This window comes from Bradyrhizobium sp. CCBAU 65884 (assembly GCF_028128835.1).
Taxonomy (GTDB): domain Bacteria; phylum Pseudomonadota; class Alphaproteobacteria; order Rhizobiales; family Xanthobacteraceae; genus Bradyrhizobium; species Bradyrhizobium ottawaense.
The window spans coordinates 55,963-262,661 of record NZ_LBJU01000128.1 but is presented as its reverse complement, the minus strand read 5'-3'; the positions used below and the strand labels follow the sequence as shown (position 1 = coordinate 262,661).

Annotated in this window: 208 protein-coding genes, 5 tRNA genes and 2 pseudogenes (1 of these 215 running past the window's edge); 141 read left to right on the top strand and 74 right to left on the bottom strand. The window is 64.5% G+C overall.

Going from position 1 to position 206,699, the window contains the following annotated elements; translation table 11 throughout:
• Positions 1-826, top strand: an 826-nt coding sequence (locus XI03_RS30610) for a hypothetical protein (protein WP_271594192.1), incomplete at its 5' end; no start/stop codon positions are given.
• Positions 827-1,245: 419 nt separating this feature from the next.
• The gene (locus XI03_RS30605) at positions 1,246-1,440 is read left to right on the top strand and encodes a hypothetical protein (protein WP_018322145.1); all 195 of its coding nucleotides are present in this window, start codon (positions 1,246-1,248) and stop codon (positions 1,438-1,440) included.
• 36 nt (positions 1,441-1,476) lie between these two features.
• Here the strand turns inward: XI03_RS30605 and XI03_RS30600 are convergent, their stop codons facing one another.
• Complete coding sequence (locus XI03_RS30600) at positions 1,477-2,469, bottom strand: zinc-dependent alcohol dehydrogenase family protein (protein WP_271594191.1); 993 nt, start codon at positions 2,467-2,469, stop codon at positions 1,477-1,479.
• 102 nt (positions 2,470-2,571) lie between these two features.
• On the opposite strand from XI03_RS30600, the gene XI03_RS30595 reads away from it, so the two are divergent.
• Together XI03_RS30595 and XI03_RS30590 are read left to right on the top strand one after the other, a co-directional pair.
• Positions 2,572-3,432, top strand: coding sequence for a LysR family transcriptional regulator (locus XI03_RS30595; protein ID WP_271594190.1), 861 nt, complete (start codon positions 2,572-2,574; stop codon positions 3,430-3,432).
• A gap of 1,355 nt (positions 3,433-4,787) precedes the next feature.
• Positions 4,788-7,250 carry a putative bifunctional diguanylate cyclase/phosphodiesterase gene (locus XI03_RS30590; protein WP_271594189.1) on the top strand — a complete coding sequence of 821 codons (2,463 nt, stop codon included), beginning with the start codon at positions 4,788-4,790 and terminating at the stop codon, positions 7,248-7,250.
• On the opposite strand, the gene XI03_RS30585 is transcribed toward XI03_RS30590, so the two are convergent.
• Positions 7,236-8,504 (bottom strand): serine hydrolase domain-containing protein, encoded by a 1,269-nt coding sequence (locus tag XI03_RS30585; RefSeq protein WP_271594188.1) that lies wholly within the window; start codon positions 8,502-8,504, stop codon positions 7,236-7,238. The two genes, XI03_RS30590 and XI03_RS30585, sit on opposite strands and share 15 nt — an antisense overlap.
• 63 nt (positions 8,505-8,567) lie before the next feature.
• A complete protein-coding gene (locus XI03_RS30580; RefSeq protein ID WP_038950529.1) occupies positions 8,568-9,131 on the bottom strand; it encodes a nitroreductase family protein in 564 nt (187 codons plus the stop codon).
• A 145-nt stretch (positions 9,132-9,276) separates the two neighbouring features.
• On the opposite strand from XI03_RS30580, the gene XI03_RS30575 reads away from it, so the two are divergent.
• Together XI03_RS30575 and XI03_RS30570 are read left to right on the top strand one after the other, a co-directional pair.
• Positions 9,277-9,582: a type II toxin-antitoxin system HigB family toxin gene (locus tag XI03_RS30575; protein WP_271594187.1), complete on the top strand. Its 306-nt coding sequence runs from the start codon at positions 9,277-9,279 to the stop codon at positions 9,580-9,582.
• 10 nt (positions 9,583-9,592) lie between these two features.
• Positions 9,593-9,964, top strand: a complete 372-nt coding sequence (locus XI03_RS30570; protein ID WP_028141115.1) for a helix-turn-helix domain-containing protein — start codon at positions 9,593-9,595, stop codon at positions 9,962-9,964.
• A gap of 6 nt (positions 9,965-9,970) precedes the next feature.
• On the opposite strand, the gene thrS is transcribed toward XI03_RS30570, so the two are convergent.
• Positions 9,971-12,025 carry a threonine--tRNA ligase gene (gene thrS / locus XI03_RS30565; protein ID WP_028141114.1) on the bottom strand — a complete coding sequence of 685 codons (2,055 nt, stop codon included), beginning with the start codon at positions 12,023-12,025 and terminating at the stop codon, positions 9,971-9,973.
• Positions 12,026-12,209: 184 nt separating this feature from the next.
• Between thrS and XI03_RS30560 the strand changes: the two genes are divergently transcribed.
• Together XI03_RS30560 and XI03_RS30555 are read left to right on the top strand one after the other, a co-directional pair.
• Complete coding sequence (locus XI03_RS30560; RefSeq protein ID WP_271594186.1) at positions 12,210-13,379, top strand: MFS transporter; 1,170 nt, start codon at positions 12,210-12,212, stop codon at positions 13,377-13,379.
• Positions 13,380-13,470: 91 nt separating this feature from the next.
• The gene (locus XI03_RS30555; RefSeq protein ID WP_028141112.1) at positions 13,471-13,848 is read left to right on the top strand and encodes a hypothetical protein; all 378 of its coding nucleotides are present in this window, start codon (positions 13,471-13,473) and stop codon (positions 13,846-13,848) included.
• Positions 13,849-13,882: 34 nt separating this feature from the next.
• Here XI03_RS30555 and XI03_RS30550 read toward each other — a convergent pair whose 3' ends face one another.
• Both XI03_RS30550 and XI03_RS30545 read right to left on the bottom strand, forming a co-directional pair.
• On the bottom strand, positions 13,883-14,209 hold the full coding sequence (locus XI03_RS30550) for a GrlR family regulatory protein (protein ID WP_038950525.1): 327 nt from the start codon (positions 14,207-14,209) through the stop codon (positions 13,883-13,885).
• Positions 14,210-14,380: 171 nt separating this feature from the next.
• Positions 14,381-15,670, bottom strand: coding sequence for an alpha/beta hydrolase (locus XI03_RS30545; protein WP_271594185.1), 1,290 nt, complete (start codon positions 15,668-15,670; stop codon positions 14,381-14,383).
• A 350-nt stretch (positions 15,671-16,020) separates the two neighbouring features.
• Here XI03_RS30545 and XI03_RS30540 point away from each other — a divergent pair, with 350 nt between their 5' ends.
• Both XI03_RS30540 and XI03_RS30535 read left to right on the top strand, forming a co-directional pair.
• A complete protein-coding gene (locus tag XI03_RS30540; protein ID WP_271594184.1) occupies positions 16,021-17,388 on the top strand; it encodes an APC family permease in 1,368 nt (455 codons plus the stop codon).
• 2 nt (positions 17,389-17,390) lie between these two features.
• A complete protein-coding gene (locus XI03_RS30535) occupies positions 17,391-18,605 on the top strand; it encodes a hypothetical protein (protein ID WP_271594183.1) in 1,215 nt (404 codons plus the stop codon).
• Here the strand turns inward: XI03_RS30535 and XI03_RS30530 are convergent, their stop codons facing one another.
• Both XI03_RS30530 and yidD read right to left on the bottom strand, forming a co-directional pair.
• Positions 18,606-18,845 carry a hypothetical protein gene (locus tag XI03_RS30530; RefSeq protein WP_028141107.1) on the bottom strand — a complete coding sequence of 80 codons (240 nt, stop codon included), beginning with the start codon at positions 18,843-18,845 and terminating at the stop codon, positions 18,606-18,608. It lies immediately after the preceding gene.
• Positions 18,846-18,937: 92 nt separating this feature from the next.
• Positions 18,938-19,276 carry a membrane protein insertion efficiency factor YidD gene (gene yidD / locus XI03_RS30525; protein WP_028141106.1) on the bottom strand — a complete coding sequence of 113 codons (339 nt, stop codon included), beginning with the start codon at positions 19,274-19,276 and terminating at the stop codon, positions 18,938-18,940.
• 247 nt (positions 19,277-19,523) lie between these two features.
• On the opposite strand from yidD, the gene XI03_RS30520 reads away from it, so the two are divergent.
• Positions 19,524-20,423, top strand: a complete 900-nt coding sequence (locus XI03_RS30520) for a hypothetical protein (protein WP_028141105.1) — start codon at positions 19,524-19,526, stop codon at positions 20,421-20,423.
• Between the two features lie 66 nt (positions 20,424-20,489).
• On the opposite strand, the gene XI03_RS30515 is transcribed toward XI03_RS30520, so the two are convergent.
• Positions 20,490-20,945 (bottom strand): iron-sulfur cluster assembly scaffold protein, encoded by a 456-nt coding sequence (locus tag XI03_RS30515; RefSeq protein ID WP_028141104.1) that lies wholly within the window; start codon positions 20,943-20,945, stop codon positions 20,490-20,492.
• Positions 20,946-21,181: 236 nt separating this feature from the next.
• Between XI03_RS30515 and folE the strand changes: the two genes are divergently transcribed.
• The 4 genes from folE (at position 21,182) to XI03_RS30495 (ending at position 25,029) form a co-directional block, all read left to right on the top strand.
• The gene (gene folE / locus XI03_RS30510) at positions 21,182-21,874 is read left to right on the top strand and encodes a GTP cyclohydrolase I FolE (protein ID WP_271594182.1); all 693 of its coding nucleotides are present in this window, start codon (positions 21,182-21,184) and stop codon (positions 21,872-21,874) included.
• A gap of 27 nt (positions 21,875-21,901) precedes the next feature.
• Entirely contained in the window at positions 21,902-22,324 is a 423-nt protein-coding gene (gene hisI, locus XI03_RS30505; RefSeq protein ID WP_028141102.1) for a phosphoribosyl-AMP cyclohydrolase, read from the top strand.
• A 182-nt stretch (positions 22,325-22,506) separates the two neighbouring features.
• A complete protein-coding gene (locus XI03_RS30500) occupies positions 22,507-23,568 on the top strand; it encodes a transglycosylase (RefSeq protein ID WP_028141101.1) in 1,062 nt (353 codons plus the stop codon).
• A 285-nt stretch (positions 23,569-23,853) separates the two neighbouring features.
• The gene (locus tag XI03_RS30495; protein ID WP_212475372.1) at positions 23,854-25,029 is read left to right on the top strand and encodes a DUF2336 domain-containing protein; all 1,176 of its coding nucleotides are present in this window, start codon (positions 23,854-23,856) and stop codon (positions 25,027-25,029) included.
• A gap of 153 nt (positions 25,030-25,182) precedes the next feature.
• Here the strand turns inward: XI03_RS30495 and XI03_RS30490 are convergent, their stop codons facing one another.
• The 3 genes from XI03_RS30490 to XI03_RS30480 form a co-directional block, all read right to left on the bottom strand.
• Positions 25,183-25,761: an Hpt domain-containing protein gene (locus XI03_RS30490; protein WP_028141099.1), complete on the bottom strand. Its 579-nt coding sequence runs from the start codon at positions 25,759-25,761 to the stop codon at positions 25,183-25,185.
• Between the two features lie 28 nt (positions 25,762-25,789).
• Positions 25,790-26,335, bottom strand: a complete 546-nt coding sequence (locus XI03_RS30485) for a response regulator (RefSeq protein ID WP_008549760.1) — start codon at positions 26,333-26,335, stop codon at positions 25,790-25,792.
• A gap of 99 nt (positions 26,336-26,434) precedes the next feature.
• On the bottom strand, positions 26,435-27,214 hold the full coding sequence (locus XI03_RS30480; protein WP_271594181.1) for an NAD kinase: 780 nt from the start codon (positions 27,212-27,214) through the stop codon (positions 26,435-26,437).
• A gap of 248 nt (positions 27,215-27,462) precedes the next feature.
• On the opposite strand from XI03_RS30480, the gene XI03_RS30475 reads away from it, so the two are divergent.
• Positions 27,463-29,031 carry a S10 family peptidase gene (locus tag XI03_RS30475; RefSeq protein WP_271594180.1) on the top strand — a complete coding sequence of 523 codons (1,569 nt, stop codon included), beginning with the start codon at positions 27,463-27,465 and terminating at the stop codon, positions 29,029-29,031.
• A gap of 51 nt (positions 29,032-29,082) precedes the next feature.
• Here XI03_RS30475 and XI03_RS30470 read toward each other — a convergent pair whose 3' ends face one another.
• Both XI03_RS30470 and XI03_RS30465 read right to left on the bottom strand, forming a co-directional pair.
• The gene (locus tag XI03_RS30470) at positions 29,083-30,465 is read right to left on the bottom strand and encodes a serine hydrolase domain-containing protein (RefSeq protein ID WP_271594179.1); all 1,383 of its coding nucleotides are present in this window, start codon (positions 30,463-30,465) and stop codon (positions 29,083-29,085) included.
• A 106-nt stretch (positions 30,466-30,571) separates the two neighbouring features.
• Positions 30,572-31,114, bottom strand: a complete 543-nt coding sequence (locus XI03_RS30465) for a tetratricopeptide repeat protein (protein ID WP_028141095.1) — start codon at positions 31,112-31,114, stop codon at positions 30,572-30,574.
• 250 nt (positions 31,115-31,364) lie between these two features.
• On the opposite strand from XI03_RS30465, the gene XI03_RS30460 reads away from it, so the two are divergent.
• From XI03_RS30460 to XI03_RS30445, 4 genes are all read left to right on the top strand, one after another.
• Positions 31,365-31,757, top strand: a complete 393-nt coding sequence (locus XI03_RS30460; protein WP_271594178.1) for a His-rich protein BRANT — start codon at positions 31,365-31,367, stop codon at positions 31,755-31,757.
• A 212-nt stretch (positions 31,758-31,969) separates the two neighbouring features.
• Entirely contained in the window at positions 31,970-32,404 is a 435-nt protein-coding gene (locus tag XI03_RS30455) for a hypothetical protein (protein WP_179879913.1), read from the top strand.
• Positions 32,405-32,690: 286 nt separating this feature from the next.
• Positions 32,691-33,398 (top strand): outer membrane protein, encoded by a 708-nt coding sequence (locus tag XI03_RS30450; RefSeq protein WP_028141092.1) that lies wholly within the window; start codon positions 32,691-32,693, stop codon positions 33,396-33,398.
• A 252-nt stretch (positions 33,399-33,650) separates the two neighbouring features.
• Positions 33,651-33,893 (top strand): DUF6719 family protein, encoded by a 243-nt coding sequence (locus XI03_RS30445; RefSeq protein ID WP_028141091.1) that lies wholly within the window; start codon positions 33,651-33,653, stop codon positions 33,891-33,893.
• 27 nt (positions 33,894-33,920) lie between these two features.
• On the opposite strand, the gene XI03_RS30440 is transcribed toward XI03_RS30445, so the two are convergent.
• Positions 33,921-34,175 (bottom strand): hypothetical protein, encoded by a 255-nt coding sequence (locus tag XI03_RS30440; RefSeq protein ID WP_028141090.1) that lies wholly within the window; start codon positions 34,173-34,175, stop codon positions 33,921-33,923.
• Between the two features lie 405 nt (positions 34,176-34,580).
• Entirely contained in the window at positions 34,581-34,955 is a 375-nt protein-coding gene (locus tag XI03_RS30435; protein WP_271594177.1) for a hypothetical protein, read from the bottom strand.
• On the opposite strand from XI03_RS30435, the gene XI03_RS30430 reads away from it, so the two are divergent.
• Entirely contained in the window at positions 34,954-35,220 is a 267-nt protein-coding gene (locus XI03_RS30430; RefSeq protein WP_131233057.1) for a hypothetical protein, read from the top strand. The genes XI03_RS30435 and XI03_RS30430 overlap by 2 nt on opposite strands.
• A gap of 3 nt (positions 35,221-35,223) precedes the next feature.
• Here XI03_RS30430 and XI03_RS30425 read toward each other — a convergent pair whose 3' ends face one another.
• On the bottom strand, positions 35,224-35,424 hold the full coding sequence (locus tag XI03_RS30425; RefSeq protein WP_038950518.1) for a hypothetical protein: 201 nt from the start codon (positions 35,422-35,424) through the stop codon (positions 35,224-35,226).
• 237 nt (positions 35,425-35,661) lie between these two features.
• Between XI03_RS30425 and XI03_RS30420 the strand changes: the two genes are divergently transcribed.
• The 4 genes and pseudogenes from XI03_RS30420 to XI03_RS40600 all read left to right on the top strand — a co-directional run.
• Positions 35,662-37,359: a methyl-accepting chemotaxis protein gene (locus tag XI03_RS30420; protein ID WP_212475366.1), complete on the top strand. Its 1,698-nt coding sequence runs from the start codon at positions 35,662-35,664 to the stop codon at positions 37,357-37,359.
• A gap of 288 nt (positions 37,360-37,647) precedes the next feature.
• Complete coding sequence (locus XI03_RS30415) at positions 37,648-38,361, top strand: class I SAM-dependent methyltransferase (RefSeq protein WP_271594176.1); 714 nt, start codon at positions 37,648-37,650, stop codon at positions 38,359-38,361.
• Between the two features lie 99 nt (positions 38,362-38,460).
• Positions 38,461-40,293 (top strand): outer membrane protein assembly factor BamB family protein, encoded by a 1,833-nt coding sequence (locus tag XI03_RS30410; protein ID WP_271594175.1) that lies wholly within the window; start codon positions 38,461-38,463, stop codon positions 40,291-40,293.
• A gap of 84 nt (positions 40,294-40,377) precedes the next feature.
• Positions 40,378-40,818: pseudogene (locus XI03_RS40600) on the top strand (GFA family protein); the annotation flags it as partial.
• Positions 40,819-40,923: 105 nt separating this feature from the next.
• On the opposite strand, the gene XI03_RS30405 reads toward XI03_RS40600, so the two are convergent.
• Both XI03_RS30405 and XI03_RS30400 read right to left on the bottom strand, forming a co-directional pair.
• Positions 40,924-40,998, bottom strand: a tRNA-Thr gene (locus tag XI03_RS30405).
• A 156-nt stretch (positions 40,999-41,154) separates the two neighbouring features.
• Positions 41,155-41,631, bottom strand: coding sequence for a hypothetical protein (locus XI03_RS30400; RefSeq protein WP_271594174.1), 477 nt, complete (start codon positions 41,629-41,631; stop codon positions 41,155-41,157).
• A 282-nt stretch (positions 41,632-41,913) separates the two neighbouring features.
• On the opposite strand from XI03_RS30400, the gene XI03_RS30395 reads away from it, so the two are divergent.
• Together XI03_RS30395 and XI03_RS30390 are read left to right on the top strand one after the other, a co-directional pair.
• Positions 41,914-42,399 carry a hypothetical protein gene (locus XI03_RS30395; RefSeq protein ID WP_152102768.1) on the top strand — a complete coding sequence of 162 codons (486 nt, stop codon included), beginning with the start codon at positions 41,914-41,916 and terminating at the stop codon, positions 42,397-42,399.
• Between the two features lie 43 nt (positions 42,400-42,442).
• Complete coding sequence (locus XI03_RS30390; RefSeq protein ID WP_095426198.1) at positions 42,443-42,928, top strand: hypothetical protein; 486 nt, start codon at positions 42,443-42,445, stop codon at positions 42,926-42,928.
• A 201-nt stretch (positions 42,929-43,129) separates the two neighbouring features.
• Here XI03_RS30390 and XI03_RS30385 read toward each other — a convergent pair.
• Positions 43,130-43,215, bottom strand: a tRNA-Tyr gene (locus XI03_RS30385).
• A 206-nt stretch (positions 43,216-43,421) separates the two neighbouring features.
• Here XI03_RS30385 and rlmB point away from each other — a divergent pair.
• On the top strand, positions 43,422-44,249 hold the full coding sequence (gene rlmB, locus XI03_RS30380; protein ID WP_161966418.1) for a 23S rRNA (guanosine(2251)-2'-O)-methyltransferase RlmB: 828 nt from the start codon (positions 43,422-43,424) through the stop codon (positions 44,247-44,249).
• Positions 44,250-44,265: 16 nt separating this feature from the next.
• On the opposite strand, the gene XI03_RS30375 is transcribed toward rlmB, so the two are convergent.
• Both XI03_RS30375 and XI03_RS30370 read right to left on the bottom strand, forming a co-directional pair.
• Positions 44,266-45,297: an LLM class flavin-dependent oxidoreductase gene (locus tag XI03_RS30375; RefSeq protein ID WP_028141080.1), complete on the bottom strand. Its 1,032-nt coding sequence runs from the start codon at positions 45,295-45,297 to the stop codon at positions 44,266-44,268.
• A 150-nt stretch (positions 45,298-45,447) separates the two neighbouring features.
• Positions 45,448-46,395, bottom strand: a complete 948-nt coding sequence (locus tag XI03_RS30370; protein ID WP_256379470.1) for a LysR family transcriptional regulator — start codon at positions 46,393-46,395, stop codon at positions 45,448-45,450.
• Between the two features lie 87 nt (positions 46,396-46,482).
• Between XI03_RS30370 and XI03_RS30365 the strand changes: the two genes are divergently transcribed.
• The 3 genes from XI03_RS30365 to XI03_RS30355 are packed head-to-tail and all read left to right on the top strand — an operon-like array spanning position 46,483 to position 49,600.
• Positions 46,483-47,841 (top strand): MFS transporter, encoded by a 1,359-nt coding sequence (locus XI03_RS30365; protein WP_028141078.1) that lies wholly within the window; start codon positions 46,483-46,485, stop codon positions 47,839-47,841.
• Complete coding sequence (locus XI03_RS30360) at positions 47,838-48,335, top strand: GAF domain-containing protein (protein ID WP_271594173.1); 498 nt, start codon at positions 47,838-47,840, stop codon at positions 48,333-48,335. The genes XI03_RS30365 and XI03_RS30360 overlap by 4 nt, the downstream gene beginning before the upstream one ends.
• Positions 48,336-48,352: 17 nt before the next feature.
• Positions 48,353-49,600 carry a metal-dependent hydrolase family protein gene (locus XI03_RS30355; RefSeq protein WP_271594172.1) on the top strand — a complete coding sequence of 416 codons (1,248 nt, stop codon included), beginning with the start codon at positions 48,353-48,355 and terminating at the stop codon, positions 49,598-49,600.
• Positions 49,601-49,641: 41 nt separating this feature from the next.
• Here XI03_RS30355 and XI03_RS30350 read toward each other — a convergent pair whose 3' ends face one another.
• Both XI03_RS30350 and XI03_RS30345 read right to left on the bottom strand, forming a co-directional pair.
• On the bottom strand, positions 49,642-50,622 hold the full coding sequence (locus XI03_RS30350) for an NADPH:quinone oxidoreductase family protein (protein WP_271594171.1): 981 nt from the start codon (positions 50,620-50,622) through the stop codon (positions 49,642-49,644).
• A 56-nt stretch (positions 50,623-50,678) separates the two neighbouring features.
• Complete coding sequence (locus tag XI03_RS30345) at positions 50,679-52,736, bottom strand: ATP-dependent helicase (RefSeq protein WP_271594170.1); 2,058 nt, start codon at positions 52,734-52,736, stop codon at positions 50,679-50,681.
• Positions 52,737-52,863: 127 nt separating this feature from the next.
• Between XI03_RS30345 and XI03_RS30340 the strand changes: the two genes are divergently transcribed.
• Positions 52,864-53,454 (top strand): TMEM175 family protein, encoded by a 591-nt coding sequence (locus XI03_RS30340; RefSeq protein ID WP_028141073.1) that lies wholly within the window; start codon positions 52,864-52,866, stop codon positions 53,452-53,454.
• Positions 53,455-53,463: 9 nt separating this feature from the next.
• On the opposite strand, the gene XI03_RS30335 is transcribed toward XI03_RS30340, so the two are convergent.
• On the bottom strand, positions 53,464-53,844 hold the full coding sequence (locus XI03_RS30335; RefSeq protein WP_028141072.1) for a YciI family protein: 381 nt from the start codon (positions 53,842-53,844) through the stop codon (positions 53,464-53,466).
• 210 nt (positions 53,845-54,054) lie between these two features.
• Between XI03_RS30335 and XI03_RS30330 the strand changes: the two genes are divergently transcribed.
• On the top strand, positions 54,055-54,237 hold the full coding sequence (locus XI03_RS30330; RefSeq protein ID WP_038950498.1) for a hypothetical protein: 183 nt from the start codon (positions 54,055-54,057) through the stop codon (positions 54,235-54,237).
• Positions 54,238-54,259: 22 nt separating this feature from the next.
• Positions 54,260-54,463: a hypothetical protein gene (locus tag XI03_RS30325; RefSeq protein ID WP_028141071.1), complete on the top strand. Its 204-nt coding sequence runs from the start codon at positions 54,260-54,262 to the stop codon at positions 54,461-54,463.
• Positions 54,464-54,475: 12 nt separating this feature from the next.
• On the opposite strand, the gene XI03_RS30320 is transcribed toward XI03_RS30325, so the two are convergent.
• Complete coding sequence (locus tag XI03_RS30320; protein ID WP_038972355.1) at positions 54,476-55,189, bottom strand: substrate-binding periplasmic protein; 714 nt, start codon at positions 55,187-55,189, stop codon at positions 54,476-54,478.
• 345 nt (positions 55,190-55,534) lie between these two features.
• On the opposite strand from XI03_RS30320, the gene XI03_RS30315 reads away from it, so the two are divergent.
• Complete coding sequence (locus XI03_RS30315) at positions 55,535-57,940, top strand: ATP-binding protein (protein ID WP_271594169.1); 2,406 nt, start codon at positions 55,535-55,537, stop codon at positions 57,938-57,940.
• A 328-nt stretch (positions 57,941-58,268) separates the two neighbouring features.
• Positions 58,269-58,342, top strand: a tRNA-Gly gene (locus XI03_RS30310).
• Between the two features lie 209 nt (positions 58,343-58,551).
• On the opposite strand, the gene XI03_RS30305 is transcribed toward XI03_RS30310, so the two are convergent.
• A complete protein-coding gene (locus XI03_RS30305) occupies positions 58,552-59,490 on the bottom strand; it encodes a LysR family transcriptional regulator (protein WP_038950496.1) in 939 nt (312 codons plus the stop codon).
• Positions 59,491-59,703: 213 nt separating this feature from the next.
• On the opposite strand from XI03_RS30305, the gene XI03_RS30300 reads away from it, so the two are divergent.
• The 11 genes from XI03_RS30300 to XI03_RS30250 all read left to right on the top strand — a co-directional run bounded on the left by XI03_RS30300 (position 59,704) and on the right by XI03_RS30250 (position 68,421).
• Entirely contained in the window at positions 59,704-60,786 is a 1,083-nt protein-coding gene (locus tag XI03_RS30300) for an ABC transporter ATP-binding protein (RefSeq protein WP_271594168.1), read from the top strand.
• 35 nt (positions 60,787-60,821) lie between these two features.
• Entirely contained in the window at positions 60,822-61,538 is a 717-nt protein-coding gene (locus XI03_RS30295; RefSeq protein WP_028141066.1) for an HAD family hydrolase, read from the top strand.
• 16 nt (positions 61,539-61,554) lie between these two features.
• The gene (locus XI03_RS30290; protein ID WP_038950494.1) at positions 61,555-62,862 is read left to right on the top strand and encodes an NAD(P)/FAD-dependent oxidoreductase; all 1,308 of its coding nucleotides are present in this window, start codon (positions 61,555-61,557) and stop codon (positions 62,860-62,862) included.
• Between the two features lie 22 nt (positions 62,863-62,884).
• Positions 62,885-63,931 (top strand): ABC transporter substrate-binding protein, encoded by a 1,047-nt coding sequence (locus XI03_RS30285; RefSeq protein ID WP_271594167.1) that lies wholly within the window; start codon positions 62,885-62,887, stop codon positions 63,929-63,931.
• A gap of 18 nt (positions 63,932-63,949) precedes the next feature.
• Positions 63,950-64,813, top strand: a complete 864-nt coding sequence (locus tag XI03_RS30280) for an ABC transporter permease (protein WP_271594166.1) — start codon at positions 63,950-63,952, stop codon at positions 64,811-64,813.
• A complete protein-coding gene (locus XI03_RS30275; protein WP_028141062.1) occupies positions 64,810-65,598 on the top strand; it encodes an ABC transporter permease in 789 nt (262 codons plus the stop codon). Before XI03_RS30280 ends, XI03_RS30275 begins: the two co-directional genes overlap by 4 nt.
• Positions 65,599-65,698: 100 nt before the next feature.
• Complete coding sequence (locus XI03_RS30270) at positions 65,699-66,016, top strand: hypothetical protein (protein ID WP_271594165.1); 318 nt, start codon at positions 65,699-65,701, stop codon at positions 66,014-66,016.
• Positions 66,017-66,179: 163 nt separating this feature from the next.
• Positions 66,180-66,620 (top strand): DUF2231 domain-containing protein, encoded by a 441-nt coding sequence (locus XI03_RS30265; protein WP_442869756.1) that lies wholly within the window; start codon positions 66,180-66,182, stop codon positions 66,618-66,620.
• Complete coding sequence (locus tag XI03_RS30260; RefSeq protein WP_271594163.1) at positions 66,617-67,954, top strand: PQQ-dependent sugar dehydrogenase; 1,338 nt, start codon at positions 66,617-66,619, stop codon at positions 67,952-67,954. Before XI03_RS30265 ends, XI03_RS30260 begins: the two co-directional genes overlap by 4 nt.
• A 67-nt stretch (positions 67,955-68,021) precedes the next feature.
• The gene (locus XI03_RS30255) at positions 68,022-68,237 is read left to right on the top strand and encodes a hypothetical protein (protein WP_271594162.1); all 216 of its coding nucleotides are present in this window, start codon (positions 68,022-68,024) and stop codon (positions 68,235-68,237) included.
• Between the two features lie 13 nt (positions 68,238-68,250).
• A complete protein-coding gene (locus XI03_RS30250; protein ID WP_193374890.1) occupies positions 68,251-68,421 on the top strand; it encodes a hypothetical protein in 171 nt (56 codons plus the stop codon).
• Between the two features lie 23 nt (positions 68,422-68,444).
• Here the strand turns inward: XI03_RS30250 and XI03_RS30245 are convergent, their stop codons facing one another.
• Both XI03_RS30245 and XI03_RS30240 read right to left on the bottom strand, forming a co-directional pair.
• Positions 68,445-69,380 carry a sugar kinase gene (locus XI03_RS30245; protein ID WP_271594161.1) on the bottom strand — a complete coding sequence of 312 codons (936 nt, stop codon included), beginning with the start codon at positions 69,378-69,380 and terminating at the stop codon, positions 68,445-68,447.
• Positions 69,364-70,410 carry an SPFH domain-containing protein gene (locus XI03_RS30240; RefSeq protein ID WP_038972347.1) on the bottom strand — a complete coding sequence of 349 codons (1,047 nt, stop codon included), beginning with the start codon at positions 70,408-70,410 and terminating at the stop codon, positions 69,364-69,366. The genes XI03_RS30245 and XI03_RS30240 overlap by 17 nt, the downstream gene beginning before the upstream one ends.
• Before the next feature lie 102 nt (positions 70,411-70,512).
• On the opposite strand from XI03_RS30240, the gene XI03_RS30235 reads away from it, so the two are divergent.
• The 6 genes and pseudogenes from XI03_RS30235 (at position 70,513) to XI03_RS30210 (ending at position 75,774) form a co-directional block, all read left to right on the top strand.
• The gene (locus XI03_RS30235) at positions 70,513-71,241 is read left to right on the top strand and encodes an NUDIX hydrolase (protein WP_271594160.1); all 729 of its coding nucleotides are present in this window, start codon (positions 70,513-70,515) and stop codon (positions 71,239-71,241) included.
• Between the two features lie 127 nt (positions 71,242-71,368).
• The gene (locus XI03_RS30230) at positions 71,369-72,574 is read left to right on the top strand and encodes an MFS transporter (protein ID WP_271594159.1); all 1,206 of its coding nucleotides are present in this window, start codon (positions 71,369-71,371) and stop codon (positions 72,572-72,574) included.
• Positions 72,575-72,753: 179 nt separating this feature from the next.
• Entirely contained in the window at positions 72,754-73,983 is a 1,230-nt protein-coding gene (locus XI03_RS30225) for a CaiB/BaiF CoA transferase family protein (protein WP_271594158.1), read from the top strand.
• A 100-nt stretch (positions 73,984-74,083) separates the two neighbouring features.
• Positions 74,084-74,962 carry a 3-keto-5-aminohexanoate cleavage protein gene (locus XI03_RS30220; RefSeq protein ID WP_271594157.1) on the top strand — a complete coding sequence of 293 codons (879 nt, stop codon included), beginning with the start codon at positions 74,084-74,086 and terminating at the stop codon, positions 74,960-74,962.
• A 104-nt stretch (positions 74,963-75,066) separates the two neighbouring features.
• Entirely contained in the window at positions 75,067-75,282 is a 216-nt protein-coding gene (locus XI03_RS30215) for a hypothetical protein (RefSeq protein WP_028141051.1), read from the top strand.
• Positions 75,283-75,380: 98 nt separating this feature from the next.
• Positions 75,381-75,774: pseudogene (locus XI03_RS30210) on the top strand (RidA family protein).
• Between the two features lie 3 nt (positions 75,775-75,777).
• On the opposite strand, the gene XI03_RS30205 reads toward XI03_RS30210, so the two are convergent.
• Positions 75,778-76,440: a TetR/AcrR family transcriptional regulator gene (locus tag XI03_RS30205; protein WP_028141049.1), complete on the bottom strand. Its 663-nt coding sequence runs from the start codon at positions 76,438-76,440 to the stop codon at positions 75,778-75,780.
• Between the two features lie 319 nt (positions 76,441-76,759).
• Between XI03_RS30205 and XI03_RS30200 the strand changes: the two genes are divergently transcribed.
• Positions 76,760-77,995, top strand: coding sequence for an acyl-CoA dehydrogenase family protein (locus tag XI03_RS30200; protein ID WP_038950481.1), 1,236 nt, complete (start codon positions 76,760-76,762; stop codon positions 77,993-77,995).
• A 239-nt stretch (positions 77,996-78,234) separates the two neighbouring features.
• A complete protein-coding gene (locus XI03_RS30195) occupies positions 78,235-79,293 on the top strand; it encodes a phosphotransferase family protein (protein WP_271594156.1) in 1,059 nt (352 codons plus the stop codon).
• A gap of 204 nt (positions 79,294-79,497) precedes the next feature.
• On the opposite strand, the gene argE is transcribed toward XI03_RS30195, so the two are convergent.
• Positions 79,498-80,676: an acetylornithine deacetylase gene (gene argE, locus XI03_RS30190; protein ID WP_271594155.1), complete on the bottom strand. Its 1,179-nt coding sequence runs from the start codon at positions 80,674-80,676 to the stop codon at positions 79,498-79,500.
• A gap of 1,249 nt (positions 80,677-81,925) precedes the next feature.
• Positions 81,926-82,711, bottom strand: coding sequence for an SDR family NAD(P)-dependent oxidoreductase (locus XI03_RS30185; RefSeq protein ID WP_271594154.1), 786 nt, complete (start codon positions 82,709-82,711; stop codon positions 81,926-81,928).
• A 134-nt stretch (positions 82,712-82,845) separates the two neighbouring features.
• Between XI03_RS30185 and XI03_RS30180 the strand changes: the two genes are divergently transcribed.
• Together XI03_RS30180 and XI03_RS30175 are read left to right on the top strand one after the other, a co-directional pair.
• Entirely contained in the window at positions 82,846-83,544 is a 699-nt protein-coding gene (locus XI03_RS30180; protein WP_271594153.1) for a histidine phosphatase family protein, read from the top strand.
• Positions 83,545-83,625: 81 nt separating this feature from the next.
• Positions 83,626-84,393 carry an SDR family NAD(P)-dependent oxidoreductase gene (locus tag XI03_RS30175; protein WP_028141043.1) on the top strand — a complete coding sequence of 256 codons (768 nt, stop codon included), beginning with the start codon at positions 83,626-83,628 and terminating at the stop codon, positions 84,391-84,393.
• Positions 84,394-84,560: 167 nt separating this feature from the next.
• Here the strand turns inward: XI03_RS30175 and XI03_RS30170 are convergent, their stop codons facing one another.
• Positions 84,561-85,784 (bottom strand): serine hydrolase domain-containing protein, encoded by a 1,224-nt coding sequence (locus tag XI03_RS30170; RefSeq protein WP_271594152.1) that lies wholly within the window; start codon positions 85,782-85,784, stop codon positions 84,561-84,563.
• A 209-nt stretch (positions 85,785-85,993) separates the two neighbouring features.
• Between XI03_RS30170 and XI03_RS30165 the strand changes: the two genes are divergently transcribed.
• Both XI03_RS30165 and XI03_RS30160 read left to right on the top strand, forming a co-directional pair.
• Entirely contained in the window at positions 85,994-86,620 is a 627-nt protein-coding gene (locus XI03_RS30165; protein WP_038973059.1) for a hypothetical protein, read from the top strand.
• 94 nt (positions 86,621-86,714) lie between these two features.
• Positions 86,715-86,790, top strand: a tRNA-Trp gene (locus XI03_RS30160).
• Between the two features lie 120 nt (positions 86,791-86,910).
• Here the strand turns inward: XI03_RS30160 and XI03_RS30155 are convergent.
• The 3 genes from XI03_RS30155 to XI03_RS30145 all read right to left on the bottom strand — a co-directional run bounded on the left by XI03_RS30155 (position 86,911) and on the right by XI03_RS30145 (position 88,838).
• Entirely contained in the window at positions 86,911-87,672 is a 762-nt protein-coding gene (locus XI03_RS30155; protein WP_271594151.1) for a glycosyltransferase family 2 protein, read from the bottom strand.
• 143 nt (positions 87,673-87,815) lie between these two features.
• The gene (locus XI03_RS30150) at positions 87,816-88,322 is read right to left on the bottom strand and encodes a hypothetical protein (RefSeq protein ID WP_271594150.1); all 507 of its coding nucleotides are present in this window, start codon (positions 88,320-88,322) and stop codon (positions 87,816-87,818) included.
• Between the two features lie 9 nt (positions 88,323-88,331).
• Positions 88,332-88,838, bottom strand: coding sequence for a hypothetical protein (locus XI03_RS30145; RefSeq protein ID WP_028141038.1), 507 nt, complete (start codon positions 88,836-88,838; stop codon positions 88,332-88,334).
• Between XI03_RS30145 and XI03_RS30140 the strand changes: the two genes are divergently transcribed.
• Entirely contained in the window at positions 88,838-90,661 is a 1,824-nt protein-coding gene (locus tag XI03_RS30140; RefSeq protein WP_271594149.1) for a hypothetical protein, read from the top strand. The genes XI03_RS30145 and XI03_RS30140 overlap by 1 nt on opposite strands.
• On the opposite strand, the gene XI03_RS30135 is transcribed toward XI03_RS30140, so the two are convergent.
• The 19 genes from XI03_RS30135 to XI03_RS30045 all read right to left on the bottom strand — a co-directional run bounded on the left by XI03_RS30135 (position 90,651) and on the right by XI03_RS30045 (position 111,801).
• Positions 90,651-91,685, bottom strand: a complete 1,035-nt coding sequence (locus tag XI03_RS30135; protein ID WP_271594148.1) for a Gfo/Idh/MocA family protein — start codon at positions 91,683-91,685, stop codon at positions 90,651-90,653. The two genes, XI03_RS30140 and XI03_RS30135, sit on opposite strands and share 11 nt — an antisense overlap.
• 13 nt (positions 91,686-91,698) lie before the next feature.
• The gene (locus XI03_RS30130; protein ID WP_271594147.1) at positions 91,699-92,892 is read right to left on the bottom strand and encodes a class I SAM-dependent methyltransferase; all 1,194 of its coding nucleotides are present in this window, start codon (positions 92,890-92,892) and stop codon (positions 91,699-91,701) included.
• Entirely contained in the window at positions 92,885-94,102 is a 1,218-nt protein-coding gene (locus XI03_RS30125; protein WP_271594146.1) for a class I SAM-dependent methyltransferase, read from the bottom strand. Before XI03_RS30125 ends, XI03_RS30130 begins: the two co-directional genes overlap by 8 nt.
• Before the next feature lie 276 nt (positions 94,103-94,378).
• Positions 94,379-96,604 carry a hypothetical protein gene (locus XI03_RS30120; RefSeq protein WP_271594145.1) on the bottom strand — a complete coding sequence of 742 codons (2,226 nt, stop codon included), beginning with the start codon at positions 96,602-96,604 and terminating at the stop codon, positions 94,379-94,381.
• A 48-nt stretch (positions 96,605-96,652) separates the two neighbouring features.
• Positions 96,653-98,941 (bottom strand): hypothetical protein, encoded by a 2,289-nt coding sequence (locus XI03_RS30115; RefSeq protein WP_271594144.1) that lies wholly within the window; start codon positions 98,939-98,941, stop codon positions 96,653-96,655.
• A gap of 28 nt (positions 98,942-98,969) precedes the next feature.
• Complete coding sequence (locus tag XI03_RS30110) at positions 98,970-100,043, bottom strand: lysylphosphatidylglycerol synthase transmembrane domain-containing protein (protein WP_271594195.1); 1,074 nt, start codon at positions 100,041-100,043, stop codon at positions 98,970-98,972.
• A complete protein-coding gene (locus XI03_RS30105; RefSeq protein ID WP_095426218.1) occupies positions 100,009-100,584 on the bottom strand; it encodes a WbuC family cupin fold metalloprotein in 576 nt (191 codons plus the stop codon). The genes XI03_RS30110 and XI03_RS30105 overlap by 35 nt, the downstream gene beginning before the upstream one ends.
• A complete protein-coding gene (locus tag XI03_RS30100) occupies positions 100,562-101,227 on the bottom strand; it encodes a class I SAM-dependent methyltransferase (protein ID WP_271594143.1) in 666 nt (221 codons plus the stop codon). Before XI03_RS30100 ends, XI03_RS30105 begins: the two co-directional genes overlap by 23 nt.
• A gap of 25 nt (positions 101,228-101,252) precedes the next feature.
• Complete coding sequence (locus XI03_RS30095; protein ID WP_018322238.1) at positions 101,253-101,645, bottom strand: LIC12192 family sporadic carbohydrate cluster protein; 393 nt, start codon at positions 101,643-101,645, stop codon at positions 101,253-101,255.
• Positions 101,638-102,444 carry a sporadic carbohydrate cluster 2OG-Fe(II) oxygenase gene (locus XI03_RS30090; RefSeq protein ID WP_018322239.1) on the bottom strand — a complete coding sequence of 269 codons (807 nt, stop codon included), beginning with the start codon at positions 102,442-102,444 and terminating at the stop codon, positions 101,638-101,640. The genes XI03_RS30095 and XI03_RS30090 overlap by 8 nt, the downstream gene beginning before the upstream one ends.
• Positions 102,441-103,559, bottom strand: a complete 1,119-nt coding sequence (locus tag XI03_RS30085) for a DegT/DnrJ/EryC1/StrS family aminotransferase (RefSeq protein WP_271594142.1) — start codon at positions 103,557-103,559, stop codon at positions 102,441-102,443. The genes XI03_RS30090 and XI03_RS30085 overlap by 4 nt, the downstream gene beginning before the upstream one ends.
• A complete protein-coding gene (locus tag XI03_RS30080; protein ID WP_028141025.1) occupies positions 103,549-104,655 on the bottom strand; it encodes a DegT/DnrJ/EryC1/StrS family aminotransferase in 1,107 nt (368 codons plus the stop codon). The genes XI03_RS30085 and XI03_RS30080 overlap by 11 nt, the downstream gene beginning before the upstream one ends.
• A gap of 8 nt (positions 104,656-104,663) precedes the next feature.
• Positions 104,664-105,623 (bottom strand): transketolase family protein, encoded by a 960-nt coding sequence (locus XI03_RS30075; RefSeq protein ID WP_028141024.1) that lies wholly within the window; start codon positions 105,621-105,623, stop codon positions 104,664-104,666.
• 10 nt (positions 105,624-105,633) lie between these two features.
• Positions 105,634-106,482 carry a transketolase gene (locus tag XI03_RS30070; protein ID WP_271594141.1) on the bottom strand — a complete coding sequence of 283 codons (849 nt, stop codon included), beginning with the start codon at positions 106,480-106,482 and terminating at the stop codon, positions 105,634-105,636.
• On the bottom strand, positions 106,457-107,494 hold the full coding sequence (locus XI03_RS30065; RefSeq protein ID WP_271594140.1) for an aminoglycoside phosphotransferase family protein: 1,038 nt from the start codon (positions 107,492-107,494) through the stop codon (positions 106,457-106,459). The genes XI03_RS30070 and XI03_RS30065 overlap by 26 nt, the downstream gene beginning before the upstream one ends.
• Positions 107,491-108,102 carry a hypothetical protein gene (locus XI03_RS30060; RefSeq protein WP_271594139.1) on the bottom strand — a complete coding sequence of 204 codons (612 nt, stop codon included), beginning with the start codon at positions 108,100-108,102 and terminating at the stop codon, positions 107,491-107,493. The genes XI03_RS30065 and XI03_RS30060 overlap by 4 nt, the downstream gene beginning before the upstream one ends.
• 5 nt (positions 108,103-108,107) lie before the next feature.
• Positions 108,108-109,109, bottom strand: coding sequence for an NAD-dependent epimerase/dehydratase family protein (locus XI03_RS30055; RefSeq protein WP_028141020.1), 1,002 nt, complete (start codon positions 109,107-109,109; stop codon positions 108,108-108,110).
• A gap of 27 nt (positions 109,110-109,136) precedes the next feature.
• Positions 109,137-110,702, bottom strand: a complete 1,566-nt coding sequence (locus XI03_RS30050; RefSeq protein ID WP_028141019.1) for a PfkB family carbohydrate kinase — start codon at positions 110,700-110,702, stop codon at positions 109,137-109,139.
• Between the two features lie 82 nt (positions 110,703-110,784).
• Positions 110,785-111,801, bottom strand: coding sequence for an SDR family oxidoreductase (locus tag XI03_RS30045; protein ID WP_271594138.1), 1,017 nt, complete (start codon positions 111,799-111,801; stop codon positions 110,785-110,787).
• 165 nt (positions 111,802-111,966) lie between these two features.
• Here XI03_RS30045 and XI03_RS30040 point away from each other — a divergent pair, with 165 nt between their 5' ends.
• The 14 genes from XI03_RS30040 (at position 111,967) to XI03_RS29975 (ending at position 133,226) form a co-directional block, all read left to right on the top strand.
• Positions 111,967-112,554: an SIS domain-containing protein gene (locus XI03_RS30040; RefSeq protein ID WP_240536482.1), complete on the top strand. Its 588-nt coding sequence runs from the start codon at positions 111,967-111,969 to the stop codon at positions 112,552-112,554.
• Positions 112,555-112,566: 12 nt separating this feature from the next.
• Positions 112,567-113,586, top strand: a complete 1,020-nt coding sequence (locus XI03_RS30035; protein ID WP_271594137.1) for a lysylphosphatidylglycerol synthase transmembrane domain-containing protein — start codon at positions 112,567-112,569, stop codon at positions 113,584-113,586.
• 85 nt (positions 113,587-113,671) lie between these two features.
• Complete coding sequence (locus tag XI03_RS30030) at positions 113,672-114,940, top strand: class I SAM-dependent methyltransferase (RefSeq protein WP_028141015.1); 1,269 nt, start codon at positions 113,672-113,674, stop codon at positions 114,938-114,940.
• 366 nt (positions 114,941-115,306) lie between these two features.
• Positions 115,307-115,498: a preprotein translocase subunit SecE gene (secE, locus tag XI03_RS30025; RefSeq protein ID WP_026202711.1), complete on the top strand. Its 192-nt coding sequence runs from the start codon at positions 115,307-115,309 to the stop codon at positions 115,496-115,498.
• On the top strand, positions 115,498-116,052 hold the full coding sequence (nusG, locus tag XI03_RS30020; protein WP_008136441.1) for a transcription termination/antitermination protein NusG: 555 nt from the start codon (positions 115,498-115,500) through the stop codon (positions 116,050-116,052). The genes secE and nusG overlap by 1 nt, the downstream gene beginning before the upstream one ends.
• Before the next feature lie 133 nt (positions 116,053-116,185).
• Complete coding sequence (gene rplK, locus XI03_RS30015; protein ID WP_006611824.1) at positions 116,186-116,614, top strand: 50S ribosomal protein L11; 429 nt, start codon at positions 116,186-116,188, stop codon at positions 116,612-116,614.
• 6 nt (positions 116,615-116,620) lie between these two features.
• Positions 116,621-117,313, top strand: a complete 693-nt coding sequence (rplA, locus tag XI03_RS30010) for a 50S ribosomal protein L1 (RefSeq protein WP_014494487.1) — start codon at positions 116,621-116,623, stop codon at positions 117,311-117,313.
• A gap of 89 nt (positions 117,314-117,402) precedes the next feature.
• Complete coding sequence (locus XI03_RS30005) at positions 117,403-118,356, top strand: 2-hydroxyacid dehydrogenase (RefSeq protein ID WP_271594136.1); 954 nt, start codon at positions 117,403-117,405, stop codon at positions 118,354-118,356.
• A 579-nt stretch (positions 118,357-118,935) separates the two neighbouring features.
• Entirely contained in the window at positions 118,936-119,454 is a 519-nt protein-coding gene (rplJ, locus tag XI03_RS30000; RefSeq protein WP_271594135.1) for a 50S ribosomal protein L10, read from the top strand.
• A 54-nt stretch (positions 119,455-119,508) separates the two neighbouring features.
• On the top strand, positions 119,509-119,886 hold the full coding sequence (gene rplL / locus XI03_RS29995; RefSeq protein WP_018322255.1) for a 50S ribosomal protein L7/L12: 378 nt from the start codon (positions 119,509-119,511) through the stop codon (positions 119,884-119,886).
• Between the two features lie 481 nt (positions 119,887-120,367).
• Positions 120,368-124,486, top strand: a complete 4,119-nt coding sequence (gene rpoB, locus XI03_RS29990; RefSeq protein WP_028141012.1) for a DNA-directed RNA polymerase subunit beta — start codon at positions 120,368-120,370, stop codon at positions 124,484-124,486.
• A 129-nt stretch (positions 124,487-124,615) separates the two neighbouring features.
• Positions 124,616-128,812, top strand: coding sequence for a DNA-directed RNA polymerase subunit beta' (rpoC, locus tag XI03_RS29985; RefSeq protein WP_028141011.1), 4,197 nt, complete (start codon positions 124,616-124,618; stop codon positions 128,810-128,812).
• A 191-nt stretch (positions 128,813-129,003) separates the two neighbouring features.
• A complete protein-coding gene (locus tag XI03_RS29980) occupies positions 129,004-131,064 on the top strand; it encodes an FAD-dependent oxidoreductase (protein WP_092260223.1) in 2,061 nt (686 codons plus the stop codon).
• A gap of 134 nt (positions 131,065-131,198) precedes the next feature.
• The gene (locus tag XI03_RS29975) at positions 131,199-133,226 is read left to right on the top strand and encodes an ABC transporter ATP-binding protein (RefSeq protein WP_095426225.1); all 2,028 of its coding nucleotides are present in this window, start codon (positions 131,199-131,201) and stop codon (positions 133,224-133,226) included.
• On the opposite strand, the gene XI03_RS29970 is transcribed toward XI03_RS29975, so the two are convergent.
• Complete coding sequence (locus XI03_RS29970; protein ID WP_271594134.1) at positions 133,148-134,392, bottom strand: FAD-dependent oxidoreductase; 1,245 nt, start codon at positions 134,390-134,392, stop codon at positions 133,148-133,150. The two genes, XI03_RS29975 and XI03_RS29970, sit on opposite strands and share 79 nt — an antisense overlap.
• Before the next feature lie 688 nt (positions 134,393-135,080).
• Between XI03_RS29970 and rpsL the strand changes: the two genes are divergently transcribed.
• From rpsL to XI03_RS29805, 33 genes are all read left to right on the top strand, one after another.
• Positions 135,081-135,452 (top strand): 30S ribosomal protein S12, encoded by a 372-nt coding sequence (gene rpsL, locus XI03_RS29965; RefSeq protein WP_007603006.1) that lies wholly within the window; start codon positions 135,081-135,083, stop codon positions 135,450-135,452.
• Positions 135,453-135,467: 15 nt separating this feature from the next.
• Positions 135,468-135,938 carry a 30S ribosomal protein S7 gene (gene rpsG, locus XI03_RS29960; RefSeq protein ID WP_018322260.1) on the top strand — a complete coding sequence of 157 codons (471 nt, stop codon included), beginning with the start codon at positions 135,468-135,470 and terminating at the stop codon, positions 135,936-135,938.
• Between the two features lie 30 nt (positions 135,939-135,968).
• Complete coding sequence (fusA, locus tag XI03_RS29955) at positions 135,969-138,041, top strand: elongation factor G (RefSeq protein WP_038950207.1); 2,073 nt, start codon at positions 135,969-135,971, stop codon at positions 138,039-138,041.
• Positions 138,042-138,081: 40 nt separating this feature from the next.
• A complete protein-coding gene (gene tuf / locus XI03_RS29950; RefSeq protein WP_008136415.1) occupies positions 138,082-139,272 on the top strand; it encodes an elongation factor Tu in 1,191 nt (396 codons plus the stop codon).
• An 83-nt stretch (positions 139,273-139,355) separates the two neighbouring features.
• Positions 139,356-139,664 carry a 30S ribosomal protein S10 gene (rpsJ, locus tag XI03_RS29945; protein WP_002712302.1) on the top strand — a complete coding sequence of 103 codons (309 nt, stop codon included), beginning with the start codon at positions 139,356-139,358 and terminating at the stop codon, positions 139,662-139,664.
• A 52-nt stretch (positions 139,665-139,716) separates the two neighbouring features.
• Positions 139,717-140,433 (top strand): 50S ribosomal protein L3, encoded by a 717-nt coding sequence (gene rplC / locus XI03_RS29940; protein WP_028141005.1) that lies wholly within the window; start codon positions 139,717-139,719, stop codon positions 140,431-140,433.
• Between the two features lies 1 nt (position 140,434).
• A complete protein-coding gene (gene rplD, locus XI03_RS29935; protein ID WP_020508797.1) occupies positions 140,435-141,055 on the top strand; it encodes a 50S ribosomal protein L4 in 621 nt (206 codons plus the stop codon).
• Positions 141,052-141,354 carry a 50S ribosomal protein L23 gene (locus XI03_RS29930; protein ID WP_018322264.1) on the top strand — a complete coding sequence of 101 codons (303 nt, stop codon included), beginning with the start codon at positions 141,052-141,054 and terminating at the stop codon, positions 141,352-141,354. Before rplD ends, XI03_RS29930 begins: the two co-directional genes overlap by 4 nt.
• 12 nt (positions 141,355-141,366) lie before the next feature.
• On the top strand, positions 141,367-142,200 hold the full coding sequence (gene rplB, locus XI03_RS29925) for a 50S ribosomal protein L2 (RefSeq protein WP_018322265.1): 834 nt from the start codon (positions 141,367-141,369) through the stop codon (positions 142,198-142,200).
• A 12-nt stretch (positions 142,201-142,212) separates the two neighbouring features.
• Entirely contained in the window at positions 142,213-142,491 is a 279-nt protein-coding gene (rpsS, locus tag XI03_RS29920) for a 30S ribosomal protein S19 (protein ID WP_008136357.1), read from the top strand.
• Positions 142,492-142,501: 10 nt separating this feature from the next.
• Complete coding sequence (rplV, locus tag XI03_RS29915; protein ID WP_008136353.1) at positions 142,502-142,888, top strand: 50S ribosomal protein L22; 387 nt, start codon at positions 142,502-142,504, stop codon at positions 142,886-142,888.
• 17 nt (positions 142,889-142,905) lie between these two features.
• Positions 142,906-143,631, top strand: a complete 726-nt coding sequence (gene rpsC / locus XI03_RS29910; RefSeq protein WP_014494500.1) for a 30S ribosomal protein S3 — start codon at positions 142,906-142,908, stop codon at positions 143,629-143,631.
• A 30-nt stretch (positions 143,632-143,661) separates the two neighbouring features.
• Complete coding sequence (rplP, locus tag XI03_RS29905; protein ID WP_008136349.1) at positions 143,662-144,075, top strand: 50S ribosomal protein L16; 414 nt, start codon at positions 143,662-143,664, stop codon at positions 144,073-144,075.
• A 5-nt stretch (positions 144,076-144,080) separates the two neighbouring features.
• On the top strand, positions 144,081-144,287 hold the full coding sequence (rpmC, locus tag XI03_RS29900) for a 50S ribosomal protein L29 (protein WP_026202715.1): 207 nt from the start codon (positions 144,081-144,083) through the stop codon (positions 144,285-144,287).
• 13 nt (positions 144,288-144,300) lie between these two features.
• Positions 144,301-144,549: a 30S ribosomal protein S17 gene (gene rpsQ, locus XI03_RS29895; RefSeq protein ID WP_007603028.1), complete on the top strand. Its 249-nt coding sequence runs from the start codon at positions 144,301-144,303 to the stop codon at positions 144,547-144,549.
• Positions 144,550-144,632: 83 nt separating this feature from the next.
• Complete coding sequence (rplN, locus tag XI03_RS29890; RefSeq protein ID WP_007603030.1) at positions 144,633-145,001, top strand: 50S ribosomal protein L14; 369 nt, start codon at positions 144,633-144,635, stop codon at positions 144,999-145,001.
• A complete protein-coding gene (gene rplX / locus XI03_RS29885) occupies positions 145,001-145,315 on the top strand; it encodes a 50S ribosomal protein L24 (RefSeq protein ID WP_007603031.1) in 315 nt (104 codons plus the stop codon). Before rplN ends, rplX begins: the two co-directional genes overlap by 1 nt.
• The gene (rplE, locus tag XI03_RS29880; RefSeq protein WP_018322267.1) at positions 145,308-145,865 is read left to right on the top strand and encodes a 50S ribosomal protein L5; all 558 of its coding nucleotides are present in this window, start codon (positions 145,308-145,310) and stop codon (positions 145,863-145,865) included. Before rplX ends, rplE begins: the two co-directional genes overlap by 8 nt.
• 46 nt (positions 145,866-145,911) lie before the next feature.
• Complete coding sequence (gene rpsN / locus XI03_RS29875; protein ID WP_018322268.1) at positions 145,912-146,217, top strand: 30S ribosomal protein S14; 306 nt, start codon at positions 145,912-145,914, stop codon at positions 146,215-146,217.
• Between the two features lie 14 nt (positions 146,218-146,231).
• Positions 146,232-146,630 (top strand): 30S ribosomal protein S8, encoded by a 399-nt coding sequence (gene rpsH, locus XI03_RS29870; protein WP_018322269.1) that lies wholly within the window; start codon positions 146,232-146,234, stop codon positions 146,628-146,630.
• Positions 146,631-146,646: 16 nt separating this feature from the next.
• The gene (gene rplF / locus XI03_RS29865; RefSeq protein WP_028141004.1) at positions 146,647-147,180 is read left to right on the top strand and encodes a 50S ribosomal protein L6; all 534 of its coding nucleotides are present in this window, start codon (positions 146,647-146,649) and stop codon (positions 147,178-147,180) included.
• Positions 147,181-147,191: 11 nt separating this feature from the next.
• Positions 147,192-147,554, top strand: a complete 363-nt coding sequence (gene rplR / locus XI03_RS29860; protein ID WP_007603036.1) for a 50S ribosomal protein L18 — start codon at positions 147,192-147,194, stop codon at positions 147,552-147,554.
• A gap of 44 nt (positions 147,555-147,598) precedes the next feature.
• On the top strand, positions 147,599-148,195 hold the full coding sequence (gene rpsE / locus XI03_RS29855; RefSeq protein ID WP_018322271.1) for a 30S ribosomal protein S5: 597 nt from the start codon (positions 147,599-147,601) through the stop codon (positions 148,193-148,195).
• Between the two features lie 23 nt (positions 148,196-148,218).
• Complete coding sequence (rpmD, locus tag XI03_RS29850; RefSeq protein WP_018322272.1) at positions 148,219-148,413, top strand: 50S ribosomal protein L30; 195 nt, start codon at positions 148,219-148,221, stop codon at positions 148,411-148,413.
• Positions 148,414-148,428: 15 nt separating this feature from the next.
• Entirely contained in the window at positions 148,429-148,914 is a 486-nt protein-coding gene (gene rplO / locus XI03_RS29845) for a 50S ribosomal protein L15 (protein ID WP_028141003.1), read from the top strand.
• Positions 148,915-149,064: 150 nt separating this feature from the next.
• Entirely contained in the window at positions 149,065-150,396 is a 1,332-nt protein-coding gene (gene secY, locus XI03_RS29840) for a preprotein translocase subunit SecY (protein ID WP_028141002.1), read from the top strand.
• A gap of 83 nt (positions 150,397-150,479) precedes the next feature.
• Complete coding sequence (locus XI03_RS29835; protein ID WP_271594133.1) at positions 150,480-151,604, top strand: preprotein translocase subunit SecY; 1,125 nt, start codon at positions 150,480-150,482, stop codon at positions 151,602-151,604.
• Entirely contained in the window at positions 151,601-152,491 is an 891-nt protein-coding gene (locus XI03_RS29830; RefSeq protein WP_271594132.1) for an adenylate kinase, read from the top strand. Before XI03_RS29835 ends, XI03_RS29830 begins: the two co-directional genes overlap by 4 nt.
• Before the next feature lie 187 nt (positions 152,492-152,678).
• A complete protein-coding gene (gene rpsM, locus XI03_RS29825) occupies positions 152,679-153,047 on the top strand; it encodes a 30S ribosomal protein S13 (protein ID WP_008549231.1) in 369 nt (122 codons plus the stop codon).
• 121 nt (positions 153,048-153,168) lie between these two features.
• Entirely contained in the window at positions 153,169-153,558 is a 390-nt protein-coding gene (rpsK, locus tag XI03_RS29820; RefSeq protein ID WP_007603045.1) for a 30S ribosomal protein S11, read from the top strand.
• A 112-nt stretch (positions 153,559-153,670) separates the two neighbouring features.
• Positions 153,671-154,702 (top strand): DNA-directed RNA polymerase subunit alpha, encoded by a 1,032-nt coding sequence (locus tag XI03_RS29815; RefSeq protein ID WP_008136316.1) that lies wholly within the window; start codon positions 153,671-153,673, stop codon positions 154,700-154,702.
• A 120-nt stretch (positions 154,703-154,822) separates the two neighbouring features.
• On the top strand, positions 154,823-155,239 hold the full coding sequence (rplQ, locus tag XI03_RS29810; RefSeq protein WP_018322277.1) for a 50S ribosomal protein L17: 417 nt from the start codon (positions 154,823-154,825) through the stop codon (positions 155,237-155,239).
• A 200-nt stretch (positions 155,240-155,439) separates the two neighbouring features.
• A complete protein-coding gene (locus XI03_RS29805) occupies positions 155,440-156,228 on the top strand; it encodes an SDR family NAD(P)-dependent oxidoreductase (RefSeq protein WP_271594131.1) in 789 nt (262 codons plus the stop codon).
• A gap of 131 nt (positions 156,229-156,359) precedes the next feature.
• On the opposite strand, the gene XI03_RS29800 is transcribed toward XI03_RS29805, so the two are convergent.
• Positions 156,360-157,373 carry a zinc-binding alcohol dehydrogenase family protein gene (locus XI03_RS29800; protein WP_271594130.1) on the bottom strand — a complete coding sequence of 338 codons (1,014 nt, stop codon included), beginning with the start codon at positions 157,371-157,373 and terminating at the stop codon, positions 156,360-156,362.
• Between the two features lie 134 nt (positions 157,374-157,507).
• On the opposite strand from XI03_RS29800, the gene XI03_RS29795 reads away from it, so the two are divergent.
• A complete protein-coding gene (locus XI03_RS29795; protein WP_271594129.1) occupies positions 157,508-157,885 on the top strand; it encodes a winged helix-turn-helix transcriptional regulator in 378 nt (125 codons plus the stop codon).
• A 174-nt stretch (positions 157,886-158,059) separates the two neighbouring features.
• Here XI03_RS29795 and XI03_RS29790 read toward each other — a convergent pair whose 3' ends face one another.
• A complete protein-coding gene (locus XI03_RS29790) occupies positions 158,060-159,673 on the bottom strand; it encodes an OprO/OprP family phosphate-selective porin (RefSeq protein WP_271594128.1) in 1,614 nt (537 codons plus the stop codon).
• Positions 159,674-159,985: 312 nt separating this feature from the next.
• Between XI03_RS29790 and XI03_RS29785 the strand changes: the two genes are divergently transcribed.
• Genes XI03_RS29785 through XI03_RS29775 form a run of 3 tightly spaced genes read left to right on the top strand, consistent with a single transcriptional unit; the run spans position 159,986 to position 164,008 of the window.
• Positions 159,986-161,392, top strand: coding sequence for a DegQ family serine endoprotease (locus tag XI03_RS29785; protein WP_028140995.1), 1,407 nt, complete (start codon positions 159,986-159,988; stop codon positions 161,390-161,392).
• Entirely contained in the window at positions 161,389-162,723 is a 1,335-nt protein-coding gene (locus XI03_RS29780; RefSeq protein WP_271594127.1) for a replication-associated recombination protein A, read from the top strand. Before XI03_RS29785 ends, XI03_RS29780 begins: the two co-directional genes overlap by 4 nt.
• Positions 162,724-162,775: 52 nt before the next feature.
• Positions 162,776-164,008, top strand: coding sequence for an RluA family pseudouridine synthase (locus tag XI03_RS29775; RefSeq protein ID WP_271594126.1), 1,233 nt, complete (start codon positions 162,776-162,778; stop codon positions 164,006-164,008).
• Between the two features lie 192 nt (positions 164,009-164,200).
• Here the strand turns inward: XI03_RS29775 and XI03_RS29770 are convergent, their stop codons facing one another.
• Positions 164,201-164,647, bottom strand: a complete 447-nt coding sequence (locus XI03_RS29770) for a hypothetical protein (RefSeq protein ID WP_028140992.1) — start codon at positions 164,645-164,647, stop codon at positions 164,201-164,203.
• 74 nt (positions 164,648-164,721) lie between these two features.
• Here XI03_RS29770 and XI03_RS29765 point away from each other — a divergent pair, with 74 nt between their 5' ends.
• The 4 genes from XI03_RS29765 to blaOXA all read left to right on the top strand — a co-directional run bounded on the left by XI03_RS29765 (position 164,722) and on the right by blaOXA (position 168,379).
• On the top strand, positions 164,722-165,516 hold the full coding sequence (locus XI03_RS29765; RefSeq protein WP_038950216.1) for an ATP12 family chaperone protein: 795 nt from the start codon (positions 164,722-164,724) through the stop codon (positions 165,514-165,516).
• A 57-nt stretch (positions 165,517-165,573) separates the two neighbouring features.
• A complete protein-coding gene (gene fliK, locus XI03_RS29760; RefSeq protein WP_271594125.1) occupies positions 165,574-167,175 on the top strand; it encodes a flagellar hook-length control protein FliK in 1,602 nt (533 codons plus the stop codon).
• On the top strand, positions 167,172-167,435 hold the full coding sequence (locus XI03_RS29755) for an EscU/YscU/HrcU family type III secretion system export apparatus switch protein (RefSeq protein WP_028140989.1): 264 nt from the start codon (positions 167,172-167,174) through the stop codon (positions 167,433-167,435). Before fliK ends, XI03_RS29755 begins: the two co-directional genes overlap by 4 nt.
• 125 nt (positions 167,436-167,560) lie before the next feature.
• Entirely contained in the window at positions 167,561-168,379 is an 819-nt protein-coding gene (gene blaOXA / locus XI03_RS29750; RefSeq protein WP_038973064.1) for a class D beta-lactamase, read from the top strand.
• A 154-nt stretch (positions 168,380-168,533) separates the two neighbouring features.
• Here the strand turns inward: blaOXA and XI03_RS29745 are convergent, their stop codons facing one another.
• The 3 genes from XI03_RS29745 to XI03_RS29735 all read right to left on the bottom strand — a co-directional run bounded on the left by XI03_RS29745 (position 168,534) and on the right by XI03_RS29735 (position 170,921).
• Entirely contained in the window at positions 168,534-169,538 is a 1,005-nt protein-coding gene (locus XI03_RS29745; protein ID WP_271594124.1) for a dienelactone hydrolase family protein, read from the bottom strand.
• Between the two features lie 232 nt (positions 169,539-169,770).
• Positions 169,771-170,364 carry a hypothetical protein gene (locus tag XI03_RS29740; protein WP_271594123.1) on the bottom strand — a complete coding sequence of 198 codons (594 nt, stop codon included), beginning with the start codon at positions 170,362-170,364 and terminating at the stop codon, positions 169,771-169,773.
• Between the two features lie 152 nt (positions 170,365-170,516).
• Complete coding sequence (locus tag XI03_RS29735; RefSeq protein ID WP_028140985.1) at positions 170,517-170,921, bottom strand: DUF4260 domain-containing protein; 405 nt, start codon at positions 170,919-170,921, stop codon at positions 170,517-170,519.
• Positions 170,922-171,059: 138 nt separating this feature from the next.
• Between XI03_RS29735 and XI03_RS29730 the strand changes: the two genes are divergently transcribed.
• Positions 171,060-172,592, top strand: coding sequence for an acyl-CoA carboxylase subunit beta (locus XI03_RS29730; protein WP_028140984.1), 1,533 nt, complete (start codon positions 171,060-171,062; stop codon positions 172,590-172,592).
• 110 nt (positions 172,593-172,702) lie between these two features.
• Positions 172,703-173,050, top strand: coding sequence for a hypothetical protein (locus tag XI03_RS29725; protein WP_092260186.1), 348 nt, complete (start codon positions 172,703-172,705; stop codon positions 173,048-173,050).
• Between the two features lie 88 nt (positions 173,051-173,138).
• On the opposite strand, the gene XI03_RS29720 is transcribed toward XI03_RS29725, so the two are convergent.
• Positions 173,139-173,795 carry a glutathione S-transferase family protein gene (locus XI03_RS29720; protein ID WP_271594122.1) on the bottom strand — a complete coding sequence of 219 codons (657 nt, stop codon included), beginning with the start codon at positions 173,793-173,795 and terminating at the stop codon, positions 173,139-173,141.
• Positions 173,796-173,925: 130 nt separating this feature from the next.
• Here XI03_RS29720 and XI03_RS29715 point away from each other — a divergent pair, with 130 nt between their 5' ends.
• Together XI03_RS29715 and XI03_RS29710 are read left to right on the top strand one after the other, a co-directional pair.
• A complete protein-coding gene (locus XI03_RS29715) occupies positions 173,926-174,240 on the top strand; it encodes a hypothetical protein (protein ID WP_038950432.1) in 315 nt (104 codons plus the stop codon).
• Positions 174,241-174,372: 132 nt separating this feature from the next.
• Positions 174,373-174,648, top strand: a complete 276-nt coding sequence (locus tag XI03_RS29710; protein ID WP_271594121.1) for a twin-arginine translocation signal domain-containing protein — start codon at positions 174,373-174,375, stop codon at positions 174,646-174,648.
• 176 nt (positions 174,649-174,824) lie between these two features.
• On the opposite strand, the gene XI03_RS29705 is transcribed toward XI03_RS29710, so the two are convergent.
• Together XI03_RS29705 and XI03_RS29700 are read right to left on the bottom strand one after the other, a co-directional pair.
• Entirely contained in the window at positions 174,825-175,073 is a 249-nt protein-coding gene (locus XI03_RS29705) for a GCG_CRPN prefix-to-repeats domain-containing protein (RefSeq protein WP_026202719.1), read from the bottom strand.
• A gap of 316 nt (positions 175,074-175,389) precedes the next feature.
• Complete coding sequence (locus tag XI03_RS29700) at positions 175,390-176,088, bottom strand: winged helix-turn-helix domain-containing protein (RefSeq protein ID WP_028140979.1); 699 nt, start codon at positions 176,086-176,088, stop codon at positions 175,390-175,392.
• A 247-nt stretch (positions 176,089-176,335) separates the two neighbouring features.
• Between XI03_RS29700 and XI03_RS29695 the strand changes: the two genes are divergently transcribed.
• From XI03_RS29695 to XI03_RS29685, 3 genes are all read left to right on the top strand, one after another.
• Entirely contained in the window at positions 176,336-176,644 is a 309-nt protein-coding gene (locus XI03_RS29695) for an NIPSNAP family protein (RefSeq protein WP_018322300.1), read from the top strand.
• A gap of 24 nt (positions 176,645-176,668) precedes the next feature.
• Positions 176,669-177,019, top strand: coding sequence for an antibiotic biosynthesis monooxygenase family protein (locus tag XI03_RS29690; protein ID WP_271594120.1), 351 nt, complete (start codon positions 176,669-176,671; stop codon positions 177,017-177,019).
• 93 nt (positions 177,020-177,112) lie between these two features.
• Positions 177,113-177,922 carry an isocitrate lyase/PEP mutase family protein gene (locus XI03_RS29685; RefSeq protein WP_028140978.1) on the top strand — a complete coding sequence of 270 codons (810 nt, stop codon included), beginning with the start codon at positions 177,113-177,115 and terminating at the stop codon, positions 177,920-177,922.
• A 63-nt stretch (positions 177,923-177,985) separates the two neighbouring features.
• Here the strand turns inward: XI03_RS29685 and XI03_RS29680 are convergent, their stop codons facing one another.
• A complete protein-coding gene (locus XI03_RS29680) occupies positions 177,986-178,378 on the bottom strand; it encodes a hypothetical protein (protein ID WP_028140977.1) in 393 nt (130 codons plus the stop codon).
• 175 nt (positions 178,379-178,553) lie between these two features.
• On the opposite strand from XI03_RS29680, the gene XI03_RS29675 reads away from it, so the two are divergent.
• On the top strand, positions 178,554-179,198 hold the full coding sequence (locus XI03_RS29675; protein WP_095426236.1) for a trimeric intracellular cation channel family protein: 645 nt from the start codon (positions 178,554-178,556) through the stop codon (positions 179,196-179,198).
• Between the two features lie 56 nt (positions 179,199-179,254).
• On the opposite strand, the gene XI03_RS29670 is transcribed toward XI03_RS29675, so the two are convergent.
• On the bottom strand, positions 179,255-180,475 hold the full coding sequence (locus XI03_RS29670; RefSeq protein WP_271594119.1) for a c-type cytochrome: 1,221 nt from the start codon (positions 180,473-180,475) through the stop codon (positions 179,255-179,257).
• Positions 180,476-180,759: 284 nt separating this feature from the next.
• On the opposite strand from XI03_RS29670, the gene XI03_RS29665 reads away from it, so the two are divergent.
• The 10 genes from XI03_RS29665 to XI03_RS29620 all read left to right on the top strand — a co-directional run bounded on the left by XI03_RS29665 (position 180,760) and on the right by XI03_RS29620 (position 195,957).
• Positions 180,760-184,251 (top strand): indolepyruvate ferredoxin oxidoreductase family protein, encoded by a 3,492-nt coding sequence (locus XI03_RS29665; RefSeq protein ID WP_271594118.1) that lies wholly within the window; start codon positions 180,760-180,762, stop codon positions 184,249-184,251.
• 364 nt (positions 184,252-184,615) lie between these two features.
• The gene (locus tag XI03_RS29660; protein WP_271594117.1) at positions 184,616-185,632 is read left to right on the top strand and encodes a hypothetical protein; all 1,017 of its coding nucleotides are present in this window, start codon (positions 184,616-184,618) and stop codon (positions 185,630-185,632) included.
• A 1,034-nt stretch (positions 185,633-186,666) separates the two neighbouring features.
• Positions 186,667-187,824: a thiolase domain-containing protein gene (locus XI03_RS29655; RefSeq protein WP_028140973.1), complete on the top strand. Its 1,158-nt coding sequence runs from the start codon at positions 186,667-186,669 to the stop codon at positions 187,822-187,824.
• A complete protein-coding gene (locus XI03_RS29650) occupies positions 187,824-188,213 on the top strand; it encodes a Zn-ribbon domain-containing OB-fold protein (protein WP_014494555.1) in 390 nt (129 codons plus the stop codon). Before XI03_RS29655 ends, XI03_RS29650 begins: the two co-directional genes overlap by 1 nt.
• 144 nt (positions 188,214-188,357) lie before the next feature.
• Positions 188,358-189,218: a MaoC family dehydratase gene (locus tag XI03_RS29645; RefSeq protein WP_028140972.1), complete on the top strand. Its 861-nt coding sequence runs from the start codon at positions 188,358-188,360 to the stop codon at positions 189,216-189,218.
• Between the two features lie 159 nt (positions 189,219-189,377).
• Complete coding sequence (locus XI03_RS29640; protein WP_271594116.1) at positions 189,378-190,256, top strand: SDR family oxidoreductase; 879 nt, start codon at positions 189,378-189,380, stop codon at positions 190,254-190,256.
• 123 nt (positions 190,257-190,379) lie between these two features.
• Complete coding sequence (locus tag XI03_RS29635; protein ID WP_038973499.1) at positions 190,380-191,333, top strand: dihydrodipicolinate synthase family protein; 954 nt, start codon at positions 190,380-190,382, stop codon at positions 191,331-191,333.
• Between the two features lie 4 nt (positions 191,334-191,337).
• Positions 191,338-192,153, top strand: coding sequence for an NUDIX hydrolase (locus XI03_RS29630; protein WP_271594115.1), 816 nt, complete (start codon positions 191,338-191,340; stop codon positions 192,151-192,153).
• Between the two features lie 80 nt (positions 192,154-192,233).
• Complete coding sequence (locus tag XI03_RS29625) at positions 192,234-193,148, top strand: DMT family transporter (RefSeq protein ID WP_271594114.1); 915 nt, start codon at positions 192,234-192,236, stop codon at positions 193,146-193,148.
• Between the two features lie 121 nt (positions 193,149-193,269).
• Positions 193,270-195,957: a PAS domain S-box protein gene (locus XI03_RS29620; protein WP_271594113.1), complete on the top strand. Its 2,688-nt coding sequence runs from the start codon at positions 193,270-193,272 to the stop codon at positions 195,955-195,957.
• Between the two features lie 9 nt (positions 195,958-195,966).
• On the opposite strand, the gene XI03_RS29615 is transcribed toward XI03_RS29620, so the two are convergent.
• The gene (locus XI03_RS29615; RefSeq protein ID WP_028140966.1) at positions 195,967-196,320 is read right to left on the bottom strand and encodes a GrlR family regulatory protein; all 354 of its coding nucleotides are present in this window, start codon (positions 196,318-196,320) and stop codon (positions 195,967-195,969) included.
• A 262-nt stretch (positions 196,321-196,582) separates the two neighbouring features.
• Positions 196,583-196,966 carry a VOC family protein gene (locus XI03_RS29610; RefSeq protein ID WP_028140965.1) on the bottom strand — a complete coding sequence of 128 codons (384 nt, stop codon included), beginning with the start codon at positions 196,964-196,966 and terminating at the stop codon, positions 196,583-196,585.
• A gap of 179 nt (positions 196,967-197,145) precedes the next feature.
• Between XI03_RS29610 and XI03_RS29605 the strand changes: the two genes are divergently transcribed.
• The 3 genes from XI03_RS29605 (at position 197,146) to XI03_RS29595 (ending at position 198,597) form a co-directional block, all read left to right on the top strand.
• Complete coding sequence (locus XI03_RS29605) at positions 197,146-197,724, top strand: hypothetical protein (RefSeq protein ID WP_271594112.1); 579 nt, start codon at positions 197,146-197,148, stop codon at positions 197,722-197,724.
• Between the two features lie 170 nt (positions 197,725-197,894).
• Positions 197,895-198,362, top strand: a complete 468-nt coding sequence (locus tag XI03_RS29600) for a hypothetical protein (protein WP_271594111.1) — start codon at positions 197,895-197,897, stop codon at positions 198,360-198,362.
• A gap of 158 nt (positions 198,363-198,520) precedes the next feature.
• A tRNA-Arg gene (locus XI03_RS29595) sits at positions 198,521-198,597 on the top strand.
• Between the two features lie 75 nt (positions 198,598-198,672).
• On the opposite strand, the gene XI03_RS29590 is transcribed toward XI03_RS29595, so the two are convergent.
• Positions 198,673-199,638: an AraC family transcriptional regulator gene (locus XI03_RS29590; RefSeq protein WP_271594110.1), complete on the bottom strand. Its 966-nt coding sequence runs from the start codon at positions 199,636-199,638 to the stop codon at positions 198,673-198,675.
• Between the two features lie 450 nt (positions 199,639-200,088).
• A complete protein-coding gene (locus XI03_RS29585; RefSeq protein WP_038950354.1) occupies positions 200,089-200,379 on the bottom strand; it encodes a hypothetical protein in 291 nt (96 codons plus the stop codon).
• Between the two features lie 311 nt (positions 200,380-200,690).
• Here XI03_RS29585 and XI03_RS29580 point away from each other — a divergent pair, with 311 nt between their 5' ends.
• The gene (locus XI03_RS29580) at positions 200,691-201,152 is read left to right on the top strand and encodes a host attachment protein (RefSeq protein ID WP_028140960.1); all 462 of its coding nucleotides are present in this window, start codon (positions 200,691-200,693) and stop codon (positions 201,150-201,152) included.
• Positions 201,153-201,219: 67 nt separating this feature from the next.
• Here the strand turns inward: XI03_RS29580 and XI03_RS29575 are convergent, their stop codons facing one another.
• Positions 201,220-201,483 carry a hypothetical protein gene (locus tag XI03_RS29575; protein WP_095426246.1) on the bottom strand — a complete coding sequence of 88 codons (264 nt, stop codon included), beginning with the start codon at positions 201,481-201,483 and terminating at the stop codon, positions 201,220-201,222.
• Positions 201,484-201,785: 302 nt separating this feature from the next.
• On the opposite strand from XI03_RS29575, the gene XI03_RS29570 reads away from it, so the two are divergent.
• From XI03_RS29570 to XI03_RS29560, 3 genes are all read left to right on the top strand, one after another.
• On the top strand, positions 201,786-202,232 hold the full coding sequence (locus tag XI03_RS29570; RefSeq protein ID WP_018322327.1) for a hypothetical protein: 447 nt from the start codon (positions 201,786-201,788) through the stop codon (positions 202,230-202,232).
• A gap of 97 nt (positions 202,233-202,329) precedes the next feature.
• Positions 202,330-203,202, top strand: coding sequence for a DMT family transporter (locus XI03_RS29565; protein ID WP_038973503.1), 873 nt, complete (start codon positions 202,330-202,332; stop codon positions 203,200-203,202).
• Positions 203,203-203,298: 96 nt separating this feature from the next.
• Entirely contained in the window at positions 203,299-204,045 is a 747-nt protein-coding gene (locus tag XI03_RS29560; RefSeq protein WP_271594109.1) for a hypothetical protein, read from the top strand.
• A gap of 60 nt (positions 204,046-204,105) precedes the next feature.
• Here the strand turns inward: XI03_RS29560 and XI03_RS29555 are convergent, their stop codons facing one another.
• Together XI03_RS29555 and XI03_RS29550 are read right to left on the bottom strand one after the other, a co-directional pair.
• Positions 204,106-204,423 (bottom strand): histone, encoded by a 318-nt coding sequence (locus XI03_RS29555; protein ID WP_271594108.1) that lies wholly within the window; start codon positions 204,421-204,423, stop codon positions 204,106-204,108.
• Between the two features lie 66 nt (positions 204,424-204,489).
• On the bottom strand, positions 204,490-205,944 hold the full coding sequence (locus XI03_RS29550) for a cryptochrome/photolyase family protein (protein ID WP_271594107.1): 1,455 nt from the start codon (positions 205,942-205,944) through the stop codon (positions 204,490-204,492).
• Between the two features lie 103 nt (positions 205,945-206,047).
• Here XI03_RS29550 and XI03_RS29545 point away from each other — a divergent pair, with 103 nt between their 5' ends.
• Positions 206,048-206,699: the start of a methyl-accepting chemotaxis protein gene (locus XI03_RS29545; protein WP_271594106.1), read on the top strand. Its footprint extends 1,079 nt past the window's final position; only the first 652 of its 1,731 coding nucleotides appear in the window; the start codon lies at positions 206,048-206,050; its stop codon lies beyond the right edge, outside the window.

Sequence of the window (206,699 nt, the reverse complement as noted above, 5' to 3'; positions counted from 1 at the left end):
CCCCAGCATGCCGCCGCCCGCGGTCACGACCGTGCCGCAGGCCGCCCCGCTCAATGCGGCCGTGCCCGGACAGGGCGTGCTGTCGCTGACCGCGAAATACGGCAAGGATTCTCCGGCGATCACCAGTGGCCTGGTCTGGCGCGTGTTTGCCGACCGTCCCGATGAGAACGGCACCTTCAAGCTGATCCGCGAGGACCGAAGCGCCACGCCCAATATCGTGCTGCCGCCCGGCAATTACGTCGTGCACGTCGCCTTCGGCCTCGTCAGCGCGGTGCGCACCGTCAGCCTGAAGGCCGAGACCGACCGCGAGTCCTTCGTGCTCCCGGCCGGGGGCCTGCGGATCGAGGGCCGGGTCGGCACCAGCCGCATTCCGCAGAACCAGATCTCGTTCGCGATCTACAAGGGCAGCCAGTTCGAATCCGGCGAGCGTGCCTCCTTGGTGCCGAACGTCGCCGCCGGCGACGTCGTGCTGCTGCCGGAGGGCACCTACTACATCATCTCCAACTATGGCGACGCCAATTCGGTGGTGCGCTCCGACATCCGCGTCCAGGCCAGCAAGCTCACCGACGTCACCATCACCCACCGCGCAGCCGTGATCACGCTCAAGCTGGTCAGCGACAGGGGCGGCGAGGCGCTCGCCAACACCGCCTGGTCGGTGCTGACCCCGGGCGGCGACGTCATCAAGGAATCGATCGGCGCCTTCCCGCGCGTCGTGCTCTCCGAAGGCGAATACCGCGCCATCGCCAAGAACGAGGGCAAGGTCTACGAGCGCGGATTCAACGTCGTCAACGGCGTCGACGGCGAGGTGGAAGTCGTCGCGCGCTAAGGCCGTCGCGCGCTAAGGTCCTGGCGGCGGTGCCGCCCGCAACCTGACACCGACCTGACGTCCGGCACGGCAATTCTCATCGAGCGCACGAACGTGCATCTCCTGTTACCGTCGCATGCGTCGTGGGGACTGGTAAGCAAAATGCTCACCCCCATCACCCCCTGTGTTCTGCTTTGAATACTGCAAGCGCCAGCAGATTGCCTCCTGGGGCCGAGGCAAACACCGCTGGCGAAAGCTTATTCCCGCACCCCCGCCGTCCTCATCACAGCGGTGCAAGAGACGAATTTCCGATCATCAATTTTATTCTCTTTCCACTCCGCTGGGTTATATGTCGGGCATCCGTCTAATGGGGGAGGCCGGAGCAGGGGCTTGGATGCCTTTGCCAGACCGGCAAGGAGCAGGGGACCAAGCTCGTCGGCATGTTCGAAGTGATCCTCACCAGGCGCAAGCGGTTTGGCTGGCGATGGCAGGTGTGCGACCAGTCCGGCAAGATCTTTGCCGACGGTTTCGAGCGCACCCGGCCCTCCGCCAAATATCATGGCGAGCGCGCGTTGTTCTTCCTGTTGTCGCAGGCCTATTTGCGCAACCGCTCCGCCGCGTCCAGCGAAGACTAGCGGCGCGCACAGCTCCATCCGGCTACAAGCTCCACCTCAGATATCGACGACCAGTTTGCCCTTGGCGGCGTGATCCCTGATCAGGGCATAGGCGTCGTCGACGTTCTCCAGCGTAAAGCGCCTGGCGTCGAGCAGCGGCACGAGCTTGCCGGCCTCGGCGAGGCGCGTGGCCTCCGCCATGATCTCTCCATGATGCGCGCGGCCTTCGCCCGACAGCAGCGGCAGCAGCGTGAACACGCCTGAATAGGTGGCTGCCCGGAATGACAGCGGCGCAAGCGCATGCGTGCCCCAGCCGAGCGCGCTCACCACATGGCCGAAGCGGCGCACCGCTTCGAAGGAAGCGTCGAGCACCTTGCCGCCGACGGTGTCGTAGACGATGTCGAAGCCGCGGCCGCCGGTGTTCTGCGCCACGCAGGCTTCGACCGAACTGTCGCGGTCGATGAATACGGCGCCGAAACTTTCGATGGTGGCGCGCTGCGACGGCGAACCGGTTGCGAACACCTCCGCTCCGAAGGCGCGCGCGATCTGGATCGCGACATGACCGACGCCGCCCGCACCGCCATGAATCAATACCTTCTGGCCCGCCTTCAACGCCGCCCGATCGATCAGGCCTTCCCAGGCCGTGATGACGATCAGCGGCAGCGCGGCGGCTTCCCGCATGCTGAGATTGGCAGGCTTCAATGCGAGGAGATCGGCATCGACCGCGGCGAATTCGGCGAGCGATCCCTGTACGCCGCCGACGCCACCGGTCATCCCGTAGACCTCGTCGCCCGGCTTGAACCGCGAGACCTCGCGCCCGGCCAGCTCGACCACGCCGGCGAGATCGATGCCGAGAATTGCCGGCAGCGGGTGGCGCGCATGCGCCGCGGCGCCGGCCTGGATCTTGGTGTCGAGCGGATTGACCGCGCTTGCGCGCACCCGCACCAGCACGTCGTGCGGGCCGATCTCGGGCGTGGAGATGGTTGAGAGGCGCAAGGGAGCGTTGTGGGTCTCCAGGACATTTGCGCGCATCGTCGATTGTCTCGTCATGATCGTCTTGCTCCGTGATCGGCTCAATATGCCCATGAAATTTTGCATGAGAAGGAACAAGGTTGTACAATCGTCATACATTTCTGTATGGCAGGAATCCTGATGGACTGGAGTGATCTGCGCATCTTCCTGGCAATTGCGCGCGAAGGCACGCTCGGCGCTGCCGCACGAAAAATCGGCCAGACCCAGCCGACGATGGGCCGGCGGCTTCGCGCGCTCGAGACGTCGCTGGGACAGACGCTGTTACAGCGCACGGCGGATGGCCTGGTGCTGACCGACGAGGGCGCCGCCGTGCTCCGCCATGCCGAGCGGATCGAGGACGAGGCGCTCGCGCTGGAGCGCCATGTGTCCGGTGCGGAGACGCAGCTCGACGGCCTGCTCCGCCTGTCATCGTCGGACTGGTTCGGGACGGTGATGCTGTCGCCGGTGATCGCCGCATTCGGCAAGCGTCACCCCAAGGTGACGGTGGAGCTTCTGACCGATGCGCGGCTCTACAGCCTGCCGCGGCGTGAAGCCGATCTCGTGTTTCGCATCAAGCCGTTCAGCGAGCCCGAGGTGATCTCCAGAAAGCTGATGCACATTCCCTACGCGCTCTATGGCAAGAGGGGCAGCAAGCCGCCGCGCGCCGGCGACGGCAGCGCTGTCCGCGTCGTGACGATGAATGCCGAGTTCGCCGACATGCCGGACGCCGTCTGGCTGAAGCGCGCGCTGCCGAATGCAGCCGTCGCCTCGCGCAGCAACAACAGGCAGGTGCAGGCCGAGCTTTGCGCGAGCGGCGGCGGCTTTGCCGTGCTGCCGCGTCCGCTCGGCGACCGCGACCGCCGCCTGGTCGCGCTCGACATCGGAACGGCGCCGCCCGGCCGCGACACCTATGTCGGTTATCACCGCGATCTCAGGCGGCTCGCCCGTCTGCGCGCGCTGCTCGATATCGTGATCGAACGTCTCGCCGGCGCGGCTCCGTAGGCGGCACGGCGCCGTAGGGTGGGCAAAGCGACTTGTCCGCCGTAGCTCGGAGAGCGAAGGCGGAAGCGTGCCCACGATTGGCCCGAGTGGAGAGAGATGGTGTGCACGGCGCTTTGCGCCTTTGCACCCTACGAACGCGTTCCCACGAGCCCTTGCGTTGCCCGACGGGCAAAACACCCGAGCCGTGGGTCAATCCGTGTCATCAAAAATATTCCACTTTACCGAATTTCGGAAACGGCGTATGCATCGCTCAACCCGGCCCAAGGAAGAGGGGCGTATCGCGATCGTCACGAACGCGGGCCGGGCGGCGGTGGACGCAGGTGACATCGGCGCGAAGTGCTTTCGCAGGGCGGAGAGCCGTGAGCGAAAGTATCGCGCACACGACCGGTGTGATCGGCGTACGGCAAAATCGTGTGGTCCTGGCGCCCGGGGTCTGTGCGCCAAGTCTTGTGGTGATGGATGTCGTCCAACCGGACGCATCCGCCAGCCATCCGCAAGGCGACGGGGGCAATAGCGCAACGCTCCCCGGGGAGAGCACGACATAAGCCGTAAAGCCACTGCGCAGGGAAGGCCGGGCTGTCCTGGCTACACCTGTATGCCGCTGTGCAGTTTCTTGTTACGCAGAATTCGCACAGTGGACCGCGGGTGCCAGCCGGCGCCCGGTCTTCCCTGCGCCCTCTTTCAAGAAGAGGGTGAAGCGATCAAGCAAAGCTCGGGCGAGATGCGCCGCGAGGATGCGATCCCATGTCAGTCATTTATCAACGCGCTCGTGCCCCGGACGCTGCGCAGCACGGAGTGATGCGCTGCAGAGCCGGGGCCCATGCATCAGCGAGTGCTGCGGCCTGCTGGGTCCCGGCTCTGCGCAGCAGCGTAAGAACGCTGCAGCGCGTCCGGGACACGAGAGAGCCGGAAGCTGCTACTTCACACGCCGTCATTACGAGGAGCTCTTGCGATGAAGCAATCCAGACTGTCTCCGCGGCGGCAGCCTGGATTGCTTCGCTGCGCTCGCAATGACGACTCTCGTGCCCCGGACGCAGCGCAGCGCTTCTTCAGCGGTGCGCTGCAGAGCCGGGGCCCATGTTGCAGCACGTGCTGTGGCTTGCTGGGTCCCGGCTCTGCGCCGCAACGCGAAGGGCGTTGCAGCGCGTGCGGGACACGAGAGACGCGGGCCCGAACTTCGAACGCACACCCGGACGCATCGCCTTCGCACGACCGTCATAGTCTCTAACGCGCACTAACCAACACCCGACTTAAAACTGTCATAATCGCCGAATGGAACCCGCGCCTGCAGCCTTTTTACATGTCGTTAAGCGCAGCTGCATTGGATGCGCCGGGAAAGTGCGTTGGGGACTGCCATGAATGCCGCGAAGAAAGTGTCGGGAAAACCGGCCGCCGAAATGTTCGACGACATCCCGGTGCTTCAGCGCAAATGGCGTGCCGCACTGAAGCCGGGCGATCGGCTGCCGCGCTATGAGGACGTGATGCTCGGCAGTCTCGGACGGCTCGCCGATCACATCGCGCTGCTGAGGAACGACGGCACGCTCGAGCTGTCGCGCAGCGGACGCTACGTGCAGAAATGGCTCGGCGAGGAGCGCTGGGACATTCCCGTCGCCGAATTGTCGCCGGATTGCGCCACCGCACTGTCGGAAGCGGCGACGAGCGCGCTTGCCAATGGACGACCTTACCACGCCAGCGCGCATTGCGTGCGCGACGGCATGGTCCGGACCTACGATGTGCTGGCGCTGCCGACGGCCTCGCGCTGGGGCGCCACGCTGGTCGGCGCCTACATCAACGAGCGCGGCACGCAGTACAATCTGCTGGATGCGATTTTCGCCTCGACCGACGATGCGGTGATCTCGCTGGCGACGTTGCGCGACGCCGGCGGCAAGCCGTCCGATCTCCAGGTCGTGCACCACAACAACAGCGCAAGCGCGCTGCTGAAGGTCGCGAGCGGAGGTCTGTTGTGGCGGCGGATCGGCGAGGGCAACACGCTGCTGGCCTCGCCCGAGATCATGGGCTTCCTGCTCAAGGTCGTCGCGGGCGGCCGCGGCGAGCAGCTCGAGATCGAGAGCGACGGACGCCACCTCCGCCTCAGCGCCACGGCCTTCGCCGACGTGGTCTCGCTGACGATCTCCGATGTCACCGCGTTGAAGCGGCGCGACGCCTCGTTCCGCCTGCTGTTCGACAGCAACCCGATGCCGATGTGGGTGTTCGACGCGCAGACCAAGGAGTTCCTTGGCGTCAACGACGCCGCGGTCCAGCATTACGGCTACAGCCGCGCCACCTTCCTGCGCATGAAGCTGCACGAGATCTGGCCGGAAGACGAGTGGGACAGCCACGCCGAGGCGCTGGAGCGCGTTGGCGAAGCCTATCACTCCTCGCGCAACTGGCGGCATCTGCGCGCCGACGGCAGCGAGATCGAGGTGCTCACCTTCGGCCGCCGTGTCGCCTTCGACGATCGCGACGGCTATCTGGTCGCAGTGGTCGACATCACCGAACGCCGCAAGGCCGAGGCGCGCATCGCGCACATGGCCCACCATGACGGGCTCACCGACCTGCCGAATCGCGAATATTTCCGGGAGCGCCTGAAGCAGGCGCTGGAGCAGGCAGCGGGGAAACGGGTCGGCGTGCTCTACATCGATCTCGACCTGTTCAAGAACATCAACGATTCCTTCGGTCATCCCGTCGGCGACCGCCTGCTCAAGGACGTCGCCGAACGCCTGACCCTTGCCGTCCGCGGCGGCAATCTGGCGGCCCGGCTCGGCGGCGACGAATTCGCGGTGATCCTTGCCGCCGACGTCTCGCCGAACGAGGCCAGCGCCTGCGCTGGCCTGCTGATCGACATGCTGAAGGCACCCTACGATCTCGACGGTCAGGAGATGGTGATCGGCGCCAGCATCGGCATCGCGCTGTCGCCCGGCGACGGCACGACGCCGGAAGAGCTGATGCGCAATGCCGACATGGCGCTGTACCGGGCGAAGTCCGACGGCGGCGGCGTGCACCATTTCTTCGAGCGCGAGATGGACCTGCAGGCGCAGAAGCGCCGCGACATGGAGCTCGATCTGCGCCGTGCGTTCGCCAATGGCGAGTTCGAGCTGCACTATCAGCCGCTGGTGTCGATCGCCTCCGACCGCATCTCGGGCTTCGAGTCGCTGCTGCGCTGGCGCCATCCGGACAAGGGCATGATCTCGCCGGCGGAGTTCATCCCGGTTGCCGAGGACATCGGCCTCATCACGCAGTTAGGGGAGTGGGTCTTGCGCGAAGCCTGCGCCGAGGCCGTCAAATGGCCTGCCGACGTCAAGGTCGCGGTCAATCTGTCGCCGGCGCAATTCCGCAGCCGCAACCTGGTTCAAATCGTGATCTCGGCGCTGGCGCAGTCCGGCCTGTCGCCGCGGCGGCTCGAGCTCGAAATCACGGAGTCGGTCTTTCTAGCGGAGACTGATGCCAACCTTGCCATCCTGCACCAGCTCCGCGAGCTCGGCGTCGGCATCTCCATGGATGATTTCGGCACCGGCTATTCCAGCCTGAGCTATCTCAGGAGCTTTCCGTTCGACAAGATCAAGATCGACCGCTCCTTCGTCAAGGATCTGGCGCAGCGGCCCGATTGCAGCGCGATCGTGCGCGCGATCTCCGGGCTCGGCCGCAGCCTCAACATCACCACGACCGCGGAGGGCGTCGAGACCGAGGATCAGCTCGACTGGCTCCGCGCCGAAGGCTGCAACGAAGTGCAGGGCTTTCTGTTCAGCGCGGCGCGGCCTGCGGCCGAGATCGCAAAGCTGCTCGCCGATTTCGGTCAGCGCGCCTCACGGGCGGCGTAGCCCCTCGGGGTAGCAGTCGTAGACCAGCGCCTTGAAGGCGGGCGTGATGCGGCTGCGCTCGTTCTGGGTCTGCTGCATCATGAGGTAGATCATGTCGAGCTTGGGATCGACGCCGAAATAGGTGCCGCTCCCTGAGTCCCATTTCAGCTCGCCGAGCGAGCCCGGCGGCGGCGGTTTGGCGTTGCCCGGATCGGTCCGCACCGCAAGGCCATAGCCATAACCGAAGCCGTCGCCCGGAAAATAGAAATAGTCGCGTCCGACGCCGGAGCCGGGCCCGATATGATCGGTCGTCATCCCCTTGAACGCGGCAGGGCTCAGGTAACGCTTGCCCTCGAACTCGCCGCCGTTGAGCAGCATCTGCGAGAAGCGCTGATAGTCGGTAATGGTCGAGAGCAGGCCGCCGCCGCCGGACTGCCATTCGGGATGATCGAGGCGGTCTCGCTCGGCGGCGAGCAGGATGAAATCGTTCGGCAGCGGCCGCGCCATCCGGGCGAGCTCGTCCTCGGTCGCCAGCGCGAATTTGGTGCTGCTCATGCCGAGCGGATCGAAGATGCGCTGCTTCAGGAACTGATACAGCGTCTGGCCCGAGATGATCTCGATGACGCTGCCGAGCACGTCGGTGGAATGGCCGTAGCGCCACAGCGTTCCCGGCTGCCGCGCCAGCGGCAGCTTGGCGATGCGGTCGGCGAATTCGCGGTTGTTGAATTGGCCCTCGAAGATGTTGGCGGCCTTGTAGGCCTGCTCGACCCATTTGCCGCCGATATAATCGTAGCTGATGCCCGAGGTGTGCCGCAGCAAATCCTCGATGTTGACGGGGCGGACCGGCGGCACGAGATCGAGCTCCAGCTTGCCGTCGGGCAGGGTGACTTCGAGGCCGACCTTGGTGTCGGCAAACAGGGGAACGTATTTCGACACGGGGTCGGTGAGGGCGAGCTTGCCCTCGTCGATCAGCATCATCGCACCAAGGCAGGTGATCGGCTTGGTCATCGAGTGGATCGCGAAGATCGTGTCCGGCGTCATCGCAAGACTGGTCCTGACGTCGCGCACGCCAAACGTCTTCTGATAGACCGGCTTGCCGTGCTGCTGCACCAGGATCACGGCGCCCGGCAACCGGCCGCTTCCCACCTCGTTGTCGAAATACGAAGTGATGCGATCCAGCCCCTCGGACGACGGGGCGGGGATGTCGGCGGCGCGGCTTCGTGCCATCGTGCCGGCGAGCAGCGCGGCCCCGACCAGAAAATCACGACGCTTCATACCGGCTTCCTCCCTGGCCGGGATGAAAGCCGCAAGACGCCAGAGGCGTCAACAAGCGTTCGATTAAAAACGCGTCACGATTTCCGAAAGGAACGGTCGCGGACGGTCTTCGCTCGGCTTGGTCGGCGTGCCGATATGGATGAAGCCGGCGAGCTTTTCGTCCGGCTTGAGGCCGAGGCCATCGAGCACGTCGCGATCGAACGAGAACCAGCCGGTCAGCCAGCAGGCGCCATAGCCGAGCGCGGTTGCGGCCGTGACGATGTTCATGGCGCTGGCGCCGGCGGACAATTCCTGCTCGAACGCCGGCACCTTCGGATGCGGCCTGGTGAAACTGACGATGCCGATCACCAGCGGCGCGTCGGTGAGGCGCTTGCGCTCGATCTCGACGTCGGCGGCGGGCGCACCGGGATTCTTCCGGGCGAACACCTTGGCAATCACCTCTCCGGCGCGCTGGCGGGCGTCGCCCTCGAAGATGATGAAGCGCCAGGGCGCGAGCTTGCCATGGTCGGGCACGCGGGCGCCGATGGTGAGGATGGTCTCGAGCTCGGCCGCCGAGGGGCCAGGCCCGGTCATTTCGCGCGGCTTGACCGAGCGGCGGGTCTTCAGGAGTTCGATGGCGTCGGGCACGGGGCGTCCTTATGGCTTTGTTCTCGCCGGGAGATAGGCCCGGCAGGGGACGAATGGAAGGGATTTTAGAGTGATTATGAGTTCGACAGCTGCGCCCGTCCAGAAGGTTATGGTCCCAAGATGGGACTATGCTAAGATGAGTTGAATGAGGATCATCGCGCTCAGCACGATCAAGGCTTTTCTAGATCGGGCCGGCGAGGCGGCCTCCGATGCGCGCGATCCCCTGATGGCCTGGTTTCGGCAGGTAAAGCAGGCCGATTGGGCGAAGCCCGCGGACGTCAAGAGAGATATCCGAACCGCCAGTATCCTCAGGGATGGCCGCGTCATGTTCAACGTCGCCGGCAACAAATATCGCGTGGTGGTCTGGATCAACTATCCATACCGCGTGGTCTATATCCGTTTTGTTGGAACACACCGGCAGTACGACGCAATCGATGCGCAAACCATTTAGAAGGTCGATGATGGAAATCGCGCCAATCAAGTCTAACCGAGACTATCGTCGCGTGCTCAAGGAGATCGAGACGTTGATGAGTGCGCGCCGGAACTCGCCTGAGGGCGATCGGCTTGACGTGCTTGTGACGCTCGTGGAGGCGTGGGAGCGGAAGCACTACCGACTGGACCTTCCGGACCCGGTCGAAGCCATCAAGTATCATATGGAACAGGGCGGTCTGCAGCCGAGGGACCTGATTCCCTTTATTGGCAGCCGCAACCGGGTCCACGAAGTGCTCAACCGGCGGCGCGAATTGACACTCAGCATGATCCGACGGCTGCATGAGGGCCTCGGCATTCCGGCCGAGTCCCTCATCAAAGTTGGGCAAGATAGAGCCGCTTGAACGCCGTCAGACCGCGCCCCGCGCCCGCTTGACGTCCGGCGGGGTCGCCTCGTCGACCAGGGCGGCGATCGCCTCCTCGGTCGTCAGCACCTTCTGGCCGTCGCTGCCGAGGCGGCGGACGGACACCGAATGCGTCTCGGCCTCCTTCTTGCCGACCACGAGCAGCGCCGGGATCTTGGCCAGCGAATGCTCGCGGACCTTGTAGTTGATTTTTTCGTTGCGCAGGTCGATCTCGACCCGAAGCCCGGCGCGCCGTGCCTGCTCCATCACCACCTTGGCGTATTCGTCGCCTTCCGAGGTGATGGTCGTGACCACCGCCTGCACCGGTGACAGCCAGAGCGGGAAGTTGCCGGCATAGTGCTCGATCAGGATGCCGATATAGCGCTCCATCGAGCCGCAGATCGCCCGGTGCACCATGACAGGCGGTTTCTTGCCGCCGTCATGGTCGATGTAGAACGCGCCGAACCGCTCCGGCAGGTTGAAGTCGACCTGCGTGGTGCCGCACTGCCAGTCGCGGCCGATGGCGTCGCGCAGCACATATTCGAACTTCGGCCCGTAGAAGGCGCCTTCGCCCGGGTTGATCTCGGTCTTGATGTGATTGTTCTGCGACTGGATCTCGCGCAAAACCGTTGCCATCACGCGTTCGGCGTGATCCCACATCTCGTCGGTGCCGACGCGCTTGTCCGGCCGCGTCGACAGCTTCACGGTGAGATCGCCGGTGAAGCCAAAGTCCGCATAGGTCGACAGGATGAGTTCGTTGATCTTCAGGCACTCTTCGGCGAGTTGGTCCTCGGTGCAGAAGATGTGCGCGTCGTCCTGGGTGAAGCCGCGCACGCGCATCAGGCCGTGCATGGCGCCGGAGGGCTCATAGCGATGCACCACGCCGAACTCGGCGAGGCGCAAGGGCAGGTCGCGGTAGCTCTTCAGGCCGTGCTTGAAGATCTGCACGTGACCCGGGCAGTTCATCGGCTTGAGCGCAAACCAGCGCTTGTCCTCGGCCTCGTCGCCGGCCGACTGCGCCGCGAACATGTTCTCGCGATACCAGCCCCAATGGCCCGAGGTCTCCCACAGCACCTTGTCGAGGATCTGCGGCGCGTTGACCTCGCTGTAATCGCCGGTCAGGCGCCGGCGCATATAGGCGATCAGCTGCTGGAAGATGGTCCAGCCCTTCGGGTGCCAGAACACGACGCCCGGACCTTCCTCCTGGAAGTGGAAGAGGTCGAGCTCGCGCCCGAGCTTGCGATGGTCGCGCTTTTCGGCCTCCTCGATCTGCTTCAGGTAGGCGTCGAGGTCCTCCTGCTTGGCGAAGGCCGTGCCGTAGATGCGGGTCAGCATCGGATTGTTGCTGTCGCCGCGCCAATAGGCGCCGGCCACCTTCATCAGCTTGAAGGCGTTACCGACCTTGCCGGTCGAGGTCATGTGCGGGCCGCGGCACAGGTCGAACCAGTCGCCCTGGTAGTAGATCTTGATCGGCTCGGTGCCGGGAATGGCGTCGACCAGCTCGACCTTGAAGGCCTCGCCCTTGTCGCGGAACACCTGCTTGGTCTTCTCGCGATCCCAGACTTCCTTGGTGAAAGGTTTGTCGCGCGCGATGATCTCGCGCATCTTCTTCTCGATCGCGGCAAAGTCTTCCGGCGTGAACGGCTCGTTGCGGAAGAAGTCGTAATAGAAGCCGTTCTCGATCACGGGACCGATGGTGACCTGCGTGCCCGGCCACAGCGTCTGCACGGCCTCAGCGAGCACGTGGGCGCAATCGTGGCGGATCAGTTCGAGCGCGCGCGGATCGTCGCGGCTGATCAGCTCGAGCTTGGCGTCGGCCTCGATGGGATCGTTGAGGTCGGCGACCACGCCGTCGAGCGCCATCGCGACCGTGCGCTTGGCCAGCGACGGCGAGATGCCCTTGGCGATATCGAGGCCGGTGATGCTCTGGTCGTATTGGCGCTGGGCGCCGTCCGGGAAGGTGAGGGTAACTTTGGCGGCGGGGGTCACGGGCTTCAGATTGCTGAGGGAATATTGGAAGCCGGATTCGGACTTCGGCTGGTCCTTGGACTGGTCGGTCATTGCTTTTCTCCTGAGGCTCACTCCTGCGAACGAGCGCAGGTAAGCGGGAACGAGCGATATATCAGGCGATTCGGCCTGCGCAATCCGGCAATTCCAAGAAAATCGGCGCATAAAACGGGCGTGCGCACGAACTATTTCGCACCGGCCCTTTAACTGGCCCGGCGGCTGCTCTACATGCACTTGCATGGAAAATGCACGCGCCCCGCGTTTCGCGCCAACCGCCTTGATGCTCGGCAATCTCGTCACCGGCTGCTCGGTGCTGGCGCCGGCGGGCATGCTGCCGGAGTTGGCGACGGGGCTCGACGTCAGCATTCATGCAGCCGGGCTCCTCATCACCTTCGCCGCGATCACGCTGTGCATCGGCTCGCCGCTGACGGCCTGGCTGACGAGCCGCATCGAACGGCGGACGCTGCTCACGACGACGCTGGCGGTGCTCGCCTTCGGCAATCTCGCCTCGGCCTTTGCACCCGATTACACCAGCCTCCTCGCCATCCGTCTCGTGATGCTCGCGGTCGGTGCGCTCTACACGCCGCAGGCCGCCGGCACGGCGGCGTTGATCGTGCCGGTGGAGCGGCGGGGCAGCACCATCGCCTATATCTTCCTCGGCTGGTCGCTGGCTGCCGCCGTCGGCCTTCCGCTGATCACCTTCATTGCCAGCCGCTACGGCTGGCGCGCGGCCTATGGCGAGATCGGCGTGCTCGGTTGCATCAGCTTCCTGTTGCTGCTGCTGCGGCTTCCAGCAGGCCTGAAGGGCGCGCCGGTGGATTTGAAGACCTGGCGCGAGGTCGGCCGCAACAGGACGGTTCTGCTGCTGCTGGCGATCACCATGCTGCAGATGTCGGGGCAGTTCGTGGTGTTCACCTTCATGGGCCCGCTGCTCAAGAAGCTCACCGGCGCCGGTCCCGATGCGATCGGCATGGTGTTCGCGCTTTACGGCGTCTGCGGCTTCCTCGGCGTCGTCATCGCCACCCGCATCGTCGACACCTCGGGACCGTATCGGACCTCGCTGCTGTTCACCTGCCTGCTGCTCGCGGGCATCACGGGCTGGGCGCTCGGCGCGGGCACGCTTGCCTTCATGACGGTCGGGGTCGCGATCTGGGGCCTCGGCTTTGCCTCGACCAATTCGATGCAGCAGGTGCGGCTGGTCGCGGCCGCGCCGCCGCTGGCATCGGCAACCGTCGCGCTCAATACGTCCGTTCTCTATATCGGCCAGGCGGTCGGCTCCGCCGTCGGCGGGCTGCTGTTCGCCCGCGAACTCCTGCATGCGCTCGGCTTCGTCGCGGTCGGTTTCGTCGTGCTGGCGCTGATCCTGGTGGTCCTGACCCGGCCCCGGCCTGCGGCTGCAACGGCCTGAATCCCGCGGCTTCGTGTACGCAATGTGCTTGGCAAACCGCGCGCGGGAGCGCTAGAACGCCGGTCATGGGGACCAAAGAGAGTTGACTGAAATGAGGATGATTCTGGCGGTTGCCGCGGTGCTCTATTCAGCCTCCGCGTTTGCGCAAGCCGACAAGCCACCGATGGTGGGGGACAAGCCCTTGGTGCAGGTCAAGCCCAAAGGGACCAAAGAGGCGGCGGCCAAGCCGGCCGCAGCGCCGAAGGGCAAGCCGCAGTCGATCGCGGCCAGGCTCCAGGCCTGCCTCGAGCTCGACGACGGCACCAAGGACCGCCTCAACTGCTACGACGCGGTGATCGCGCCAGCGCCGAAGCCGAAGCCGGCGAAGGCCAAGGGCTACGCCGATTGCCGCTTCTTCAAGGAAGAGGACGAGCGGCTGGCCTGCTTCAACGGCTTTGCCGAGAGCATTCCGAAGCTGCCCAAGAGCTAATACTTACAAGAGCTAATCTCGAATGAGCTGATGCTCAGTCGCTGATCCGGCTCAGCACGGCCCGGAAGGCAACGCCCGGCGCCTGCAGCGCGTTGCCTTCGAATTCCGCGTTGTCGCCGTCCTCCCGGCCGGCGAGCGCCAGCGTGATCCGGTCGGTGCCGAACAGAGCCTTGAAGGAGGGGTCGTCGTTGTAGCGCTGGGTCGATATCTTGACCTTGATGCTGTCGCCTTCGCCCGTATAGGTGCCGATGAAGGCGAAAGCGGAATTGCCGCCGCGCATCTTGCCATCCATCACGTAGACGACGCCGCAGCCCGTTCCATGAACGGTGTGGAAGTCGACCTTGTACAATCCCTGACGCACTGCCTGTCCCCGCGAAATTCCAATCACAAACTGGCCGGCAAAGTATGAGCCTTGCTGGCGGAAGCAATCCGGTGGCTTCCGGGGATTTCGACCATCAACATTACATTTTGATCAGAGCCTGAGGGAATTGCAGGCAATGCAGCCGGACACCGGCTGCACCAATATCCAAACCTATCGGCTCGATGCGGCGGAACTGGTGGCCGCCACGCGGGTCAGCGCCAGCGCCGGCGTCGCCGACATCTTCACCAGCACGTCCTTGAGTGGATCCCGCGTCCAGGCGCGGGTGACGTAGTCGCGATGGGTGATGCCGTCGCCGGTCTCCACGAACACCACGCTGCCGGGACGCAAGGGGCCGTCCATGTCCTCGGCGACACTGATGCCCTTCTGCCGGAGCATGCTCATCAGCTCGCGGTCGCGCCGCGCGGTGTGGCGGGTGTAGGCGCTGACGAAGAAGCCGGAACGGTGGCTCTCGATCCAGGACGCGAACTTGTCCATTTCGCCATAGACGGCGTCGAGCAGCACGACGCCGCGGACGCGGTCGCTGATGCCGCCGACCTCCAGGCTCCAGGCCGTCGGCAGGAAGCCGCCGCTATAGCCGACGATCACGATCGGCATGTTGGCGAAGGCGCGGGCGCTGTTGGGATCGCCGGTGACGCGGGCGAGGTGGTCGGCCGATTCCGCCATGAAGCGCTTGAAGCCGCCCGGTTGCCAGAACTTGCCGGCGCTGGAATCGGCGGCATCGACCGCCATCTGTGGGGCAAGCAGCACGGCATTGGCGCCGGAATCGGTGACCTGCTTCGGCACCAGCTGGCGTTCACGCACGTCGCGTTCGAGCGTCGCGCCATTGCCATGGAAGAACACCACGATCACGCCCGGCTTGCGGCCGTCGAAATGCTCGGGCACGTGCATCAGCACGCGGCTGTCATTGTAGGTCTCGTCCTGCCAGAACACGCGACCGGAATAGCTGCGATGGCCGCGGCGGTCGCCCTTGGCGATGTTGAGGAACGGCGCGTCGGAGGCGGGGTTGTTGCCGAAATAGGGAAAGGCCGACGATTTCATGCTGACGAGCGTCGTCAGGTCGTCGCGGGGCGAACGCTTGTAGGGGACCTGCGGCTCGAGCGAAGCGACCCTGTAGGGAGCCTGCTCCGGCGACGGTTGCTGCACGGCGCGCTTCGGCGAGAAGTCCGACATCTGCCGCTGCAGAAAACTCTCGCTCGCCGAGGGAAAGCGCTCCCCGAATTGCGGAGCCGGGAAGCGATCCTCGAACGTGTCGCCGCTCGCGACTTGCTGATTTGTCTTCGCAACGACCTGAACATTGGCCTGCGAGTTCGCGGCGAGCGCCGCCGGATTGGGCGCCTTGCCGCATTGAACCAGTGTCAGGGAGAGCGGCACCAAGGCTGAGATCAGGCCGATCCGGAGCGCATGACCGCGCGCACCGGACGTCGTCCGGTCGGCACGCATGTCAGCTCTCAATTTCGGAACGGCCCCGACCATCCACCCATGACCCCAAAGTCACGTCCATCGGCATCTCAAGACAATTGCGCCGCTGGCGTTTAGGTGACGTTAAGTGTCCGGAGAAACTTCCCCACATCCGGAACGCTCAAAAGGACCATGCAATCGTGTCCTGATTGTGGGGAGGAGGAACGGGATTTCCCGGGGCGGGCGCCGCTTTATCGCTCGGGGGCGGAATAAGCGGTGCTCGATTACCCGCTTCCGTCGCCTCATTTAGCCCTTGTTAACCCTGCTTGAATTGACTGGGCCAACCTGCACGATGCGCCCATGAGGCACGACGCCTGAGGTTAAGGACCCCGATGACGGCATCAAATGCGGGAACCGCGCCCTGGACTGGCCGGCTGACCGGAAGCGGGACCGGGGTCTCAGTTCTGGTCGCAACCGCCATCGTCGTGGCCGACATGATCGGGGTCGGCGTCTTCACCAGCCTCGGCTTCCAGGTCAAGGACATCCCGTCCGGCTTCTCGATCCTGCTGCTGTGGACCGTCGGCGGCATCGTCGCGCTGTGCGGCGTGTTCGCCTATAGCGAGCTCGGGGCGATGTTTCCGCGCTCGAGCGGGGAGTACAATTTCCTCGGTCGCGCCTATCATCCCGCCTTCGGCTTTCTCGCCGGCTGGGTGTCGGCGACGGTGGGCTTTGCCGCGCCCGTTGCGCTCGCCGCGATGGCGTTCGGCGAATACGCCAAATCTGTCGTGCCCGATCTGCCCCCGATCCCGCTCGCCATCGCCGTGGTGTGGCTGGTCTCGCTCGTGCAACTGACCGGCGTCAGGCACTCCTCGACCTTCCAGCTGATCGCGACGATCATCAAGGTCGCGCTGATCGTCGCCTTCCTGGTCGCCGGCTTCGTCATCGCTGCCCCGCAGCCGATCACGTTCGCGCCGCAGCCGGGCGATCTCGCCCACATCGTCAGCGCGCCGTTTGCGATCGGGCTCGTCTTCGTGATGTATTCGTTCTCGGGCTGGAACGCCGCGACCTACATCATCGGCGAGATGAACATGCCGCAGCGGAATCTGCCGCGCGCGCTGCTGGCGGGGACGCTGATCGTGCTCGTGCTGTACGTCGCGCTGAACGCGGTGTTTCTCCATTCGACGCCGGTCGGTGCGCTTGCCGGTCAGCTCGATGTCGCCAGCGTCGCCGGTAGCGCCATCTTCGGCAGCCTCGGTGGTCGGATCGTCGGCGCGATGATCTGCGTTGGCCTGATCTCCTCGATCAGCGCCATGATGTGGATCGGCCCGCGCGTGATGATGACGATGGGGGAGGACATTCCCGCCTTGCGCGTGTTCTCGAAGCGATCGGCGAGCGGCGCGCCGGCCTATGCGATCCTGTTCCAGCTCGCCGTCGCCAATCTGCTGCTGTTCACGCGCAGCTTCGAGGCGGTGCTCGACTTCATCCAGTTCGCACTGTTGTTCTGCTCGTTCTTCACGGTCGCCGGCGTCATCAAGCTGCGCATCACCGATCCCGATCTGCCGCGACCCTATCGCGCCTGGGGATACCCGTTCACGCCGCTGGTTTTCCTGCTCGTGACCGCGTTCATGATGTACTACCTGCTGACCGAGCGGCCGCTGCAGTCGCTCGCGGGGATGCTCGTCATGCTCTCGGGCCTGTTGATTTATGCTGTTTTCCGCAGGCGGCCGGTCGCCGCTGACAATTCACACGATCGCGCATAGACATGTTTCGTCCCCTCAGAATTGCGGCCACAGCTCTTGCCCTGCTGGCTGCGGCCGTCTCGTCCGCGCACGCCGCCGAGGTGAGCTTCGATGACACCGCGCGCTTCCTCGCGGGCATGCAGCCTTCGGCGGACTCGCCGCTGGTGCCGCTCACGAAGGATCCGGGCTGGCAGCGCCATGCAAAATTCTTCGACGGCGCCTTCGCCCAGCTCGAACAGCGCCAGCTCTCCAAGATTCGCGATTGGGCCGACGTCAATCTCGCCGCGCCCCGGCCGACCATGTTCTACATGTTCAGCGGCCCCGATTTCCTCTACGCCAACGCTTTCCATTCCAAGGCCAGCACCTACGTGCTCGGCGCGCTGGAGCCGGTCGGCGCCGTGCCCGATTTGACGCGGCTGCCGCGCGGCGCGGTCGGCGCGGCGCTCTACAATGTCGAGCGCTCGCTCGGCTCGATCCTGAGCTTTTCCTTCTTCATCACCAAGCAGATGAAGGTCGACCTGCACGCCAACCAGGTCAACGGCACCTTGCCGATCCTCTATGTCTTCCTCGCGCGCTCCGGCAAGACCATCCGCAACGTCGAGATGATCGCGCTCGACGACAAGGGGGGCTTGCATGTCGGCGACGACAATCCGGGGCGCAACGCGACGCGCGGCGTTCGCATCACCTTCGCCGGCAGCGATGGCGAGGCGCGCACGCTGTATTATTTCTCGACCGACCTCTCCAATGCCGGCGCGCGCAACACCGGATTCCTGAAATTCTGCGAGACGCTCGGGCCCGGCAACAGCCTGCTCAAGAGTGCGTCCTATCTCATGCACTCCGGAAACTTCACCGTCGTTCGCGACTGGCTGCTCGCCAACAGCGCCACCATCATCCAGGACGATTCCGGTATTCCGCTTGCGAACTACGGCGCGCGGCAATGGCGATTCTTCCCGTTCGGCCGCTATCTCGGGCCGATCGACGAATTCCCCGGCCGCTACCAGGAGCGCTATTCCGAGTTGTTCACGCGGGCCCAGCCGATCGATTTCGGCGTCGGCTACCGCTGGCGAATGCACGAGTCCAATTTGCTGCTGGCGGTGAGGGTGCCGGGTACCGAAACGGCGCCGGGCGGGGAGGCCACCTCGTCGGCCGATCCGACGCCGAAGCCGCCGCGTCCGAAACGGCTGCGGCCGCCCGAGCCGATCCCGCCGCCGCCCGGGCGCTTTTACTGGTTCCGCTAATTACCAGTGCACGCTCTGGCTTGGCACGATGAACGCCGTCGTGCTCGGCGCGGTGGCTAAGCTCGTCGCCAGATACCAGCCGGAGCCAAGCACGAGCGCGAGCAAGGCGACGATCGCGAGCAGATCCAGGGTTCTGGGGTCGTGGTGCCGCCTGGAGCCGGGGGTGGGCCCAGGCCTGAAGTGAGAAAGCCTGAAGTGAAAAGGCCTGAAGTGAAGATGAGGGCTGATTTTCCAGCGCATTGTTGTTTCCTCCCGGGGGAGCATCGAAACAACGCGGGAAGAAAGCTTGCGGTTCCCCTCAGGCCACCGATGCGCAAAGCATCACAGCAATCTCAGGATGCATTGACGCCGCGCCAGCGGCCGTAGCGCCATGGCAGATACCAGTGCGCGCCTGGCGGTGCCGTGAGCGGTACATTGTCGATGCCCGACGTGCCGAACGGATTGCAGCGCAGCAGGCGCGCAAGCGTCATCCAGCCGCCGGCCCAGAGCCCGAACCGTTCGATCGCCTCGTCGCCATAGACGGAGCAAGTCGGCAGATGCCGGCAATTGTAACCGACCAGGGGCGACAGCGTGTGCCGGTAAAGCCAAATCAACGCACGGCCGAATCTGCGCGGGAGCCGAAACGCCCCTTCGACGGAACTGGAACAATGCCCGCAGGCTGAATGCTTCATGTGCGATGTGCTGCGAGGTTAGGCGAGGTGTTGCACGGTTCCGGCGCAGGGAACTGTAAGCTGTTGTTTGCGCGCCATATTTTGCGTGCTTTTTGGGAGCAGTGCAGCAAGTACCTGTGGACGATCTGTATTCCCACGGATACCATTTTTGTGACGTCCATGTGTAGAAACATACGCCTGTATGATGGACTCAGAGGGCGCTACCAAGGATTGTTAGGGACCTTAGGGGCTTGGGGAAGGAACCAGATTGAGACTTCTGAACTCCCTTAATCTTCGCGGCTGGTTGCTGGTGGGAACCGCCGTCTGTGGAGTCGTGCTGGCTGGCGCCGTCGCGACACTCGGGTCATCGGCCCGCGCGGGTGTTGCTCTCGAAGAGCGCAAGCTGCCGATGAAGTTCAACTGGATTGCCTGCGAGCCGAACTGCCGCGGCTGGGTCAGCGCGGTCGGCATCATCACCGCTGACACACCGAAGGATTTCGAGGAGTTTTCCCGCGGACGGCAGCTCGGCGGCGCCACCGTGGTGCTCGATTCCAGCGGCGGTTCCGTCAACGACGCGATCACCCTCGGCCGACGCTTCCGCAATCTCGGACTCCTGACCACGGTCGGCGTAAGTCTCCGCGGCGGGCAGTCCGCACGCCCGGCGGTTGCGCCAGAGGCCTATTGCGAATCCATGTGTGTGTTCCTGCTGCTGGCCGGCAAGAAGCGCTACGTGCCCGAAGCTGCCCATGTCCGCGTCCACCAGATCTGGATGGGCGACCGCGCCGACGATGCCAAGGCAGCGAGCTACAGCGCGCAGGACCTGATGATCGTGGAACGCGACATCGGCCGGCTTGCCAAATACACCTTCGACATGGGCGGAGCCGGTGACCTGCTGTCGCTCGCGCTCAGCGTGCCGCCCTGGGAAGACCTGCATGAGCTGGACGCCGGCGAACTGAAGCTCACCAATCTCGTGACGACCGACCTCGTCGCCGACGTGCTGCCGCATGTGGACATCTCTGCGCCGGCAATGGCGGAGCTTGCGCCGAAGACTCAGGCAAGGTTCGGCGCGGAACCGGAGCAGTCGCAGCCTGCCAAGTCGACCAAGACGGCCGAAGCCTTGGTGCCGACCGGTGGCGTGGCCGCGCCGGCTCCGGCGACGCAGAAGTAAGCTCTGAAATCTTGATAGTGATTCCGGGTTCGTCGCTTTGCGACGCCCCGTGTCGTTCCGGGGAGTTCAGCCCTGCGCCGCAGCCGGCTGCTTGGCCTTGGCTTCGATCTGGCCAATGGCGTCGACCACCGCATCGAAGGTCAGGAGCGTCGAGGCGTGCCGCGCCTTGTAGTCGCGGACCGGCTCGAGGAACTTGATCTCCTCCCATTTGCCTTCAGGAGGCGCACCGTTCTCCTTCAGCATCTTGCGAACAGTTTCGCGTAACTCACGGAGTTCGCTCGCAGTCGAGCCGACGATGCGACTTGCCATGATGGATGAGGAGGCTTGTCCGAGCGCGCAGGCCTTCACGTCATGGGCGAAGTCGGTGACCCTGTCGCCCTCCATCTTGAGATCGATCTTCACGGTCGAGCCGCACAGTTTGGAGTGGGCGGTGGCGGAGGCATCGGGGTCCGGCAGCCGTCCGAGGCGCGGAATATTCCCGGCCAACTCGATGATCCGCTTGTTGTAGATGTCGTTCAGCATGTGATGGAGTCCAGCACTTCCGCATCGGATCGGCCTTGGCGGGCGCCGTCCACGGTCCTATATAGGGTCGGAACTGGCGGAAAAACAGTCCAGCGGCGGTGGCGATAGGCCATGCGGCCGACGGGAGAGATGAGGACCATTTCGCCGGGTTCAACTTGTTCTCTTCAGGCGTCCGGCGGCATGCCGCCCCGTCTGCCGGTGACACTCCGGCCGCAAGGCCGTCGAACGGAGTAGACATGGACGCGACCATCAAATCCATCCGCCCCAACATGCCCTCCGACCGGCAGCCCGAGAGCCGACCGGCCGAGCTTGATCCCGCCGAATTCCTCGCGGCCGCCGTCCGCGCCGATCAGCCGCGCCCGGCGCGCGCCGAGGCCGAACAGGCGGTGAAGACGCTGCTCGCCTATATCGGCGAGAACACCGAGCGCGAGGGCCTGCTCGACACGCCGCGCCGCGTGGTCGAGGCTTTCGACGAGCTCTATCAGGGCTATCACCAATGCCCGGCCGAGGTGCTCGACCGCACCTTTGGCGAGACCGCGGGCTATGACGATTTCGTCCTGGTGCGCGACATCGAGTTCACCTCGCAATGCGAGCATCACATGATGCCGTTCTACGGCAGGGCGCACATCGCCTATACGCCGGTGGAACGCGTCGTCGGCCTGTCCAAGCTCGCCCGCCTCACCGACATCTTCGCCCGCAGGCTCCAGACCCAGGAGCATCTGACGGCGCAGATCGCGGCTGCGATCGACGAGGTCCTCAAGCCGCGCGGCGTCGCGGTGCTGATCGAGGCCGAGCATACCTGCATGTCGGTGCGCGGCGTCGCCAAGCATGGCGCCTCCACCTTCACCAGCCGCTTCACCGGCATGTTCTGCGACAACCCTGCGGAGCAGGCCCGTTTCCTGTCCCTGGTGCGAGGCCTGCAGCGCTGACCTCGCAAGTTAACGGCGAGGGTCGCTATGTCCGCTCACTCCCATGAGATCGAGGAAGGGTTGTCCTTCCTCCCGCGCTTCGACGCGAGCGGCCTCGTGACCTGCGTCGCGACCGACGTCGCCACCGGTGATGTGCTCATGGTCGCGCACATGAACGAGGAGGCGCTGCGCAAGACGATCGCGACCGGCGAGGCCTGGTACTTCAGCCGCTCACGCAATGCCTTGTGGCGAAAAGGTGAGACCTCGGGTCAGACCCAGCGCGTGATCGAGATGCGGACCGATTGCGACCAGGACGCGGTCTGGATCCGTGTCGAGCAGATCGGCGCGGCCTGCCACACCGGGCGGCGATCCTGCTTCTATCGCAAGGTCGAGGCCGAAGGCGGCGGGGCGAAGCTGGTCTTCGCCGATGCGGAGCGGCTGTTCGACCCGAACGCGGTCTACAAGAAGTAGCTCGCTGTCATTCCGGGGCGCGCGCAGCGCGAGCCCGGAATCCATCGCAAGGCATCACGCGCGGCTCAATGGATTCCGGGCTCGCACCTGCGGTGCGCCCCGGAATGACGGGGCGGGCGGGGAGAGCCCATTTAACCCCGCATTAACCATACCTGTCCCACGGTGAGACGACAGGCGCCGAATTGCCGGCGCTGCTCAACGCCGCGCGGGGCGGGCACTTCATCATGTCGGTCGACAATTCCAGTGCCACGCAGACGGCGGTTCTCGATCCGTCGCGGGCGCGCGTCGCCGGTGCGATCAAGCAGGCCTCGAATGTCTCCGGCGTCAGCTTCCAGTACATGCTGACCACCGCCAAGATGGAATCGGATTTCGATCCGACGGCGGGTGCAACGACGTCATCCGCGCACGGGCTCTACCAGTTCATCGACCAGACCTGGCTCGGCACGGTGAAGGAGGCGGGCCCCCAGCTCGGCTATGGCAATTATGCCAACGCGATCTCCAGGACCACGTCGGGCGGCTACGCCGTCGACGATCCCGCGATGAAGCGGTCGATCATGAAGCTGCGCGACGATCCCGAGGCCGCCTCCAGCATGGCGGCAGCGCTGACGCAGTCGAACAGTTTCAAGTTGACGGGCCTGCTCGGGCGCAGGCCGAGCGACAGCGAACTCTACATGGCGCATTTCATGGGCGTCGGCGGGGCCGCGAAACTGATTGCCAATGCCGAGGACAATCCGCAAGCGGTCGGTGCGCGGCTGTTTCCCAATGCGGCATCCGCCAACCGTTCGATTTTTTATGCCAGGGACGGCCGCGCCCGCAGCGTCTCCGAAGTCTATTCGGTGCTGGACTCGCGCTATGCCAGCGCGGCCAATTCGAAAACGACCCGCAGCGCGATGGCGATGTATGGCGGCACGCCGTCGACCACGGAGGTTGCGAGCGCGAGCGGCGTGCAGCCGACCGCACCTGTCATCGACAACGCCGCCTATCTCCAGACCTTCCCGAACACACGCGCGGTGACGCCCGTCAGTGCGACATCGCCGACGACGGTCGCGGACAATGCCCCGACCACGCCGGTGTTTCGTTCGATCTATCAGCCCGGCGATGCCACGCAGCCGGTTTCGACCACGGTGCAGAAGCTGTGGGGCAACAACGCCTCGCTCACGTCAGTCGCATCCGCGACGCCGGATGTGCGGCCGCCGCAGCCGCTCGATCTGTTCAGCGATCGCAGCGGCACGTTCTCGAGCTAATCGAGGTCTCGTGTCCCGGACGCGCCGCAGCGTGAAACGCTGCTGCGCAGAGCCGGGACCCATGCCGCAGCAAATCTTCCTGTCGGAAATGGCCCCCGGCTCAGCTCGCATCACTTCGTGCTGCGCTGCGTCCGGGGCACGCACGCCAAGCGCCTTTGTTCCCTTAACAAAACGTCAATAAAACCAGCCAGTTATGGTGAACGCTTTGTTAAGCGTCGTGGTTTATTTTGTGTTGCAGGTGACGAGCCGTCACCAATTTCGTTTGTTGTGTAAGCCGGAAGCAGCATGATTGTTCGGCAGTTCATCAATTGGATCAGGACGGCGCCCGCCGGCGAGCGGGCCGAGGCCACACGGGCGTTGGCCCGGGCCTGGCTGATCTCAGACCTTTCGACAGACGACCGCATCGCCGCCGAAGGCGCGCTTCTGATGCAGCTCGACGATCCCTCGCCGCTGGTGCGGCAGGCGATGGCCGAGGCCTTTGCGCGCAGCACGGATGCGCCGGCCTCGATCGTGCGGGCGCTGTCGGCGGACCAGCCGACCGTCGCGCTGCCCGTGCTCGAACATTCCCCGCTGCTGATCGACGCCGATCTCGTCGACCTCGTCGCGACCGGCAATCACGAGGTGCAATGCGCGGTCGCACGCCGCATCGCGCTGCCGGTCTCGGTCTGCGCCGCCATCGCCGAAGTCGGCTGCGCGGCGGCCGCGCTGGAGCTGATCGAAAATCCCAACGCCGAGCTTGCGCCGTTCTCCTGGGATCGCATCGTCGAGCGCCACGGCCATCTCGCCGCGATCCGCGAGGCGATGCTGGTGCTGGACGATCTGCCGTCCGCAACCCGCGCCGCGCTGGTCGCGAAACTCTCCGAGACGCTGGCGCAGTTCGTCGTGGCGCGGAACTGGCTCAGCGCCGACCGCGCCGAACGCATCGCGCTCGAGGCGCGCGACCGCTCCACCATGAATATCGCATCGCGCTCGCGCGGCGAGGATATGCAGGGCCTGGTGCGACACCTGCGCATCACCGGCCAGCTCACGGCGGGTCTCATCTTGCGCGCGCTGTTGTCGAGCAATCTCGACCTCTTCGACGCGGCGCTGGCCGAGCTTGCCGACCTGCCGCTGGCGCGCGTCACCGCGCTGCTGCACGACCGCGGCGGCAACAGCCTGCACGCGCTGCTGCGCCGCGCCGGGCTTCCCGAGGCGACGTTCGCGGCGTTCCAGGTCGCGCTCGATGCCTGCCACGAGCAGGGCTTCGTCGACAGCGACGACGGCGCGGTGCGGCTGCGCCGGCGCATGGTCGAGCGCGTGCTCACCCATTGCGAGACCGACCGCGGCGTCACCGAGCCGCTGATGGTCCTGCTGCGCCGCTTCGCCACCGAATCCGCGCGGGAGGAGGCAAGGCTGTTCTGCGACGAGCTGGTCGCGGACGATGCGATCGATCCGCTGTATGGCGATCTGATCGCCGCGTAGCGAGCTGCCGTAGGGTGGGTTAGCCCTGCGGCTGCGCGAAGCGCAGCTCGCAGGCGTAACCCACCTCTTTGCTTTCCACGCAAATAGAGAAGTGGTGGTTTACGCTACGCTAACCCACCCTACGATTCTGATCGTGGTGATAGAGCCGAGCCCTTACTCCGTCGGCGCGATGCTCGGTGCCAGGATCACCTCGAGATGCTCGGGGCGGTCGCGATTGACATGGGCGAGATAGTCGTCGGCGACCTTGCGCAGGCGGCGGCTGAGCTCGGCGGAGACGCTGATGCTGTCGAGCCTGGTGTTCTCGTGCACGATGGCGAGGATGGCGTTGATGTGGTGCGTGAACAGTTCGGCCGGCACCTTTTCCAGATCAGGCGCGTGCTCGATGACGCGGCACAGGCTCTCGGCGATTCCGGCCGCGGCCGGATAGCCGAAGGTCGCGGCGTCGCCCTTGATGTCGTGCGCGGCGCGGAACAGCTCGTCGCGCCGCTCCTTGGTGAAGCCGTCATTGCGGATGGCGACATAGGCGGCCGACAGACGATTGACCTCGGTCGTCATCCAGTCCTTGAACTCGCCGGACAGGCCCGCCAGCGCCTGCTCGGCGCGGCCGATCGGATCGTCCATGTCCTTGTCTTCGACCCGGCGCAGAACTTTCCGCAGCGGGTTGGGCTGCGTGATGAGTTGATGCGTGGCGAAGGCCGTGACCTCGATGTCCTTTGCGCTGTTCTTCGCCATGATGCCTGCCTCGTCTGAAGACGTTGCGCTAGATGGATGAGCGGGCCTTGTCGAGCAGCGAGGGCTGCTGGAGCACCTCGTGCTTTTCGCCGACGCGGCGCTCGGGGCCCATATAGGCGGAATTGGTGTTGCGGCGCCGGTCCGGCCCGAAATAGGTCTTGGTCTTGATGAAGGGGCGGGGATTGGCGACCACGTTGAGGATGCGCTGATAGAGCCCCTTGGCCGAGATCGGCTTGGCCAGGAATTCGGTGACGCCGGCATCGCGCGCCACGGTGACGCGGCGCTTCTCGGAATGGCCGGTCAGCATGATGATCGGCGCGTAGGGGTTGCCCTTGGACTCCGGCTGCCGGATCATCTGCGCGAGCTCGAGCCCGTCGAAGATTGGCATGGCCCAGTCGGTGATGACGATATCGGGCACGTAATGGCTGTACATTTCGAGCGCGGTGGCGCCGTCCTCGGCTTCATAGACCTCGCGCGCGCCGAACGAATGCAGCAGCGTGCGCAGGATGCGGCGCATGTGCGGATTGTCGTCACAGACGAGGAAGCGCAGCTTGTTGAAGTCGATACGGAACATGACGCCCGGGCCAAAGCGGTCAACCTTCGTTAACCATATCGTGGCGAGGGTTAACGAAGGGTTGCGACCGGGCTCCCGCAGCGCGCGGGGGGCGGGGGCTCAGTAGCCGAACTGCTCGCGCAAAATGCGTTCTTCCAGGCTGTGGCCGGGGTCGAACAGCATGCGCATCGAGATGCTCTTGTCGGACAGGACCTCGACGCGCCGGACCCTGCGGACCTCTTCATGGTCGGCGACGGCCGCGACCGGACGCTTGTCGTCCTCCAGCACCTCGATCACGACATAGGCGGTGTTGGGCAGCAGCGCCCCGCGCCAGCGGCGCGGGCGAAAGGCGCTGATCGGGGTCAGTGCCAGAAGGGCGGCGTTGATCGGCAGGATCGGTCCCTGCGCCGACAGATTGTAGGCCGTCGAGCCGGCCGGCGTCGCCACGATGATGCCGTCGGCGATCAGCTCGGGCATGCGCTCGCGCTCGTCGATCAGGATCCGCAGGCGCGCCGCCTGCGAGGTCTGCCGGAACAGGTAGACCTCGTTGATGGCGTGGTGCAGGTGGACGCGGTCGTTGACGTCGGTTGCACGCATCAGGAGCGGATTGATCTCGGATTCATGAGCCGTTTCGAGCCGCGCGCGCAGATCGTGCGTCGCGTATTCGTTCATCAGGAAGCCGACGGTGCCGCGATGCATGCCGTAGATCGGCTTTCCCGTGCGCATGTTCTGGTGCAGCGTCTGGAGCATCAGCCCGTCGCCCCCCAGCGCAACCACGACGTCGGCCTCCCTGGGGTCGCAATTGCCATAGTCCCTGGTGAGCTGGCTGAAGGCGGCCTGCGCCTCGCTGCTCGGGCTGGCGACGAAGGCGATGCGGTCGTATCGCTGGGGCTTGGTCATGGCTTGTCGGGCAGGCCGCTTGCTGGAGGAAGTTCCGCCGGGCTCGTCTATACGACCTGGGGCTCCATTGTCGAGGATGACCGCCTCTCAAGGCAAACGGGCGATTGTCGATCCAGAGAACAAAACGGGTTGATTTGAGCCAGCCCGCGCGCCTTACTTGCCCATCGGACCGGTGATCCCGCAAAGCGTCGCAATTCCGCGCTAGTTCGATGCGCGCCGGCTGTGACAGCCGGGCAGGGAGAACGATCATGTTCACGATCTTGCCGACGCTGCGACGAACCGGGCTCGCGCTGGCCGTGTCCGCGGCCGCGCTCGCGAGTGTCGCGCGCGCGGATGATCCGCCGCAGCCGCGCTCCGAGGCGGCATCGCCGGCGGCACAGAAGGGTGGGCGCGCCGCCAATCCGCAAAGCGCGACGCAGGCCTCGCCGTCCGCGGCCGAGCCGCACCGTCTCCCCCCGGATTCCACCACGAAGCAGAAGCTGGATCTGCCCGGCCGCACCCTCAATTTCGCCGCGACCGCCGGCTCCATCCGGGTGTTCGACGGCAAGGGCGAGCCGCTGGCCGACATCGCCTATACGTCCTACCAGCTCGACGGCGCCGACCGTGCCACGCGCCCGGTCACGTTCCTGTTCAATGGCGGGCCCGGCGCGTCCTCGGCGTGGCTCCAGTTCGGCGCGGCCGGTCCATGGCGGCTGCCGCTCGACGGCGAAGGGCTGTCGCCGTCAGCCTCGCCCGAGGTGAAGCCGAACGCGGAGACCTGGCTCGATTTCACCGATCTCGTCTTCATCGATCCCGTCAGCACGGGCTACAGCCGCTTCATTGCAAGCGGCGAGGACGCACGAAAATCGTTCTACTCCGTCGACGGCGACGTCAACGCGATCGCGCTGGTGATCCGCCGCTGGCTCGAGAAGCACGACCGGCTGACCTCGCCGAAATACGTCGCGGGCGAGAGCTATGGCGGCATTCGTGGGCCGAAGGTGGTGCGCCAGTTGCAGCTCCAGCACGGCGTCGGCGTCAAGGGCCTGATCCTGGTGTCGCCGCTGTTGGATTTCCGCGAGTTCACCGGCACCAGCCTCCTGCAATATGTCGCGACCTTGCCGAGCTATGTGGCGGTGGCGCGCGAGGCCAAAGGGCCGGTCAAGCGCGCCGATCTCGCAGACGTCGAGGCCTACGCGCGCGGCGAATTCCTGGCCGACCTCGTCAAGGGCGAGGCGGACAAGGAGGCCACCAATCGTCTTGCCGACAAGGTCGCCGCGCTCACCGGCATCGACCAGGCGGTGAGCCGCCGGCTCGCCGGCCGCTTCGACGTCGGTGAGTTCCGCCGCGAATTCGACCGCAAGAACGGCAAGGTGACGGGACGTTACGATGCCTCGGTGCGCGGCTTCGATCCCTATCCGGATTCGAGCAGCTCGCGGTTCGGCGACCCCTCGGGCGACGCGCTCCAGGCGCCGCTGACGAGCGCCGCGGTCGACGTGCTCTCGCGCAAGCTCAACTGGCGGCCCGACGGCTCCTATGAAGTCCTGAACGGCACCGTGGAAGGTCACTGGGATTTCGGCCGTGGCATCAACCCGCCGCAATCGGTGTCCGAGCTGCGCCAGATCCTCGCCACTGATGCCAAGCTGAACGTGCTGGTCGCGCACGGCCTGTTCGACCTTGCCACGCCCTATTTCGGAACGAAGCGGGTGCTCGATCAGATGCCGGCCTTCGCAACGCAGCGCGTGAAGTTCGTCGTCTACCCCGGCGGCCACATGTTCTATTCGCAAGGAGGCTCGCGGCAGGCGTTTCGCAGCGAGGTCGAGGCGCTGATCAGGGAGTAGAGCATGATCCGGAAAAGTGTATAGCGGTTTTCCGATAGGATCATGCTCCGATTAAAGAGGCCGCCGTTTGCGCGGCTTATATCGACGGGCGATCTCCTTCGCCACGACGCGCGCAGGCTTGACGTTGGCGCCGGCGATCCAGACCTCGCTGATCCTGCCGCGCTTGTCGCGGATACGGCGCACCGGCTCGCCATGGCTGGAATAGCCCGCAGCCCAGGCGAGCTTGCCGGTGTCGCGGCCGGTGACCTCGATCTCGGCGGCATCCATGAACGGATTGTTGAACTGCGGATTGGCGACGACCACGCGATTGCCCATCGGCACGAGGTCGCTCGCACCCCAGATCGTCCACCAGCGGCCGGTCCAGTCGCGCAGGCGCCGGTCGGCCGTGCCGCGCGCCTTGAACACGCGCAAGATCTGCATCGCGCCGTCCATCCAGAACGGTGCCGCGCCGTCGATGGAGTTGCTGAGGATGCTGATCGTGAGCTCGCAAGCGGGAATGGCGCAGGTGCGGGAGATGTAGCCCTGAAAGCCGCCGCCATGGCCGAACCAGTCCCAGCCGTCGGTCTTGCCGGCATTGACGCCGAGCCCGTAATAGCCCTCGAAGCCCTGCGGGATACGCCAATGGTGTCGCGTCATCTCGCGGCGGCTTGCGACCGAGAGCACGCTCTTCTTCGCATTGGGCGCAAGCTGCGCGAAGAAGCGTGCGGTGTCGCCGGCCGTCGCAACGAAGCCTGCAGCGGACGCCATCGCGTGCGCGGGATTGTCGCCGGGGATCACGCATCGTTCGCCGAACGGCAGCTTTCGCGTATGGCCGCGCGCGAACGATGCGCCTTTGGGAAGGGGCGCGTCCGGCTCGCTCTCGCGCAGGCCCGCGGGCTCGATGATCTCGCGCTTGATCCAGGCGGAGTAGGGCTGCTTGGTCACCGCTTCGATGACGAGGCCGAGCAGGCCAAAGCCGTGATTGGAATATTTGAAGCGCGTGCCGGGCTCGATCGCGGTCGGCAGCTTCAATTCCGCGAGCAACTCTCTCGCGTCGAGATAGGAACGGCGGTCGATGAACTGGCCGGAATCGGCGCCGTCGCGCGTCAGTCCGGCGCTGTGCGATAGCACCTGCGCGATCGTGGTCTCGGCGACGCGCGGATGCAGGCCACCGACATGTTGGCCGACCGGATCGTCGAGCCGGAGCTTGCGCTGTTCGCGCAGCTTCATGATGCCGGCCGAGGTGAAGCTCTTGGAGTGGGAGGCGATGCGGAAGCGGTGGCGCGGGGTGAGCTTCTCGCCGGTGTCGAGATTGGCGAGGCCAAACGCATGCTCGGCGACGATCTCGCCGCGATGGGCGAATGCGACGATGACGCCTGGCTGCTGGATTGTCGTCAGTTGGAATTCGATCCAGGAGCCGATGTAGTCGATCGCGGATCGCAGCCACGGGTCCATTGCACACCAATTTGCTGGGAAAATCGATGCGAGAGGCTAGCCGAGAAAGCCGAACGGGCACAACCGAAAGGTTGTGCCCGTTCGCGAGGTCGAAGATGCGATTGTCTCAGTAGACGAGCGTCGCGCCGGTCGGCTTGTCGAGCGCCGTGGCAAGCGAGCGATACTCGGAGCTGTCGGTGCCGGCGAGCGAGGCGATCTTGTTCAGATGATACTGCGCCTGTTCGCGGTTGCCCTGCTCGAGCTGCCAGAGGCCGTAATACTGCCAGGTGCGGACGTGGTTCGGATCGTCCTTCAGCGCCAGCTCGTAATAGACCTTCGATGACTGGTAGTCGCCGAGCTTGCGATAGGAGTAGCCGATCAGATTGGCGACGTCGGCGACGTCGTCGCGCTTGAGCGACTTCAGCTGATCGATCGCGCCGGTGTAGTCGTGGTTGTCGTAGATCGCCGTGTAGGCGGTGCGATAGGCGGCGAGGAATTTGGGATCGCTGACGGAAGAGCTCTTCTTCTTGCCCTTCTTGGACGAGGAGTCCGACTTCGGCGGCGGCGAGGGCTCGTCACTGCCGGCGGCATAGGCGCTGGACAGCACCGGCGCGGCCGCCAGCGACATGGCGACCAATCCCGGCACGACAAGCATTGAGAGTTTGCGCATCTAAATTCTCCCGAATGGAACGTGGCGATCCTACACGATTGCCCGAAGACCGGAACACCCGTCTGGCGAAAACATTCCCGCTTCGCACGATCTATTCGCCCGGGCGCAGATGACAAACTTGTCATCGAGATGAACGGAAGCCTGCAGGGGGCTTCAGACAGGGTTCAGCGCGCCGCCCCTAGGCTCCCACCCACGATCGAAGGGGAGGCGAGAGGGCGCCGCCTCAAGATCCTTCCAAGAGGAGACCACCATGTTGAAGACCATTTCCGCAGCCTTGCTCGCCGCTTCCGTGATCGCAGCCCCGGCCTTCGCTGCCGAGGCCGGCAAGACCACCACGGCCCCGGTGATCAAGGCGGACCAGAGCCAGACCAAGGCCTCGACCACCGCCGCAAAACCGGACACCGGCATCAAGGCCGATGCCAAGACCGACGCGAAGGCCGGCGACGTGAAGCCCGCCGACGTCAAGGCGGACGCCAAGGTGGATACCAAGTCGAAGGCGCTGAATGCCAACGCAGCGGTCACGCCCGACGAGCACAAGACCGTGCGGACGCATCGCCATCACCACAAGCATCTGTCGGCGAAGAAGTCGCTGAAGGCGCAGCCGGACCTCACCAAGCCGGCAACCACCGAGAAGCGCAGCTAACGACTGATCCTGCGCGGCGGCATCCCAAGCATTGCCCCGCCGCCGCGTCAGGACTTCAGACCCGGCCCGTCGTCTCGGCGCCTTGCGCGAAAGCGCGAGACGCCCGGCGGCGGGACGGTGCGTGCGTCGCAAAGCCCCGGGGACGCGAATTCCCTTTGCACGACCTTGCGGCTAGAACGTCCCCTTAGTCTGTTCGAGCGGGAGCGGGATCTGTGGGGCGATTGGCGAAACGTGCGGCGAGCTTGGCATCGGTCCTGCTATTGCCGTTGGCGCTCGCGGCGTGTTTCGGCAGCGACGGTGATCGTCCGACCATCATCGGGGGGACCCAGGCCGGAGGGCCGCAGCCGTTTCCCGACAATTTCCGCGGCGACATCCTGGCGCTGATGCGCACCTATCTGAACAACCCGGTCGGCGTGCGCGAGGCCAGCATGGCCGAGCCGGTCCAGCGCGAGGTCGGCGGCCGGCAGTTCTATGTGAGCTGTCTGCATTTCACCCCGCGCGAGACCGATGGCAGCTACAAGGCCATGCGGGAACGCGCTGTGATCTTCGTCAACGGACGGGCGGACCGCGTCGTCGACCGCACGAGCGAGCTCTGCGCCGGCGCGGTTTACGTACCCTTTCCGGAACTGGAAAAGATGACGCGGTAGCGCAAAGCCCGCCTTCATCGCCGGGTGTTAGAACGATGACTGCCGGAGCCGCTGGATCACATTTCGGCGAGCTTTGAACGGGGTGGTTCGACCTCGCGACAAATTGTTACGGCAGGCCCTGCGCAGACGACAAAATAGTCGGTGCAGGACGACGTGACGGAACAAAATCGCGTTGTTGCCCCTCCGTCACAGTCACGAGCGATCAACGTTCCGGCATCGCCGCGAAGCAACCCAATTCACGCCACGTTGTTTCCTGAGTGTCGCAAATGAAAGAACGGGGATGATCATGAAATCGATTTTGCTGGGTGCAGCTGCTCTGCTTGCGCTGGCCGCGCCGGCCGCCGCCGCGGACATGCAGCCGCGCACCTACGCCAAGGCCCCGGCCTACACGCCGCCGCAGCTGATCTATAACTGGACCGGTTTCTACATCGGCGGCCATGTCGGCGGCGCGTTCGCCGGCGACAGCAGCTTCCAGTCCAGCGACGCCCGCTTCCTCGGCGGCGTGCAGGGCGGCTTCGACTACCAGTTCGCGCCCAATTGGGTGGTGGGTATCGAGGCCCAGTATTCCTGGCTGCCGACCAACAACAACGGCGTCACGTTCCCGCTGGGCACGCAGGTGACCTCCAACACCGACCAGCTCGGGTCGGTGACCGGCCGCATCGGCTACACCTGGGGTCCGGCGCTGCTCTATGCCAAGGGCGGTTACGCCTGGCGCAATGGCGGCCTGGGCGTCAATGTCGCAGGCGTGCCGCAGGGCTTCACCACCACCGGCAACAGCAAGGACGGCTACACCGTCGGCGCCGGCCTCGAATACATGTTCGCGCCGAGCTGGTCGGCCAAGGCCGAGTACCAGTACTACAATTTCGGCAGCACCACCTTCACCTCCGGTCCGGCAGACATCGTCGGCGTTCGCGGCCGGGAGGACGAGCATACCGTCAAGGTCGGTGTGAACTACCGCTTCGGCTGGGGCGGTCCGGCAGCCTCGCGCTACTGACCCTCTACCGCGACCACGCTCTGACAAAGGCCGGCTTCCCGCCGGCCTTTCGTTTGTCAGCCTCTTGCCTGTCGGCCCCATGTTTGCTTTGCGTGAACCATCTGGCGCGTCATTTGCAGGAAAACATTCCGGCGGGCGCTTTCTCACGCGCGTCATGGGACTTGGGTAAAGCAAAAATAATTTTTGCCGCTTACGGAACTCGCGCTCCGGAAAGCGTTATATGAGAATTACCGGGCTGGTGGGACGACGGTCATGCGTATCTTGGTGTCGGCGGTGGTGCTCTCGTGCTTTGTCGGCCTGCCGTGCTCTGCACAGACAATCCTCAAATCCGAGCCTCTGATGCTGGCACCTTACGAGGTGGCCTTCGTCAAGGACGCGTCCTGCCCGTCGGGCAAGGTGCTCAAGGTCACCGGCGCGATCCGCGGGCTACATCGCCGCAAGGCCTGCGTGGCGCTGGCCGGTGAGCAGGCCTCGCTGGCAACCGCAACGCCCTGACCGCTTTGCGGCTTCCGCCGCCGGACCTCACGAATTCAGCTCGAGCTCCATCGTCGACTGGCGGTCGGCCTCGGCCTTGTTTTGGGCGGGGTCCTCACCTTGGGCGACCCGGCAGGGCTTAATCTCGTAGTCGTTGTCGAGCACCCGGCGTGGCCCGGGACGCTCCTCGTCGGCGCTGATGTCCACGACCAGACCGCTCCGATAAGCGAGCTTCCAGACGTCGGATTCGCTCGGATAGGCCTTGCTGATCTGGGCGTCGTTGCAGAACAAGGCGTAGGGCATTCTTCCCGCTCCCGGAAAGCGCATTAACGACCTCACGGGCCGGGGGTTCCGGGGGGCTGGCGATCACGGGCCCGTGATCCAAGCTAAAGCATGATCCGGAAAGCGAGCAACGATTTTCCGAAAAGATCATGCTTAAACAACAACTTAAAGCGCGATGACGATTCATCCTCATCGCATCGCGCTTTAGCCGGGACTTGAGTCCTTAACGAGTCCTGAATCGCGAAAAAAAGAATCCTTGGGACTCGTTTGGCGGAATCAGCGGATGTTTTCCGCCATGACGAGCGACCTGAAGACCTCCTGCGGGCACATGCTCCTGCCGCTGACGCTGGCGTTATTCGGCGCCTGCGCGGCCAATCTTTGGCTGGTGTGGTCCTGGCTGTAGGCCCCTGCGATGGGGGTGGCGCGTTATTTTCTGGCCGGTGGGGCCGGGGCGTCGTGGATGGCGGCGCGCAATCTGGTCAGGGTTTCGGCACAATATTCCTCGCGCTCGCGTTCGAACCGCTCCTGATGCTTGCGGAAATTGGCGATGCGGGCCTGCATCTCGGTGCGGAAATCACCGATCGCCCGCGGTGGCGGCGGAGGAGTGGGTGGGGGCGGTACCGGAGCTTGCGTGAGCTCGATCTCGACCGCGGCGGCCTCCACGGCAACGATCTCGACCGCGGCTGTCGTGGCAACCGGGGTCTCTTCCGGCTGAAGGACATCATCCTTCCTGCCGGTCACCGATTGGACGAAGGCCAGTGTCTGCGCGATCAGCGCGTCACGTTCCACGATCCATTTCATGATCCACCTCAGCCGGTCCCATTCCAGCAAAGCGGCTGCGGCGAATCAAGGCGGTAAACAAAGGATTGCATATTTTTCCCGGTCGCCCGAAAATAGGCAGATGGATTCCGGAAAAGAACGGTCGGACGAAGTGGAGGGCCTGAGGCTCATCCGCGCGTTCTTGTCGCTGCCGCCCGACAAGCGGGCGGAGGTGATCGCGTTCGTCGAGGAATTGGCGCGTGCGCATGGCCGGCCAGAGGAGGGCACGCAGGCGTCGCCGAGGTGAGCGCTATCGCTGGCGCGGATTGACGTTGGGCTCGAACGGTGCGCCAACCACCCGGACCGGTGTCTGAACCGGCGTCCGGGTGTCGTCGATCACGGCTGTCTCGGCGACCCGCTTTTCGGGGGCCGACCCAAGCATCGGCTCGAACAACATCAATGTCCCGGCCACGGCGACACAGCACAGCGTCACGGTCGCCAGCAGAAACATATTTCGGTTTTCTTCCCTGATCCGCATGGGCCAACAACGGCCGACGCCGAGGCGCGGTTCCCGTCTGGAATGTCGGGATCGCCCGCGCAACCGGTCGAAGCTTACGCGAAGCTTACGGCGAGGGCTCAAAAGGGTTATTTTTCCGTAAGATGACGCCCTCAATTTGCATTAAATCTTAACGCCCGCCGGTTCCAATGCACGCCGGGATAGGCGCAGAAAATCATTGGGACGGCTGCGATGAGCTTTTTGAACAATCTGAAGATCGTCTGGAAGGTCGCGCTGATCGTGACCGTGATGGGCTGTGCGATGATCGCCGTCGCGGCCTTTGGCGTGCGCGAACTCTCCGCGACCGTCGACGGTTTCGGCGAGCTCTCCGCCGCGCAATCTTCCGCTCTCAACCTCACCCGCGCCCAGCGCCGCGCCGAGACCTACCACGCGGCGCTCTATGCGATCTTCACCGAGGCAACCGAAGCAGGCAACGCCAAACGCCTCAAGACCGCGACCCAGAACCGCGACGAAATTCGTCAATTCCTCGATGCGGCCGAGCAGGACGACCCATCGCGTGCCGGCGAGCTGAAGGGCATCGGCGACCAGCTGAAAGCTGCGTTCACCGGCTGCGATCCGGTGCTCCAGGCCGGCTCACAGGCCAGCAGCACGGAAGAGAACGCCAGGGCAGCCGAACGCGCGCACAAGGAGTGCGATCCCGTGCTCGATGCGGCCCTGGCACGCATCGCCAAGTTCACGACCGAGACGACCCAGGCCGTGGCCAAGCGCAAGGACACCATCAGCCGCGACGCTCACGCCGCGACCTGGACCGTGATCGGCGTCAGCGCCGGCGGCCTGATCCTGGGCATTGCGATCGCGCTGTTCATCGGCCTCAAGGCGATGTCGCAGCCGATCGCCCGGCTCAAGCTCGCCATGGAGGGGCTTGCCCGCAACGATCTCAAGACCGAGGTGCCCGAGAAGGACCGGCGCGACGAGATCGGCGACATGGCCAAGACGGTCGAAGTGTTCAAGACCAATGCATTGGAAGTCGAGCGCCTCAAGGCTGCGCAGCTCGAAGTCGAGAAGCAGGCTGCCGAGCAGCGCCGCCGCGACATGGTCAACCTCGCCGACGGCTTTGAACGCGCCGTCGGCGAGATCATCGAGACGGTCGGATCTGCCTCTACCGAGCTCGAAGCGTCGTCCTCGACGCTGGCGACCACCGCGCAGCGCGCGCAGGAGCTGACCTCGGTCGTCGCAGTCGCGTCCGGCGAAGCCACCGGCAACGTGCAGTCGGTCGCGACCGCCACGGAGGAGCTGTCCTCCTCGGTCAACGAGATCAGCCGGCAGGTGCAGGAATCCGCGCGGATGGCGGGCGAAGCCGTCACCCAGGCCCGCACCACGACGGAGCGGGTCAGCGAGCTCTCGGTTGCCGCGACGCGGATCGGCGACGTCGTGGAGCTGATCAACACGATTGCCGGCCAGACCAACCTTTTGGCGCTGAACGCCACGATCGAAGCGGCGCGTGCCGGCGAGGCCGGCCGCGGTTTCGCGGTCGTCGCGTCCGAAGTGAAGACGCTGGCCGAGCAGACTGCGAAAGCGACCGGCGAGATCAGTCTGCAGATCTCCGGCATCCAGACCGCGACCCAGGAATCCGTCAACGCGATCCGCGATATCTCCGTGACCATCGAGCGGCTGTCGGAGGTGTCTTCGACCATTGCCGCGGCCGTCGAGGAGCAGGGCGCCGCCACCCAGGAGATCTCGCGCAACGTCCAGCAGGCCGCTCACGGCACCCAGCAGGTCTCCTCGAACATCACCGACGTGCAGCGCGGCGCAGCCGAGACCGGCTCGGCCTCCTCGCAGGTGCTCTCGACCGCCAAGATGCTGGCGACCGACAGCAACCGGCTGAAGGACGAGGTCGGGAAATTCCTGCGGACGGTGCGCACGGCCTGAGTGTGCGCGGCGGCTTTCATGCCGCGCCCTCGATCACGCCAGCAGGAAACCGAGCACGAACACGAACAGCATGGCCGTCATGACGACGGCGGCCACCGCGCCAGCGACGATCTTGGCCTTCTCGGAGCGAGGCGGGACGCATTGCATGCGCATGCTACCTCATGTTGAATTCCGATCCAATCTGTCGTGACGGTATGGCAGAATCCGGATTGAGCGGCGGAGGCTCGCAGTTTTGAATGCGACGCTCCGCCTGTCGTATTGGCATGCGACTTGATTTGAGGCTTGCTGATGATCTCCAATCGTCCTCCCGTGCTCGCCCACGAACGCTTCGTCGCCGACCGCGACAATTTCTCAGGGCTAGATCTCGCCGCACGGTTCGAGCGGATCGAGCGGACGAACCTTTGGGGCGCGGCCCGCTCGGTGTCGGGCCTCGGCTCGGAGGACACGGCCACCGCCGCGATCCGGGAGGCGCTTCCTTCGCTGCTGCAACGGCTCGGCGCGCGCGCGCTGCTCGATGCGCCCTGCGGCGATGCCGGCTGGATCGGCCGCGTCAAGCTCGACCTCGACTATATCGGCATCGACATCGTCCCGTCGCTGATCGAGACCAACAACGCGCGTGCGGCGCGCGGCGAATTGTCCGGCCGATTCCTGGTGGCCGATATCACGCGCGATGCACTGCCGCGTGCCGATCTGATCCTGTGCCGGGACTGCCTCGTGCATCTGAGTTTTCAGAACATCGCCCGCGCGATCGCCCGCTTTCGCGAGAGCGGCGCGCAATTCCTGCTCGTCACGACGTTTCCGGAGTGGGAGGACAATTGCGATTGCGAGGATGGCGACTGGCGCGCGCTCAACATGTCGAAGGCGCCGTTCGACTGGCCGGTGCCGCGCGAATTGATCGACGAGCGCTGCGAGGAGGGCGATGGCGGCTGGCGCGACAAGAGCCTCGGGCTCTGGCGGCTGGATGAGTTGCCGGATCGCGTCCGCACGGCCACGGATGTGTGACAGCTGCGAGCAGAACGTCCATTGCGTCCGCGCTCGCCCCGGCGATAGACTTTGGGTTGTGTAGCGATCTCGTATCGCGGTGACCTGCCGGAGCCTACCATGAGAGCATGTGCTGTCCTGGCCGCGTTGTTGATCTGGTGCAGCGCGCCGGCGCTGGCACAGCAGGAGGGTGCAGCACTCTATGCCGCGCATTGCGCGCAATGCCACGACGGCGATGTGCAGACCCGCGTGCCGGGCCGCGGCGCCATGCAGGCGATGTCGTTCGATCATGTGCTGGCGGCGTTGACCTCCGGCAGCATGGCGGCGATGGCAAAGGATCGCAGCGACGCGGAACGCCGCGCGATCGCGTCTTTCGTCACCGGCAAGATCGCGGCCGGCGGCGTTGCGGCCGACGCGGAAGGCCGTTGTACGCAGCAGGCCAGCGGTTTTCCGCAAGCCCTTGACGGTCCGCGCTGGAACGGATGGGGCGTCGACACCAACAACAGCCGATTCCAGCCCGCCGACATGGCGGGGCTGACGGCGGAGCAGGTGCCGCGCCTGCGGTTGAAATGGGCCTATGCATTCCCCGGCGCCTCGGTGTCGTTTGCGCCGCCGACCATCGTGGGCGGAATGCTGTTCATCGGCGGCACCGATCGCAAGGTGCACGCGCTCGACGCGCGCAGCGGCTGCACGCTGTGGACGCTGGCGATCGATGCGGCGGTGCGGGCCGCGATCAGCTTTGCACCACTTCCGGGCTCCGACCAGTTCGCGATCTTCTTCGGCGATTTGCGCGCCAACGCCTATGCCGTGAACGCGCTGACCGGGGCGCTGATCTGGAAGACGAAGGTCGAGGAGCATGCCGCCGCGCGCATCACCGGCGCGCCGACGCTGCATTCCGGCGTGCTCTACGTGCCGGTGTCCTCGCTCGAGGAAGCCGCCGGCTCGCAGGCGAGTTACGAATGCTGCACCTTCCGCGGCAGCGTGGTGGCGCTCGACGCCGCGACCGGCAAGCTGGTCTGGCAGGCCTATACGATTCCGGAAGTGCCGCATCCCACCGGCAAGAATGCCAGGGGCACGCAGCTGTTCGGTCCGTCGGGCGCTGCGATCTGGTCGGCGCCGACGATCGATGTGAAGCGCAATGCCGTCTATGTGGCGACCAGCAATTCCTACTCGAACCCGCCGGCGGCAACCGCCGATGCGATCCTCGCTTTTGAGCTTGGGACCGGGAAGCTGCTCTGGAAGCAGCAGGCCACGCCCAAGGATGCCTTCGTCGTGGCGTGCTTCACCGCGGACAAGTCCAATTGCCCGGAGGATCACGGACCCGATCACGATTTCGGCCAGTCGCCGATCCTCGTGACCTTGCGCGATGGCAGGCGCGTGCTCGTCATCGCGCAGAAGTCCGGCGTCGTGCACGCGCTTGATCCTGACGACGGCGGCAAGATCCTGTGGCAGACCCGGATCGGGAAGGGCGGAGCGCTCGGCGGCAGCGAATGGGGCTCGGCCGCGGACGGTGAGCGCATCTATGTCGCCAACTCCGACGTGCGCTTCATGCGTGACGGCACGCGGCAACTCGATTCCACGCAAGGCGGCGGCCTGTTCGGCCTCGACCTCGTCAGCGGCAAGATTGCCATGGAAGTGCCGCCGGTCGCCTGCGGCGACCGCCCCAAATGCAGCCCCGCGCTCTCGGCAGCGGTGAGCCTGATTCCGGGCGTGGTGTTCTCCGGCGGCGTCAGCGGCTTCCTGCGCGCCTATGCCACCGACGGCAAGCTGCTCTGGCAGTTCGACACCGCGCAGGATTTCAAGGCCGTGAACGGCGTCCCCGCCCATGGCGGCGCAATCGACGGTCCCGGGCCGGTCATCGCCGGCGGCATGCTCTACACCAATTCCGGCTACGGCCAATGGAGCGGCGTCGCCGGCAACGTGCTGCTGGCGTTCGAGGTGGGAACGGAGTGAGAATTTCGCCGCTGTGTCCCGGACGCGCTGCAACGCTTTCAGCGTTGCTGCGCCAGAGCCGGGACCCAGAAGCGGCCCACAGCAATGCGGCGCGATAGGCCCCGGCTCTGCAGCGCATCGCCGAAGAGGCGCTGCACTGCGTCCGGGGCACGGGTCGCCTTTTCAATTCGCATCCGTCCAGCAGGGAGAGCAAATTCGATGATCGATGCCAGATGCCGCTGCGGTGCTCTTTCGCTGTCGCTGCCGGGACCATCGCAGCTCGTCGTCGCCTGTCATTGCCTCGACTGTCAGCGACGAACCGGCGCGCCGTTCGGCGTGGGTGCGTTCTATCCGGCGCACGCTGTCACGATCGCGGGACCGTCAAAGGAGTACGTTCGGACAGCCGCGAGCGGCGGCAAGGTCCGCAGCTATTTTTGTCCCGACTGCGGTTCGACCGTCTATTGGCAAGCCGAGAATCTGCCGGGGATGATCGGCGTTGCCGTCGGCGCGATCGCAAATCCGGATTTTCCGCCGCCGATCAGATCGGTGTTCGAGCAGTCCAAGCATGGCTGGGTGGAGATGTCAGGTGCCGAGCACTTCCAGCAAGGCAGCGCGCCGAAGCATTCGAGCCGAGACCTGTACGCCAGATGCTGGTGCCGGCTGAGGGGATTGAACCCCCGACCTTCGGTTTACAAAACCGCTGCTCTACCGCTGAGCTAAGCCGGCGACGCGGGCAGGGCCGGCATGGGCCGGGGTGTCCACCCGTTGCGCGCCGCAATACCAGACTTGATCGGAAAGTGCCAGAACCGGAAAGGCCGTCGCCGCGAACATGAATCAGGCGGCCCGGAGGCCGCCTGATCTCTCGCATCGATTTAGATCGCCTTACTGGCAGATGTGCCGGCGGCCGTCTGCGCCCTTGAACCAGGTGCCAGGCGTACATACGAAGCCGTTACGCTGGGCGTAGGTGCGGGTGTCCCAGCCACGATTGTCCCAGCCGCGGTTGTCCCACGAATTGTCGTAGGCGTAGGAATTGTCCCAGGCGCGGAACGGCGCGCTGGCAATCGCGCCCGCGGTGCCGATCGCGGCGCCGGCTACGCCGGCTGCGACGTCGGTCGGCCAGAAGCCGGTGCGGCTCCTGTTCCAATCGTTATTCCAGTCGCCATTGGTCTGACGATAGGACACGCGGCGCTGACGGTATCCGCTGTCGGTGTATGGATTTCCCGGGCCGAGATTCTGGCAATTGGCGTTGGGGAATTGCGCCGAGCAGCGGCCGGGATTGGTGACGACGGCCTGCGCCATGGCAGAGCCTGCCAGCATGGTCGCCGCAATCGTCGTCGCTCCAAGAAGTTTGATGTTCATGGTTGTTGGCTCCCATTTTGTTGACGGGGGCTAAACGCTTGCGGCGCCGGACGTTCCGATGAAACCGGTGGATTTTGCAAGCAAACGGTCAAACGGATGTGAGCGCACGGTGCGGTTCCGTGCGGCGAGTCACACGCCGTTAACGCTTCGCTCATTCGCTTTGCGGCATTTGAGCGGCCCGCAATCCTTACACATTAGGCTTACCGGAATTTGGTGAGCGGGCCTTAACCCTCTCTGCGCCGCGATCGGATAGGTTGCCGCCGCATAACCGGGGTCCCCCTCATGCGCATTGTGGCGCTCGCTGCCTTTCTGATCGGACTGCCTGCGACGGCGTTTGCCGGCGAAGGCTTCGATATCGTCGTGCCCGGCCGGCCCGGCGTGCCGATCATCATCAACAACATCGACGCGTCCTATGCCGTGGTCGAGGGTGTCTGGGGCCTGGGCAAGAACCAGCAGGTGCAGCCCACGATCTATGGCGGGCGCTATGTCGCCGAGCGGCAGCCTGCCGACGTCGGCCATTATTATCCGACGCTGGGCCTGCGGCCCGGTTACGGCCGGCTCGAGGTCGAGCCGCCCGCGAACCGAAAATTGCCGAAGCCCGCCGAGAGCTATCACCAGAGCTGGGGCGCGCAATCGGCGCCGCTGCCGCCGCAGATGGACGTGCCCGTCGATCCGCCGCCGGTGATCCTCGCGCCTGAAATCAACGATCGTCCGCGGCCACCGCGACCGCGGCCGCATGTCCAGGTCCCCGGCAAACCGCCGGGTTAAGAAACGTCAAAATCCAACAAACAGAAATCAACAGGAGAGAGTAATGCGTCAAATGATTTCGGGACTGGTTGCGGCGGCTGCCGTGATGTTCGTCGCCACGGCACCCGCCGCGGCGTGCGGCTTCAACCCGTGCCAGCCGGTCGCGCCGGTCTATTCCGGCTGCAACACCGGTTGCGGCGGCTACGGCTATGGCTATGGCTATGGCGCCTATGAGCGTCTCGCCGAGCCGGCCACGCAGTATTATCACGTCAACCAGGGCCCGACCTATACCGGCCCGGGCGCCTTCGCGCCGTATCCGACCTATCGTGAAGACGCGGTCGTCGCGCCCGCCAATTACGGCTACGGCTATCGCGCCGCCGTGGCTCCCTATCACCGCCCGTACTACCGTCCGTACCGCTACGGCTACGGCCCGCGCTACGGCTATCTGCCGCGCGTGCACTACGGCCATGGTCCGCGCTACGGCTACGCCCACCGTCACGCGCCGGCGCCGTACTATGGCGGTCACCGCGTGCTGCGCCGCTATTACTGATCCTTGATCGGTTGAGCTGACGAGACGCCCGTTCGCACGATGCGGACGGGCGTTTTGCTTTTCTGATTATGTGCGGGCGCGATCAATCAGGTCGATAGCCCGCCTACGCCTGACGGCTACGGCGTGGCAGCCTTCGCTCGCTTCGCTGAATGATGATCTGGATTGGCTTGCCAGGCCGAAGCTCGCGAAGCGAGCGAAGGCTGGTGGGGGAGGCAGGACTCGAACCTGCGAAGCCATGAGGCGGCTGATTTACAGTCAGCTCCCTTTGCCACTCGGGACACTCCCCCGCTCGACGGCAGCACAATCGGGCCGGACCTTGCCGGCGACCGAAGACGGCCATGGAACGTGAAGGCCGCGACAGCCCGGATGGGGGCGCGACCGGGCGCGGTTATGGGCGATCCGGTGGGGCAAAGTCAACCGAGGCGAACAGCTAAAATCGCCTTCGAAGCCACCCAAATTGCCATATTCCGGCACCCGTGACACAAGCGAGCCCATGAAGGATCGAAAATTCACCCCCAGGGGCCCCCGCGGCGGGGCTAAGCCCTTCAACAGACCCGGGAAATCGGCCGGCCGGCCGGCCTGGCGCGACCGCGATTCGCACGCCGACGGGCCGGTCATCCTCTATGGCTGGCACACCGTCACCATGGCGCTGGCCAACCCGGAGCGACGGATCCGCAAGCTGACGCTGACCGAGAACGCTGCGAAGCGACTTGCGGACGAGAATATCGAGACCCGCGTCACGCCCGAGATCGTCCGGCCCCAGGAGATCGACCGTCTGCTCTCGCCCGATGCCGTGCATCAGGGCCTGCTTGCGGAAGCCGATCCTCTGCCTTCGCCTGATATCGAGACCTTGAAGCAGGAAGGCATGGTGCTGGTGCTCGACCAGATCACCGACCCGCACAATGTCGGCGCGATCCTGCGCTCTGCCGCAGCGTTCGCGGTGAAGGCGATTGTCACCACTGCCCGCCACAGCCCGGAAGCCACCGGCGTGCTCGCCAAGGCCGCCTCCGGCGCGCTGGAACTGGTGCCTGTTGTGACCGTGCAGAACCTCGCGCGCGCCCTGACCACGCTGAATGAAATCGGCTTCCAGACCGTCGGGCTGGACAGCGAAGGCAGCGCGGATCTCAGCGACGTCGCGCTGCGCGAGCCGCTCGCGCTGGTGTTAGGGGCCGAAGGCAAGGGCCTGCGGCAATTGACCCGCGAGACCTGCAGCGTCGTGGCGCGGCTCGACATGCCCGGCGAGATCAAGAGCCTCAACGTCTCCAACGCCGCCGTGCTCTCGCTCTATGTCGGCGCGAGCCGGCTCGGGCTGATGAAGTAGGCGGGGCCTCAAGCCGCTACCCCATCATCTCCCGCACCATCGGCACCACCTTGCGCCCATAAAGCTCGATGCTCTTCATCAGCTTCTGATGCGGCAAGGGACCCGCCGAATACTTCAGCTGAAACCGCGCAATGCCGAGCGTCTTCGCCGTCCTGGCGATCTTGCGCGCCACCGTTTCCGGCGAGCCGGCATAGAGCGAGCCGTGCTCGACCTCGCTCGCGAACTCGTCGCGGCCCATCGGCGGCCAGCCGCGTTCCTTGCCGATGCGGTCGCGCATGGCCTTGTAGTCGGGCCATAGCTCCTCGCGCGCCTCTTCATCCGTCTCGGCGACATAGCCGGGCGAGTGCACGCCGATCGGCTGCGCGGGGCGGCCGAACTCCTTGGCGGCGCGGTGATGGAGATCGACGAACGGCGCAAAGCGCGCGGGATCGCCGCCGATGATCGCGAGCATCAAAGGCAGGTCGTAATGCGCAGCGCGCACCACCGATTGCGGGCTGCCGCCGACGCCGATCCAGGTTTTAAGCCGGCCGTTCTCGACCGGGGGATAGACCAGCTGATCCCGCAGCGGCGGACGCAGCTTGCCCTCCCAGCTCACCGGCTTCTGCGCCAGCAGGGCAGCAAACAGGTCCAGCTTCTCCTCGAACAGCTCTTCGTATTTGCGCAGGTCGAAACCGAACAACGGAAAGGATTCAGTGAACGAGCCGCGGCCGAGGATCACCTCGGCGCGTCCGTTGGAGAGCGCGTCCAGCGTGGCGAAGCGCTGGAAGACGCGGATGGGATCGTCCGAAGACAGCACCGTTACGGCCGAGCCGAGATGGATGCGCTTGGTCCGCGATGCGATCGCGGCGAGCACGGTCTCCGGCGAGGAGATCGCAAAATCGGCGCGGTGGTGTTCGCCGAGGCCGATGAAGTCGAGGCCGAGTTCGTCGGCCAGCACCGCTTCGTCGACGACGTTGCGGATCACCTGCGCGTGCGGAAGCATGGCGCCTGCGGCATCCCTGGTGACGTCGCCAAAAGTATCCAGTCCGAATTGAAGCGATGCGGTCATCGGTGAGGTCTCTGCGGGCGCAGCTTGCGCTTGTCGCTGTGGGAGGGAATCGTCTGCGATGGAGCTAGGCCGCGGCGGCCGGTGCAACAATGCTGCTTTGAGAAACCCACCGTTTCCTCTTTGGATCGTGCCAGGCCCGCGCCCGTACGCTCAGTCGGACCTGGTGAACATCTCGACCAGGGTCTCGCGCAGCCAGCGCTGCGCCGGCACGGTGTCGTTGCGCTGGTGCCAGAACAGGCTGACGATGCGCGGCGGCGCCTTGAGCGGCAGCGGCATGGCGTGCAGGAACGGCGCGTGCCGGGATTGCGAGCGCAGATCGCTCGGCAGCACCGCGATCAGGTCGGACTGGCGCACCACCTCGTAAGCGGCGCTGTAGTGATTGACGGTCGCGACCAGATTGCGCGACAGCCCGCGCGAAGCGAGGAAGAGGTCGTAGGACGGCAGGGTCTTGCCGGCGAGGCTGACGTCGACATGGCCTGCGCCGAGGAAGCTGCGCGTGCTGAGCCGCTTCTGGGCGGCGAGCGGATGGCCGCGCCGCATGAAGCAGGCATAGTCGACCGTCCACAGCGAGCGCGAGCGGATGGCCGCCGGCTGCTGCGCCTCGTTGACATAGACGCTGAGCACGCAATCGACGCGATTGTCTTCGAGCTGATCGGCGATCTCCAGAATGGTGTTGGGGACGGTGTGCACGCGCGCCTTGGGCGCGACCTTGCCGAAATGGCCGAGCAGATTCGGCATCACCAGCGAGGCGACGTAATCCGACATCGACAGGCTGAACTCGGTCTGCGCGCGGCGCGGATCGAACACCTGCTCGTCGAGCGCGCCGCGGACGGTTTCGAGTGCCTCGCCGATCGGCTCCCACAGCACCACGGCGCGCTGGGTCGGACGGATGCCGGTGCCGGACCTGACGAACAGGGGATCGCCGAGCGCGTCGCGCAGCCGCGCCAGCGCGTTGCTGACCGCCGGCTGCGTCATCAGCAGTGCGTTGGCGGCGCGCGTCACGCTGCCCTCGGTCATCAGGGCTTCGAAGACTTTCAGCAGGTTGAGGTCGAGCGATCGAAACGACAGAACATTCACCGTGGTGATGTATGGGATCACGATTATAAATTATGACGATAATATCTCTTTGTCTATGGTTCCCCCAGGGACTTGCGGATGCCGGGCCGCCGGACAGAGGGGACTTACATGTCGATGATCTCGGCGCGCATCGAGCGCCTGCCATTCGCACGCTTCCACACGCATCTGTTGTTGATGGGCGGGCTCGGCTACATGTTCGACGCGATGGACGCCGCCGTGCTGGCGTTCATCCTGCCGGTGCTGCGCACCGCCTGGAATCTGACGAGCGTGCAGATCGGCGTGCTCGGCAGCAGCACCTATATCGGCTTCCTGTTCGGCGCGTTGCTGGCGGGCACGCTCGGCGACCTGATCGGACGCCGCGCGGTGATGATGTCGGCGCTGGCGCTCTATTGTGCCGCATCGATCGTCAGCGCCGCCGTGGACAGCTGGCCGTCCTTCTTCGCCGCCCGCGTTGTCGCGGGCATGGGCACCGGCGCCGAGAGCGCGATCATCGCGCCTTATCTCGCCGAGTTCGTGGCGCGGCGCTTCCGCGGCAGCTTCACCGGCGCGCTGGCCGGGTTCTTCTCCTTCGGCTTCGTCGCGGCGGCCTTGCTCGGCTACTTCATCGTTCCCGCCTATGAGAACGGCTGGCGCATCGTGCTGGTGATCACCGCGGTGCCGGTCGTCATGCTGCTCTGGTGGCGCCGGGCGCTGCCGGAATCGCCGCGCTGGCTGGAAAGCCGGGGCAGGGCGAAGGAAGCCGAAGCGGTGCTGGACAGGATCGAAGCCGGCTTCGCGCGCCAGGGGCATGTGCTGCCGCAGCCGGTCGTCGACGCGGTCAGCCCGCCCGTCGCCGGGGGAACGTTGCTTGCCAATTTCGCGGCGCTTCTGGCGCCCCGGCAGGCGCGCATCACCGTCATGACCTGGATCATGTGGCTTGCGATCACCTTCAGCTATTATTCCTTCTTCGTCTGGATTCCCGGCCTCCTGGTCCAGAACGGCATGAGCATCACCAAGAGCTTCGCCTATTCGCTCGCGATCTATTGCGCGCAGATCCCCGGCTATTTCAGCGCCGCGTATTTCAACGAGCGCATCGGCCGGCAGGCGACCATTGCGTCCTACATGGTGCTCGGCGGTATCAGCGCGCTCGGACTCGCTTTCGCGCAGAGCGACCAGCACATCATGGTCGCGGGGATCCTGCTGTCGTTCTTCATGAACGGCACCTATGCCGGCGTCTATGCCTATACGGCGGAGGTGTTCCCGACGCCGGTGCGGACCACCGGCGCCGGCCTTGCCTCGGCGATCGGCCGCATCGGCGCGATCGTCTCGCCGATCCTGGTCGGCTACCTCTATCCCAATTTCGGCTTTGCCGGCGTGTTCGGGATCACCACCAGCGTTCTGCTGATCGGTGCGCTCACCGTCGTGGTGATGGGCGTGCCGACGCGCGGCCGTTCGCTGGAAGACATTGCGGCGGGCGAAGTCGCATGAGGGCAACGACGCGCCCGCCCGATCCGCTGCTCAACGCCGTGGCGGCGGCGCAGGGCAGGGCGGATCAGCCGGAGGCGCTGTTCTCGGCGATGGACCAAGCCTTGAAATCGGCGATCGGGCACAAGCTGTTCACGATCCTGACCTATGACGACGATACGGGCGAAGCGGCGCGGATCTATTCCAATCTCCCCGGGCCTTACCCGACGGGCGGCCGCAAGCGGCTGGCGCCGGGCCCCTGGACCGAGGCCGTGCTCGACCGCGGCGAGGCCTATATCGGCCGCACTCTCGATGATCTGCGCAATGTGTTCGCCGATCACGAGCTGATCGCTTCACTCGGCTGCGAGAGCGTGCTCAACATGCCCGTGCGCTGGCGCGGGCGCACGCTCGGCTCGCTCAACCTGCTCCATGAAGCGGGCTGGTACGGCGCGGACGATGCCGCCGCGTGTCTTCCATTTGCCCAGCTCGCATTGCCCGCGCTGCTCACACAGTCCTGACCAGACAGGAAACGACCATGCCCAGCACCCTCTTCAAAAACGCCGCTCTGCTTGATCCGCTTCAGCCGGATTTGCTGGAGGGCCATCACGTGCTGGTCGAGGACAATGTGGTCAGGGAGGTCTCGGACCGGCCGCTCCAGGCTTCAGTCGACCGCACCATCGACCTCAACGGCAAGACGCTGATGCCCGGCCTGATCGACCTGCATGTCCATGCGGTGGCGGTCGAGCTCAATCTGTCGCAGCAGGTGCACATGCCGAACGTGCTGGTGACGCTGCGCTCGACGCTGCTGCTGCGCGGCATGCTTCGGCGTGGCTTCACCACCGTTCGCGACGCCGGCGGCGCCGGCCATGCGCTGAAGCAGGCGATCGAGACCGGTCTCACCGACGGCCCGCGGCTCTTCGTCTCCGGCCGCGCGCTGAGCCAGACCGGCGGGCATGGCGACATGCGGGCACGTTCGGATTACCTCGCCAGCGACGCACCGTGCCCCTGCTGCGTGCGCGTCGGCGCGCTGGCGCGCGTTGCCGACGGCGTCGACGGCGTGCGCAAGGCGGCGCGCGAGGAGCTGCAGATGGGCGCCGACCAGATCAAGATCATGGCGTCCGGCGGCGTCGCGTCACCGACCGATCCGGTCGGCGCCTTCGGCTACTCCGAGGACGAGATCCGCGCCATCGTCGAGGAGGCGCGCGGGCGCCAGACCTATGTGCTCGCCCACGCCTATACCGCCGCCGCGATCGAGCGCGCGGTTCGCTGCGGCGTGCGCACCATCGAGCACGGCAATCTGGTCGATGCTCCGACCGCGCGCCTGATGGCCGAGAAGGGCGCCTATGTGGTGCCGACGCTCGTCACCTACGAGGCGCTGGCCAACGAGGGCGCGCAATATGGCCTGCCGCCCGAGAGCGTCGCCAAGATCGCCGATGTCCGCGACGCCGGCCTGCGTTCGCTCGCGATCTATCGCGACGCCGGCGTGAAGATGGGGTTCGGCAGCGACCTGCTCGGGCCGTCGCAGCGCCTGCAGAGCGACGAATTCCGGATCCGCGCCGAGATTCTCGGTCCGCGCGCGGTGATCGCCAGCGCCACGGTAATCGGCGCCGAGGTGCTCGGCATGGAGGGCAAGCTCGGCCGCATCGTGCCCGAGTCGATCGCGGACCTGCTGGTGGTCGACGGCAATCCGCTGCGCGACGTCGCCTGCCTGCTCGGCCAGGGCGAGCATATTCCACTGGTGATGAAGGCGGGCAAGGTCCAGTTCGACAGGCTGAACACGTAGCTGCCGCTGCGTCACGGACGCCCTCGCGCCGCTCGTGCGTCCTATGTCGAGATGCGCACGACCATCTTGCCGAGCGCCCCGCGCGTCTGCATGGTCCTGAACGCTTCCCGGAAATCGCCCAGCGCGAAGACGCGACCGACCACAGGCTTCAGCTGGCCGTCGGCAAGCCAGCCCGTCAACTGCAACATCAGGCGCTTCTGCACCTCGGGCTCGCGCAACGGGATCTGTGCGAGGTCGACACCGAGCAGGGCGCCGCCCTTCAGCAGTGGCAGGTTGAACGGCAGTGCGGGGATTGCGCCGGCGGCAAAACCGACCACGAGATGACGGCCACGCCAGGCGATGGAGCGAAAGGCCTGCACCGAGATCTCGCCGCCGACGGGGTCGAAGATCACGTCAGCGCCGTGTCCTCCCGTCAATTCCTTCAGTGTGTCGCGCCAGCCAGTCTGCGTGTAGTCGATCACAGCGTCGGCGCCGTGCGCCAGCGCGAACGCGCGCTTGTCCGGTGTCGATGCTGCTGCGATCACACGGGCGCCAAGCAGCTTGCCGATCTGGACTGCCGCAATTCCGGTGCCGCCAGCTGCGCCCAGCACCAGAAGCTGTTCCCCTGCGACCAGCATGGCGCGTGAGCTGAGCGCATAGAGGGCGGTCAGATAGTTGGCGCGAAACGAAGCGGCGACTTCGGCCGCGACGCCGTCGGGCAGGGGATGGAGCGCTTCGGGTCTGACGACGATCTCTTCGGCAAGCGCGCCCGAGCGCGTCATCCCCATCACGCGCATGCCGGGCTGATAGCCGCCGGGTGCGCCGGGCGCGTCCGTCACCACGCCCGCGAACTCCGTCCCGGGAATGAAGGGCAGGGGATCTTTGGTCTGATAGCGTCCCTCGATCTTCAAGCCGTCGACGAAGCCGATCCCGGCAGCTTCCACGCGGATGCGCAATTGTCCCGGTTCCATGGACGGCGGCGGGACGTCCTTCAGTTCGATCTGATCGATCGGTGCGTATTGCTCGACGACGACGGCTTTCATGTCGGACCTCTGTTGTTCCGGTTATCCTGACAGGTCCCGACACGAGCCTCTTGTGTCTACCGCCACATCCCGCGCATACGCGCGCCGATGTCGACCTTCGGCCCCTGCGCCGCGGTGCGGGCCGCGCCCGCGGCAGCCTTCGGCCAGGCGGTGCGCTCGAACAGATAGACCAGCTGCTCCGGAATGAAGCGGGTGCGCGAGGCGTAGACGTGGCGGTCGCCCTTGGCTTGCTGGCCGTGGACGAAGAAGCGCTGGGGGACGACGAGGTGCAGATCGTCCTTGGCCCGGGTCATCGCGACATAGAGCAGGCGTCGCTCCTCTTCCAGCTCGGCGCTGGTGCCGGCGCCGAGATCGGACGGCATGCAGCCGTCGACGACGTTGAGCACGAACACCGATTTCCACTCCTGGCCCTTGGCGGAGTGGATGGTGGACAGGATCAGATAATCCTCGTCGCGCAACGGCGGCCCGGATTTGTCGCTGGTCGCGTCCGGCGGGTCGAGCGTGAGCTCGGTCAAAAATTTCTCGCGAGAGGCATAGCCGCTGGCGATCTGCTCGAGCTGCATCAGATCGGCGCGGCGCGTCTCGGAATCCTCGTGGAGGCGATCGAGATGCGGCTCGTACCAGAGTCGCACGCGTTCGAGATCGACCGGCCATTCCGAATAGCGCAAATTCCCGACGGTGCGGACGAAGTCGGTCCAGTCGGCGCCGGTGCGCGCGGGCACCGGGAGCTGGCCGAGTGCGGCGAGCGGATCGGTGCTTTCCGCCATGTGGTCGAGCACGCGCTGCGCGGTCGCGGGTCCGATGCCGGGCAAGAGGTGCAGGATGCGGAAGCCGGCGACGCGGTCGCGCGGGTTCTCGGTAAAGCGCAGCAGCGCCAGCACGTCCTTGACGTGCGCGGCGTCGAGGAATTTCAGCCCGCCGAACTTGACGAACGGAATGTTGCGGCGGGTCAGCTCGATCTCGAGCGGGCCTGAATGCGAGGACGTCCGGAACAGCACCGCCTGGTGCTTGAGCAGCGCGCCTTGCTCGCGGTTCGCCAGCACCTCTTCGACGATGTAGCGCGCCTGGTCGGCCTCATCGTGCACGGTGACAAGCTGCGGCTTGTGCGAGGCGGCGCGGTCGGTCCAGAGATTCTTGGTGAAGCGCTCGCGCGCGAGCCCGATGACGCCGTTGGCCGCAGCCAGCACGGTCTGCGTCGAGCGATAGTTGCGGTCGAGCGTGATCATTTCGGCGCGGGGCGAGAAGCTCTGCGGGAAATCCAGGATGTTGCGCACGGTGGCGGCGCGGAACGAATAGATCGACTGGGCGTCGTCGCCGACCACGGTGAGCCCGCGTCCGTCGGGCTTGAGCGCCAGGAGGATTGAGGATTGCAGGCGGTTGGTGTCCTGGTATTCGTCGACCAGCACGTGATCGAAGCGGCCGCCGATCTCCTCGGCGATCAGCGCATCGCTCATCATCTGCGACCAGTACAGCAACAAATCGTCGTAATCGAGCACGTGCTGGGCTTGCTTGGCCTCGACATAGGCCGCGAACAGGCCCTTCAGCTCGGCGGCCCAGCCGGCGCACCAGGGATAGTGCACCCCCAGCACCTTCTCGATCTCCATCTCGGCGTTGACGCAGCGCGAGTAGATCGACAGGCACGTGCCCTTGGCGGGGAAGCGGCTCTCGGTCTTCGACAGGCCGCGCTCGTGCCGGACGAGGTTCATCAGGTCGGCGGAATCCTCGCGGTCGTGGATGGTGAAGGCGGGATCGACGCCGATCCGTTCGGCATATTCGCGGAGCAGACGCGCGCCGATGCCATGGAAGGTGCCGGCCCAGCTGAGCGCATCGCGCATGATGGCGGCGTTGTTCTCGCCCAGCACCTTGCGGGCGATGCGCTCGACCCGGCCGGCCATCTCGGCCGCCGCGCGGCGGGAGAAGGTCATCAACAGGATGCGGCGTGGATCGGCGCCGGCGACGATCAGATGCGCGACGCGATGGGCCAGCGTGTTGGTCTTGCCGGAGCCGGCGCCGGCAATCACCAGCAGGGGAGCGCCCACGGTCGCGCCATCGGCCACGCCATGCTCGACGGCGCGGCGCTGCTCCGCATTGAGCGTGTCCAGATATGTCGCCACGAATCGCCCCGGTGAAAGGGCGAGAGTCGGCGATCCCGTCGCGAATCGCAATGCGGCTGGACGGGACCGGGTTTAGGATTTAGGGGGAAAGACGCCCCCAGGTTCCAGTCCGAAAAGCGCACCCGGCATGACCGAGCTCAAATCCGACCAGTTCGAGATGCGGCGGCTGGAATCGCTCAGCAACACCATTTTCGGTGTCGCCATGACGCTGTTGGCCTACGACCTGCCCAAAGCTGCGGTCTTCACCAGCGTGCCCGACTGGAGCGATCTCGCCCACGTCTATTCCGGCAAGCTCGCCGGCCTTGCCCTCAGCTTCATCATCGCCGGCGTGTTCTGGATCAGCCATCACCGGCGGCTGGCGCGCCAACCCGTCGGCAGCCGCGGCGCCGTGATCCTCAACCTGTTCTTCCTGCTCTCGATCGTTCTGCTGCCTGTCACCAACGGCCTCTACACCAATTACAGCATGAGCAGTGCGGTTGCGGTGCTCTACGGGCTGCACCTGACCGCGATCGCCGGCCTCAATGCCTGGCTGTGGTGGACGATCCTCGGCGGCTGGCGCCAGGAGATCATGGCCTCGCTGTTTCCGCTCCTGGTGTTCATCCCGGGCACGATCGTGGCGGCGTTCGCCCCGCATATCGCGCCTTTCGTCTGGTTCATCGCCTTCGGCGGGCTCGCGATCCAGCGCTTCTACGGTGCGCGGACCGGGCCGGGCGCGTGAGGCCGTGCCTCACCCGGACGTCGCCCCGAACCCATCGGCCGGCACGTAAAGCTTGACCGGGCGGATTTCGTAAACCGCAGTCGGGTTGACCGCACGCAGTTTCCGCGCCGCCGCGATCGCCTCCTCCTCGCTGGCGCATTCCATCAGGTGGAAGCCCAGAAGCTGCTCCTTGGTCTCCGCAAACGGGCCGTCCAGCACCATGCCCGCGCCGGGGCCGCGCAAGGTGCGGGCCTTTCGGGTCTCATCCAGACGGGCGGCCGGCCCGAACTGCCCGCTGGCCCGCAAGGGGGCCTGAACCTCGATGACCTTGGCCACGACTGCGGCGTCCTGCTCAGGCGTCCAGGACAGGATCTCGTCTTCCACGTGGTAGGCCAGGATGGCGTACAGCATCGTCACCTCGTTGTTTTCTGCACCGATCCCAGAGGACGTAGCACCGCAGGCGATGCCGACAATCCCCAAAATAAATTCAAGCATAAGATATTGCGTGGCCGGGCCGCGACGAAACCGTCCTGAAACCCGATTGCGGCATTGCCGTGTGAACGCCGCCGGAAGTGGTCGCGACTGATGACCACAACAACAAGATTTCTGCTGGAGGCGGCAATGTCGGGTCACATCAAGATCATCTGCGACGCACGTCGTGCCGGACAATCTCAGACGGCCGATCTGCACGACCAAAGCGGCCATCACCGCTATTACGGCAGCTCGGCCGAGAATGGCGGCGAGCGCATCGTCGAAAGCCGGCGCGGCAAGCGGCCGCGCGCGCTCGGTGTTTGCGGCTTCTGAAGCCTCGCGCCCGATGTCCCATATGGACGTCCTGCAAATATCGATCGCGGCGATGCCGTTCCTGCTCGCACTGACGAGCCGGACGGGCAAGGTCATCGTGCCGTGCCTGCTGACGAGCATCTTCACGGTGCTGCTCGGCGGGGAGCCCCACCGCGCCGTCGTGGCCTGGTGCGTCGGCATGCTGATCGCCGCCGTCGCCTTGCGCGAGAGGCTTCGCACGGGCTGAGCCGGCGGCCCGTTACGGGGCGTTCAAGACCTGCTTGACCAGGGCCTCGCGCAGCGCCGCCAATTCGCCGCTCGCCTCCATCTGGGCGATCGCCTTGCCTACCTTCGGCACGAGATCGCGATGGCGTTCGTGCAGGTAATGGTAGATGTGGATGCGCTCGAGCGGCGGCGAGAGCGGGTGGATCCTGGCCTGCAGATTGAGTTTGCGCACCGCGGCGAGCCCGCTGAAGAGGTCGGTGACCATCACGTCGAAACGATCGGCATCGAGCATCCTGACCATGTTGTCGAGGCCAGTGGTCGCCGTGACGCGGGCCATGCCGCGGGTGCCGGCCTCCGAGGAGCCGACGCCGCGGACGATGCCGATGCTGTAGTCCCTGATCGAGTCCCAGCCGGCGACGTCGAACCGGAATTTCGTCGCAAACACCGCCGGCTCGATATAGTTGATCGCCGGCGTGACCTGGACCAGCGTCGGGTAGTCGCGCGAGAGCGTTCCGATGCGCTGGATTTCGCCGTCGACCGCGCCGGCGCTCGACAGCGCGAGCGCGCGCTTGCCGGGGACGTCCTCGAACTCCAGCCTGATGTTCAGCCTGGCGTAAACGGCCCGCAACATCTCGCCGCCGACATATTGATCGGGGATGTCGGCGATGCGCGCCAGCCGGATGACCTCCTGCGCCGGCGATGGACCGCTTGCAAGCAGTGACAGGCAGGCGACGATAATCCGCCACATGACGCGCCTCCTCGTTGCCCGAAGCTACCGCTGGATTCCGATGTCCGCCGATCTACCGGAGACGGCGCCTGCGCGTGGCCATAGAAGTCACTGCCCGCCCGAGGTGCAGGCGACGTCCGGACTTTCACCGATGTCATTCTACCACGCGAAGTGGTAGTTTGCGCGACAATCCTGCTAGCGGACGCAAGACATGACCCCGCCGACCTCAAGCCGCCCAGGGGTTGACAGGAAATCGGCCGACGGGATCGCCGCGCGCATCGCGGGAAGGGGAAGTCTCGACGAGCGAAATGCTCGAGGCTGCGACCGCTCGGCCGCAGCGTGCCGCCGTTTCCGGGGATGTGGTGCATGGCCAAGGCTGGTAACGAGGACTCCAATCGCGGCCGCGCCGTTGCACCGGCGGCTGCGAAGCAGGATTTGATCGGCACCGCGCTCGCGCCTTCGATGTTCGCCGCGCTGCTGTCCCGGCTCTTCAACTGGTCGCGCAGCGGCGTCGGGCCGCGCCTGCTCGCCGCCGTGCTGCTGTTCTCTTCGGTCGTGACGCTGACGTTGACGGCGCTCCAGCTCTATCTCGATTATGATCGCGAGGTCGGCCTCATCGAGACCAGGCTCGACGAGATCGGCCGCAGCACCACCGGCAGCCTGGGCGAGAGCCTTTGGAATCTCGACCAGAACCAGCTCAAGCTCCAGCTCGACGGCATCCTCCGGCTGCCCGACATCCGCGCCGCCGAGGTGCGCGAGATTGCCGATCGTCCCAATCCGATCCGCCTCGCCATCGGCGAGCCGAGCACTCGCTCGGTCGTGACGCGCGACTATCCGCTGAACACCAATGTGCAGGGGACCGCACGCGAGATCGGCGTGCTCCATGTCGAGGCGACGCTGACCGACGTCTACCAGCATCTGCTGAACCGCGCGCTGGTGATCCTGGCAAGCCAGGCGGCCAAGACGTTCCTCGTCTCGCTGTTCATCATCTACATGTTCCATCTGCTGGTGACGCGGCATCTGGTCGCCATCGCAGACTTCGTCAGCAAATACAGCCTGGCGCGGCCGCCGCCGCCTTTGCGCCTGGAGCGCCGGCCGCCCTACGATGCCGACGAGCTGGACAAGGTCATCGACGCCTTCAACGCGATGTGCGCGAACCTCCAGCGGGCCTATGGCGAGCTGCGCGAGGCCAATGCAAATCTCGAGCGCGACCTCAAGGTCCGCCGGCGCGCCGAAGAGGACGCGCGTGCGAGTGAAGAGCGTTTCCGCGACTATGCCGAGACCGCGTCCGACTGGTTCTGGGAGACCGGACCGGACCATCGGTTCACCTACATTTCCGACCGGGCCGGTGCCTTCAGCATGGACAACAAGGCGCTGATCGGCAAGCGCCGCACCGATGCCGCGTCCGGCTGCGACGCCGAGCCCGAGAAATGGCGCGCGCACATGGCGATGCTGGACCGCCATGAGCCGTTCCGGAAGTTCGAATATCGCGGCCGCGACACCACGGGGCGGATGCATCATTTCAGCGTCAACGGCCAGCCGGTCTTCGCCGCCGACGGAAGCTTCATGGGTTATCGCGGCTCCGCGACCGATCTCACCGAGCAGCACGAGACCGAGGAGCGGCTGCGCCAATCCCAGAAAATGGATGCGATCGGCCAGCTCACCGGCGGCGTCGCGCACGACTTCAACAATGTGCTCACGGTCATCACCGGCACCATCGAGATCATCCAGGAGGGGCTTGCGGACAAGCCCGAATTCGCCGCGATCGCGCAGCTGATCGACGATGCGGCCGCGCGCGGCGCGGAGATCACCTCGCAGCTCCTGACCTTCGCGCGCCGCCAGCCGCTGGAGCCGCGCGAGATCGACGTCAACGCCCTCGTGATCGAGACCGCTAAACTGCTGAGGCCGATCCTCGGCGCCCATATCGAGATCGTGACCCGGCTCGCCGACGATGCGTGGTCCGCGATGGCCGATCCATCGCAGCTCTCCTCCGCGATCGTCAACCTCGCCGTCAACGCGCGCGACGCGATGCCGGGCGGGGGCAAGCTCACGATCGAGACCGCGAACCGCGAGCTCGACGACACCGACGCTGCGGGCGACGGCGATGCCATGCGCGGCGCCTTCGTGATGGTCGCGGTCGCCGACACCGGCCACGGCATCCCCGCCGACATCCGCGAGCACGTGTTCGAGCCGTTCTTCACCACCAAGGGCGTCGGCCGCGGCACCGGCCTCGGGCTCAGCATGGTCTACGGCTTTGCCAAGCAGACCGGCGGCACCGTCGCGGTCGAGAGCGAGGAGGGGCGCGGCACGGTGATGCGGCTGTTCCTGCCGCGGTCGAAGGGCGAGGCGCCGGCAAGGACCGCGCCGGTCCAGGCGCTCGACACGGCACGCGGGCACGAAACGATCCTCGTGGTCGAGGACGATCCGCTGGTGCAGGGCTATGTCATCGCCCGGCTCGGCAGCCTCGGCTATCGCACGCTGGTGGCCGGCGACGGCGCCTCCGCACTGGCGCTGGTCGACCAGGGCGCCAAATTCGATCTGCTGTTCACGGACATCATCATGCCCGGCGGCATGAACGGGCGGGAATTGGCCGACGCGGTCCGGCTCCGGCGGCCGGGAGCAAGGGTGCTCTATACCTCCGGCTACACCGACGATGCCATCGTCCACGGAGGACATCTCGATCCCGGCGTGGCGCTGCTCAGGAAGCCCTACCGGAAGTCGGAGCTGTCGCAGAAGATTCGCGAGGTGCTTGCGGGCGAGCCGCCGGCCTGAGCAGCGCCGGCGGACGAAAAAGGCGCGGCGGGGAAGCCCCGTCGCGCCCGATTTCTTGCTCGCTGGTCCAGGGCTGAGAGCGCCCCGATGCCAAGCCTTGTTCAAAGCTTAGCGGGCGATCCCAGCGAGGTGACAGCGCTTGGTAAGAGACACTGGATCACCTCCTTTCGTTGGTTTCGGAAGATTTCAATATAGGCGGCATTGCCGCCGCTGTTAAGAGGCGGCGGGTCGGAAGGAACCGGGCGCGATTCGCAAGGCTCAGGACGGCCGGAAAGCGACCTCCTGAACAGTTGAGACCGCCGCCCGGCCGTGTTAGGGAGCCCGTAACGCGGGTGTAGCTCAATGGTAGAGCAGCAGCCTTCCAAGCTGAATACGAGGGTTCGATTCCCTTCACCCGCTCCAACGCCCAGGCCCTCCGCTTGAAATGAGGGCTCATTGTGGATCGCAGAAAAGTTGAAGCCTGCTTGCTGACGTCGATCGCCAGATGGCCGGAGCTTTGCGATAGGAACTGACGGTTGCCTGCTTGTTCGTACCTTTGGACAGCGACCTGAGCCAGCCGGCTCATTCGCTCGGGCGAGCCGACGGTCAGGAAGGCAAATCCACCTGAAAGCTCAGTAGCACGCAGGCATCAAGCCAAGTCGTGGATATTGCCGATCGATTGCAGCCAGCTCGATCCGCATTTGCGCGATGATCCAATCCCGGATCTCGGCGGCAATGGGCCGCATGGGCCGGTTGCGTGGCGGCAGGAACTCGCAGAGACGGCGCGTGGTGGTGAGTGTATCGGAGGCCGGCACCAGCGCGCCTGTCAGGAGCCAATGCGAGGCGACCGTCAGCCAGCCGAGCGCGATGCCTTGGCCGAGCAGGGCGGCCTGCATCACGACGGCATAATCGGTGAAGCTGAGCCCCTTGGCCGCACCGCGACGACCGGTGAGCAGTGATGCGTAATCCGCGGCCCAGTCGCCCGGCGTCTCGGCGAGGCGGATGATGGTGTTGCCCTCGGTGGGATCGGTCGCGCCGAGATAGGTCGGGCTGCACATCGGCAGCATCGCTTCCTTCATCACCAGCGTGCCGCCGGACGACGGCTCGTCGCGATCGCGGAAGCGCATGCCGAGATCGACGTTCTCCACCGGCCCGCGTAATGCGCCGGAGATCAGCTGGAAGCGCAGATCGACCTGGGGAAACTGCTTCTGGAGTTTGTCGATGCGCGGCATCAGCCAGTGCGTGGTAAAGGCAGAGGAGACCGACAGCGTCACGGTCTCGGTGCCCTTGCGGCGCCGCTCGATCTCGACGAGGCCGCTCTCGATGCTGCGAAAGCCTTCGAGCACGCGGCGATAGAGCTGCTCGCCTTCCTCGGTGAGCACCGCGCGGCCCGCCTTGCGGTCGAACAGGCGAACGCCGAGATGCTCCTCGAATTGTCCGAGCATCCGGCTTACCGCCGGCTGCGTGACGTTGAGTTCGGCGGCAGCCGCCGTGAAGCTGCCATTGCGCGCTGCTGCGTCAAAGACGAACAGGGCGTTACTTGAGGGCAGCATCCTGCGCAGCTCGGGCATAACGTCATGTTATGGGCGCAGTGAGAATTTGGCAATTGCCGAGTTTTGCCAAGTCTGGTGTCATTCGTGTCACAGCCTAAAGACAGGGTGTTCGGGAGACAGTTTTGGTGCGGCGCACGCTGTACCCGCGATTGCTCCGGGATGCTGTCTATAAAGCAGGCTTATGGCGCGCAGTGAGGCACGTCATGACAGGGAACGAGGCGAGGGCGATCGTTGGACAGACGAGCGGAAAGCGTCGAGATCCGGTCCGCGAGCAAGGCGTACGGCGCCGTTCGCGCTCTCGACGACGTCTCCCTCAATGTCGGCGCCGGCGAGTTCGTCTCGCTGCTCGGTCCCTCCGGTTCCGGCAAAACCACGCTGCTTGGCATCTTGGGCGGCTTCATCCTGCCTACGACTGGCACGATCCTGTTCGGCGGTCGCGACGTCACTTACATGCCGCCGCACAAGCGCGACATCGGCGTCGTCTTCCAGAACTATGCACTGTTTCCGCATATGAGCGTCGGCGAGAATGTCGCCTTTCCCTTGCGTGCACGTCGCTTGCCGAAGGCAAGCTGGCCCGACAAGGTGCGCGCGGCGCTCGCGATGGTCGGCCTCGCCGGCTACGAGGAGCGCGGCATCGCGCAGCTCTCCGGCGGCCAACGCCAGCGCGTCGCGCTCGCCCGCGCCATGATCTTCGAGCCGCGGCTGATCCTGATGGACGAGCCGCTCTCCGCGCTCGACAAGCAGCTGCGCGAATCCATGCAGATCGAACTGCGCGCGCTGCACCGGCGAATCGGCGCCACCATCATCTACGTCACCCACGACCAGCGCGAGGCGCTGACCATGAGCGACCGTGTCGCGGTGATGAAGGACGGCAGGCTGATCCAGATCGACGAGCCCGCGCGGCTGCACGACCATCCCGCCGATTCCTTCGTCGCGAGCTTCATCGGTGAAGCCACGATGCTGTCGGTGCGCCGTGTCGATGCCACCAGCGTCGCGCTCGGCAACGCGCTGCTGCGTAGCGCCCGCGCCATCCCCGACGGCGATGCGCTGATGCTGGCCGTGCACAGCGAAAAGCTGCTGATCGACGATGGCGCACAGGATGCCGCCTGCAACCGGCTCACCGGCACGGTCACCGATATCGTCTATCAGGGCGAGAGCCTGCGCATCTTCCTGGCGCTCGCTGACGGCATCGCGCTCAGCTTGCGCCAGCCGAGCTATCATCAGGCCTACAGCCGCATCCCGCCGCTCGGCGGCAGCCTCACCGTCACCCTTCATCCCCAGGACACCATCGTCGTGCCGAAGGTGAAGGACTGAACTCAAGCCTTGTCCAACCGAAAGAAGAAACCGATATGTCGACCCAAGCCGCGTTCAGCAATTTCAAGGTCCTCACCTTCGACGTCGTCGGCACCTTGATCGATTTCGAGGCCGGCGTGCTCGCAGCGGTGCGCAAGATCTCGGGCAAGACGCCGGCCGAGCTCAGCGACGAGCAGATATTCGAGCCCTACAAGCGCGGCCGCGACAAGCACTACGAGCGCTCCAGCGAGGCGATGTTCCACGTCTACCGCCATCTGGCCAAGGAGGTCGGACTGCCGTCCGACGACGCGTCGTGCGACACCTTTCAGCTCTCGGTGCTACGCTGGGGCCCGTTCGCGGATTCGGCCGAGGCGCTTAAGCGCCTGCGCACGAAATTCCGCCTGGTCGCAATGACCAATGCCGACCGTGTCGCGCTGTCCGCCTACGCGCACGCGCTCGGCGATCCCTTCGACGACACCGTCTGTGCCGACGACACCGGCGTGGCAAAGCCCAATCCGGAATTCTTCGCCTACAACAGGGGGCGTCAGTCGGCGTTCGGCTACAAGCAGTCCGACATTCTGCACGTCGCCCAGAGCCAGTACCACGACATCGGGATCGCGCGGAAACTCGGCTACAAGGTGTGCTGGATCGAGCGCCGCCAGGGCGTCGCTGGTTTCGGCGGCACGCCGGCGGTGGAGACGCTGACCAAGCCGGACTTCCATTTCCCGACCTTGAAGGCACTGGCCGACGCCGCCATCGGGCCGGCGGCGTAAATCCGTGAGCGCCGGCATGACACGCGACTGGAGCGCATTGCCATCGGTCAACTCGCTGTGGGAAGCCACCGCGGAGCCGGCACGCGACTTTCCCGTGCTGTCGGACGAACACCAGGCGGATGTGGTGATCATCGGCGCGGGCTACACCGGCCTGTCCGCCGCGCACCACATCGCCAAGGACAGCGCATCGCCAATCGTGCTCGAAGCCAACCGCCCCGGTTGGGGCGCCAGCGGACGCAACGGAGGCGTGATCACCGCAAAGTTTCGTCTGTCGTTCCGCGAGATCGATGCCGCGCATGGCCGCGCCATGGCGAAGCGCATGTACGAGATCGCGCATGAATCGACCGACATGGTCGAGGAGCTGGTGTCCGAATTCGGCATCACCAGTGCGAACCTGACGCGCACCGGACAGGTCAAGGCCGCGCATAACCAGACGACGCTGAAGGCCGCGATCGACGAGGCCAACTGGATGACGCGTGAGATGGGTTCTGCCGAGGTCCGCATCCTCAACAAGCGCGAAGTGCGCGAAGAGACCGGCTCCGACATCTTTGTCGGCGGCGTGCTCAATCCCGGCTCTGGCGGCATCCATCCGCTGAATTATCTGCGGGGCCTCGCCGACGGCGTGGCGCGCCGTGGTGTTCCGATCTTCCAGGAATCCCCGGTCGTCAAGCTGCGGCGCGAGAAGAACGGTATTGTCGCCGAGACGCCGCAAGGCGCCGTGCGTGCCAAACAGGCGATCATCGCCACCAACAGCTATTCCGATCTGACTGGCGCCACCGCACATATGCAGCGCACGTTGATCCCGTTCCGCAGCGCCATGGTTGCGACCGAACAGCTGCCGCGCAATCTCGCTGGAAAGCTGATGCCGACGGGGCGGACCTACACCGAGACCAAGCGCATGATGCGCTGGTTCCGCATGGTCGATAACCGCGTGATCTTCGGCGGCCGCGGCGCCTTCGGCAAGCAGGACTCGCAAGCCGCCTTCGACGCGCTGCGCAAGGCGATGGTCGGAATCTTTCCGGATTTGGCCGAGGTCCCGCTCGCATACAAATGGTCTGGCCTCGTCGCGATGACGCTGGACTCGGTGCCCCATATCGGCCGGATCGACGACCGCACGCTGGTCTCGCTGGGCTACAATGGCGCGGGCGTTGCGATGTCGAGCCTGATGGGCCGCTATCTCGCAGCCCTCGTGCGCGGCGAGAGCCCCGATGTCGGGCTGCTCGATGTCAGGGGCATGAGGCCCATTCCGTTCTATCCGCTGCGCGAGCCCGCCGTGCGCATGGTCGCCGGCTGGTATCAGTTTCTCGATGCGATCGGTCAGTGAGATTCTTTTGGAGGAGGCGAGGATGACGATGAAGCAGAAGTTTGGACTGGGCTGCGCGCTGCTCGGCGCAGTCGGATTTGCCGGTGCGGCCGATGCCGCCGACCAAATCACCTTCGTCTCGCAAGGCGGCGCCTACCAGCAGGCGCAGACGGTGGCGATCCTGGATCCCACCGCCAAGAAGCTCGGCATCACCATCAACCAGGACTCGATTCCCGACGCCTGGCCCGCGATCAAAACCCAGGTCGGCAGCGGCAGGCCGATCTGGGATGTCGTCGACACGCCCACCGGAAACTGCCTGCGTGGCGGCGAGCAGGGGCTGATCGAGAAGCTCGACTTCTCGAAGATTCCCAACGGCGCGGCGATGCCGGAAGCCTATCGCAGTCCCTATTCGATCTCCTACGAGTTCTATTCCAGCGTGCTGTCCTACAGCCAGAAGACGTTCCCGAAGGACGCGCCGAACAGCTGGGCAGATTTCTGGGACGTGAAGAAATTCCCCGGCCGCCGCGCCCTGCGCAACCACCCGTTCGCCACGCTTGAGGCCGCATTGATGGCTGACGGTGTCGCCCCGGACAAGCTCTATCCGCTCGACGTCGATCGCGCCTTCAAGAAGCTCGAGGAGATCAAGCCGCACATCACGGTGTGGTGGACTTCGGGTGCGCAGTCGGCGCAACTGCTCAACGACGGCGAGGTCGACATGGAGATGGCCTGGAACGGCCGAGTCAGCGCGGTCGCCAAGGAAGGCGCCAAGGTTGCCTTCACCTACAATCAGGGCGTCCTTCAGAGCACCTCGCTCTGCATTCTCAAGGGCGCGCCGAATCTCGACACCGCGTTGAAATTCCTCAACGAGGCCGTCGATCCCGTGCACCAGGCCAATCTGCCGCTCCACATCGACTACGGCCCCGGCAATCCGAAGGCGTTTGAAACTAACGTGATCAAGTCCGAACGTGCCGCGCAATTGCCGAGCGAGCCGGCGAACGCGGCCAAGCAGGCGCTGATGTCCTACGCCTGGTGGTCTTCGCCGGCCGGCGAAGCCGCCGAGAAGCGCTGGGCATCGTTCATGCAGAAGTGAGACGAGGCAGCGTTGACGATGACAGTGTCCGATCCTTCGCAAAAGCATCAGCGCCGTGAGCACGGGCTGATGCTGGCGCTGGTGTCGCCGGCGCTGCTCGTGATTTTGCTCTTGATCGTGCTGCCGGTCGGCTGGCTGGCCTGGCAGTCGATCTACCATGACGGCTTCACGCTGGAGAACTACCGGCGAGTCTTCACCGAAGACATCTACTGGCGAAGTTTCGCGCTGACCTTCGAGATCAGCCTCGCGGTCACATTGATCGCTCTGCTGCTCGGCTATCCCTTGGCCTATCTCGCCAATTCGGTGCCGAAGGCCTGGAGCATCCTGATCCTGTCGCTGGTCGTGCTGCCGTTCTGGACCAGCGTGCTGGTCCGCGCCTATGCCTGGCTGGCGCTGCTCCAGCGTACCGGTGTGATCAACCAATTCCTGCGCTATTTCGATGTGATCTCCGAGCCACTCGCGCTGGTCCACAACAGTTTTGGTACGGTGGTGGCGACCGTGCACATCCTGCTGCCGTTCATGGTGCTGCCGCTCTATGCCACGATGCAGAAGATCCCCGGCGATCTCATGCAAGCCGGCGCCAGTCTCGGCGCGAGCCCGTCGCTGACATTCTATCGCGTGTTCCTGCCGCTGTCGCTGCCTGGCGTGCTCGCCGGCTGCACCATGGTGTTCGTGCTCTGCCTCGGCTTCTATATCACGCCGGAACTGCTAGGCGGCGGCCGCACCGTGATGGTATCGATGCTCGTGAGTCGCAACGTCGAGCTCTACAACCAGTTCGGTGCGGCCAGCGCCGTCGCCGTCGTGCTGCTCATGAGTGTGCTCGCGATCTTCTTCGTCGTCAGCCGCTTCATCTCGCTCGACCGCGTGCTGGGGCAGAAATGATGCGCATCTCGCCCGCACGGATTGCCCTCTACGCGATCAGCGCGCTGGTGCTGGTCTATCTGATCCTGCCCGTTCTCATCATCGCGCCGATCTCGTTCTCCAGCGCGCGCTTCCTGACCTTCCCGCCGCCGTCGTTCTCGACGCGCTGGTATCAGCAATATTTCACAAACCCGGCCTGGATGCAGGCAACGCGCGTGACGCTGACGGTTGCGCTCTTCACCGTCGTGATCGCAACGCCGTGTGGGGTGGCTGCCGCCTATGCCATCAGCCAGTCCAAGCTGCGCATCATGCGCGTCGTTCATATGGCGCTGCTGCTGCCGCTGGTGGTGCCGATTATCATCACCGCAGTCGGCATCTTCTTCGTCTACGCCAAGGTCGGCCTGGTCGCGACCATGCCCGGCCTCGTGCTCGCCAATGTCATGCTGGGCTTGCCTTATGTCGTCATATCGGTGCTGGCGGGCCTGCAGAGCTTCGATCCGGCGCAGGAGATGGTTGCGCGAAGCCTCGGCATGAACCGGCTGCGCAGCTTCTTCGCGGTGACCCTGCCGCAGATCAAGTCGAGCGTGGTCGCCGGCGGCATTTTTGCCTTCATCTCGGCAATGGACGAGACCATCGTCGCGCTGTTCATCTCCGGCGGCCAGTACCAGCCGCTGACCAAGCGCATGTTCACCGCGCTTCGAGACGAGATCGACCCGACGATTGGAGCGATATCGACGCTGATGACTGCGGCCTCGTTCCTCCTCGTATTGCTCGCAACCACGCGACAGAAGAGGAAGGTGGGATAAATCCTGCGCTGACGGCCCGGCCGCACCGGGCCTGATCCAGGTCAATGTCGCGCGCTCCGGATGGTCTATTCGTTGGTCGCAACTTCGGGACAACCATGACATGACCAACAAGCCGATCGATTGGACGCCGGACCTCTCCCTGCCGACCTCCAAATCCACCGTCCAGCACTTCATCGCCAAGGCCGGCGGCGATCGCCTGGAGATCGACACTACGCCCTGGGGCGAGGCCGACCTCACGGTGAACGGTCAGTCGATTGCTCACCTCGAAACGGCCGCGAGCGCTGGCGACGCATTTCGAACCCTCGAGACGATCGCGGAAGATTTTGAAGCCGGCAAGGAGGCCGACAAGAATGTGCGCCTCGATCAGGTGATCGAGGATGACGAGGTCCGCGAAAAGCTGGGTCTGGCGCGCATCTAAGGCCATCGTGGCCCGTGAGATCGCTGATATCGCTACGGCGATGAGTGCCATCCGCGCGCGTCGGAACGAGGCGGCGCGGATCCCCTAGGAACCATCACATCCCGCACGAGTTGGCCGGTCGGGCTGGAGGAAAGTCACACGAGGCCAAACCGTGCAAGACGACATGCGCGTGCGCACCACCGCGCAGATCGCGGGTCATCCCATTCATCCGATGCTGGTGCCGATCCCGATCGCGTGCTTCGTCGGGGCGCTGTTGACCGACATCGCCTATGTCGCCAGCGCCGAGATCATGTGGGCGAATTTTTCCGCCTGGCTTCTGCTCGTGGGTGTCGTCTTCGGCGTGCTCGCGGCGATCATGGGCCTGATTGATTTCCTCGGCAACCGCCTGGTGCGGGCGCAGACGCCGGCCTGGCCGCATCTGATCGGCAATGCCGTGGCGCTGATCCTGGCCATCGTCAACGCGCTGATCCACACCCGCGATGCCTGGACCTCGGTGTGGCCGACGGGGCTCGTTCTGTCCGTGATCACCGTGTTGATCCTGCCCGTCACCGGCTGGCTCGGCTGGGCCATGGTCTATCGCCACGGCGTGGGAGTTGCGCGATGATATCGAAGCTCGCCCGCGCTCTGGTGTGCGCGTCGCTGCCGTTGCTGGCTGCTTGCGATGACGGCAGCGGCAACCCCAAGGCGCAGATCGGCGCCAACCCTGAGCTTCCCGACATCCAGCAATATCTGCTGCCGCCCGTCCACATCGCGCGCATCGTCGGCTGGAAGAAGGGCGAGACGCCGGCTGTGGCGGAGGGCCTGCAGGTCAAGGCTTTCGCGACCGGTCTGCAGCATCCGCGTTTCCTCTACGTGCTGCCCAATGGTGACGTGCTGGTGGCGGAATCCAAGGCGCCGAAGGGGGGCGCGATCAAGCGGCCCAAGGAGATCGTCATGGGCTATATCGAGTCCTGGGCGACCTCGGGCGGCAACGACACCGGGCCGGGTAATCGCATCACGCTGCTGCGTGACAGCAATGGCGACGGCGTGCCGGATACGCAAAGCGGCTTCCTCGACCATCTCAACTCGCCCTTCGGCATCGCGCTGGTGGGCAACGATCTCTACGTCGCCAATGCCGATGCGATCGTCAGATATCCCTACACCGAAGGCGACACCAGGATCACCGCGCCGGGCACGGTGCTGACGCCGCTGCCGGGTGGGCCGATCAACCATCACTGGACCAAAAGTCTCGTCGCCAGCCCCGACGGCTCGAAACTCTATGCCGGCGTCGGCTCCAACAGCAACATCACCGAGAACGGCATGGAGGCCGAGCACAATCGCGCGGCGATCCTCGAGGTCGACCGTGCCAGCGGGCGCTGGCGCGTGTTCGCAAGCGGCCTGCGCAATCCCAACGGGCTCAGCTTCGAGCCGCAGACCGGCGCGCTGTGGACGGTGGTGAACGAGCGCGACGAGCTCGGTCCCGATCTCGTCCCTGACTACATGACCTCGGTGAAGGACGGCGGCTTCTACGGCTGGCCGTACAGTTATTACGGCCAGCATGTCGATCCCCGCGTCAAGCCGCAGCGGCCGGATCTCGTCGCCAAGGCGATCGTGCCGGACTATGCCCTGAGCTCGCATGTCGCCCCGCTCGGGCTCGCCTTCAACACCGGCTCCAGCCTGCCGGCCGCCTATCGCGGTGGCGCCTTCGTCGGCGAGCATGGCAGCTGGAACAGGCAGGTGCTCAACGGCTACAAGGTCGTGTTCGTGCCGTTCACCGACGGCAAGCCGAGCGGACCGGCGCAGGACGTCGTGACGGGCTTCCTCAACAGCGACAACCAGGCGCGCGGCCGGCCGGTGGGCGTCGCCATCGACAAGACCGGGGCGTTGCTGGTCGCCGACGACAGCGGCAACACGGTGTGGCGCGTCACCGCCGCGCATCCGCAGCTGACGCAACGATAGTCCCGCCGGCGCGTTATCGGACAGACGGTGAAAGCCAAATTCTGAAACTGAAGCCAGGAGTTGGACAATGGGCCTTGCTCAATATGCCATCGTGCCGGTGCGGAACGAATGGGGCGTGTTGCACGACGGTGACGTCAAGAACACCTACGCCACCAAGGAGGCTGCATTCGAATCGGCGGTCGCCGCCGCATCCCTCGCGCTTCGTGAGGGACATGAAGTCCAGGTCAGCGTGCCCGGCCGCGAAGCCGGAGACAACGCGCTCGGCGTCCAGGACAACGCTTGAGAAGGAAGACGCGATGACCAAGCCGCGTGAGCCGAACGGCGTCGAGCCAACCCGTTCCGAGGACGACATCCAGCGCGAACAGCTGGGTCCCCGCGGCGTGCCCGGTGCGCCTGATCCGGCCAAGATGACGCCGCAGCGCGATAAGAAGACGCCGAAGCACGTCGATCCCGGCCACACCGCGTGACGCGGCTCGGCGGCCTAACATGATCAGACGATCAGCCGCCCGCGCCGCGCGGCAATCCCGATCGTGACCTCGGCACCCGCGTTGAAGTCGAGGCGGTCGGCTTCGACGCCGTCGCTGAAGATGACGCCGTTTTCCGCCATCAGCGAGCGAATGCGCAATTGGTCCGCCGACGCGAGCCGGCCGCAGACGAGATGGGTCTGCGAATGGCGGCTGGGAAAGGGCTCGCGCACGGCAAAGCGCAGCTCGGCCGCGTCCCAGGGCAGGGCCTCGTAACCGGTCAGCGGGGGAGGCTGGCCAAAGCTGCCGGCAATGGCCAGCGAGCCGGTCACGATGCTCTTGAACCAGGCGGTCGAACCAAGCCCGGTCGAGACGATCAGGCCGCTGGAAGATTGTCGTTCCGTCGCCCCGCCGGCCGCAAGCTCGTAGATCGCGGAGACATGCGTGCGTGCGCCGACGAAGAGGTCGTTGACGGCGTGGAGCACCTGGCCGTCGTTGAGCCGTGCTTCCGCCATCGTCACGGCCTGGCTGCTGCGCTTCTCAGTGGCGACCTCCGGCAAGAGCTTGGCGAGGTCGTGCGGCGCAAAGGGCAGGAGGATGCCGTCGTGGCGCGCGGGATCCGGATTGAGCCCGATCAGCGGATGGTCGTTCAGATATTTCATCGTGTTGGCGACGACGCCGTCCTGGCCGAGCGCGACCACGATGTCATCAGGCCCGAAGAGGAAGTTCGGCAGGAAGCCGCGGTCGATGACCTGATAGCGCCCCCATTGCTCCAGCACTTGCAGCGTCGTGTGACGCTGCGCACGATAGACCTCGTGCTCGCGCTCATAGTCGGAGAAGTCGGCGCCGAGATGTTCGACGTAGAAGCGGGCCTGCGCCGCCGTCAGGTGGCGCGCGATCAGGTCCTCTAACCTGGTCTTGCGCGTCACCAGCACCACCTTGCGGTCATTGGCGGCGGGCATTGGCGGCCTCCGTCGGCTTCGGCTTCTCCATCAACTGGCTGAGCAGGTCCGGCGAGACGTTGAGCTGGCCGATCTTCTCGGCCTTCTCGGCAATGCCGGAGAAGGCTTGCGCGATCAGCTGACCCGGCTGCATGCCGGCGGCGGCAAGCGCCTGGATCACGCGGGTGTCGACGCCCTCGAAGATCTTCATCAGCGCGCCGACGCGGTAGGCCTCGGCGTCGGCCAGGGTCCTGGTATTCTCGGCATTGAGGCCGACGAAATCCTTGCGCTTGCCTTCCAGCACGATGTCCGCGGCCATGCCGGCCTCGCGCAGCTCATTGCGCTTTGCGGCAACGCTCGCCTCGGCATCCATCTGGGTCTCGCGAATTGACCGCTTCTTCTGCTCGACCGCGATCTCGGTGTCGAGTTCGCTCTCGCGAATGGCACGCTCCTGCTCGACGGCGAAGTTGCGCCGGGCGAAGATGGCTTCGTCCGCGTTCTTCAGGATCGCTTCGCGCGCTTGCGCCTCCAGCGCCTTTGCGGTGTCCGGCGTCGGCTTGATGCCGCGGATCGACACGCCGAGGATTTCGAGGCCGAGAGCGGCGATGTCCGCGCGCGCCCTCAAGCCACCCGCGATGATGTCGGCGATGCGGTCGGACGCCTGCAACGCGTCCCTCAGCGTCAGTTCCTTCACCGCTTGCTGGGCGAGGACCTCGACCGTGCCGAGGATGCGTTCCGGCAGCTTTTCCGGATCGTCGCTCGCATAGGTCTTGCCGTCAGCCTTCAGGGTGAAGTCGAGCATTGATGCCGCCTTCTTCGGGTCGCTGACGCGATAAGTCACCTGACCCTGCACGGTCAGCGTCTGAAAGTCGCGCGCGGTCTGCTCGAAGATGAACGAGGCGTCGCGGCTGCCGATCGGCACCGCGACCAGCATGGTCACCGGCGCGTAATACAGCGCGGAAAGACCAGCACCCTCGGCGACGATCGCGCCGGCGCGATACTTCATCAGATAGGTGGTGGGCTGGGCCTTGATGAACCTGACGCCGAACATGTCCGTCTCCGATGGTCGTTATAAGTGTGCCTGAGCAACTAAGTAAGTTGGACTGTACAACTAACTATGCTACTGTCAAGTCCGAACAGGGGGAGGCTGCCGATGGCGGGCGAAGGTCGGGCTGAAGGGTCTGGTAAATCGGGGCAATTGGACTTCCCACGACCCCTGACCACGGTCGATGTCGTGATCTTTACGATCCTCGACGACAGCCTTCAGGTGCTGCTGATGCAGCGCCCGGCCGGCGAGGGCGAGCCGTTTCCGCTCAGCTTGGCGCTGCCGGGCGGCTTCGTGGACGTCACGAAGGACCGCGACCTCGCGGCTTGCGCCGCCCGCAAGCTGAGGGAGAAGACCGGGGTCACCAGCCCTTATCTGGAGCAACTCGGAAGCTGGGGAAGCGCGACGCGCGATCCGCGCGGCTGGTCGGCGACACACGCCTATTTCGCGCTGATCCCGGCGGACGCAAGCGTGCTGGCGAACGATGCGCGGTGGTTTCCGATTCGAGGCGGAAGGCTCAAGGACAAGCTCGCCTTTGATCACGGCGACATCCTGGCGACCGCGATCCAGCGCCTGCGCAACAAGGTGGAGTACACCTCGCTGCCGGCCTATCTGATGCCGGCGGAATTCACGCTGCCGGATCTGCAGCGGGTCTATGAGATCGTGCTCGACCGCCCGCTCGAGAAAAGCGCGTTCCGGACCCGGATCCTGTCGGCCGACATGATCGAGCCGGTCGCGAAGATGCGGCGCGGTCCCAACCGTCCGGCGCAACTCTACCGCCTGAAGAAGGGCAGCGAGCCCGTGTATTTCGTGCGGACGTTCAATCCGCCGGAATGAGGTCGTGCGCCGCTCTGCGGCTGGCGCCGCGGTGCCATTCGGAACCGGCATGCCCGTGAACTGAGTCTCCAGCTAAGACCGGCTGTGTCGGCGCGATCTGCGCCCGGCGGGCAGGTGAACGTTTGGAATGCGCTTCTTGAAATCTGACAGCAGGCTGACCGGCGTCCTGCTGGTTCTCGCCATCACGCAGCTGGTCGGATGGGGCACGATCGGGCTTCCTGCCATCGTCGGGCGCGATCTCGCCGCCGATCTCGGCATGAGCCTGCCGGCGGTGTTCGCCGGGACATCCGTTCTCTACGTCTCGATGGGGCTGTGCGCGCCGTGGCTTGCCAGATCGTTTGCGCGGCATGGCGCGCGGACGGTCATGATGGTCGGCACGGTCGTCACCGCGCCGGGCTTCGTGCTGCTGTCCCTCGCGCGCGAGCCGATGCTCTATTTCGCCGCCTGGATCGTCCTCGGTATCGCCGGCAGCGCCACGCTGTCGACCGGCGCCTATATCATGCTGAACGAGGTCGCGGGGCGGCAGGCCAAGAACGCGATCGGGGCCTTGATGCTGGTGACGGGCCTGTCCAGCAGCATCTTCTGGCCGACGACCTCGTTCCTCAGCGGGCACCTCGGCTGGCGGGGGACGTGTCTGGTTTACGCGGCCATGCTGATCCTCGTGTCGCTTCCGCTCTATGCATTCGTGGCGCCGCGCCGGAGACTTGCGAAGGACGATGGCGGCACGCTGGCCAGGTCTGCCGATGTGCCCGCGATTCCGAGGAGCACGTTCGGCCTCGTCGTCGCCGCGATCACGCTCAACGCCTTCGTCAATTTCGGCATCAGCGCCATCATGATCGAGCTGTTGCGGGCGGAGGGGCTCACGCCCGCGCAGGCCCTCGCGTTCGGCTCGATGCTGGGCGTGATCCAGGTCAGCGCCCGCGGGCTCGATCTCCTCGGCGGCGGGCGGTGGGACGGGATCACGACCGGGCTCGTCGCGGGCACGGCACTGCCCGTCGCGATGCTGCTGCTGATGCTGAGCGAGGGCGCGACCTGGGCGGTGGCGGTCTTCATCCTGCTCTATGGCGCCGGCAGCGGCGCCATGGCGGTGGCGCGGGCGACCATCCCGCTCGTGTTCTACGACCAGGCCGAGTTCGCCAAGGCGATGTCGATGATCGCGCTGCCGCTCAATCTGGCGTCCGCGATCTCGCCGCCGCTTCTGGTCGGCCTGCTCACCCAATTCGGCAGCCGCGGCGCGCTTGGGCTCACGCTGGTGTTCTCCTGCGCGACGGTGCTGATCCTGGTCCTGCTCGGCCGGCGGCGGCCGCGGGTTGCGGCGGCAGCTGTGACCTGAGCCGATCAGGCAATATTCGCGGCGTGGAAAGTTGCGGACAGGAATTCGCTTGCTGCCGGAGCCGCGGATAGCCGTATGCCGCCAGTGCAGTGCTCAAGGCGCCAAAATAGTGTATCCGCTGGGGAGCGCGGCCGCTCAAAGCCGCCGCGCCAAGATCCAGTTCCCCGGAGGAAATCGATATGTCGGCCTTGCCGCTCTCAGGCATCAAGATCCTTGACCTCACGCGCGTGCTTGCCGGGCCCTTGTCGGCCCAGATGCTGGGCGATTTGGGCGCGGAGGTGATCAAGATCGAGCGGCCGGGCACCGGCGACGACGCGCGCGCGTTCGGCCCGCCCTACCTCAGCGATCCCGAAGGCAAGGCCAACAACAACAATTCCTTCTATCTCTGCGCCAACCGCAACAAGAAGTCGGTCACCGTCAACATCGCCAAGCCCGAGGGGCAGGCGATCATCCGCGAGCTCGCCAAGGACGTCGACGTCTTCATGGAGAATTACAAGGTCGGCGATCTCAAGCGCTACGGCCTCGACTACGAGACCATCAAGGCGATCAACCCCGGCATCATCTATTGTTCGGTGACCGGCTTCGGTCAGACTGGACCGTATGCGCCGCGCGCCGGCTATGACGCCATCCTGCAGGCGATGGGCGGCCTGATGAGCGTCACCGGTCATATCGACGGCGAGCCCGGCGAGGGCCCGATGAAGGTCGGCCCGTCGATCGTCGACTACATGACCGGCATGAACACCTCGATCGGGATTCTCTCGGCGCTCTATCATCGCGACGTCAATGGCGGCGAGGGGCAGCATATCGACGTCTGCCTGTTCGACACCGTCATTGCGTCGCTGTCGCACTGGCTGCAGATCTACCTCGTCAACGGCAAGACGCCGCCGCGCCGCGGCACCTGGGGCAATGGCGGCATGCCGGCCGGCGTGTTCCGCTGCACCGACGGCGAGCTGATGCTGGTGGTCGGCAATGACGGCCAGTTCCAGCGCACCTGCGCCGTGCTCGGCGCGCCGGAGCTGGCGACTGATCCGCGCTTCATCAAGAACAACGACCGCGTCGTGCACGGCAAGGAGATCATGGCGATCTTCGCCGGCCTGTTCCTGAAGCAGCCGGTGGCCTACTGGCTGGACAAGCTGGAGGAGGCCGGCGTGCCCTCGGGTCCGATCAACAATTTCGAGCAGGTGTTTTCCGATCCGCACGTCCAGTCGCGCGGCATGCGGGTGAAGACCGAGCACAAGTTCGAGCCCGAGCTCTCGCTGATCCGCAACGCGCTGACCCTGTCGGGCACCCCCATCACCGAATATCGCGCGCCGCCGCTGTTAGGGGAGCACACGCAGGAGGTGCTCGGCGGCAAGCTCGGCTATGACGCCGGCAAGATCGAGACGCTGAAGCAGCAGGGGATCATCTAGGCTTGTCTTCGCCTCTCCCCGCGTGCGGGGAGAGGGGGCGCAGCTACTCTGCGGCAACGCGTTCAGTTAGACTCATTGAGTTGCGAAGCGGAGGAATTCCATGACATCAGGCAAAACCATCATCACCTGCGCCATCACGGGCAACCTCACAAAGCCCGAGCAGTCGCCGTATTTACCCATCACCCCCGAGCAGATCGCGACCTCGGCGCTGGAAGCCGCCGAGGCCGGTGCCGCCATCGTCCACATCCATGTGCGCGATCCCGCGACGGGGCGGCCCTCGATGGAGATCGATCTCTACCGCGACGTGGTGGCGCGCATCCGCGCCCGCAACACCTCGCTCGTCATCAACCTGACGACCGGCCCCGGCGGCCGCTTCGTGCCCTCGGTCGAAGACCCCCGCGTCGCCGGCCCCGGCACCACGCTGCTTGTCCCTGAGAAGCGCGTCGAGCATATCGAGCTGCTCAAGCCCGACATCTGCACGCTCGACCTCAACACCATGAATTCCGGCGGCGAGGTCGTGATCAACACGCCGCGCAATGTCCGCATCATGGCCGAGCGGATGAAGGCCGCCGGCGTGCTGCCGGAGATCGAGCTGTTCGATAGCGGCGACTGCCATCTGGCGCGCGACCTGTTCGCCGACGGCACGCTGAAGGGACCCGGCCTGTTCTCGCTCGTGCTCGGGGTGAAATACGGCTTCTCGGCGACGCCCGAGACCATGTTCTACGCCCGCAGCCTGCTGCCGCCGGGCGCGATCTGGTCCGGCTTCGGCATCGGCCGCGCCGAATTCCCGATGGTGGCGCAGGCCTATCTGCTCGGCGGCCATGTCCGGGTAGGCATGGAGGACAATCTCTATATGTCCAAGGGCGTGCTGGCGAAGACCAATGCCGAGCTGGTCGCCCATGCCGCGGGTATCTTGAAAAGCCTGGGGGCGAGCGTTGCGAGCGCGGAGAACGCGCGCGCGATGCTGGGGCTTGCCTGAGGCTTGCCCGCCATCCCCAGATAATCCCGGTCCGTAGTCGCACAGGCTTCCGCTTTGCGCCCGACTCTGATTCGATCTCTCCAGTAATGTCGGGAGGGAAATGGATGTCCTACACGATCGGGTTCCAGGCCAAGGACCAGAAGGCAATTCTGGCGACCGAGGCGGCCACCGCCAATCAGGCCGTCGCCATCATTGCCGCACTGCGGCAGAGTGCCGAGGAGATCAAGTTCATCCGCTCGCCGCAGGAAGGCGAGATGGGCATCGAGATGCTGCTGCTGCTCGCCAAGGAAGAGGCCGAGGAGATGCCGCAGCGGGCCTGAACCCGCGGCCCCAACCACACTTCGATTAGAAGCGAAGCATGCCGGCTGCAGGATAATGTAGTCAGGCGTCAGTTTCGCTCGAACCGAAGGTGGCTGCCATGAAACGCGAAGCGCTCCGCGTCGAACCGATCTCGACCTTTCTTGACCGGCCGCAACGCACCGGTCTCGCCGGTGACGCGCGCCGGCAACATGATTTTCGTTGCCGGCCTGCCGCCGTTCGACCCGGAGACGGGCGAGATCGCGCAAATGCCGATCGAGCGGCAGAGCGAGATCGTCATGGAGCAGATGAAGCTGTGCCTCCAGACGGCCGGCGCCTCGCTCGACAACGTCATGAAGTGCAACGTCTACTGCACCTCGACGAAACATTTCGCCGCGTTCAACGCCATCTATGCGCGCTATTTCCCGATCGATCCGCCGGCGCGGATCTTCGTCTGCACGCCGGAATGGTTCGGTCCCTTCGACGTCGAGATCGACTGCATCGCGATGGCGTGATGGCTACCGCGCCGCCACCCTCGACGGCGCCTTTGCCTCGCTCCGTCCCGCCGTCAGCGCCATCGTCGCCACGCTGACCACGCGCGCGATCACGTCCTCGACGTCGTCGAGGTCGCATTTGCCTTCCGACAGTTTCGTCAGCCGCTCGCTTTCGCGGATGGTGTGGTGCGCCATCGCGAGCGCGAAGTTGAGGCCCCAGTAGATATCGACGTCGCTGCGGTCGGGCAAGGCGCGGCGCATCGCGCCGGCGAATTTGCGCAAATGGTCGATCTCGCGGTTCTTGATGCGGCGGATCGGCGGCACGGATTCGATCGAGGCGCGGATCATGAAGCGCGCCGCGGTGGAGCGCTGGTTCTCAGGGCCAAGGCAGCCGCGCAGCGTCGGTCCGACCAGCGCATGCAAGATCACCTCGATCGGCGCGCGGCCGCCGCCTTCTTCCTCTGCCGCCTTCAATTCGCGCAGGCGCTCGCGGTTGGTGGCGATCGAGCGGGTGACGAACAATTCCGCGATCAGCTCGTCCTTCGAGCCGAAATGATAGTTCACCGCGGCGAGGTTGACGCCCGCCTCCGCGACGATGTCGCGCAGCGTCACGTCGCCAAAGCCGCGATCGGCATAGAGCCGTTCGGCGGCGGCGAGAATGGCAGATCTCGTATGATCGCTGGCCATGACCTTCATCCCGTCATTCCGGGGCTCGCGAAGCGAGAACCCGGAATCTCGCCCCACATTTCGAGATTCCGGGTTCAGCCCCTGCGGGCCGCCCCGGAATGACGTCGTGAGCGAGGGAGTTGCAATTCAAACAGTTGTATGAAACTATCGTTTGAAGGCCGGAGATGTCAATCGCAATCGGGACTCGTTCGCAACTCGCGAAGCCGGTTCCGAAGCGCCCGCCAGCCGCGCGCTTGCGGGCCGCGCAGCGGGAGGACGGTCCGGCGCAAAACAGGCTCGCGAAGCAAACAGGTTCGCAAAGAGAGACGAGGAGCGTCCCATGGATTTCGATCTGTCCCCCAAGCAGAAGGAATGGCTCGACCGCGTGCGGTCTTTCATGGCCAAGCACGTGCGCCCGGCGGTGCCGATTTATGATCAGCAGGATCACGCCGGCGAGCGCTGGAAGGTGATCCCCATCCTCGAGGACCTCAAGAAGAAGGCGAAGGCCGAAGGCCTCTGGAACATGTTCATGCCGCCGAGCGAGCATGAGGACGACGAATTCCGCGGCGCGGGATTGACCAATCTCGAATACGCGCTGCTGTCGGAGGAGATGGGCCGCATCAGCTGGGCCTCGGAAGTGTTCAACTGTTCCGCGCCCGACACCGGCAACATGGAAGTGTTCATCCGCTACGGCTCGAAGGAGCAGAAGCGCAAATGGCTGCGTCCGCTGATGGACGGCGAGATCCGCTCCGCCTTCCTGATGACGGAACCTGCGGTGGCCTCGTCGGACGCCACCAACATCGAGACCCGCATCGAGCGCGACGGTGACCACTACGTCATCAACGGCCGCAAATGGTGGTCGTCCGGCGTCGGCGATCCCCGCTGCAAGATCGCGATCCTGATGGGCAAGACCGATTTCAAGGCGGCCAAGCATCAGCAGCAGTCGCAGATCCTGGTTCCGCTCGATACCCCCGGCATCAAGGTCGAGAAGATGCTGCCGGTGTTCGGCTTCGACGACGCCCCGCACGGCCACGCCCAGGTGCTGCTCGACAACGTCCGGGTGCCGAAGGAGAACATCCTGCTCGGCGAAGGCCGCGGCTTCGAGATCGCGCAGGGCCGACTCGGCCCCGGCCGTATCCATCACTGCATGCGCACCATCGGCAAGGCCGAGGAGGCGCTGGAGAAGATGGTGAAGCGGCTGTCCTCGCGCAGCGCCTTCGGCAAGAAGATCGTCGAGCACTCTGTGTGGGAGCAGCGCATCGGCGATGCCCGCACCAATATCGAGATGACGCGCCTGCTCTGCCTCAAGGCTGCCGACATGATGGACAAGGTCGGCAACAAGACCGCGCAGGCCGAGATCGCCATGATCAAGGTCGCAGCGCCCAACATGGCGCTGAAGATCATCGACGAGGCGATCCAGGCTTTCGGCGGCGCCGGGGTCTCGGACGAGGCGGGCCTCGCCAAGGACTACGCCCACATCCGCACGCTCCGTCTCGCCGACGGTCCGGACGAGGTGCACAATCGCGCCATTGCCAGACTTGAGGTTCGGAAGTATGCAAATTCTCCCAATCATTGAGAGCGTTTTCCAGCGAAGTGGACACCGGTTCGCGCTAAGAAAACGCGTCAAAACAAGAAACTAGGGATACCGTTCCGATTTTTCGGAACGGAATCTCTGGAGGGAGAGCCGGGAGGCGCTCCCGATCTGAAGAAACGACAGGGCATGATGCGGTGACCGCTTGACGCAAGTGCGTCAGCGGTTACCGATTAGGATCATGCTCGACCTGAAATGGTCAGGACTGAAGAGGGAGCGTCATCGTGGCTGACGGCGTCAGGAAAGACGAAGAGTTCTCGGGCACCAAGCCGGTCGAGGAGCGTCATCGCTTCGACGAGATGCGGCTCGAAGCCTGGATGCGCGACAACGTCGAAGGCTATGAGGGACCGCTGGTCGTGCTCCAGTTCAAGGGCGGCCAGTCCAATCCGACCTACCGGCTGAACACGCCGAACCGTTCCTACGTGATGCGCCGAAAACCGTTCGGCAAATTGCTGCCCTCGGCGCATGCGGTCGATCGCGAATATCGCGTGATCGCAGCGCTCGGCAAGCAGGGTTTCCCGGTCGCGCACGCCTATGCGCTGTGCCAGGACGACAGCGTCATCGGTGCGGCCTTCTACATCATGTCGATGGAGGAGGGCCGGGTGTTCTGGGATCCGACGCTGCCGAGCCAGGATGGCGACGCGCGGCGCAAGATCTTCACCAGCAAGATCGAGACGCTGGCGAAGCTCCATATGTACGATCCCACGGCGATCGGGCTCGGCGAGTTCGGCAAGCCCGGTAATTACTTTGCACGCCAGATCGACCGCTGGACCAAGCAGTACCGGGCGTCGGAAACGCAGCACATTCCCGAGTTCGAGAAGGTCGCCGAATGGCTGCCCAAGACCGTGCCGGAGCAGGCGCGCGTCTCGATCGTCCACGGCGACTATCGTCTCGACAACATGATTTTCCACGCGACGGAACCGCGCGTGCAGGCCGTGCTGGACTGGGAGCTGTCGACGCTCGGCGATCCCATGGCCGACTTCACCTACCTGTTGATGCAGTGGATCATGCCGGGCCTGCAGGGCGCGGACCTCAAGGCGCTCAACATCCCGAGCGTGGAAGAAGCCGCGCAGATCTATTGCAACGTCACCAAGATGACGGTGCCTGATCTCAACTGGTACTTCGCCTACAATCTGTTCCGTCTCGCCGGCATCACGCAAGGCATCGCCGGCCGCGTCCGCGACGGCACCGCCGCCAACGCCAAGGCGCTGGAGTCCGCCAAGCGCACCGTACCGCTGTCGCAGGCCTCATGGGAATACGCGCAAAAGGCGGGCGCGGTGTAGAAATGACGAAGGCGCGGCCGATGTGGCCGCGCCTTTTTTCTTTGGGCCGCGTCGGTGTTTCCACACAGCCGCTGCCATTCCCCGCGAAGGCGGGCAAATCCAGTCTTCGTAGGGTGGGCAAAAGCGCGTAGCGCTGTGCCCACCATCCTTCAGCGTTCGCAGCCTGATGGTGGGCACGCTTCCGCTTTGCCCACCCTACGGCATCTACGCCGTGGCCTTCGCGCAATGCGCGATCAGTCTCTCCACAAACCCCGCGCATTTCTCCAGCTCGGCCATCTCGACGAATTCGTCCGGCGTGTGCGCCTGTGCGATCGAACCCGGGCCGATCACCACCGAGGGGATGTCGGCCATGCTGGCAAACAAACTCGCTTCGGTGCCGAAGGCGACCTTGGCGTGGTCGTTGCGCCCTGCAAGGCTCTTGGCGAGAGTGACGATCGCGGCGTCGGCGGCGGTGTCGAGGGCGGGGTAGTCCAAAATCTCCTCGAAATCGATGCCGCACTCCGGATGCTGCTTCTTCATCGCCGGTTCGAGTTCGGCCCTGGCCCAGGCGACGATCGCATCCGTCACCTCCCTGGACTCGGTGATGCCGATGCCGCGGCATTCGAAGTCCACCGTGCAGGTGTCGGGCACGATGTTCAGCGCGGCGCCGCCGTGCACGATGCTGGTGAGCAGCGTCGAGTGGGGAACGTCGTAGAGGCTGTCGCTCGCTCGCACGGCTGCGAGCGCCACGGCGCGGCGGCGGATCTCGACGATCAGCGCGGCGGCATATTCGATCGCGTTGACGCCGTCGGGGGCGATTGAGGAGTGGCGGGCGAGGCCGCGAAAGGTCGCGCGCACGCCGTGCTTGCCCTTGTGGCCGATGATGACTTTCATCTCGGTCGGCTCGCCGATGAAGGCGCCGAGCGGTATGATCCGTTTCTTCGCGACCTCGCCGAGCATCGGCCGCACGCCGACGCAGCCGATTTCCTCGTCATAGGAGATCGCCAGATGAATCGGCGTTGCGAGCCTTGCTTCCAGCATCTCCGGCACCATGGCGAGGCACACCGCGACAAAGCCCTTCATGTCGGTGGTGCCGCGGCCATAGAGCTTGCCGTCGCGCTCGAGCAGCCTAAACGGATCGTGGCTCCAGTCCTGCCCCACGACGGGCACGACGTCGGTATGGCCTGACAGCACGAAACCGGGGCGATCTTCAGGGCCGATCGTGACCCAAAGCGAGGCCTTCTGCCCTGTTACGTCGACGATGCGCTCGCCCTTGACGCCGAACGCGGCGAGGTAGCTCTCGATATGGGCAATCAGGGGCAGGTTGGTGCGGTCGCTGACGGTGTCGAAGCCGACGAGGTCGGCGAGGAGTTTGCGAATACGGTCGGGTCTTGGGCTTGGCATTGTCTCGTTCTGTCAGGGAGTATGGAGGCTGAAGTGCTTGCAGGAACCATACCAACGTGAGGCCTCGTCGGGCAAATCAACATCGCAACCGTCATTCCGGGGTGATGCGCAGCATCGAGCCCGGAATCCATCGGTCCGCATCACGCGCTGCGAAATGGATTCCGGGTTCGCGCCTTCGTCGCGCCCCGGAATGACGAGGGGAGCCACAATCCCTTGCGTTGCCTGACGGGCAAAACACCCAAGGTATCGGTCAACGCATGGCGGCGAAAATATTCCACTTTACCGAAATTCGGAAACGGCGTATGTGTCGCCTCAACCCGGCCCAAGGAAGAGGGGCGTATCGCGATCGTCACGAACGCGGGCCGGGCGGCGGTGGACGCAGGTGACATCGGCGCGAAAAGCTTCGCAGGGCGGAGAGCCGTGAGCGAAGACCTCGCGCACACGACCGGTGTGATCCGCGTACGGCAAAATCGTGTGGTCCTGGCGCCCGGGGTCTGTGCGCCAAGTCTTGTGGTGATGTGTGCGGTCCAACCGGGCCCACGCATCAGCCATCCGCAAGGCGACGGGGGCAATAGTGCAACGCTCCCCGGGGAGATCACGACATAAGCCGTAAAACCACTGCGCAGGGAAGGCCGGGATGTCCTGGCTACACCTGTATGCCGCTGTGCAGACTTCTTATTACAACTTCGCACAGTGGACCTCGGGTGCCAGCGGGCTCCCGGTCTTCCCTGCGCCCTCTTTCAATTATGAGGGTGAAGAGACGAAGCAAAGCTCGGGCGAGATGAGCCGCGAGGATGACGGACTATGTCTATCGTTGAACCAAGCTCTCGTGCCCCGGACGCTGCGCAGCGCCTCTTCGGCGGTGCGCTGCAGAGCCGGGGCCCACGTATCAGCACGTGCTGCGGCTTCCTGGGTCCCGGCTCTGCGCAGCAGCGTAAGAACGCTGCAGCGCGTCCGGGACACGAGAGTGGGGGGCGTTGCTACTTCACTCGCCGTCATTGCGAGCGCAGCGAAGCAATCCAGAGTCCTTCCGCAGCGACAGTTTGGATTGCTTCGCTACGCTCGCAATGACGATGTTGATGCAGTTGCGCGCCAAACGCTGCTCTCGTGCCCCGGACGCTGCGCAGCGCCTCTTCGGCGGTGCGCTGCAGAGCCGGGGCCCATGCGTCAGCGAGCCGTGCGGTCTCGGCTGGGTCCCGGCTCTGCGCAGCAACGCTTCGCGTTGCAGCGCGTCCGGGACACGCGAGAGTTAAACGGGCTTGCCCGTATACGGCATCGACGCGGTGAGGCCGCCGTCGACCGGGAACGCCTGGCCGTTCACATACGAGGCTTCGTCGCTGGCCAGGAACAGGCCCATCGCCGCGAGCTCGTGCGGTTGGCCGGGGCGCTTGAGCGGATTGAGCTGGCCGATCTTGTCCTGGGTGCCGCGCTCCTTGGCGCGGTCGAAGATCGGTTTTGTCATGCCGGTCTCGATCAGGCCCGGGCACACCGCGTTGATGCGCACGCCGGTTCCGGTGAGCGAATACGCCGTGGTCTGCACCAGGCTGATCACGCCGGCCTTGCTCGCGGCATAGGGATGTCCACTGGCGCCGGCCTTGAGGCCTGCGACGGACGCGGTCAGCACGATCGCGCCGGACTGCTGCTTCACCATGTGCGGCATCGCATGCTTCACCGCGAGGAAGGGGCCGATCAGATTGACGCGCAACACCTCCTGCCAATGCTCTACGGTTTGCTCGCCGAGCGGGACGAGGCCGCCGGAGACGCCGGCATTGGCCCAGATCACGTCGAGCCGGCCATGCGTCTTCACCGCCTTGTCGATCACGGCGATGACGTCCTTCTCGGAGCCCGCGTCGGCGATCATGGCTTCCGCGATGCCGCCGGCCTTCTTCACCTCGTCGACGGTCTCCTTCACCGCCTCGGTGCGATCGACCGCGATCAGCTTGGCGCCTTCCCGGGTGAACAGCAGCGCGGCGGCGCGACCGATGCCGCTGCCGGCGCCGGTGATGATGACGGATTTGCCTTGCAGGCGGCCCATGCGTTTCTCCCTGTGGTGCCCCGCGCGACGCTTGCCGCGCGACGGAATTTCAAACAAGATTTCAAACGGTAAAGTGTCTTGAGACAGGTTCACACCTGACGTACAGCGACATCAAACGGGATGGAAGGGTTTCGATGGCAGGCGCAGACAAGCCCAATGTGGTCATGACACGGTGGTGGTGGGTCCGTCACGCGCCGGTGCGCAACGACGGCGGCAACATCTACGGGCAGAGCGACATCGCCTGCGACACCAGCGATACCTATGTGTTCAACGCTGTTGCCAAGGTGCTGCCACGCACGGCGGTCTGGTATTCGAGCAATCTGGTGCGCACGCACCAGACCGCGGAAGCGATCTGGGCGGCCGGCTTCCCAAGGCCTGCGTCGATGACATGGGAAGCGGACCTTGCCGAGCAAAATCTCGGCCGATGGCAGGGCATGAACCGCGCCCAGTTCATCGCCAGCCGCCCCGTGGGCACGAGCTGGTTTGCCGACATCAACGAGCCCGCGCCCGGCGGCGAGAGCTTCATGGATCTCTACAACCGCACGCGCCGCACCATAGAGCGGATCAACGCCGAGGCGGCAGGCCAGGACATCATCGCGGTCGCGCATGGCGGCACCATCAAGGCGGCGCTGGGGCTCGCGCTCGACGGCCAGCCGGAGCGGGGATTGTCGTTCGACATCGACAATTGCTCGGTGACGCGATTGGATTATTTCGCAACTCCCGAGCGCAAGGTCTGGCGGCTGCCGATGGTGAACCAGCAGCCGTGGATCGCGGATGCGGCGCATGCGGCGATGCATCAGCCCGCGGGACCGGAAGTCAAGAAGCTGGCGTGAGTAAGGCGTCATTCCGGGATGGTCCGAAGGACCAGGCCCGGAATCTCGACGTGAATACCAAAATCAATCTGGGAGAGAAACATGACCTTGTTCGACATGAAGGGGAAAGTCGCCGTCATCACCGGCTCGACGCGCGGCATTGGGCTTGCGATCGCCGAGCGCATGGCCGAGCACGGCGCCAAGGTCGTGATCTCCTCGCGCAAGGCCGATGTCTGCGAGCAGGTGGCCAAGGGCATCAACGACAGGTTCGGCAAGGGCACCGCGGTCGCGGTTGCCGCCAACATCTCATCGAAAGAGAATCTGCAAAACCTCGTCGATGAGAGCAACCGCGCCTTCGGCAAGATCGACGTGCTGGTGTGCAACGCCGCCTCGAACCCGTATTATGGTCCGCTCGCCGGCATCTCCGACGATCAGTTCAGGAAGATCCTCGACAACAACATCGTTGCCAACAACTGGCTGATCTCGATGGTGGTGCCGCAGATGATCGAGCGCAAGGACGGCTCCATCATCATCGTCTCCTCGATCGGCGGGTTGAAAGGCTCGACCATCCTCGGCGCCTACGCCATCTCGAAGGCCGCCGACATGCAGCTCGCGCGCAACCTCGCCTGCGAATACGGCAAGGACAACATCCGCGTGAACTGCATCGCGCCCGGCCTGATCAAGACCGATTTTGCCAAGGCGCTGTGGGACAATCCGGAGAACCTGAAGGCCTCGACCGCGCGCTCGCCGCTCCTGCGCATCGGCATCCCCGACGAGATCGCGGGCGCCGCGGTGTTCCTGGGGTCCAGGGCCGGCGACTTCATGACCGGCCAGACCATGGTGATCGACGGCGGCGCGACGATCAGCTGAGGTTGACGACGCGCTGAGTTTCTCGTGTCCCGGACGCGGCGCAGCACGAAGTGCTGCTCCGCAGAGCCGGGACCCAGAAAGCCAAGAACGAGATCGCGGAGACGTGGGCCCCGGCTCAGCAACGCACCGCTACGCGCTGCGTTGCGTCCGGGGCACGAGAGCGGAGATTACTCCACCGCCGCGTAAACCAGATCCCGCACCAGCGTGCGCGTAAAATCGCGCTGGCCCGGGCCCTGGCTCATGAACACCGCGAACAGATCCTCCTTCGGATCGATCCAGAAGAACGTCCCCGCAATGCCGCTCCAGAAATACTGGCCGACGCTGCCGGGGAAGGGCGCGATGCCGGCCTCGCGGCGCACCGCGAAGCCGAGACCAAAACCGTGGCCGGGCGAGAGCAGGGTGCCGTTGGTCTGAACGTGCGGCCCGAGGTGATCGGACGCCATCAGCTCCAGCGTCTTGCGGCCGATGATCCTGTGGCCGTCGAGCGTGCCGCCGTTGCGCAGCATCAGGCAGAAGCGGGCATAGTCCATCGTGGTCGAGACCAGGCCGCCGCCGCCGGACTCCATCACCGGTGCTTCGTGCATGTTGAACAGCGCGACCTTGTCGCCAGTCCAGGGATCGGCCGCGAAAGGCTCGGCGAGCCTGCCCGCATTGGCCTCGGAGGTCGAGAAGCCGGTCTCGGCCATCTGCAGCGGCGCGAGCACGCGTTCGGTGAGGAACGTGCCGAGCGACTTGCCGCTGACGACCTCGATGATGCGGCCGAGGATGTCGGTGGAGCGGCTGTAGTTGAATTCCGCGCCGGGCTGGCAGACCAGCGGGAAGCTCGCCACCAGGGCGGCGTGCTCGGCGTTGGTGATCTTGCGGCTGCGGACGCGGGACTCCTGGTAGAGCTTGTGCACGGGGCCGTCGCCCTGGTGCTCGTAGGTGAGGCCCGAGGTGTGGCGAAGCAGGTCCTGCACGGTCATCGGCCGCGCCGGCGGCACCAGCTCCAGCTTGCCGTCCTTGACGATGCCGACCTGCTGGCTGGCAAATTCCGGGATGAACTTTGCGACGGCGTCGCTAAGCAGGAGGTGGCCGTCCTCGACCAGCGCCATGATGGCGACCGAGACGATCGGCTTGGTCATCGAGAAGATTCGGAAGATCGAATCCCGCGCCATCGGCGCCGCAGCCGCCGGGCTCTGTCGGCCGAGCGCCTCGAACCAACCGACCTGGCCGCGCCTCGCGACCAGCACGGTGACGCCGGGAACGGTTCCCTTGTCGATCTCGCGCCTGAAGGCGTCCGACAAGGCCTGGAGCCGCGGACGCGACAGCCCGAGCGTCTCCGGGCGGGCCTCGGGCAAGGGCGGGGTCAGCGGCGTCGAGGTGGCTTTCGTGGCGGCTTGGGCGTTCATGGAGGCTCCCGGGCTCTTGTTTTTGGTCGATCGGAAAAGTGTGGCTCAGAAGCCCCGTGAAGAACAGATGCATTCGGCGCGGTGACATCTGCAGCGGACGCTCGGCATCGGCCTTGTGCACGGCAATACAATTCGGGGTAGACAGCAGCGGGCGGAACACCCTATTTTTGGGCCGGGCTGAGATTGGGTTACGGGGACAGGGGGCGTTGTTGAGATTGCTGCTGGGACTGGCGCGGATTGTCGCGCTGGGCGGAATGCTTGCGCTTGCGGGCTGCGTAACCGCCGCCAATAATTCGCTGTCGCAGAGCGACATAGCCGGCATGAAGCTGACCGGCGTTGCGGTCAGTTTTGCACCCGACGCACGCATACAGTGGGAGGACGGTCTCCGCGCCTATGCGGACTCGAAGGCGGTCAGCCTGGAGCAGGCGGCAACAATGGCCGACGCTCCGGAGGTAAAGGCTTTCGTTCAAGGCCTGCTGACGCCGCGGATCAAGGCCGGCGTCGAGCAGGTCTTGGCCGCTCGGCTGGCGGGCACGCGGCCGGTGCGGCTCGACATCCGGGTGAAGAGCTTGCTGTTCCCGTCAGCCATCCAGCGTGTCGTGATCGGCGGCCATCGCGGCATGATCGCGGACGCCAATCTCGTCGATGCCCGAACCGGTGCGCTGATCGTCGCCTATCCCGAGCTGAACGCAGCGCTCTATACCGGGCAGGGGATCGTTGGGGCGGCGGTGCAGGCTGCTATCGACAATAACGCGACGCAAACCCCGGTGGACAAGGTGAGCGTGCGCTACGGGGAGATCTACCGCAACTGGCTGCTGAAAGATGGGGGGGCCTAGCGCGAAGTCGCGCATGGCACCCGCTTCGCTCTTGCAATCCGGCCGCTCTCTGTGCTTGAAAGCGGCCCTGATCCTGGGGCAACGCAGGGTCCGTAGGAGTGTAGCTCAATTGGTAGAGCACCGGTCTCCAAAACCGGGGGTCGCAGGTTCGAGCCCTGCCACTCCTGCCAGTCAAATCAATCACTTAAGCGAGATGCTGGCAGGATAGGGACAAGGCGTCCCGCGGACGAATCGCCGCGCGCCAGCCCTTCAGCTTGATTTCCCAAGGCAAAGCCCGACGAGGCCCTCGACTAGCGCGCCGGGGCCCGTTCCGCGTCGGTAGGAACCTGGCTGAGGTCGACGTGCCGGATGGGAACGCGGCGCAGCAGCGAGACGATGGTGCCGCCGAGCTCGAAATAGGTGCGCAGCCGCAGCGCACGGGAGGAGCCCTTCAGCTCCGCGTTCAGGCTCACGGGCACCTGCACATAGGTGAGGCCGAGCTGGAGCAGGGAGATCAACGCGCAGATCTGATAGCCGTAGCCGTCGGCCTTGACCGCGATCTGGCGCAGCCATTTCACGGGGTAGACGATCATGCTGTGGTAGTCGGACAGCCAAAAGCCGAACAGGCAGTTCAGGATGAACCGCAGCGAATGCGACTGCAGCGAGCGGTTGACCGAGCGGTCCGACTGGTTGTCGCGATAGGTGATGACGAGGTCGGCGGCGCCCGCCGCCTTGAACATCCGGGCAATACCCTCGTTCTGGAAGGCGTGATCGCCGGGAATGAGCGTGATGGCATCGAATTTCGCGCGCGACAGCGCGTATTCGAAGCCGGCACCGACACCTCGCGGCTGGGCGTTATGTTGCACGACGATGCGCGGCTCGCCGGCCGCGAACTCGTCCATGATCGCGCCGGTGGCGTCGGTGCTGCCGTCGTCGATCAGGAAGATCTCGAAATCGTCGAGCAGCTCGCGGGCGAGCGGCAGCACGCCGTCAATGGTGTCGGCGATCTTGTCCTGCTCGTTCAGTGCAGGGATGACGATCGTAAGTCTCTTTGCCGCCCTGGAAGGTGTCATCTTATGCCGCCTGTTGCCGGCCACTCTTTACTGGTGGAACCCCAGCGCAACTCTAGGTCATCTGCGCCGACCGAACAATAAGGGGCCTGCAGATATGCCCTGCACAATCGGCACGAAACCGGCGATGTGTGTGTTCCCGGCAACTATTCGGAAAAATCATAGAGACTGGTATCGCCGATACCGAAGGCGCGGCGCAGCTGTCCGACGCGGCCTGCCATATTTCGGCCCGCCGCCGTCGCCGCGAAGTGTGAATCCACCGGTTCGACAAGGCCGCCGTCGACCAGGTTCCCAATTCGTCCCTGGAACAGATCTGGAACCTGCCGTTCGACGATTTCGGAAAGCGGAGCCTTCCGCTCGGGCCGGTCGACGATGCCGAGCAGAATCTCCAGGGAAACCGATTTGTACACTGCGCCAAAAGCGAACACGTAACCCATGACGCAAAAACCGAAAATCGACGCGGCGTCCCAATACTGGAATTCCGGGACGACGAGGATTCCGAGCATCACGCCGAGACCGTGGGTGAGGATCGCGGCGATCGCGAGCAGGGTCACGGCTCCAACCGGCCATCCGCGAGCGCGGGCCATGAGCTGCAAGGCAGGCGACAGCAGGACGAAGCTGACGGCGGCGAGGAATCCGACAACGAAGGACATCGCGGCCTCTTACCCAAGGCCCGTCGACAGACGAACGAGTTTGACGAGACGCGCGACCGCCACCCCCTTGGCCGTCGGAGCCAGCCTGCCGTCTGCAATGGTCAACATCCCCGCGCCGACCAGGAGCTTCAGGCGGTTGTGCGTGAAGGTGCCGAGATCTCCGCCCTGCATGTAGGCTACGGCCCATTGCTCCCAGGTGAGGGGACGCCCGGCCTTAACGAGTGCCGTGAGCAGCGTCAGCGTAAAGCCCCAGGCGAGCAGGCTGAACAGGATGTAGAAAAACATCATCGCAGTCGCGAGCAGGAACAAGCCGCCAAGCACGTCGTCATAATGGCGTTGACCGGGAAGCGCGAGACAGGCGATCGCGTAAAGGGCCAAGATGCTGATGCAGCCGAGCCGGAAGCGGCGGCCGGATCCGCCGGTGGCGGCGATGCGCGCGTAGCACAGCAACAGCAGCGGCAGCGCGACACTGAGACCAATCGCAGCGGCTTGCGCCGGGCCCGGGAGCATGTTCATTGCGGAAAATCGTCCCGGACGCCTCTGAGGCCCAGCCAGAGCAAAAGTCTATAAAAGGTCGCATTTTTCCGGTCAAGGGAGCCCATCATCCCGCCTTGCGGACGTCACGTGGGCGTGCGAATCCTGCCGGCGATGCCGTTCCTCCGTCCGAGATGTCCCCATTGCTGCGTGCGATAGTCGTCCTCCTCGTCGTGCTATTGGCTGCGCATGCGCCGATGCTCGTGAACGATGGTCTCTTCATGGACGACTGGCTGGTGCTCAAGCCGCGTCCCGACTATTTCATCAACATCGATTTCCTGCTGAACGGCGCCGGTCATCCGATCTTTTACAGCTACGACACGTTCGCGAACTGGACGGGCGCCCCGGTTGTCGTGATGGTCTCGCTGGCGATTGCTGGAATTGTCTTCGGCGCTATATCGCTCGCCCTCACCGCAACGCGTCTCGGTCTGCTCGACCGCGCCGAGGCGGTCGGTTTCGCGCTGATCGTCTGGACCTATCCCGGCTATCAGCTTTGGGCGGGCAAGGCGAACGCGGTCTACGTCTTCAGCTTCGGATTGCTATTCGTCGGCGCATGGCTGTTGACGCTGGCCTTCAGTGCCCGCGGCCTGCGGCGCGTGCTGCTTCGCGTGGCCTGTGCGCTCGTGTTCCTGCTGAGCTTCGCACTCAACTCGACGATCGTGCTCTATGCCTTCGTGATGCTGGGTCTCTTCGTTGCGATTTGGCGGGGCGGGAAGGCGACGGACGGTTTCGTTCGCCGCACATGGCTCGCAGCCTGGCGCTGCGCCCTGGGTTATCCGGAATTGATCCTGCTTCCTCTGATCTACTGGGGCACGCTCAATATCTGGTTCAAGCGGATCGGCGTGTATGCGCAGCACTATGATGCCCATTTCCCGACGCTCGGCGAGTTGGCGAAGGGATGGTTGGCATTCTTCATCACCGGCTACAGGGACGTCCTGGCCCACGCGTTGCGCGCGGCGATTGTCGTCCCGGGGCTCTTCATTTTGGCGGCGGTGCTCGTCGGCATCGTCTTGCTGCTGCTGCGCGCCGACACGAAGCCGGCCGCGTCCGGAACCGCGATCGCCTTGCCGTTCGTGCTCGCCCTGGTCTTGTTCCTCGCATTGTCGTCGCCCTATCTGATCGCCGGCCTGCGGCCGTCGTCGACGCATTTCTACGAGAGCCGTCATCTGCTGATGTTGGGTGTGCCGTCGGCGCTGGCGTTTCTCGCAATCAAGCGGCTGGCCGAACGTTGGACCAGTCCCAGCATCGCCTTTGCAGCCATATTCGGATCGGGCCTGATCATGTCGATCGGCATGCTGTGGAGCGACTACGTCTTCATGCAGGCGAGAACGCTGAAGCAGGAGGCCCTGACGCGCAACCTTGCCGGCCGCGCCCAGCCCGCGGCGACGGTCTATGCGCTCGATGACGGCTTTTTCGACTACCCCTCACGGCACGTGCCGTTCGGCCTCGCCGAGGTCACCGGCATGCTGCGACTTGCCTGGGGCAATCAGCCGTTCTTCGGATTTGCACTGCGCGCCGAGCGGCCCGACATCCTGCGGGGAATGGACGAGGCGCGGACAGCTCCGGGAAGTGCATTCCATCATTTCGATCCGACGGGGCCGCAGGCGACGATCTCGTTCCAGCCGGGCCCGGGAGCCGCACCGAACCAGACCTTGGTGCGGAAGTACTATGCGTGCCGGTTCCTGGCGCGCTGCGATGTTGCAGAGTTCCTGGCTCAGCTTGCGCAGGTCACGATCAAGCTTGGGCCCATCGCGGGCGTCCTGCCGCTCGAGGGCGCAAGCAAGGATGCCGCGCCTAGCCGCTAGCCCGCTGTTTCCAGACGGTCTCCGCAAGCGCGATGTCGGTCACTGAATCCGCGCCGGAGGCCAAGGGTACGCCTCGCGCGGCGACGTCGGAAACGAAGGCGTCGGCCTGGCGCCGGAATGCCCAGCTCTTTTCGCCCGTCAGCCGCGTGCTCTGACCATCGTGATCGACGATGACCTCCGCCTCTTGCTCGGCGAAAGGTGGCGGCAATTCCAGGGTCACCGCACCGCGCTCGAAATCGATCGTCAGCCCCTCGCGCCAGCTGCCTTCGGAGCCTTTCACGAGATCCAGCGCGCAGGCGATGCCGTCGAAGTCGAGCGTGATGCGCCCGGCACCCGAAGCCTCGATCGCGCTTTCGGCGACCGTCGGCGACGAACCGAGCAGGTAGCGCGCCAGGTTGATGATATGGCTGAAGACGTTCAGAAAATTATCGAAGCCGGGACGCGCCGCGCGCGGCATCCAGTCGGGGCCATCCTGCCAGAGTTCAATCCCGTCCGGTCGCGCTTCGCCGGTCATCACGAAATTGTCGTGCGACCGGCCGGTGTCGCCGCCGAAGCACCAGCCCTCGGCCCGGACAATGCGTCCGAGCGACTGGTCTTCGCGCAGGCGCGTCAGCACCTGCAGCGCCCGCGCCACGCCGGCATCGTGACGCTTCATGTAGCCGATGCTGTAGACGAGGTTTTGCTGCCGTGCGGCTTCGACCAGCGAACTGGCCTGGGCCGTCGTGTAGGCCATCGGCTTTTCCGACAGCACGTGCCGCCCGCTGTTCAACGCGTCCAGGACGATCGGGCCGGTGGCACGACGCTTCGTCACGACGACGACGGCGGACACCGCGCTGTCCGCGAGGAGCTCCCGGTGCGTGCTGTAAACCCGGGGGATGCCGAACTTCTGCGCCGCGGCGGCGGCGAGGTCCGGCCGGAGATCGGCGATCGCGACGACGCGGCAGGCGGAATTGGCAGCGAAATTGGCGAGGTGGCACATCTGGCCGACCATGCCCGTTCCGATGATGCCAATGCCTGGCTTCACTGGCTACGATCCCTCAGCGCTTCCGGATCACGAGGAAATGCGCCGGCTGTCCCCAAATGTTGATGAAGGCCGCATCCGACTGGGTGAGGGCGGCGACCGCAGACGCATCCCGTCGCCCGATTGCGCCAAAGATGCGATGGAAGCTGTCGAGCGTCGCAATGATGGCGTCGATGTCGGCGGCATCGTCGGCCAGAATGTCGGTGGTCCGGATCGTCTCGCGCAGCGACGCGAGGCCGGCGACCACGCGCGGCAGGCTCTCGCCGAAGGGATCGTCGATCATGCCATCGACGTCGAGCACCAGCGCCTCGATCGAGGCCGAGATCGCCTGCACGGCATCGGCCTTGCCGACCAGATAGAGCTTTCGTCCGCCGAGGAAGCTCAGCCGGCTGCGGTCGAGATGGTGTCTGGCGCGATGCAGCTTCTCGTCGCCGGACAGGACTTTCTTGTGCCAGTAGATGTCGAGGCTGTCGCGGTAGGCGGGCCACGCCGAATGGACGTCGAACCCCTGTTGATGCGCCGCCGCGCACAAGGTGGCCGCGTCGAGGAAGTAACGATGCCGGACGAAAGGATTTTCCAGCACGTCCATCAGCCAGGATTCGAAGCTGCGGGTGTGCGGAATGCTGTCCCACTTCGCCTCGAACAGCATCTTTGCCGTGTCGAGCGGAGCGCGACCGCCCAATGCCTTGCCGGCCGCATGGATCGCCTTGAGCGCGAGCTCGAAGAAGCCGCCGTAGCGCTCGTAATAGGACACGACGGCATAACCGTCCGGATTGAGCAGCCGATGGAAGATGCCGAGCCATTTTTCGCTCGGTTGCACCGTGTAGATGAAGCCCTCGGCATCGATGATGTCGAAGCGGCGCTCGCTGCGGAAGCCCTCGACGTCGGCGAGTGCGAGCTCGCGGAGACGTTGGGTCAGGCCGAAATGTGCAAAGTAGGCCTGGATTTTCGGGTGTGCATGCCGGTTCGGCTCGGCGAGCGTCATGTTCGCGCCCCAACCGGCAAACACCAGGGCGTTCTCGCCGGAATCGGGACCGAATTCGAGCACATCGGCATCGCGGAACAGCCGCGGCGGCAGCACCAGCTTGTCCGAGAACAGCTCGCGCCGCTGGCTGGCGTAGGCCCCCAGCTCGGTGGACGATTTGAAATTCCCGAACGTCGGCAGAACATCCTGACGTTCGTAATAGTTGAAGAGCTTGTCCTCAGCCATGCCGCGACCTTAGCGCCGCCTCGAGACGATCGAGCTCGCTCCAGATGTCGTTCGGCGCGAAGATCGCAACGATCTCGAGCGGACGCTTCACGCTCTCGCGCAGCCGGCTGCTGACCTTGGCCTCGTTCTCCTCGTTCACGGCGAGAAGACAGACGAGCGGACCCGACTTGGCGGTGAGATCCTCGGGCGAACGGATCGGAATGCCGGTGCCGGGCAGGAACAGCCCCTGGCGCTCCTTCTGGTCGTCGACCGAGAGGTCGACGAGATTCGCAAGCTCGTGGGCGTTGGTGAAGGTGCAGGCGCGGCAGCCGGCACCGTAGATGGCGATCTCGGCGCCGTTGGCGCGGGCTTTTTCGAGAATCGGGCGGAGACGCGCGCCATACTCTCTCGCACGCTGACCGAATTTCTCGCCAACGCCGGACGGCGCGGGCGGCGCCGTCACGGCGCCCTTTGCACGGCGGGCTGCGATCGCGAGGCTTCCGCCGCTGAAATTGTATTTCTTCACGGACACCGCCTCGAAGCCGTGGCGCGCCAGCAGCGCGAGCAGGGTCGGTTCGGTGAAATAGCTGACGTGCTCCTCCCAGAGGACGGAGAGGTCTCCCTCCGCTGACCCCGGGGCGAAATCAGGCACGTCGATGAACAGCAAACCGTCGTCGCTGAGCGCGATCTTGACGCAGTCGAAGAAGTTCTCGAAATCGACGATGTGCTCCAGCACCTGGCGCGATATGACGAGGTCGAACTTGCCGGACTGAGCGACAGCATCGTGGGCCATCGCCGGGCTGAGCATGTCGGCATAGACCTTGATGCCGCGCTCGCGGGCGATCTTGCCCGACACCGGATTGGGCTCGACGCCGACCATGACCTTGGTGCCGCGCTCGCGCAGCTTGTCCATGAACAGCCCGTCGTTGCAACCGATCTCGAACACGGACTGGTGCTTGGAGAATTGCGCGATGGTGTCGAGCTCGTCTGCCTGATGCGGCTCCGGCTTCCAGCTGCTGAAATTGTAGTTGAACTGCCGGTACAGAATATCTGGATCGATCGGCTTGACGATCTGGGGCAGGCCGCAATCGCCGCAGGCCATCACCTCGAACGGAAAGCGTTCGTCCTGCTCGTTTCGGCTATGCCGAAGCCGATGCGCAATCGGCATCAGTCCGAGGTCGATGACCGGACGCAGGTTGGTCGAATGGCAAAGGCGGCAATGGTCGGTCACGGCTTTAACTCTTTGCAGGAGCAGGTCTGGAATCGGCGTTCCGAGCCGTTACGGCCCGCGGCTGGCAGCCATTGTACGGCTATATAGGGCCACAGCGTGCACCTCAATTGATAAGTTGAGATCCCCCACGCTGTCCGCCGGCATCTTATCCGATCGTCGGACTCGCGAAAAACAGAGCCGATTCGGCAGGATTTTGCAGTGACTATTCAGGTTGGGGTCCGGCTTCGCGCGAAGACTCTTTGCCGCGCCGCGGTGGAGGCGGAAGCGCGCGGCCGCTCACTTTTCGGTAGAGTCTTGCCGGGACCGCCACGCCGCAAGCGTTGCGATACCATCCCAATAGTCTTTGCCTGGACCGGTCACGCGGCTGCGGTTCCGTAGCGCGGTGATTGCTGCAACCTGTTCGTCGCTGATTGGCGCTCCCAAGCCCTTCCATGTCAGCAAGATGTAATCAGCTCCGACGTGGAGGACGTCTAGATTGCGCGGCATGCTGTCTGAATCAAAAAGCGGGCTTTGCCCATGCGCCCAGAAATCCAGCCGGTCGCCCTCTATGTAAAAGGCGTTCACATTGCGGCGGCGTAGCGCGGCAATGCTGATTGGGGCGGGCCCAAGCAGGACGTCTCCATAATCGGGCAGAAACACCGGATGCAAGGTATCCACGACCCGGCCAGATGGCAGGAGAGGGGACTCGGCGCAGGTCGGCAGAAAACGCAAAGCGGAATTGACGGGGAGGATGTGCCAGTCAGCAGGGACGTGACTTGAAACCTCCCGACAGCGGCGTGGATCGAGGTCGTCAAAGGACGGGGAGGTGCCAACCAGGCCGATGCGACCGGTGACAAACGCCAAGGCGCCCTGCATGCGCACGCGCGTTATCTCGCCCTGCGACCTCGCAACCACAGTCGCGACAAGGGCCGCCAAACCGATCGTCACCATCGCAGAAGGCAGAGAGACGAGGCGAAGTTGCAACTGACGCCGCCGAAAGAGATCGGCGAGCGGCACGATGATCGAAATGGCAATGAGCGGAGTTGCGACCGATCGGAAGGCCAGCATGCGCTCCAGACTTCCATGTGAGGTGAGTGTGATCAGGCTGATGACAGCGAGCAGGCAGAGAGCGAGACCTACGACGAATGGGCCATTTCCTTGCGGGCGCCGTACTCTGAGCAAGGCTGCGCACGCGACAATGAAAGCCGGGTATGTCCAGAAGTTCGTGCCAAAGAATAGGCTCCAGAGCACCTCCCGCAGGCGGCCGAAAGCAGCCACGATGTCGCGCATCGAGAATCCTGCATATTTGATGCCCTGCGCGTTGTTTACGTAGACCATGAGCTCGAGGCTCGAGATTTGACGAAAGCGCTCCACGTTGATGAGCGGCATGAACACGCCGATCGGATTGACCTCGGCGATGCCGAGATAGATCTGGTTGACCAGAAGGCTGAGAGCCGCTGTGCCAAGACCGATTGCGGCCACTCCGAGTGGCCGCACGATGCCGCGCGGGCCATGAGCGAACCAGCCGGCGCCCGCTCCCGCCATCAAGAAGGCCGTGGCGATGATCGCCGCCTGGGGGACCATGATGGCGATCGACATCACGGTTGGCACCAAGGCGCGGAAGATCGCGCGGGCCTTGGTGGTGGCATAGAGCGGCCCTGCCCAACAGACGAACAGGAGGAAGGCGCCGGTCTCATAGTGAAAGCGCCCCGTCTCCAATCCGATGAAGCTCGACCACATTGCGATCAGGGCCGCGCATCCCGGCAGTATCCAGCCCGTTGTCAGCCGCACCGCCATGCGATGGACCAGAGCCGCGATGGACAGCAAGTAGACGACCGAGAGGATTTGATGAGCCGTCGGACCACCGAAGCTCACGAGCAACATGTCGGCCCCGTGGCCGCGGCCGAGCAAGAACCAGAACAGCTTTGGCTGTTCGGGGTCGAGCCAGAGGGTGTGGCGGTTCTGCAGGTCAGCGAGGAGCGGAAGATAAAGTTGCGGGATATCACCGCGCGTCGCGTCGAGCACGACGCCCTTCACCAGCAGAAGCACGACGGCCGACAAACCGATTAGTCCAACCAGCAGCCACTCCGCAGCCGTAGATGGTATCCAACGGCCACGGGATGGACGCGCAAGGTGCCAGGCGATGATGCCCGTCAAGAATGGGATGGTGATCCACGGGAAGAGCAATCCCGCCGCACCGAGGCAAACGCCAATCAAGACGCACAGAGCAGCGCCGCCGAAGAACTGCAGCACGAGCAAATCGGCGGCGTCGAGGTCGTTGCCTTCGTCGAGCCGGTGAACGAGCAGGGCCCCCATTCCGACAAACGCAATAGCCACGTAGGGAGCGAGAACAGCGAGACACAAGCTGTTCCAGGCGACCAAGGGGCCGCCGCTGAAGAACTGGACCTCGGGAGGAACCTTGATCAGCAGGCCTAAGGCCGCGATGAGGAATGGAGCCGTCATCAAGCCGGCGCGCGCGCTTGTTCGCCAGCCTCCCCAAGACCAGCGTTTACCGGAATGCATGTAGATGTCTCCGCGGAGGATCGCTTTCCGCCGTCAAATCAGCAATCCTCAGCGGCATTTGGACAGCTGATCGAGAATCGCGAGGTCTCTTGGCTTGCCGTCTGGTGGCAACTGGTGCCTCACCACCTCAAAGGGCTCGACACCGTAAGCCATTCGATAAATATCCTTCGATCTCGTCCTCAGCGTCGAGATTGCCGCTGCCGTTTCCGGAGTCAATGGCTGATCACCAGCCTGCCACGTCAATAGCCAGTAATGCGGAGTCTCGGCGCGAACCGCAAAACGTCTCGCCAGTTCTTCTTTCTGGAAGAGGTCTGAGAACCCATTCAGCCAAAAATCGCAATTCTCCCTCTGGACGTAGAAGAGATTCACCCCCAACCCGCGAAGCGTTGTTTCCGCCGTATCGGCAGTCCCCAGCGCGACCTTCTTGAAATCGCGCGCGACATCGCTCTGATAGGTATGAATGACCTTGCCTCGCGTGAGGAGCGGCGAGAAATAGCATGGCACCAACGCGCGATAGCCGTTGAGAGGCAGAATGCGCTCAGACCCCGTCGATTGCTGCAGTTCGTCACAGCGCTGCCAGTCCAGGCTGACACGGGGCAACTGGCGAAGGGGGCGCCCGGTCACAAAAGCGACGGTCCCGTCGTCCCTGAAGCTCTGCCAGGGATAGGAAAGGGTTGTCCAGGCGCAGGTGATCAGGAGCGCCAGAAGGGCCACATGAGGCGCGTAGCGCCCGGGGGACCAGGTTGAGGCCAACCGCCGCACGATGACCAGCGCCCAACAGGCGATGGCCACGGTCGCGAGCGGGAATAGCGCGGTGACATGAACGGATAGCCTGATCAGGCTCGGAATATTCAGCGTCATATCCAGAAGCCGGACGCTGGCTACGTAGGCGATGATGATCAAGAGCCCCACAGCATTGAACGACATTTGCGACTTCGAGGCGCCGGAGCGATCCGGAAACAGCTTCGAGTCGATGTAAGCCACGGTGCAAGTTGCCGCCGCGAGAGCAATGGCAACGAGGAGAACGGACCTGACCTGCTTGAAGAAGGCGAACAACCCCGCCTTGCTGAGGAAGTCGCTGACCTCCAGCGACTGCGCCAGCACGAAATAGTCGAGAATATCGAGGCTTCCGAATTGTGAGAAACGCTCGACCGATGCGGCGCCCCGGAACAGCGAATACGGGTTGGTGGCCGGGATTCCGAGGTAGAGATAATTGACGGAGAAGGCCAATATGCACCCGGCGATCGCTCCGACCCCGAGCAGCACGCCGGTCATGACGCCGGACAGGTCGCGCTGAAGCGCCTTGGTGAGCACTCCCAACGCCGAAATCAAAAAGACGAACGCGGCGTAGAGCGGATAGGAAGCCGCGACGGCAAAGGCGCAAATGCCGGCGGCGAGCCTGTCTCGACTTTGGGAAGAGCGGATGACGACCAGCAGGAAATAGACGAAGAATGCCGCTGTCTGAAGGTGGTACTTTCCAAACTCCATGATGTGGAGGCCGGGTGTAACGGTCGGCACCGTCCTCGGCCAAGCAAGCCCGAGAATTGCCAGGCCGAGTGCGATCGGGATCGCAGCCTCTTCGCACCGGCGTCCGAAAGCCTGGAATGGAAGAACGAGGCGGGCGAGCTCGAAAATGACGGCGCCGATCCCGACGAAGTAGAGAAACGAAATGATCTGGGCGACGTGGGGCGGCAGGAACGTCGCCAGCAACAGGTGCAGCCCGTTTCCGTGACCGATCTCGAAGTCGGAGAAGATGGGATTGTCGGCCGCAAGCCAGATGCTGTGATTTCTCGCGACCTCCGCCAGATACGGGGCGTAGAGCTGTTGAACGTCGGTCGAAATGACATCGGGTATGATGGCGCGGTCGAGGAACACCGTCGCCAGAAGCCAAAGACCCAGCAGCGATGTTGCGATCAGCGGCAAGGTCACCGCGGGTTTCTGCGGCCTCCGAAAGCTGCGGCTGTCCCACAGCAGAACCGCGATCGCCAATCCGAGAACGATTTGTGGGTACAGGATGGAAAGAGCGCCTAGCCCAAATCCCGTCAAGACGAGCGTGGCCGCGCCGACAAAGAACTCGTCGACGCGCTGAGTGGGTTCGTGCCTGATGAGCGAGAACGTCAGGCGGCCGGTCGCCATGATGAACCAGCCGAGATACGGCGTCAGGACGATCCAGGCGAGGACGTAAAATCGCGTTGTCCAGCCACCGTCAAATAGCAGCGTTCGATAAGTGCCGTCGCGGTTCAGGCACCAGATGGAAAGAGCGGCCGGCGCGAAAATGAGCGCGCGCCACGACCATCTCTCGACGATGGTACGAAAACGCACCTCGGCAGATGTCATCGCATGGTCTTGTCCGGCGTTGCCCATGCTAGACCGGCGCTGCATCGGTTCGTTCGGCGATGGCCCGCGCCTCCTCAGGGCTGAAGCCGGTGCGCTCGGGCGCGATCAGCCATACCAGCCCGCCGAACAGCCCGACGATCAGGCCGCCAAGACCCAGCAGGACCGATATCGCGAGCGCCTTGTCGGATGCGATCCCGGCGAGGCCAAGCGCAGCGACCATCGCGCCTTCGCGCACGCCCCAGCCTCCGATCGAGATGGGGACCGCGGAAGACAGGATGACGAGCGGGACCAGCACGAAGGCGTCAAGTGCGGTGAGGGGCGCCTCCAGTCCGATCGCGAGGACATAGCAGGTCGCAACGGTGATCAGGTGGACGACAATGGCTGATACGATCAACATTGCCCGCCCTCCGGCCAGCAACGGAGCCCTGACCAGCATCGCGAATTGCACGATCCTGGCCGGCACGGCCGCGATCAGGCGTGGCGGCCACCGGTCCAGCGTCGCCAGGGCGATTGCGCCGAGGCATGCAGCCGCCAGAACGGTCACGATCGCGAAAAGGAGTGAGTTGTCGTGGACACGAGGCAGCAGGAACGGCATTCCCGCCAGGACGATGAGACCGAGCGCCAGCAGCGCCAGGAAGCGATCGGCCACGATGCTGCCGATCGTCTGCGACCATTGCACGCCATTCCGCCGCAGCATCCAGATCCGGACCGCGTCACCGCCCGCGGGTAGCACCTGATTGAAAAAGGTGCTGATGATCAGAATGCGCCAGCCGGCCAGCCATCTCAGGGGCACGCTCATGGCGCGGAGGATCAGGATCCAGCGGTGGCAGAGAATGAAGGTCTGGGCGAACAGCAGCAACACAGCAAGCGCCAGCATGTTCAAGTTGACGGCGAGAAGATCGGCTTTCAGGGACGACAAGTCCTGGCTGCGCAAGAGCAATACCAGGATCCCGATCGACACCGCGAACTTGACCAGGGTAACCAGTGCTTTTGCAGGCGGCTTCATTGTCTGGTTTCGTCCTCGATCATTCACGGCGGGATCGTCGAGCAGCGATAGGGGTGGAAATTTACCGTCTCGCCAGATGCTCCACGGCGAGCGCACCAATCCGCGTGACGTAGTCGTGGACCTCGGCAGCGTCGCCGCCATCCGGGGCCCAGTCGGGAAATGCCGTGCGTGAGGGATCGAACGGGCCGGCGGTGGTTTCGTGGAACACCAGCCATTCCGAGGTGATCAGGATCGAGTGGAAGACCTTTTCGGGCATCCGGTAATAGCAGCGCTTGCCCTGGCCGTAGGGCGCCATCTCGAGGACGTCGCGAATGCGGCCGTCATCCTCGAAGATCACGACCTGCGCAGTGCCCTCGATCACGTGAAACGATTCAGGTTTGCCAAAATGCTTGTGGGGCCGGACATAGGCCTCGCGATGATGCACGATCAGCATCTCGTGCAGGCTGGACGCGGGATCGGGGTGCGTGCACAGCCGGCTGCGCAGACGCGGGTTGCCGGCGGCGATGCGTTTCAGCTCGACGATCGTGGCGTCATCCGCCGTGACGATGGCGTCGTCCGAATAATACACTTCCGGATTTTGCGCGCGTAGCGACGTCGGCCGGCGCAGGCCGGCTTCATTCGAAGAAGATGAACCCATGGTCGCCCCGATAGCCGCATTTGTCGTAGATCCACGCCCAGGTTTCCGGGCCGTGGAAGCTCAGGCAGGTGAGCTGCCAGTAGAGGAGGTTCGCCTTCTCGCGCTCGTTGCGGAACGATTCCACCATCAGATATTTCGAGGTGCCGCGCCCGACGCGCTCGATCTCCGACACCGCGCGGAACACGTCCTCGAGCGGAAGGTTGTGCAGCACGCCGAGCGACACCACGAGGTCGAAGCTGTGATCGGGGTAGGGGAGCTCGACGGCGCTGCCGACCTTCAGCAGCGGCCGCACCTCCTCCTTGGCGTTGGCGATGCCGTAGTCGGAGATGTCGATGCCGGCGATCCCGAGGTCGGGGACAAGCTGGCTGAACTCGTAGAGCAGGTAGCCCTTGCCGCAGCCGACGTCGAGCACGCTCATGCCGGGCTTGATGCCGTAGCGATCGATCAGGGTCTGGGCGAGCGGGCGCCAGCGTCCGTCATAACGATAGCCGCCATAGCCGTAGCGCCGGTCGCCGTCCCAATAGTCCTGCCCCCATTGCCGCGCGACGGTGGCCGATTCCGCCTTGTCGTGCTCGACCACGCGCTGAACGTAGTTCCGCCTGGTCGATGCGTGCATCGGTTGGAGCAGGTTGATCTCGCTCATGGGGCCCAACCGGTCCGCGGCATCGTCACAGGATGGTGGCGTATTTATTGACCAGCAGGATGTCCTCGACGGCCTGGATGTCCTTCTGCGACGACAGCGTGATCTCCTCGACGGCGGCGTGGAGGTCGCAGCCCTCGCGCAGCACGCGGTCGTAGATCTCCCGTCGCCGTGCCTCGTCGGGCGGCAGCATGAAGATGCTGTAGAGGATCAGGCCATTCAGGCGGGGCAACTCGTCCAGGATGTCCTCGAGCACCATGTAGCTGCCGGGCATGATGTGCTCGACGGCGCTGAGCAGAAATTGCAGGTTCTTGCGCCGCGCGTAGTCGCGGATCACGATGTTCTGGACGTGCTGCGGGGTGCGGCTGCCGTTCAGCGGCCGCGCGCCGATATAGCCGCGATGGCCGGCTCGCTCAGCCATGGAAGCCCCCTGGGAGCTTGTATTGCATGCCGACCCGCGTCGCCGGGCGCAGCAGGATCGGTTCGAAGAACTCGCCGAAGCGCTTATCCGCGTAGGGCGACATGATGCTCTTGAAGCGGCAGTTCATGCTCCAGCGCGTGCCGGGCTCCTCGTTGACACGATTGCCGTGCATCAGGGTCTGGTTGAACAGCATCACGTGACCGTAGGGGATCTCGATGAAGGTCGCGTGCGGCTTGATCGTCTTGTACAGCTCCTCGGCGCTGCGCAGGCTTGCCATCCGGTCCTGCATATCGCCGTTCAGCGACGGCGGCAGCAGATACATCGCCTTGGTGTGGTGGACGTCCACCAGCGGCACCCACACCACGACCTCGAACGGCGAGTCGCCCGACCAGACATCGGAATGGGTGGCGAGCAGCGAGGAATCGTCGCCGGGCATCTGGATGCTGAGATTGACGCGGCGCTGCATGCAGAGCTCGTTGCCGACGATGGTCTCGATCGTCGAACGCGCCAGGCGGAAATAAGTCGGCCGGAACCACGGCTCGGCGTTGAGGCCGTTGAAGACGTGCAGCCGCAGGCCGTTGAGATCGTCCACGCTCACTCGTGTGTGGATGCTGTCCAGCATCGCATAGGGATCGTTGCTGTGCGGCAGCTTGAGATAATCGGCCGCCAGCTCGGCGGCGCGCCGCTGGATGCGGTCGAGGCCTGCGCGATCGTCGGCCGGCGTGGTGACGAAGCCGTTGTCGATGAAGCGCTGCGCCAGCGCCTGCTCATCGGCCTGAAGGAAGTCCGTATCCGTCATGCAAAATACTCCCGGGCGGTCGCGCAGATATAGCTGATATCGGCGGCCGACAGGAACTGGTTGATGGGAAGCGTGAGGATCTGGTCTGCCTGCCGCTCGGTCACCGGGAACGCGCCGCGGCCTTGACCCAGATGCGCCGCCGCCGGCTGCAAATGGATCGGGACCGGATAATGGATCGCGGTCTCGATGCCCTTGTCGGCCAGATATTTCTGGAAGTCGTTGCGGCGGTCGGTCTGCACCACGAAGGTGTGGAAGGTGTTGAACTCGATGTTGCGGCAGGGCGGAATGAACAGAGGAAGCCCTGCGAGCTCGGCGCGGTATTGCGCGGCGTTGCGCCGCCGACGCTCGATCACGGAGGGCAGGTGACGCAGGCGAATGCGCAGCACCTCGGCCTGCAGCGTGTCGAGCCGGGATACGATGCCCCACTCCTGGACGTCACTGCGGTTGATGAGGCCGTGATTGCGCAGCCGGCGGATTCTTGCGGCGAGCTCGGCGTCGGCAGTGACGAGGAAGCCGGCATCGCCCGCGGCGTTGAGATTCTTCAAGGGGTGGGCGGAGAAGCAACCGAACGTGCCGATGGTGCCGCTCATCCGCCCGTCATAGGTCGAGCCGACCGCCTGGGCGCTGTCCTCGATCACGGCGAGCGCGTGCTTGTCCGCGATCGCCATCAGCGGGTTCATGTCGGCCATGCGTCCGGTCAGGTGTACCGGCATGATCGCCTTGGTGCGCGGCGTGACGGCCGCCTCGACCGCGGCCGGATCGATGTTCTGGTCCGGCAGCACGTCCGCAAAGACAGGCGTGGCGCCGACCGCGATGATCGCGGCGGTCGAGGCCACGAACGAATTCGGCGGGGTGATCACCTCGTCGCCGGGACCGATGTCGAGCGCCCGCAAGGCGAGGATCAGCGCGTCGGTGCCGGAATTCAGCGTCACGACATGGGGCGAGCCGAGATAGGCGGACAATTCCTCCTCGAGCTTTCCGACCGCCGCGCCTCCGATGAAGTCGCCGCGGGAAAACACGCCCTCGACCGCCTGCATGATCTCGGCGCGCTCTTCCTCGAACTGGGCGGGAAGATTGACGTAACCGATGCGCCGGCGGCCGGTGTCAGCGTCCATGGCAGAACTTCCTGACGGTCTCGATGACGCGGTCCTGCTGTGCGCGCGTCAGATGCTGGTCGACGGGGAAGCTGATGACTTCCTTGGCGTGGCGGTCGGTGACCGGGAAGGTGCCGGGCGCGTAGCCGAGATGCTTGAGGCCTTCCTGCTGATACAGCGGGATCGGATAGTGGATCTTGGCCTCGATGCCGTTGTCCAGGCAGTATTGGTAGAGCTCGTCGCGGCGTTCGGCGAACACCATGTAGAGATGGTAGACGTGCTTCACGTTGGGCCGGCGCGGCGGAACGCGCAGGCCGGGCAGGCCGGCAAGGCCCGCGTCGTAATAGGCCGCGTTCTCGATTCGGCGCCGCGTGATCTCGCTGGTCTGGCCGATCAGCCAGTTGCCGACGACGGCCTGCAGGGAATCGAGCCGCGAATTGCAGCCGAGGATCGCGATCTCGTCGCGGTTCTTCATGCCGTGGTTGCGGATCAGGCGGAGCTTCTCGTTCATGCCGTCGTCATTGGTGACGACGACGCCGGCATCGCCCCAGACGTTGAGGTTCTTGAGCGGATGCAGGGAGAAGCCGGCGGCGATGCCGTGGGTGCCGGAACGCTTGCCGGCGAACTCCGACAGGATGCCCTGGCAGGCGTCCTCGACGACGGGAAGGTTATGGCGCTGCGCGATGGCCATCAGCTTGCCCATGTCGGTGACCTCGCCGGTCAATTGAACCGGCATGATCGCCTTGGTCTTCTTGGTGATGGCGGCTTCGACCTGGTCGACGTTCATGCAGAAGGAATCGTCGCAGTCGACCAGCACCGGGGTGGCGCCGGTTTCCGCGATCGCGCCGACGGTGGCGATGAAGGTGTTGGCGGCGGTGATGACCTCGTCGCCATGGCCGATGCCGAGCGCCTTGAGCGGCAGCTTGAGTGCGTCGGTGCCTGATCCGACGCCGATGGCGTGACGCACGCCGATCAGTTCGGCAAAGCGCTTCTCGAATTCGGCGACGGGCTTGCCAAGGGTGAAGTCACCGGTCGCGACCAGCCGGCCGATCTCGGCCAGGATCGGGGCGGGGTCGGAGAATTGCTCGAGCAGATAGGAATATCGAACGTCGTACATGTGACCCGTCAGGTGGAATGGAGTTGAGGAGCGGAGGTGCGCGACGCCGCGAGCGCGTGCTCGATCGAGGTCGCAATGGCGTTGGGCGCGAGGCCGTGCTTCTTCAGCAGCGAGTCCTGCGAGCCGTAATTGTGCATGAAGCGGTCCGGCAGCGACAGCCGCAGCATCGCGGGCAGGCCGGAGCCGAGCTTGTCGATCAGCGTCTCCGCAACCGCACTGCCGAGGCCGCCGGAGGGCACGTGCTCCTCCAGCGTTGCCACGAGCTTGATGCCGCGGATCGCCTGCAGCAGCGCTTCGGTGTCGAGCGGCTTCACCGTATGCATGTGCAGGATGCCGGCGCGAATGCCTTGCGCGGCCAGCAGGTCGGCTGCGGCGATGGCGCGCTGGAGCATGATGCCGGTGGTCACCATGAGGACGTCGCCCGGCGGGCGCATCAGGATGGCCTTGCCGATCTCGAAGCCGTGCTCGGCCTTCGAGACGATGGCATCACCGCCCTTGCCGAGCCGGATGTAGATCGGTCCGGTCCAGTCGAGCGTCTTGTCCATCATGCGCGCGGCCTCGTCGGCGTCGCATGGGCAGACCACCGTCATGTTCGGCAGCGCCCTCATGATGGCGATGTCCTCGATCGCCTGGTGGGTGGGGCCGAGCGGCGCGTAGACGAGCCCGCCGCCATTGGCGATCAGCCGCACCGGCAGATTGTGCAAACAGAGATCGACGGCCACCTGCTCGTAGCAGCGGCGGGTGAGGAAGGTCGCGATGGTATTGACGTAAGGCACGAAGCCTTCCATCGCGAGGCCGGCCGACATGCCGATGATGTGCGCTTCCGAAATGCCCTCGATCAGATGGCGCTTGGGAAACTCCTTGCTCATCGCACGCAGCGTGCCGGCGCCGGGATCGGAGCCGATGTAAAGCACACGCTCGTCGCGCGCGGCGAGCTTGTGGACCATGTTCATCGCGGTGTTGCGCATGGGGAGCCGATCAAAAATCGCCGACGGCGACGCGGATGGCGTCGAGCTCACTGTCGGACAGCTTGTTCTTGTGATGCCAATCGGCGTTGGATTCTGCGGGCGGCAGACCCTTGCCCTTGACGGTATGGCAGATCATCGCGGTGGGCTTGCCCGGTACGGCCGGGACCTGCTTCAGGACGGTGCGCAGGGCGCCGACGTCGTGGCCGTTGAGCTCCTGCACGGCAAAGCCGAAGCTGCGCCATTTGTCCGCAAGCGGCTCCAGCGGCAGCACGTAGTCGGTGGGGCCGTAGCTCTGAAGCTTGTTGTAGTCGATCATCGCGACGAGGTTGTCGAGCCCGTGCTTGGCCGCGCCCATGGCGGCCTCCCACACCGATCCTTCGTTGATCTCGCCGTCGCCGAGCAGCACGAAGGTCCGGTAATTGCGCTCGCGCATGCGGGCGGCGAGCGCAAGGCCGACGCCGATCGACAGGCCGTGTCCGAGCGCGCCGGTCGACGCCTCGACACCCGGCACCATGCCGTATTCGGGATGTCCGCCCAAGATACTGTCGGAGCCGCAAAAGCCGTCGAGCTCCGACAGCGGGAAGAAGCCGCGATCGGCGAGCAGCGCGTAGAGCGCCAGGCACCCGTGCCCCTTGCTGAGGATCGCGCGGTCGCGTTCCGGATCGCGCGGGTTGTTCGGATCGATCCGCAGGATGTCGTCGTAGAGCACGCGGACCATTTCGATCAGCGACAGGGCCGGACCGACATGGCCGCGTCCTGCGGAGCGAACAGAACCAAGGACCAGGCGGCGCAAATAGAGACTGCGCTCGTCCAGCGTGCAGGTGAGGGCGGCTTCAGCGTGGGGTGAGATCTGGATCACGTTGGCAAATCGTTTGATGAAGCCGGCGTGCTTTGTCGAGCTGACCGGCAAGGCGGACCGTCAGATCGCCACCTTGCGCAGCCAAGGCGCGCCGGGAGCGGCTTTCGGGCAAATAGGCATTCAGGACAATCAGGCACCAGATCGCCCCGAACACAGGATACAGTACGTCACGGCGGATCGCAAACGCGTCATCCCTAGCCGCAAAGGCTTGCGTGAGGCGTTCGATGAGGCGATTCGCGCTTGTTGCGGGCAGATCGCTGCCGGGGTGGATCGCGGTATCGGACAGCAGTTTGACCGGATCGTCCCAGCCGAAATATTCGAAGTCGATGAAGCGCAGGCGGCCGTCTTCGCCGCGCAGCGCGTTGTGCAGTCCGAAATCGGACGGGCTCAATGCGCGATGCGCGGGCAGAAGGTCCGCTGCGGGATCCCGCCCCAGTTCCGCATAACGTTGGCGGAGCCTTCGGATGGCGACGGCCGTGCTGGGAACCAGGCTGCCGTCGATGAACGTACGCAGCTCGGGGTGATCCTGCGACTCGCGCGTCAACCCGTCGAGGCGCTGCTCGTACTGGGCGATGGCTTCCTCGGGTGAAAAGATGCTGGCTGACGCATTGCGCAAGGTCTGCGCACCTTCGGCGTCGCGCAGCTTCTGCAATTCGATCAGGAAATCGGCCAGCTGGTCGGCATCGTCGTCCCGGGGACGCAGCACCGCCGCGTCACCGTCGAACCATTGATACAGCGCGCAGAACGCATCCGCGTCCTTTGCAATCGGCCGCGGCGTCGATGTAATCCCATGGCGCGACAGAAACGTCAGCGCGTCATATTCCTGTCCCAGCCGGTCGCGCCCGTCGGACGGATAATGCTTGAGGGCGAGGGGTGGACCCTCCGCCATCTCCAGCCGAAACACCCTGTTGTTGCCGCCGGACCGCGCCGGGTGGGCGGCCGCGACCGTTGCTCCGGCAAGGCGGCTGCCGATCGAGATCGCATCCGCTGCGCTGATGTCGGGCTCGCTCATGCCGCAAACACCTCGTCGCGGATGCCGGCCCATGTCGCGATCGGCGTGCAATGTTCGGGGTGCGGGGACTGCGAATGCGTGAACAGGATCGATCGCGTGTCCTTCGGGAAATGCGGCTGCTCGAAGACCTCCACGAGATCGTCGATGAAGATGTCCAGCTCCAGGCTCGCGAGCCTGTCGACCTTGGCCGCCATCGTGTCCTCGAAATAAACATCGCCGCTGGCCACTGCCGCCTCCGCAGCGTCGATGAGGCCGGCGCCACGCAGCCAGCCGCGTGCGGCCTCGCGCAGGTCGGTATGGTCGGGGTCCTGATGACCGAATCGGGTCTTGTGGCTGACGATGTACACCCTGGCGCCGGCCTGTCTGCACGCCGCGAGGAATTCGCGCACGCCCGGATAAATTTCGGCGCCGCCAATGCCCTTGCCGTAGACGAAGCCTTGCAGGCCTTGCCAGGCGAGCTCGCCACCCGTGCGGGATCGCAAGAGATCCCGCACATCGTTCTTCAGCCCCTCCCAGCCCTCCGGCACCAGGTCGCGCTGACGCGCCGCGGCGGCAAAGACCTTGTCGTAGCAGATGATCGTGTTGTCGAAATCGATGCCGATCCGCACGCCGCTCACTTCAGGCTGATGTTCTGCATCATCTTGATGTTGAAATACCGGGGATCGTTGAGCGAGTTCGGCAGGCGGCCGGACCTGAAGGCGTCCACGAGGCCGGACACGGCCTGCTCGATCGTGTGCGTCGGTGCAAATCCGAGTTCGCGGCGGATCTTCTCCGAGGAGACGTGGTAGGAGCGCAGATCGTCGGTCGGCTCGACGGCGACCTCGACGTTGTTTCCGACCACCGATTTGACGATGTCGGCGATCTTCATCAGCGAGTGGTTCTCGTAGCCGATATTGTAGGTCTTGCCGTCGATCTTCGCGTCATCCTGCTGCAGCAGGAACAGATAAGCCGCCGACATGTCCTCGATGTGCAGATTGGGCCGCTTCTGCGTTCCGCCGAACACGCGGATGCGGCCGGTGTTGACCGCGAGGTTGGTCAGGATGTTGACCACGACGTCGAGCCGCTGCCGCGGTGCATAGCCGCAGACGGTGGCGGGACGAACCGTGCAGGTGACGAAGCCGGCCGCGGCCTCTTCGGCGAGGTCGGTCTCGCACATCGCCTTGAACTTGGAGTAGTCCGTGAGCGGCTCGCAGGACAGTTCCTCGGTCACCTCGGCCTCGTCCTTGATGCCGTAGACGCTCGAGGAGGAGGCGTAGATGAAGCGCTTGATGCCGGCCTTCTTCGCGGCGCGCACCATGGGGCGGAAGCAGTCGTAGTTGATGGACTTGCCGAGCCCCGGATCGAGCTCGAACGAGGGGTCGTTGGAGATGCAGGCGAGGTGGATCACCGCATTGTTGCCGCGCAGGGCCTCGTTGATCGCGGCCTCATCGCGGATGTCGCCCTTGATCAGGCGAAGGTTCGGATTGTTGCGAACCGCGTCGAAGACGGATTCGCCATACATGAACAGGTCGAGCACCGTGACCTTGTGGCCCGCTGCCAGCAACTGGGGAACCAGCACGCTGCCGACATAGCCGGCGCCGCCGGTGACCATCACGTTCCATTTCTGATCAATCACTGTCGTTCTCCAGATTTCCGGTTCGCGTTACTTCAACAACGCGGTGACGAATTTGACCAGCGGCGCCTTTTCGACCGAGTTGCGGTGACCGACGATGCCGACCTTGATCGCGCCTGCCGCGTTGCCGATGAAGGCGACGTCCTCGATATTGCCGCCGGCCGCCACCAGCGGCGCCGTGATCGTCAGGAAGGCGTCGCCGGCGCCGACCGTGTCGACGACGGTCTTGGTGAAAGCGGGCACGCGCGCGACGCCGGTCTTCGACGAGAAGGGGTAGCAGCCGAAGGAGCCGTGCGTGATGATCATGTTGTCGCAATCGATCTTGCCGTGCAGGCGATTCTCGATCACCGACGCGATGTCGCTGAACTTGTCGGTCGCGGCCAGCCGCGCTTCCGGCGCGTCGATGCAGACGTAGTCGGCCCGCGGATATTTCGTGATCAGATTGTAGCCGTGGTTTCCGCTGTTGCTCTGGGCGTTGACCGCCAGGAACTTGGAGTTCGCGATGAGCGTGTCGATGGTGCTGGACGCGATCATGCCGTGACCGAAATCGGTGACGATCACCACGTCTCCGCCACGAACGCGCTCGGCGGTGATTCGGTCGATCTCCTTGCGCTCGGCCTCGTCGAGCGGCGTGTCGTCCATGGTGTAGACTTCGAAGAGCTTGTGCAGATAGCCCATCTCGACGTACCGCAATTTGCGGGTCGTCGGTCGGCCCTGAATGCGGATCGGCGTCAGCGTGACATTCGGGCGGACATGCGCGCGAATGAACTCCTCGGGGTAGTCGTTGCCGCCCAGCGTCGTGACGATCTCCACCGACTTGCAGAAGCTCGCCACGTGATTGGCCGCGGCAATGACGCCGCCGGCAAATTGCTCGCCATTCTTGAGCAGAGTGGCGACGATGTTCTCCTTCGAAGCCTTCCCGAGCGCCGTGACGTACTGGTATTCGTCGATGATGGTATCGCCGACCAGCACGACGTGCATGTCCTGGATCTTGTCGATCAGCTTCAGCAGGCGTTCGGCGCCGCCGCCTTCGCGTACCTTCTGGAGGTAGTCGCGCAGGGGGGGATCGTAGATGTCGAAATAGCGGTTCAGCAGCGACGACGAGCTGAAGGTGACGTCGCGCGTGAAGACGATCCGTCCGCCATGACGTTCGACGGCCTCGCGCTCGGTGGCGATCTTGCCGGTGACGTCATCCTCGGGATTCTCGTAGTCCGAGCCCTTCACGTAGGTGTCGGGGCGCACGGTATCGAGGACCGGCTCGGCGCTGGAGGTCCGGTTGATGCCGACCCAGTCGACCGTGCCGAGCGCGGCCAGCATCTCGGCGCGCATGTTCTCCGGAAAGATCGGCCGTCCCGGGCCCTTGTTGACGAAACGGTCGGCGGTGATGGTCACGATGACCACGTCGGCCTCGTTGCGCGCCGCCAGGATGTGCCGGACGTGGCCGAGATGCACCAGATCGAACACGCCGTGGCAGAGCGCGACGGTCAGGCCCTTGGCCTGCGCGGCGCGCGCAATCTCGCCCAGTTCCTCGATCGTCCTGATCTTGTCGTGCGGTGCCGGATGGCCGGTCGGCTTGTCTGTCGCAGCATTACCCATGTGGATTACCCAAAGCGCCGGCAGGTCTCAGATGGCCGGCCTGAAATGATCGACTCGCAGCAACGATATCTGGCGAGCCTGTTCAAGAGCTTGGCTTCTGCGGTGAGCCGTCGTCGTCACCGAGATATTTGAACCAGTCCTTGGTGGCGTCGGCGATCTTGTCGACCGTCCACAAGGGCGCGTCCTTGTACTGATCCATCGACTTCAGCATCGTCGCGACGCCGTCCTCGAATTTCACCTTCGGCGTCCAGTTCAGGACCCGTTTGATTTTGGTGATGTCGGCGTAGGTGCAATCGGGCTCGCCCGGACGCTTGGGAATATGAACCTTGTCGCCGCCGAGAAGCTCGACCAGCCGGTTGACGCTGTAGGTGTTGTCCGAGCCGACGTTGAATATTTCGTGCGAGATATCGGAGCGCGCGGCGGTGACGAAGGCGTCCGCGACGTCGCTGACGAAGGTGAAATCGCGCGTCTGCTCGCCGTCGCCGACCACCGTGAAGGGCTTTCCGGCAAGCTTCTGCGCCATGAAGACGCCGAACACGGCGCCGTAGGTGCCGGTGGTGCGATGGCGCGGCCCGTACACGTTGAACAGGCGCAGCGCGACCGCAGGCAGTTTGTAGACCTGGCACCAGTGCATGACGCACTGCTCGCCGAGATTCTTGGTAAGCGCGTAGGGATACATCGGCCGGATCTCGGCGCTCTCCGGCGTCGGATAGACGTCGGGAATGCCGTAACAGGACGACGAGGCGGCGTAGACGAAGCGCTTGGCGCCCGCGTGCCGCGCCGCTTCGAGGACGTTGACCGTGCCGTCGACATTGGCGCGATGATACGGGATCGGGGACTCGATCGAGGGAACGATGTCGGCCAGCGCCGCCAGATGGAAGACCCAGTCGATACCGTGGAAATACGGCTTGATCGACTCGAGATCGGTGACGTCGGCCCGGACGACTTTCAACTGGCTCGAACCGGCGCGTGCGGCCAGATTTTCGGGGCGACCGATCACGAAATTATCGAGCGCGATGACCTCGTGGCCGTCGTCGAGGAGACGATCGACGAGGTGACTTCCAATGAAGCCGGCGCCGCCAGTAACGATGCATTTCATGAGGAACATCCGTGACGCGAATGCCCAGCGAAACAGGCCCGCCAATGTTGAGTGAAACCCGAAAGCCGACTACCAGCCGCTCGCCGACTTTGCAAGTATTATACCTTTGCAATCCTTGGTAATAGCCGGTATCACCCGGTCATGTTGCAATCGAGCCGCCAGCCCATGCCCGCCGTGTCCGTCGATCCCGATCACAAGGCTTTCCTCGACGATTACGTGGGGCGCCTCCACCGCGCGACGGCGATCGACGACGGCGCTTTCGCCGCAATCTCCGCCACCCGCGCCACATGGTTGCGCGCGCGCGAGCAGGGCGGCCGCGTTATCTTCATCGGCAATGGCGGCTCGGCCGGCATCGCTTCGCATCTGGCGATCGATCTGGCGAAGAACGCATCGGTGCCTGCGCTCTGCTTCAGCGACGCGAGCATGATGTCGTGCCTTGCCAACGATTACGGATTCGAGGACTGGATCGCGCACGCCGTGCGGCTGAGCGCACGTGCCGGCGACTGCCTCGTCGCGATCAGCTCCTCGGGGCGCTCGAAGAACATCCTCAACGCGGTTGCGCAGGCGCGGACGATGAAGCTCGACGTGATCACGCTGTCGGGCATGAATGCGGACAATCCGCTGCGCAATCTCGGCGACGTCAATTTCTTCGTCGATAGCCGCAGCTACAACATTGTCGAGACCACGCACCAGTTCTGGATGATGGCCGCGATCGACCTCGTGATCGGTCGCGCGGAATATCCGGCATCCTGAGGCGGGCATCCGATGCAGTCGCGGTTCAAACAGGCGGCCCTGTTTTCGGTAAAGCTGCTGCTGTCGATTGCCGTCCTGGTCTACATCGCGCGCGGCCTCGATCTGCAGCGGTTGCGCAGCCATCTCGTCTCGGTCGATCCTTTGCTGTTCGTCCTGGCGCTGGCGCTGATCTTCTTCCAGACCTTCGTGCTCAACGGCCGGTGGGAGCTGATCATGCGCGCGCTCGGCGTGTCGCTGGACTGGCTCGCGGGCTGGCGGATCCTCATGATCAGCCTCTGGTTCAATCAAGTGTTGCCGTCCTCGGTCGGCGGTGATGCGGTGCGGATGTGGCTGCTGCGCCAGCGCGGCGTGCAGTGGCCGGAGGCGGTCAAGGGCGTTGCAGCCGACCGTTTCACGGCATTGATCGGGCTGATCGCGCTGATGGTGGCCGGATTGCCGTTCCTGTTGTCGCGCGTGTCCGATCAGGCCGCGATCCTGGCCATCGGCGGGCTGACGCTGGCCGGCGTCGCCGGCACCGTGGTTCTGTTGACGCTCGACCGTCTGGCCAAGCGCCTCACCGCCCATCCGGCGATCGCAAGCTTCGTCCGGTTCGGAGCGCTGGTCAGGTTTCTCCTGCTGCAGTCCGAGCGCCGTGCTTTGCTGTTCGGGTCGGCGCTGCTCATCCATCTCGTGACCGCGGCGGCCTGCTTCGCCCTGGCGCGCGGTGTCGGAGCACAGCTTTCGGTGGTGGACGCCGGCATCCTGATTCCGCCCGTGGTGCTGTTGACGGCGGTCCCGATCTCGATCAGCGGGTGGGGTGTTCGCGAGGGGGCGATGGTCGCCTGCCTCGGTCTGGCGGGTGTCCCTTCCGAGGAGGCGCTGTCGGTTTCGCTGCTGCTGGGCGCCATCAGCGTGATCATCGGGCTCGTCGGCGGCGCGATCTGGCTGGCAAGTCCGGAGCGCGGATCGTATTCAGCGGACAAGGCCGCCAAGGCGGCGGAGGAAGCCCCCAGCTACGACGGGCTGGGCAAGGAAGTCTCGAGCCACCCATGACCCGCTTGAGTCCGTTGCTGGCGGTCTGGTCTTCACGGGGTGGGATTGCCTCACCCGATCGCATATCTCATTTTTCGGTTCCACGATGAAAAATCTGTTCTACGTCCGCCACACCTGCCGCCTCTGTCATTCGGACAAGCAGGAGCTTGTCGTCCCGATGGCAGGCATGCCGATCGGCACGCCGAACTTCCAGGTCCCGGACGCCAGCGTCGACGATCCCGTGTTCCGCGCTGCGGTGCCGATGGCGCTGCATCTGTGCAGGGATTGCGGCCATCTCCAGATTCTCCATGTCGGTAATCCCGAGATCCAGTACCGCAACTACGTCTACACCACTTCGCTCTCGCTCGGTCTGCGCGAGCACTTCGCCGGCTACGCCAACGACGTCGTCAGCCGCTTCGGTGTCGCGCCCGGCTCGCTGGTCGTCGAACTCGGCAGCAACGATGGATCGCTGCTCGGCTTCTTCAAAGAGCGCGGCATGCGGGTGTTGGGTGTCGATCCCGCTGTGGACATCGCGAAGCGCGCGACGGAAGCGGGGATCGAGACCATCGGCGACTTCTTCACCGATGCCATTGGTCACCGCATCCTGCAGAGCCACGGTGCGGCGAGCGTCGTGATCGCCAACAACATGATCGCCAATGTCGACAATCTCGATCCGCTGGTGATCGGGGTTCGCGACGTGCTCGCGCCGGACGGATTGTTTGTCTTCGAAACGCAATACGGCGTCGACGTCACCGAGAAGAACCTGCTCGACACCGTCTATCACGAGCATCTGTCGTATTTTAACATCAAGCCGCTGATCCGCTTCTTTGCCCGGCTCGGCATGGAGCTGATCGACGTCCAGCACATCTGGACCAAGGGTGGCTCGATCCGCGTGACCGTGCAGCGTGCCGGTGGCGCCAAGAAGCCGTCGGCTGAGGTCGCGCGCTTCGTCGCCGAGGAAGAACGGCTGGGCGTCGATCAGCCGGCCTATTATGCGCCCTATGTGAAGCGGATCGCCGCGATCCGCGACGAGCTGGTCGCGATGGCTGATGCCGCCCATGCGCGCGGGCAGCTCGTTGCCGGCTACGGCGTCTCGGTCGGCACCACGACGCTGCTGCCGCAGTTCGGCCTGGAGAACAAGATCGACTTCCTGGTCGACGACGATCCCAAGAAGGGGAACGTGATGGCCGGCCCGGGTTACGACATCCCGATCCTGCCGCCTGCCGCCCTTTACGAGCGCAAGCCGGCGTTCGTCGTCGTCTTCGCCTGGCGCTATGTCGACCCGATCCGGGCCAAGCACGCCCGCTACTTCGCCGAAGGCGGAAAGTTCGTGGTGCCGCTGCCGGGCATTTCCATGGTCGAGCGGGCCGATTGACCGCGCAACGGCGCCGAGTGCGGACGCTCCGGGGGAGCGTCCGGAAGGAACCGGACGGGCGCTGCGATTGCGCCCTGAAGGGTGGGTGGATAAGCCTTTGATCCGGCTGGGCTCTGCTCTAGCGCCCGGGAAGGTCGGCTGGTCCAGTCGGGCCCTCTATATCTTGACCTTTGGTCCTATCCGCAGTAGATACCCCGCACTCGCAGCCGGCCCGTTAGACGCGGATCTCCGGCGCGGCTTTGAAATCCCCGAACAATCGAGCCCGGTTTCCGGCTCATCCTTCGAGACAGAGGGCTGGGCCAACGGCGGCTGTTCGGATCCCTGAAATTCATTCGCGTCTGTCGACGGACGTTGGACATCAAAACGATGGCAGTCAGCCCGTTCAAGTTCTTGCAGGAAGTGCGCTCGGAGACCGCCAAGGTCACTTGGCCGACCCGCCGCGAGACCACGATCACCACCATCATGGTCTTCGTCATGGTCGCCGTGGCCTCGATCTTCTTCTTCGCCGCCGACCAGATCATCCGTGTCCTCATCACTTACCTTCTGGGCATTCACTGATGGCAACCGCAACCGCTCAACTGTCCGACAAGCGCTGGTACATCGTCCACGCCTACTCGAACTTCGAGAAGAAGGTCGCCGAATCGATCCGCGAGCAGGCCAAGCAGCGCGGGCTCGAGGAACTGTTCGAGCTGGTGCTGGTTCCGACCGAGAAGGTCACGGAAGTGCGCCGCGGCCGCAAGATCGACGCCGAGCGCAAGTTCTTCCCCGGCTATGTGCTGGTGAAGATGAAGCTGACCGACGAAGCGTTTCACCTCATCAAGAACACGCCGAAGGTCACGGGCTTCCTCGGCGCTGAAAACAAGCCGATGCCGATCTCGGAATCCGAGGCCATGCGCATCCTGCACCAGGTGCAGGAAGGCGTGGAACGGCCGAAGGCGTCGGTGTCGTTCGAGATCGGCGAGAACGTGCGCGTGGCCGATGGCCCGTTCGCCTCGTTCTCGGGTGTCGTCGAGGAAATCGACGAGGCGCGCTCGCGCGTGAAGGTCGCGGTGTCGATCTTCGGCCGTGCCACGCCGGTCGAATTGGAATTCGGTCAGGTCGAGAAGGTCTGACCGGACGAGGCGTGAGACTTCGGTCTCGCGTTAGCAAGAGGCCGTGGGAGGGAGAGGGCGGTTGCCAGCCGCATCCGACCCAGACCACGAACCTGAAACCGCTGGCAGCCTGCCGGCACAACAGGAGTGATACATGGCAAAGAAAGTGACCGGATACCTGAAGCTTCAGGTCCCGGCCGGTGCGGCGAATCCTTCGCCCCCGATCGGTCCCGCGCTCGGTCAGCGCGGTCTCAACATCATGGAGTTCTGCAAGGCGTTCAACGCGCAGACCCAGAAGGAAGAGAAGAACACCCCGATTCCCGTCGTGATCACGATCTACGCCGATCGTTCGTTCACGTTCGAGATGAAGACGCCCCCGATGTCCTTCTTCCTCAAGCAGGCCGCCAAGATCCAGTCCGGCTCGAAGGCGCCGGGCCGTGACAAGGCCGGCAAGGTGACCAAGGCGCAGGTGCGCGAGATCGCCGAGAAGAAGATGAAGGATCTCAATTGCGATTCCATCGAATCGGCCATGAAGATGGTCGAGGGCTCTGCCCGTTCGATGGGCCTGGAAGTGGCGGGGTAAGCGGTCATGGCAATCGGAAAGCGTTTGAACAAAGCCCGCGAAGGTGTTGACCGCGAAAAGCTTTACCCGCTCGCGGACGCCATCAAGATGGTCAAGGAACGCGCGAAAGCGAAGTTCGACGAGACCATCGAGGTCGCGATCAATCTCGGCGTCGATCCGCGTCACGCCGACCAGATGGTCCGCGGCGTCGTGACCCTGCCGAACGGCACTGGCCGTACGCTCCGCGTCGGCGTGTTCGCCCGCGGTGCCAAGGCCGATGAGGCCAAGGCTGCGGGTGCCGACGTCGTCGGCGCCGAGGACCTGGTCGAGAAGGTGCAGAACGGCTCGATCGATTTCGACCGCTGCATCGCCACCCCCGACATGATGCCGCTGGTCGGCCGTCTCGGTAAGGTGCTCGGCCCGCGCGGCCTGATGCCGAACCCGAAGATCGGCACCGTGACCATGGACGTCACCGGTGCGGTGAAGGGTGCCAAGGGCGGCTCGGTCGAGTTCCGCGTCGAGAAGGCCGGCATCCTGCAGGCCGGCGTCGGCAAGGCCTCGTTCTCCGAGGAGAAGCTGGTCGAGAACATCAAGGCTCTCGCCGATGCTGTCTCGAAGGCGAAGCCGGCCGGTTCCAAGGGCACCTACATCCAGCGCGTTGCGGTGTCCTCGACGATGGGCCCCGGCGTGAAGGTCGAGCCGGGCACCATTCTCGGCTAAGTCTGGAAATTGCGTGAGGCGAGGGGCGGAATTGGGCAACCGATTCCGCCCCTCGTCGTTTGTGGCAGGGCTCACCGGAAACAAGAACAATGGCTGACAAGGTCCTGATCTATTCGCGTTTTCCCAAGTCGATGATGGCGCGTTTCGCCGAGCGCTTCGAATTGCTCGACACCGGTGGCAAGCCCGCTAGCGAGGTGTTTTCGGCGGAGGAGCTCAGTGGCATCCGCGCACTGCTGACCGCAGGCGGCTCGCCGCTCGGCGCGGAGGCGATGGACCTGTTTCCCAAGCTCGGCGCCATCGTCTGCTACGGCACCGGCTATGACGGCGTCGATCTGAAGGCGGCAGCGAGCCGCGATATCGCGGTCGGTCACAGTCCCGGCGCCAACGCGGCTTCGGTCGCCGACATCGCGATGACCCTGATGCTGGCGACGACCCGGCGGATCCTGGTGGCCGACCAATATGTCCGCAGCGGCGACTGGGCGGCGTCGAAGCAATCGCCGATGATGCGGCCGCAGGCCGGCATGCCCGGCCGCCGCATCGGCGTCTACGGCATGGGCGAGATCGGCCGCAAGATCGCGGCGCGCTGCGCTGCCTTCGAGAGCGAGATCGGCTATTTCAGCCGCAGCAAATACGATCTGCCCTATCAATATTTCCCGACCCTGGAGGCACTGGCTGACTGGTGCAGCGTGCTGATGATCGCGGTCCGGGCAGGGGCCGAGACCCAGCACGTCGTCAATGCCGATATCCTGGGGCGCCTCGGCGCGGACGGCTATGTCGTCAACATCTCCCGCGGCTCGGTCATCGACGAGCAGGCCCTGGTGGCGGCGCTCTCCGACAAGACCATCGCCGGCGCCGGCCTCGACGTCTTCGAGAAAGAACCGCATGCCCCCGACGCCCTGACCGCGCTGCCGAACGTGGTGTTCGCCCCCCACATCGGCGGCCACACTCTCGAATCGCACGTCGCCATGCAAGGCTGCGTCTTGGCCAATCTGACCGCGTTCTTCGAGGGCAGGCCGCTGCCTCATGCGATCAAATCGGCCTGAATCGGTCCTTATCGGCCCGGATCAAGCGCCCAGGGCAACGGATTGGAACTGGTGTGAATTTTGCTCTTGGCAAGCAGGCGGAGAGCGGTTAAAGAACCGCTTCCGGACGTGCCGGCCTCGGCTGGCGCGTTCGTGCACGCATTCCGAAAACCGAAGACAGGAGAAATTCCTTTTCAGGACGTCCGTGAGGATTTGCCCGAAAAGGAAGAAAGACCCGTCGGCTGGTGGAGTGCGGGCAGAGGTCGGGCGGTTCGCCGGCTGACCTTGTCCTGTCCAAGACTGCAGGCGCCCGCGGGGAATTTCGATTTCTCAAGGGCTTAATCGCATGGCCTGCATAGACGGGTGAAGACCGGATTTCACTTCGCCTTCCACCTTAAGGGTGGTTGCGAAACGGGTCTGGTTCGGACCTCGACACGCCGTGGGCTCTCACGAGCTCCCGGAGGGCAGGCTTTGAATCGTCGTCTCGCCCGGCGCGTGTCCGATGGGTTTTGACCCGGAGGTTCAGGTTTTGGGTGGGGCGATGGGTGCAACCCGGCGGTCCCGCTTTTCGCGATGACCGCCAACCGGAAAGAGCTTGCTGTGGAACGAGCGGCAAAAAAGGAAGCGGTCGAACAGCTCAACGGGGTCTTCAAGACCACGAGCGTCGCGGTCGTTGCTCAATATTCCGGCCTGACCGTCGCCCAGATGCAGAAGCTGCGCATGCAGATGAAGCAGGCTGGCGCTTCGGTGAAGGTCTCGAAGAACCGTCTCGCCAAAATTGCTCTTGAAGGCACTGACGTCATTGCCATCGGTCCCATGCTGAAGGGACCGACTGTGATCGCCACTTCGAACGATCCGGTAGCGGCGCCAAAGGTCGCCATCGAATTCGCCAAGGCGAACGAAAAGTTCGTCATCGTCGGCGGCTCGATGGGGAAGACCGTCCTGAATGTCGACGGCGTGAAGGCGCTTGCCTCGCTGCCGTCGCTTGACGAACTGCGCGCCAAGATCGTCGGCCTGCTTGTGGCCCCGGCGACCAAGATCGCTCAGCTCGCCAATGCGCCCGCGGGCAAGCTCGCGCGCGTCATCCAGGCTCATGCCTCAAAGGGCGAAGCGGCCTGACGCCCTTCGCAAAACTCAAACCCGAACCAGACTTACACGTAAGGAAACTGAACAATGGCTGACTTGCAGAAGATCGTTGACGACCTCTCGAGCCTCACCGTGCTCGAAGCCGCTGAACTGGCGAAGCTCCTCGAAGAAAAGTGGGGCGTTTCGGCTGCCGCGGCTGTCGCCGTGGCCGGCCCGGCTGGTGGTGGCGCTGCCGCCGCTCCGGCGGAAGAGAAGACCGAGTTCACGGTCGTTCTCGCCAGCGCCGGCGACAAGAAGATCGAGGTCATCAAGGAAGTCCGCGCCATCACCGGCCTGGGCCTGAAGGAAGCAAAGGACCTCGTCGAGGGCGCGCCGAAGCCTGTCAAGGAAGGCGTGAACAAGGACGAAGCCGACAAGATCAAGGTCCAGCTCGAGAAGGCTGGCGCGAAGGTCGAGCTCAAGTAAGCACCGCTTACTGGCGAGGTCTCGGGCGAGCGTAAGCTTGGTCCGAGATCCTGCTTGCCCCTCAAAAAGGGGCGAGCTGATGCAAAAGGCGTGCGACGGAACGTCCCGACGCAGGCCGAACACGAAAAAGTGTGGGGATTTGAGGGTTCGCCCCTCGAATCTCCACTATTGTCGCCCCATATCGGTTCGGCAGCACGAAAGCGCGGTGGGCAGGGATAGCGGATTCCCTGTAAGCCGTTGGGAGAGCAAGCTATTTCGGGCTTTTGCAGTCCGTGAAACGATCGTTGTGACGGGCGGGCGCGCACCAGCGCCCCGCGCGTCGTTTTGCGTTTTGAAGGTCTGAAGAACAGATTCAGGACATTCCGGCCTGAAGCTGAGTCTCCGGCCCCCAAAGCGGGTTCGAAAAATTCAACCCGGGGAGCGGTGGCAGCCGCGTCTCGGACGGTTCGCCCAGAGCGGGCGACGAAAATGAGAGGCCACGATGGCGCAGCAGACATTCACCGGTCGCAAACGCGTTCGCAAGTTCTTCGGACACATCAAGGAAGTCGCCGAGATGCCGAACCTCATCGAGGTTCAGAAGGCGTCCTATGACCAGTTCCTGATGGTCGATGAACCCCAGGGTGGCCGTCTCGACGAGGGTCTGCAGGCGGTGTTCCGCTCGGTGTTTCCGATCTCCGATTTCTCGGGCACTTCGATGCTGGAATTCGTGCGCTACGAGTTCGAACAGCCGAAATACGACGTCGACGAGTGCCGCCAGCGCGGCATGACCTTCGCGGCCCCCCTCAAGGTGACGCTGCGCCTCATCGTGTTCGATATCGACGAGGAAACCGGCGCGAAGTCGGTGAAGGACATCAAGGAGCAGGACGTCTACATGGGCGACATTCCGCTCATGACGATGAACGGCACCTTCATCGTCAACGGCACCGAGCGCGTCATCGTCTCGCAGATGCACCGCTCGCCCGGCGTGTTCTTCGATCACGACAAGGGCAAGACCCATTCCTCGGGCAAGCTGCTGTTCGCCGCCCGCGTCATCCCGTATCGCGGCTCCTGGCTCGACATCGAGTTCGACGCCAAGGACATCGTCTATGCGCGTATCGACCGTCGCCGCAAGATTCCGGTGACGTCGCTGATGTTCGCCCTCGGCCTCGACGGCGAGGCGATCCTGTCGACGTTCTACAAGAAGATCCTCTACAAGCGGACCAAGGAAGGCTGGCGCGTTCCGTTCGACGCCAATCGTTTCCGTGGCTACTCGACCATCAACGACCTGATCGATGCCGACACCGGCAAGGTCGTGCTCGAGGCCGGCAAGAAGCTCACCGTCCGTGCCGCCCGCCAGCTCCAGGAGAAGGGGCTGAAGGCGCTGCGCATGGCCGATGAGGAGCTGGTCGGCAACTACATCGCCGAGGACCTCGTCAACCCGAAGACCGGTGAGATCCACGCCGAGGCCGGTGAGGAAATCACCGACAAGTCGATGAAGGTGCTCAACGAGCACGGCTACAAGGAACTGCCGCTGCTCGACATCGACCACGTCAATGTCGGCGCCTATATCCGCAACACGCTCTCGGCCGACAAGAACATGACGCGTGAAGACGCGCTGTTCGACATCTACCGCGTGATGCGCCCGGGCGAGCCGCCGACGCTGGATTCGGCGCAGGCCATGTTCCAGTCGCTGTTCTTCGACGCCGAGCGCTACGACCTCTCCGCGGTCGGCCGCGTCAAGATGAACATGCGCCTCGACCTCGATGCGCCCGACACCCAGCGTACGCTGCGCAAGGAAGACATCCTCTCCGTCATCAAGACGCTGGTGGATCTGCGCGACGGCAAGGGCGAGATCGACGACATCGACCATCTCGGCAATCGCCGCGTGCGTTCGGTCGGAGAGCTCATGGAGAACCAGTACCGCATCGGCCTGCTGCGCATGGAGCGCGCGATCAAGGAGCGCATGTCCTCGGTCGACATCGACACGGTCATGCCGCAGGACCTGATCAACGCGAAGCCGGCGGCTGCCGCCGTGCGCGAGTTCTTCGGCTCCTCGCAGCTCTCGCAGTTCATGGACCAGACCAACCCGCTCAGCGAGATCACCCACAAGCGTCGTCTCTCGGCGCTTGGACCGGGCGGTCTGACCCGCGAGCGCGCCGGCTTCGAGGTGCGCGACGTGCATCCGACGCATTACGGCCGCATCTGCCCGATCGAGACGCCGGAAGGTCCGAACATCGGCCTGATCAACTCGCTCGCGACCTTCGCGCGCGTGAACAAGTACGGCTTCGTCGAGACGCCGTATCGCAAGGTCAAGGATGGCCGCGTCACCGACGAGGTCGTGTATCTCTCGGCGATGGAAGAGGGCCGCTACACGGTCGCGCAGGCCAACGTGCCGCTCGACCCGAAGGGCCGCTTCACCGAAGACCTCGTGGTCTGCCGTCATGCCGGCGAAGTCTTGCCGGTGACGCCCGACAAGGTCGACTACATGGACGTGTCGCCGAAGCAGCTGGTTTCGGTGGCCGCGGCGCTGATCCCGTTCCTCGAGAACGACGACGCCAACCGCGCGCTGATGGGCTCGAACATGCAGCGCCAAGCGGTGCCGCTGGTTCGCGCCGAGGCGCCGTTCGTCGGCACTGGCATGGAAGGCGTGGTTGCGCGTGACTCGGGCGCCGCGATCGCGGCGCGCCGTTCGGGCGTGATCGACCAGATCGACGCCACCCGCGTCGTCATCCGCGCCACGGAAGATCTCGATCCGACCAAGTCGGGCGTCGATATCTACCGTCTGATGAAGTACCAGCGCTCGAACCAGTCGACCTGCATCAACCAGCGTCCGCTGGTGAAGGTCGGCGACATCGTCAAGAAGGGCGACATCATCGCCGACGGTCCGTCGACCGATCTCGGTGAGCTCGCGCTCGGCCGGAACGTGCTCGTCGCGTTCATGCCGTGGAACGGCTACAACTTCGAAGACTCGATCCTGCTCTCCGAGCGGATCGTGAAGGAAGACGTCTTCACCTCGATCCACATCGAGGAATTCGAGGTGATGGCCCGCGACACCAAGCTCGGGCCCGAGGAAATCACCCGCGACATTCCGAACGTCTCGGAAGAAGCGCTGAAGAACCTCGACGAAGCCGGTATCGTCTACATCGGTGCGGAAGTCCGCGCCGGCGACATCCTGGTCGGCAAGATCACGCCGAAGGGCGAGAGCCCGATGACGCCGGAAGAGAAGCTCCTGCGCGCCATCTTCGGCGAGAAGGCTTCCGACGTTCGCGATACCTCGCTGCGCGTTCCTCCGGGCGTGCAGGGCACGATCGTGGAAGTGCGCGTGTTCAACCGTCACGGCGTCGACAAGGACGAGCGGGCGCTGGCGATCGAGCGGGAAGAGATCGAGCGTCTGGCCAAGGACCGCGACGACGAGCAGGCGATCCTGGACCGCAACGTCTACAACCGTCTTGCCGAGCTGCTCGAAGGGCGGCAGGGCATTGCCGGCCCGAAGGGCTTCAAGAAGGACACCAAGATCACCCGTGCGGTGCTCGAGGAGTACCCGAAGTCGCAGTGGTGGCTGTTCGCATCGCCGAACGACAAGCTGATGGCCGAGATCGAGGCTATGCGGAAGCAGTACGACGAGTCGAAGAAGGGGCTTGAACAGCGCTTCCTCGACAAGGTCGAGAAGCTTCAGCGCGGTGACGAATTGCCGCCCGGCGTGATGAAGATGGTCAAGGTCTTCGTCGCGGTGAAGCGCAAGATCCAGCCCGGCGACAAGATGGCCGGCCGCCACGGCAACAAGGGCGTGGTGTCGAAGATCGTGCCGATCGAGGACATGCCGTTCCTCGAAGACGGTACGCACGCCGACATCGTGCTCAACCCGCTCGGCGTGCCTTCGCGCATGAACGTCGGACAGATCCTCGAGACCCATCTCGGCTGGGCCTGCGCCGGCCTCGGCAAGCGTATCGGCCAGACCGTCGATGCGTACCTGTCGAAGCAGGACATCAAGCCGCTGAAGGAGACCTTGAAGAAGGTCTACGGCGAGGACGAGACGATCAAGACGCTCAACGACAACGAGTTGATCGAGCTCGGCCATAACCTCAGCCGCGGTGTGCCGATCGCGACGCCGGTGTTCGACGGCGCCAAGGAAGCCGACATCGAGGAGATGCTGAAGCTTGCCGGTCTCGACGCTTCGGGTCAGTCGACCGTCTATGACGGCCGTACCGGCGATGCGTTCGATCGCAAGGTGACAGTGGGCTACATCTACATGCTCAAGCTGCACCATCTCGTGGACGACAAGATCCACGCGCGTTCGATCGGTCCGTACTCGCTCGTTACCCAGCAGCCGCTGGGCGGCAAGGCGCAGTTCGGTGGCCAGCGCTTCGGCGAAATGGAGGTGTGGGCGCTCGAGGCTTACGGCGCGGCGTACACGCTCCAGGAGATGCTGACGGTGAAGTCGGACGACGTCGCCGGCCGTACCAAGGTGTACGAGGCGATCGTGCGCGGCGACGACACGTTCGAGGCCGGTATTCCGGAATCGTTCAACGTGCTGGTCAAGGAAATGCGCTCGCTCGGCCTCAACGTCGACCTGCACAACTCCAAGGTTGGACCGGCGCCGACGTCGGAAGCGGCCGAGTAACACGACCTTTCATGCCCGGCCTTCACGGCCGGGCATTGGCGCCCCTCCCGATGCCTTGAGGGCAGGGCGCCCTGCTTGAGTGATTTTCGAATTTGCGGCCGGAGGCGACCGGCACGCGAGGAGAAGACGATGAACCAAGAAATTATGAATCTCTTCAACCCGACGACGCCGGCTCAGGTCTTCGACCAGATCCGGATCTCGATCGCGTCTCCAGAGAAGATTCTGTCCTGGTCCTACGGCGAGATCAAGAAGCCGGAGACCATCAACTACCGCACCTTCAAGCCCGAGCGCGACGGCCTGTTCTGCGCCCGCATCTTCGGGCCGATCAAGGATTACGAGTGCTTGTGCGGCAAGTACAAGCGCATGAAGTACAAGGGCATCATCTGCGAGAAGTGCTCGGTTGAGGTCACGCTGTCGCGCGTCCGGCGCGAGCGCATGGGCCATATCGAGCTCGCAGCCCCCGTCGCCCACATCTGGTTCCTGAAGTCGCTGCCCTCGCGCATCGGCCTGCTGCTCGACATGACGCTGAAGGATCTCGAGCGGATCCTCTACTTCGAATACTACGTCGTGCTCGAGCCGGGCCTCACCGCGCTGAAGGACCGCCAGCTGCTGTCGGAAGACGAGTATCTGAAGGCGCAGGACGAGTACGGCCAGGACAGCTTCACCGCCATGATCGGCGCGGAAGCGATCCGCGAGCTGCTCAAGGGCATGGACCTCGAGAAGCTCGAGGCGACCTTGCGCCTGGAGATGCAGGAGACCGACTCCGACATCAAGCACAAGAAGCTCGCCAAGCGCCTGAAGATCGTGGAAGCGTTCCGCCACTCCGGCAACAAGCCGGAATGGATGATCATGACCGTGGTCCCGGTGATTCCGCCGGATTTGCGTCCGCTGGTGCCGCTGGACGGCGGCCGCTTCGCGACGTCGGATCTGAACGACCTCTACCGCCGCGTCATCAACCGCAACAACCGCTTGAAGCGGCTGATGGAGCTCCGCGCGCCCGACATCATCATCCGCAACGAGAAGCGCATGCTTCAGGAAGCGGTCGATGCGCTGTTCGACAACGGCCGCCGCGGCCGCGTCATCACGGGCGCCAACAAGCGCCCGCTGAAGTCGCTCGCCGACATGCTCAAGGGCAAGCAGGGCCGCTTCCGTCAGAACCTTCTGGGCAAGCGTGTCGACTATTCGGGCCGTTCGGTGATCGTGGTCGGTCCCGAGCTGCGCCTGCATCAGTGCGGCCTGCCGAAGAAGATGGCGCTCGAGCTGTTCAAGCCGTTCATCTATTCGCGGCTCGACGCCAAGGGCCTGTCCACCACGGTGAAGCAGGCCAAGAAGCTGGTCGAGAAGGAGCGGCCCGAGGTCTGGGACATCCTGGATGAGGTCATCCGCGAGCATCCGGTGCTGCTCAACCGCGCACCGACGCTGCATCGTCTCGGCATCCAGGCGTTCGAGCCCGTGCTGATCGAGGGCAAGGCGATCCAGCTTCACCCGCTGGTCTGCTCCGCGTTCAATGCCGACTTCGACGGCGACCAGATGGCCGTGCACGTCCCGCTGTCGCTCGAAGCGCAGCTGGAAGCGCGCGTCCTGATGATGTCGACCAACAACATCCTGCACCCGGCGAACGGACAGCCGATCATCGTGCCGTCGCAGGACATCGTGCTCGGTCTCTACTACGTCTCGATCATGCGCGAAGGCCTGCCCGGCGAGGGCAAGGTGTTCGGCGAGATGGCCGAACTCGAGCACGCGCTGCACGCGAAGGTCATCCACCTCCACACCAAGATCAAGTACCGGTGGGAAGGCATCGACGAGACCGGCAAGATCTCGAAGCGCTGGATCGAGACCACCGCTGGCCGCGTCATGCTCGGCAATCTGCTGCCGAAGAACCCGCGCGTCCCCTACGAGATCATCAACAAGCTGATGACCAAGCGCGAGATCTCGGGCGTCATCGACCAGGTCTACCGCCACTGCGGCCAGAAGGAGACGGTGATCTTCTGCGACCGCATCATGGCGCTCGGCTTCTACAACGCGTTCAAGGCCGGCATCTCGTTCGGCAAGGACGACATGGTCGTGCCGCACTCCAAGTGGAAGATCGTCGACACCACCCGTACGCTGGCGAAGGATTTCGAGCAGCAGTACAACGACGGCCTGATCACCCATGGCGAGAAGTACAACAAGGTCGTCGACGCCTGGTCGAAGGCCACGGAAGAAATCGCCAAGGCGATGATGAAGGAGATCTCCTCCACCAAGAAGACGGCGAGTGGAGCGGATGCCGACATCAACTCGATCTACATGATGGCTCACTCCGGCGCCCGCGGTTCGCCGGCCCAGATGCGCCAGCTCGCCGGCATGCGCGGCCTGATGGCCAAGCCGTCGGGCGAGATCATCGAGACGCCGATCATCTCGAACTTCAAGGAGGGCCTTTCGGTTCTCGAGTACTTCAACTCGACCCACGGCGCCCGCAAGGGCCTCGCGGACACCGCGTTGAAGACCGCGAACTCGGGCTACCTGACCCGTCGTCTCGTCGACGTCGCGCAGGACTGCATCATCACACAGAGCGACTGCGGCACCAAGCTCGGCATCAAGATGCGCGCCATCGTCGATGCCGGCACCGTGGTGGCTTCGCTCGGCTCGCGCATCCTCGGACGCACGGCCTGCGAAGATATCCGTGACAGCTCCGGCAAGGTGATCATCAAGCGCGATACGCTGATGGAAGAAAGCCATCTGGACGCCATCCAGCAGGGTGGTGTGCAGGAGGTGAAGATCCGCTCGGCGCTGACCTGCGAACTCGTCAACGGCATCTGCGGCAAGTGCTATGGCCGCGACCTCGCCCGCGGCACGCCGGTCAACCACGGCGAAGCGGTCGGCGTCATCGCGGCGCAGTCGATCGGCGAGCCGGGCACCCAGCTCACCATGCGCACCTTCCATATCGGTGGTGCGGCGCAGCTCAACGAGCAGTCGTTCGTCGAAGCCAACTTCGACGGCAAGATCGTGATCCGGAACAAGGCCATCGCCCGCAACAGCGAAGGCCACCTGGTCGCGATGGTGCGCAACATGGTGGTGGCGATCGTCGATGCCGACGGCACCGAGCGTGCGACGCACCGCGTTCAGTACGGTTCGCGCCTGCACGTCGACGAAGGCGACATGGTCAAGCGTGGCCAGCGCATCGTCGAGTGGGATCCCTACACCCGTCCGCTCCTCACCGAGGTCGAAGGTACCATCGGCTTCGAGGATCTGGTCGAGGGGCAGTCGATCTCGGAAACGCTCGACGAAGCCACCGGTATCGCCAAGCGCGTGGTCATCGACTGGCGCTCGACCCGCGGCGGCGCGGACCTGCGTCCGGCCATCGTGGTCAAGGGCAAGGACGGCAAGGTGCTCAAGCTCGCCCGTGGCGGCGATGCCCGCTACATGCTGTCGGTCGACGCCATTCTCTCGGTCGACGTCGGCGCCAAGGTCAATCCGGGCGATATCCTCGCCCGTGTCTCGACCGAAAGCGCCAAGACGCGTGACATCACCGGCGGTCTGCCGCGGGTGGCGGAACTGTTCGAGGCACGGCGTCCGAAGGATGCGGCGATCATTGCCGAAATCTCGGGCACCATCCGGTTCGGACGCGACTACAAGAACAAGCGTCGCATCTCGATCGAGCCGATGGACAAGACCGACGAGCCGCGCGAGTACCTGATCCCGAAGGGCAAGCACATCCACCTTCAGGACGGCGACGTCGTCGAAAAGGGCGACTTCATCGTGGAAGGCAACCCGGCGCCGCACGACATCCTGGCGGTCAAGGGCATCGAGGAACTCGCGGCTTACCTGGTCAACGAGATCCAGGAGGTCTACCGGCTCCAGGGCGTGCTCATCAACGACAAGCACATCGAGGTGATTGTCCGTCAGATGCTCCAGAAGGTGGAAGTCACCGACCAGGGCGACACGGACATGATCTCCGGCGAGCAGGTCGACAAGATCGAGTTCGACGCGCTGAACGAGAAGGCGAAGGAAGAGGGCAAGAAGATCGCTACGGGGACGCCGGTTCTGCTCGGCATCACCAAGGCGAGCCTCCAGACCCGCTCCTTCTTCTCGGCGGCCTCGTTCCAGGAGACCACCCGCGTCCTCACGGAAGCGGCGGTCAACGGCAAGGTCGATCCGCTCGAAGGCCTCAAGGAGAACGTCATCGTCGGCCGGCTGATTCCGGCAGGCACCGGCGCCTCCATGGCCAAGATTCGCGAAGTCGCCATGAAGCGCGACAAGCTGATCCTGGACGAGCGCGAGAAGCAGGCGGCGGTCGTGTCGCCCGCGCCGGAAGCGGAGCTTCCTGCGCTGCCGCCCGCGGAATGATCGTTCATCCGTAGGACTACCGAGGACAATGAAAAGGCCGGCGAAAGCCGGCCTTTTTGTTGCTTTGCTTGTCTGTTGCGATGCGAGATCAACCTTTGTTCATCTTTCCTTCAGCCGCAAAAGCGCTTCTGCTAGGAGAGTTTAGACCGGTGGTCCCGTGAAGGGGGCGGGCCGGAGACCACGGAACTCACATGCTTGATCTCGCAATCGTAGGCGGCGGCCCCGGCGGGCTGATGAGCGCTTGGTATCTGAAGCGCAAGCTCGGCGACCTCTGTCGCGTCACCATCTACGAGGCCTCCGATCGGCTCGGCGGCAAGATCGTCACCCGCAAATTCGATTCCGCGCCCGCGATGTACGAGGCCGGCGTTGCCGAGATCTACGACTACTCGATGACCGGGCCGGATCCGCTGCGCGAGCTGATCCAGCATTTCGGGCTGCAGACGATTCCGATGGATGCCGAGCAGGTGCAGTTCGGCGGCGAGCTTCTCGACGACGTGCCGGGCATGCGCCGCAAGTATGGTGCCAAGACCGCCGCGGCGATCGAGGCGTTCCGCAAGCGCTGTGCTGAGGCGATGTCACCGATCGAATATTACGAGGGCGTCGGCGCGCACGACAATGAGAATCCCTGGGCCTACAAGACCGCCGAGCAGGTGCTCGACGAGGAGGTCGAGGACGAAACCGCAAAGCGGTTCTTCAAGGTGATGGCACGCTCCGACATCGCCACCGAGAGCCACAACACCAACGGCCTCAACGCGCTCAAGAACTATCTGATGGATGTCGACGGCTATATCGGCCTCTATTCCATCCAGAACGGCAACGAGCAGTTGATCGAATGCCTGCAGTCGGAGGTCAACGCCGACATCCAGCTCAATCACCGCGTGCTAACCGTCGGCAAGGCGCCGACCGGCCGCTACCAGCTCAAGATGATGAACGGCAAGGGACCGGAGACGCGCGACTTCGATCTCGTGCTGGTCTGCCTGCCGCATTCCTGGCTCGCCACCATGGGGTGGGAAGGCGAACAGCTCCGCAAGTCGATGGTCAAGCACGTTTCTTACTTCGACCGTCCCGCGCACTATTTGCGCGTCTCGATCCTGTTCGACACGCCGTTCTGGGGCGAGAAGATTCCAGGCGCCTGGTTCATGTCGGAAGCCTTCGGCGGCTGCTGCGTCTACAACGAGGGTGCGCGCCACGACGTCGGCAAGCACGGCGTGCTGAACTGGCTGATTCCCGGCTCCGACGCGCTGGCCTTCGCCAATCTGTCCGACCAGGAGCTGATCGATGCCGCGCTGAAATCGCTGCCGGCCTCGCTCGGCGATGCGCGCCTGCATTTCATGGAAGGCAAGATCCATCGCTGGTTGTCATCGGTGAACGCGATTCCGGGCGGCCTGCCGGTGCGCGATGTCATGACCAATCACCGGCCCGAGCCGAAGGAGCATCCCGGCATCGTGGTGGTCGGCGACTATCTGTTCGACTCGACGCTGAACGGCCTGCTCGACTCCTCGGATGCGGCAACCGACATCATCCTGACCGAGATGATGCGCCTGCGCCGCGAGCGCGCGCAGGACGACAAGCCGCTCTCCGACAAGATCGATCGCGACTATTTCGAGAACTATCGCGGCCTCGGCCCCTATCACGAGGCATGGCGCCACTTCACCGATCCCGATTACCTCACCCGGCTGCTCGGCATCGTCTGGGGCAAGACCAAGGGTGCCAAGCTGCTCGTCGCGGGCTCGGCCAGCGGCGAATTGGTCGGCGCGCTGCGCGAGCGCGGCATCGATGCCTTCGGCATCGAGAGCAACCGCGCCATCCACGCCAGGACGCCGAAGGCGCTGAAGAAGTACAACAAGCTCGGCTCGATCACCGACATGCCGTTCAAGGACGGCGCGTTCGACTTCGTGTTCGAGACCAGCCTTTGCCACGTTTCCCCGAAGCAGGTGGTCCGCGCAATCAAGGAACTGAACCGCGTGGTCAAGACCGGCCTCGTGTTCGGCTCGATTACCTCGGACATGGCGCCCGCGCTGATCGACCGCTACGACCTCCTGCGCGGGGTCAAGAAACTCGGCACGTGGTGGGAATGGTCCGAACTGTTCTTCGGCAACGGTTTCGACCTCTCGATGCACCGCAAGGATTGCACCGATGCGCTCTGGGAGGCGACGCTCGCCGCCAACAAGGGGCCGGGGCAGTGGTACGCCGACGCCGACAGCCTGCGCTATTCCTTCTTCGACAAGGTCGAGGACGAGGATGAGGATTAGCCGCGGGGCGCGTGTCGAATTCGCCAATTGTTTTGCCGAATTCATCCTGATCGCATAGAATCGGTGCAATAGCGGCTTTCCGCTATGTCCTGCTTTCTCTGCGGTCATGCCGGCCGTCAGCATCGGTTGGTTTCATGGCATCCAAGCCTTTCTCGCCCGACAAACAGAAGCTCGCCGCCGAAGAGGCGGCCGAGCTCGACGACAAGCTCGCCTCGACTGCCAAGCCGGACCTCGAAGACGACGAGGATGCCGAAGACGAGGCGGATGACGAGCTGGAGCTCGACGACGATGATGAGGACGAGGACCTCGTCGTCTTTACCGCGCGCGAGGCCGCGGGCGCGCTCGCGACCATCGTCGGGTTCGTCAAGCCGTTCCTGGCGAACTACAAGCGGATGCTGTCCTTCGTGGCGTTTGGCGTCTGCGTCGAGACGCTGTTCAACGTCATCATGCCGCTCAGCCTCAAGTTCCTGATCGACGACGCGCTCGGGGAGGAGGACTTCCAGGCGCTGTACAAGATCCTCGGCGTGCTCGCCGTCGCCGGCATCTTCACCTCGATCGTCGCGGTCTGGTACGAGCGCTGGGACGCGCGGCTGGCCGCCTGCATCATCTCCGACGTCCGCAAGCGCCTGTTCGAGCACGTTCAGGACCTGCCGGCGGCCTATTTCGGCCGCACCAAGCGCGGTGAGATCCTGTCGCGCTTCTCCGTCGACCTGTCGGCCTTCGAAGGCTCGGTCAAGACGTTTGCCAACAGTGCCGCGCTGCCGTTTCTGGAGCTGATCGCCGGCATCATCCTGATGGTGTTCCTGAACTGGCAGCTCGCGGCGGTCGCGCTGCTCGTGTTCCCGATCACACTGATCGGCCCGCGGATCCTGACGCCCAAGGCGGTGCAGGCCAATTACGAGCAGAAGCTCAACGAGAGCGCGCTGCTCGGCATGGTGCAGGAGAACGTGGCGGCGCAGGCCGTGATCAAGGCGTTCAGCCTGCAGCGCAAGATGTTCGGCTTCTTCACCTTCCGCAACCACGAGGCGCGCGACAAGATCGCCTCAGCCGCGTTCCTGTCGACCATGGTGGAGCGGACGGTCACCATCTCGGTGCTGATGCTGCACCTCGTGGTGCTCGCGATCGGCGCTTATCTTGCCACCAAGGGCCAGATCACCATCGGCACCTTCGTCACCTTCGAGAGCGCCTTCTGGGAGGTCTCCTACAACATCGCCCATGTGATGCATTTCATCCCGGTGTCGATCTCCTCGGCGGCGGCGATCCGGCACATGCAGGAGCTGCTGGACGAGCCGACCCGCGCTGCCGACCGCCCCGGCGCGCCCGATTTGCCGCGCATCACCAACGACATCACGTTCGATCACGTCACCTTCCAGTACGAGGGCAGTCAGACCCCGGTGCTGGACAATCTCAGTCTCAAGCTCAACGCGGGCAAGCGCATCGCGATCGTGGGCCCGAGCGGCTCCGGCAAGAGCACGTTGCTCAATTTGATCCTGCGGCTCTACGTGCCCGACGAGGGGCGGGTCACCATCGACGGCGTGGACGTCCGCAAGGTGACGCTGGATTCGCTGCGCCGGAGCATGGCGGTGGTGTTCCAGGAGAACATGCTGTTCAACATGTCGATCCGCGAGAACATCCGGCTCGGCAAGGAGGGCGCGACCGACGAGGAGGTGGAGGAGGCCGCCAAGAAGGCCGAGATCCACCGCTATATCATGAGCCTGCCGCAGCGATACGACACGCCGGTCGGCGAGCGCGGCGACACCCTGTCGGGCGGTCAGCGCCAGCGCATCGCGATCGCGCGCGCGGTCATCCGCAACCCCTCGGTGCTGCTGCTGGACGAAGCCACCTCGGCGCTGGATCAGACCACGGAAGCCGCGATCAACCGCACGCTGCTCAAGGTCGCCAAGGGCCGCACCATGATCTGGTCGACCCACCGCCTGACCTCGGTGGTGGAGATGGACGAGATCATCGTGATCTCAGGGGGCAGGGCGATCGAGCGCGGCTCGCATGCCCAGCTGCTCGCCAAGAACGGGACCTATCGCAAGCTGTGGAACGACCAGATCCACCAGCCGCACGGCGCGGCGGCTCACGCCGACGACGGCAGGGACGATGAGGACGAAGACGACCTCGAGGATGCCGAGGACGAGGACGACGAGGAGGAATGACCGAGCAAGTTCGGCTCCAGCTCGAAGGCGCCTCCAAGCGGCCGCAGCAGGCCTTGAGCCGACCAGGCGATGAAGCGGGCCCAGCGCTGCGCCGTCCAGTAGGGGCTCGTACCGATCGAGACTGAGCGGAAGTCGAACGCCTTCGCCGCCGACCATTCGTCACAGGCCCGCTTGACCGGATCTGCGTAGAAGGCAGCGATCTTGGCCGCACTCATCCCGTCGCAGGCGAGCCAGGCCGGGATGTGGACGTTGCAGAGCCGCTCGACGTCGGTGAAGACCTTGTCGCAGCCGGTGCCGGCGACCGGGCAGGAGGTCGCGAAGGCATCGCCCACCAGCACGAGGCCGGGCTGGCCGCGGCAATCGTTCACGTAGAGATCGACCGGGCGGATCTTGATCTCGCCCGGGATCTCGAACGGGCCGGTGACGGCCTCGAGCCGGGGCAGGGCCGCATCCAGCGTCTCGGTCGGGGCGCGGCGCAGCTCGCGCAGCCAGGGGTCGTCGCAGGCGCGATAGACGAACAGATTGGCGCGCATCCGCGTGCCCACCGGAAACAGCGTGACGTACGGGATGCGGTCGCTCGGACGTTCGGAGAAGTAGGTCAGAGCCGGGAAGGCGAATGCTGGGCGCCCGACCGGGACGATGTCGAACCCGATCGAGATCGAATGGCAGGCGCTGATGACTTTTCGGGTGATACCGAGCTGGTGGCGCAGGCCGACATTCAGGCCATTGGCGAGCACCACCAGGCGGGCCGAGATCGTCTCGTCATTGGAGAGCACGACCCGCTGCCGCTCCTCGCTCGTCTCGACGGCGATGGCCTTGGCGCAGATGCGCTCGACGGAAGCGGGGATTTCGTCGCGGACCGCGTTGACCAGGGAATCGTAGAGGATGTTGAACTGCCGGCTCGGTGCCTTGTCGAGCAGGCGGCCGAAGCGGGCGATCCAGTTCTCGCCGGTAAAGGTCGCGCGGCGCAGCACTGATTCTGCGATTCCGGTCTTCAGGAATCGCCCAACCTGCTCCTGACCACTGAGTTTCTCGACGCGAAAGTCCGCCGGATAGCTCTCATGCGGATCGATCAGGACGGTCGAAATTCCGGCCCGGCCGAGCATCGCGGCGGCGGTCGAGCCCGCCAATCCGCCGCCGATAATGGCAATGTCGGTGTACCGCATGGCGCCCATTTCCTGCCGAAGGGCCCAGATTGACGCATCAACAGGAAAAAAAGCCTTAGCCCTGGTCATAAAAGTACTTTTCGCCCGGGTATAATAATTCTCAAGCTGGCGGAACCGAGAGTCCGTTCCCATATCGGAGTGGTGCGGCGAGGGCGGCAAACAGCGATTTTGACAGGCTCCTGAAGCGGTTCGTGGCTGTCGTTTCGCCTTGACTTGATCGATTCTCACGCATAGAAAGCGCCTCACTTAACGACAGGCGGTGAGCATCGCCAGCGTCGGAACGGGCCACCCGTTAGATCCCCAAGGACTAAAGCCACCAGGGATCGCTAAAAGGCGGGCACCAACCTCGACGAATGCCGCTCAAACGCTGTCGATCATAGCTAGGCAATGCCAGTGCGATTCTAGTTCTCTTGAGCTTATTCTCTTGAGATCGAATTCGGATGCATGACCTCAGTGCGCGGGCCGCGGCTTTATGCTGATCGGCCTCAATACTGCGGTCCTCTGTGGCGTCGAAGCGCTTTCCGCCCGTTGATGGGGCGGTTGGCGCGATTTCGCTTTGTGCGGATTGTTCCGCGGAAGGCGACCTCGTCGGGCGGGTAGCTCGAAAGAATTTGCAGTCCCGGCGACGGGCTGCGGCAAGACAGCGGATCCGAAAAGGGTCTGCGACAGAACAAAGGGTAAGGCCAGGATGCCGACGATCAACCAGCTGATCGCTCAACCGCGTGAAGTGCAGAAGTCGCGCAAGAAGGTGCCGGCGCTGCAGCAGTCGCCGCAGAAGCGTGGTGTTTGCACCCGCGTCTACACCACGACCCCGAAGAAGCCGAACTCGGCGCTTCGTAAGGTCGCCAAGGTGCGCCTGACCAACGGCTTCGAGGTGATCGGCTACATCCCCGGTGAAGGCCATAACCTCCAGGAGCACTCGGTGGTCATGATCCGCGGCGGTCGCGTCAAGGACTTGCCCGGCGTGCGCTACCACATCCTCCGCGGCGTTCTGGATACCCAGGGCGTCAAGAACCGTAAGCAGCGTCGTTCGAAGTACGGCGCGAAGCGTCCGAAGTAAGCGGGAACCAGCTCCATGTCTCGTCGCCACTCAGCGGAAAAGCGCGAAGTCCTTCCCGATCCGAAGTTCGGGAACATCATCGTCACGAAGTTCATGAACTCGGTGATGTACGCCGGCAAGAAGTCGGTCGCCGAAGGCATCGTCTACGGTGCGTTCGGTATCATCGAAACCAAGACCAAGCAGAACCCGCTCGGCGTGTTCGAGCAGGCACTCGAGAACGTCATGCCGACGATCGAAGTGCGCTCCCGCCGCGTCGGCGGCGCGACCTACCAAGTTCCGGTCGAAGTTCGTTCGACCCGCCGTCAGGCGCTGGGTATCCGCTGGCTGATTTCCGCTGCGCGTGATCGCAACGAGAAGACCATGACCGAGCGGCTCTCGGCCGAGCTCCTGGACGCGTCGAACAACCGCGGGAATGCCGTCAAGAAGCGTGAAGACGTGCACCGGATGGCGGAAGCCAATCGCGCCTTCTCGCACTATCGCTGGTAACGGCGACACACGGAATCTAAGGAACACCCTATGCCCCGCGTTCATGCCATAGAGAATTACCGCAACTTCGGTATCATGGCGCATATCGATGCCGGTAAGACGACGACCACCGAGCGCATCCTCTATTACACCGGCAAGAGCCACAAGATCGGCGAAGTGCACGAAGGTGCCGCGACGATGGACTGGATGGAGCAGGAGCAGGAGCGTGGCATCACGATCACCTCGGCTGCGACCACTGCGTTCTGGGCCGGCAAGCGCCTGAACATCATCGACACCCCCGGCCACGTCGACTTCACCATCGAAGTCGAGCGTTCGCTGCGCGTGCTCGACGGCGCCGTCTGCGTGCTCGACTCGAACCAGGGCGTCGAGCCCCAGACCGAGACCGTCTGGCGCCAGGGCGACAAGTACAAGGTTCCGCGCATCGTCTTCGCCAACAAGATGGACAAGACCGGCGCCGACTTCTTCAAGTGCCTGGCCGACATCGTCGACCGCCTCGGCGCCAAGCCGATCGCGATCCAGCTTCCGATCGGCGCCGAGAACAACTTCAAGGGTCTCGTCGACCTCGTGAAGATGCAGGGCATCATCTGGAACGATGAATCGCTCGGCGCGAAGTTCGACTATGTCGACATCCCGGAAGATCTGGTCGAGCAGGCCAAGGAATACCGCGAGAAGATGGTGGAAGCCGCCGTCGAGCTCGACGACGACGCCATGGCCGCCTATCTCGACGGCAAGGAGCCGGACGAAGAGACGCTGAAGCGGCTGATCCGCAAGGCGGTCCTGACCGGCGCGTTCTATCCCGTGCTGTGCGGCTCGGCCTTCAAGAACAAGGGCGTTCAGCCGCTGCTCGACGCCGTCGTCGACTATCTGCCGTCGCCGATCGACGTGCCCGCGATCAAGGGCACCGACGATCGCGGCAACGAAGTCGTGCGCAAGGCGGACGACAAGGAGCCGCTCGCGCTGCTCGCGTTCAAGATCATGGACGACCCGTTCGTCGGCACCATCACCTTCTGCCGCATCTACTCCGGCGTTCTGCAGAGCGGCACCGGCGTCGTGAACTCGACCCGTGAGAAGAAGGAGCGCATCGGGCGCATGCTCTTGATGCATGCGAACAATCGCGAAGACATCAAGGAAGCCTATGCCGGCGACATCGTCGCACTGGCCGGCCTGAAGGAAGCGCGCACCGGTGACACGCTGTGCGATCCCGACAAGCAGGTGATCCTCGAGAAGATGGAATTCCCCGAGCCGGTCATCGAGATCGCGATCGAGCCGAAGTCCAAGGCCGACCAGGAAAAGCTGGGCGTGGCTCTGGCCAAGCTCGCTGCTGAGGATCCGTCCTTCCGCGTGTCGACCGACCAGGAGTCCGGCCAGACCATTCTCAAGGGCATGGGCGAACTCCACCTCGACATCAAGGTCGACATTCTCCGCCGCACCTACAAGGTCGACGCCAACATCGGCGCGCCCCAGGTTGCGTTCCGTGAGCGCGTCACCAAGAAGGCCGAGGTCAAGTACACTCACAAGAAGCAGACCGGCGGTACCGGTCAGTTCGCGGAAGTGTCGATCGTGGTCGAGCCGAACGAGCCCGGCAAGGGCTACGAGTTCGAATCCAAGATCGTCGGTGGTGCGGTTCCGAAGGAATACATCCCCGGCGTTGAAAAGGGCCTCAACAGCGTGATGAGCTCTGGTGTCGTCGCAGGCTTCCCCGTGGTCGACGTCAAGGTTCAGCTCGTCGACGGCAAGTATCACGACGTCGACTCGTCGGCGCTCGCCTTCGAAATCGCATCGCGCGCGGCATTCCGCGAAGCCTTGCAGAAGGGCAAGTCCGTCCTGCTCGAGCCGATCATGAAGGTCGAAGTGGTGACCCCGGAAGACTACACCGGCTCGGTCATCGGCGACCTGAATTCGCGGCGCGGTCAGATCCAGGGTCAGGACATGCGCGGCAACGCCAACGTCATCAATGCGATGGTGCCGCTCATGAACATGTTCGGTTACGTGAATAACCTGCGCTCGATGAGCCAGGGGCGCGCAACCTTCACCATGCAGTTCGACCACTACGCAGAAGCGCCGGCCAACGTGTCGGCAGAAGTCCAGAAGAAGTTTGCCTGATTGTCGTCGGTCACGAACTGACGATTGAACGGAGAGTCAAATGGCCAAAGCAAAGTTTGAACGTAACAAGCCGCACTGCAACATCGGCACCATCGGTCACGTCGACCATGGCAAGACGTCGCTGACCGCGGCGATCACCAAGGTTCTCGCCGAAGCCGGCGGTGCGACGTTCACCGCGTACGATCAGATCGACAAGGCGCCGGAAGAGAAGGCGCGTGGCATCACCATCTCGACCGCGCACGTCGAGTACGAGACGCCGAACCGCCACTACGCCCACGTCGACTGCCCCGGCCACGCCGACTACGTCAAGAACATGATCACCGGCGCCGCCCAGATGGACGGTGCGATCCTGGTCGTGTCGGCCGCTGACGGCCCGATGCCGCAGACCCGCGAGCACATCCTGCTCGCCCGCCAGGTCGGCGTGCCCGCACTCGTCGTGTTCCTCAACAAGTGCGACATGGTCGACGATCCGGAACTGCTCGAGCTCGTCGAGCTCGAAGTCCGCGAGCTGCTCTCGAAGTACGACTTCCCGGGCGACAAGATCCCGATCATCAAGGGTTCGGCGCTCGCCGCTCTCGAAGATTCCGACAAGAAGCTCGGCCACGACGCCATCCTCGAGCTGATGAAGAACGTCGACGAGTACATCCCGCAGCCGGAGCGTCCGATCGACCAGCCGTTCCTGATGCCGGTTGAAGACGTGTTCTCGATCTCGGGCCGCGGCACCGTCGTGACCGGCCGTGTCGAGCGCGGCATCGTCAAGGTCGGCGAGGAAATCGAGATCGTCGGTCTCCGTGCGACCCAGAAGACCACCGTCACCGGCGTCGAAATGTTCCGCAAGCTGCTCGATCAGGGCCAGGCCGGCGACAACATCGGTGCGCTGCTCCGCGGTACCAAGCGCGAAGACGTCGAGCGCGGCCAGGTGCTGTGCAAGCCGGGTTCGGTCAAGCCGCACACCAAGTTCAAGGCTGAGGCTTACATCCTCACCAAGGAAGAGGGCGGTCGCCACACCCCGTTCTTCACCAACTACCGTCCGCAGTTCTACTTCCGCACCACCGACGTGACCGGTGTCGTGCACCTGCCGGAAGGCACTGAGATGGTGATGCCGGGCGACAACATCGCGATGGAAGTGCACCTGATCGTGCCGATCGCGATGGAAGAGAAGCTCCGCTTCGCGATCCGCGAAGGCGGCCGCACCGTCGGCGCCGGCGTCGTCGCCTCGATCATCGAGTAATTACGAGAACAGGGATCGGCGAGTAGCGAATGGTGACATTCGCTATTCGCTATTCGCCACCCCACTGAAGAGAGACCACGGCAATGAACGGCCAAAACATTCGTATCCGTCTCAAGGCGTTCGACCATCGTATCCTCGATACGTCGACCCGCGAGATCGTGAACACGGCGAAGCGCACCGGCGCGCAGGTCCGCGGACCCATTCCGCTGCCCACCCGCATCGAGAAGTTCACCGTCAACCGTTCGCCCCACGTCGACAAGAAGAGCCGCGAGCAGTTCGAGATGCGCACTCACAAGCGCTTGCTCGATATCGTCGATCCGACCCCGCAGACCGTCGATGCTTTGATGAAGCTCGACCTGGCCGCCGGTGTCGACGTCGAGATCAAGCTCTAAGATTTTTGGATCCCGTTCGCGCAAGCGGACAGAAAGAACAGGAAGCAAGCCGATGCGCTCCGGAGTGATCGCACAAAAGGTCGGGATGACGCGGGTCTTTACTGAGGCCGGCGAACATATCCCCGTGACCGTGCTGAAGCTCGGCAATTGCCAGGTCGTGGGCCACCGTACCGAAGAGAAGAACGGTTACGTCGCGCTCCAGCTTGGTTCTGGCAGCCGCAAGACCGTTTACATGCCCAAGGCGGAGCGCGGCCAGTTCGCGGTCGCCAAAGTCGAGCCGAAGCGGCAGGTCGAGGAATTCCGCGTCACCGCGGATGCCATGATCCCGGTCGGCGCCGAGATCCTGGCCGACCACTTCGTCGTCGGCCAGTTCGTCGACGTCACCGGCACCTCGGTCGGTAAGGGCTTCGCCGGCGGCATGAAGCGCTGGAACTTCGGCGGTCTGCGCGCCACCCACGGCGTTTCGGTCTCGCACCGCTCGATCGGTTCGACCGGTGGCCGTCAGGACCCCGGCAAGACCTGGAAGAACAAGAAGATGCCCGGCCACATGGGTGTCGACCGCATCACCACGCTCAACCTTCGCGTCGTTCAGCTCGATGTCGAGCGCGGCCTGATCCTCGTCGAAGGCGCCGTTCCCGGCTCCAAGGGCGGCTGGATCCGCGTGCGCGACGCCGTCAAGAAGCCGCTGCCGAAGGAAGCTCCGAAGCCCGGCAAGTTCAAGGTTGCCGGTGGCGAAGCCGAGGCTGCGGCCCAGCAGGAGGGTGCGTGAGATGGAATTGAAGGTCACCACCCTCGAAGGTAAGGAAGCCGGCTCGGTCCAGCTGTCCGACACCATTTTCGGCCTCGAGCCGCGCCAGGACATCATTGCGCGTTGCGTGCAGTGGCAGCTCAACAAGCGTCAGGCCGGCACCCACAAGGCCAAGGGCCGCGCCGAGATCTGGCGCACCGGCAAGAAGATGTACAAGCAGAAGGGCACCGGCGGTGCTCGTCACGGCTCGGCCCGCGTGCCGCAGTTCCGCGGCGGCGGCCGTGCCTTCGGTCCGGTGGTGCGTTCGCACGCCACCGACCTGCCGAAGAAGGTCCGCGCGCTGGCGCTGAAGCATGCGCTCTCGGCCAAGGCCAAGGACGGCGATCTCGTCGTGATCGAGAAGGCCGCGCTGGAAGCCGCCAAGACCAAGGCGCTGCTCGGTCACTTCTCGGGTCTGGGTCTGACCAACGCGCTGATCATCGACGGCGCCGAGCTCAACAACGGCTTCGCCGCTGCGGCCCGCAACATCCCGAACATGGACGTGCTGCCGATCCAGGGCATCAACGTCTACGACATCCTGCGCCGTCAGAAGCTCGTTCTGACCAAGGCCGCCATCGATGCGCTGGAGGCGCGCTTCAAATGACGAAGAACATCGAGGCTCGCCACTACGACGTGATCCTGTCGCCGGTCGTGACCGAAAAGGCCACGATCGCCTCGGAGCACAACAAGGTGCTGTTCAAGGTGGCCGCCAAGGCGACCAAGCCGCAGATCAAGGAAGCGATCGAGAAGCTGTTTGACGTCAAGGTCAAGAGCGTCAACACGCTGGTCCGCAAGGGCAAGACCAAGATCTTCCGCGGCAATCTCGGCTCGCAGTCGAACACCAAGCGCGCGATCGTGACCCTCGAAGAGGGCCACCGGATCGACGTCACCACCGGTCTGTAAGGTCGTACGACGATGGCACTGAAGACATTCAATCCTACGACGCCGGGTCAGCGCCAGCTGGTCATGGTCGATCGTTCGGCCCTCTACAAGGGCAAGCCGGTCAAGGCGCTCACCGAGGGCAAGCACTCCTCGGGCGGCCGCAACAACACTGGTCGCATCACCGTGCGCTTCCGTGGCGGTGGCCACAAGAAGACGCTGCGCACCGTGGATTTCAAGCGCGAGAAGATCGACGTCCCCGCGACCGTCGAGCGTCTCGAGTATGATCCGAACCGCACCGGCTTCATCGCGCTGATCAAGTATCAGGACGGCGAGCAGGCCTACATCCTGGCGCCGCAGCGCCTGGCCGTGGGTGACACCATCATCGCCGGCAACTACGTCGACGTGAAGCCGGGCAACGTCATGCCGCTCGGCAACATGCCGGTCGGCACGATCATCCACAACATCGAGGTCAAGATCGGGAAGGGTGGCCAGCTCGCCCGTTCCGCGGGCACCTATGCCCAGCTCGTCGGCCGCGACCAGGACTACGTGATCATCCGCCTGAACTCGGGCGAGCAGCGCCTGGTGCACGGCCGTTGCCGCGGCACGATCGGCGCGGTGTCGAACCCGGATCACATGAACACCTCGATCGGCAAGGCCGGCCGCAACCGTTGGCTGGGCCGCAAGCCGCATAACCGCGGTGTTTCGATGAACCCGATCGACCATCCGCACGGCGGTGGTGAAGGTCGTACCTCGGGCGGCCGCCACCCGGTCACCCCGTGGGGCAAGCCGACCAAGGGCAAGAAGACCCGCACCAACAAGTCGACCAACAAATTCATTCTCCTAAGCCGCCACAAGCGGAAGAAGTAAGGAACGCCGGACATGGTTCGTTCAGTCTGGAAAGGCCCGTTCGTCGAGGGTTCTCTGCTCAAGAAGGCAGATGCCGCCCGCGCGTCCGGCCGTCACGACGTCATCAAGATCTGGAGCCGTCGCTCGACGATCCTGCCGCAGTTCGTCGGCCTGACCTTCGGCGTCTACAACGGTCAGAAGCACGTGCCGGTGGCCGTCAACGAGGAAATGGTTGGTCACAAGTTCGGCGAGTTCTCGCCGACCCGGACCTTCCATGGCCACTCCGGCGACAAGAAAGCCAAGAAGGCTTGAGGATTAAACGATGAGCAAACCTAAGCGCGAACGGAGCCTCGCCGAGAACGAGGCCAAGGCGGTCGCCCGGATGCTGCGGGTGAGCCCGCAGAAGCTCAACCTGGTCGCCCAGCTCATTCGCGGCCGGAAGGCAGCTGCTGCGCTCGCCGATCTGCAGTTTTCGCGCAAGCGGATCGCGGTCGACGTGAAGAAGTGCCTGGAATCGGCTATCGCCAATGCCGAGAACAACCACGATCTCGACGTCGACGATCTCGTCGTGGCTCAGGCCTTCGTCGGCAACGGCCTCGTGATGAAGCGCTTCGCCGCTCGCGGCCGTGGCCGTTCGGGCCGTGTCTACAAACCATTTTCGCAGCTGACGATCATCGTTCGTCAGGTCGAAGCCGAAGCAGCCGCTTAAGGGCGCAGGAGAACACGATGGGTCAAAAGATCAATCCGATCGGTCTGCGTCTCGGCATCAACCGCACCTGGGATTCCCGCTGGTTCGCCGGCAAGCAGGAATACGGCAAGCTGCTGCACGAGGACGTCAAGATCCGTGAGATCCTGCACAAGGAGCTCAAGCAGGCGGCCGTCGCCCGCATCGTGATCGAGCGTCCGCACAAGAAGTGCCGCGTCACCATCCACTCGGCTCGTCCGGGCGTGGTGATCGGCAAGAAGGGCGCCGACATCGACAAGCTGCGTAAGAAGGTCGCGGACATCACCTCGTCCGACGTCGTCATCAACATCGTCGAGATCCGCAAGCCGGAACTCGATGCGACGCTGGTGGCCGAGTCGATCGCGCAGCAGCTCGAGCGCCGCGTGGCGTTCCGCCGTGCCATGAAGCGCGCCGTTCAGTCGGCGATGCGTCTCGGCGCGGAAGGCATCCGCATCAACTGCTCGGGACGTCTGGGCGGTGCGGAAATCGCGCGCATGGAGTGGTATCGCGAAGGTCGCGTGCCGCTGCACACGCTGCGCGCCGACATCGACTACGGCGTTGCGACCGCGTTCACGACCTTCGGCACCTGCGGCGTCAAGGTCTGGATCTTCAAGGGCGAGATCCTCGAGCACGATCCAATGGCCCAGGACAAGAGAATGGCCGAAGGCGAGACGGGTGGCAGTGGTGATCGTGGTGGCCGTCAGCGCCGCGATACGGCTGCAGCCTAAAGCCGCACAGGAATTTGAGGGCTTAAAGCCATGATGCAACCTAAGAAAACGAAGTTCCGGAAGGCGCATAAGGGCCGCATCCACGGCGTTGCGTCTTCGGGCGCGACGTTGGCGTTCGGCCAGTTCGGCCTGAAGGCGACCGAGCCTGAGCGCGTCACCGCGCGCCAGATCGAAGCCGCTCGCCGCGCGCTGACCCGCCACATGAAGCGCGCCGGCCGCGTCTGGATCCGCGTGTTCCCCGACGTTCCGGTGTCGAAGAAGCCGGCCGAAGTCCGCATGGGCTCCGGCAAGGGTTCGCCGGAATTGTGGGTCGCGCGCGTCAAGCCGGGCCGGGTGCTGTTCGAGATCGACGGCGTCAACACCCAGACGGCGCGTGAGGCGCTGACCCTGGCGGCCGCCAAGCTGCCGATCAAGACGCGCTTCGTCGAGCGCATTGCGGAGTAATGGCCATGGCCCAGATGAAGATCGAAGACATCCGCGCGATGAGCCCCGACCAGCAGGACGACGCCGTCCTGAACCTGAAGAAGGAGCGCTTCAACCTGCGCTTCCAGCGCGCCACCGGGCAGCTCGAGAACACCTCGCGCCTGCGCGAGGCCCGCCGTGACATCGCCCGGATCAAGACCGTCGCCGCGCAGACGCGCGCGAAGAAGAAGTAAGAGGCTTACGAAGATGCCGAAACGTACTTTGCAGGGCGTGGTCGTCAGCGACAAGCAAGCCAAGACCATTGTGGTGCGCGTCGATCGCCGCTTCACGCACCCGATCTACAAGAAGACGATCCGCCGTTCGAAGAACTACCACGCGCACGACGAGAGCAACGAGTTCAAGCCGGGCGACATGGTGTGGATCGAGGAATCGAAGCCGATTTCGAAGTTGAAGCGCTGGGTCGTGATCCGGGGCGAACACAAGAAAAGCGCCTGATCTGTTGGCTTTAGCCGACTGACTTCAGGGAAATGTTGAGCGCCGGCTGGGCTGGCGCAAAGAGAAGAGGACGAGGTGCATCAATGATTCAGATGCAGACCAACCTCGACGTGGCCGACAATTCTGGCGCACGCCGTGTCATGTGTATCAAGGTGCTCGGGGGCTCCAAGCGCCGCTACGCCACGATCGGCGACATCATCGTCGTTTCGATCAAGGAAGCAATTCCGCGTGGCAAGGTGAAGAAGGGCGACGTGATGAAGGCCGTCGTGGTGCGCGTCCGCAAGGACATCCGCCGCGCCGACGGTTCGGTCATCCGCTTCGACCGCAACGCCGCCGTTCTGATCAACAACCAGTCCGAGCCGGTCGGCACCCGTATCTTCGGGCCCGTGCCGCGCGAGCTGCGCGCGAAGAACCACATGAAGATCATCTCGCTCGCGCCGGAGGTGCTGTGATGGCTGCCAAGATCCGCAAGGGCGACAAGGTCGTCGTGCTGACCGGCCGCGACAAGGGCCGCACCGGCGAAGTGTTCGAAGTGCGTCCCGACGCCGGCACGGCGCTCGTGCGCGGCATCAACATGGTCAAGCGTCATCAGAAGCAGACGCAGGCCCAGGAGGGCGGCATCATCTCGAAGGAGTCGCCGATCCAACTGTCCAACATCGCGTATGTCGGCAAGGACGGAAAGCCGACCCGCGTCGGATTCAAGATTCTGGCGGACGGCAAGAAGGTCCGCATCGCCAAGAGCTCGGGAGCTGAGATCGATGGCTGAGGCCGCTTACACGCCGCGCCTGCGCGCGGAATACGATGCGAAGATCCGTACGGCCATGACCGAGAAGTTCGGTTATGAGAACGTCATGCAGGTTCCGCGTCTGGACAAGGTCGTGCTGAACATGGGCGTTGGCGATTCCGTCAACGATCGCAAGAAGGCCGAGACCGCCGCTGCCGAGCTGACCCAGATCGCCGGCCAGAAGGCGATAGTGACCTATTCGCGTATCGCGATCGCGACCTTCAAGCTGCGTGAGAACCAGCCGATCGGCTGCAAGGTCACGCTGCGCAAGGCCCACATGTACGAGTTCATCGATCGCCTGGTGACGGTCGCGCTGCCGCGCGTCCGCGACTTCCGGGGCCTGAACCCGAAGAGCTTCGACGGCCGCGGCAACTACTCGCTCGGCATCAAGGAGCACATCATTTTCCCCGAGATCGACTTCGACAAGGTCACGGAAGCCCGCGGCATGGACATCACCGTCTGCACCACGGCCAAGACCGACGAAGAGGCGAGGGCCTTGTTGACCGCTTTCAATTTCCCGTTCCGGCAGTGAGACGCTGACCTAAAGCCTCTCAAACGCGGATACCCAGGAGCCAAGCATGGCAAAGAAGAGTTCAGTCGAGAAGAACAACCGGCGCAAGCGGATGGTGAAGAACGCCGCCGCCAAGCGCGAGCGGTTGAAGGCGATCATCGCCGACAAGAAGCTGCCGATGGAGGAGCGTTTCGCTGCGACGTTGAAGCTGGCGGAAATGCCGCGCAACTCGTCGGCAACCCGCATCCGCCTGCGTTGCGAGCTGTCGGGCCGCCCGCGCTCGAACTACCGCAAGAACAAGCTGTCCCGTATCGCGCTGCGCGAACTTGGCTCCAAGGGCATGGTCCCGGGCCTCGTGAAGTCCAGCTGGTAAGGAGGGTCGTTTAGATGTCTACGCACGATCCAATCAGCGATCTGATCACCCGTATCCGCAACGCGCAGATGCGCTCCAAGACCAAGGTCTCCACGCCTGGCTCGAAGATGCGCGAGAACGTGCTCGAGGTCCTCAAGTCCGAGGGCTACATCCGCGGTTACGCCACGCTCGAGCACTCCTCGGGCCGCAGCGAGATCGAGATCGAGCTGAAGTATTTCGACGGCGAGCCCGTCATCCGCGAGATCGAACGTGTTTCCAAGCCCGGGCGTCGCGTCTACGCCTCGGTGAAGAACCTGCCGCGGGTCAACAACGGGCTCGGCATTTCGGTGTTGTCGACGCCGAAGGGGATCATGGCCGACCACAGCGCGCGCGACGCGAATGTGGGCGGTGAAGTCCTCTTCACGGTGTTCTGAGAAGGATTTTTGATCCATGTCACGTGTTGGCAAAAGGCCTGTGGCGGTTCCGTCGGGTGTGACCGCGACCGTCGATGGGCAGACCGTCAAGATGAAGGGGCCGAAGGGCCAGCTTCAGTTCGTCGTTCATGACGACGTCGAGGTGAAGCTCGAGAGCGGCCAGATCATGGTCAAGCCGCGGCTCGAGACCAATCGCGCCCGCGCGCTCTACGGTACCGCTCGCGCCCAGGTCGCGAATCTGGTCGAAGGCGTCACCAAGGGCTTCGAGAAGAAGCTCGAGATCACCGGCGTCGGTTACCGCGCCGCGATGCAGGGCAAGAACCTGCAGCTCGCGCTCGGCTACAGCCACGACGTGATCTACACGATCCCCGAGGGGATCACGATCACCGTGCCGAAGCCGACCGAGATCACGGTGACGGGCAGCGACATCCAGCGCGTCGGCCAGGTTGCGGCCGAGATCCGCGGTTATCGCCCGCCGGAGCCCTACAAGGGCAAGGGCGTGAAGTATGTTGGCGAATTCATCTTCCGCAAGGAAGGCAAGAAGAAGTAACGGAGCCGGTCATGTCCAAAGCCAAGGTTACCAATGCCCGGCGCAAGCGGAGTGTGCGGCTGAAGCTGCGCCGCTCCGGTGGTGGTCGTCCGCGTCTGTCGGTGTTCCGCTCGTCCAAGCACATCTACGCCCAGGTCATCGACGACCTGAAGGGCGAGACGCTGGCCTCTGCCTCTTCGCTCGAGAAGTCGATGCGCGACGGCGGCAAGACCGGCGCCGACATCGATGCGGCGAAGGCGGTCGGCAAGCTGCTGGCCGAGCGCGCCGCCGAGAAGGGCGTCAAGGAAGTCGTGTTCGATCGCGGCAGCTACCTCTACCACGGGCGCGTCAAGGCTCTTGCCGACGCAGCGCGTGAGAGCGGGCTGAGCTTCTAACAGAATTTGAGGATTGAGGCGCAAGCCTCTGAAGGATTGGAAAAATGGCAGAACGCGAACAACGTGGTGGACGCGATCAACGCGGCGGCGGCGGACGTGAACGCAGGGAGCGCGAGGAGCGCGACAGCGAGTTCGTCGACAAGCTCGTCCACATCAACCGCGTGGCCAAGGTCGTCAAGGGCGGCAAGCGCTTCGGTTTCGCAGCGCTGGTCGTGATCGGCGACCAGAAGGGCCGCGCCGGCTTCGGTCACGGCAAGGCGCGCGAAGTGCCGGAGGCGATCCGCAAGGCCACCGAGTCCGCCAAGCGCAACCTGACCCGCGTCTCGCTGCGTGAGGGCCGCACGCTCCATCACGACATCGCCGGCCGTCATGGCGCGGGCCGTGTCTACCTGCGTGCAGCTCCCGCCGGTACCGGCATCATCGCCGGCGGCCCGATGCGCGCCGTGTTCGAGACGCTCGGCGTCCAGGACGTGGTCGCCAAGTCGATCGGCTCGTCGAACCCCTACAACATGGTTCGCGCGACCTTCGACGCGCTGAAGCATCAGGATTCGCCGCGTTCGGTCGCAGCCCGCCGCAACATCAAGGTGTCCACTCTGCAGTCCCGCCGTATCGGTGGTGATGCCGAGGCGGCTGCCGACTAACGGAAGCTCTGGAGTAGACTCCCATGGCCAAGGCCAGCAAGACGATCAAGCTCGAGCAGACCGGCAGCGCGATCCGGCGCCATCACTCGCAGCGCTCGACGCTGATCGGGCTCAAGCTCAACAAGATCGGTCGCACCAGCGAACTGCAGGACACCCCGGCAGTCCGTGGCATGATCGAGAAGGTTCACCATCTCGTCCGCATCGTCGACGAGAAGTAAATAAGGAGAAGGGCGATGAAGCTCAGCGATATCGCCGACAACGCCGGCTCGCGCAAGAAGCGCATGCGCGTCGGCCGTGGCATCGGTTCGGGCAAGGGCAAGCAGTCCGGCCGCGGCGGCAAGGGTCAGACCGCGCGTTCGGGCGTGCGCATCAAGGGTTTCGAAGGCGGCCAGATGCCGATGCATCGCCGTCTGCCCAAGCGCGGCTTCAACAACATCTTCCGTGTCGAGTTCGCCGAGATCAATCTCGACCGGCTCCAGGAAGCGGTCGATGCCAAGAAGATCGACGCCGGCAGCGTCGTGAACGTCGAGGCCCTGGTGAAGGGCGGCGTGCTGCGCCGGCCCAAGGGTGGCCTGCGGCTGCTCGGCCGCGGCGAGCTCAAGTCCAAGCTCAACATCGAAGTCCACGGCGCCACCAAGACCGCGATCGCCGCGGTCGAGAAGGCCGGCGGCTCGGTGAAGATCCTCGCCCCTGCCAAGGAAGAAGGCGAGGCGGCGTAACAACTGCGTCATTGGCCCGCGGCTCGCGGGCCTTTACGCGTGCGGGACGTGGACTTATCGAAGCCGAGCCCCAGATAATGTCCGGTGTCCGGTATAATGTAGCCCGGCCGCGGGCATGACGGCGCAATAGGCGGCGGGAGAAAGTCCAAGATGGCCTCTGCAGCGGAACAACTGGCAGCCAATCTCAATTTCGGTGCGTTTGCCAAGGCTGACGAACTGAAGAAGCGCATCTGGTTCACCCTGGGTGCGCTGCTCGTTTATCGGCTCGGGACCTACATCCCGCTCCCCGGCATCGATCCCAATATCTGGGAGCAGGTGTTCCGCTCCCAGGCGGGCGGCATCCTCGGCATGTTCAACATGTTCGCCGGCGGCGGCATCCACCGCATGGCGATCTTCGCCTTGAACATCATGCCGTATATCTCGGCCTCGATCATCATCCAGCTCCTCACCACCGTCTCGCCGCAACTCGAGGCGCTGAAGAAGGAAGGCGAGTCGGGCCGCAAGCTGCTGAACCAGTACACCCGCTATCTCACGGTGATCCTGGCCGCGTTCCAGTCCTACGGCATCGCGGTGGGCCTCGAGGGCGCCGGCAACGTCGTCAGCGACCCCGGCCTGTTCTTCCGCCTGTCCACCGCGATCACGCTGACCGGCGGCACCATGTTCCTGATGTGGCTGGGCGAGCAGATCACCTCGCGCGGCATCGGCAACGGCATCTCGCTGATCATTCTCGCCGGCATCGTCGCCGAGCTGCCCGCCGCGCTCGCCAACATGCTCGAGCTCGGCCGTCAGGGCGCGATGTCGACCGGCCTGATCCTGGTCGTCATCATCATGGCGGTCGCCGTGATCGCCTTCATCGTGTTCATGGAGCGCGCGCAGCGCCGCCTCCTGATCCAGTATCCGAAGCGCCAGGTCGGCAACAAGATGTTCGAGGGCCAGTCCTCGCATCTGCCGCTCAAGCTCAACACCTCCGGCGTGATCCCGCCGATCTTCGCGTCCTCGCTGCTGCTGCTGCCGACTACGGTTGCGAACTTCAACGCGGGCAGCGGGCCGGAATGGTTCCAGTGGATCACGACCCAGCTCGGCCATGGCCGTCCGCTGTTCCTGATCATGTATCTGGCGCTGATCGTGTTCTTCGCCTTCTTCTACACCGCGATCGTGTTCAACCCGACCGAGACCGCGGACAATCTGAAGAAGCACGGCGGCTTCATTCCGGGCATCCGTCCCGGCGAGCGTACCGCGGAATATATCGACTACGTGCTCTCGCGCATCACCGTGCTCGGCGCGGTCTATCTGGCGATTGTCTGCTTGATCCCGGAGATCCTGATCTCCTACGCGTCGGTGCCGTTCTACTTCGGCGGCACTTCGCTGCTGATCGTGGTCAGCGTCACCATGGACACGGTGGCACAGGTGCAGGGTTATCTGCTGGCGCATCAGTACGAAGGCCTGATCCGCAAGTCGAAGCTGCGCGGCCGCCGTAGATGAGAAGGGAGCTCGCGCGCCGGATCGCTTTCACGATTGGCGCGCTGCTCCTCTTCAGGCTCGGCACCCAGGTTCCGTTCGTCGGGATGGGGGCGCCGGGCCCGTCGTTCTCAGGCGAACATGTGGTTCGCTTTTCGATCTTCGCGCTCGGTATCCTTCCCTATCTGACGGCCGCGATCGTCGTCCGGCTTGTTTCGCTGGTATCGCGGCGCTTGAGCTCGCTCGAGAGATCGGGCGAGCGCGGCCGGCGCAGGATCTCCGGCTACACGCTGATCGTGACTCTGGTCTTCACCACCTTCCAGGCCTACGGCTACGCCTCGACCATCCGGACAATTCCGGCGCTGGTCCCCGATCCCGACGCATGGCCCGTGCTCGCGGCCACGGCCTCGATCGTGGGTGGCGTGTTCGTCCTGGTCTGGCTCAGCGAACAGATCACCCGCCACGGCATCGGCAATGGCCTGGCGCTGCTGCTCAGCGTCAATATTCTCGTTCATGTCCCGGTCGACATCGCCGGCATCGCACGCCTTCTGCAGGACGGCCAGGTATCAGGCAGTGTCGTGCTGGTCCACGCGATCGTCTGGATCGGGGTCATCGCCCTGATCGTCTTCGTCGAAGGTGCGCGACGCAATGTCGGCGTCGAGTTCGCCGAGCGCAGACTCGGAGATCGCCTGCTGCCCGCGCGAGCAGCGATTCTCCCGATCAAGATCAACAGCGCAGGTTTTCTGGTGCCGGCCACGGTGGCGCCCTGGATCCTGTTTCTGCCGGTGGCCGGTTTGGCCTACGTCTTTGGTGCCGATACGCCGTGGGTCGCCGCCGCCTACCGGCACCTTGGTTTTGGCATGCTGGCCCATCTGGTGCTTGGATCGGTTGCGATCTTTGTGCTGGCCTTCATCTACACGGCCTACGTCGTCGATCCCGAGCACGCGGCCAAATCCCTGGCCGCGCGCGACGGCACGATTCCCGGTGTCGCGCCGGGCGAGGCGACCGCCGACTATCTCGACCGCGTCGTGTCATTGACGACAGTCGTCGGAGCCGTCTACCTGACTGTGTTGCAGTTGATTCCGGAGGTCTTCGAGCTTTACGGGATCGGGCTGCCTTATAGTATGATGATCAATGGCGGTGGGGCGCTGGTTGTGGTTTGCACCGCTCTTGATATCAAAACACAGGTGCGCGACGTATCGCTCACCAATCCGGGGGGCGTACGCCGATGAGAATTATACTTCTGGGACCGCCGGGGTCGGGCAAGGGGACCCAGGCGCAGTTGCTGGTGCAACGCTATGGCATCGTCCAGCTCTCGACCGGCGAGATGCTGCGTGCTGCGGTTGCGGCCGGTACGCCGGTCGGGCTGAAGGCCAAGGAGATCATGGCCAGCGGTGGTCTCGTACCCGACGAGGTCGTGGTCGGAATCATCTCCGATCGGATCGACCAGCCGGACGCCAAGAACGGTTTCATCCTCGACGGTTTCCCGCGCACCGTGCCGCAGGCCGAGGCGCTGGACGAGCTGCTCAAGCACAAGCACCTCAAGCTCGACGCCGTGATCGAGCTCCGCGTCAACGAGAGCGCGCTGCTGAACCGTGTCGAGACCCGCGTTGCCCAGATGCGTGAGCGCGGGGAGGAGGTCCGACTCGACGACACGCCGGAGGTCCTGACCAAGCGGTTGGCCAGCTACCGCAACCAGACGGAACCGCTGATTCACTACTATTCCGAGCGGCGCAAGCTCTCGACCATCGACGGTATGATGGCCATCGACGAGGTCACCCGCGCCATTCATCGCCAGCTCCTGGCGTTAGGGGCAGTCGAGCCCAAGACCCACGCCAAAAGCGCAGCCAAGCCGGGCCCCGCCAAGAAGGCCAAGGCCAGCAAGAAGGCGAGCAAGAAAGCCAGGAAAACAGCCAAACAGCCCTCCAAAACGACCAAAAAACCCGCCAAATCGGCCAAAAAGGCCGCCAAGACGGCGGTGAGGGGCCCCAAGAAGACGGCCAAGAAAGCCGGCAAGAAAGCGGCGAAAAAGGCAGCCCAAAAGACCGCCAAGAAGGCTGTCAAAAAGGGTGCCAAAAAGGCCGCAAAAAAGGTCACGAAAAAGCGAGCTAAGCGCTAGCAGCGGTTGACGAAAGCCCCTGGAATCCCCTAATAAGCCCCGCATCCAAGTCGGATAGTTTCAAACGATGCCGGGCCCCAGGAAGACCAGGGGTGGGCGTCGTGTTCGCGTTTGTGAACACCTGCCCGAGAAACCAAGCACTTAAAGACCGGTTCCTGACGAGGGACCGGCAACAGGAGAGAAGGCCGTGGCCCGTATTGCCGGCGTGAACATCCCGACCAACAAGCGCGTGCTGATCGCGCTCCAGTATATCCATGGCATCGGTCAGAAGATCGCCGGTGAGATCCTGGAGAAGGTGAAGATCCCCGTGGATCGTCGCGTCAATCAGCTGAGCGACGCCGAAGTGCTCCAGATCCGCGAAGTGATCGACCGCGACTATCTCGTCGAGGGCGACCTGCGTCGTGAGGTCGGCATCAACATCAAGCGTCTGATGGACCTCGGCTGCTATCGCGGCCTGCGTCATCGTCGCGGCCTGCCGGTACGCGGCCAGCGCACCCACACCAATGCGCGCACGCGCAAGGGTCCGGCCAAGGCCATCGCCGGCAAGAAGAAGTAAGTTTCGAATCCAATCGCGGCGTGTGGCGAACAGGGATGACCCGTTCGCCACGCGCCTTTCGTTCCACAGGTGTAGCCGCTGGCATTACGGCGGCGTTTGAGATCTTCAGGAAAGGTACTCTATGGGCAAGGAAGCCACCCGCGTTCGTCGTCGTGAGCGCAAGAACATCGCCTCCGGCGTCGCGCACGTGAACTCGTCGTTCAACAACACGACCATCACCATCACCGACGCGCAGGGCAACACGATTGCCTGGTCTTCCGCCGGCACGATGGGCTTCAAGGGCTCGCGCAAGTCGACCCCGTACGCCGCGCAGGTTGCCGCCGAGGACGTGTCCAAGAAGGCGCAGGAGCACGGCATGCGCACGCTGGAAGTCGAAGTCGCAGGTCCCGGTTCGGGCCGCGAGTCGGCGCTCCGCGCGCTTCAGGCCGCGGGCTTCACCGTCACCTCGATCCGTGACGTGACCACGATCCCGCACAACGGTTGCCGTCCCCGCAAGCGTCGGCGCGTTTGATTTCGAGTTGCGGGCGCATTGGCGCCCGCAATGGCTTTTCTAAGAAGCCGCGGGAATGATCCGCGGCCTTTCTCCAACGCCAGTATTTGAGTTTTCAAATTGACTGGCCTGTATGGGTGAAACAGTGACGATCCAGAAAAATTGGCAAGAACTGATTCGACCGAACAAGCTCCAGGTCACGCCCGGCAGCGATTCGAACCGTTTCGCGACCATCGTCGCCGAGCCGCTCGAGCGCGGCTTCGGCCAGACGCTCGGCAACGCGCTGCGCCGCATCCTGCTCTCCTCGCTCCAGGGCGCGGCAGTGCAGTCGGTGCACATCGACGGCGTGCTGCACGAGTTCTCCTCGATCGCTGGCGTTCGTGAGGACGTCACCGACATCGTGCTCAACATCAAGGACATCTCGATCAAGATGCAGGGCGAAGGCCCCAAGCGCATGGTCGTGAAGAAGCAGGGCCCGGGCGTCGTCACCGCCGGCGACATCCAGACCGTCGGCGACGTCGTGGTGCTGAACCCCGATCTGCAGATCTGCACCCTCGACGAGGGCGCGGAGATCCGCATGGAGTTCACGGTCGCCACCGGCAAGGGCTACGTGCCCGCCGAGCGCAACCGCCCCGAGGACGCGCCGATCGGCCTGATCCCTGTCGACAGCCTGTACTCGCCGGTCCGCAAGGTCTCCTACAAGGTCGAGAACACCCGCGAGGGCCAGATCCTCGACTACGACAAGCTGACCATGACGATCGAGACCAACGGCGCGATCTCGCCGGATGACTCCGTGGCTTACGCCGCGCGCATCCTGCAGGATCAGCTCAACGTGTTCGTCAACTTCGAAGAGCCGCGCAAGGAAGTCGCCCAGGAGATCATCCCGGACCTCGCCTTCAACCCGGCCTTCCTCAAGAAGGTGGACGAGCTCGAGCTGTCGGTGCGTTCGGCCAACTGCTTGAAGAACGACAACATCGTCTACATCGGCGACCTCGTGCAGAAGAGCGAGGCGGAAATGCTCCGCACTCCGAACTTCGGCCGCAAGTCGCTGAACGAGATCAAGGAAGTGCTGGCCCAGATGGGTCTGCATCTCGGCATGGAAGTGCCGGGCTGGCCGCCGGAGAACATCGACGAGCTCGCCAAGCGCTTCGAGGATCACTACTGATCCGAGCTACGACAGGCTAAGGCGCGAGTTCATCGCGCTTTAGCGGGCGAACGCAGGCAGCCCACCTGAGCAACATGTCCGACGAACCGTCGCGGCAGTTTTTACGTAAGGAATAGTCACATGCGTCACGGCAAGGTTCATCGGAAGCTCAATCGCACTGCCGAGCATCGCCGCGCGATGTTCGCCAATATGTGCGCCGCGCTGATCAAGCACGAGCAGATCGTCACCACGCTGCCGAAGGCGAAGGAGCTCCGTCCGATCGTCGAGAAGCTCGTCACCCTCGGCAAGAAGGGTGGGCTGGCCATGCGCCGCCAGGCCATCTCCGAGATGCGCGACAAGGACCAGGTCAAGAAGCTGTTCGACGTGCTGGCGCCTCGCTACAAGGACCGTCAGGGCGGCTACACCCGCATCATCAAGGCCGGCTTCCGCTACGGCGACAATGCCGCGATGGCCGTGATCGAGTTCGTCGATCGCGACGTCGATGCCAAGGGCCAGGATTCCGGTCCGGTGCAGGAGAAGGAAGCCGAGGCGGCGTAAGCCGATCGGCATTGAATTCGAGAGCGGCGCCTTCGGGCGCCGCTTTTTTTTGGCCGGCGCCGTACCTTATTGGTGCTTGCGGTATCGTCCCGGCTTTCGCCGTGACGACGAGTCCATGCCTTCCTCACGCCTGAGTGAGCGCCAATTGCGGTCTCATGTCGAGCGCCCGATATCTCCACCGACATTGATGGAGATGAGACATGAACATCGACCTTTCCGGAAAGACCGCCCTCGTAACCGGCTCGACGGCCGGCATCGGCCACGCCATCGCCAAAGGCCTCGCGGCCTCCGGCGCGAGTGTCGTGATCAACGGGCGCGGCCAGGACAAGGTCGATGCCGCCGTGCGCAAGCTGGAAGGGACGGGCGCGAAGGTGCGCGGTATCGCTGCCGACGTCTCGACCGCGGCGGGCTGCAAGGCGCTCGTTGCGGCGCTGCCAGAAGTCGACATCCTCATCAACAACGCCGGCATCTTCGAGCCCAAGGATTTCTTCGAGATTCCGGACGAGGACTGGAGCCGCTTCTTCGAAGTCAACGTCATGAGCGGCGTGCGGCTGTCGCGCACTTATCTGAATGGCATGCTCAAGCGCAACTGGGGCCGCATCGTCTTCATCTCATCGGAGTCCGGGCTCAACATTCCCGTCGAGATGATCCACTACGGCATGAGCAAGACGGCCCAGCTCTCGGTCGCGCGCGGTCTTGCGCAGCTTACCCGCGGCACCGGCGTCACCGTCAATTCCGTGCTGCCGGGCCCGACCATGTCGGAGGGCGTCGAGACTTTTGTGAAAGATCTCGCGAAGCAGAACGGTCAGTCCGTGGACGAGGCCGCCGCCAATTTCGTCAAGCAGCATCGCCCGAGCTCGCTGTTGCAACGCTTCGCCAGTGTCGACGAGATCGCCAACATGGTGGTCTATGTTGCGTCGAAGCAGGCGTCCGCGACCAACGGTGCGGCGCTGCGGGCCGAGGGCGGCATCGTCAATACCATCGCCTAGGTGAGGCGGTAGGGCGGGTTAGCCCTGCAGATGCGCGAAGCGCGTCTGCTCGGCATAACCCACTACGGTACTATCCGCGGACGCAGAAGAGGTGGGTTACGCTGCGCTAACCCACCCTACGAGGCCTTCGCCTACCACCCCTCCAGCACGATCTTGCCGCGCGACTTGCCGCTCTCGAGCAGCGCATGCGCGCGCTTGAGGTTGGCTGCGTTGATCGTGCCGAAAGTCTGGTCGAGCGTGGTACGCAGCACGCCCTTGTCGATGAGGTCGGCGACGTCGTTCAGCAGATGATGCTGCGCGATCATGTCTGATGTCTGGAACGAGGAGCGCGTGAACATTGATTCCCAGTGCACCGAGATCGCCTTGCCCTTGAACGTGCTCATGGTGAATTCCGGGGGATCGTCGATCAGGCCGAACCGGCCCTGCGGCGCCATGAACTCGGCGATCGCCTTGTAGTGCTGATCGGTGAAGGTGAGGCTCGCCACCAGCGCGACCGGCGGCAGCTTGAGCTTCTCGATCTGCTCCTTCATCGGTTTTCCGTGGTCGATCACCGCATGCGCGCCGAGATCGAGGCACCATTTCTGCGAGTCCGGCCGCGTCGCGGTCGCAACCACCGTCAATCCGGTGAGGCGGCGGGCGAGCTGGATCAGTATCGAGCCGACGCCGCCGGCGCCGCCCGTGATCAATAGCGTACGCGGATCGACGCTCTTGCCGGGCACCGCGCCGAGCCGATCGAACAGCAATTCCCAAGCGGTGATGGAGGTGAGGGGAAGGGCAGCGGCTTGCGCGAACGAGAGGCTCTTCGGCTTGTTGCCGACGATGCGCTCGTCGACCAGGTGGAATTCGGAATTGGTCCCCTGGCGCAGGATCGAGCCTGCGTAGAACACCTCGTCGCCCGGCTTGAACAGCGTGACCTCGGGCCCGACGGCATCGACCACGCCGGCCGCGTCATAACCCAGGATCTTGGTCTCGCCCTCGGGCGGCGCTGCGCGCTTGCGCACCTTGTAATCGACCGGATTGGCCGAGATCGCCTTCACGGCGACGCGGATGTCGCGCCCTCCGGGCTCGGGCTTTGCGGTTTCGAAATCGATCAGCGCATCCTGATCCTCGATCGGAAGCGATTTCTTGTAGCCGACGGCTTTCATGGCTTGTCTCCATCAGATGCGCGCAGCTTGGCATGGGCGCGCCTGGCCTGCTAACTGTCCCGCTAGCTCCAATTTGGCAAGTACTGTAAATTCGGGGATATAGTCCCTGTTTGGATACTATTGGGAAAACACGCATGAAACGGCGCAATTTGGCCCGGCGCCCGGGCTGCTCGGTCGAAGCGACGCTGGATCTGATCGACGGCAAGTGGAAGGGCGTGATCCTCTACCATCTGCAGAGCGGCACCCAGCGCTTCGGCGAATTGCGCCGACGAATGCCCGGCATCACCCAGCGCATGCTGACCAAGCAGCTTCGCGCGCTGGAGGAGGACAAGCTCGTCATCCGCAAGGTCTATGCCGAGGTGCCGCCGCGCGTCGAATATTGCCTCTCCGAGCTCGGCGAGAGCCTCAAACCGGTGATCGATATCCTAAAGGCCTGGGGCGAGAGCCACCAGCAGCGCCTGTCCTGCGCACCGGCGCCGGCCGTGGTGAAGAAGCCGAAGCGCGCGGCGTGAGTTTGTCCAAGGTGGCGCCGCACTCTCGGTGTCATCCCCGCGAACGCGGGGATCCATAACCCCGGGAAGAAGTTTCAGCACGAGCTGCCAACTCCGAGCCTTCGCCAAACTACTCCCTGTGGCTATGGATCCCGGGTTCGCGCTCGCGCGCGCCCCGGGACGACGTCCATGGCTTCAGAACGCGAATTGCGTGCGCATCGCGACCGCGTCGAACTTCGAGCCGACGTCTGCGGTCGAGATCGGCGAGGCTTGCTTCGACACCGTGCCATGCAGATAGTCGAGCATGAAGCGGACGTTGCCGTTGACGTACCAGTTGAGCGCCAGCGTGTAGACGGTCTGCCGGCCGCCGGCGATGCCGGTCGCTGTGCCCAATTGATTGTTGAGGTCGACCGTCGAGAAGCGCCCCGCGATCTCCCACGCACCCCAGCCGCCGCCTTCGAGCGAGAACGGATGCGCCGGCTTGACGCCGCTATAGGCCGCGTTCGCCGCATTGTAGCTGCGGCCTTCGCCCGTCAACACGTAGCCGGCCTGCGCGTAGCCACCCTGGAATTTCAGGCTGGGTGCGCCGACCAGCGGCACGCCGGTGTTGGCGGTCCGGTCGACATTGTACCAGAAGTATTCGCCCTGAACGATGAGCGGGCCGTAGGTCGCCGCGGCTTCGACGCTGTAGACCTGCGCGCCCGAGACATTGGCGATCGCGCCGGTCGAGATCAGCGTGGTCGGGTCGAGACGCAATTCCGGACGATCGCTGAGCGTGACGGTTTGCGTGTTGGCGATGAGATTGCGCGGCGGCTGGATCAGCCATTGGGCGTCGGCACCGATATGCACCGAATAGTCCTTGCCGCTGATCGGGTTGCCTGCAACGCGCGCCACAGCGCCGTATTGCTCGCTCGTACCTGCCGGCGCCGCGCTTGAAGCCGAGTGGATCGCACCGGTCGACGGCCCCGTGACATAGCCGCCGATCCAGAGCTGGTCGTTGTACCAGCGCGTACCGGCCGCGGAGCGGAAGTCGCCGGCAGCGATATTGGTGGCGATGATGCCGGCCGAGGCGCGCTCCATGAACATGATGTCATTGGAGCTCGTGGCCTCATCGAGCGTGTAGGGCAGATCCATGATGCCGGCTTCGATCGCCATCTTGCCGCCGAACGGCTTCAAGCCGGTGTAGCTGAGATAGGCATTTTCGACGCCGGAGACGCCGCCGCCCGGCAGTGATCCAGGAGCCGTGCCGCCAAAACCGTCGGACGAGCCGCCAAAATCGTAGACCAGCGCGAAGTTCCAGTCGTTGAAGAATTTGCCGGTGACGCCGATGCGCGCGCGGCGGACGTTCTGGCCGCTGTCGAGCTTCTGCGGCACGGTCGCCGCCGTGTTGGGACGATAGTCATAGCCGCCGACATCCCAGTGCAGGCGGCTGGTGATGGCGACGCAATTTGCCTGGTCCGCGGTGCAGATGGTCGGCCGGTTGTTCGGCATGGTCACGACCACGCCGGACGCAGTCGCCGGTCCCTTGACGGGGATCGCCGCGTTCGCGTTGGCCACCACCGCCTTCGCCTCCGAGCGCGCTTCGGCTTTGGCCTCGGCCTTTGCTTCGGCCTTGGCTTTTGCCGTGGCCGCCGTGTTTGCGGCGGTCTGGCTCTGGAGCTTGTCGAGCTTCTGCTCCAGCATCTTCAACTGTTGTTTGAGCAGCGCGATCTCCTGCTCGCTGCTGCTTGCTGATTGGGCCTGGGCCTGCGAGGCCGCCAACGCTCCGGCGAGGCTGATCGCCGTGGCTGCAATCCTTGTCCTGCTCACGTCATGACTCCATCGTTTGACGAAACTTCTAAGCCGCCGGCGGAAGAGCCTAGGTATGATAGATGACTGCCCCGCGACGCTGCGCCCCGTTAAGCGGGTTCCTGCTGATGCAAATTCGCCGCAACCGAATCCCCTCGGCTCCACAATGCGGGATGATGCACATCATGCCAATCGAGCCCTCAGGCAAATTGCCGATTCGCACGCCGAGCTTGCATTCCGGACACACCGGAAAGGGGGGCGAATTGCCGCCCGGCACCCTTCTATTGGGGGGCGAACGCGCCTATATTCCGGCGTCTTTTCCAAGAGGTAGGAATGTTTCGATCGATCCGGACCGCCGTCGTCACGGCACTGTGCATAGGCTTTTCCGCCCACTTCAACCCGGCCGCGGCGCAGGACCGTCGGGTCCCGTCGTCGCCGGCCGAGCTGCGGCTGTCCTATGCGCCGATCGTGCAGCGGGTGCAGCCGGCCGTGGTCAACGTCTATGCCGCCAAGGTGGTGCAGAACCGCAATCCGCTGCTGGACGATCCGATCTTCCGCCGCTTCTTCGGCGTGCCGGGCCAGCAGCCCGAGCAGATGCAGCGCTCGCTCGGCTCCGGCGTCATCGTCGATGCGTCCGGCCTCGTCGTCACCAACGTCCATGTCATCGAGGGCGCGGACCAGGTGAAGGTGTCGCTGTCGGACAAGCGCGAGTTCGAGGCGGAGATCCTGCTGAAGGATACGCGCACCGATCTTGCCGTGCTGCGCCTGAAGGACACCAAGGAGAAATTCCCGACCCTCGATTTCACCAATTCCGACGAATTGCTGGTCGGCGACGTCGTGCTCGCGATCGGCAATCCCTTCGGCGTCGGCCAGACCGTGACTCACGGCATCATCTCGGCGCTGGCGCGCACGCAGGTCGGCATCACCGATTATCAGTTTTTCATCCAGACCGATGCGGCGATCAATCCCGGCAATTCCGGCGGCGCGCTGGTCGACATGGCCGGCAAGCTGGCGGGCATCAACACCGCGATCTATTCGCGCTCCGGCGGCTCGCAAGGCATCGGATTTGCGATCCCTGCGAACATGGTGCGTGTCGTCGTCGCCTCCGCCAAGAGCGGTGGCAAGGCGGTGAAGCGGCCGTGGCTCGGGGCAAGATTGCAGGCGGTGACGCCCGAGATCGCCGAGAGCCTCGGCCTGCGATCGCCGACCGGCGCGCTGGTCGCGAGCGTGGTGTCGAACGGCCCCGCCGCGAAGGCCGGCCTGAAGTCCTCCGATCTCATCACCGGGATCGATGGCCAGACCGTGGATGATCCCAATGCCTTCGACTATCGCTTCGCTACCCGTCCGCTCGGCGGCAGCGCGCAGATCGACGTGCAGCGCAGCGGCAAGCCGCTCAAGCTGACGGTGGCGCTGGAGACCGCGCCCGATACGGGACGTAACGAGCTCGTCGTCACCGCGCGATCGCCGTTCCAGGGCGCGAAGGTTTCGACCATCACGCCGGCGGTGGCCGACGAGCTGCATCTGGATGCAGATACCGAGGGTGTCGTGATCACCGATCTCGGCGGCGACAGTGCGGCCGCAAATGTCGGCTTCCAGAAGGGCGATATCATTCTGGCGGTCAACAACCAGAAGATCAGCAGGACCGGTGACCTCGAAAAGGCGGCCGGAGAGCGCCCGCGCATCTGGCGTATCACGCTGGTGCGCGGCGGCCAGCAGATCAACGTCACGCTGGGCGGATGAGTCCGAAGCGACCACAAACGCCAACGCTCTTTGCCGCGGCGGGGCTCGACCACGAGGCTCCGCATCCGCTGCCGGACCGGCTGCGCCCGCGCGCGCTGTCGGAGGTCGTCGGCCAGGATCACATCCTCGGCCCTGACGGCGCGCTGACCCGCATGCTGGAGACGCGCACGCTCGGCTCCCTGGTGTTCTGGGGCCCGCCCGGCACCGGCAAGACCACGGTGGCGCGGCTGCTCGCGGATGCGACGGATTTGCATTTCGAGCAGATCTCCGCGGTGTTCTCCGGCGTCGCCGATCTGAAGAAGGCGTTCGACGCCGCGCGCGCCCGCCGCGAGATGGGCAAGGGCACGCTCTTGTTCGTCGACGAGGTGCACAGATTCAACCGTGCCCAGCAGGATTCGTTTCTGCCCGTGATGGAGGACGGCACGGTGGTGATGGTCGGTGCCACCACCGAGAATCCGTCCTTCGAGCTCAACGCGGCGTTGCTCTCGCGCGCGCGCGTCTTGGTGTTTCGCTCGCTCGATGCCGCCGCGATCGAAAAACTGTTCGCGCATGCCGAGGAGGTTGAAGGCAGGAAGCTGCCGCTCGATGCCGAGGCGCGCGCGGTGCTGGTGCGCATGGCCGATGGCGATGGCCGCGCCTCGCTGACGCTCGCCGAAGAGGTCTGGCGCTCGGCGAGGGCGGACGAGATTTTCAATGCTGCGCAGTTGCAGGAGATTTTGCAGCGTCGCGCGCCGATCTACGACAAATCGGCCGATGGCCATTACAATTTGATCTCGGCGCTGCATAAGTCTGTGCGCGGCTCCGATCCCGATGCTGCGCTGTATTATCTCGCGCGCATGTTGGATGCCGGCGAGGACCCGCTGTTCCTGGCACGCCGCGTCGTGCGCATGGCGGTGGAGGACATCGGCCTTGCCGATCCGCAGGCGCTCGTCATCGCCAATGCGGCCAAGGACGCGTTCGACTTCCTCGGCCATCCCGAAGGCGAGCTCGCCATCGCGCAGGCCGTCGTCTATCTCGCCACCGCGCCGAAATCGAACGCAGTCTACACCGCCTTCGGCACCGCGATGCAGGTCGCAAAGCAAGCCGGCTCGCTGCTGCCGCCCAAGCACATCCTCAATTCGCCGACCAAGCTGATGAAGTCGGAAGGATACGGCGCGTCTTACGAATACGACCACGACGCCCCCGATGCCTTTTCCGGCCAGGACTACTTTCCGGAAGCCCTGGGCCGCCAGACCTTCTACGACCCACCCGAGCGCGGCTTCGAGCGCGAGATCCGGAAGCGGCTGGATTACTGGGCCAAGCTGCGGAAGGAGCGGGGCGGCTCGCGCTAAAAACGGCCATTTCGCCGTGACGGGACCCGGCTTTTAGGGTACGCAGGCAACCATGAGCCGCCGCATCAAAAGAACCGATCCAAAGCCCCGCTCGCGCGACGAGCGCAAGGAATCCCGCCCGTTCAAGGCGCGTAGCGCGAAGACCGCGGGACCGCGGCCGGGTGGCAAGCCCGGCGGCAGCAAGCCGCCGCGCTTTGCCGGCGAGCGTGCCGAGCGGCGCGCGCCCAAGGCTAGGCTGGAGAAGGCTGAGCTGGAAAGGGCCGCGCCCGAGAAGCCCGTGGAGGCGCTGCTGCCGACCAAGGTGCAGACCGTCAAGGTGACCGCCGACGAGAACAACATGCGCGTCGATCGTTTCCTCGAGGCGCGCTTTCCCGGCCTGTCGTTCTCCCACATCCAGCGTGTCGTCCGCAAAGGCGAGCTGCGCGTCGACGGCAAGCGTGTCGACAGCAAGGACCGCCTGGAGGAGGGCCAGAGCGTCCGCATTCCGCCGCTCAAGCTCGACACGCCGAAGGCCGTCGGCGAGCTGTCGGAAGCTGCCCAGAAGACGCTCAAGGCGCTGAAGGAGATGACGATCTTTGAGGACGACGACGTCCTCGTGCTGAACAAGCCGGCCGGCCTTGCGGTGCAGGGCGGCTCGGGCATGACGCGGCACATCGACCAGATGCTGGAGGTGATGCGCGATTCCAAGGGCCAGAAGCCACGCCTGGTGCATCGTATCGACCGGGAGACGTCAGGCTGTCTGCTGGTCGCCAAGACGCGCTTCGCCGCTTCGCATCTGACCGGCGCGTTCCGCTCGCGCTCGGCGCGAAAAGTCTATTGGGCGCTGGTGCCGGGCCTGCCGAAGCCGAAGCAGGGCCGCATCTCGACCTTCCTCGCCAAGGAAGAGAGCGAGGATGACACCATCATGCGCATCGCCCAGCATGGCGACGAGGGCGCCAGCCACGCGGTGACATATTACGCGGTGGTCGAGACCGCCGGCAACAAGCTGACCTGGGTGTCGCTGAAGCCGGTGACCGGGCGCACCCATCAGCTCCGCGCCCACATGGCCCATATCGGCCATCCCATCGTCGGCGATCCCAAATATTTCAACATCGAGAACTGGCAGCTGCCGGGGGGCCTGCAAAACCGGCTGCATCTGCTGGCACGCCGCATCGTCATTCCGCATCCGCGCGGCGGCGTGATCGACGCCACCGCGCCGTTGCCGCCGCACATGCAGCAGTCGTGGAATCTGCTCGGGCTCGATGCAAGCCGGTTTGATCCGATCGAGAACGCGCCGGAGGAGTAGGGGGCGGAGGGCGCGAGTTTCCCCGGTGTCGTCCCGGCGAAAGCCGGGACCCATACCGCGGAATCTATCTGTGACGCGCAGTCTTCGTACCGACGAAGAAGTTCAACTGCGGTCTTCGCCAAACTTCTCCCTGTGATTATGGGTCCCGGCTTTCGCCGGGACGACACCGAGGATTTGGCTGGCTAACGTTGCTCACTTCCGGAACTGCTCCAGAAACATCCGCAAGCTGTCATGCGCGCTCTCGATGTCCGTGATCAGCCAGCCATCGGGGCCGTTGACCAGGACGAAGTTCAGCGCGACCTTCCGACCGCGATTGTCGAAATTCGCCGCGACATAGGTCTTGTCGTATTGCCTGCGCACGACCGCGATCGTAACAGGGCCGAGCTGCCAGCTCGGGCTCTGCACCAGGAAGTCGTAGGGCTCGACCCGCGGCGCGCTCCAGGCCCTGCGCAGGGGCGCATCGAAAAATTGCCGGGCGGTCACCGCATCCCGCGGCAGGCCTTTGGACAGCTCCGGCGCGCCGTCGCCGTAATGGGCGTAGACGTTGCGCACCAGCGATTCCGGGGTGCGAAAGCCCGCCTCCGCCGCAGCTGGCCATAGCCCGGCGAACAGGGCCGCAATGCCCGCAAGTTCCCTCATGCCCGCGCTCGCTTTATCGGCCGCCGCTTTTATCTTAAAAGCCTAGCATCCAGCGATCGGGACCGAGAACTCACATGCGCGAATTGTTCGAAGAAGCTGCAGGGCAGCCCCCGCCGGATCCGCGGGAATCGGCGCGCGCGTCCGCGCGCACGCCGCAGCGCAAGCGCTTCTACAAGGAGGCGAGCGCGACCGAAGCCGAGGGCGGTTTCGCCATCACGCTCGACGGCAAGCCGATCCGCACGCCCTCCGGCCGCCAGGTGGTGATTCCGTCGCGCGCGCTCGCCGATGCGGTGGCCGCGGAATGGGCGGCTCAGGGCGAGAGCATCGACCCCGTGACCATGCCGTTGACGCGGATCGCCAACAGCGTGGTCGAGGGCGTGGTCGATAAGGTCGAGCTGGTCAGCGACGACCTCGCGAAATATCTCGAGTCCGATTTGCTGTTCTATCGTGCCGGCCATCCCGAAGGGCTGGTCGCCCGCGAGGCCGCGCATTGGGATCCCGTGCTGTTCTGGGCCGCGGACGCGCTGGGCGCGCATTTCATCCTGTCCGAGGGCGTCATGCATGTGAAGCAGCCCGACGAGGCGGTCGAGGCCGCGCGCGCGGCGCTGCCGGGGGACGCCTGGTCGGTCGCCGCACTCCACGTGGTGACGACCCTGACCGGCTCGGCGCTGCTGGCGCTGGCGCTCGCTCATGGCGTGCGCGATGCCGGCCAGGTCTGGGCCGCCGCCCATGTCGATGAGGACTGGAACATCGACCAATGGGGCGTGGACGAGGAGGCCGCCAGCCGCCGGGCCACCCGTCTCAGGGATTTCGAGGCCGCCGTGGCGGTTCTGGCGGCGGCAAAGGCGTCCGCAGTCGAAGGTCCTTAACGAGAGGTTTACGACGGCGGCCTTAGGGTGTGGCCAGCGCTCCATGGGCCCCCTGAGATGCCGACGCCGGTCACTTCCATCCTCCCCGTCAGTGCCGCCAGCCCCGTGGCTGATGCGACGACGCCCGACCTCGTGCTGCAGGCCGGCAGCGTCGTCGATGCCAGGGTCGTCAGTGTGATGGCCGACAATCTGGTGCGGATCGCGATCGCCAACCTTTCGATGGACGTGATGTCGGAGGTGGCGCTGACGCCGGGGCAGAATCTCCAGCTGGCGGTGTCGCAGAACGACGGCACCATCAGGCTCGCCGTGATGAACGGGGCAGGGGGGGCAGCTCCCGATCAGGTCACGCTGACGCCGCGTGCGGCTTCGCTGGTGGAAAGCCCGCCGCTGGCGCCATCGGCGACCACGACGCGCAACACGCTGACGCCATTGGAGCAGGTCGCCGTCACCGCGGCCTCGGCCGAGGCCGCCACAAAACAGGGCAGCCAGGCGCCGCTGTTCGCCAATCTGGCATCCGTCGTCACCGCCAGCGATTTGCCTGCGGGCTTGAAGCAGGCGGTGCTGGACGTGCTGGCGCAGCAGACGCCGCTCAGTCCCGGGCTCGATGGCGCCGATGTCGAAACCGCGTTTCAGAAATCCGGCTTGTTCTTCGAGGCTGCGCTGGCCGCCGGCGCGAGGCCGCTCGCCTGCACGACGCCCGACCTGAAGGCGGCGCTGCTGGTGCTGCGCCAGACGCTGACCACGCTCGAAACCGCCGCGCCACACGGCGCGGCAATTCCGGCTGCGACGACGGGGACACCGCAGGTCGCCATCGCGCCTGCTCAGGCCGCAGGTGAGGCCGCGCAATCCGCGCCCCCGTCCGGCCCCGAGATCGCGCAGACGCCGCGCAACGCCAATCTCGCGGCCGCCGTGCTGGCGGACGTTGCCGGCAACGCTCAGCAAGCCGCGATGCCGCACACCATGTCCGCCGGCCTTGCCGCGAGCCTGCTGCAGGAGGTCACGCAAAACCTGCCGCGCCTGACCGGCAACGTGCCCGGCTCGAACAAGACCGTGCCGGACGGCCAGATCTTCGAAGCAGCCGCACGCGCGACGCCACCGCCGTTCCGCGGTGCATTGCCCTCGCCGCAGGCGATCGCCTCGCCCTCGCTCGCGCCGGACACGCCGCTCTCTGCAACCGTGCATCGCCTGATCGACGACACTGATGCGGCGATTGCGCGGCAGACATTGTTGCAAATCGCTTCGCTCCCGGATCGCACCGACGCCAGTGGCCACCGCATCGACCCGGCCGTGCCGCAGTGGAATTTCGAGATTCCGTTCGCAACGCCGCAGGGCACCGCGATGGCGCAGTTCGAGATCTCGCGCGATGGCGCTGGCGAATCCGCCGATGCCGCCAAGCGCGCCTGGCGCGCGCGCTTCTCGCTCAACGTCGAGCCGGCCGGCCCCGTGCACGCGCTGATCACGCTGAACGGCGACAAGACTTTCGTGCGGATGTGGGCGGAGCGGCCGGCCACGGTCCAGCAGCTCCGCGCCGGCATCGGTGAGCTCAATCAGGCGCTGACACGAGCCGAGCTCAATCCCGGTGACATTCTGGTCCGCGAGGGCACCCCGCCGCAGCCGGCACCAGCCCGCGCCGGCCACTTTCTGGATCGGGCGACATGAGCGATCCGTCCAAGCTCGCCATCGCGCTGCATTACGAAAAGGGTACCAACGCGCCCGTCGTCGTCGCCAAGGGCAAGGGCACGATCGGCGAAAAGATCGTGGAGATCGCCAAGGCCCACGACATCCCGATCGAGGAAAACGAGGTTTTGGCCGGCGCGCTGTCCAAGGTCGAGCTCGGCGAGGAGATCCCGCCGGACCTTTACAAGGCCGTCGCCGAAGTGCTGGTGTTCGTGCTGCGGCTGTCGGGCCGGGGGCGGTAGAGCATGATCCGGAAAAGTGTGCAGCGGTTTTCCGAATAGATCATGCTCAAGAAGTGACCTGTCATCGTTTCACCATGGAGCGGCTGCATGGTCGCGCCGCTTTCATGACTCAATGGACATCGCTCTTGCTCACCCGCCGTTCCACCCTCGGCCTTCTCGCCGCATCTGCCATCCTGCCGCAGCGCGCGCTCGCCCATGTCGCGCCGCCGCGCAATGAGATCCGTGATAGCCTCGCAAAGCGCTTCACCGACCTCGGCACATCAGGCACCTTTGTCGGCTACAAGGTCGAGGACTATCTGATCGTCGCCAGTGACAAGGAGCGTTCGGGCGAGGGCAAGCTGCCGGCCTCGACCTTCAAGATCCCGAACTCGCTGATCGCGCTGGAGACGGGCGTCGTCACTGACCCCGACAAGGACGTGTTCCCCTGGGACGGCGTCAAGCGTCCGATCGAAGCCTGGAACAAGGATCACACGTTGCGTAGCGCGATCGCCGTGAGCGCGGTGCCGGTCTATCAGGAGATCGCGCGACGGATCGGGCAGGAGCGGATGCAGAAGTATGTCGACGAGTTCGACTATGGCAACCGTGACATCGGCGGCGGCATCGACCAGTTCTGGCTCACCGGGAATTTACGCATCGATCCGGTCGAGCAGGTCGATTTCGTCGACCGGCTGCGGCGCCGCACGTTGCCGGTCAGCAAGCGCAGCCAGGATCTCGTCGCCGATATTCTGCCGGTGACCAAGGTCGGCGACAGCGTCATTCGCGCCAAGTCCGGACTGCTGGGGGCCGAACGCGGCGAGCCGTCGCTCGGCTGGATGGTGGGCTGGGCCGAGAAGGGCGAGGCGCACACGGTGTTCGCGCTCAACATGGACTGCAAGGAGCCGCGTCTCGTCGGCGAGCGCATGACGCTGACGCAAGCCTGCCTTGCCGAGATCGGCGCGATCTAGCCTGTGAGTCGTGCAATCGTTCTCGTCGAGCGCAGCCGCCGTAGGGTGGGCAAAGGCGCGTAGCGCCGTGCCCACCATCTCTCTAGTTATCGGCAAATGGTGGGCACGCTACGCTTTGCCCACCCTACGGCACCGGTGCAAGCCGAGGGCCTTCTCAACCCAATTTGAACAACACCTGCAAAAACTCCTCCACCGCCTTGCGCGACTCGGCGGCCGTCTTCGGATTGCCGCCGACATGCGGGTTCAGCTCGACGCAGGCATCCTTGTAGGTGAAGGGCGCATTGGTATCGCCGTTCATCAGCACGCCGCCGTCGCTTTCCTTGATCCGGCAATTGCGCACGGTCTGCGAATTGGCTGATACGGCTACCGTGTTGGCACCGAGCAGACCGCTGTCGAACCCGTGCGCGCTATCAGGATATTCCGTCAGCACCACGTCGCGCCCCGCGACTTTGAGCCGCTCGACCAAAGCCTTGCAGCTCTTGACGGGATTGTAGTCATCCGGCGTGCCGTGGAAGATGCGGATCGGACGCGGGGCGATCTCGTCGTCGCTCCGATACGTCGTCGAGCAATCCGGATAGAACGGGATATAGGCGGCGAACTGGATGCCGGACTTGTTCCAGAGCTTGTTGAAGCGGTCGAGGCTCGCATAGAGCGTCGCCTGTCCGCCGCGGGAGAAGCCCATCAGCACGATGCGGTCAGGATCGACGCGCGGGTGCTTTGCCAGAATTTCCAGCGAGCGGTAGATGTCGACGATCAGATTGAGCCGGCCGAGCAGCGCCTGATTTGGTCCCACCACCGTCAGCCCGCGGCCGGTGAATCCGTCGATCACGAAGGTCGAGATGCCCATAGCGTTGAACGCGTGCACCCAGGCCTCCGTGGTGGCGCCGACGCCGCTGGAGCCGTGCATCAGCACCACGACGGGGAGCTTTCCGCTGCCTTGCGCGACGCGGAATTCGGCCGCCACCGTCACTGGCTTGCCGGCCGCCGCATCACCGCTGAGAAATTGCTGGTCGGAGAGAGTGAGCGAGGGGATCGGATAGATCTCGGCCCGGGTGGCGACTTCCTTGGGCAGGGATTGCGCGACGGCTTCGCAGGCCGGGAACGAACTCGAAATGCACAGCGCCATGAGCACTGCTGTAGCGCGCCAGTTGGTGGCCATCGCGATCCCTCCCTGATATTTTCGGGCAGTAGATCAACCGTCCTGCGCGCTGTCAATTTGACGCAGGCAGATTCAGCGCTACCGCGTATGAGGTGAGAGTTCGAGACCTCGACGCTTCCACAGCGTCATGGCCGGGCTTGTCCCGGCCATCCACGATCTTGTCTATCGACTGCTGCTAAGAACGTGGATGCCCGGGACAAGCCCGGGCATGACGACCTCCTTTGGCACCGCCTCACGCGGTGTCCGCCTTCTTCGCCGTCAGCGCCTGGTCGATCGCGAAGCCGCCGATCTCGCTCATCGCCTGCGAGATCACGTCGCCCTTGCGGGCAAAGCCGGCGGAGAGGAAATCGAACTGCGTCCGCGCCAGCCGCAGCACCTCGATCGGCACCGAGACCGCGGTCGCGTTGAAGCTGTCGACGGAGGCGCGCAAGCTGTCCAGCTCGGTTGTGAGCTTGCCGATATGGCTCTCGGCATTCTGCATCACGCCGATCAGCTTGCCGCGCTCGGCATCGAAGGCGGCGCGCTCGGCGGCGGCGGCCGCGGTGACCTCGGCAAGTTGTACGCGCAGCACCTCGATCTGGCCGACCATGGCATCGGAGGCGAGATCGGCGGCCTTGCGCAGCTCGGCGTTACGCGTGCTCGCATCCAGCTGCTCATGATAGAGCCGCTCGGCCGACATTGCCCGCTGTGCCAGTGACTCGATGAGGCTTGCGGCACGCAGCAGCATCTCGCCGTTCCGCCCCGACACCATGCTGGCCATCCGCCGCAGGAAGTCGATGGTTTGGGATGACGAGTTCGGCGGCAGGGGGACGACCGTCGCGGACATCTCAGTATGCTTGCGTGATGCTCGAGCCAAGGCGTAACGACCGCCGCCGTACCAACTGGGCTCACGCAACATTCGGCGCCTGATCGCGAGGTCGAAGCAAGCCTGAATCGGCAGGCCCGGTCAACCGGGCCGGGCCACCAAATTTGCCGGTGTCAGGCGTCCTTTTGCCGCCCGATCCGGCCCAGATGGGTGAAGCCGAACCCTGCGGAATATTTCAGGCCATAGCCGAGTGCCCGGTCGATGCCGATATGGGCGAGCCAGATCAGGGCGATGGACAAGGTGAGCGGCGAGCCGAGGCCGAAGCCCAGCGTCAGCAGCGACACCGGCGCCATGTAGCTATGGGCAGCGTTGTAGACCAGCGCGCCGAATTTGGCGTCGGACAGGTATGCCAGGAAGCTGAGATCGGGGACGAAGAAGAGCAGGGCAAAGACCAGCCAGGAGCCGTCCCAGGCCCAGTAAAGCATCACCATCCCGATAAACAGGGTGAGGCCCTCCAATCGCAACAGGATGTTGACGCCGCCCGTCGCCGCACCGGTCTCGGCCATTCTCTCATCCATGCTCGCCTCCCGGGCAAAACTTTGTAATCTCTCACGCTTTTAGCCCGGACAGGGCAGCCCTGCGGCGCGGAAAGGCGCTTTCCGGTCCGCAAAATGCCGTGTTAGAACCCCGCATCACTTAAGAACTGGCGGGAGCAAATGAAACACATCCTGGACGCCCTTGAAGATCGTCGCGCCGGCGCAAAGCTCGGCGGCGGGGAGAAGCGCATCGAGGCGCAGCACGCCCGCGGCAAGCTGACCGCGCGTGAGCGAATCGAGCTGCTGCTCGACAAGGGGTCGTTCGAGGAATTCGACATGTTCGTCGAGCACCGCTCCACCGAGTTCGGCATGGAGAAGAACAAGGTGCCCGGCGACGGCGTCGTTACCGGGTGGGGCACCGTCAATGGCCGCAAGACGTTCGTGTTCGCGAAGGACTTCACGGTGTTCGGCGGCTCGCTCTCGGAAACGCACGCGCTGAAGATCACGAAACTCCAGGACATGGCGATGAAGGCGCGGGCGCCCATCATCGGCCTCTATGACGCGGGCGGCGCCCGCATCCAGGAAGGCGTCGCCGCGCTCGCCGGCTATTCCTACGTGTTCCGCCGCAACGTGCTCGCCTCCGGTGTGATCCCGCAGATCTCCGTCATCATGGGCCCCTGCGCCGGCGGCGACGTCTACTCGCCTGCGATGACCGACTTCATCTTCATGGTGAAGAACACCAGCTACATGTTCGTCACCGGCCCCGACGTGGTGAAGACCGTCACCAACGAGGTCGTCACCGCCGAAGAGCTGGGCGGTGCCTCGGTGCACGCCACGCGCTCCTCGATCGCCGACGGCGCCTTCGAGAACGACGTCGAGACGCTGCTGCAGATGCGTCGCCTGATCGACTTCCTGCCGTCCAACAACAGCGACGGCGTGCCGGAATGGCCGAGCTTCGACGACATCGGCCGCGTCGACATGTCCTTGGACACGCTGATCCCCGACAATCCGAACAAGCCCTACGACATGAAGGAGCTGATCCTGAAGGTCGTGGACGAGGGCGACTTCTTCGAGATCGCGGACATGTTCGCCAAGAACATCGTCACCGGCTTTGGCCGCATCGCGGGCCGCACCGTCGGCTTCGTCGCCAACCAGCCGATGGTGCTGGCCGGCGTGCTCGACAGCGACGCTTCGCGCAAAGCCGCGCGCTTCGTCCGCTTCTGCGACGCCTTCAACATCCCGATCGTCACTTTCGTGGACGTGCCGGGCTTCCTGCCGGGCACCGCGCAGGAATATGGCGGCCTGATCAAGCACGGCGCAAAGCTGCTGTTCGCCTATTCGCAGTGCACCGTGCCGCTGGTCACCATCATCACCCGCAAGGCCTATGGCGGCGCCTTCGACGTCATGGCGTCCAAGGAGATCGGCGCCGACATGAACTACGCCTGGCCGACCGCCCAGATCGCGGTGATGGGTGCCAAGGGCGCGGTCGAGATCATCTTCCGCTCCGACATCGGCGACCCCGACAAGATCGCCGCGCGCACCAAGGAATACGAAGACCGCTTCCTGTCACCCTTCATCGCCGCCGAGCGCGGCTACATCGACGACGTCATCATGCCCCACTCGACGCGCAAGCGGATCGCCCGCGCGCTGGCGATGCTGAAGGACAAGAAGGTCGAAACGCCCGCGAAGAAGCACGACAATTTGCCGTTGTGAGGGAACATAGCCCGGATGAGCGCAGCGACATCCGGGTCTTTGCCGAGGTCCCGCATGTCCCTTTGCTCGTGCGGGCGACCGCGTTCTGCTGATTTGGCATCCTCGATCCAATGACCGAAGACGATCCGACCGACGAAATCTCCGACATCGAAGATCGCATCGAGCGGCTGGCCGAGATCGCGGAGCGGTGCCGGAAGTACATTCTGGCGTCCAAGATCGCGATCGGGGGCGGGGCGGCGCTGCTGTTGGTAACGATCCTAGGTGTGTTTGGGTTTGGTCAGACCGCAGCCCTCGGATCGATTGCGCTGGTGCTGGGCGGGATCGTGTCGCTCGGCTCGAACGTCTCCACGTTGCGGCAGACGGACGACGCCATCAGCGCAGCGGAGGCACGCCGTGCGGCGTTGATCGGCAGCATCGACCTGCGCGTGGTCGCTGATGCGCCGCTGAAGCTGGTGTGAGGTGTAGGGCGGATTAGCGACAGCGTAATCCGCCAATGTCTTTATCGCCGGATGCAGGCGTTGGCGGATTACGCTCCGCTAATCCGCCCTACGCACCGGTGCGCGCCTTATCCGCGGCGGCGAAATGCGCCATCTGGTCGGCATGGGCCTTGATGAACGCCGGGCGGGCTGTGGCGCGCGCGACGTAGGCGCGGCAGGCAGGACTGTCCGCCAGCCCGTCGAAACCACCGATGACGCGCAGCACGTCCGCCATCAGGATGTCGGCGACGGAAAAGGAGTCGGCCAGCCATTCGCGGCCGGCCAGCACCGGCTCGAGATGCTTCAGCCGAAGCTTGAGGAAGTCGTCGACGAATTTCCACGCCGCCGTGTCGGTCGGATGGCCCATGAACTTCGACATTCCCCAGGGCAGGCTCGCCATCTCCACCGAATTGAGTGCCGCGAACACCCATTCCGTCGTCTCGGCGCGGCCGCGCGGATCGGTCGGCATCAGCTTCGCACTGAGCCCGCCGAGATGCAGCAGGATCGCGCCGGTCTCGAAGATCGAGAGGTCGCCGTCGGTCAGCCACGGCACCTGGCCGAACGGCTGGTGCGCGAAATGTGCGGCGCCGCGATCGTCGAACGGGGCGCTCGCGACGCGATAGGGCAGCGCGGCCTCTTCGAGCGCCCAGCGCACGCGAAGGTCGCGCACGAATCCGCGCGGCGGTTCGGGAACCCAATTGAAGGTGGTCAGGGTGAGGTCGGCCATTTGCTGTCTCCGTGTCCTGGTTCGAAACAAAGGACGAGCGAAGGGCGCCCGTTCCGACACCCGCGCCAAGTCTTTTTGTCGGCGGCGGCGTATCCGGCTAGGCTCGCGCCAAACAACAGGAGGAAACCCGATGCCATCAGCTTTCTTCGTCGTCCGCGCCACCGTCTCCGATCCCGCCCAGCGCGCTGCTTTCGACAAATGGTACGAGACGGAACATGTGCCCGACGCGGTGAAGGCATTCGGCGTGAGTAAAGCCTGGCGGTTCTGGAGCCTGGACGATCCCTCGCTGCATCAGGCGATGTATCAGTTCGATGACGAGGCCAAGCTTGCGGCGGTGCTGAAGGGCGATGCGCTCAAGCAACTCGTCGCCGATTTCAAGCGCGACTGGCCCGACGTCAAGCGTTCGCGCGAGACGCTGGTGCTGGCGCAGGAGTTTGCGAAGTAGCGAGGTCCATCCTAGCTACGAATTCTCCACCTCACTTCATTCTTGAATCTGAACACAGGATTCAGCCTTGGTTCATGTCGTGACCGCGACACTCCCTCTGCATCACTTGCCAGGTAGCCTAGAGGACATGTCATGGAGCGTCGAAACTTTTTGAAACTTGCACTGGGGGTGACGGCGGGCGCCGCCGCCTTCGCCGCGACCGCGCAGGCCGCGCCGCTGTCGCCGCAGCCGCTCAGTGATCCCGCTCGCACGCCGCAAGGCAATCCCGACGCTCATCCGGCCGTCACCACCAGCGAGGAAGCCGCCAAGCTGACGCCCGAACAGGTTCACTGGCATGGCCGTCATCACGGCTGGGGGCACCGTCATTGGCGCCGGCATCGCCGGCGCTGGCACCGCCGCCACTGGTAAGCCGCGGCAAGCCGCGAATTGGACGGGGATCGCAGCTGCGGTCCCCGTTTCGTTTTCTGGCCGCCGAAACTCCAAGGCGGACGAATCGTCGGCAGCAAGCCTGAAAACGAACAAGCCTGAAAACGAAGATGGCCGCGCAGGCTGAACCTGCGCGGCCATCTTGCGATGCAAAGAGATCAGAACGGGCGGCAGCGGCCGGCGTACCAGCGGAAGCCATAGGGGCAAACACGCGCGCGCGGCACGACGACGACGGGCGGAGCGACCACTACAGGGGCGGGGCGCACAACGACCGCGCCGCGCATCGGGCGACAGCCGCCGTAGGCGCCACGATACCAACCCGGGCCGCAACCCTGCGCGGCGCTGGCGGCCTCGCTGAAACCGACAACCGCGCTGGCGAGCATAGCGGCGGCGAACAGGTATTTCATGTGATCTTCCTTCTCGTCCTTGGGGCAGGTCTTTCGGGGGCGGGTCTTTGGGGCAAGTCTTTGGAGCAAGTCTTTAGCGGCTTGGCGCTTGCGGCGCACAATGAATCAAAAGACACGATTCGACATGTTAAATTTTGCAACACGCCGACACGGTGCGATCCAAATCTGCCAATCATGACCTGAATGCGGCATGAACGTTCCCCGCATGCGGCTTGGCGCGACAGAAACTGGTGTTGGCGGCCGGCTCGGCAGAAATCCTCCAGGACGCCGGCCCGGGAGCATTCAGGCGCGCACTGCCGGTGCCGCGGCGCGCGGGTCAGTCCTTCCCGTCGCCGAACAGCGCGGCAAACTGCTTCTCGCCGGTGCGGGTGAAGTTGACGACGCGGCTGCCGGGCGTGGCGTCGCGCGCCGCCCATTTCAGCTCGGCGAAGCGCTGCATCATGGCGGCCCCCAGCGTGCCGGCGAGGTGATGCCGCCGCTCACTCCAGTCGAGGCAGGCCTTGCACACCGGGCGGCGCGGATGGGTGAGCATGCCGGTCGAGATCTGCAGATGCTTGGCGAGGAAGCGTTCGCCCTCAGCCGTCAGCTCGATGTCCTGCTTTTTCTGCCTGACCAGATTCCGCTCGCGCAGGGAATCCAGCATCTGCACGCCGAGATCGCCGGCGAGGTGGTCGTAGCAGATCCGCGCGCGCCGCAGCGCCGGGTCCTTCGGCCCGGTGCGCACCCGCATGTGGCCGGTCCGCGCGGCCAGGCCTGCGAGGCCCTCGAGCACGCCGGCGACGTCGTCGTCGGTGAGGCGATAGTAGCGGTGGCGGCCCTGCTTCTCCGGCTCGACCAGCCCGCCGGCCTCGAGCTTGGCCAGATGCGAACTCGCAGTCTGCGGCGTGATGCCGGCCTCCTGCGCCAGCTCGCTCGCCGTGAGCGCGCGGCCGTTCATCAGCGCGGTGAGCATGTTGGCGCGCGCGGGATCGCCGACCAGCGAAGCGACCAGGGCGATGTCGGGTCCTGATTTCATGCTTCGATGGTAGCCGAAGCATTGTAGTCGGGCAAGGGCGTAGCCTCTCACCAAGTCGTCATTGCGCGCGCAGCGAAGCCGTAGGGTGGGCAAAGGAGCGTAGCGACGTGCCCACCATTCGTCGTTGCGGGGAAACGACGTGGGCACGCTTCCGCCTTCGCTCTTCGAGCTACGGCGGACAAGTCGCTTTGCCTACCCTACGAGACTTTGCTTCGCTCGCAATGGCGGTCGCAACCCAGGAGCCATCATGTCCGTCACCGTCTTCATCCGCTATCAGATCGACCCGTTCAAGCGCGCGCAGTTCGAGGAATATTCGAAGCGCTGGCTCACCATCATCCCGAAATGCGGCGGTGACCTGATCGGTTATTTCATGCCGCATGAAGGCACCAACAACATCGCCTTCGGTCTGATCAGCTTCGAGAGTCTGGCCGCATACGAGGCCTATCGCGCGCGGCTGCGGCAGGACGCGGAAGGAATGGCGAATTTCCATTTCGCCGAGGAACACAAATTCATCCTCGCGGAAGAGCGCACCTTCCTGCGCAAGGTGGTATTGTAGGTCCGATAGCAGCAGGAGATGCCCATGATCGCCGTGATCTTCGAGGTCTGGCCGAAGCCGGAACACCGCCAGGACTATTTCGACCTCGCAGCCGATCTGAAGCCGATCCTGCAAACCATCGACGGCTTCATCTCGGTCGAGCGCTTCGAGAGCCTGACCGAGAAGGGCAAGATCCTGTCGGTGTCGTTCTGGCGTGACGAGGCGGCGGTGCAGGCCTGGCGCAACTCGATGGAGCACCGCCGCACCCAGGCCAAGGGCCGCGCGCAGATCTTTGCCGATTATCATCTGCGCATCGCCAGCGTGGTCAGAGACTACGGCATGAATGATCGCGAGCAGGCGCCGAAGGACAGCCGGGCGGTGCACGACGCCCACTAGCGCAGCCGGGTGCGCACTGGCGCTGCCAGGCGCGCACTGGCGCTGCCGGGTTAGGGCGCCTATGTCTGCGCGGCCAACAAAGGGAGAAGAAACATGCACGTCACGACCGCGGACAAGCGCGCCACCTTCAAGAAGATGCACGAAAGCGGCTGCTTCATCCTGCCCAATCCGGTCGATAACGGCAGTGCCAAGGCATTGCAGCATCTCGGTTTCAAGGCGATTGCGTCGTCGAGCGCGGGCTTTGCCTGGACCATCGGCAAGGCCGACAACCACGTCAACGTCGAGGACGTCTGTCAGCATCTGGCAGCATTGAGCTCGGCCGTCGACATCCCCGTCAACGCCGATTTCGAGGGCGGCTTTGCGGTCGAGCCGGACAGGGTCGCGGACAATGTCGAGCGCTGCGTGCGCACCGGCGTCGCCGGCCTGTCGATCGAGGATTCCACCGGCGACAAGGACAAGCCGCTCTACGATCGCGCACTCGCGGTCGAGCGCATCAAGGCCTCGCGCAAGGCGATCGGCGACAGCGGCACGCTGCTGGTCGGCCGCTGCGAAGCCTATCTGTGGGGCGTGACCGATTTGAAGCTCGTCATCGACCGGCTCACCGCTTACGCCGATGCCGGCGCGGACTGCCTCTATGCGCCGGGCTTGAAGACCCGCGAGGACATCTCTGCTGTGGTGAAGGCTGTCGCACCAAAGCCGTTCAACCTCCTGATCGGCGCCTCCGGCCTGTCGTTGCAGCAGGCCGAAGATCTCGGCGTGCGCCGGATCAGCGTCGGCGGCTCGCTCGCCCGCGCCGCCTGGGGCGGCTTCATGCGTGCGGCAAAGGAGATGGCGGAGAAGGGGACATTCACTGAACTCGGCAGCGGTTATCCCGGCGGCGAACTCAACAAGATGTTCAGCTAGGAACACAACGAAAAAGCGGCGGGACTTTTTGAGTCCCGCCGCTTCACGCGCTATTGCGAAGTGTTACTTCGCGCCGTCAGACGGCTTCTGCGTGTCCGGGGCCGGCTTCGTCGGCGCCGCACCGGTCGTCACGCCCGGCTCGGTGTTGTTGCGCGGCGTCACGTCGCGCATACCGGGAGGCGCGGCCGGATTGGCAGGAGGCGCCTGCTGTGCGGTCTGAGTCGCCGGCGCGTTGCTGGCCTGGTTGCCAGTGGTCGTATTGTTCAGGCCGTAGAACACGGCACCCAGCACCAGTGCAATCGCAACGGCGAATAACGCAACCTTGCCGCTGGAGGCGGGGCCTTCGCCAAGCTCGGGATCGGCCTGAAGGTCGCCATCCCGGCGCGCCGCGCGAAGATACTCATCGTCGGCGAGGTTCGGGCGGTACGGATCGTTGGGAAAACGGTCGTCAGCCATCGATTGTCTCCTCGGTTGTGACGCCCGGACAACCCGTGGATGCGAGATTCTGTTCCGCGCCTCCTTATGCTTTCGTCGGATGTTGCCCCGCCACCGGGAATCGGGAACCTGTTCATTCGGGAACTGGACGCGAGTTCCATGGCTGCGACGAGGACAATCGCGAGGGAACAAGCCAATGTGGAGTTTGCCGCCAAGCGATACCGTGCTGCATTTCCTGTCCCTGGTTGCGATAGCCGCCCAGGGCATGACGGCTGCACTTGCTGCCGGACGCCGCAGCATGGACTGGTTAGGTGTATGCTTCCTCGGCTGCATCACCGCGCTTGGCGGCGGCACGTTGCGCGATCTCTTCCTCGGGCACTATCCGTTGGTTTGGGTCGCCAATCCCATCTATCTGGCGCTGGCCGGTGGTGCGGCCTTCCTCACCATTCTGTTCGCGCGCCTCGTGCACCGGCTGAAGGTCGCTTTCATCGTGCTCGACGCGATCGGGCTCGTCGTCTTCACCATGGCCGGCTGCGACGTCGCCTGGCAGATGGATGCTTCGCTGCCGATCGTGATCGTCTCGGGCATGGTGACCGGGTGCGCCGGCGGCGTGTTGCGCGACGTGCTCTGCAACGACGTGCCGCTGCTGTTTCGGTCCGAGCTCTACGCCAGCGTCTCGGTCGTGACGGGACTGTTTTACGCCACCGCCTTCGGCCTCAACCTCAACGCCGAGCTCTGGACGATCCTGACCTTCGTGCTCGGTCTCAGCTTGCGCCTGCTCGCGGTGCGCTACAAATGGGAGATGCCGAAATTCGTGTTCACCGGGGAGGAGGAGAGGTAGAGGTTACGTGACCTCACTCCATCCACATCGTCGTTACAGCGATGACGGGGATGGAGCTACTCCTGCTTCCTGGCCTTCGCCACCTGCGCCGGCGTCACCAGCGGGGCCGCATTGCCCCAGGAGTTGCGGATGTAGTTCGTCACCGCCGTGATCTCCTCATTGGACAGCCTGGCATAGGGCGGCATCTCGCCGGTGTTGGGCGCGCGCGGTGTGGTCACGGTGTGGGCGCCGTCGAGAATGATGCGCAACGTCGAGGACGGATTGATCGATTGCAGGAGCGCATTGCCCGGCAGCGGTGGATAGATGCGCGGCGCCCCCGAGCCGTCGGCTTCATGGCAGGCGATGCAGAGCTTTGCGTAGACCGCCTGGCCCGCCTTCATCTCGGCATCGTCAGGCGGCGTCACGATCGTCTCGCGCCGCGACGGCGGCAGGCTCTTCAGGTACACCGCGATCGCGCGCACATCGGCATCGCTCATCTTCGAGGTCGAGTTGACGACGACCTCCGCCATCAGCCCGCCGGCATGGCTCCTGACATTGCGCCCGCTCTGCAGATATTCGGCGATGTCCGCCTCGCTCCACGACTTCAGGCCCGTGCGGGAAGCGCCGTCGAGCCTTGGCGCGTACCAGCCACCGACCTCGTTGCCCGCGAGCGCCTGCGCCTGCTTGTCCGCGCCAAAATAGTTCTTCGGTGTGTGGCAGGCGCCGCAATGACCGAGCCCGGTGACGAGATAGCCGCCGCGATTCCACGCCGCGCTCTGGCTCTGGTCCGGCTCGTACAGGCCGGGCTTGAAATACATCGCGTTCCAGACCCGCATCAGGCCGCGATAGCCGAACGGCCAGCGCAGCTCCGGCGGCTTGTTGCGGCTGACGACGGGCGCAAGCGTGCCGAGATAGGCGCGGATCGCCAGCGTGTCGTCCTTCGTCATCTTCGTGAAGTAGGGATAGGGGAAGGCCGGATAGTAGTTCGACCCGTCGGGCGCGACGCCCGTGCGCAATGCGCGGGTGAAATCGGCATCCAGCCAGGCGCCGATCCCGGTGTCGCGGTCCGGGGTCAGGTTCGGCGCATAGATCGCGCCGAATGGCGTGTCGATGCGCTTGCCGCCCGCGAACGGTTGTGCCGGATCGGCGGTGTGGCAGCCCGCGCAGTCGCCGGCCTCGACCAGCGTCTTGCCGTAGGCGATCAGCTCCGGCGACGGCTCGGCAGCGCGGGCTGCGCTTGCAACCGCACTGCACAACGCCAGGCCGACAAGAGCCGAGCCAGTCAGAATCGTCCGCATCGCAAGCCTCTCCTGCGACCAATCGCCCGCATCGGGCACGACAGGGGCATCAGTTCGTTTCGCCACAGTGGGGGTATGGTGACACAAATTGAAAATGCCCAGCGTGTTTCAGGCCACGAAGTTGCGATTTTTACCCGGCGCTCCCTTTGGTCCAGATTTGTGATGCGGATCGTGAAATATCCGACATAGAGTGGCGAAACTGGTCGGCGCGCCCTAGCTAAAAACAACGGGAAGGCAACGGCTTAAGTCAGCAAGACCTGAACAGGGCGCAAAAAGAGGACAGCATGGGAATCAACCAGGGTCCGATCAGTCTCGATCAAAAATACACCCAGGAAACCGGGCATGTCTTCACCACGGGCATCCAGGCCCTGGTCCGCCTGCCCATGGCCCAGATCCGGCGCGACCGCGCCAGCGGCCTCAACACCGCGGGCTTCATCTCCGGTTATCGCGGCTCGCCGCTCGGCGGCTACGACCAGCAGCTGTTTGCCGCCCGCAAGCATCTCGAACAGTACAACATCAAGTTCCAGCCCGGCGTGAACGAGGATCTGGCGGCCACCGCCATCTGGGGCTCGCAGCAGCTTAACCTCTCGCCCGGCGCGAAATACGACGGGGTGGTCGGCATCTGGTACGGCAAGGGCCCCGGCGTCGATCGCTGCGGCGACGTGTTCCGCCACGGCAATGCCGCAGGCTCCGCCAAGAACGGCGGCGTGCTGTGCCTTGCCGGTGACGACCATGGCGCAAAATCCTCGACCGTCCCGCATCAATCCGACCACGCCTTCATGTCGGCCTTGATGCCGTATCTCTATCCCTCGAGCATCCACGAGATGATCGAGATGGGTCTGCTCGGCATCGCGATGTCACGCTATTCCGGTTGCTGGGTCGGCATGAAGGTGATCACGGAGACGGTGGAGACCACCGCCGAGATCGATCTCACCGACGAGATGAAGCCGTTCATCATCCCCGCCGATTTCGAGATGCCGCAAGGCGGACTCAATCTGCGCTGGCCCGACGACCGCTTCGAGCAGGACCGTCGCCTGCAGGACTACAAGGGCTTTGCCGCGATCGCCTTTGCGCGCGCCAACAAGGTCAACCGCATCACCATGGATTCGCCGAACGCCCGTTTCGGCATCATGGCGTCGGGCAAAAGCTATGAGGACGTCCGTCAGGCGCTGCGCGAGCTCGGCGTCACCGAAGAGGTCGCTGCCAAGATCGGCCTTCGCCTCTACAAGATCGGCATGCCCTGGCCGCTGGAGCCGGAAGGCGTGCATCAATTCGCCATCGGCCTCGAAGAGATATTCATCGTCGAGGAGCGCCGCGAGATCGTCGAGAACCAGGTCAAGCAGGTGTTGTTCAACTGGCGCGATGACGTGCGCCCGCGCATCGTCGGCAAGATGGACGAGCACGACAAGCGCTTCCTGACCTTCGCCGCCGAGCTCAGCGTTGCCTCGCTTGCGACCTCGCTTACCGAGCGACTTCTCAAGCTCGATCTCAACCCTGAGATTGCTTCGATGCTCCGCGCCAAGGCCGACTGGTTCAACGGCCGTCAGGCCACCCAGATGCAAGCGGTCGCACCTGTCTCCCGCACCCCGTATTTCTGCTCCGGCTGTCCCCACAACACCTCGACGAAGGTCCCCGAAGGCAGCCGGGCGCTCGCCGGCATCGGCTGCCACTTCATGGCGCTGTGGATGGACCGCTCGACCGAGACCTTTACGCATATGGGCGGCGAGGGCGTGCCGTGGGTCGGCATCGCACCCTTCACCAACGAGAACCACATCTTCGCCAATCTCGGCGACGGCACCTATTTCCACTCGGGCCTTCTCGCCATCCGCCAGGCGGTGGCGTCCAAGACCAACATCACCTACAAGATCCTCTACAACGACGCGGTGGCCATGACCGGCGGCCAGCGCCATGACGGCGATCTCTCGCCGCAGCAGATCACCCATCAACTCCACGCCGAAGGCATCCGCGAGATCTATCTGGTCTCGGAGGCGCCCGATGCCTATCCGGCCAGCACCATCGCGCCGGGCGTGAAGCTCTACCATCGCGACGAGCTGCAAAACGTCATGAAGATGTGCCGGGAACACAAGGGCACATCGGCGATCGTGTTCGTGCAGACCTGCGCCGCGGAAAAACGCCGCCGCCGCAAGCGCGGCCTGATGGAGGATCCGGCGCGCCGCGTCATGATCAATCCGGCCGTCTGCGAAGGCTGCGGCGACTGCTCGGTGCAATCGAACTGCATCTCGGTCGAGCCGCTGGAGACCGAGTTCGGTCGCAAGCGCGCCATCAACCAGTCCTCCTGCAACAAGGACTATTCGTGCCTGAAGGGCTTTTGCCCGTCCTTCGTCACCGTCGATGGCGGCAAGCCACGCCACCGCGCGCCGGCCGACCTTTCCGACATCGGTGCGATTGCCGAGCCGGCGTCGCGGCCGACACTCGACAAGCCCTATAACATCGCGGTCGGCGGCGTCGGCGGCACCGGCGTTCTCACCATCGGGGCGCTGCTCGGCATGGCCGCCCATATCGAGGGCAAGGCCTCGATGATCCTCGACATGTCGGGCCTTGCACAGAAGGGCGGGGCGGTGCTCAGCCATGTCCGCCTGTCGGATCACCCCGCGGAAGTGACCTGCTCGCGCATCGTCACCGGCACGGCCGATCTCGTGCTCGCCGCCGACGAGGTGGTCGCGGTCGCCAAGGACACGATCTCGCTCTGCGACTCCACACGGACCCGCGGCATCATCAACAGCCACGTTATTCCGACCGCCGATTTCGTCCTCAACCGCGACTTCAATTTCCAGACCCGCAAGCTGAATGGGCTCTTGGAAACGGCGCTGCACAAGGACTCGGTCTTCTTCGATTTTACCAAGCCGGCCGAGCAGCTGCTCGGCGACAGCATCGCCACCAACATGATGATGATGGGCTATGCCTATCAGAAGGGCCTGTTCCCGCTCTCGGCGGAATCGATCGAGCAGGCGATCGAGGTCAACGGCGTCTCGATCAAGATGAACAAGGAGGCCTTCCGCCTTGGTCGCCTCGCGGTCGCCGATCCCGCCCGTCTTGCCGACATGCTGAAGGGCACGGACCAGGTCGCAGCGCCCAAGTCGCTGGAGGCCATGACGCTCGATGAAGTCATCGAGCACCGCGCCAAGCACCTCACGGCCTATCAGAACAGCCGTCTCGCCAAGCGTTATCGCAGGCTGATCGACCAGGTGCGCGACGCCGCGGTGAAGGGCGGTTATGGCGATGCGTTGCCACGCGCGGTCGCAGTGAACTACGCCAAGCTGCTGGCCTACAAGGACGAATACGAAGTCGCGCGCCTCTACACCGACGGCGCCTTCGCCCAGCAGCTCCGCGATCAGTTCGAGGGCGACTTCAAGTTCAACTTCAACCTTGCGCCGCCGATCCTCGGCGGCGGCCTCGACGCGCTGGGACGCCCGAAGAAGCGAGCCTTCGGCCCCTGGATGCTGAACGTCTTCGGCGTGCTGGCGAAACTCAAATTCCTGCGCGGAACGCCGCTCGACATCTTCGGCCGCAGCGCCGACCGCAAGCTCGAGCGTGATTTGATCGCCGGCTACGAAAAGGACGTCGCAACCGTGCTCGGCCTGTTGTCGCCGGTCACGATCGACACCGCGGTGGAACTCCTGTCGCTGCCCGATCGCATCCGCGGCTATGGTCCGGTGAAGGAGAAGGCAGTGGCGGATGCGAAGGTTCGCTACGCCCAGCTCGCCGCCGACCTCGCGAGCCCGCCGCCCGCGCCAAGGCAGATCGCGGCCGAGTAGGGCGGTTCCGTAGGTGCTGTAGGGCGGATTAGCGAAGCGTAATCCGCCACGTCCGTTGCCGTGGAGATCAATACGGCGGATTACGCCTTCGGCTAATCCGCCCTACGGCACTCCTTCCAGGAATAAGGCGCTCTCGTAGGGTGGGCAAAGGCGCAAAGCGCCGTGCCCACCATCTCGCCACGACTGCACCAGAAGACGTGGGCACGCTTCCGCCGTCGCCCTTCGAGCTAAGGCGGACAAGTCGCTTTTTCCCTACGGACTAAATTCATCCGTTTGACAAGAGTTGTGGCCGCGCGATATCAGCAACTTGAGATAGTGAAGCGCGCCGGGCGATGCGGCCGTGCGCTATGCGGGGCGATGATCGATGTCATTGCGCACTGTGTTGATTCTGTTTCTGGCCGTCGGTGTGTTGGCGGCGTTGGGGATGTTCTGGAATCAGCATGCCATCGAACGCGTCATGCGCGATGGCTATGGCACCACCGGAAAGATCATTTCGGCCAAAGTCGTCTCGCCGCGGTTTCCGTTCGTGTTTGACGGCGGCTGGCCGCGCTATGTCGACGAAAATCTGTCGATCGGATTGCAGTGGACCGGCAGGGATGGCGTCCAGCGCGAGCGCACGGGCATAGCGGTCAGTGCTGCCTATGCGGCGCGGATCATGGTTGGCAATCAGCTCAAGCTCCTGACGATCCCAATCCAGGCCGTTGACGACGATTCATCGCTTCCGGTCATTGTCGAAGATCTCGACGACCATCTGAGCCACATCCGGTCCACGTCGAGGTTCATGGCGGCGGGAGCGGGCGTTTGCGCCGTGCTCGTGATGCTCGTGATCGGATGGCAGGCATGGTCGGCGCGTCGAGACGGGCCGGGGAGCGCGACGATCGCCGCCGGAGCAAGGCGTCCCTTTCCTTACATCCTCGGGACCCTGACTGCTGTGATGCTTCCGTTCGGCGGCTACATGCTGGTGAACTCCTACATTGAGCAAAGCACGTTGAATGAGATCCTCGCCCATGGCGATGAAGCTACCGCCGATGTTACCCGCGCCTACGGTGAGGTGAACAAGGCCGGTGAGGCCCCGAGCTATCTCGTGACGCTGGCGTGGACCGACAAGAGCGGACGACAGCAGGCCTACGGACCGACCCATATCAGCCCGGCCTTCTGGCGGCAGATCACGCGCAACGGCGTCCAGACCGTCAGACAGATCAGGATCCGCTATCTCACGGGCAAACCTGATGCGCGGCCCCTGATCGTCGACGACGCGGCCGAGCGCCAACACCAGGACAGTTTTGGCGTGAAGGGAGGCGCTGTTCTTCTCGTCCTCGGCCTGATGTTCGCCGGGCTGACCGCGTTCCGTTATCGCGCGCGCCCGAGCACCGCCTCGTAGCGAAGAGTCTGTCTTTCACCCCTCGTATCGGACGAGCGAGCAATGTTCACAGCTCGCTGCGGAGGCATCCGCTGTGGCCCGTGCCGCACAGCCCGACCTGACGGAAGGCAACTGGTTGGGACGGCGCAAGGTCCCGTAGGGTGGGCAAAGGCGCGAAGCGCCGTGCCTACGACCTCGCCATGATTGCCCAAAGGACGTGGGCACGCTTCGCTTTGCCCACCCTGCGACACCACCCCTTGTGTTACCGCCGGGCGAAACATCCAAGAGACGAGTCAATCCCCGCGCGCAAAAACATTCCACTTTACCGAAATTCGGAATTGTCGTATCGGTCCGCCACCTCATCCCTCAAGAGGGGCGTATCGCGATCGTCACGAAACGCGGGGTGAGTGGCGGTGGACGCGGGCTGCGTCGCGCGGGCGATTGTCTCGTGCACGACGGGCGCGGTCTCGCGTACGGCAAAATCGTGTGGTCCTGACGCCCGCAGGCTGGCGTCAAGTCTTGCGCTTCGCTCGCAAGGCGACGGGGGCAATAGTGCATCGCTCCCCGGGGAGAGCGCGACATAAGCCGTAAAGCCACTGCGCAGGGAAGGCCGGATGTTTGGCCGCACCTGTATGCCGCTGTGCATCTGTTCTTCGCGCAATCGCGCACAGCGGACCGTGGGTGCCCAGCCGGCACCCGGTCTTCCCTGCACCCTCTGTTCAAGGAGGGAGCGAGACGGAAGCAAAGCTCGGGCGAAACATGCCGCGAGGATGCGGGGGCGTGTCTGCAGGACAAGGTCTCGTGCCCCGGACGCTGCAGCACGAAGTGATGCGCTGCTGAGCCGGGGCCCAGCTCGCAACGAAAACGCGGCCGCATGGGTCCCGGCTCTGCGCAGCAACGCTGAAGCGTTGCTGCGCGTCCGGGACACCAGAACATACCCCACTTGCGCCAGTCCGCTGCCCTCTCGCGGGGCGGAATATTTCCGCGCTTGCCAATCTGCCCAGTGCGGTTCAGAAAAACGGGGCAAATAAGAAAAGCCAGCGGAGACCTGAAGTTTGACCATCAAGGGCAAGGCCTACATTGCCGGGATCTACGAACACCCGACCCGGCATGCGCCGGACAAATCCACCGCCCAGCTCCATGCCGAGGTCGCCAAGGGCGCGATCGAGGATGCCGGGATCAGCAAGGACGACGTCGACGGCTATTTCTGCGCGGGCGATGCTCCGGGCGGCGCCTGGCCGATGGTCGATTATCTCGGCCTCAACACCAAAAAGCTCCGCCACGTCGATTCCACCGAGACCGGCGGCTGTTCCTACATCATCCATCTCGGCCACGCCGCTGAGGCGATCGCGGCAGGCAAGTGCTCGATCGCGCTGATCACGCTCGCCGGCAAGCCGCGCACCGGCGCGATGCCGCCGCGTGCGGCCGGCGCCGAGGTCGATTTCGAATCCGCTTACGGCGCGACCACGCACAATGCCTACGGCATGTGTGCCATGCGCCATATGCACGACTATGGCACCACCTCGGAGCAACTGGCCTGGATCAAGGTCGCAGCCTCCCATCACGCGCAATACAATCCGCATGCGATGCTCAAGGACGTCGTCACCGTCGAGGACGTCCTGAACTCGCCGATGATCTCCGATCCCCTGCATCGCATGGATTGCTGTGTCGTCTCCGACGGCGGCGGCGCGCTGATCGTGACGACGCCGGAGATTGCCAAGAGCCTGAAGAAGCCGCTGGTCAAGCTGATCGGCCATGGCGAAGCCATGAAGGGCCCGCGCGGCGGCAAGGATCTCGATCTCACGTACTCCGCCGGCATCTGGTCCGGCCCGCGCGCCTTCGAGGAAGCCGGCATCACGCCGAAGGACATCAAATACGCCTCGATCTACGACAGCTTCACCATCACGGTGCTGATGCAGCTCGAGGATCTCGGGTTCTGCAAGAAGGGCGAGGGCGGCAAGTTCGTCGCCGACGGCAATCTGATCTCGGGCGTCGGCAAGCTGCCGTTCAACACCGATGGCGGCGGCCTCTGCAGCAACCATCCCGTCAACCGCGGCGGCATGACCAAGATCATCGAGGCCGTCAGGCAGCTGCGCGGCGAGGCGCATCCGAAGGTGCAGGTCAGGAATTGCGATCTCGCCATTGCCCACGGCACCGGCGGCCTCCTGGGCGTCCGCCACGCCGCCTCGACGGCCATTCTGGAGCGCGTGTGATGGTAGATGCAAAGAAATATCCGGCTCCGGTGACGAATCCCGAGACCGCAGCGTTCTGGGACGCAGCCAAGCAAGGCAAGTTCATGATCAAGCGCTGCACGGCGTGCGGCGAAGCGCATTACTTCCCGCGCTCGATCTGCCCGTTCTGCTACTCCGACAAGACGGTGTGGGAGGAAGCGTCGGGCGAGGGCACGATCTACACCTGGAGCCTGATGCGGAAATCGCCGACCGGGCCCTATGCCATCGGCTACGTCACGCTGAAGGAGGGGCCGTCGGTACAGACCAATTTCGTCGACTGCGATCTCGAGAAGCTGAAGATCGGTCAGAAGGTGAAGGTGGTGTTCAAGCCGACCGACGGCGCACCGCTGCCGTTCTTCACACCGGCCTAGGGCGGTCCTCATCCTGAGGAGCTTGCGAAGCAAGCGTCTCGAAGGATGGCCGCGGCAAAGAAGCGTTTCGGGCATCCTCATGGTTCGAGACGGCGCAAGAGCGCCTCCTCACCATGAGGATGAGAACCAGAGGAAACCAAAAAAATGTCCGCCAGATACGAAGAGCTCAAAGGCCTGAAGAACCTTGGCCAGAAATACGCCTACACCGACCGCGAGGTGATGCTCTATGCCTATGGCATCGGCCTCGGCGCCGATCCCATGGACGAGAAGGAGCTCGCTTTCGTCAACGAGGGCACGCTGACGCCGCGGCCGCTGAAGGTGGTACCGACGTTTGCGTCCGTCGCAGCCTGGGGCGCGGGCCCCGGCGAGATGAACCTCAACCGCGTCATGGTCGTCGACGGTGAGCGCGACATCACCTTCCACCAGCCGCTGCCGGTGGCCGCGCACATCACGGCCGACTCCTCCGTCGTTGAGGTCTACGACAAGGGCAAGGACAAGGGCGTCGTCATCGCGCACCAGACCGTGCTCAAGAACGAGAAGGGCGAGAAGCTTGCGACACTCGTCGCCTCGCGCTTTGCCCGGGGCGACGGCGGCTTTGGCGGGCCGAGCCTGACCCAGCCAGATCCGCACAAGATCCCCTCGCGCACGCCCGACAAGACCATCGACATCACCACGCGTCCCGACCAGGCGCTGGTCTATCGCCTCTGCGGCGACCGCAATCCGTTGCACAGCGATCCCGAGTTCGCCAAGAAGGCCGGCTTCCCGCGTCCGATCCTGCACGGCATGTGCACCTACGGCATCACCTGCCGCGGCGTGCTGCAGACCTATGCCGACTACGACGCCAGCGCCTTCCGCCAGCACGTCGCGCGGTTCTCCTCGCCGGTCTATCCCGGCGAGACCGTGACCATGGACCTCTGGAAGGACGGCAACACGATCTCGTTCGAAGCCAAGGTGAAGTCGCGCGGCGTCACCGTGATCAAGAACGGCAAGACGGTCTTAGGTTAGGGCAGTCTCGTGCCCCGGACGCAGCGCAGCACGCAGTGATGCGCTGCAGAGCCGGGGCCCAGAGGCGGTCGCAAAGAGCTGGTCCCGGCTCTGCGAAGCAGCGTTTCACGCTGCATCGCGTCCGGGACGCGAAACAATAAGAGCAAGGGAGAGGCCACCATGGGACTACTCGACGGCAAGGTCGCGCTGATCACCGGCGCTGGCGGCGGGCTCGGTGAGGCCTACGCGAAGCTGTTTGCGCGGGAAGGGGCCTCGGTCGTCGTCAATGACCTCGGCGGTCCCCGTGACGGCTCCGGCGCCGACAAGTCGATGGCGCAGTTCGTGGTGGACGCGATCACGGCCGAGGGCGGCAAGGCGGTCGCCAACGGCGCCGACATCTCCACCATGGAGGGCGGCCAGTCGGTGTTCGACGACGCCATCAAGCATTTCGGCCGCGCCGACATCCTCGTCAATAATGCCGGCATTTTGCGCGACCAGACCTTCGCAAAGGCCAGCGAATCCGACTGGGACAAGGTCATCAAGGTGCATCTGAAGGGCACCTTTTGTTGCACCATGCCGGTGTTTCGCTGGATGCGGGAAAATGGCGGCGGTGTCATCGTCAACACCTCCTCGACATCAGGGCTGATCGGCAATTTCGGCCAGACCAATTACGGCGCGGCCAAAGGCGGCATCTGGGGCCTGTCCAACGTGCTGGCGATCGAGGGCCGCAAATACAACATCCGGATCTGGACGCTGGCCCCGGGCGCCCTGACCCGCATGACCGCAGACCTGCCCCGCTATAAGGAGAACCCCTCGGCGGCGCTGGGGCCGGACGGCATCGCGCCGGCCGTGCTATACATGGTCAGTGACTTGTCGGGCGACCAGACCGGCAAGGTGCTGGGCGTGTCCGGGCCCCGCGGCGTGCGCGAGATGCGGATGATGGAAATGGAAGGCTGGAAACCGCCGCACACGGGCTGGAAGGCCCAGGACATCGCCGATCACGCCAAGGAGATCTTCTTCTCCGAGGAGCAGATCAAGATGGGCGCGCGGCGGTTTTAGGAGCCGTCATCCCGGGGCACGCGAAGCGGGAGCCCGGGATCCATACTCCGGATCGTGGTTATGGATTCCGGGCTCGCGACTGCGTCGCGCCCCGGAATGACAACAGAGAGAGACGAGGACTAGATGAAACTGACCGCCGACGCCAAGGGCACTTTCGCAATCGCGCCGACGCCGTTCCACGACGACGGCCGGATCGACGAGCGCTCGATCGATCGCCTGACCGATTTCTACGAGGAGGTCGGCTGCGACGGCGTCACGGTGCTGGGCATCCTCGGTGAGGCCCCCAAGCTCGATGCCGCCGAGGCCGAGCAGGTGGCGGTGCGCTTCGTCAAGCGTGCCAGGAAGATGCAGGTGATCGTCGGCGTCTCCGCGCCCGGCTTTGCCACCATGCGCTCGCTGGCCAAGGCCTCAATGGACGCCGGCGCGGCCGGCGTCATGATCGCGCCGCCGCCGAGCCTGCGTACCGACGACCAGATCGTCGGCTATTTCAAGCAGGCGGCCGAGGCGATCGGGCCGGATGTGCCCTGGGTGCTCCAGGATTATCCGCTGACCCTGTCGGTGGTGTTCACCCCCGCCGTGATCCGCAAGATCGTTATGGACAATCCGAACTGCGTGATGCTCAAGCACGAGGACTGGCCGGGACTGGAGAAGATCACGACCCTGCGCGGCTTCCAGAAGGACGGCTCGCTCCGTCCGCTCTCGATTCTCTGCGGCAATGGCGGCACGTTCCTGGACTTCGAGATGGAGCGCGGTGCCGACGGCGCCATGACCGGCTACGCCTTCCCGGAGCTTCTGATCGACGTCGTGAACCTCTCCAAGGCCGGCAAGCGCGATGCCGCGCATGATCTGTTCGACGCGCATCTGCCGCTGATCCGCTACGAGCAGCAGCCCGGCGTCGGCCTGACCATCCGCAAATACGTGCTCCAGAAGCGCGGCATCATCGCCTCCAGCGCCCAGCGCAAGCCCGGCGCGACCATCACGGCGACGGCGAAGGCGGAGGTCGAGTATCTGCTGTCGCGCGTCGCCCGCGTCGACAAGCGCGCCAATCTCGGCCCGCAATCCAGCGCGGCAGGTTAGTTGGATGGCCGAAACATCATCATCACGCCCGGCGTCGACGATCCTCCTGCTGCGCGACGGCCCCACGGTCGACGGCAAGAGCCGCCACGAAATCGAGGTCTTCATGATGGTCCGCCATCATCAGATCGAGTTCAACTCGGGCGCGCTGGTGTTTCCCGGCGGCAGCGTCGATGCCGGCGACAACGAGATCGTCGCGCGCTCCGACCTGTATTCGGGCGGTGAAGGCCTCAGCGAGGCGGATCGCGGTTTTCGCATCGCGGCGATCCGCGAGACCTTCGAAGAGAGCGGCATCCTGCTGGCGCGGTCAAAGGGGACGAGCGCGCCTGTCGATGCCAGGCGTGCCGGCGAGATCGCCGACAAGCACCGCGTCGCGCTCAACGAGCACAAGATCAGCTTTCTGAACATTCTCTCCGACAACGGGCTCCAGCTCGCACTCGACACGCTCGTGCCTTACGCGCACTGGATCACGCCGGAGGGCATGCCCAAGCGCTTCGACACATGGTTCTTCCTTGCCGCCGCGCCGCCCGATCAGCTCGGCGCCCATGACGGAAGGGAGTCGACCGATTCGATCTGGGTCTCGCCGCGCGAGGCGGTGGAGGGCGGCGAGAGTGGCCGCTTCAAGCTGCCGTTTCCGACCACGCGCAATCTGATCCGGCTGGCGAAGCAGGGCAGCGTGAAAGACGCGCTCGACCATGCCAAGGGCATGTCGATCGTCACGGTGATGCCCGTGATGACCAAGACCGAAACCGGCCGTCAGCTCCGTATCCCCCGCGAAGCCGGCTACGACGGCGAGGTGTTCGAGGTCGGGGCGCTGGGCTAATACACTTCGACACGTAACGAACTATCTGCGACCGCAGACGCGCTAGGTTCCGTCCCTGACAACGGGACGGAGCGCGCGGAATGGACAGCCGGCAGGACACCAACATCGCCGTCGAGCTGGCGCTCCTGGTCGCGCTCGCGACGCTCTGGGGCGGCTCCTACACCTTCATCAAGCTCGGCGTCGCCACCATTCCCCCAATTACCTTGATCGCGGCGCGGACCACGATCGCGGGCCTCCTGCTGCTCGTCGTGATGTGGGCGCGCGGCATCAGGATGCCGATGGACGCAGCGGCTTGGCAGCGCTTCGCCTTCCAGGCCGTGCTCAACAGCGTCATTCCCTGGACGCTGATCGCCTGGGGCGAGCGCCATGTCGATGCCGCGCTCGCCACCATCCTCAACTCGGCCGGACCGATCTTCACCTTCCTGCTCACGGCGGTCGTCACCCGCCACGAGGCGACAAGCCCGCGAAAGCTGTTCGGCGTGATCGCGGGCATGGCCGGCATCCTGCTGATCGTCGGCGTCGATGCCTTCCACGACATCGGCAGCGGTCTCCTCGCGGAGGCGGCCATCGTCGCCGCCACCATCTGCTACGCCTGCGCCGCGATCTTCGGCCGCAGCTTCAAGGGCCTCGACCCCATGGCACCCGCTGCCGGCTCGCTGCTGGCGGGGGCGGCGGTCCTGATCCCGGCCTCGCTCGTGGTCGAGCAGCCCTGGACGCTGTCGCCGTCGCCGAGCTCGGTGCTGGCACTGCTCGCGCTCGCATTGTTCTCGACGGCCGCGGCGTTTGCGATCTATTTCCGCCTGATCCAGACCCTGGGCTCGGTCGGCACCACCGCGCAGGCCTATCTGCGGGTGCCGATCGGGGTCGCCATCAGCGTCGCCTTCCTCGGTGAGAGCCTGAGCCGGACTGCCTGGATCGGGCTTGCCTGCGTGGTCCTCGGCGTCGCCGCCATGACGATCCCGGCCCGGCGGCAGGCAAGCGTCAAACCGTCATAGATCGGGGAAGGGGGCTCCGCGGCCCACAATATTAAGGATAATCGGCGGCCCGAGGCATGTTTCCCCGGGGCCGCAATACGTCGTATATTGGGCCTCCAATATCCCGGTCCCTCAAAGCCCAATGTCCGCCGAATTGACGCCGACCCCTGAGAAAAAGCGAACATTCTCGCTCTCCATCGGCCAGCTCACTTTCGGCAGCTTCCTGTTGGTGCTGGCGGTGATCATCGTCACGTCGACCGCGAGCGTGATCGCGATCCGACACATCGACACCACCTTCGCCGAGCTGCAGAGGCTCCAGAGCGTCGGTGACCTCGCCGAGGACATCGATCGCCGCATGAACGAGTTGCGGCTTGCCGCGCGCGACTTCGTCACCGATCCCGGCGCCGGCATCCAGTTCAAGCAGGTCGGCGAGGCGGCCTCGACGCTCAGCGACATCCTGAAGAAGACCCGCATCGAGCTCGCGCCCGAGCAGCAGGACATGATCGACGGGGTCACCGAGCGGCTCGCGACTTATCGCAACGGCCTCGAGCGGATATCGACCCTGATCGATCGCCGCGCCCAGCTGCTCGCCGGCCTGCCGCCGCTGCGCGAACAGTTCGATGTGGCTGTCTCCGGTGCGGCCGACCGTGATCTGGCATCGCGCCTGTCGGAGGCGCAGAGCCGGATTGCGCTCGGGCTGCTCGCGCGCAACCCGTCCGCGGCCGAGCAGGCCGCGCAGAACATGCGGGCCCTGAACATTGTCGATGCCCGGCTGAAATCGGCGGTGAACGATTATGCCGAGGCCATCATGGCCGTGGCCGTTCGCGAGCGGCAGATCGCCGACATCGACCGCGAGGTGCTGGGAACCGAGGGCCGGCTGATCGGTCGCGTCACCGAATTGCTGCGCGAGGTCAGCGACCGGCGCGGCCACGTGCTGTCGCGCGACTTCGCCCGGACGCTGACGGAAGCGCGATGGCAGAGCATCGTGCTCGGCACCATCGGCGTGCTGATCGGCATCGGCGCTGCCTTGTTCGTGGTGCGCAGGACGGTGCGCCCGCTCGCGCAGATCGCCCGCTCCATCCGCGCGCTTGCGGCGGGCCGGAAGGACGCCTCGATCCCGTCGGCCGACCTCGACAACGAGATCGGCGACATCGCCCGTGCAGCCGAAGTGTTCCGACGCGCGCTGGAGGAAGCCGACACGGCGCGCGAGGCGGCGGTGCGTGCGCTCACCGAGCAGCGCCTCGCCGAAGAGAGCTACCGAAAGCTGTTCGAGGGCTCTGTCGACGGCATCTACGTCACGACGCCGGCCGGCGATCTGCTCAACGCCAATCCGGCGCTGGCGCGGATGATGGGCTATGACAGCCCGCAGCACCTCATCGACAGCATCAACGACATCGCCCACACCATCTACGTCCATCCCGAGGCACGCGTCGAATACCAGCGGCTGATGGCGCGCGACGGCATGGTGCGCGAGTTCGAGTACCAGGTGCGCCAGCGCAGCGGCGACATTCTGTGGCTCTCGGACAGCGCCACCGGCGTGCGCGACGAAGCGGGCAACATCGTCCGCTACGAGGGCACGCTGCGCGACATCACCGACCAGAAGCGGGCGGAAGACGCCATCGCCGAAGGCCGGCGCCTGCTCCAGCAGGTCATCGACACCGTGCCGGCGGTGATCAACGTCAAGGACCGCGACCTGCGCTATGTGCTGATGAACCGCTATATGGCCGGCATCTTCGGCATCGAACCCGGCGACGCGCTCGGCCGCACCACGGCCGACCTGATGTCGCGCTACGGCGCGGCCAAGACCGACGAGAACGACAAGCGCGTGCTCAGCATCCGCAAGGGGCTCGGCTTCTATGAGGAGGAGTACAAGGACTCCGCCGGCAACATGCGGCAATGGCTGGTCAACAAGCTGCCGCTGCTCGATGCCGAGGGCGAGATCGAGCGGATCGTCACCGTCGCGCTCGACATCGGCGAGCGCAAGCGCGGTGAGCAGGAGATGCGCAAGGCCAAGGAGTCCGCCGAGACCGCGCTGCGCAATCTGCGCGAGACCCAGGCCTCGCTGATCGAGGCGGAGAAGCTCGCCGCGCTCGGACGCCTCGTCGCCGGCGTCGCCCACGAGGTCAACAATCCCGTCGGCATCAGCCTCACGGTCGCCTCCGCGCTGGAGCGCAAGACCGCGATGTTCACCTCCGAGGTCGAGCGCGGCGAGCTGCGCCGCTCCACGCTCAACGACTTCCTCAACACCAGCCGCGATGCATCCTCGCAGCTCGTCTCCAATCTCAATCGCGCCGCCGAGCTGATCCAGTCGTTCAAGCAGGTCGCCGCCGACCGCAACTATTCGGATCAGCGCAGCTTCGATCTCGGCGACCTCACCGAGCAGGTGGTGATGAGTCTGAGGCCGGGCCTGCGCAAGCACAATCTGACGCTCAATGTCGAGTGCCAGCCCGATCTCACCATGAATAGCTATCCGGGCCCGTACGGGCAGGTGCTGACCAATCTGTTCCTCAATTCGGTGGCGCACGCCTTCCCGGACGGCCGGCCGGGAACCATCGACATCCAGGTCCGCGAGTCCGGCAAGGACAATGTCGAGATCATCTTCTCGGACAATGGTTGCGGCATGTCGCTCGACGTCCGACGCCGTGCCTTCGATCCGTTCTTCACGACGCGGCGCGACCAGGGCGGCACCGGTCTTGGATTGCACATCGTCTACAGCATCGTCACCAACCGGCTCGGCGGGCGGCTCGATCTCGATTCCGAACCGGGCAGTGGCACCCGCATCCAGATCATCCTGCCGCGCACGGCGCCGCTGGAGCAGGCTGCGGAATAGCTCGTGCGTCTAGTCGAAGTCGGCGAGCTTGTGCAGCGTCGCGCCAAAAATCTGGCTGGCCTTGCCGACGAGAGCCGTGCCCGTCATCTCCGCGCGCGTGTCCGTGAAGGTGCCGCTGAGGCCGATGCCGACGGGGGCAGGGCCGCCGAACAGCGGATTGTCGTCGCCCCGCGGCGAGGTGTGTCGTTGCACCAGCACTTCGCCTTTGAAGGTGTTGTTGTCCTTCACTACGTAGCTGCCGGTGTAATAGAGGTAGGCATCGCCGCCAAGGATCTTGCCGTCGCGAAAAAGGATCACGCCGCTGCCCTTGCCGGCTCGACCATCGAGCAGGGTCACGTGAATCGAATAGAGACCGTTTTTCATAACGTCCCGCAGGCCGGCCGCCATCGCCCAATGGCGTAACCGGTCCCGCTTTTATGCCAAAGCGCATTCTCTCGCGCAACGCGGCAGTTTGCGGGCCGGCCACGGGAAGTTGCCGCCGCGAGCCGCAGTTGTTCCGGCTTGTGAGTGACGCCGTCATGACGGTCTGATGACGGGGCGAGGCCGGCCGCCTGCGAATCAGGCTTGGCGCGCGAAATGCACGACAAACGTTGCACTGGACGCGGGTGCTGGAGCTTGCGCCGGATCAGGTATATTTCTTGTCGCGCTCGAGCAGCTCGATGGAGATGCCTTCGGGGCCGCGGATGAAGCAGATGCGCACGCCGGGCCGGATCGTGGTCGGTTCGCGCGTGAACGTGACGCCCTTGGCCTTGATCTCGGCTGCAACGGCATCGATGTCTTTCACCGTCAGGCCAAAATGATCGAGACCCTGATGCGGGTGCGGAGGCGGCGGGTTGACGGCGTTGTCGCCCTCGAGCGGCGCGATGAAGATCCTGGCGCCGCCCAGATTCACGTCGATCCGTCCCGGCGCGTGCACGATCTCGCCACCGAGGATGTCCCGCAGCCAGGCCGCCGTGGCCTCCGGATCGGGGCTGCGCAGATGGACGTGATCCCAAGTGACGACTGGCATTTCAATTCTCCCAACGGGCCTTCGCGATGTTGCTGCGCATGTTAGCGGCCGTGGGCGGTGATCGCCACTGTCCCTGCCGATTCGCAACTGCGCGGGAACCTTAGTTCCTCTTCCGGATTAAGGTAAGCAGTGGCCGGTCCGTCGTTGCATGGGCTTTGGCCGCGATCGGTGATGCAACCATGAACGCCAGGCTCGACCGGATCGGATTGGGGCGCTTCGCCGGGACCGGCGAACGAGTCGCGCGGGCCGTGACGATTGCGAGCGTCTCATTTGGCCGCACTCTTCTGTGGCTGCTGGCGGCCATCATTGTCGGCTGCGGCGTCTGGATGCTGCTGCCTCTGTCCAAGGGAAATAGTGCTGAGCCGGTGAAGGCGGAGCTGGCGGCCGTCGAGGCGGCTCCTTCGGGCGATGCGGCCGCAACTGTGTCGCCGGCCTCGGAAGCCCAGGCACCGGCCGAGTCACCTGCCGAACTCGGTCGTCTCAGGATTTCATCGCAGACCTGGCGCCGCGGCGGCCTTGGCTCGAGAGCCCTGGTGACGTTCACGCTGCGAAACGACAATGACTATGCCGTAAAGGATGTCGAGATCGTCTGCGCCTTTGCGCGGCGTGACGGCAGTCATCTCACCAACCGCAGCCGCGTGCTGGCGGATCCGGTCAGCATGAAGAGCCGCAAGACCTTTGCGCATATCCCCATCGGCTTCATCAACGTGAATGCCGATCAGGCGAAATGCTCGCTGGTTGCAGCACGCCGTGCTTAACGGCGGCATGTTCCGGTAGCGGAAAAGTTACCCTCCTTGGTCCTTGCTGGTCCTTGGCGAAAAAACCTCGCATCGCCATTTGAACCGAACGGCTGGGCCAGGAACCAAATAAGAGATCGCCTGTTGAGGCGGAGAGCCCACGCGGGGATGCGGGGGGCGGAGCGCGGCCAATGCCCATCTTTCGGTATTTCGTCTTTGTCGGTGGAGCTTTGCTCGCTCTGCTGTTCGCGGTGAATTTCGCTTTCCCGGTGGCGCCTGTGGCACAAGCCGTTGCGACCGCGGGCAACGATCAGCCCCTGATCCGAATCCGGTCCGATCGGCACCTGCCTGAGCGCGTCGTCCTCGACACCAGTCAGCCGACGATTGCTGCGCCCGCGGTGAAGACCGCCGCGGTTGTGGCTCCCCAGCCGCCCGTGCAGGAGGCCCAGTCGGCGGCCTTGGCCGAGCTGTCAGCCAAGGCGCGGGTGCGCGAGACCTTCGCCCAGTTCACGCCGGCTGCGAAGACCGATACTGCCGCCAAGGCTCCGGTTCAGCCCAAGCGCAAGGTCGCCAGGGCCCATCCGGCGCCGCAGCAGGGACGAGCGGTGATGCTGGTTGCCCAGCAACCGCATTTCGGGCTCTTCAACACGACCTGGTGACAGCCGCCTTCGATCCGTCTCGAAACGAGGCGGGGAGGGCTTTTTATTGGTCGGCCTCTCTGCTAATTCGAACCAATCCGAACCGCCGTCCGATGTGCTGGCTCGTCAGCCGCCGGTCCGGCAAGTCTCGGTTTGTGGTCCGGTACCTCCGGGCCAGGGCGCTCGTAGCTCAGCTGGATAGAGCATCGGATTTCGATTCCGAGGGTCGGAGGTTCGAATCCTTCCGAGCGCGCCACTCCTCCTTGGCGTTCCAGATATGTTCCAGAACGGCGCTGATGCCGCGCACCGTCGCAAGGGCTTGCTGCGTCGGTCAGGCTGGCGGGATACGGCTGTGCCGGCCGCGTGCCAGCGTGTCGGACGGGGCCTCGTGGAACGTCGCGCGGTAGGCTGCGGCAAATTCACCGAGATGATGGAAGCCCTGCGCGCGCGCACACGTGGCGACGGTGGCGCCGCCGCCCTTGAGCAGACGGGCGCGGGTCGCCCACAGCCGCTTGAGGCGAATGTACTGATGCAGGCTCATGCCACGCACCTTGCTGACTGCGCCGCCGAGGGTGCGGATCGAGACGCCGAACTCACCGGCGAGATCGGCGGTATAGATCGGCACGGTCGGATGGGCTGCGACGTAATCATCGATGCGCTGCACGAGCTTGATCGAACGCTCGCCCTGGACCGAGGCGCTCCGATCCGACATCGAATCGATCCGAAACAGATCGTCGAGTGCGAGCAGCAGGCCCTCCTGCAGATGGGCCGCCGCCTCGGTGGTCTCGAACAGGAGCGGCTGCATTGACGCGGTTCGCAGGATGTCGAGCAGGAGTTGCCGCGTGTGGAGCAGGGCGGGCCGGTTCGCGGCATGAGCCCGCAAATCGTCGGCGTGATCGAACCAGCCCCGGTCTTTGAGCTCGGGGGAGAAGATGATCATTGCATGATGATTGGTCTGAGGCTCGACGAAGTGGCATTCATCGTTGCCGCGGAGCGTCACGAAGAACCGCGCGTCGAGATCCAGGCCCTTGAAATTGACCTGGAGGTCGTCGGTCATGGACAGGATCACCATCCCGCCCGGCATCCGATAGGCGGTGTCGAGGATGCGCGCGAACGATCTCATCATGATGATGCGGCACGCCGGCAGGGAGACGACGGCGCGGGCCGCGGCGAAGTTCGGAATGTCGAGCGGGATGCTCCTGGCGTCCTCCATCGTCTCGATCGGCCGAAACGCATCGACGTCGGCAAAGCCGATCAGTTGAAGAGCTGAGGACGGAGTGAGGGCGTCGAACAACATGGTCTGGCCGGCTGCTGAAATGTGACAATCAAATGAACGTCGATACACCGCCATCAATGGCGAAACATCGCGTTTCAGTAAACCGAATTTCAGGCCGTAGTATTGCGGACATCATGCCATGACGTCCGTCAGATCAATGTCACCGTCAACGTTCCCGGCTCATCGGCTGGCCGGAGGCGAGGTCGATGAAATGCAGCCGCGTGCAGGCGGGACAGGCGAAGGATGCAAAGCTCCGTCTCTCCTGCCTCAGCTGCTTCTCAAGATCCGTCTGTACGTTCATGCCCGTCTGGGGGCATCGAAAAACGATCAAGTCCGCCATCACCGTAGAATGACGGTGCGTGCCGATCTCATCCTTGATCTAGATCAGTTTTGGAATCGATCCAGGCTGGTGATGACCGCGCAAGGAATGATCTCGCAAAAGCGAAGGGGCCCCGAGGGCCCCTTCAGATGTCACCAGCGGCGATAGCGTGGGCCATAATAGCGTGGACCGTAGCCGTAATAGCGCGGCCCATAATACCGGGGGCCGTAATACGGCCGGGGCCCGTAATACCCATAGTAGTTCGGACGCCAGAAGCAGCGCCCCCAGGCGTCGCAGACCATGCGGACCTGCTCGATGCCGGAGGCCTGCGGCGTCGCAGGCGCGGGCGCGATGGGCATGGCAGACGCCGCCGGCGATGTCGCCAAAGCGCCAAACATGGCGCCGAACAGGGCTGCGGCGACGAGGCCGATCTTGAGATTCATGATGTCTTCCTCCGCTGACGCGATCCAGGATATCGAAGTTGTTCTGATCAAATTGTGGCGGAACCGAAATGTAATGCTGATGAACAAATCTTCAGCCGGTCCGCCGCAGGCCTGACCTCGACCCCGCCAGACTATCCCAGGTTCGCGCAAGTGACCAATGCTGCGGCCCGCGCTGCGATGGCCACGCAGGACATCGATGCGGTTCTTGATCCTGCGCAATTCGCCGTCGGGGCTTCGTTCGTAGTCTTGTCGCGTGGGCAGTCCTTCGACCAATTCGGAGAGCCGGCTCACAGGTTGCTTGGAGCTGTGCAATGGACAAGATGAGATTAGACAAGGGCGGCTGGCTGGTCGTGTGCGATGGGCGCAAGGCGCTCATTCTGGAAAACCTCGGCGACGAGATGTTTCCGAACCTTCACACCAGGGAGGTGCACGAGCAGCCCAATCCCATGACCAGCGCGCAAGGGAGCGACGCGCCGGGTCGCCTGCATGCCGCTGCCGGCGGCCTGCGCAGCTCGGCCGAGCAGACCGATTGGCACGATGAGGCCGAGCGCGCCTTCCTGCGCAGCCTTGCCGGCCGGCTCGATGCCGCCGTCAGCTCCGGCGAGACCACGGCCCTGACCATGGTGGCCTCACCGCGCGCGCTCGGGATGATCCGCGCCGATTATTCGGACGTCATGCGCAAGGCGCTGCGGGGCGAGGTCGGCAAGGACCTCGTCAAGCTGCCGGTCTACGAGATCGAGAAGCAATTGCTGCTGTCGGGCGCCGCCAAATAGAGGCGCCCGCAGAGGCCGCGCCAGCGCCCCGGGGACGCGGTAGCGCCCCGGGGACGCGTAGCGCCCCTCAGTAGCAGGGGTGCCGGCGGCGGTCCTGGCCGACATAGGCGGCCGCGCTCCGGTAGCAATGGTTGGTCGAGGGGCCGTCGTAAAAGGCGAAGGTACCGGGGGTGATGCCGGGGCCGTAATTGTGCAGATAGCTGATCGGGTAGGGCAGCGGATTGGCGTAATGGCGGTGGTGCCGGTGATGTCCCCGCGCCTCCGCGAGGCCAGGGGCTAGGATTGCGGCCGACAGGGCAGCAACCGCGGCTACAAGCGTCAACTTGCTCATCTCGATTCTCCGGAACCCGCACGAAGTGGTCAGCCATCTATAGCCACTTCGCACCTCCAGGGCACCCGTCCGGCGCCCGGAAATCGGGGCTAATCCCTCAGATTCCCGGGTGGGTGTGACAGAATTGCCCGACATGCGGTCGAAGGCTGCCCATTTTTGGCCTTTTCGGGATGCTTAACGAATTCCCCACACAAGTATGACCAAAGACTATTCGGTTAAGAATCCTGTTGCCGGCCTAGGGGCTCATTTCGCGGGTCCTTCGAAGCCGGTCCATTCCTGAAGGCTTTCGCCGTCACGCCGCCATGCGCATCACGCTTCTGAGCCTGCTGTTGCTCTCCATCGCCGCCGCCACGCCGGCGCGGGCCGAACTGCATATCACCCGCGACCACGGCGGCTATGTCGAGGAATACAAGACCAAGTACAAGCGCGTCCGCGAGAAGGGCGAGCGCGTCATCATCGACGGCATCTGCAACTCGGCTTGCACGCTGGTGCTCGGCATCGTGCCGATGAACAAGATCTGCGTGACGCCGCGGGCAAGCCTCGGCTTCCACCAGGCCTATTACGACAAGGCCTTCACCTTCGGCATCAAGGTCACCAGCTCCGAGGGCACGTCCGACCTGATGTCCTACTACCCCGACAAGGTGAAGGACTGGATCCGCCGCAATGGCGGGCTCACCACCGACATGAAGAAGATCAAGAACGGCGTCGAGCTCTGGAAGATCATCGACCCCTGTCCGGAAGAGTGGTGAGCGGCTGAACTGAGCCGCCATCGTCCGTCGCAGCGCAGCATCGTCCGCGCGAAATTCGCATTGCCGCATAGCCCCCGGTGGGGCAATGAGGGCGGCAATGAACCATAATCAAGAAGCCCTGACCGCCCGCACCGCGCCGATCCTGTTCGTCCTGCTCTGGAGCACCGGATTCATCGGCACCAAATACGTCGTCAACAATGCCGATCCCTTGACCTATCTCGCCATCCGCATGGCGATCGTGGTCGGCCTGATGGCGATCATCGCGGCGATCGCGCGGCCGAAATGGCCTGACAGCACCGGCATCGCGCACAGCGCGGTCGCCGGCATTCTCGTCCACGGCTTCTATCTCGGCGGCACCGCGATCGCGATCGCGCATTCGATCCCGGCCGGGCTCTCCGCGCTGATCCCGGGCCTGCAGCCGATCCTGACCTCGACCATCGCCAACCGCTGGCTCGGCGAGAAGGTGACGCCGGTGCAATGGGCCGGGCTCGTGCTCGGCCTCGGCGGCGTGGTGATGATCCTGCACAACCGTCCCATGACCGGTGAAGCCGGTCTCGGCTGGCTTGCCTCGGTCGTCTCCCTGATCAGCATCACGCTCGGCACGCTCTATCAGCGCCGCTACTGCAACCAGATCGACTGGCGCTCAGGCAATCTCGTGCAATATGTGTCCGTCACCATCTTCTTCGCGATCGGGGCCTTCCTGTTCGAAGACCGCGTGGTGCACTGGACGCGGGAGTTCATGCTCGCGCTCGGCTGGCTCGCGGTCGCGCTCTCGATCGGATCGATCGGGCTATTGTACTGGCTGATCCGCCACGCTGCGGCGACCTCGGTCGCGAGCCTGTTCTATCTGGTGCCCGCCGTGACCGCGCTGATGGCTTATCTGCTGTTCGGAGAGAAGCTCGACGCGCTGGCGATTGCCGGCATGGGGATGTGCGCGGCCGCCGTGTTCGTCGTCAACAGGCGCTTCTAGGCGGATGGAGCGGGCGACGGGATACATCCCTGACGTGCGCGGCAGGTCCGTGTTAGGCTGAACGCATTTCAGTTTCACATTCACACGGTGATTTCCATGAAGAAGGCGAGGCGCGCGCTGCTCGGCAGATCGTTGAAGCCGGTCCGGATTGCCTGCATCAACTACGCGGAGGAGATGATGAGCGACCGGATGATGGCCAAGCTCACAGCCGCGCTCCAGAAATGCTACGACGAGCATTTCCTCCCCGTCTGGGGCTACCCGGTCGATCTCGACGTCACCCGCAAGCCGAAGCCGACGGACTGGCAGCTCGTCTATTTCGACGACGCCAGCCACAAGAACTTCCTCGGACGGCACGAGCTTACGCATCGGGGACAGCCGATCTCGAAGATATTCCTGAAGGCGCTGGGTGAGGACGATCCCGTCAGCCTGGCGGCGTCGCACGAGCTGTTCGAGATGGTGCTGGATCCCATGGCCAATCTGTGGGCCGACAGGACCCGCCACACCCAATATGCCTACGAGGTCTGCGACGCCGTGGAGGAGGACTCTTTCCTCGTCAACGGCTTCCCGATGTCGAACTTCGTCTATCCGTCCTGGTTCGAGCCCTTCGAGCATCCCCGCGGCACCAAATTCGACCATATGGGATCGCTCAAGGCGCCGTTCTCGATGACCGAGGGTGGCTACGTCATCAAGAAGGTCAACGGCAGGCGGCTGATCAAGCAGTTCGGCTCACCGGAAAAGCGGCGGCGCTTCAAGGCCGAGGACCGCCGCGGTCATCGCAGCGAATTCCGTGATCCGAAAGGAGAGCATCACCCGGGCCGGCGCGCATCCAAGCCGCGAGGGTAGGGTATCCCAGCTGCTGTCTCCGGGCGCGCACACACCCGGAGACCTGCTCGAGCGCCCCGATCAGCGCTTGGCCTTCCGAGCCTTCTTTTTCGACTTGGCGGTTTTCTTGGCCGCTTTCTTGGCGGCCTTCTTTGCAGTTTTCTTGGTCGCTTTCTTGGCCGCTTTCTTCGACGACTTCTTTGCAGCCTTCTTCGAACTCTTCTTCGAGGCTTTCTTGGCCTTCTTCTTGGAAGCCTTCTTCGGCGCTACTTTCTTCGCGACCTTCTTGGCGGCTTTCCTGACCTTCTTGACGGCGATGACCGCCGCGTCCTTGGTCGCTTCCACGGCTGTGGTGATCGTCTCCATCGCCTGTTCGGTGATCGGCTTATCGTCGTCCATATCGTCCCCCGCGGTTTGATTGGCGCGATGACGATAGCGGGTTTCGAAATTGTGTCAAAGCGGCGCTCAACTTCTGCGGATCTTTGCGTAGGCGGCGAGTGCACGCTCGCGCCCTTTGGCATGATCGACGATCGGCTGCGGATAGGTCTTGCCGAGCGTGATGCCCGCGCTCGCAAGCTCGATCGGCGTGGCCTGCCAGGGCCGATGAATCAGCTTGGTTGGCATGTCCTTCAACTCCGGTACCCAGCGCCGAACGTAGGTTCCATCCGGATCGAACTTCTCGCCCTGGAGCTGCGGGTTGAACACGCGGAAATAGGGCGCGGCGTCGGCGCCGCAGCCGGCGACCCATTGCCAGTTGGCGGGATTGCTGCCGGCATCCGCGTCGACCAGCGTGTCCCAGAACCAGGCTTCGCCCTCGCGCCAGTCGATCAAGAGGTGCTTGACCAGGAACGACGCCACCACCATCCGCACCCGGTTGTGCATCACGCCGGTGTGCCAGAGCTCGCGCAGGCCGGCGTCGACGATGGGGTACCCGGTGTGCCCGCGCTGCCAGGCCGCAAGCGCCTTCTTGTCGCCCTTCCAGGGGAAGCCGTCGAAGCTCGTTTGCAGGTTGTCGGTGCCGAGGTCGGGATGGTCGTGGAGCAGGTGACGGCAGAATTCGCGCCAGCCGAGCTCGCTCAGGAACTTTTCGATGCCGGGCCCGAGTACCGGATCTTCGTCCGCGGCAAACCGTGCGGCATGCCAGACCTGGCGCGGGCTGAGCTCGCCGAAGCGCAGATGCGGCGACAGGCTTGAGGTGCCCTCTCGATCCGGGCGGTCGCGATCGCCGACATAGCGGCGCGCGGTGTGCTTGAGGAAGTCGCGCAGGCGTGTCCGCGCGGAGGCTTCGCCCGGGGTCCATGTCTTGCGCAGGCCGCCCGCCCAATCGGGCCTGGTCGGCTCGAGCTTCCAGCTTTCAAGTCGATCGCTTGCGATCTTTGGACCAGGGCGCAGCTGCTTCGGCGCGGGCAAGGGCTTTGGCGGATCGCCGAGCGACAGCACCCGCCGCCAGAACGGCGTGAATACGCGCAAGCCCCGGCCTTCCTTGTTGCGGATCGCCGAGGGTTGGACGAGGAGGTCGCCGGGGAAGCTTTGCGAGTCGATGCCGAGCTTTGCCAGTGCGGCTTCGAGCTGCCTCTCAACTGCCTGATGCGGCGCCTGCGCAATTCCATTCCAGTGGACGGCGCGGGCACCGCTTTCGCGGGCCAATTCGGCGACGACCTTGGCCGCCGGTCCCCTGCGCAGGACGAGCGATCCGCCGCGCGTGGCAATCTCGGCGCCAAGCCCCCGCAACGACTGCGCCAGCCACCAGCGCGCTGCGCCGCCCGGCGGGCGCCCGGCGGCCTCGTCGAGCACATAGAGGCAGACCACCGGCGCACCGGCTTTCACGGCAGCATGGAGGGCGGGATGGTCGGACAGACGAAGGTCATCGCGAAACCAGACGATGACAGGCGCGCTCGGCGTGGTCAGGGGCGTCCTCATTTACGATTTGGAAACCATGCCGCGCGCGGCGATGTGAACTGTCGTTAATGCGGCCGTAAGCCGACTGCACCATTATGCAGGAATTACGGGGGTTGTTCCATTCATGTCCAAGGTTTCGACCGGGAAGTTCTTGCCGCAGTTCAAGCTCGGCACGAAGGCGGTTCTGTGTGCCGTGCTGCTGATCGGCGTGAATACGGCGCTTGTGGTCGGCGCCGGCTATTGGTCGCTGACATCCGCCTTCAACGATCGCGCCTTGCGCGACATCGAGGTCAATCTGCGCACGCTGGCACTGGCCTTCACGGAGACCGTTCCGGCCGCCAAGATCACGATGAAGGATGGCACGGTGGCGCGCGCCGAGATCCCCAAGATGCCTGACTTCGGGGATCACGCCATCGTCGATCGCGCGGTGTCCTATGCCGGCGGCAATGCGACCCTGTTCGTGTTCGACGATGCGAGCGGGCAGTTCGTGCGACGCTCCACCAATGTGAAAAAGGAAAACGGCGACCGCGCCGTCGGCACCCAGCTTGCCGCCGATCATCCGGGGCAGGCGCCGCTGCGCCGTGGCGAGGCCTATAAGGGGCCGGCCACGCTGTTCGGCAAATCGTTCATGACGGCCTATTTCCCGATCGCGGATGCGGCCGGCAAGGTCGTCGGCATCCTCTATGTCGGCATCCCCATGATCCAGTACGAGAGCATGCTGGCCCAGGCGATCGAGAGCATGGCGGCGGCCGCGGGCCTCGCCGCGCTTCTGGTGC

Excerpts from the sequence above, each read along its gene's own strand:
- folE (WP_271594182.1), top strand. The coding sequence starts at position 21,182 with ATGGACGCGACCATCAAATCCATCCGCCCCAACATGCCCTCCGACCGG.
- XI03_RS29795 (WP_271594129.1), top strand. The coding sequence starts at position 157,508 with ATGAAACGGCGCAATTTGGCCCGGCGCCCGGGCTGCTCGGTCGAAGCG.
- XI03_RS29625 (WP_271594114.1), top strand. The coding sequence starts at position 192,234 with ATGGACAGCCGGCAGGACACCAACATCGCCGTCGAGCTGGCGCTCCTG.
- XI03_RS30235 (WP_271594160.1), top strand. The coding sequence starts at position 70,513 with ATGGCGGGCGAAGGTCGGGCTGAAGGGTCTGGTAAATCGGGGCAATTG.
- XI03_RS29695 (WP_018322300.1), top strand. The coding sequence starts at position 176,336 with ATGTCCGTCACCGTCTTCATCCGCTATCAGATCGACCCGTTCAAGCGC.
- XI03_RS30360 (WP_271594173.1), top strand. The coding sequence starts at position 47,838 with ATGAGGGCAACGACGCGCCCGCCCGATCCGCTGCTCAACGCCGTGGCG.
- XI03_RS30205 (WP_028141049.1), bottom strand. The coding sequence starts at position 76,440 with ATGGCCAGCGATCATACGAGATCTGCCATTCTCGCCGCCGCCGAACGG.
- XI03_RS29620 (WP_271594113.1), top strand. The coding sequence starts at position 193,270 with ATGTCCGCCGAATTGACGCCGACCCCTGAGAAAAAGCGAACATTCTCG.
- XI03_RS30485 (WP_008549760.1), bottom strand. The coding sequence starts at position 26,335 with ATGTTCCGTATCGACTTCAACAAGCTGCGCTTCCTCGTCTGTGACGAC.
- XI03_RS30325 (WP_028141071.1), top strand. The coding sequence starts at position 54,260 with ATGGACGTCCTGCAAATATCGATCGCGGCGATGCCGTTCCTGCTCGCA.
- XI03_RS29635 (WP_038973499.1), top strand. The coding sequence starts at position 190,380 with ATGAAACTGACCGCCGACGCCAAGGGCACTTTCGCAATCGCGCCGACG.
- XI03_RS29680 (WP_028140977.1), bottom strand. The coding sequence starts at position 178,378 with ATGGCTGACGACCGTTTTCCCAACGATCCGTACCGCCCGAACCTCGCC.
- thrS (WP_028141114.1), bottom strand. The coding sequence starts at position 12,025 with ATGACCGACCAGTCCAAGGACCAGCCGAAGTCCGAATCCGGCTTCCAA.
- hisI (WP_028141102.1), top strand. The coding sequence starts at position 21,902 with ATGTCCGCTCACTCCCATGAGATCGAGGAAGGGTTGTCCTTCCTCCCG.
- XI03_RS29735 (WP_028140985.1), bottom strand. The coding sequence starts at position 170,921 with ATGGATGAGAGAATGGCCGAGACCGGTGCGGCGACGGGCGGCGTCAAC.
- rpoC (WP_028141011.1), top strand. The coding sequence starts at position 124,616 with ATGAACCAAGAAATTATGAATCTCTTCAACCCGACGACGCCGGCTCAG.
- XI03_RS30150 (WP_271594150.1), bottom strand. The coding sequence starts at position 88,322 with ATGTCCTTCGTTGTCGGATTCCTCGCCGCCGTCAGCTTCGTCCTGCTG.
- XI03_RS30555 (WP_028141112.1), top strand. The coding sequence starts at position 13,471 with ATGAGGATGATTCTGGCGGTTGCCGCGGTGCTCTATTCAGCCTCCGCG.
- XI03_RS30415 (WP_271594176.1), top strand. The coding sequence starts at position 37,648 with ATGATCTCCAATCGTCCTCCCGTGCTCGCCCACGAACGCTTCGTCGCC.
- XI03_RS30185 (WP_271594154.1), bottom strand. The coding sequence starts at position 82,711 with ATGGGCCGCCTGCAAGGCAAATCCGTCATCATCACCGGCGCCGGCAGC.
- XI03_RS30175 (WP_028141043.1), top strand. The coding sequence starts at position 83,626 with ATGACCTTGTTCGACATGAAGGGGAAAGTCGCCGTCATCACCGGCTCG.
- XI03_RS30475 (WP_271594180.1), top strand. The coding sequence starts at position 27,463 with ATGTTCACGATCTTGCCGACGCTGCGACGAACCGGGCTCGCGCTGGCC.
- rplX (WP_007603031.1), top strand. The coding sequence starts at position 145,001 with ATGGCTGCCAAGATCCGCAAGGGCGACAAGGTCGTCGTGCTGACCGGC.
- XI03_RS30365 (WP_028141078.1), top strand. The coding sequence starts at position 46,483 with ATGTCGATGATCTCGGCGCGCATCGAGCGCCTGCCATTCGCACGCTTC.
- XI03_RS30600 (WP_271594191.1), bottom strand. The coding sequence starts at position 2,469 with ATGACGAGACAATCGACGATGCGCGCAAATGTCCTGGAGACCCACAAC.
- XI03_RS30130 (WP_271594147.1), bottom strand. The coding sequence starts at position 92,892 with ATGGCTGAGGACAAGCTCTTCAACTATTACGAACGTCAGGATGTTCTG.
- nusG (WP_008136441.1), top strand. The coding sequence starts at position 115,498 with ATGGCAACCGCAACCGCTCAACTGTCCGACAAGCGCTGGTACATCGTC.
- XI03_RS29745 (WP_271594124.1), bottom strand. The coding sequence starts at position 169,538 with ATGGCCACCAACTGGCGCGCTACAGCAGTGCTCATGGCGCTGTGCATT.
- XI03_RS30425 (WP_038950518.1), bottom strand. The coding sequence starts at position 35,424 with ATGTTTCTGCTGGCGACCGTGACGCTGTGCTGTGTCGCCGTGGCCGGG.
- XI03_RS30215 (WP_028141051.1), top strand. The coding sequence starts at position 75,067 with ATGTCCTACACGATCGGGTTCCAGGCCAAGGACCAGAAGGCAATTCTG.
- XI03_RS30350 (WP_271594171.1), bottom strand. The coding sequence starts at position 50,622 with ATGAAAGCCGTCGTCGTCGAGCAATACGCACCGATCGATCAGATCGAA.
- XI03_RS30035 (WP_271594137.1), top strand. The coding sequence starts at position 112,567 with ATGCAGTCGCGGTTCAAACAGGCGGCCCTGTTTTCGGTAAAGCTGCTG.
- XI03_RS30545 (WP_271594185.1), bottom strand. The coding sequence starts at position 15,670 with ATGCGTGCCGACCGGACGACGTCCGGTGCGCGCGGTCATGCGCTCCGG.
- XI03_RS30240 (WP_038972347.1), bottom strand. The coding sequence starts at position 70,410 with ATGTTCGGCGTCAGGTTCATCAAGGCCCAGCCCACCACCTATCTGATG.
- XI03_RS29600 (WP_271594111.1), top strand. The coding sequence starts at position 197,895 with ATGCCCATCTTTCGGTATTTCGTCTTTGTCGGTGGAGCTTTGCTCGCT.
- XI03_RS29725 (WP_092260186.1), top strand. The coding sequence starts at position 172,703 with ATGACCGAAGACGATCCGACCGACGAAATCTCCGACATCGAAGATCGC.
- XI03_RS29560 (WP_271594109.1), top strand. The coding sequence starts at position 203,299 with ATGAAGAAGGCGAGGCGCGCGCTGCTCGGCAGATCGTTGAAGCCGGTC.
- XI03_RS30290 (WP_038950494.1), top strand. The coding sequence starts at position 61,555 with ATGACACGCGACTGGAGCGCATTGCCATCGGTCAACTCGCTGTGGGAA.
- rplF (WP_028141004.1), top strand. The coding sequence starts at position 146,647 with ATGTCACGTGTTGGCAAAAGGCCTGTGGCGGTTCCGTCGGGTGTGACC.
- XI03_RS29640 (WP_271594116.1), top strand. The coding sequence starts at position 189,378 with ATGGGACTACTCGACGGCAAGGTCGCGCTGATCACCGGCGCTGGCGGC.
- XI03_RS29610 (WP_028140965.1), bottom strand. The coding sequence starts at position 196,966 with ATGCCAGTCGTCACTTGGGATCACGTCCATCTGCGCAGCCCCGATCCG.
- XI03_RS29575 (WP_095426246.1), bottom strand. The coding sequence starts at position 201,483 with ATGAGCAAGTTGACGCTTGTAGCCGCGGTTGCTGCCCTGTCGGCCGCA.
- XI03_RS29785 (WP_028140995.1), top strand. The coding sequence starts at position 159,986 with ATGTTTCGATCGATCCGGACCGCCGTCGTCACGGCACTGTGCATAGGC.
- XI03_RS30255 (WP_271594162.1), top strand. The coding sequence starts at position 68,022 with ATGGGCCTTGCTCAATATGCCATCGTGCCGGTGCGGAACGAATGGGGC.
- XI03_RS30305 (WP_038950496.1), bottom strand. The coding sequence starts at position 59,490 with ATGCCCGAGCTGCGCAGGATGCTGCCCTCAAGTAACGCCCTGTTCGTC.
- XI03_RS29970 (WP_271594134.1), bottom strand. The coding sequence starts at position 134,392 with ATGCGGTACACCGACATTGCCATTATCGGCGGCGGATTGGCGGGCTCG.
- XI03_RS30395 (WP_152102768.1), top strand. The coding sequence starts at position 41,914 with ATGCGCATTGTGGCGCTCGCTGCCTTTCTGATCGGACTGCCTGCGACG.
- rplV (WP_008136353.1), top strand. The coding sequence starts at position 142,502 with ATGAGCAAACCTAAGCGCGAACGGAGCCTCGCCGAGAACGAGGCCAAG.
- XI03_RS30005 (WP_271594136.1), top strand. The coding sequence starts at position 117,403 with ATGGCTGACAAGGTCCTGATCTATTCGCGTTTTCCCAAGTCGATGATG.
- rpsN (WP_018322268.1), top strand. The coding sequence starts at position 145,912 with ATGGCAAAGAAGAGTTCAGTCGAGAAGAACAACCGGCGCAAGCGGATG.
- XI03_RS30470 (WP_271594179.1), bottom strand. The coding sequence starts at position 30,465 with ATGGACCCGTGGCTGCGATCCGCGATCGACTACATCGGCTCCTGGATC.
- XI03_RS30400 (WP_271594174.1), bottom strand. The coding sequence starts at position 41,631 with ATGAACATCAAACTTCTTGGAGCGACGACGATTGCGGCGACCATGCTG.
- XI03_RS29730 (WP_028140984.1), top strand. The coding sequence starts at position 171,060 with ATGAAACACATCCTGGACGCCCTTGAAGATCGTCGCGCCGGCGCAAAG.
- yidD (WP_028141106.1), bottom strand. The coding sequence starts at position 19,276 with ATGAAGCATTCAGCCTGCGGGCATTGTTCCAGTTCCGTCGAAGGGGCG.
- fliK (WP_271594125.1), top strand. The coding sequence starts at position 165,574 with ATGCCGACGCCGGTCACTTCCATCCTCCCCGTCAGTGCCGCCAGCCCC.
- rplQ (WP_018322277.1), top strand. The coding sequence starts at position 154,823 with ATGCGTCACGGCAAGGTTCATCGGAAGCTCAATCGCACTGCCGAGCAT.
- XI03_RS30040 (WP_240536482.1), top strand. The coding sequence starts at position 111,967 with ATGCCCGCCGTGTCCGTCGATCCCGATCACAAGGCTTTCCTCGACGAT.
- XI03_RS30420 (WP_212475366.1), top strand. The coding sequence starts at position 35,662 with ATGAGCTTTTTGAACAATCTGAAGATCGTCTGGAAGGTCGCGCTGATC.
- XI03_RS29570 (WP_018322327.1), top strand. The coding sequence starts at position 201,786 with ATGCGCATCACGCTTCTGAGCCTGCTGTTGCTCTCCATCGCCGCCGCC.
- XI03_RS29590 (WP_271594110.1), bottom strand. The coding sequence starts at position 199,638 with ATGTTGTTCGACGCCCTCACTCCGTCCTCAGCTCTTCAACTGATCGGC.
- rpsQ (WP_007603028.1), top strand. The coding sequence starts at position 144,301 with ATGCCGAAACGTACTTTGCAGGGCGTGGTCGTCAGCGACAAGCAAGCC.
- rlmB (WP_161966418.1), top strand. The coding sequence starts at position 43,422 with ATGAAGGATCGAAAATTCACCCCCAGGGGCCCCCGCGGCGGGGCTAAG.
- XI03_RS29660 (WP_271594117.1), top strand. The coding sequence starts at position 184,616 with ATGTCATTGCGCACTGTGTTGATTCTGTTTCTGGCCGTCGGTGTGTTG.
- XI03_RS29740 (WP_271594123.1), bottom strand. The coding sequence starts at position 170,364 with ATGTCCGCGACGGTCGTCCCCCTGCCGCCGAACTCGTCATCCCAAACC.
- XI03_RS29805 (WP_271594131.1), top strand. The coding sequence starts at position 155,440 with ATGAACATCGACCTTTCCGGAAAGACCGCCCTCGTAACCGGCTCGACG.
- XI03_RS29700 (WP_028140979.1), bottom strand. The coding sequence starts at position 176,088 with ATGAAATCAGGACCCGACATCGCCCTGGTCGCTTCGCTGGTCGGCGAT.
- XI03_RS29685 (WP_028140978.1), top strand. The coding sequence starts at position 177,113 with ATGCACGTCACGACCGCGGACAAGCGCGCCACCTTCAAGAAGATGCAC.
- XI03_RS30440 (WP_028141090.1), bottom strand. The coding sequence starts at position 34,175 with ATGCCCTACGCCTTGTTCTGCAACGACGCCCAGATCAGCAAGGCCTAT.
- XI03_RS30090 (WP_018322239.1), bottom strand. The coding sequence starts at position 102,444 with ATGACGGATACGGACTTCCTTCAGGCCGATGAGCAGGCGCTGGCGCAG.
- XI03_RS29720 (WP_271594122.1), bottom strand. The coding sequence starts at position 173,795 with ATGGCCGACCTCACCCTGACCACCTTCAATTGGGTTCCCGAACCGCCG.
- XI03_RS30285 (WP_271594167.1), top strand. The coding sequence starts at position 62,885 with ATGACGATGAAGCAGAAGTTTGGACTGGGCTGCGCGCTGCTCGGCGCA.
- XI03_RS29630 (WP_271594115.1), top strand. The coding sequence starts at position 191,338 with ATGGCCGAAACATCATCATCACGCCCGGCGTCGACGATCCTCCTGCTG.
- XI03_RS29755 (WP_028140989.1), top strand. The coding sequence starts at position 167,172 with ATGAGCGATCCGTCCAAGCTCGCCATCGCGCTGCATTACGAAAAGGGT.
- XI03_RS30200 (WP_038950481.1), top strand. The coding sequence starts at position 76,760 with ATGGATTTCGATCTGTCCCCCAAGCAGAAGGAATGGCTCGACCGCGTG.
- XI03_RS30530 (WP_028141107.1), bottom strand. The coding sequence starts at position 18,845 with ATGCGCTGGAAAATCAGCCCTCATCTTCACTTCAGGCCTTTTCACTTC.
- XI03_RS30570 (WP_028141115.1), top strand. The coding sequence starts at position 9,593 with ATGGAAATCGCGCCAATCAAGTCTAACCGAGACTATCGTCGCGTGCTC.
- XI03_RS29980 (WP_092260223.1), top strand. The coding sequence starts at position 129,004 with ATGCTTGATCTCGCAATCGTAGGCGGCGGCCCCGGCGGGCTGATGAGC.
- XI03_RS30320 (WP_038972355.1), bottom strand. The coding sequence starts at position 55,189 with ATGTGGCGGATTATCGTCGCCTGCCTGTCACTGCTTGCAAGCGGTCCA.
- XI03_RS30065 (WP_271594140.1), bottom strand. The coding sequence starts at position 107,494 with ATGAGCGAGCCCGACATCAGCGCAGCGGATGCGATCTCGATCGGCAGC.
- XI03_RS29815 (WP_008136316.1), top strand. The coding sequence starts at position 153,671 with ATGGGTGAAACAGTGACGATCCAGAAAAATTGGCAAGAACTGATTCGA.
- XI03_RS29675 (WP_095426236.1), top strand. The coding sequence starts at position 178,554 with ATGTGGAGTTTGCCGCCAAGCGATACCGTGCTGCATTTCCTGTCCCTG.
- XI03_RS29835 (WP_271594133.1), top strand. The coding sequence starts at position 150,480 with ATGGGGGCGCCGGGCCCGTCGTTCTCAGGCGAACATGTGGTTCGCTTT.
- rplC (WP_028141005.1), top strand. The coding sequence starts at position 139,717 with ATGCGCTCCGGAGTGATCGCACAAAAGGTCGGGATGACGCGGGTCTTT.
- XI03_RS29775 (WP_271594126.1), top strand. The coding sequence starts at position 162,776 with ATGAGCCGCCGCATCAAAAGAACCGATCCAAAGCCCCGCTCGCGCGAC.
- XI03_RS30100 (WP_271594143.1), bottom strand. The coding sequence starts at position 101,227 with ATGAGCGAGATCAACCTGCTCCAACCGATGCACGCATCGACCAGGCGG.
- rpsC (WP_014494500.1), top strand. The coding sequence starts at position 142,906 with ATGGGTCAAAAGATCAATCCGATCGGTCTGCGTCTCGGCATCAACCGC.
- XI03_RS30270 (WP_271594165.1), top strand. The coding sequence starts at position 65,699 with ATGACCAACAAGCCGATCGATTGGACGCCGGACCTCTCCCTGCCGACC.
- XI03_RS29800 (WP_271594130.1), bottom strand. The coding sequence starts at position 157,373 with ATGAAAGCCGTCGGCTACAAGAAATCGCTTCCGATCGAGGATCAGGAT.
- XI03_RS30045 (WP_271594138.1), bottom strand. The coding sequence starts at position 111,801 with ATGAAATGCATCGTTACTGGCGGCGCCGGCTTCATTGGAAGTCACCTC.
- XI03_RS30375 (WP_028141080.1), bottom strand. The coding sequence starts at position 45,297 with ATGACCGCATCGCTTCAATTCGGACTGGATACTTTTGGCGACGTCACC.
- XI03_RS30450 (WP_028141092.1), top strand. The coding sequence starts at position 32,691 with ATGAAATCGATTTTGCTGGGTGCAGCTGCTCTGCTTGCGCTGGCCGCG.
- XI03_RS30465 (WP_028141095.1), bottom strand. The coding sequence starts at position 31,114 with ATGCGCAAACTCTCAATGCTTGTCGTGCCGGGATTGGTCGCCATGTCG.
- XI03_RS30180 (WP_271594153.1), top strand. The coding sequence starts at position 82,846 with ATGGCAGGCGCAGACAAGCCCAATGTGGTCATGACACGGTGGTGGTGG.
- XI03_RS30145 (WP_028141038.1), bottom strand. The coding sequence starts at position 88,838 with ATGAACATGCTCCCGGGCCCGGCGCAAGCCGCTGCGATTGGTCTCAGT.
- XI03_RS30170 (WP_271594152.1), bottom strand. The coding sequence starts at position 85,784 with ATGAACGCCCAAGCCGCCACGAAAGCCACCTCGACGCCGCTGACCCCG.
- XI03_RS30095 (WP_018322238.1), bottom strand. The coding sequence starts at position 101,645 with ATGGCTGAGCGAGCCGGCCATCGCGGCTATATCGGCGCGCGGCCGCTG.
- XI03_RS30590 (WP_271594189.1), top strand. The coding sequence starts at position 4,788 with ATGAATGCCGCGAAGAAAGTGTCGGGAAAACCGGCCGCCGAAATGTTC.
- XI03_RS29710 (WP_271594121.1), top strand. The coding sequence starts at position 174,373 with ATGGAGCGTCGAAACTTTTTGAAACTTGCACTGGGGGTGACGGCGGGC.
- XI03_RS29605 (WP_271594112.1), top strand. The coding sequence starts at position 197,146 with ATGAACGCCAGGCTCGACCGGATCGGATTGGGGCGCTTCGCCGGGACC.
- secY (WP_028141002.1), top strand. The coding sequence starts at position 149,065 with ATGGCCTCTGCAGCGGAACAACTGGCAGCCAATCTCAATTTCGGTGCG.
- XI03_RS29585 (WP_038950354.1), bottom strand. The coding sequence starts at position 200,379 with ATGAATCTCAAGATCGGCCTCGTCGCCGCAGCCCTGTTCGGCGCCATG.
- rplN (WP_007603030.1), top strand. The coding sequence starts at position 144,633 with ATGATTCAGATGCAGACCAACCTCGACGTGGCCGACAATTCTGGCGCA.
- rplE (WP_018322267.1), top strand. The coding sequence starts at position 145,308 with ATGGCTGAGGCCGCTTACACGCCGCGCCTGCGCGCGGAATACGATGCG.
- XI03_RS30340 (WP_028141073.1), top strand. The coding sequence starts at position 52,864 with ATGACCGAGCTCAAATCCGACCAGTTCGAGATGCGGCGGCTGGAATCG.
- XI03_RS30585 (WP_271594188.1), bottom strand. The coding sequence starts at position 8,504 with ATGAAGCGTCGTGATTTTCTGGTCGGGGCCGCGCTGCTCGCCGGCACG.
- rplD (WP_020508797.1), top strand. The coding sequence starts at position 140,435 with ATGGAATTGAAGGTCACCACCCTCGAAGGTAAGGAAGCCGGCTCGGTC.
- argE (WP_271594155.1), bottom strand. The coding sequence starts at position 80,676 with ATGCCAAGCCCAAGACCCGACCGTATTCGCAAACTCCTCGCCGACCTC.
- XI03_RS30075 (WP_028141024.1), bottom strand. The coding sequence starts at position 105,623 with ATGCGCAACACCGCGATGAACATGGTCCACAAGCTCGCCGCGCGCGAC.
- XI03_RS30430 (WP_131233057.1), top strand. The coding sequence starts at position 34,954 with ATGATCCACCTCAGCCGGTCCCATTCCAGCAAAGCGGCTGCGGCGAAT.
- XI03_RS29975 (WP_095426225.1), top strand. The coding sequence starts at position 131,199 with ATGGCATCCAAGCCTTTCTCGCCCGACAAACAGAAGCTCGCCGCCGAA.
- XI03_RS30355 (WP_271594172.1), top strand. The coding sequence starts at position 48,353 with ATGCCCAGCACCCTCTTCAAAAACGCCGCTCTGCTTGATCCGCTTCAG.
- XI03_RS29665 (WP_271594118.1), top strand. The coding sequence starts at position 180,760 with ATGGGAATCAACCAGGGTCCGATCAGTCTCGATCAAAAATACACCCAG.
- rpmD (WP_018322272.1), top strand. The coding sequence starts at position 148,219 with ATGGCCAAGGCCAGCAAGACGATCAAGCTCGAGCAGACCGGCAGCGCG.
- XI03_RS30220 (WP_271594157.1), top strand. The coding sequence starts at position 74,084 with ATGACATCAGGCAAAACCATCATCACCTGCGCCATCACGGGCAACCTC.
- XI03_RS29705 (WP_026202719.1), bottom strand. The coding sequence starts at position 175,073 with ATGAAATACCTGTTCGCCGCCGCTATGCTCGCCAGCGCGGTTGTCGGT.
- XI03_RS30080 (WP_028141025.1), bottom strand. The coding sequence starts at position 104,655 with ATGTACGACGTTCGATATTCCTATCTGCTCGAGCAATTCTCCGACCCC.
- rpsK (WP_007603045.1), top strand. The coding sequence starts at position 153,169 with ATGGGCAAGGAAGCCACCCGCGTTCGTCGTCGTGAGCGCAAGAACATC.
- XI03_RS30595 (WP_271594190.1), top strand. The coding sequence starts at position 2,572 with ATGGACTGGAGTGATCTGCGCATCTTCCTGGCAATTGCGCGCGAAGGC.
- XI03_RS30460 (WP_271594178.1), top strand. The coding sequence starts at position 31,365 with ATGTTGAAGACCATTTCCGCAGCCTTGCTCGCCGCTTCCGTGATCGCA.
- XI03_RS30085 (WP_271594142.1), bottom strand. The coding sequence starts at position 103,559 with ATGGACGCTGACACCGGCCGCCGGCGCATCGGTTACGTCAATCTTCCC.
- XI03_RS29670 (WP_271594119.1), bottom strand. The coding sequence starts at position 180,475 with ATGCGGACGATTCTGACTGGCTCGGCTCTTGTCGGCCTGGCGTTGTGC.
- rpsH (WP_018322269.1), top strand. The coding sequence starts at position 146,232 with ATGTCTACGCACGATCCAATCAGCGATCTGATCACCCGTATCCGCAAC.
- rplA (WP_014494487.1), top strand. The coding sequence starts at position 116,621 with ATGGCAATCGGAAAGCGTTTGAACAAAGCCCGCGAAGGTGTTGACCGC.
- rpsE (WP_018322271.1), top strand. The coding sequence starts at position 147,599 with ATGGCAGAACGCGAACAACGTGGTGGACGCGATCAACGCGGCGGCGGC.
- XI03_RS30495 (WP_212475372.1), top strand. The coding sequence starts at position 23,854 with ATGATTGTTCGGCAGTTCATCAATTGGATCAGGACGGCGCCCGCCGGC.
- rpsS (WP_008136357.1), top strand. The coding sequence starts at position 142,213 with ATGGTTCGTTCAGTCTGGAAAGGCCCGTTCGTCGAGGGTTCTCTGCTC.
- rplL (WP_018322255.1), top strand. The coding sequence starts at position 119,509 with ATGGCTGACTTGCAGAAGATCGTTGACGACCTCTCGAGCCTCACCGTG.
- XI03_RS29715 (WP_038950432.1), top strand. The coding sequence starts at position 173,926 with ATGCCATCAGCTTTCTTCGTCGTCCGCGCCACCGTCTCCGATCCCGCC.
- XI03_RS29690 (WP_271594120.1), top strand. The coding sequence starts at position 176,669 with ATGATCGCCGTGATCTTCGAGGTCTGGCCGAAGCCGGAACACCGCCAG.
- XI03_RS30280 (WP_271594166.1), top strand. The coding sequence starts at position 63,950 with ATGACAGTGTCCGATCCTTCGCAAAAGCATCAGCGCCGTGAGCACGGG.
- rpsJ (WP_002712302.1), top strand. The coding sequence starts at position 139,356 with ATGAACGGCCAAAACATTCGTATCCGTCTCAAGGCGTTCGACCATCGT.
- XI03_RS29555 (WP_271594108.1), bottom strand. The coding sequence starts at position 204,423 with ATGGACGACGATAAGCCGATCACCGAACAGGCGATGGAGACGATCACC.
- XI03_RS29770 (WP_028140992.1), bottom strand. The coding sequence starts at position 164,647 with ATGAGGGAACTTGCGGGCATTGCGGCCCTGTTCGCCGGGCTATGGCCA.
- XI03_RS30250 (WP_193374890.1), top strand. The coding sequence starts at position 68,251 with ATGACCAAGCCGCGTGAGCCGAACGGCGTCGAGCCAACCCGTTCCGAG.
- XI03_RS30225 (WP_271594158.1), top strand. The coding sequence starts at position 72,754 with ATGTCGGCCTTGCCGCTCTCAGGCATCAAGATCCTTGACCTCACGCGC.
- XI03_RS30245 (WP_271594161.1), bottom strand. The coding sequence starts at position 69,380 with ATGCCCGCCGCCAATGACCGCAAGGTGGTGCTGGTGACGCGCAAGACC.
- XI03_RS30115 (WP_271594144.1), bottom strand. The coding sequence starts at position 98,941 with ATGACATCTGCCGAGGTGCGTTTTCGTACCATCGTCGAGAGATGGTCG.
- rpsG (WP_018322260.1), top strand. The coding sequence starts at position 135,468 with ATGTCTCGTCGCCACTCAGCGGAAAAGCGCGAAGTCCTTCCCGATCCG.
- XI03_RS30120 (WP_271594145.1), bottom strand. The coding sequence starts at position 96,604 with ATGCATTCCGGTAAACGCTGGTCTTGGGGAGGCTGGCGAACAAGCGCG.
- XI03_RS29580 (WP_028140960.1), top strand. The coding sequence starts at position 200,691 with ATGGACAAGATGAGATTAGACAAGGGCGGCTGGCTGGTCGTGTGCGAT.
- XI03_RS30515 (WP_028141104.1), bottom strand. The coding sequence starts at position 20,945 with ATGCTGAACGACATCTACAACAAGCGGATCATCGAGTTGGCCGGGAAT.
- rpoB (WP_028141012.1), top strand. The coding sequence starts at position 120,368 with ATGGCGCAGCAGACATTCACCGGTCGCAAACGCGTTCGCAAGTTCTTC.
- rplK (WP_006611824.1), top strand. The coding sequence starts at position 116,186 with ATGGCAAAGAAAGTGACCGGATACCTGAAGCTTCAGGTCCCGGCCGGT.
- XI03_RS30480 (WP_271594181.1), bottom strand. The coding sequence starts at position 27,214 with ATGACCAAGCCCCAGCGATACGACCGCATCGCCTTCGTCGCCAGCCCG.
- rplO (WP_028141003.1), top strand. The coding sequence starts at position 148,429 with ATGAAGCTCAGCGATATCGCCGACAACGCCGGCTCGCGCAAGAAGCGC.
- XI03_RS30540 (WP_271594184.1), top strand. The coding sequence starts at position 16,021 with ATGACGGCATCAAATGCGGGAACCGCGCCCTGGACTGGCCGGCTGACC.
- XI03_RS29645 (WP_028140972.1), top strand. The coding sequence starts at position 188,358 with ATGTCCGCCAGATACGAAGAGCTCAAAGGCCTGAAGAACCTTGGCCAG.
- XI03_RS30265 (WP_442869756.1), top strand. The coding sequence starts at position 66,180 with ATGCGCGTGCGCACCACCGCGCAGATCGCGGGTCATCCCATTCATCCG.
- XI03_RS30050 (WP_028141019.1), bottom strand. The coding sequence starts at position 110,702 with ATGGGTAATGCTGCGACAGACAAGCCGACCGGCCATCCGGCACCGCAC.
- XI03_RS30435 (WP_271594177.1), bottom strand. The coding sequence starts at position 34,955 with ATGAAATGGATCGTGGAACGTGACGCGCTGATCGCGCAGACACTGGCC.
- XI03_RS29765 (WP_038950216.1), top strand. The coding sequence starts at position 164,722 with ATGCGCGAATTGTTCGAAGAAGCTGCAGGGCAGCCCCCGCCGGATCCG.
- XI03_RS29550 (WP_271594107.1), bottom strand. The coding sequence starts at position 205,944 with ATGAGGACGCCCCTGACCACGCCGAGCGCGCCTGTCATCGTCTGGTTT.
- XI03_RS30490 (WP_028141099.1), bottom strand. The coding sequence starts at position 25,761 with ATGGCGAAGAACAGCGCAAAGGACATCGAGGTCACGGCCTTCGCCACG.
- XI03_RS29565 (WP_038973503.1), top strand. The coding sequence starts at position 202,330 with ATGAACCATAATCAAGAAGCCCTGACCGCCCGCACCGCGCCGATCCTG.
- XI03_RS30230 (WP_271594159.1), top strand. The coding sequence starts at position 71,369 with ATGCGCTTCTTGAAATCTGACAGCAGGCTGACCGGCGTCCTGCTGGTT.
- XI03_RS30315 (WP_271594169.1), top strand. The coding sequence starts at position 55,535 with ATGGCCAAGGCTGGTAACGAGGACTCCAATCGCGGCCGCGCCGTTGCA.
- XI03_RS30560 (WP_271594186.1), top strand. The coding sequence starts at position 12,210 with ATGGAAAATGCACGCGCCCCGCGTTTCGCGCCAACCGCCTTGATGCTC.
- XI03_RS30535 (WP_271594183.1), top strand. The coding sequence starts at position 17,391 with ATGTTTCGTCCCCTCAGAATTGCGGCCACAGCTCTTGCCCTGCTGGCT.
- XI03_RS30330 (WP_038950498.1), top strand. The coding sequence starts at position 54,055 with ATGTCGGGTCACATCAAGATCATCTGCGACGCACGTCGTGCCGGACAA.
- XI03_RS30030 (WP_028141015.1), top strand. The coding sequence starts at position 113,672 with ATGAAAAATCTGTTCTACGTCCGCCACACCTGCCGCCTCTGTCATTCG.
- XI03_RS30605 (WP_018322145.1), top strand. The coding sequence starts at position 1,246 with ATGTTCGAAGTGATCCTCACCAGGCGCAAGCGGTTTGGCTGGCGATGG.
- rplB (WP_018322265.1), top strand. The coding sequence starts at position 141,367 with ATGGCACTGAAGACATTCAATCCTACGACGCCGGGTCAGCGCCAGCTG.
- XI03_RS30410 (WP_271594175.1), top strand. The coding sequence starts at position 38,461 with ATGAGAGCATGTGCTGTCCTGGCCGCGTTGTTGATCTGGTGCAGCGCG.
- rplR (WP_007603036.1), top strand. The coding sequence starts at position 147,192 with ATGTCCAAAGCCAAGGTTACCAATGCCCGGCGCAAGCGGAGTGTGCGG.
- XI03_RS30575 (WP_271594187.1), top strand. The coding sequence starts at position 9,277 with ATGAGGATCATCGCGCTCAGCACGATCAAGGCTTTTCTAGATCGGGCC.
- tuf (WP_008136415.1), top strand. The coding sequence starts at position 138,082 with ATGGCCAAAGCAAAGTTTGAACGTAACAAGCCGCACTGCAACATCGGC.
- XI03_RS30155 (WP_271594151.1), bottom strand. The coding sequence starts at position 87,672 with ATGACACCTTCCAGGGCGGCAAAGAGACTTACGATCGTCATCCCTGCA.
- XI03_RS30260 (WP_271594163.1), top strand. The coding sequence starts at position 66,617 with ATGATATCGAAGCTCGCCCGCGCTCTGGTGTGCGCGTCGCTGCCGTTG.
- XI03_RS29830 (WP_271594132.1), top strand. The coding sequence starts at position 151,601 with ATGAGAATTATACTTCTGGGACCGCCGGGGTCGGGCAAGGGGACCCAG.
- secE (WP_026202711.1), top strand. The coding sequence starts at position 115,307 with ATGGCAGTCAGCCCGTTCAAGTTCTTGCAGGAAGTGCGCTCGGAGACC.
- XI03_RS30445 (WP_028141091.1), top strand. The coding sequence starts at position 33,651 with ATGCGTATCTTGGTGTCGGCGGTGGTGCTCTCGTGCTTTGTCGGCCTG.
- XI03_RS29615 (WP_028140966.1), bottom strand. The coding sequence starts at position 196,320 with ATGAAAAACGGTCTCTATTCGATTCACGTGACCCTGCTCGATGGTCGA.
- rpmC (WP_026202715.1), top strand. The coding sequence starts at position 144,081 with ATGGCCCAGATGAAGATCGAAGACATCCGCGCGATGAGCCCCGACCAG.
- XI03_RS30335 (WP_028141072.1), bottom strand. The coding sequence starts at position 53,844 with ATGCTGTACGCCATCCTGGCCTACCACGTGGAAGACGAGATCCTGTCC.
- rpsL (WP_007603006.1), top strand. The coding sequence starts at position 135,081 with ATGCCGACGATCAACCAGCTGATCGCTCAACCGCGTGAAGTGCAGAAG.
- XI03_RS30390 (WP_095426198.1), top strand. The coding sequence starts at position 42,443 with ATGCGTCAAATGATTTCGGGACTGGTTGCGGCGGCTGCCGTGATGTTC.
- XI03_RS30275 (WP_028141062.1), top strand. The coding sequence starts at position 64,810 with ATGATGCGCATCTCGCCCGCACGGATTGCCCTCTACGCGATCAGCGCG.
- XI03_RS29930 (WP_018322264.1), top strand. The coding sequence starts at position 141,052 with ATGACGAAGAACATCGAGGCTCGCCACTACGACGTGATCCTGTCGCCG.
- XI03_RS29650 (WP_014494555.1), top strand. The coding sequence starts at position 187,824 with ATGGTAGATGCAAAGAAATATCCGGCTCCGGTGACGAATCCCGAGACC.
- fusA (WP_038950207.1), top strand. The coding sequence starts at position 135,969 with ATGCCCCGCGTTCATGCCATAGAGAATTACCGCAACTTCGGTATCATG.
- rplP (WP_008136349.1), top strand. The coding sequence starts at position 143,662 with ATGATGCAACCTAAGAAAACGAAGTTCCGGAAGGCGCATAAGGGCCGC.
- XI03_RS30105 (WP_095426218.1), bottom strand. The coding sequence starts at position 100,584 with ATGGGTTCATCTTCTTCGAATGAAGCCGGCCTGCGCCGGCCGACGTCG.
- XI03_RS29780 (WP_271594127.1), top strand. The coding sequence starts at position 161,389 with ATGAGTCCGAAGCGACCACAAACGCCAACGCTCTTTGCCGCGGCGGGG.
- XI03_RS30295 (WP_028141066.1), top strand. The coding sequence starts at position 60,822 with ATGTCGACCCAAGCCGCGTTCAGCAATTTCAAGGTCCTCACCTTCGAC.